Below are 230,686 nucleotides of genomic sequence, written 5' to 3' on the forward strand. Positions count from 1 at the left end.
CTGTTCTTCGAGTCCGGCATCCACGCCGATTGATATCAGCAATTCCCTGTCGCTGTAGTCTTTTGCTTCCTCAAAATAGGCCCTGGAAATGCGTCGCAACACCTCTGACTCAACTCCCTTCGTTGCTGCCAGCTTGATGAGCCGATGGGCATCACTCGTGTTCGCAGCAATAGCATTTGGCAAATTGAATCCCACACCGGCATCATCAGCAAGCTGTTTCACCCCTGCGAACATTTGATTCATCTTCTCCTCCTTGAGACCCGCTGTTTGGGTCAGATATTCGGTTACGGGATAACCTTTCCCAAGACCCGGCAACTCCGGGTTGAGTTGAAACGCTTTCAATTCAAGTTCCACTTCATCAGCATGTTCAAACTGCTGCAGCGCTTTTTCATAATGAATCTTCCCTATATAACAGTATGGGCACATGATGTCGGTCCATACTTCCACTTTCATCTTTTGTTCACTCATTCTCGTTTGTTGTATTCATGATGATTTGCTGCTTTTCACTGTCGAAGTCAACCTTGATGGTATCTCCTTCTTTCACTCCTGTACGGAGAATCTGTTCAGCCATCTCATCTTCAATATATTTCTGTATTGCTCTTTTGAGCGGACGGGCACCGAACTGCACGTCGTAACCCTTGTTGGCGATAAACTCTTTAGCTGGTTCGGTAAGTTCCACCTTGTAACCAAGGTCACTGATTCTTATGTAGAGCCCTTTCAGTTCCAGGTCAATGATCTTGTAGATTGACTCACGACTCAGTTGGTCGAACATCACGATATCGTCCACCCTGTTCAGGAACTCCGGTGCGAAGGCCTTGTTGAGGGCTTTCTGAATGATGTTTCGTGAGTATTCGGCATCGGTCAGGTCTTTGTCGGTATGAAAACCGATTCCCCTGCCAAAATCTTTCAACTGCCTCGTGCCGATGTTGGAGGTCATGATCAGGATGGTGTTCTTGAAATCAATTCTTCTTCCCAGGCTGTCGGTGACACGCCCCTCATCCAGTATTTGAAGAAGGATGTTGAAGACATCGGGATGTGCTTTCTCAATCTCATCGAGCAATACCACGGAGTATGGACGTCGGCGTACCTTCTCGGTGAGCTGGCCCCCTTCCTCATAACCCACGTATCCGGGAGGTGCACCCACCAGCCGGGAGACGTTGAATTTCTCCATATACTCACTCATGTCTACCCGGATCAGGTTCTCGGTTGAGTCGAACAGGAACTCGGCCAGCTTCTTGGCTAGGTGGGTCTTGCCCACACCTGTGGGACCAAGGAACATAAAGGTGCCAATCGGCTTGTTGGGGTCTTTCAATCCCACACGATTGCGTTGGATGGCCTTCACGATCTTGTCAACCGCCTCATCCTGTCCAATCACCTTCTCTTTCAATTCTTGCCGCATCTCCAGCAGCCGTTGTCCCTCGGCCTGGGCGATGCGTTGTACCGGAACACCTGAGATCATCGCCACCACTTCTGCAATTTTCTCCTCGTCCACCAGTTCCGGTTTCTCCTTGATCTCTTTTTGCCAGCGTTCCTCTTCGGCTTCGAGTGCCAGCAACAGTTGCCGTTGCTTGTCACGGTAGCTTGCTGCAAGCTCATATTTCTGTGCCTTCACGGCATCTGTCTTCTGCTGTTCCACCTCTTTCAGCTCTCCTTCAAGATGTTCGATGGTCTCAGGAATCACGATGTTGGAGATGTGCACCCTTGCACCCGCCTCATCCAGTGCATCAATCGCCTTGTCGGGGAAAGTGCGGTCGGATACATAGCGGTCGGTGAGCTTCACACAGGCCTGTAACGCCTCGTCTGTATATCGCACGTTGTGATGCTCTTCATAACGCTCTTTGATGTTACGCAATATCTGAAGGGTCTCATCGGGGGTAGTAGGATCTACAATCACTTTCTGAAAGCGACGTTCCAGTGCTCCGTCCTTTTCGATGTTCTTACGGTATTCATCGAGTGTCGTGGCCCCGATACACTGTATCTCACCGCGAGCCAGTGCCGGTTTCAGCATGTTTGCCGCATCGAGCGAGCCGGCAGCTCCGCCAGCACCCACGATGGTGTGAATCTCATCAATGAAAAGGATGATGTTGGGGTTCTTCGACAGTTCGTTCAGGATTGCTTTGATGCGTTCCTCAAACTGACCGCGATACTTGGTTCCTGCCACTATCGATGCCATATCGAGGGCGATTACCCGTTTGTCGAAAAGTGCCCGTGACACTTTCTTCTGGGTGATTCGCAATGCCAGACCATCTACGATGGCCGATTTGCCCACACCGGGATCACCAATCAGTACCGGGTTGTTTTTCTTGCGACGACTGAGAATCTGTGCAATTCGTTCAATCTCCTTTTCTCGTCCCACTACCGGATCAAGCCTGTTCTCCAGTGCGGCACGTGTGATATCGGTTCCGAAGTTGTCCAGAACGGGTGTGTCGGAAGCATTGCTCTTTGCCTGTGAAGAGGTGCTTTGTCCGCTCCCCGGATTGAATGATGATTTGTCGTTCATCTCATCATCATCATCGTCTGTGAAGTTTGCACCCCCAATGGGAGGGTTGGTTTCATCTGTTTCACCCCTGTTTTCAAGTATGCTTTTCACATAGAGAAATGCACTGGAGTAATCCAGCTGAAATTTGGTGAGTATATCGTTGATCAATGTGTTCTTTTCTTTCAGCAAGGCCAGCAGGATATGTTCAGATCCTGTCTCTTTGCTTTTGGTCAGACGAGCTTCCAGAATGCTCATCTTTAACGCTTTTTCCGTATTTTTATTGATCACAACTTCGCTGGTGCCATCATATGGCTCCTGAATGGTACGTATTTGCTTGTCAATATATGCTTTCAACATTTCCAGATCGATGTCGAAATCCTGGAGCACCTGGATGGCCAGTCCTTCGCTGTCACGCAGGATGGCCAGCATCAGATGTTCTGGTCCGATGTAGTTGTTCTGGAGCCTTCCTGCTTCCTCGCGGCTGTAAGCCATGATCTCTCTGACCCGTTGAGAAAAATTGTTATCCATTGTTTTTGTTCCTTCTTTTACCAACTATATTTCTTACAAATATAGAATTTATTTTTTGAATCACTCCCGTTGGGAAATTTCAGCCCATGAAAATTAACGTTCGTCAGTATTAACGCAAAAACAGTGCCATAGTTTAATTTTGGAACGATCAAACTACAGCGGTTACTTTAAAGTTTCTTTCTTTTTAACACGACCCAGACAATCATCGGAGCACCGAAGAGAGCGGTTACAGCATTGATGGGGAGGGTGCGGTTGGTGATGGGGATTTGTGAGATGATGTCACAAATCAGCATCAGGATGCTGCCGAGCAGAAGGGTTGCCGGCAGGATGCTCCTGTGGTTCACCGTGCCGAAGAATGCTCTGGCGAAGTGTGGGATCACAACCCCCACAAAAGCAATGGGACCGGTGAAAGCAGTCACAGTACCTGTGATAAGTGAAGCAATGGCGATAATCAAAAGACGTGTCCGTCGAATGTTCAGTCCGCCGCTTACCGCGTAATGCTCACCTAACAGCAGACTGTTCAGCGCTTTTATCAAAAGGAAGCAGATCAACACACCCGCCACAAAGAGGCTGAGCAGTATGGGCATCTTCTGCCAGGTCACACCTCCCAGGCTGCCAAAGGTCCAGGTGACAAACAGCTTGAGAGAATCAGGATCAGCGAAGCTCTGCAGGATGGTCACCACAGCACTGGCCACATACCCAAAAATCATCCCTAGCACCAGGATGGTGATAGAGTCTTTGATTCGTGACGATACACTGAGGATTAGCAGCATCACACCTGCAGCACCTGCTACGGCGGCAATCACTGTGGACATGCTGCCCAATGAGGAGAGAATCGGATAAATCGCCGTACCACTCAACATCGTGAGCAGTGCTACCCCAAGACCAGCTCCGGCACTCACACCCAGCACATCGGGACCCGCAAGTGGATTGCGGAACAATGTCTGCATCAACAATCCCGATAACGAGAGTGCAGCTCCTGCGATAACCGCTGTGATCGCTTTCGGCAAGCGATAATTGAGGATGATCTCGTTCACAATCAGATCATCTGATCCGCCCCGTAATGCCTGCAAGGCTTCCAGGAACGGTATGTCTGCATTCCCGCTGAATATATCGGCCAGGAATGCTGTTGCAAGCAGCAACAACAAGAGCAGGAATAGGGCAGGTTGTTTATTCACGGAATGGCTCCTCCTCCAGTGGTTTGATGTAGGTGAATGAATATTCGGGCAGTGCCTCCGGGTAAACTGCCCGAATCAAATCGGAGAGCACCAGGTCCGGGTGGGCCGCTCCACTTTCAAAATAGTCATTTCCCCCGTTCAAGGTGATGCGATTGTGGTTGTTGAAGACCTGTCTTTTCTTCACTGCGTTCAATAATAGGTATTTGGCATCCTTCTCTGCCAACTCGGCATAGCTGTCTGATTCGCACCCAAACCAAAAGTCGGCAGCTGAGAATTGTGTCAATACAGACTCAATGTCGAGCCCGATGCTGCCACTCTCCCGATTGTCGCTGTAACGATACTGGAGACCGGCATCACGAAAGAGGGCTGCGTTGAAGCTCTTGCCACCGGGCACGTACCAGGTGCCCTGAAAATTGTCACCCGCCAGCAGCGAGGGGGGTACTGGATTCGTTGGAATTTGCTCACGTGCAAAGTTGTACCGTTGTTCAATTTCAGCAAAGAGTGAGTCGGCCTGCAGATCCTTGCCGAAAAAGGCGGCAATCATCCTGATCCACTCTGCCCTTGCAAGTGGTTCATTCTCCATCCATTCCAATGAATAGATGACAGGGATGCCGGCCCTGGTGAGTCGCTCGCTGTAACTGTCCACCTGGGCATATGCTGAGTTGATCACCGCATCAGGTTTCACCGTCATCACTTTTTCAAGGTTTGGTTGAAAGGGATCACCCATGTCGCTGATCACTCCTTGTTCAATTTTTTCAAGTATCAAAGGGTTGTAGATCCGGAATCCGTCGGTCACCCCTTTGATGGCATCCGTTTCACCCAGCAGGGAGAGAAACTCGAAATAGGAAAAGCTATTCACCACCAGTGAACTGACAGGTATTTGGATGGAGATACCGTCGGAAGGTAGTTTCTCCGGTAGTGTAGGGTAGAGATAATAGACCGCATATGGTTCATCATCTTTCGACCAGGGGTTGAGAATGGTGAGGCGGGTATGATCATCAGCACGATCTATTTGAAATCCTTTGGCATGGCGTAGTTCCACATGATTAGTGTAGGGTTCGAAAAATTCATGATGCTCTCCTTTTTTCCCGGAGTGACAACCCGAAGTAAACAAAATGAGAATAATCGTGAGCAGATAAGGAGTGGGGTTATTCATTCTTGGGAACATCAATCTTCTTTTTTTTGCTTTTTACCGGTTTGTATCCCGGAATTGATACCTTTCTGGCTTTCATCCGTGTGGTGACACGTGGCACCGCTTTCGAACCCTTCACATACTCGTGGCGGTACATATTGAAGAAGAGAATGAAGAGTGATAAGAGGAGCGGTCCGAAAATGATTCCCCAGAATCCGAACATGGGGATTCCGATCAGCACCCCAAATACGGTGATCAGCGGATGAATATCTGCCAGTTTCTTTTGTAGCAGAAAACGGGCCACATTGTCCACACCACCAACGATGATAAGCCCATAGATGGCTAACCCAATGCCGTTCACATAGTCTCCGCCAAGAAGCAAGCCGATGCTGATCGGCACCCAAACAATCATGGTCCCTACCAGTGGAAGTATCGTAGAAAAGGCGGTCAGGATGGCGTAGAGTAGTGCACTCTCCACGCCGAAAATAAGATAACCCATGTAGGCGAAGATGCCCTGGATAATTGCCATCAGTGGAATACCAATGGCGTTGGCCTGGATGATGAGACGGGTCTCTTCCCCCAGGATCTGCTTGTTTTCCTCCTTGAAAGGGAGTATCTCACGAATCGACTTTTCAAACTCATCGTTGCTGAAGAGCATGTAATACAAGACGAAGAGGATCACGACAATGTTGATCGCAAAGGAGTAAACACTGTTCCCTACAACCTGTAACAGGTTTGTGCCTATTTTGGGGAGACCCGACAGATTCTCCGGCGTGAAGAGATTGAAACCAAGCCGTTCTTCAATTGAGAGGATGAATGCGCTCACATCATCGAGAATCACCTGTGGATCAAAAGTGATCCCTGAAAAGGTATCAATCACCAAAAGCGTCAATCCGGAGAGCGGTATCAGGATAAAGAAGAGAACCTCAAGCATGATCAGTAACGCACTGAGAGATTTGCGCATCCGCCACCTCTGTGTCAGAAATCGCTGTTGGCCACTGACAATCACATAAAGCGTAGCGGCCCCCAGGAAACCGCTCATATAGGGACGGGTGAATTTGAAGATGATCAATCCCAACAGGATCAATGCCCCTATCAGGATATACTTGTAACGCAGGTTGTTCCTTTCTTTTTCCGCCTGTTCAATCATGTGGTATAATTATAACGGAAAGTTACTGAAAATCTTCCGGTTTGGCAAATCCGCCCTCTATCAGCGCCTCGCGGGCTTTCTCATAGTCCGATTGCTTTACCTGCATCTCAATATCCCCCAGGGTGTATGCCAGCCGGTTAGAGACCATATTCTTCATGTAAATTTCAATCCCCCTCATTTCCATGAATGTTTGGACGATGGTGGCATCTGCCGGGAAATTGAATGTTTTCACAGTGATAAAACTATCTTCCTTCATATTGAGTTGTGTTTGTGAATGTAAAAATACGCTTTTTTTCAGATATTCCCTTCCCTGAACTTTTTTTTGGCTATTTTTGATCATTCAATCATAAAATTTAAGCTGTTATGTCAAAAATCGCACTTGTCACCGGCGCAACTGCCGGAATTGGTGAAGCAACTGCACTGATGCTGGCAGAAGAGGGTGCTGCCCTGATCATCACCGGGCGCAGGGAAGAACGCCTGCTGTTACTGAAAAACAAACTGGAGCAATTAAATGTTCGTGTGTTGCCGCTCTGTTTTGATGTGAGTGATGAGCAGGCAGTAAAACAATCGTTGGGATCACTGCCGGAAGAGTGGCGTGCGATTGATATCCTGGTAAACAATGCGGGTCTGGCTGCGGGTCTGAGCTCCTTACAGGAGGGAGACAGCGACGACTGGAACCGGATGATTGACACCAATGTGAAGGGGTTGCTTTATGTCACCCGTGCTGTGACTCCAGGCATGGTGGCAAGGGGTAGCGGACAAATCATCAATATCGGATCCATTGCCGGCAAGGAGGTTTACCCCAACGGAAATGTCTATTGTGCCACCAAGCATGCGGTTGATGCCCTTACAAAGGGATTGCGCATTGACCTTCTACCACATGGCATTCGTGTCACGCAAGTATGCCCCGGTGCGGTGGAGACCGAATTCTCACTGGTCCGATTCCATGGTGATGCGGCTCGTGCCGGAAAGGTGTATCATGGTTTTGAAAATCTCGTCGCCGGTGATATTGCCGAATGCATTCGGTTTATCATCAACCGTCCTCTCCATGTGAACATCAATGATATGGTTGTGATGCCTACGGCGCAGGCAACAGCCACTCTTTTTCACAAAATTGATAATCTATAAATCTAAACAGGAATCAAATGAAAAAACGAACTTATCTTTTTACACTTTTATTGACAATGACAACCACGATGTTACAGTCACAGGAGAAGATCACTTTTCAAACGCCTCCCCGGGAGATACTGGAGTTGGTAGATGTTGAAAGAGCCCCCGCTGTTAATATGGACAGTAGGCAAGAACAGATGCTTTTCTATTATCGAAACAGCTTCAAGTCGCTGGCTGAACTCAAACAGCCGGAACTGCGATTGGGGGGACTGCGCATCAACCCCGATGCCAACATATCGAGCACTATCACCTATTACAATAACATACGTTGCAAAAGAACGGTTGAAAATGATTTGCACCAAATTACCAGGTTGCCTGCAGATGCACGCATGGCCTATTTCTCGTTCTCTCCCGATGAAACAAAATTGGCATTCACCAACACCACCGATCAGGGTGTCGAACTTTGGGTGATCGATCTCACCGATCTCACCGCACGCAGAATCACACAGGCTATCCTGAATGCCAACGCCGGCATGCCTTACAGTTGGTTCCCCGATGGATCGTCGCTATTGGTGCAGATGTTACCCGCCGATCGCCCCTCTCTGATAGATGCAGGGAAAGCACTGCCGGAAGGACCGATTGTGTCGGTCAGCGAGGGCCAGATCTCACAAAACCGCACCTATCAGGATCTGCTTAAAAACCCTGTCGACGAACTCAACTTCGAGCGGCTCATCACCTCTGAACTGTATCGTGTGGATCTTAACGGTGATGTTGACCTTTGGAAAGAGGCAGGGATGTATGTCGATCAGGAGTTCTCACCCGACGGGGACTATCTGCTCTTAACCACGCTCGAGCACCCATTTTCATATGTGGTGCCCTGGTACAGTTTCCCCAACAGAACCGATCTCTTTCATGCCGATGGTCGTTTTTTGAAGAGCTTCAGCCATCAACCATTGCTCGACAACCTGCCGGTGGGGTTCATGGCCACCTGGCAGGGAAAGCGCAACATCCACTGGCGGGGCGACAAGCCGGCAACGCTCGCGTGGGTGGAAGCGTTGGACAATGGTGACCCGGAAGTAGAAAAACCTTTCCGCGATGAACTCTTTCAGCTGGAGGCCCCTTTTACCGGTAAGGCTCAATCATTGATGAAGACCATTCAACGATTCGCAGGGGTGATATGGGGCAACGAAAGCTATGCAGTGGTACAGGACAGATGGTGGAACACACGCAACAGCAAAACTTATCTCTTCAACCCTTCCGACACCAGTCGTGAACCCCACATCCTCTTCGACCGTGATTATCAGGATGCATACAGCCACCCGGGAACTTTTCAGACAGAGAAGAATGAGCTGGGCAGCTACACCCTTAAGATTGATGATGGCAACGCTTACCTGTTTGGTGAGGGTTTCACGCCCGAAGGTCAGTTTCCATTCATTGACGCTCTCAATCTGAATACGCTTCAGAAGAAAAGGATTTATCAATCTGACCTCAAAGGAGAGGTTGAGAGTCTTGTAGCTTTTGCTGACAGCAAGAAAGGAGAGGTGATCACCCGTCTTGAATCACCTGTTAATTATCCCAACTATTACATTCGGGATATCAAACGAAAAAAAGATTTAATTCCGCTTACAGACTTTGAGAATCCATTCAAGAGCATCGAGGGGATTCACAAGGAGGTGATCAGCTACCGCAGATCCGATGGTGTGACACTTACCGGCACACTCTACCTGCCTGCTGATTACGACAAAGAAAAGAAAGAGAAGCTTCCCATGATCATGTGGGCTTACCCTACTGAGTACAAGGACAAGAGCAGTGCAGGTCAGAATACTTCAAATCCCAATACTTTCACCTATCTATCTTACGGCAATCCCATTTACTGGGTAACCCGTGGATATGCGGTACTTGATGATGCCGCTTTCCCCATCGTGGGGGAGGGTGATGAGGAACCCAACGACAGCTTCGTGGAACAACTGGTGGCGAATGCCAAAGCAGCTATCGATGCGGTTAGTGCGATGGGATATATTGACCCTGATCGGGTTGCCGTGGGCGGACACTCCTACGGTGCCTTCATGACCGCCAACCTGCTCACCCACTCCGATCTGTTTGCTGCCGGTATTGCGCGCAGCGGAGCCTACAACCGAACACTGACACCATTTGGCTTTCAGAGTGAAGAACGTAGCTACTGGGATGCACCGGAAGTATATCAGTCCATGTCTCCTTTCATGCATGCCGCAAAGATGAAAACACCGATGCTGATCGTGCACGGTGAGGCTGACAACAATTCAGGCACCCATACCATGCAGAGTGAACGCTATTTTCAGGCACTGAAAAGTTTCGGCGCTCCGGTACGTCTTGTGATCCTTCCGATGGAGAGCCATGGCTATGCTGCCAGGGAAAATGTACTGCATCTGCTGTGGGAACAGGACCAGTGGCTGGAAAAATATGTGAAGAACAGGGTAAGGGAGATGAAGCGGGCAGACTGAAAATTTGTCAGTCATCTTGTCAGTTTCTACATCTGCATCCTTTTTTTTGTTTGCTTTGTGGCATAAATAATTTTTGGCACAGATTTCGCAGTTCTGCTGATGTCAATTTGATCCATAAAAAGTTAAATAGTAACATCAATTTTAGTAGTATGAACATTAAACCATTGGCAGACAGAGTGCTGGTAAAACCAGCCGCTGCAGAAGAAAAAACAGTCAGCGGAATTATTATTCCCGATACCGCAAAAGAAAAGCCCCTGAAAGGTGAAGTGATTGCCGTAGGTAAAGGTACTAAAGACGAAGAGATGGTCGTGAAAGAAGGCGACAAGGTACTCTATGGTAAATATGCAGGTACTGAAATTGAGGTCGATGGTGTGCCGCACCTCATCATGCGTCAATCAGATATCCTGGCGGTTCTATCGTGAGAGAATAAAAAATGATTGAGAGTGATTGAATCAATCCAGATCAATCCGGAATTAAAATCAAACAACAAAACAATTAGACAATATGGCAAAAGAGATTAAATTTAATATGGATGCCCGTGACCTGCTCAAAAAGGGTGTGGACGAACTGGCAGATGCTGTGAAGGTGACATTGGGACCCAAAGGTCGCAACGTGATCATTGACAAGAAATATGGTGCACCCCAGATCACCAAGGATGGTGTGACGGTTGCCAAAGAGGTGGAACTCGAAGATGCTTTCCAGAACATGGGAGCTCAGCTGGTGAAAGAGGTGGCCTCCAAGACCAACGACGATGCCGGTGACGGTACCACAACCGCTACGGTGTTGGCTCAGTCAATCATTGGTGTGGGTCTGAAGAATGTGACTGCCGGCGCCAATCCCATGGATCTGAAGCGTGGTATTGACAAGGCGGTGGCCAAGGTGGTAGAGAACCTCCGGGAACAAGCCGTTGAAGTGGGTGATGACCTGAAGAAGATCGAAAACGTAGCCAAGATCTCCGCCAACGGTGACGAGACCATCGGCAAGCTGATCGCCGAGGCGATGCAGAAGGTGAGCAAGGAAGGTGTGATTACCGTGGAGGAATCGAAAGGTACCGATACCTATGTGGATGTGGTGGAAGGTATGCAGTTCGACCGCGGCTACATCTCTCCCTACTTCGTGACCGATACGGAAGCGATGGAGGTGGACTTTGAAAATCCGCTCATCCTGATCCACGACAAGAAGATCTCGGCCATCAAGGATCTGCTGCCCATCCTCGAAAAAGGGGTACAAACCGGCAAACCGCTGTTGATCATCGCCGAAGATATCGACTCGGAAGCACTCACCACCCTGGTGGTGAACCGTCTGCGCGGATCTCTCAAGATCGCTGCCGTGAAAGCACCCGGCTTTGGTGACCGCAGAAAAGAGATGCTTGAAGACATCGCCATCCTTACAGGAGGTGTTGTGGTTTCAGAAGAGAAGGGACTCACCCTTGAGAATGCCACCCTGGATATGCTTGGTAGCGCAGAAAAGGTGACCATCGACAAGGATACCACCACCATTGTGAACGGTGTGGGTGAAAAAGAGGCAATTGAGAGCCGCATCGGACAGATTCGTGCCCAGATTGAAAAAACCACTTCCGACTACGACCGCGAAAAACTGCAGGAGCGTCTTGCCAAGCTGGCCGGCGGGGTAGCAGTGCTTTACGTGGGAGCCGCCTCAGAAGTAGAGATGAAAGAAAAGAAAGACCGCGTGCAGGATGCACTTTCAGCAACCCGTGCTGCGGTTGAGGAAGGTACTGTTCCCGGCGGAGGTGTGGCTTACATTCGTGCCATTGATGCCATCGACGGCATGAAGGGTGAGAACGAAGACGAGACCACCGGTATCGAAATCGTGAAGCGTGCCATTGAGGAGCCGTTGCGTCAGATCGTTGCCAACGCCGGAAAAGAAGGCGCCGTTGTGGTACAGAAAGTACGCGAAGGAAAAGCTGACTATGGTTACAATGCGCGTTACGACCAATATGAAAACCTCTATGAAACAGGGGTGATCGATCCTGCCAAGGTGACCCGCGTGGCACTGGAAAATGCAGCCTCCATTGCCGGTATGTTCCTCACCACCGAGTGTGTGATTACCGACAAGAAAGAGGAGAACCCTGTAGCACCGCAGATGCCTATGGGCGGCGGTATGGGCGGCATGATGTAATTGGCCCGATAACATAGACAATTACACTCTTTAAAAGTTGAGCGTATAACTGAAAATGAAAATGAGTAAGTTATACGCTTTTTTTATTGAAAAATTGGTTAATACCTCTCTTTGGTTACAATTTGTTTTATTTTTGTGCCGCTCTCTGTTATTTTGATTATTTTAAGTACATGAAAATCAGTTCTCTCGATATTGGGGCCCAAAAGAAAATCGTAACATTAATGTAACACGATTTAAAAAAAAATGTACTACTTTTGTGCAGAAATTCGTTTCAGACATTCACAACTTATAACTAAAAATTTGAATTTATGGTGAAAAAACTGAGGTCTATGGCAGTAATTCTTTCATTGCTGCTGTCTACAGTATTGAGTGCGCAGGTAACCACCTCCAGTATGAGTGGACGGGTTACCGATGCTGAGGGGACCGTGATTGGTGCAACGGTGATTGCCACACACCAACCTTCAGGAACAACTTATGGTACGGTAACCAATATGGAGGGTCGCTTCAACCTGAACGGTATGCGTGTAGGCGGACCCTATACCGTAGAAATTTCATACATAGGATATGGTACGAGCACTACCAGCAACATCACGTTGAGCCTGGGTGAAAACTATGTATTGAATGCGGTGCTTTCAGAAGAAACCACCTCATTGGACGAGATTGTGGTGACGGCACTGCGCACCAAGTTCTCCACAGAGAAAACAGGTGCTGTGACCAACATCACCAACGATCAGATCGCCAATCTGCCAACAGTTAGTCGCAGCATCATGGATGTGACCCGCCTCTCGCCTTATGGTGGTGATGGTATGAGCTTTGCCGGTACCGATGGCCGTACAGCCAACTTTACAGTAGATGGCGCCAATTTTAATAATAACTTCGGTTTGAGCGATGCTCTTCCCGGCGGAGGAAACCCGATCTCTATTGAAGCAATCGAAGAGATGCAAGTGGTGATTGCCCCTTACGATGTGCGTCAAACCAACTTCATTGGGGGAGGGGTAAACGCGATTACCAAATCGGGTACCAATACCTTCAAGGCCAGCGCGTACGTGTATCACAGAAATGAGAACCTCAGAGGTGATGCTGTTAGAAACAAACAAATCGAAGGAGCACGAGAGAAAGACCGCAACACTACCTACGGTTTTACTTTAGGTGGTCCCATTATCAAGAATAAATTGTTCTTCTTTGTGAATGCCGAAATGGCGAAAACGCCTACCATTGTCAATCGTTGGAGAGCTTCGACCAATGGTGTGGCTGTTCCGGAAAGCTATATCTCCCGCACCACTGAAAGCGACCTGAAGCGGGTTTCTGATTTCGTGCGGAGTGAGTATGGCTACGAAACCGGATCCTACACCAACTTCCCGGCAGATGAAAGCAATGACAAACTGCTTGCCCGTTTGGACTGGAACATCACCAACAAGCATCGTCTGGCGTTGCGTTACAATTATACAAAGAACCTACGGTGGAGTTCTCCTAATGCTTCATCTATGGATGGGGGTACTCGTATGTCTGAAGCCAGAATGTCACAGGCCTCCATGTCTTTTGCAAACTCAATGTATTCGCAAGACAACCTGGTGCATTCCTTCTCTTTCGATTTGAACAGCCGATTGTCAAATAACCTGTCGAACCAGTTCCTGGCAACCTTTTCAAAGCTCGATGATATCCGCGGATCGAGTTCGTCAGAATTCCCCTTTATCGACATCCTGAAAGATGGACAGGCCTACATGTCACTGGGGTATGAGCTTTTCACCTGGAACAACGGTGTACACAACAATGTGCTGAACATTAAAGATGAGTTGACCTACTATATGGGCAATCACAAGATTGTGGGAGGTATTGCCTACGAATACAAGATGGCAGACAATGCCTATATGCGTAATGGTACAGGTTACTATCGTTACTCCAGTCTCGATGATTTCCTGACCGGAGCAACCCCTGAAGTTGTAAACTTAACTTACGGTTACGATGGTGAAGCAAATCCTGCCGCTCGCGTGAGAAGCAACAAGCTTGGCGTTTATGCACAGGATGACTGGAGTTTCAGTGAAAAATTCAAACTTTCCTATGGTATTCGCATCGACGGATTGTTCTTCAACAACAATGACCTGATGACCAACAAGGCGATCCAGGAAATTGACTATTCCGGTCGTCATATCGATACCGGCAAATGGCCTTCTGCAAGTGTGATCTTCTCTCCCCGTGTCGGTTTTGTATGGGATGCATTTGGTGACAGGAACCTAAAGGTACGCGGAGGTACCGGTCTCTTCTCCGGGAACCTGCCGCTGGTGTTTTTCACCAACATGCCTACCAACGGTGGTATGGTACAATATCAGGCGCAAATCAACGCTTCAAATGCTGCTAAGAGAGGTTTTTCAATGGATGAGTTTGCCGGCGGCCTGGTAACAGATGCCAACGGAAACGCAAACATCTCAGCCCTGTACGACAAGCTGGCCGGATTGGGATATCCAACCACCATCTCCCCCGAAGATGGTACGGTGCCCTCTGCTATTGCGGCTGTAGATCCGGACTTCAAGATGCCCCAGGTATGGAAAACATCACTGGCGGTTGACTATGCCTTTCCAACACCATTCCCCTCCTCGGTAACGGTGGAAGGAATCTTCAACAAAACCATCAACGGTGTATCCATTTCTGACTGGAGCATTCCGTCGGTTGGCGGCTTTGCCCGCTTCAACGGTGCAGACAACAGGCCGATTTATCCCGTCGGTTATCGTACCGGTACGAAGGCGTTTGTGCTGGAAAACACCAGCCGCGGATATGGCTGGTCAGGCAACATCACGCTCAATGCACAACCCACAGAATTCATCAGCCTGATGGCTGCTTACACCCACACCGTGGCCAAGGATGTAACCGGTATGCCCGGCTCGAATGCGGAATCTGCATTTACCTATGTGCCCACAGTGGAAGGCCCCAACCACATCAAGCTGCACAACTCCCAGTACACCACACCCGATCGTCTTGTGGCTGCACTGACTACCCATGACAAGAGTGGCAATCACTATAGCTTTATTTATGAAGGCTGGCGCGGTGGAGCCAAATACTCCTACATGACTGAGAACCATCTCAACGGGGATGAATACAACTACGATGCCATCTACGTGCCAACCGACGAGGAGGTAGCTAACGGACAGTTCCGCTTTGTTACGCCCGACGACCAGGCCCGTTTCATGGATTACGTGCATGGCAGCAGCTATTTGAAGAACCAGCAAGGCAAGTATGCAGAACCCTACAGCGTTTACTCTCCCTGGGTACATCGCATCGACTTCAGCTACAAGCACGATTTCGTGCTCAATGCAGGCAACAACGAACACAAACTGCAGCTGAGCCTGGATATCAAGAACGTGATGAACCTGTTCAACTCCAGCTGGGGTGTAGGCAAATACCTGAACCCGGAAATTGGTTCGGAAGCCCGCATCCTCAAATATGAAGGAGTGGATGCTGAAGGTGTTGCAACCTTCTCTACACCCGCTTCCATCCATGGTGAGACCGAGACATTCACGCCAAGCTACTCACTGGGTCAAACCTGGTACGCTTCGATTGGTGTCAAGTATATTTTCAACTAATTAAACGTAAAGTCGATATGAAATTAAAATATTTATTCCCTTTCTTCATCGCGATGCTTGCACTGATGACAAGTTGCGACGATGAAGCATCGATGACCCTGCTGGATGAAATTCAGGTCTCCTCCTCATACGTCTCTATTCCTGTGGAGGGAGGTGCTACAACCATTACCGTAACCACGCAGGATAGCTGGACAATTGAGAAGGTAACCACCGATAAGGACAAGGTCGAGTGGCTCACAATATCTGCCACTTCAGGCAGTGCCGGCGAGTCTCAAATTACCTTTGAAGCCCCATCTGCCCTTGATGGCCGCACTGCAGAGGTGCTGCTTAAAAGTGGTGACAAAACGCAACGCATCAATGTGATTCAAGGACTGGCTGTAATATCAGAGGCTTCGGTTTCAGAAGTACGATCAGGTCCCGACGGTAAAACGTTCCTGGTGTCAGGTGTGGTTACTGCCATATCCAATACTTTGTATGGTAACTGGGATTTGACCGATGAAACCGGTACAATCTATATCTATGGTACGCTTGATGCGAAAGGTGCCACGAAAAACTTCCTGAGCCTTGGCCTTGAAGTGGGTGATGAGGTGACAATACAAGGACCAAAATCTACTTACAGCGGATCACCCCAAATGGTGGATGTAACGGTACTAAACATCAACAAATCGCTTGTGAAGGTTGATTCTGTTGAAAACGCACAGCTGCCTGTTGAAGGGGGCGAATTTACCGCTTACCTCACCTGCAAGGGTGAAGGTGTATCGGTGGAGATTCCGGAAGATGCCAAGTCCTGGTTGTCTATCTCATCCATCGAATCGGCCGGTACGAACGCGGTGGTGAAATTCAATGCCGCTGCCAATGAAGGGGGCGACCGTGAAACCACCCTCACCTTCCGCACCACCTTTGAAGGCAAGAACTACAGCACCGAAACAACGCTGACACAGAAAGGTGCGATCGTTGAGGTATCGATTGCCGAATTTCTAGCCGCTGAAGTAGGCAACATCCCATATCGTTTGACCGGCGTAATTACAAAAGTTGATGAAAAATATAATAATAATTTATATCTAAGGGATTTCTCCGGCGAAACTTATGCGTATCGTCTCGATTTGCAAGGTAAAGAGTGTAAAGTGGGTGATATCATTACCATTGTTGGTAAACGTGCCGAATACAAAGGGACTCCCCAGGTCGCCGGTGCCGTGCTGGAAAGCGTGATCCCGGTAACTCTTGCTACCATCGCCGAGGTGCTGACCAAGCCCGATTCAAACACAGACTACTTTATGGTATCAGGAGAGGTTACCTCGATTGTCCATGCAGTATATGGTAGACTTAATTTAAAAGAGAATGGCAGTGAGATTTATATGTATGGCTGTTCTCCGGGTTTTGGAGCAACTGGTAGCGATAGAGATAATATGTTGTCTATCCATGGTGTTGAAGTTGGGGATAAACTAACGGTTATTGCTAAGAAGGGTTCATACCAGGGAGAACCCCAACTTACAAATAGTTTCTATTTCAGCCATGAGAGTGCTGCTCAGTAATTTCTGAAAGTAGCCTGTATGCAACAGAGCAAACAGTATAGATTGAGCGAAACATAACTGCAATTTATCCTGATTGAATTTAAGACGAGGCTGTGCTGAAAAGCACAGCCTCTTTTTTTTGCCTGCTTTTGGGAAGCTCATCCTATATTTTTTTTGTTTGTATGTTACAGTTTGAGTAGCCCCATTTCATGAAGAGACAGCCTATTTTCTTCGTTACAGGTTCTAATCTCGTTCTAATCTCGTTCTAATATGGCTCTAATATGGTTCTAATAGATTCGAACCAGATTAGAGTCAGTTACGAATGAATTGATACGCTGTAAAGAGCCAATTAAGGTGATTCTTAGTGGGTGGGATGAAAAAAACCATCTCATTTGCATGTTGAGACAGTCTCTAGGGTTAGAGGCACCGAGAACCTGCAAAGACCCTCCAAAAATCTGTGAATTGGAGAAGCCTCCCTGTCGTTTTTCAGGTGATTTCTTCTATTGAATTCCTGCTTTCGTCAGTTGAATCCCATATTATTTGTCGGAGTGGCCCGAAAACCATATCTTTGATAAAATTTTTTAGGAAATGAGAAAATTGCATGTTCCCCTGATTGAACTTTCCGCTGTTGAACCTGTCACATCCCGGATTGACCAGTTGCTTCGCTCTGGGGCTGTGGCTCAGATTGACCGGCTGAACTGGCCGGAAGCCTATCCAAAATCTTTGCCTACTACCGTGACGGCTGCCCATGATGGCGCCAGGCTCTATCTCTGCTTCAGCGTGGAGGGGGAACAACTGCGGGTGCTGCACACCCGTGATTTCGATCCTGTTTGGCAGGATAGTTGCGTGGAATTTTTCATGCAGCGTGAGGGTGAAGATACTTACCGCAACTTTGAGTGCAATGCCCTGGGGGCGTTGCTGGCTGCCCACCGGGAGTCGAGGGAGTCGTTTCAACGGCTTACCGAAGAGGTTAAAACGGTTTTTCGGTACAGTTCAATTCAACACTGCTACGAGGGTGACCGGCAGCTCTCCGATTGGCAGCTCTACCTGGAGATTCCGAAGGAAGTCATGGGGTTCGCATCGGAGGAGTTACTCTCCGGTCAGATAATACGGGCGAACTTCTACAAGTGTGGTGACGAAACAGCAGAACCGCACTACCAGAGCTGGAATCCTATTGAACTGCCCAAACCCGATTTTCATGCTCCACAGTTCTTCGGATCGCTGGAGCTGGAGTAGTCACTTGATCAAAATTACCAAAACAGATACAATGAAAGAGATAAACAAACTGAACGAGATTGTCATCCCATTCCTGGGAGAGAAAAACAAGACGGAGGTCACCCCCCTGGGAAAAGGCCATATCAATGATTCCTACAAGGTGGTTGCAGGTGAAAGTGAGTATGTGTTGCAACGCATCAATCATCATATCTTCCGGAATGTGGAGCAGTTGCAACAGAATATTTCCAGGGTAACCGGGCACATTCGGAAAAAGCTGGAAGAGAAAGGCCTCACTGATGTGGATCGGAGGGTGCTGACGCTTGTTCCCACGCAGGAAGGAGCGCTCTTTCACCGTGATGGCAACGGCGACTACTGGCGCATGATGCTCTTTATCGCAGAGAGTAAAAGTTATGATGAGATCAATCCGGAACTGGCCTATTGCGCCGGACAGGCCTTTGGTGAGTTCCAGCAGATGCTGGCCGACCTGCCGGGAGAGCCTCTCTTCGAGACCATCCCCAATTTCCACAACATGGAATCACGTCTGCAGACCTTTCGTGAGTCTGTAAAGGCTGACAGGGCCGGAAGGCTCAAAGAGGTGTCTCATCTGGTGGAAGAGATCGAGAAAAGGGCAGAAGAGATGTGTAAGGCAGAAAGGATGCATCGCGAAGGGAGCCTCCCCAAGAGAACCAACCATTGTGATACCAAGGTAAACAACATCCTCTTCGACCAGCAGGACGAAGTGCTCTGCGTGGTGGACCTTGACACGGTGATGCCGGGGTACGTGCTTTCTGATTTTGGTGATTTCATCCGTACCGGTGCAAACAACGGTGCGGAGGATGACCAGGATCTGGACAACGTGTCGCTCAACCTGCCCATTTTTGAAGGGTATGCACGTGGTTACCTGCAGAAAGCAGCCTCCTTCCTGACAGAGGTGGAGATTGAACATCTGGCCTACGGAGCCAAGCTGCTCACTTATATGCAGACGGTTCGCTTCTTCTCCGACTACCTGGATGGTGACACCTATTACAAGATTGCCTATCCGGAACACAATCTGGTACGCACTAAAGCACAGTTCAAACTGTTGCAGAGCCTCGAAGAACACTATGATGAGATGCAGCGCATTGTACGGGAAGCTGTTGTCCGTTGATAAATTAATATGACAAAACAAGCGGTGTAAAGAAATATTTACTATCTTTGCACCGCTTTATTTTGAGGAAAAAACGTGGCAAAGTTTAGTTTGTACAATATTTCCCTGAAAAACCTTTCCTTCGGAACCCATACCTACGCGTATGATCTGGACCGAAAATTTTTCGAAGCCATTGATGGTGACGAAGTAAGGAAAGGAAATGTGAAGGTGATGGTGACCGTGAAGCGAACCTCATCAACCTTTGAGTTTGATTTTGAACTGAAAGGAGTGGTGCAGGTGCCCTGCACACGTTGCCTCGACGACATGAACCAGGAGGTGGATACAACAAACCGTCTGATTGTGAAGTTCGGTAAGGAGTATTCAGAAGAGAGCGATGAGATTGTGATCATCCCCGAAGAGGAGGGAGAAATAAACATCGCATGGTTTCTCTACGAGTTTGTTGCGCTGTGCATCCCCATCAAGCATGTTCATCCCGCGGGTGAATGCAATCGCGCCGTTTCATCAAAACTGCGCAAGCACAGGGCTGTCAGCACCGATGAGGAGGACGCCGATGATGAGATCGCCGATGACGATGAACTTGCAAGTGAAGAGGATTCACAAACAGGCGATCCGCGATGGGATGCCTTGAAAGGGCTCAGTTTTGAAGACAATGATTGATATAAACAGTAAAAAGTAAATAATAAAATGGCACATCCTAAAAGAAGACAGTCTTCTGCAAGACAAGGTAAAAGAAGGGCACACGATCATGCGAAAATGCCTACCATGGCTATATGCCCCAACTGCGGTGCATGGCACATCTACCACACCGTATGTGGTGAATGTGGCTACTACAGGGGTAAGCTGGCAATTGAAAAAGAGGTGACAGCATAAGGTACTCTTGGCGATACATGAAAAAACCCTGAAACAATCTGATCGTTTTCAGGGTTTTTTATTCATTCAACTCTTATTTGAACGATGATGAGACAACAAAATGCAGTAATCACCGGTATCGCGGCCAGTCTGCCGGACTATATACTCACCAACGAGGAACTTTCAACCATGGTCGACACCACCGATGAGTGGATCATGACGCGTGTGGGAATCAAGGAGAGGCGTATCCTCAAAGGTGAAGAGATGGGTATCTCGGTGCTTGGCACAAAAGCTGTGGCAGATCTGCTTGCCAAAACAGGTACCGCGCCCCAGGAGGTGGATGCGGTGATCTTTGCCACCTCCACTCCCGATCACTTCTTCCCGTCTGCCGCATCAATCGTTGCAGAGAACAATCACATTAAAAATGCCTTTTGTTTTGATATGGAGGTTGCCTGCTCCGGCTTTGTGTATGGACTGGAGATCTGCAACGGACTGATCAAAACGGGGAAGTACAAGAAGATTATCCTGTTGGCAGGCGACAAGATGTCGGCCATTACCAACTACAACGATCGTACTACCTGTCCGCTTTTCGGAGATGCCGCCGCGGCTGTGCTGATTGAACCGACAGATGAAGAGCTTGGAATCATCGATGCAGAGTTGCATTCTGACGGAGTGGGATACAAACCTTTGCACATGAAGGCGGGCGGAAGCAAGTACCCTGCCAGCCATGAGACGGTCGACAAGAATGAACATACGGTCTACCAGGATGGCAAGGTGGTTTTTAAGTACGCCGTGTCACGAATGGCTGAGGTTTCGGAAAGCATCATGAAGCGAAACAACCTGACAGCCGATGATGTAGATTGGCTGGTGCCACACCAGGCCAACCTGCGGATCATAGATGCCACCGTGGAGCGTACCGGTTTGTCGACTGACAAGGTGATGGTGAACATCGAACGCTATGGCAACACCAGCGCAGGTACGATACCGGTCTGCCTGTGGGAGTGGGAATCAAAACTCCGAAAAGGAGACAACATCATCCTCACCGCCTTTGGCGCCGGTTTTTCCTGGGGGAGTGTCTACTTGAAATGGGGTTACGACGGAAACAAGGAAACAGATAAAAAGTAACAATGGAACAGAGGAAGCATCGTTCCGGCTTTGTCAACATCGTTGGAAATCCCAACGTGGGTAAATCGACCCTGATGAACCGACTGGTGGGGGAGAAGATCTCGATTATCACCGCCAAGGCACAAACAACGCGCCACCGGATCATCGGCATCGTGAACAAACCGGGGTACCAGGTGGTCTATTCCGATACACCCGGCGTGTTGCGTCCCAACTACAAGCTGCAGGAGCAGATGCTGACATTCTCGCTTTCGGCCCTGCAGGATGCTGATGTACTGCTCTACGTGACCGACGTGGTGGAGAAGGTTGACAAGAATGATGTGTTCCTCGCGAAAGTACAGCAGTTGGATCTGCCGCTGCTGCTGTTGATCAATAAAATTGACCAGACCACGCAGGAGGCGCTGGAGCAATTGGTAATGCAATGGCAAACCCTGTTGCCCAAAGCGGAGATCTATCCCATCTCGGCGTTGAACAACTTCAGTGTGGACCTTGTTCAGAAAAGAGTCCTGGAACTATTGCCTGAGTCACCTCCCTATTTCGAGAAGGATGCGCTGACCGACAAGCCGGCCCGTTTCTTCGTGGCAGAGATCATCCGGGAGAAGGCGCTTTTGCTTTACCAGAAAGAGGTTCCCTATGCCATTGAGGCCATTGTGGAGGAGTTTCTGGAAGAGAAGGATATCATCCGGATCAGGGCGATCATCCTGGTGGAGCGCGATACCCAGAAGGGGATTGTGATCGGTCACAAGGGTGAATCGCTCAAAAAACTGGGAACGATGGCCCGCAAAGATATAGAACGTTTCTTCGAGAAGAAGATTTACCTCCAGCTCTATGTAAAGGTAGAGAAGGACTGGCGCAACCGGGATAACCTGTTAAAAACCTTCGGATACAAACTGGACTGAAGATGATTAGCAATAAGCAAATCCTCAAATTCTCAAATCAACTCATCAGCGAATCAACAACATTATGCAAAACTTAGTAGCGATTGTGGGACGTCCCAACGTGGGAAAATCCACCCTTTTCAACCGATTGACACAAAGCCGTGAGGCTATTGTGACGGAGACTGCCGGCACCACCCGCGACCGTCAGTACGGCAAAGTCAACTGGAACGGGAAGGAGTTTTCACTGGTCGATACTGGTGGATGGGTGGTCGACTCCGATGATGTGATGGAGGATGAGATCAACAAACAGGTGCGCATTGCGATGGACGAGGCAGATGTGATTCTCTTCGTAGTGGATGTGATGAATGGGTTGACCGATCTTGACACCAGTGTGGCACATATGCTACGTCGATCCGGCAAACCGGTAGTGGTGGTCTCCAACAAATCAGACAACTTCGATCTTGGACACCAGGCAGCCGAATTTTATACACTGGGTCTGGGTGATCCATTCAGTGTCTCTGCCATCAACGGATCCGGCACCGGTGATCTGCTCGATCATATTCTCACACTTTTCACCAGTAGCGGCGAGGAGGAGGTGCTGGATGATGTCCCCCGGTTTGCAGTGGTGGGACGTCCCAATGCCGGAAAATCTTCCATCATCAATGCATTGATAGGTGAGGAACGGAGCATTGTAACTGACATTGCCGGCACCACACGCGACTCCATTTACATGCGCTACAATAAGTTCGGCATGGATTTTTATCTCGTCGATACTGCCGGTATCCGTAAGCGGGGAAAGGTGAACGAAGATCTGGAATACTTCTCGGTTATTCGCTCCATTCGTGTAATTGAGAATGCGGATGTTTGTATCCTGATGCTGGATGCAACCCGCGGCATCGAGAGCCAGGACCTCAATATCTTTTCACTGATTCAAAAGAACCGCAAGGGGCTGGTGGTCTTTGTCAACAAGTGGGACCTGGTGGAAGGCAAAGATAACATGGTGATCAAGACTTTTGAGAATGCCATCCGCCAGCGACTGGCACCATTTACCGACTTCCCCATCATCTTTGGTTCGGCACTTACAAAACAGCGAATCTTGAAAGTGATGGACCTTGCCAAGGAGGTTTATCTGAATAAAAAAAGAAAAGTGGCTACCAGCAAGCTTAATGAAAAGCTGTTACCCATCATTGAGCGTACTCCTCCTCCAGCCATCAAAGGGAAATATATCAAGGTGAAATACATCACCCAACTGCCCAAAACACAAGTACCTTCCTTTGTCTTTTTCTGCAATTTGCCACAATGGATCAAAGAGCCCTATAAGCGGTTCATCGAGAATCGCATGCGTGAGATATGGGACTTCTCAGGTACACCCATCAACATCTTTTTCAGAGAAAAATGAGCTGTTGTACAAGCATACCCGCCGGTTAACCACTGGCGGGTTTTTTTTTGTCTTCACAAATCAACCCTTCAGCACTACCCCATATCCGGTTTACAGAACGTTAACTAAACAGTTGCATGGTTCTATCTGCAAAAATAAATCAAAAAAACAGATGTTTTCCCAAAAATAATGCGTTAATTTGCAGTTATTGAAAAAAAAAGTGGTTGGTAAAAAACTACTATCGTGTTATAAAAAACTAAAAAATGAACAGCAACATCCCAATCGGATGGTTGGGGTATAACGAAGGGACTACTGATGAATACGAACAACAATCTTGATGAGAAAAATTTAACCATCGAAACTGAAAACAAAGAGATGCATCCGGAGCCTGATGTGCCGGTCCAGGAGTCTAAGGTAGATACCCCTCAAGCTGAAGAGGTTCAGGAAGCGGATCAAACCGCAGAAACCGATGCAGATACTCTCCCGGAAAGGCAGGAAGTTAATGAAGACTCTGACCAGAAATTGGTCGGGGAAACTGTCGACTCTACTGTTTCCGAAGTTCTGCCTGATGTTGCAGCATCTGTCTCGGAAGAGACTGATGAACAGCAGGAAAAAGAACAGGAGAAAATTGATTACCATTTGGAAGATGGTGATACAAGTGAGTCGGATGAGACCGGTAGTGAGGAAGAAGAATCGGATGATGATTCTGAATCAGACGATCAAACCGGTACCCTGTTAACCGTTGATGAAATTGTACTGAAGCTTCGGGGATTGCTGGATGAAGAACGTCCTCAGAGAAAAGATATCGATGAGTACAAAAATCAATTCTATCGCACGCTGCGCAATGAAATTGAGGGTCAAAAACAAGCATTTCTCTCTGCCGGAGGTGAAGAGATCGATTTTGTAGCCAACGAGCCTGCCCTTTTCGTTGAAGGGAAAGAGTTGTTGCAGAAGATCAGAGAGAAGCGATCAGCCATTACGGCCATGGAAGAGGCCGAGAAAGAGAAGAATGTAGCCAGGAAACTGGCCATCATTGAACAGGTAAAACAGTTGACACAGAACCAGGGTCAGGAGGATTTCAACAAGGTTTACCAGGAGTTCAAATCACTGCAGCAGGAATGGAACGAGATCAAGATGATCCCCCAGGCCAGGGTGAACGAGCTTTGGAAATCTTATCAGCATTACGTGGAGATTTTTTATGATCTGGTTCGGATCAACAACGAGTTCAGGGAATATGATTTCAAGAAGAATCTTGAATCGAAAACCGAGCTGTGTGAAGCCGCCGAGAGACTTGATGAGGAGTCTGATGTGGTTTCTGCCTTCCATCAGTTGCAGAATCTTCACCAGGAGTGGCGTGAGATTGGACCGGTATCCAGGAAGGAGAGGGAAGAGATATGGAATCGATTCAAAGAGGCCTCAACCAGTATCAACAAGAAATACCAGGCACATTTTGAGGCACTCAGGGGCAAGGAAGATGAGAACCTGGAACTGAAGACATCGCTCTGTGAAAAGCTGGAGGCAATAGACTACAGCCAGATTAAAACAATCAGAGACTGGAACAGCAAGGTGAAGGAGGTACTGGAGATTCAGACGCAGTGGCGCCAGATTGGATATGTACCACGCAAATGGAACACCAAGATATACAAACGTTACCGTGCCGCCTGTGATTTCTTTTTCCGTTCGAAGAATGAATATTATAAAACGCTGCGGAACGAGATGGAGGAGAACCTCCGGAAGAAAATGGAACTTTGTGAGCGTGCGGAGGCGATGAAAGAGAGCCAGGATTGGAGGAAAACCACCCAGGATTTTATTGAGATTCAGAAAGAGTGGAAGAATATTGGCATCGTGCCGCATAAATATGTGGATTCAGTTTGGAAACGATTTATCGCTGCCTGTGACTATTTCTTCGAACAGAAAAAAATACATACCTCTTCACAGAACGAAGAAGAATCGAAGAATCTGGATGCCAAGAAAAAAATCGTGGAGAAGATCAACCAGCTCGATCCTTCGCTTTCTGCCGAGGATGCATTGTCGTTGCTGCATAATCTGATGGACGAATGGTACGCCATCGGACATGTGCCCTACAAGATGAAAGATCGTGTCTACAGGGAGTTCTACGATGCTACTGAAGCTCAGTTTGACCGACTTAACATCGACAAAGAGGAACGCAAGTTGGAGAGCTTCAAATCCAATATTGCTGACATGAGTCGTTCGGGAAATGCCCAAAGCCAGCTGCTGCGTGAGCGTGAAAAGTTGATGCGTCAGTATGACCGGATGAAAAATGAACTGCAAACCTACGAGAATAACATCGGTTTCCTCTCCGTTTCCTCCAAGAAAGGCAATCATCTGGTGGATGACATGAACCAGAAGGTGGAGAAGATCAAGACTGAATTGCAGATGATCTTAAAAAAAATTGAGACCCTCGATAAGGAACTGTAACAAGAGCTCCATCTAAAATGAATTTATAAACAGCAGCCGTTGAATGCGGTTGCTGTTTTTGTGGATAAAATGATGAGATTTGGAGTGAATTGATTTAAATCGTAATTTTACCTTTCCAAATGATATTATGTTGAGGTAGATTGCGACAATAAAGTCTATTTGAGATGCTTATTTTGAACACTAATTTTAATGAAAAACAGATGAAACTTAATCGAATGATCTGGCTTATGGCGCTGATTGCCGTGGTTGGATGTACAAACAAACAGAAAGAGGCTCCCGCTGAGCAAACAACGTTATCGGGATTGAAGAAAACCGATTTTCAGTCGGAAGTGAACGGCGATTCAACAGACCTGTATCTGCTGATAAACGCTAATGGGATGGAAGTTGCAATCACCAATTACGGTGGACGCATTGTCTCAGTGATGGCGCCCGATAAAGAGGGCAATATGAAGGATGTCGTGCTGGGGTTCGATAACATTGAGGATTACATGGCTGTCAACAATGATTTCGGTGCCACGATCGGACGCTACGCAAACCGTATTGCAAATGGGAAAGTGACGATTGATGGTGTCGAATATGATTTGCCTAAGAATAATTTCGGACATACCCTCCATGGTGGTCCGAACGGTTTCCAGAAGCAGATTTTCAAAGCGTTGCAACCTGACAGTCAAAGTGTGGTGCTTACTTATCTGTCTGTAGATGGTGAGGAAAACTTCCCTGGCAACCTGAATGTAAAGGTGACCATGACGCTTACCGACAACAACGCCATCGATATCGTATATGAGGCTGAAACCGACAAGGAGACCGTAGTGAACCTTACCAACCACTCCTATTTTAATCTAAGTGGTGATCCCAGTCAGACCATCCTCGATCATATGTTGATGGTTTATGCGGATGAGTACACTCCTGTAGACGAGACATTTATGACAACTGGCGCCATCGAGAAAGTAGAAGGCACACCCATGGATTTCAGAACAGCGGTTGCCATTGGAGAGAAGGTTGATCAATATGATTTTGAACAGTTGAAGAATGGTGACGGTTACGACCACAACTGGGTGTTGAACACCAATGGTGACGTGTCGATGGTGGCAGCTTCTGTATGGTCTCCCGTGACTGGTATCAAGCTCGATGTTTATACCAACGAGCCGGGCATTCAGATCTATTCAGGCAATTTCCTTGATGGCACTGTAACGGGGAAAAAGGAGATCACCTATCAGAAACGTGCTGCTGTCTGTCTGGAGACGCAGAAATTTCCCGATTCGCCCAACAAGCCGGATTGGCCCTCTCCCTATCTGAAACCGGGTGAAAAATACAGCAGCCGTTGTATTTATCAATTTTCGGTAATAGACTAATCGATTCTTAACAGATCAAGCATATGGAAAGCTTATCCAATCTGCCCGAATGGCTGATCATCCTGATCGTCATACTGTCCCTGTTCGACTCAGTGTTGAAACTGATCGCACTCTGGAGAGCAGCCCGTAACAATCATCTGGTCTGGTTCATTTGCCTGGCTATTTTCAATACAGTGGGTATTCTACCCATTGTGTACCTGGTATTGAATAAGAACAAAGCGATTCCCAAAGCCGAATAGATTTTTCGTGAACAAAGAGTGAGGGTGGAGCCGGCAACGGTCCACCCTCTTTTCATTTTGCATGCGTTACGATAATTCAGATTCCTGTGATCTGATGCTTTGCATAATAGCTGCACCACTCCCTTATTCCACAGCTCTCGCATTTGGGCTTCCGTGCCACACAGACATACCGGCCATGCAGGATCAGCCAGTGATGCGCTTTTGAGAGGAGTGGGGCAGGGATATGTTTTACCAACTCCCGCTCCGTCTCCAGCGGTGTTTTTGAATTGCGGGTGAGACCTATACGGTTGGCCACGCGGAACACATGGGTGTCCACCGGCATGGCCGGCTTATCGAATGCCACGGCCAGTATCACGTTGGCTGTCTTGCGTCCCACTCCGGGAATGGTGAGCAACAGATCGATATCGGCAGGCACCTCCCCGCCGAAGTCGGCTACCAGCTTTTTGGCCATTCCCACCAGGCTTTTCGCCTTGTTGTTGGGATAGGAGCAGGAGCGGATATGGGTGAATATTTCATCGGAAGAGGAGGCGGCCATCACCTCCGGTGTGGGAAACGCCTCGAAAAGGGGAGGGGTGATCTGGTTCACCCGTTTGTCGGTACACTGTGCCGACAGAATCACTGCCACCAGCAACTGATAGGGAGTCTGATAGTGTAGCTCTGTCTCTGCCGACTCGGCGTTGGCTTCAAACCAACCGATCACATTTTTATATCGTTCCTTTTTGGTCATATTCCACTTTTTGGCCAAATTATTGAATTTCCCTATTTAACCATCCTCACTTTCTTACATCAGCATTATTTATCCGCCAGTGGGATAAAACGTGCACTCAGGTCGGGGTCCTCCATGTCCGGATCGAGAGGATAGATGGGACGTGGTACTCGCTGATAGGGCAATCGAAGCAGATCCTGATCCACACCTCCCGGTGTGAGCGCCATGATCCAGTCGCCACGCATATCGTATAGTTCGGGCACCAGATATCCGATTTTCACCACCAGGATATCGGTCTCCCGGGGGATGAGGCCCAGATCGGCGAACTGCTTCTCGTAGTGATAGGCATTTCGTTTTTCGGTGACGATGGTATAGATGTTACCGCTCTTCACCACAACCTCGCTGTTGTGCTCATCTTCTTTGATGTGCGTAACGACTCCCCTCAAGCGGAGGGGTGGGGCAAACCGGTCGTCCACCTCCGCACCAGCGGTGGCGTCGACAGTGCCGCCCACACCCGCTTCGATAGCTTTCTTCACCAGTTCCGGATCGGGTATGGAGGCATAAATCAGCGTCTTGCCGCTCTTCTGCAAGGCAGAGTGTTTGAAAAGCTCATGCAGTGTCCAGGTCACATCGCCTGCGCCACCGGCAGTGGGATTGTCGCCCATGTCACTGATGATAAACGGCTGCTTGTCGCTGGCCAGCGCTTTTTCCAGTGCTTCCTCCAGGTAGGTGGTGGGTGCCACGAATTCGAATTCTCTTCTCACATCCCAGAAACGATGAGCCAGTTTCTCTGCTGCTTTACCTACAGCCTCCTTGTCGTCACCGTAAGCCATCACCACCCCGTGGTTGCGTGGTTCATCGGCCCAGGGATAAGACATCCAGATGGCGGCATCGATCACCCTGTCTCCATCCAGTAGGCCCGGTATTTCAGCATAGAGGCTCTTGCCCGGCTCGATGCGTGTGCTCGTTTTCTCTCCCGGCAGGAGGATGGGAACCGGGATCCAGGCTTTATAAGCCGGCTTTCCTTTCCCGCTTTCCAACCTGTCGAGCAGGTTGGTCACAGCCCTTTTCTTCGATTCAATGGCATCCTCGTGCGGAGCCAGACGGTAGCATGTAATCAGGTCGGTGTGCTGTGCCAGTCGCGGAGATACACTGCCGTGCAGGTCCATCGAGGTGGAGATCAGCACCTCTGTGCCCACCAGCTCACGGATGCGCACGATGAAATCACCTTCAGGGTCGTCCAGTCCCTGAACGCTCATCGCACCATGGATATCAAAGAAAAGCCCGTCCAGGGGTAGTGTTTCACTCAGCATCTCCAATGTTTGAGTCACCAGTGACTCATACGCCTCGCGGGTCACGATACCCCCCGGCATGGCATGACCGCGCAGGGTGGGGAGCCATACTGCCCGATCGATGATCCCTGAGTCGGGTGCCATGAAGGGGTAATAGCTGAAAACCTCATCACCCACTCTTGCCCTGAAGGCATCCTCGTGGGAAACTGCGGGTGAGAAGGTGCTCGACTCGATGGCGATACCAGCGATGGCAACTCTGGGTTTTTCACTTTTGTTGCTGTTGCTGCACGATAGGGCAATGATCATCAGAAACAGTGGGAGGACTAATACTATTTTTTTCATTTGAATCTATGTTGATGTAATTTGGTTCAATACATGGATGGTATGTGTGGCAACCAAACAGGCTGTCTCCGTGCGAAGGCGGGTCTCTCCAAGGCTCACAGGCTCAAATCCGTTGTTGATGGCTTCTGCCACTTCCTGCTCACTGAAGTCGCCTTCAGGGCCAATCAATATCAGTACATCTTCACCTTTCCTGTAAGATTGTGCCAATGCAGTTTTGGGCAGATCATAACAGTGGGCAATGAACTTTCTACCGTTAAAAGGTTGTGCAACAAACTCACTAAAGGAACGCATCTCGTCGATGAGGGGCAGCCGGGCCTGTTGTGACTGTTTCATTGCCGAAATCGCAATTTTGGTCAATCGTTCTCTTTTGATCTCCTTCCGCTCGGAGAAATTGCCAAGGACTGGCGTAAACCGATCAACCCCTATCTCGGTTGCCTTCTCCACGAACCACTCGTTGCGGTCCATCTGCTTGGTCGGTCCGAAAGCGAGCTGAATCATAAATGATCTCTTTCGGGGTTCTTCCCATTTACGCAGGATGGTCACCACGCTTTTTTTCGGATGGGAAAGTAGCAACCTGCATTCGTAAAAAGAACCCTCACCGTCCGTGACGGTCAGCAGGTCACCTTCTTGCATGCGCAACACTTTCGCACAGTGCTGCGATTCCTGTTCCGGGAGAATAGGGTTTTCCAGGATCTCGGGACAGAAAAAGAGATTTTCGGCCATTATTTTCAGGATTTATTCTCCCTGCGGTTTATCTCATCACGCAGACTGGTTGCAAGTTCATAATTTTCCTCATTCACTGCCTCCCTGAGCCTCTCTTTAAGGGCATCCAGCCGCAAATCGGTCAACTCCTCCTCTCTCTTCTTAGTGGGCTCCTGTAATGGATCTGCTGCACTTTGTTCGTTATGCTCATCAAAGACAACAGCCATGTTACGCATGATCTCCTCTGTGGTGAAGATGGGAGAATTGGTGCGGATGGCAAGGGCAACAGCATCCGATGTGCGAGAGTCGATGCGATATTCAGTTCCGTTCTGCTCGATTAGCAGCTCCGAGAAAAAGGCACCCTCTTCGAACTTGTATATTACCACCTCTTTAAGCAGAATGCCCAACTCCTTCCAGATGGAACAGATCAAATCATGTGTGAGGGGTCTGGGAGGAGTGATTCCTTCCATCACGATGGCAATCGATTGTGCTTCGGGCGTACCGATGACAATGGGAAGCCGTCTGATTCCCTCCTCCTCAGAAAAAACGAGTGCGTAGGCGCCAGCTTGAACCTGACTGAAAGATATCCCCAGTATGGAAAGTTTAATTTTTTGTGACACGACAGTTTGCAATTATCCGAATCAACCTCAAATATACGAATTAATCGTGAGAGATGGTTGTCAGTCTCATTTTTTTTGATTTTTTCTCCAATTTTGATTGAATGTGCGAAAAATATTGTATCTTTGCATCCGGAAATTCAATATGGTGGTTGTAGCTCAGTTGGTTAGAGCGTCGGATTGTGGTTCCGAAGGTCGCGGGTTCGAGCCCCGTTTTCCACCCCAGTCTCATTCATTTTGAGATTTTTATTCTCTTCAGATTTGTTTTAGGTAATCACGTATTCTCATACGTGATTTTTTTTATCCCCGTCTTCGACGAAACTCTGCGCATACTACTGCTGCTGCGGCAGCTACGTTCAATGATTCAGAGGTGATTCTGCCGAACGGGTAACTGGGAATCAACAATCTCCTGTTAATCAATTTTTCCGTTTCCCTGCTGATGCCTTTCCCTTCACTGCCCAAAACGATTACTCCCTCGGTGGAGAGTGGTTCACCATAGATGTTGGCGCCATCCAGAAAGGTGCCGTATACAGGTAAGTCGCTTTGCCTGGAGAGCAGGGAAGTGAGTTCCCCTTGGAATCCTCTCACGCGTGCAATGGCCCCCATGGTAGCCTGCACGGTCTTGGGATTGTATAGATCGGCTGTGTCGGGAGAACAGAGGATTTGATCAATGCCGAACCAATCGGCAATGCGGAGAATGGTGCCCACATTGCCGGGATCCTGCACACCGTCGAGTGCCAGACTCAGTTTGCCACGCAATTGCAACTGCTCGGAATGCTGTTCAGGCTGATAAAATACTGCGATGACCTGGGGGGCAGTTTGCAAAAAGGTTGCCTTGCTCAGTTCGATTTCAGTTGCATCAACTATTTCATCTGCTTTCATTTCCGGATACGCATGCAGGACTTCAGGCAGTGCTGCCAAAAACTGACAGTGACAGGTTGACATCAAATCTGTGACCAATTTGATGCCCTCCGCAACAAATGCGTTGTGCAGGCTGCGGAATTTTTTCTCTTTCAGTGATCGGATGTATTTAATCTTGTTTTTGCTCAGACTCATATAGGTTTGGTTTTCGGCAATCCCGTTCAACCGGATCGACATTTCGATTGAATCAGCCTATTGTTTACAAACCGTAAAAATAGCAATTTAATCGCGCAATCTTCCTATTGGCAAAATGATAATCTTAAAATCTGGATAAGTGTCTCATCAATTACCGTAAACATATCATTCATTAAGGGTGAGGATTTCAAAAAAACATTATCTTTGCATTCCATACACCTGGCATCTCTATGCTGACTCATTTTATGCTAACGAATTAAATAACTATAATATTACCGATATTTTTATGAACGAAAATGCAATCATGAACAAAGCAGCCGACAACATCCGTATCCTGTCGGCATCTATGGTAGAACAGGCTAAATCCGGACATCCGGGTGGTGCCATGGGTGGGGCAGATTATATCAATGTCCTTTTTTCTGAATTTCTGGAATATGATCCTGAAAATCCGGGATGGGAGATGAGAGACCGTTTCTTCCTTGACCCAGGACATATGTCACCCATGTTGTATTCGGTACTCTGTTTAAGTGGTAAGTTTTCGTTGGATGAACTGAAAGAGTTTCGTCAGTGGGGCAGTCCTACACCCGGACATCCCGAGATTGACATCAACAGGGGCATTGAAAATACCTCAGGTCCGTTGGGACAGGGTCATGCCTATGCAGCCGGTGCAGCCATCGCCGCGCGTTTTCTTCAGGCTCGTCTGGGCGAAGGGATGGATCATACCGTTTACAGCTTCATCTCCGACGGAGGTGTGCAGGAGGAGATCTCTCAAGGAGTTGGCAGGATTGCCGGTCACCTGGGACTTAGCAACCTCATCATGTTTTATGATTCCAACAATATTCAGCTTTCCACCACTACAGATGCCGTGACCAGCGAGGATGTTGCCGCCAAGTACAGAGCCTGGAACTGGCGGGTGATCTCCATCGATGGCAACAATGTGGATGAGATCCGCAAGGCTCTCACTGAAGCAAAAGCAGAAAAAGAGAAACCGACGCTGATCATTGGTAATACAGTGATGGGTAAAGGGGCGCTTGCTGCTGATTGTACTTCTTACGAGTGTCAGGTCTCCACACATGGTCAACCCCTTAGTGCTGCCGGTGCCGATTTCGGACAGACAATCAATAATCTGGGTGGTAATCCGGAAAATCCCTTCTCCATCTTCCCTGAGGTCGCTGAACTCTATCAGAAAAGAAAGGAAGCGTTGAAAGTGATTGTTGCAGACAGGAATGCCAAGTTGCAACAGTGGACAGCTGCCAATCCTGAAATGGCTGAAAAGAAACGCAAATGGTTTTCCCGTGAATTGCCTGCAATTGACTGGAGTGCCATCACTCAGAAGGCCAACAGTGCCACGCGTGCTGCCTCTGCCGCAGTACTCTCAGAGCTGGCCAAACAGGTTGAAAATATGGTTGTGGCATCTGCCGACCTCTCCAATTCTGACAAGACCGATGGTTTTCTGAAACATACAAAAGCACTGACCAGCAATGATTTCTCCGGTGCTTTCCTGCAAGCCGGTGTATCTGAATTCACCATGTCCTGCCTCTGCATCGGGATGAGTCTCCATGGCGGTGTCATCCCAGCTTGTGGCACCTTCTTTGTCTTCTCCGATTATATGAAACCTTCAATACGTGTGGCTGCCCTGATGCAGACACCGGTGATCTTTATCTGGACACATGATGCCTTCCGTGTGGGAGAGGATGGTCCCACTCATCAGCCGGTAGAACAGGAGGCCCAGATCAGGCTGTTGGAGAAACTACAGAACCATCATGGAAAAAATTCCGTACTGGTACTTCGCCCTGCTGACGGCAATGAGACCACCGTAGCCTGGAAGATGGCAATGGAGAACAGTGAAACACCTACCGGTTTGATACTTTCACGTCAGAACATCAAGGATCTGCCGGCTGAGGGATCGCGTTACGAGGCTGCATTGCATGCTGACAAGGGTGCTTATGTGGTTCAGGATGAGGAGAACTTTGATGTGATCCTGCTCGCCTCCGGATCAGAAGTCTCTACACTGGTGGAGGGAGCTTCTCTGCTTCGGGCCGATGGGGTTAAAGTGCGTATCGTATCGGTACCTTCTGAGGGTCTTTTCCGTTCACAATCAAAAGAATATCAGGAGTCTGTATTGCCAAGAGGTTCTAAAAAGTTTGGCCTTACTGCCGGATTACCGGTTACCCTTGAAGGACTTGTAGGTGCTGACGGTGCTGTATGGGGAATGAACTCATTCGGGTATTCTGCACCCTATACGGTATTGGATGAGAAACTTGGATACACCGGAGAGAACGTGTATGAGCAAGTAAAGAAACTGTTGTAACGATATAAAGGAATTATCATGTCATTGTTCACAAATGCTGAAAAACCGATTGGTATTGCTTCTGATCATGCAGGTTATGAGATGAAGCAATACCTGACCGGGGTCCTCGAGGAAAAGGGGATCCCCTACAAGGATTTCGGGGCCTATTCCCCGGAAAGCAGTGATTATGCTGATTATGCACATCCCCTGGCCACGGCTGTGGAAAATGGGGAGTGCTATCCGGGTATTACTATCTGTGCCACTGGCAACGGGATCAGTATGACGGTCAACAAACACCAGGGCATCCGTGCAGCCCTCTGCTGGAGCAAGGAGCTCGCCTTTTTTGCCAGAGCGCACAACGATGCCAATATCCTTTCTCTACCGGGTAGGTTTGTGAATCAGGAGGAGGCATATGAGATTCTGGTCACTTTTCTCAATACACCTTTTGAAGGAGGACGTCATGAGAGAAGGATCGGCAAGATCCCCTGCGGATAGAAATTGACAATGGTCATGAAAATTGTCAAACTGCATCGCTGGCTACTTCTTCTTACCCTGTCTATCCTTTCAGGGTGTGATGATCCTACCATGCAGTTTGACAATCATCCCAAAGGAAACTTTGATGCGTTGTGGACCATCCTCGACCGGAATTACTGTTTTTTTGAGTACAAAGAGATTGATTGGGATGCTGTGTATCTTGATTATAGCAGGCGCATCACCTCCAACATGGGGAATGATGCCCTCTTCAAGCTGATGGGGGAGATGCTGGCCGAGTTGCAGGATGGGCATGTCAACCTGGTAGCATCACACGATGTAACCCGTTACTGGAAGTGGCAGGAAGATTATCCGGCCAATTTTGATCCTGCAACACAGAAACATTATCTTGGGAGTGACTACAGCCGTGCATCCGGTATCTGGTACAAAATCCTCGAGGACAATGTGGGTTATCTCTATTACAACAGCTTTACGAGCGACCTAAGTGATGGAAGCCTGGATGAAATCCTCAACCGCATGGCTATCTGTAAGGGGATCATCATTGACGTGCGCAACAACGGTGGGGGAAACCTCACCAACGTGGAGAAGCTTGCCAGTCGTTTTTTTAACAAACGGACCCACGTCGGTTATATCTCTCATAAGATTGGTCCCGGACACAACGATTTCTCATCCCTTTATCCCAAATATCTGGAGAGTTCCGACAGGGTGCGTTACCAGAAACCGGTCGTGGTACTCACCAACAGGGGATGTTACAGCGCTACCAACGAGTTTGTAAGCATCATGAAGATTGCACCTTTAGTAACCGTGATAGGCGATAAAACAGGTGGCGGTAGTGGTCTGCCCTTTTCTTCTGAGCTCCCCAACGGCTGGTCGGTACGCTTCTCTGCATCCCCCATGTTCAATGCCGAGAAGGAGCATATCGAGTTTGGTGTGGAACCTGATTTCTTTGTTTCAATGCTCGATAACGACAAGGATAAGGAGAAAGATACCATCATTGAAACGGCTCGTGCGCTACTAAAACAAATGTGATTAATTGTTACCCAATTTTTAATTACCATATATTTTCGTACTTTTATGAGCTAATTGGGATAGCTGATAGATAACAGCTGTCATTGCTGCTTTAATATCATCGTGTAGAATAATGCCAAGAAGATCAAGAAGGAACAAACAACCTGCGAAAAGATTATACAGGAGAAAGGGTTTTATCCTGTTTTTGGGTGTTTTAATAGGGGTGCTTTTTATTGCATCCCTTTATCAGACGTCAGTTTATTTCTCCACCAATGAATCATGTATGATGTGTCATGTGCATCCCCACGCCGAGGAAAGTTGGCGCTTGTCGACCCATGTCAACAACGGAAGCGGGGTGATGGTCAATTGTGTGGATTGTCACCTGCCACCCAAGGACAACACCTGGGAACACTACTCAGCCAAGGTGGTACTGGGTGCCCGCGACCTGTGGGGCTACCTCACCAAGGATAGCACCGATTTCGACTGGGATAGCAAGTCTGAGCTGGAGCATGCTGTGAAGTACATCCCCAATGAATCATGCGTCAAATGCCACCAGAATCTCTTTCCCGAAGGGGTGACGGATGATGCGGTGACTGCACATCTCTATTACGAGGAGAATGCTGAAAAGCTAGACCTGCAATGCATCAGCTGCCACCTTGATGCCGGACACTACAATCCCGACTACGCACATGGTCAGATGACCGGCATCCCCGGAATGTCGGCATCCTACGATGTGGACAGTAGCCTCTTTTACAAGGATCCAACACCGGTAAACTCTTTTGCCGACTTCAGGGAGCAGATACCCGGTACCGCAGTCTCTTTTCAGATGAGAGCGATAGAGGGGGGTACCTTCAGGATGGGAAGTCCTGAGAAAGAACCTTTCCGTAAGGAGGATGAGTCTCCTCAACATGAGGTGTCACTTGACCCCTTCTTCATGGCTGAGGTGGAGACCACCTGGGACCAGTATTGGGCGTTTTATGCAGAGACGATGAGCGAAGGACGTACACCCCCCGAGGTGGTGTATCAGAACAACATCCAGGCGATGGGGGTGGATGCGATCTCCGGACCCACCTCCCCCTTTGGTTATCCCGATCAGGGATGGGGGCAGGGAGACCGACCGGCCATCACCATGACTCACTACGCAGCGGAAACCTTCTGCCAGTGGTTATCTGAAAAGACCGGAAAGAAATACCGCCTGCCGACAGAGGCAGAGTGGGAGTATGCTGCCCGTGGCGGCACCGAAACAGCCTATTTCTTCCCAGGCAGTCCGAAGGCCTTCTCGGACCATGGCTTCATGCGTAATGTCTTCAAACCGAAAACAGATAGCATCAGCGCATATGTGATATACAACAAGAACAGCCACAGTCGTACACAGCCTCCCTCTTCGGTGCTTCCCAATCCCTTTGGCTTGAAAAATATGCTGGGGAACGTGATGGAGTATTGTGCTGACAAATACGACCCACAGGCTTACGCTAACAGGAGTGGTGAAACCCACAACCCCCTGGTGACTGAGGGGGATGAATGGGTGGTACGTGGAGGACTATATTCCTCTGATGCCTCCGATGTACGCAGTGCTGCGCGCAGCCATACCCGTCACGACGACTGGCTCAGAACAGACCCGCAGCAACCCAAGAGTATCTGGTGGTACTCCGATATCAAGGGTATTGGCTTCCGTGTCGTTTGTGAGCCTGATTCAACCCTCTTTTGAGAGAAGGTTGATAAGCCCTCTCTCTCAGTGACAGACAAATCTTATCTAGAGAAAACAAAAGAAAACATATTCAATCTATCGACTAAAACAATCTGAGCAATGAAAAAAGAAAACAATCTGACCAGACGGTCTTTTCTGAAGACATCTGCCGTAGCAGGTGCCGTAGGTGTGATTGGTGCAGGTTCAGCAGGTCTGCTGACCTCTTGTAGCGGAAAGGAGAAATCAGGAAACAATCCCCTGAAGGAGCCGGGAACCTACTACATTCCGGAACTGCCTGACCTGGCTGCCGATGGCAAAGAACTTAAAGCAGGTGTGGTGGGCTGCGGCGGTCGCGGTTCAGGGGCAGCCATCAACTTCCTCAACGCTGCCAATGGTGTTACCATTGTTGCGCTGGGTGACGTGTTTCAGGACAGGGTCGATTCACTGGCCGACAAGCTGAAAACAGAGAAAAACATCGATATACCGGCTGAAAAACGATTCGTGGGGCTTGATGCCTACAAGCAGGTGATCGACAGCGAGATTGACATCCTGATCGATTGTACACCTCCCTTCTTCCGCGCAGAACACTTTAAATATGCCGTTGAGAAAAACAAACATGCTTTCCTCGAAAAACCGATCTGCGTGGATGCTGTGGGATACCGCACCATCGTGGCGGCTGCCAAGCAGGCACAAGCCAAGAACCTGAGCGTGGTGACCGGTACGCAGCGCCACCACCAACGAAGCTATGTGGAATCCTACAAGCAGATTATGAATGGTGCCATCGGTGAGATCACCGGAGGAGCGGTCTATTGGAACCAGAGCATGCTCTGGTATCGTGACCGTCAGCCTGGATGGAGCGATTTTGAGTTTATGGTGCGTGACTGGGTCAATTGGAAATGGTTGTCGGGAGATCATATCGTTGAACAACATGTACATAACATCGATGTCTTTACGTGGTTCTCCGGCCTGAAACCGGTGAGTGCAGTCGGATTCGGCTCCCGCCAGCGTCGGGTTACCGGCGACCAGTACGACAATTTCAGCATCGATTTCACCATGGAGAACGGTATTCACCTGCACAGCATGTGTCGCCAGATTGACGGCTGCGCCAACAACGTCAGCGAGTTCATCCAGGGCACCAAAGGTTCCTGGACAAGCAACGGTGGTCATGTGATCAAAGACCTGGACGGTAACGTGATCTGGCAGTACGATGAGGAAGCTGAGAAAACCAATTTCAAGCAGACCGATCCTTACACGCTGGAACATGTGAACCTGATCAATTGCATCCGCAGCAGCAAACCAATCGAGCAGGCGTCTGAGACCGCTGTTTCAAACATGGCTGCCATCATGGGACGTGAGTCGTCCTACACCGGTCAGCAGACCACATGGGATGCAATGACCGCTTCTCAACTGAGTTACATACCTGCCGACCTGAATATTGGTCAGATGGATATGTCCGGATTCAACGTGCCTGTACCGGGCAGTGGTAAATAAAACAGGAACTGTTATGACATTCGACAGAAGAAAATTTCTCAGAACTACCCTCGCCGGGACGGCAGCGCTCGCCGCGGCGGGGTGTGGCTCTTTTGCCGCCGCCAAAACGGAAGAGAGTGCAACAACCAACAAGGCGATGCTGAACATCTCCTTTCAGGAGGGCACGGCACCCGGTGAGACGCTGAACGAGAAGTTCGATTTCATGGAAACACACGGTGTGACCGGCTTTGAACCGCATGGTAAACCAATGCTGGCTAGGCTGCAGGAGATGAAAGATGCTCTCAGGGGGCGCAACATCAAAGTCAGTGCTGTCTGTGCAGGCTTCGACGGCTTTATTCTCTCCACCGATCCGGCCATACGCAAGCAGTGCCGGGACTCCATGGCCCAGCTGATCGCTGCTGCCGGTGAACTGAACTCGACCGGCGTGATCATCGTGCCTGCCTTTAACAACCAGCTACCGGTGATGCCCCACACGCAAGAGACACGCGACTTCCTTTGTGAGCAGTTCGATGAGATGGGTACTCTTGCCCAACAGCATGGAACCACGGTGATTTTTGAACCGCTAAACCGCAAGGAGGCGTTTTACCTCCGTCAGGTGGCCGACGCCGCCTCCATCTGCCGCGACATCAACAACCCCGGTGTGAAGTGCATGGGTGATTTCTGGCACATGACATGGGAGGAGAACAGCGACATGGCTGCCTTTCTCTCGGCCGGCGACCACCTGCAACATGTACATGTGGCTAGTCGCAAGCGTCGCAGCATGCCGGGTGAGGATGGGGATGCCGACAACTATGTAGATGGTTTCAGGGGCCTCAAGATGCTGGGTTACGACAAGTATGTAAGCTTTGAGTGCGGGTGCCAGGGCGACCGTGAGGTGGTTGTACCTGCAGCTCTCGATCTGCTGCGCAAGCAGTGGGATGAGGCTTGATCTCTTTTATGGATAAGCTGATTCGCTTGTTGTCATCCTATAAAACATCCATTATCCTGCTGCTGATCTTTGCAGCAGGAATGGCTGTTGCAACCTTGGTGGAAAAGATGATGGGGACGGTGGCAGCAAAAATGCTGATCTACTACTCACCCCTGTTTATGTTTCTCCAACTGTTGCTGGTGGTCAACTTCCTCCTGCTGCTGAATCGCTACCACTACATCCGTAAAAAAAAATGGACCCTGATGGTGATCCATGCTTCCCTCATCATCATCCTGGGAGGAGCACTCACCACCCATCTCTTTGGGAGAGAAGGTCAGGTGCACATCCGCGAAGGGGAGAGCAGTGATGAGATGGTGATCCGCACTTCACGCGGCACCAGGGTGGAGAAGCTTCCTTTTCAACTGGAGCTGACCGACTTTCGGTTGCATCGCTATCCCGGCTCTGAAAGCCCCTCCTCCTACGAAAGTTCACTTCGGATACACATCGACGGAGAGGTGCGGGAGGCAGAAGTCTTCATGAACAATGTGCTGGACCTGAAGGGATATCGTTTCTTTCAGGCTTCCTATGATCCGGATGAGCAGGGTACAGTTCTCTCGGTGAACAGGGATCCGGTAGGACGAGCCGTTACCTATTGTGGATACCTGTTGTTGCTGTTGGGTTTTCTGATGATGTTTCTGATGCCGGGTTCTCGCTATCGGAAGCTGATCCGCAGTTTAAGGGAGCTTCGGTTGTCCGGGGGTGCAACAATTCTCCTGCTCTCTCTCCTGCTGCTGTCCCCAAGCGATCTGGATGCCTCGGAGGTTACACATCCTGAGACTCTCCTCAAGCATAGCGTGCCGGTCACACATGCTGCCCGATTCGGGGAACTGCCTGTGCAATTCCGCGGTCGCATCATGCCGATGAACAGCTTCTCCTCCGAGATCTTGCGTAAGCTTCACAAGGAGACCTCCATCGTTGGGCTCAACAGTGATCAGTTCCTGCTGGGGCTGCTTTCCCAACCGGAGCAATGGATGGAACTGCCGTTGATTGCCCTGCCGGAGAGAGAGATCAGCCGCCGCTACCAACTTCCGGATGGGTATGGAGCCTATACCGATTTCTTTGATACGGAAGGGACCTACCGACTGTTGCCGGTGCTGGAACAGATTTTTCATCGAACACCGGCTGAACGCTCTACAGCAGACAAAGAGCTTATAAAGCTGGATGAAAGGGTGAGCATCCTTTACCAACTGTTGCATCAAACCATGCCGTCCATCTATCCTTTGTTGGGTGATCCCGGTCACACCTGGTTAGCACCGGAAGATGATCTCTCCCTTTTTACCGGTGAGGACTCACTCTTCGTAACGAATATTTTCAACCGTTATCTGACTGCCGTGAGGCAATCACTGCAGAGCGATGACTGGCAGGAACCGGATCGCTTGCTGCGTGAGCTTGCTGCATGGCAACGTGAAAATGACACAGCCTCGCTGATACAGCCGGCAAAGATCGAAGCGGAGATCCGCTACAACCGTTTGCAGATCTTCGCTCGTGCCAGGGTAGGCTATTTTATGTTAGGGGGTCTGCTGCTTCTTATTTCATTCCTGCGTCTACTGAGAGAAAAGAGAGGATTGTACCATGCCGGCAACCTCCTGACCATAGGCATCATCGCTGTTTTTCTCTATCATCTATATGGCATGGGACTCCGCTGGTACATCGCCGGGCATGCTCCCTGGAGCAACTCCTATGAGACCATGGTCTACATCGGCTGGGTCACGCTGCTGGCGGGACTGATCTTCGGACGCCGCAACAGCCTCACCCTCGCCCTGGCTACACTCTTCGGAGGGGTGATTCTCTTCGTTTCAGGCCTCAACTGGATGGATCCACAGATCAATACGTTGGTGCCGGTATTGAAATCGCCATGGCTGATGTTTCATGTGGCGGTGATCGTGGCTGCTTACGGCTTTTTTGGCATCAGCTTTCTGCTGGGAATGACCAACCTGCTGCTGATGAGTTTCCGGCATGCCGGGGAGCAAATGTCCCTCCGCATCAGGGAACTGAGCATCATCAACAATCTATCCCTGCTGTCAGGATTGGCACTGATGACCATCGGCACCTTCCTCGGAGCGGTCTGGGCCAATGAGTCGTGGGGGAGATACTGGGGCTGGGATCCCAAGGAGACCTGGGCACTGATCACCGTGGTGATCTACTCCATCGTAACCCACCTCCATCTGGTGAAGCGGTGGCAGAGCGAGTGGCTCTTCAATTTTCTCTCGGTGCTGGCTTTCTCCTCCGTGCTGATGACCTTCCTCGGAGTGAATTACTTCCTGAGCGGCATGCATTCCTATGGTCAAACCGATACTACATCTTCAATTTTTCTTTACATTGCGGCTGCCTTTGCTGTGATCGGAATTCTGGGAGTTGTCTCCTACAGAAAAACAGTAAGCAACCAGTTGTAAATATCTATTCTGAATTGCTCGCCGCATATTTCATGTTCCGGCGGTTTCAGACATGCAACTAACTTGCCGGAATCAGACTGCCTCTTTTTGATTTCGAAAAGAGATCACGGGCTGCAGATGAACCTGAAATAGACCTATTTTTGCTCGTATCTGATTCTTTACTGCTTCTTTACTGGTTCTTTACTGGTTCTAATCTATTAACGTGAGTTCGGGATAAGAAAAGCATAAAAAAAGTTGTGATATAGGGAGATTATTTGTATATTTATAGCTGATAATCAAACAAATAACAAACATCAGCCCTATGATCACAACAGACAAAGTTATTGAAATATTTTGTATTGCCGACGATTTTTGTGCAGAATATGAGAATGAAATTCAGAATCATCAACTTCAAGCCGGGGGTACAACTAAAAGGAGAAACAGGAAAACGCAAATGTCCCAGAGCGAGATTATTGCCGTGATGGTCTGTTTCCACTGCGGAACCTTCCATAATTTCAAGAATTATTACCTGTTTTATATTTGCAAACACATGAAGAGCTATTTTCCAAATGCCGTTTCCTACAACCGTTTTGTCGAGTTGCAACCCAGGGTGATTGTACCTTTCATGCTCTTGCTCAAACTCTTTGGATTTGGTGAATGCACAGGCATTACATATGTGGATAGCACTCCCATTAAAGTATGTCATAACAAGCGTATACACTCGAATAAAGTATTCAGGGATCTGGCACAAAGAGGGAAAAGTACGATGGGCTGGTTTTTTGGATTCAAGCTTCATCTGGTCTGTAACGAAAAGGGTGAATTGCTGAATTTCTCTCTCACAAAAGGCAATGTCGACGATAGAAACCCTGACGTAATCAATGTTCTTACCAAAGATCTTTTCGGTAAACTATATGCAGACAAGGGTTACATCAGCACAAAGCTCTTCGAGATGCTGTTTGACCAGGGTGTTCATTTAGTGACCGGTATACGCTCAAATATGAAAAATTCCCTGATGTCATTCCGCGACAAGATTCTCTTACGCAAAAGATCTGTAATTGAGTCCATCAATGATGAACTGAAGAATATCTGCCAGATAGAACATTCAAGGCATCGTTCCACACATAATTTCATCATGAACATAATTGCTGCATTGGTGGCATATTGTTTCTTTCCCAAAAAGCCTTCAATCAAATTTGAAGTGGAAAAGTCAAGTCAATTAACCATTTGGGGATAATATGTTATCCCGAACTCACGTTATTAGAACCATATTAGAGCCATATTAGAACCATATTAGAACCATATTAGAACGAGATACGGATTTGTTAGCTCTCACTGAACCGGATTTGGATGAAAAACAGCTAAAACAGGAGGAGGAAGAGAAGAATCAACAATTATCCGGACGAATAGAACGCTCAAATTGTCCAAGAGCAGTAAAAGACGGAAACTTCTGTATCTGAATGAATGAAAAAGTATAACTTTGGATGTCCGAACTCACTATGTCTTTGGATGCGAAAATTGAATCACAAACTCACAAACATATCAACATGGTAAACTGGGGATTTATTGGTTGCGGAGATGTTACGGAAAAGAAAAGTGGTCCCGCATTCCGGAAGGTGGCTGGATCGGACGTGGTTGCAGTGATGCGGCGCAATGGTGAGAAGGCGAGAGAGTATGCAGAGCGGCATGGCATCGGGAAATGGTACGACAGCACTGAGGCGCTCATCAATGACCCGCAGGTTGATGCGGTCTATGTGGCAACCCCTCCGGGATCGCATGCTGAGCATGCCATTGCCGCCATGAGAGCCGGTAAGCCGGTATATGTAGAAAAGCCGATGGCTGCCACCTGGGCTGAATGCCTTGAGATGAATCGCGTATCGGAGGAGACAGGAGTACCCCTCTTCGTGGCCTATTACCGTCGTACGCTGCCCTATTTCCTTCGGGTGAAACAATTGATTGAGTCAGGAGTACTGGGCGAGCTCTCAACCGTTGAGATACGATTTGCGACCCCACCTGGCAGAGGTGATCATGACCCGGCAAATCTGCCCTGGCGGGTGAAAAAAGAAATTGCCGGTGGTGGCTATTTTTACGACCTGGCATCGCATCAACTGGATCTGCTTGATTTTCTCCTGGGAGAAATCACCGGAGCTGCGGGGTTCTCTTGCAATGTGGGTGGATTGTATGAAGTTGAAGACAGTGTTACGGCTGCATTTCGGTTCCCATCCGGGCTGCCTGGCAGCGGCTCCTGGAGCTTTGTAGCACCCTCCGACACCCGTTTCGACCAGATTCATTTTATCGGTACAAAGGGAAAACTCACCTGTTCCACCTTCCTGTTCACCCCCATCCGTCTGGAGACAGCCCATGGGGTTGAAGAATTTGAGGAGGAGAACCCGGAGAACATACAGCATCATCTGATTGAGAGTATTGTCAACTACCTCAACGGCAAAGGGAAGTTGCCGGTAAGTACGGGGATCACTGCTGCCCGTACCAACCGGATCATGGAAATAATCTTGCGTAAGATGCCCGGGTAATCATTCTTTTCTATTGATGTTATCTCCCGAATAGGAGTGAATTCTAAGATCAAAGAATTTGATTGAAAAGAAGTTTTTTTTTTTTAAGCGGGAGAGGAATGACCTGCTTATTTGGAAACTTCCTCCGCTTTTTTCTTTTTCCAGATCTGCCAGGAGTTGACAAGGTTTTGCCAGAGCACGTATAATCCAGGCCCCAGTGTGGCAAGAGGATTCAGGTAGGTTTGCGTGAGCCAGATGGCCAGTACCGTATTTTTCTGCCCCAGACTCTGACCTCCGGCAATGGTGCGTCCGTAGCGTTTTCCGATTTTTCTGCCGAAGAAGAACTGTGCCAGGCAGATCACCAGTGAGACACCTGCGATGACCGCTTCCAGGGTGTAGTTTCCGTCATCCTGCATCTTCACGAATTGGGTAACGTTGCCAATCACCACGGTGAGGGCGGCAGCCCATAAATAAAAAGAGAGGATCTGAGCGGAATAGATCTTTCGGTGAAGTGCCGGTACACCCTTGCGGATGAAGAGTGCCACAAGGAAAGGTCCCACCAGGATGGGCATCACGCTGAAGAGGATGTGCCAGAAAGTGGTGCCAAAAGAAACAATCTCACCATTTTCACCGACCAGTGAGAGGAAGATTGGCGCTACAAACGCCACCGAAAGATTGCTTACAATGGAGTAGGCAGCTGTCACCGAGATGCTTCCCCCCAGGATGCCGGCAACAACCGGTGCCGAGGTGGCTGTGGCAGTCAGTACGCAGATCATCGCCGCCTGTGCCAGCACTTCATTGAAAGGCCGAAGGGAGAGGTAGATCAGTGCGCTCCCCCCATACTGGATGGCCAACAGGATATAATGAAAGCGGGTGAGTCTGATGTCTGCCCACCTCACGCGGCTGTAGGTGATGAAGAGCATCAATGCCAGCAGCCAGGGGATGATGGGAGAGAGAATGGAAAGTTGACGATGAAAGGCAATACCCAGCAACATGGCCACCGGAAGCAAGTATTTCTCGAGATGCTTCTGCATGTCAGTCGTAATAGTTTGCAGGGGTAGAGGAAGTGTCTGATTGCCGCAGCAGATCTTTGTGGTGAATCTCGGTCATCCACTGCTTACGGTCGAGTATCAGATCGTTGATAAATTTTTCGATCTCTGGCAGGTATTCCTGCATCGGGTACTCCGCCACGTCGTGTCCCACGTCTTCGATGCTGTAAAAGATGAATGGATAATGATCCTTTCGGAACCGTTTCACCAGTTGCCGGCTGCCATACATGCCCAGGTGGAACAGTTCGGTTTTGTTGTATGGCACCAGCCTGTCAGCAGTCCCATGAAAAAAGAGGGTGGGGGCGGGTGCTTTTTTGTAGGTCGGCAGCCCTTCTTTGCTGAAAATTCCACCGGCAAAGGAGATGACGCCGGCATAGCGGAACGACTCCGGTAAATCTTTCGCCAGGGGTTGGTTGTTTTGTTTCATGTAGTCAGCCTGGAGCACCGTAATGGCACCGGCACTCGATCCACTGATGATGAAGAGCGAGGGGTCGATTTGCAGCTCAACAGCATGTTCCAGCAGGTAACCGGTAGCAGAAAAGAGATCTTCTACCGCGAGGTGGATTGCGTTGAGCAGCGGCTTGTAGTTGAGCATGCCGGGTGCTTCCTCACCCTTCATGCCCAGGCGGTAATCAATGGCGGCCACGGTGAACCCCTTTTCTGCGAAAAAATGGTAGTAAGGGAGGTAAAGCGCTGCATCCCGTTCTCCCTCTTTGAAGCCCCCACCGAAAACAAAAATCAGGCAGGGCTGTGGCAGAATGGAGGCGGAGTCACTGCGGTATAGATCCATCTTCAGTTCCACATCTTCAGTTACGGCGAAAATGCGGGTCTCCTTCTCCACGGTGGCTGCGGTAATTGCCACCGATGTCAACAGGAGGAGGAATAGCGGGAGAATTCTTTTGAGCAACATTATTTCTGGTTGATAAAATCGGTAACCAAATTCAATATTTCAGTCTTGGCCCTGTCGTAGTCGTCATTACAGACCGTCACGTCGAATTGAGGGGCGAAGCTCATCTCATATTCAGCCTTTGCCAGCCTGTTTTCAATCACTTCCGGGGAATCTGTTCCTCGTTTTTCAAGCCGTTCACGCAGCACCTCTACCGAGGGGGGCATGATGAAGATGCTCAGTGCCTGTTGGCCATAAATCTTCTTGATGTTGACCCCACCTACACAGTCAACATCGAAGACCACATTGCTGCCTTCCGCCAGGATACGGTCCACCTCACTTTTAAGGGTTCCATAGAATTTGTCGGTGTAGACCTCTTCGTGTTCGAGGAAATCGTTGCGTGCAATCCGCTTACGGAATTCGTCGGGAGTCAGGAAGTAATACTCTTTCCCATCCTTTTCTTCTCCCCGGGGTGCACGACTGGTGGCAGAGATCGAAAACCGGAGGTTCAGTCCTTGTGAAAGCAGGTAACGGACCAGTGTCGATTTTCCGGCTCCGGAGGGTGCAGAGAAAATAATCAGTTTAGCCATTGCAGATGTTTTTTGTGACAAATGAGTCAGGAGGGACAACTCAGTTACAAGACGTTCAAAATCTGTTCCTTGATCTGTTCCAGCTCATCTTTCATCTGTACCACGATGCGCTGCATACCCGACTGGTTCGATTTGGAACCGAGGGTGTTGATTTCGCGACCAATCTCCTGGGCGATGAATCCCAACTTTTTGCCTTGTGAACTATTTTCGCGAAGTGTTTCCGTGAAGTAATCGAGGTGATGGGCAAGCCGTGTTTTTTCTTCAGTCACATCAAGCTTTTCCAGGTAATAAATCATCTCCTGCTCAAGACGGTTCTTATCCAGTTCTACTCCCTCCAGACTGGCCAGCGATTCGTAAAGCCGGCTTTTGATTTTTTCTGTTCGCTCTGCTTCGTAGGGCTCTACAGCTGCCAGTAACGAGCGTATCGCTTCTATGTTGCCGTTCAGCACCTGTTGTAACATCTCTCCTTCTTGCCGACGGAAACGGATTACTTCTTTCAGCGCTTCACTAATTGCCACATCTATGCTGTTCCACTCCTCTTCGCTGAGTGTTTCGTTCTCCTGCCTCATCACATCCGGTAAACGGAGCAATACGGGTAACCAGTCGGCCGGTGTTGCCACACCCATCTCTGTTGCCAGAGAGCTGAGTTCACGGTGATACTGTTGCAGTACAACGGGATCAATCTTCGATGAGACATCCCGGTTGAGCAGATCCACATTCATCGTCAGGTCTACCTTTCCTCGTTCCAGGCGGCGGGAGAGCATGTTGCGCAGGATTAGCTCCTTTTCCCTGTAAACGGAAGGGATGCGGGCTGAGAGATCAAACTGCTTGCTGTTGAGAGATCTTATTTCTACTGTGACTCTTTTATTTGGCAGCTCGGCAACGGCCTTGCCATATCCGGTCATTGAGTGTGTCATTGTTCCTCTTTTCAATAAATTTAGACTATTTCATGCCATGGCATCGTGCAATCATGCTTGACGCTGCTTATTGGCTTAACGAAATAGATTCTGCAAAGGTAGCAATTTTTGACAAAATGGTGGCCGGGGTAGTCAGGCATTCTCCTTGTGTGTCGTCTGTTTTTCCTTCTCTTTGGCCAGTCGGTCTTCACTGTCGCGTGCATCGGCCAGGATCAGGAGCTTCCGTGTCTCTGCAAAATTGGAGATCAGGATAAAGAGGCAGGCGGCAGTGGCCAGGTACTGGATTGATCCGGGAAGGAAGACCTCCACGGTAATAAAGGCAGCAAGCAAGAGTCGTACCTCTGTGGGGCCGAAGATGCCGGAATCGATGGAATATTGTCCGCCAATCTTGTAACGCAACTGGGCGGTGATCATTTCCCACCCGTAGAGGACGACGAACATGAATCCGGCATATTTCCAGGCTCCCGGTGCGTAAATACTGAACCCAAGCCCTATGAGGATGGTGCCGATCCAGTCGACAGTCACATCAAGCGAGAAACCGTACCATTTGCGGGGGGTGCCACGATAATAGGCGAGCCTCCCGTCGAGGGAGTCACCAAACCAGTTGATGAAGAAACCCAGTAGAGACAACAGGAGCCAGTAGGGGCTCAGGTAGGCACCCATCACGAAACTTGCAGCAACCATCAGGTTGCCGAATGAGCCGATGGCTGTGAGCCCGTCGGAAGAGATCCAGGAGGGAATTTTTTGTACCAGGTAGGCAATGGAGTTCTGTTCCCACGCACGGAGGATATTGGTCCTTTGGCGATCAGTGGCAATGAGTCTGAGCGACTTCGCCATGTTTTTTTTTGATGTATTCATCTCCGTCACTTTTATGTGATTTTTCTATCCTGTTACAAATGTAGCCATTAAATTTTTATGTTACGAATTTGTTTCCAAAAAAAACCACAGCTGTTCATTTCATCAACAATTTTAAAAAAAGCCGCCTTCCGAAGAAGACGGCTCAATATAAAGAATAAAAATTACGGTCTTATTGTTCACTGTTCTCAACATCTTCGGTGGGGACAATCAACTTGTAGCCCTTTCCGTGGATGTTGATGATCTCAATGTTGGGTTCAGGTTTAAGGAGCTTGCGCAGTTTGGTGATGTAGACATCCATGCTGCGGGCGTTGAAATAGGTGTCCTCCTCCCATATCTGTTTCAGTGCATGGTTGCGTTCCAGGATATCGTTGGCATGAGCACAAAGCAATGAAAGCAATTCCGACTCCTTGGTGGTCAGTTTTGTCTGTGTTTCACCGATGGTGAGGATCTGCTTTTGTGTGTCGAACGACATGTTGCCAAAGTTGTAAACCTGCTGTTCCCTGCTTTTCTTTCCCTTTACACGGCGAATAATTGCTTCGATGCGCAGCACCAGCTCTTCCATACTGAATGGCTTGGTGATGTAATCATCGGCACCGGCCTTGAAACCTTCCAGCACATCTTCTTTCATGTTCTTGGCTGTTAGGAATATAACAGGTATCTCGGTGTTGATGGTCCTGATCTCTTTTACCAGTGTGACACCATCTTTCTTGGGCATCATCACGTCCACGATGCAAAGATCATACTTGGTCTTTACAAACCCTTTGAAACCGGCTTCTCCATCGGGGAACAAGTCGGTGTCAAAACCTTTGGCCTGAAGATATTCCCTGAGCAGCATGCCCAGATTCTCGTCATCTTCACATAAAAAAATTTTTAATTTCTCTTCCATATCAATTTTCTGTTATTACGGGTAAACTAATGATAAATTTGGTTCCTTTTCCCAATTCGCTCTCGGCACGTATGGTGCCGTTCACGTCGGTCACAATCTTCTTCACGTAGGCCAGCCCCAGCCCGAATCCTTTCACATCGTGGCGGTTGCCGGTCGGTACGCGGTAAAAACGTTCAAATACCTTCTTTGCATCTTCCTTTCTCATGCCGATGCCATTATCCTCAATCGTGATGATCAGCTTGTTGCCCTCGTTTCTTGTGCGAATCATCAACTCGGGCGGGACATCTTTTTTGCGGTACTTCAGTGCATTGTCCAAAATGTTGAACAGTACGTTGGTGAAGTGCATCTCGTCAACCTTGATCGTTGAGTCTTCAGCTTTCAAGTCAATGTCGAGTGTACCCTCCAGCTTCTCCACTTTCAGTGCGTGTGTATTGGCGACTGTTACCACCAGGTCGTTGGCATCCATCTCCTTCATCTTCAGTGTTGTCTTTTGTTTGTCAAACAGAGACATCTGAAGTACCTTCTCAACCTGGAAACTCAGTCGCTTGGTCTCATCGTGAATTACGCCGGTCACATGTCGGAACACCTCCGGTGATTTCAATATCGACTCATCTTTCAGCATCTGTGATGCCAGGGAGATGGTGGAGACGGGAGTTTTCAGTTCATGCGTCATGTTGTTGATGAAATCATTCTTCATCTCAGACAATCGCTTTTGCCTGAAAAGAGAGACCACGGTGAAGATAAAGGTAATCAGCAGGATGAAAGTGAAAATCAGTGACGGGATGAAGAAGGTTAGTTCGCTGTACACATAATTCCTTTTGGTTGGGAAGTAAACCCTCAGCTGATTCAACTTCGCCGGCGGATCGTTGGGAAAGAGTATCTGTGTATAGATCGCATCTTTCTGTTTTGTCGAGAAGCCGCGTGTCGCGTGAACTACCTCGTTGTTGTAGTTCACCACCTGGAAACTGAAAGGTTCATTCAAACCATTGTAGGAAAGTTCGTAGCGAATGTACTGATCCACCTTGTCAAAATCGATTCTTTCTTCAATTGGTTCGTTGCTCGAACGGCTCAATATTTTGTAGATTACCTCATAGAGCAATGATCGTTCATGCAGGTATCTTTTCGAAAGCGATTGTTGCATGTCAAACTGTGTCTTGGAGATGGTACTCGCGCCCTGGTTGGGTGAGAGCAAAGCCTTCTCTCGCTCTGTTTCAGGCAGAAGCGACTGTTCGGTGACACTCAGGTTGATTCTTGACTTGCTTCCATCAGGATGAGTGATGACTGTTGTGGATTGTTCACTGATGATCTCCTGTGAACTCTGTGGCTGATTGTATTGGGAATATCTGTTTTCCGATTCAATCATATCTTGTTCCAGGTAATCGCGAGTCTGATCCAGTTCCAGATCTCTCATCACATTGTAGAGGCTTCGGTTCACCTGTTCGTCGAACTGTTGTGTCCTGATTGCCAGGCTTGTCCTCATGTACCGCAACTGGAGAAACAGCAACGCGAAAAATGCCGTGAACATCACAATGGCAAGCAACCAGATAGTTGATTTTTTCATACGCTATATTTCCATACCTCCTTTTAAGTGATTACGTTTTTTTATTTCAAAGATCACTTTTTTTTGCCTATTAATTTAACAAATAAACCACTTTTTTGTTTAACATATCCTCTTAAAATTAAAAAAAATCGAAAAAGAAGCCGATCACAACATTAATTAAGAGAAGAAACGGGTTGAATTGCTGTTTTTGAATTTGTTTAACAGCTTAGCTTAACCACTCAAAGAAAGTTGATCCGCATGGCTATGCCTGCATTACTGGTAGCGGTTGCTGAGGAGAGTGACGATACCAGCGGTTTTTGAACCATGCGGTCATAAAAGGCACGCAGGGTGAGTTGCCTGCTTATCGCGTAATCAGCCGTGAAGCGTATCGTTCCGTTTTGGATGCCGCTTGTGGGTTGATTCATTGCCTGTTCTATTCTCCTGATGAGTGTCTGCGTGTTTCTGAGAGAGATGTCGAGGCGCAACGTAAGATCGTTTCGAAAAGATGAATCTCCTTCTGTTCTATCATTCTCACGAGCTTGGCTCATGAGTGAACGACGACGTTGCTGATTGTGTGATGAGGTGGGTAAACCGATGAGTCGCCCGAAGTTGTTTATGCGGTAACCGGTGCCCAGAACCAGGTCGTTGTCACTCATCTCGATCAACTGATGAGAGGAGATGGCGAGGTTGAGGGATCTTGTTCGGTTGAGACGCAGGGAGAGACTCAAATTGTTGTGAAAAGTTGCACGCAACTCGATGAGCGGATTGAAGCTCTCCATGATACCAACAGATTGGATGTTATAGGGAGAAGAGGGAAGCGGATCACCGGAAACAGCATCACGTATAAACCCTAATTCTCCATCTGCTTTTACCCAACTGAGGTGTGTGTTGTATGACCCTATGCGGTATTGGGAAAGATATCGGTGAAGGATCATTAGCTCAGTAAATTGATTCCGCAATGCCGGCATGAGTGTTGTGAGGCTGAGCGACAGGTTCCAGTTGGGCATCATTGATGAGAGGGATGGAAATGGGGTGAGGGCAACACTCTCCGCGCTTTTGCCACTGTAGGCAGCCAGGAAAGCGGGAACCAGAACATCGGCTGAATAGTTCTTTACATCTCCGTTGCTGCTTGAGAAATTCTGACCGGCAAGAGAGCTACCGTTGAGAAATCCCTCATGGGGGTATGTCTTTTCAACATATTGGTTTCTGACACGGCTTGCAACAATTGATCTGTTCTCCAGAAAACGGTTAAAAGCCGCCGAATGGTAGTTTCGATCGGTACTGCTTCTTGTCTCGAAGGCGGAAAATAGTGAAATGATGCTCATGGCAAAACTGCCGCCACGTATCTCGGGCATCCCTTCAAACATGTATTGATATTCACTTCGCTGGTTTTCTTCGTGCAATGCGTGCAGGTCGATCCGGATGCCCGGGAGAGGTTCGATACCGGTTTCAATCCTCACATTTCTGGTGCGATTGAAAATTGCCGGCAATAGATTGTCTTGATTGATCACGAGCCGCTGATTTGACAGTGCCTCTTCCACGAAAGCTCTTCCTCCTTCAAACCCAAAGGCGAAGGGTAATCCGGGTAGCAATGAACCCTCAGCTGTCTTCTGTCCGAAGAAATCACCACTCATGGGGATGTAACCCGGCAGGTCCGTTCTTGTCTTATATGTGATGTTGAGATTGATCTGCCGAATCATTGCCAGGGACTGCGAGAGGAGGGTGGGACTGTTCGCCGATGACAATTTACGGTAGAGGGCTGAGAAGTTGAAGCGACTGTTGAAAATGAAGGATAGATCGTTCTGCAGATGGTTCCCTATCTTTTTATCATGGATGGTTGCACCACGTTCCCAGTGGTATTGTGAGTGATATGCCATGCTACTGCTGATCCAATCCAGCAGAGGAATTCTCTCAAAGGGAAAAGTATAGCTTAGGTCAGCTGTTTGATTGTACCTCAGAGGCCTTCCCAGTCCACGTAGGCTGAGCATCACCGAGTCCTTCCATATCTCATAGTCGCTGCGGTTAATCGCTTTGTTTACCTGTAAGTAGGGTTCCTCTACTTCTGCCAGGGTGCCGGAGTGAAAGGATGCATTCAGGTATTTGGTAAGGTTCCAGGTGAGGTTAAACTGTCGATCCCAGTAAAAATTGTGGCTGAAGGTCAGATAGGCTGAACGACTTTCATGTGCACCTTCCGCGAAGGTGTTCGGGTCACGCAACTGCCTCTCTCTATAGTTGCGGTGAAGCGTATTGCTGATGCTGAGGTGTTCAGGAAGAAAACGGAACTCAAGTAGTTTGAGCAGATTGTTGATGTTATTTTCTTTCAGACTTTGGAAGGGTTGCCAGGACTTGACATGGGGTGTGTACGCATATAAAACCTGAAACCGCTGATCACTTTCCGTGTCATATGCGATCTCCGGATTTTTCTGCTTTAACTCATTCCCGCTGTAGGAGAAGGTGAAATTCGCCGGATCATAGGGCATTGGGTTCTCGCTGCGAATATTCATCCTGAGGTTGTTCAGACCGATGGTTCGTTGTGACGATTCGGTAATTGCGATCTTTTCAACTGAGTCTCTTTCGGTTTGCGAGGGCAATTGCTCAATTGTTTTCGAGAGAAGGATATCCTTGTTAAAGGGATCATAAAGGGGAGTCTCCTGAAATTTTGAGATGGAATAGAAGAGGGGGGCTGTGATCTTTGCCTTTCGTGGGAGAAAGCGTCCCAGGTCCATGTTAAACGTGAGGTGAAATGAGGAGAAGTCGTTGTTGCGACGTTGCTGCAAACCATGGCTTAAAGCCCCGAAACCGGCGGTCTCCTTCCTGACCGAGAATTGTATGTTGCCTATATCGGAAAAGGTGATTCCAACATTACCTTCTGCTGCCCACCCACCTTTTTCATCAAACTCACTCAATCGTAATTCGTTCACCCAGACCTCTCCGGAGCTGGCGATGCTGCTGTTGTTGCGAATGCCAATCATCATCACTTTTATTTCAGCCAGCGAAGGATTCCCCATGACGGTAATCATGCTTCCCTCTTTTTCGGGATTGGCTTCACTGTAGGGCATATAATAAGCATCTTCTTTACCTGTCTGTAACAAGCTGTTTCTTTTTAGCTTAAGACTTGTAAACAACTCCAGCGGAAGGTCAATTCTGTTCGCTTCAGGCCACACCTTCTCCCTGTCTGACGTGATCTGGTTGTTGTAATGTCCTTCAGCTGTAAGATGAAGCGGAATTTCAATTTCGTAGTAATTGTTGCGATAGTCGGATCCAATTCGCATGAAAAGGGATAGATCACCATCTTTAAGAGTGCCAGGGTCCTCTTCTTTTTTTTCAGCATGAACGAACATTTGCAGCCGCTTGTAGCGTCGCAGGTCATGCATGGCACTTTTGTATATGGCACGACTATCTCCTGCCTCTAACTGATCAATCTTGAGCGAGAGTGCCTGTTCGTTCTCCTGCCTTAGTTGCGGTTGACTGGGGTCAATGATGCGTGTTACACCCGGCGGTAACACGTAATTGACCGGTGTTCTGTTACTGTTCTCCTCAAGGTTTACAGCCTCAGTGGTGAGTTGCCCCTGCCCGGTCTGACTGCCGCCGGTTTTCAGGTCTCCCTGGTAGCTGCGCCATTCACTGCGTACAAGACCCAGTGTAGCAAACCGCAGGAATGTAGGTTCTTCGAAGCCGGTCAGTAGCATTCGCATAAACCGTATGTTGTGGAATCCCTCAATATTTCCTGTTTTCGATTCAAAATCATTGATCGGGATTCTGAAGAGGTACCACGTCACTTTTTCCTGTCTTCCATTTCGTAGTGTCACGCTAACCTCTCTCTTATCAGCAATATGATTGCTACCCGCTTGCATCTCCTCTCTACGCAGGGAGACGCGATAGATATAATAAGCCTCCTGTTCGTTGAGTGTGTTGTCGCGGTCGATATCTTCCACATCAGGTGTGTTGCGTGAAGCCGAATGGAAATCGGCTTCCTTGTCGGGCGCCAGAGAGTTCCCTTCCGTACCGTTGTAATATTTGTATCGCTCGAGGATGCTTAATTGCATGCGATCCTGTTCTTCACCCCGATAATGTTGGAAACGATCACCCGCAGGGTCATTCAGCGGTGAATTCCGATCTGTAATCATTCGAGCCAGGGTTGTTTCAGATAGACGGGGTTTCAACTCCTCAAGGTACTGCACATATGTAGGGAAATTTTTTTCTTCTTCACTGCTTAGTCCGTTAAGACCAACATCCTGTTTCTCCCGATATTCTTCACCCAGGGAGTTGTCGAAACCATATACAGTGGATTGTCGTTTTGGATTCAGTCCCCATACGCTCTGCTCAACGCTGCTGCTGTCTCTGTCCACCGACAACCCATTCTCGAAGAATTTCTTGCCATCACGCAGTACATCTTCTGATATCTCTCCAAGATGAATGTAGAGATCACCACCGCCTGAGACTCCCAATGTGTCTCCTGCAAACGGATCCATGAGCCAGAACTCGATGTACTCGATATTGGCTGTCTCAAAATCACGAGTCTCAAGTGGACGCGTGATTCCTCCCCACCTGCTGCCGGGGTTAAGTAGATATCCTTCGCTGTCTACCTCTCTGTCGAGGTTGTAGGGTCCTCTTTCTGCCGGATAATAGGAAAGGTTGAGTATCGGGAGGGTCGCCGGTTGACCATAGAGGAGGTCTCTTTCCGGAAAGAGCTCCTGTTCGTAGATTTCCCTTACCCGGTGGTCGGAGAGCTGTTCGTGGTCATTTCTGATGTGAGTGGGTGTCAGTGACGAGTTCTTACGGGTAAAGATGCCATCGATTTGGTACCATGAGAGCAAGGCTCTGTTCTTGCCGTTTTCAATCTGATTGGTGAGTGCCCCCTCCGGAAAAAGAGCTCCTGCTCGATTGTCAACAGGTGTAGCAGCAAGTGACCAGGCATAAGGTGCACGTAGGTCGATCATAGAGGCTGCCGATTCGAAGTCATCCATGTAGGAATAACCTCCTGTATACCGGTTGCTGTAATGACCCGGAATCATCTGAGCGAATGCCAGATCTGCCGTGAGTTGTGAGGGTGCGGTAGCATCGGTGAAGGGGAGCAGGTTTAACAGGTTGGTTAGGGCGATTGATTCTTTTTTCCAACTCAGGTTTGACCCCCACAAAAGGTTCCTTGTTGCTTCATCACCATATGCTGTCTTGACAATCAGTGGTTTCTCGGTATAGTGCATCAGGGTAGCACCCATTGAGAACTCTTTGTTGAAGTTGTAGAGAAGGTTTACCCCCGTCATGGTCTTGCGCTGCATCTGTGAGAAGGTACGCTCTTCCAGTGTTATGTTGAGCGGAGTGCCTGTTTCCAACAGAGAGCTGTTCAGGATTGTTACACTTCCCGAGAGATAGTCTACCGTGTAGTCAACACCTTCCGTGAGGGTGATGCCTCCTGCGTTTATTTTAACCGATCCGTGAGCCACGTTCGTGGCGTTGAGACTGATCACGCCATTTGATGTAGCGCGGTACTCACCACTTATACGGTATTTGTTCTGCTCGGCATGTTGTCTCGCAACCGTACGGGTGGAATCATACAGTGACTGAAAGAGATAGCTTTCTGCAACCGCCTCATCCCCGATCACTTTCTTCAGGTGGGATCCAAATGGTTCCGTCACCGGGAAAATGATCCTCCCGTTTTGGGCATCCACCGTAAAGCCATCCAGAAAATCGAAAACTCCATCCGGATAGGGGTCATTCCGTTCGTTCAACCTGTCGAGTTGCATTACCCGCAGCAATAGCTTATCATCTATGCCACTTCCCGGCAGGTAGTTAAGGTATACTCCCGCCGAGTCGCTCTGGCGTGTAATCTCCAGCCGGAAGTGATCCTCCTCCAGATTGTAAGCTCCGTTGCCCAGTGAGTAGATATTTTTCATCATCAAGTCCCACACGGGTGATGAGGGGGAGAGTGAAACCGGTTTGAGAAGCTTCAGAAACAAGGCATCTTCTCCGCTTCCCTCACCAATGTCTGCGGCAAATTCACCTACCTGATAAACCTCTCCACCGTAGCTGTACTCAAAAGCTACTGCCAGCACCTGGTCTGGTTGCAGAGGCATGGAGAGGGAGAGATAGCCAAGTTCCGGCTGGTAACTATATTCTGAAGGGTTAAGTAACCGTGCACTTTCCAGCTTTTCATAGTCTGTTCCTTTCACCACATCACCCGGAAGCAGTGCTTCTCCCTGGCGAATGTTCCGTATCCCACCATAGGTAGTGATCATCTCATCGTAGAGTGTATTGCCGCGGTTGTAGGGGATCTCATCCGTTCCCAACGGTTGCCATCTGGGGTTATGAATGTTTTTGTGTTCACCCAGGTCGGCCAGCGCTACGATGTTTCTCACCTGGCTGTAATCACCCTGCCGGTTGGTGACCCATACTTCAATACGGGTGATTGTGATCGGCGAACGTACATAGGGTAGAGTGCTCGTGGCGCTGTCGTAGTTGTCCCGAAACCAGTATGAGAGGAAGAAATGGCGATTCTCATCGTAGTTGTCAGCACTGATTGAGAATGGAGTAATCTGTCTCCCCCCGCTGCTGTTGATGGTTTTTACTTCCGATTGTTGTCGTGAGAAGAGGGTATTCACCTGTAATTTGCCGAACTGTAGATCCGCCTTGATGCCGAAAAGGGCAGCACCGCCATCGATCAAAGGGTTCGATGTAGACATGGTGACGTTACCCGCTTCGATGTGTCGGATAATCTGGTCATCATCACCCCGATATGCCAGTTTGAGTTCTTTACTCCGGTAATCGAAAGTTGCTTCACTGTCATAGTTTACATTGAAGTCGATCTTGTCACCGACTTTTGCATTCAGGTTTAACTGTATCTGCTGGTCGAAATTGAATATGTTGCGTTTCCTGGCCCGTAGGGGAAGGGTGGGATTGTCGGTCACATCTCTTTTCATGCCGGCAATGATCTCCATCGTTCCCTGGCTGGAGAGCTGCACTCCACCCGGTCCGAAGATTGAAGTGAGTTTCTGAGGTTCTTTTCGCACACCCGTAACCGTGAAAGATCTATCGTGTGAAGTGATGTTATCGGCAGTAGCCCGGTCTCTTTCCCTGAAATAATCACCCTGCATCAGCCGCAACCGATAGGCCATGTATTCCTTTCGTGTCATGGTGGTGGGGGTAGAGAGCAGGTGCTCTCCAATTTTCTTTTCGAAGATATAGAGCCCCGACAACGGATCATATCGCACAATAGTTTTTACCCCGGCTGTTTGTTGCTGAGCAAAAAGCGACATCATCCCGTTCATTAGCAACAGAATGAGGAGCGTATATAAAAAGTTGTTCTTTTTTAAAGAGACCACTGCCTTTTACGATTTTTGTTGCCAAAAATGCGTATTACGTAACCGGCCACTGTCAGAGTCTCTTCAAAGCTTCTTTGATTATACCTTCTACCGGTAGGGAGGAATCTTCCCCGATGATTTTTGATACTACTTTTTGTGAGGCTGTTTGTACAAACCCAAGCATCACCAGTGCGGAGACCGCAGCCTGACCCGTTGCATTGAGCCCCTCTTTTGACGGGAGTGCCAGCGGACTGTTTTCGTCGTTGAATCGAATCTTATCCTTCAAATCCACGATGATTCGCTGTGCCGTTTTAGCACCGATACCTTTTACCGATTGGAGCTGAATGGCATCCCCCGAAGCGATCACATTTTCCAACTCACGTGAGCTCAGGGATGAGAGGATCATCCTGGCGGTACCGGGTCCCACACCTGAGACGCTGATCAAATGCTGAAACAATTCCCGCTCATGCTTTTCTGCAAAGCCGAACAGCAGGTGAGCATCTTCCCTGATCGATTCGTGAACATAGAGCATGGTCTCCCTCTTGCCATTGATGGCGGCAAAGGTATTGAGTGAGATGTGCATTTTGTAGCCAATCCCTCCACATTCAATTGTCACATCGGCGGGGGTCAGCTCAGCCACCGCTCCCTTGATATAATCTATCATCTTTCTTTAACAGTTGGTTGATTACGTAATACCGTTCATATAACGGTTGTGATGCCGGAAAAGTATATGAACGGCGAAAAAAGAAGGTTGCGGCAGAGTATCTCCGACAGCCATCCTCCATGGTTAATGGGTGAAGGTGTGTCCCCTGGCCAGTCCCCCCTCACCGGTTTCCTTGTAGAGCGACGGCAGGTCATGCCCTGTCTCCTTCATCACATTCACCACGCGGTCGAACGAGACACGGTGGATACCGTCAGTGAAGGATGCGTAGAGGTTGGCGTCAAGTGCACGGGCTGCAGCGTAAGCGTTGCGCTCAATACAGGGGATCTGAACCAATCCGCATACCGGGTCGCAGGTCATCCCAAGATGATGCTCCAGCCCCATCTCGGCAGCATACTCAATCTGGGCCGGACTACCCCCGAAAAGCTGGCTGGCAGCTGCTGCCGCCATGGCACAGGCAACCCCCACCTCTCCCTGGCATCCTACTTCGGCACCCGAGATTGAGGCGTTCTCCTTCACGATGTTGCCAAAGAGGCCTGCAGTGGCGAGGGCTCGCAGTATTCGGTTGCGGCTGAACTTGCGGATCTCTTCAAGATGAAACAGGACCGACGGTACCACACCGCAGGAGCCACAGGTCGGTGCGGTGACAATCTCGCCGCCTGAGGCATTCTCTTCCGACACCGCCAGAGCATAGGCAAAGACCAGTCCCCTGGACTGGAGTGATGCCTTGTAACCCTTTGCCTTGATGAAATAACCTGCAGCTTTGCGATGGAGAGCAAGGGGGCCAGGCAACACCCCCTCGTTGTCGAGACCGCGCGTCACTGCTGCCCTCATCACCTCCCAAACCTCGTCGAGGTATTCCCAGATGCCTGCTCCTTCACACTCTTCCACGTATTCCCAGTAGATTTTACCGGTACGCTCACACCAATCCATCACCTCCGTCAGCGTTGACATGGGGTAGATGTCCCTCTCCTGATCTTCGGAGAGGCCGATAATTTTCTGCCCATCCGAGAGAGCTCCTCCCCCCACACTGTATAGGGTCCATGTCTCGAGCAGCTTGTTGCCGGCATCATAAGCTTCCAGTTTCAGTGCATTGGGATGAAAGGGCAGGTAGGTGGATGGAAGCCATACAATGGTGGTTGGTGCCAATGGTTCCAGCACCTGCATGATCGCAACATCGGTAAGATGTCCCTTGCCGGTGGCGGCAAGGCTGCCGTAGAGGGTCACCGTGAAACGGGCAGCACCGGGGAAGGCATTTGCAAAGAGCTGTGCTGCTTTCCTTGGTCCCATGGTGTGACTGCTGGAAGGTCCGTTGCCGATGCGGTAGAGTTCTTTGATCGATTTCATTGTTTTCAGTTGTGTAACCGGATTATGTTGCTTCTTACAAAGATAGCGATAAAATTAATCCTGCACAACGCAACTGATTGAACCGGTTGATCAGGATGCTCTCCGGCAAATAATGCTTACATTTGCAGATCAAGTCAAGAAAAAATCTTATGAGTGCAAAGAAAACCTATCGTTACGAGATCGAAGCGCAGGATATAGACTTCCGCCGCCGACTCTCACTCAGTTCTCTCACAAACTTCGTGCTGATCACTGCCGGCCGCAATGCCGACGAGAACGGCTTCGGCTTGCTGGAGTTGCAAAGTGACAACTTCACCTGGGTACTCTCACGCCTGGTAATAGATATGGATCGGATACCGGATGAGAGCGACAGCCTGGTCATTGATACCTGGATAGAGAAGATTGGTACTGCTTTCACCACCCGTAACTTCCGGCTGTTTGATGGCTCAGGAAAGGTGATTGGCCATGCTGCTTCTTCGTGGGCGGTTATTGATATGGTTTCACGACGCAGCGTGTTGCTTGACACGCTGCCTGGAATGCAACATTTTGTGGTGAAAGAATCAACACCTATCGGTGAGCCGGGGCGCATTCCGAATGTTACGGGAGAGGAGGCCAATCATTTTCAGGTGAAGTATAGCGACATCGACATCAACAGCCATGCCAATAGCCTTAATTATATACAGTGGTTCTCTGATTGCTTTTCACTCGACTTTTATAGGTCTCATCATATCCGGCGATTTGAAGTCAATTTCTTGAAAGAGATTGTGTTTGGAGATGTGGGAGTGGTTTACAGGCAGGAGATGTCGCCAGGTGATTATCATTTCCAGATGGAGACCCGTGAAAAGGGGGTCGCATGTCGTGCACGTATTTTATTCGATGAGGTGCCACAACCGGGCCTATGAGTCAAAAATCAGTTTCAGCGCATGTAGGATATCTGATTTTTCGGCATGCTCGTTGAGGATCATTAACACCGTATCGTGACCCGCAAGAGTGCCCATCACACCTTTGATGTTATTGGCATCAATGTCACAGGCGATGCCTTTTGCATAGCCTGTCGGCACCTTGATCACCGCCATCTGACCGGAGAAGTCAATGCCGAGCAGTCCATGGCGTATGAATGGGGACATGATTCCCTGTTTAACCACTCTTGTTTGTGACAGTTGAATGCCCGGTAACCGATAGAAGTAATTGCCGGCATTGTCCGGGGTCTTGGCGATCTTCATCTCCCTGAAATCACGTGACAGGGTTGCTTGTGTCAGTTCAAAACCCTCCTCGGCAAGACGTTGCAGCAACTCTTCCTGACTGTCGATAGAGGAGCAGCCGAGGATGCGGGCGATGGCTTCCTGTCGTAATTGCTTTTGGGTTTTATCCATCATCAACCCTATTTGCCGCCGAAGTTGAAAACTACGGGTATGGGTGCCGGTACCTTCACCAGTGTTTCACCCACATAAAATTTGGGCCAGAGTTTCACGGATACCGATGTTTCGTTTGGTGTGATGCCGAGAAAAGCGCTCATCTCGCTGGTCACCCTCTCTTGGGAGTAGCGATTCATAATGCTTTTCAGGTCCACGCTGATGGGCACCCCTATCACCTTTGTTTCACCCGGTTCTATGCGGATTGGAATGTCCATCTTCCCCTCCACGAACTCCATATCGTTGATCTGGATGGCATAATCAAGTGCATCAAGAAAAGCGGCGGTGGTGTTAGGATTGGAGACATCCATGTTGAGTGTCATGCTGAAGGGAATGGTTTGCATTCCCGAACCTCCTGAGAGGATGGTGGCAATGGTGGCCAGGTTGGAGAGCGATATGCTGGATGCATCACCCAGGTTAAGGCCCGAGAGTTGTATGTTGTTGAGTGACTTGTAACGGTATTCACTTTGGGAAAGCTGATAAGCACCCCCAATCTTGTTCATGATATCACATCCTGACAACAGGATCATCACACTGAGTAAAAGGATTGATTTTTTCATATTCGTAGTTGTTGTTTACTTGATGGTGACCATGGTAGCTCCATAGCCATATTCCTGGAAGGATGCATCCTGATGGAAGCAGGTAGGATATCTCTTCTTCAGTTCACTCAGGATGGCTTTTTTCAGTACACCATCTCCTTTGCCGTGAATAAAGACAATTTTCTGGTTTTTGTTGTGTCGGTGTTCGGACATCACCTCATTGAACTTCTGCAACTGGTATTCCAGTACATCGGCATTGCTCATCCCGGCAGTGGTGTCGATCAGCTGATCGATGTGGAGATCCACTTCCACAACAGCATTTTTCTCTCTTTTGTCGATTCGTTGGATTCGGGGACGTCTTTCGGGAACTTCTTTCTCCCTGAGTGCTCTCTCAATTTCGCCTGCTGAGACCAGTATCTCCCGTTCGGGCTGATCGTTACGGATGAGGTAAAAGAGCAATGCATCCTCTTCAAAATAATCATTCTCGCGGAAGCTGTGCAGTTTGTAGAATTTCACTGTGTCGATGCGCAGCTCCACGGAGCAGGGATTTTTGAATCGGAACGGTTTGTTGTGTTTGAATGCGATGAATTGCACAGATACCTTCTCTATCTCGTTGAGTTGTTCCTTTCCGAACTCCTCCAGGAAGATTTTGGTGTTTGGTTCCACGCTGCCACTGTAACGACTCTTCCAACTGTTGTTCTCACGGCTCATGTAATTGAAGAAGAGCCAGTAATTGCTGTCGTTCACGAAGTAGCATTCATATCCGGTGGTAGTGAGATTCTTTACATCGGAGGGTAGGAATGCCAGGCAAGCTGTGATCTGTTCTCCTTCGCGGGTCTCTTCCGGGATGTCGGTGACGGTTACCCTCGCTTCGGGTGTCTTTTGTGCTGCCTCTTCTTTTGCAATCAGTTCCTCTTTTTCGGCAACCTGACCCATCTTTTCGTTGCCTGAAGCCTCCACCACCACACAATCAGAAACCAACACCGGCAGGTCGAACCCATGTTCGTCCTCCACCATTACCAACTGTTTGTTGAGGAAACCTTTGACGGTACCCCCCCCCACGGTGCTGAGAAACCGTACTTTGTCGCCTACCGATAATTTCTTCATTTTTCTGATTTTTCAGTTACACGTAAGTCCATCTTTTTCGGGTTGGAAAACTCCGTTTGGGCTCTCTTATGTTTGTTAGCTGTTACAAAGATGACTAAATTTGCAGAATAAATGAATTAATAAAAAAGAAAAATCCTTTTTGCGTTAATAAAAAATGAAAAAAGAGGAGATTGTCCATCTGCCCATATCCCGTTTCCATTACGAACTTCCCGAAGATAAAATCGCCAGGTATCCGCTTCCTCAACGGGATGCCTCCCGGCTGTTGCTGTATGAGGAGGGAGAGATCAGTTCCAACGCATTTGTCGAACTTCCCGACAGGCTTCCTAAAGGCAGTCTGTTGTTATTCAACAATACCCGGGTCATCCATGCCCGACTGTTGTTTTATAAGCCGGGTGGAGCCCGCATTGAGATTTTCTGTCTCACACCCTCCCTGCCGGCCGATTATGCGATCAACTTTCAGCAGCGTAAATCCTGTGCCTGGCAGTGCATGACCGGAAATGCCAGAAGGTGGAAGGAGGATCCTCTTGAGATGAAGGTGCCAACTGATAAAGGGGTGGTGACGCTTCAGGCTGAAAGGTGTTCACGCAGCGGAACAGAGAGTGAGATTCGTTTTAGCTGGGATGATGATCGATTCACCTTCTCCGAACTGCTGGAAGCGGCGGGTAGGTTGCCTATTCCTCCCTATCTGAACAGGCCTACCGAAGAGAAGGATGAGGTAACATATCAAACCGTTTATTCTCGCATTGAAGGCTCTGTTGCGGCACCTACGGCCGGACTACATTTCACCCCACAGGTGATGGAGCGACTTCACACCAGAGGGATTGAGACTACTGAGGTTACTCTCCATGTGGGTGCAGGCACCTTCCGACCGGTGAAGAGCGAGACAATTGCCAATCATGAGATGCATACAGAGTTTATCTCAGTGGAGCGGGAAACCATCAAGAAGTTGTTGCACCATCAGGGCACGCTGGTGGTGGTGGGTACAACCTCTCTGCGTACGGTGGAGAGCCTCTATTATATTGGCCGGAAGTTGCAGGATCACCCAGATCTGCAACCTGATCAATTGAACGTGATGCAATGGGAACCTTATGAGGAAGAGACAACAATAACACCATCCGCTGCACTGCAAAACATTCTCGGCTATCTTGACCGAACCGGGGAGCAGCGCCTGATGGCCAACACCCAGATCATCATTGCACCGGGTTACCGCTTTCACTTCCCTGACGCACTTATCACCAACTTTCACCAACCACAGAGCACCTTGCTTTTGTTGATTGCCGCTTTCGTGGGGGATGATTGGAAGAAGATCTACGACTATGCCTTGCAGGAGGGGTATCGCTTCCTCAGTTACGGCGACAGCTCCCTGTTATGGAAAAAAATGAAAGAAGACTCTATTTAGGTTAAAAAATAGCACTGAAACAAAGTGCTATTAGCCATTTTTTCGTATCATTGCAACAGAAACAAATCAAGTCCTGAACCCTCAATTGGTTCCATCACATTGGTAAAGAAAACAGCCCGCATACTCGCGATCATCGTTGTAAGTGTTATATTGGTTAATATCATACTCTACATCGCATTGAGTGTTCCTGCTCTCCAGAAGAAGGCTGCGGGCATCGCCATCGGCAAGCTGAAACCGATGATCGGAACGGAGGCATCACTTGAGGGGATCCGTATCAAACTGTTCAACACGGTAGAACTGAACGGCCTATACCTGGAGGATCAGCAACAGGATACATTGCTCTATGCCGACAGGATAGCTGTGCGCATTCATGCACTGGAGCTGCTGAAAAAAAGGGTCTACGTACAGAAAGCTGGACTGGAGAATCTGGTGGCAAACGTGCATCGTCCGTCTCCCAACGAACCATTTAACTTTCAGTTCCTTATCGATGCATTCGCCTCCGAAAAAGATACTGTGAAAGTTGAAAAGAGCAAGTGGCGCATTACGGCTGAGGAGCTTTTGATCAAGGAGGCATCGCTCCATTACCATGTGGATTCGGCTCCCACTACCCCGGGACAGTTCAATGCGAACCACATCGACCTGCACCACTTCAATTTCAGGGGTAATGCGGATTTTGAAAGCATAGAAAAAATGCAGGCAGAGGTCGCATTGATGGTATTCACAGAGGTGAATGCCGGATTAACTCTTTACAACCTCAAGGCCTCCGTTGTGGGAAAGGGTACCAGGATTGAGAGTGATGGACTGCAGCTCCATCTCAACAATACTGAGCTCGAGGTGTCTGATGCCTCCTTCGACCGGAAGAGCCAGGCGTTTGCCGTGAAAGCCCAGAGTGAAAAGAGTGACCCAAGGGATATTGCTATCTTCTCTTCCAGATTGTTACATCTCCACAAACCAATCTCTTTTGACCTGAAAGCCGAGGGCGAACTCCCGGAGGCAACCGTTGATGAGTTCCTTTTCCGTTACGGAGCGGATACCCACATCAACTTCACCGGTAAGATTGAAGATTACCGTAATTTTGAACGGAGCGACCTTCAACTGTTGATTAGCGATCTCTCTGTGTCGCAGGAGGACCTTGAGTCTTTTATCCGTATAGGGCCTCCCGGTTTTGCATCGCCACAGCAGCTGTTGGCGCTAGGAGACATGGATCTCCGCTTGAAGGCCGATGGCCGGTTGAACAGTTTCCGTTATGAGGGTTCCGTCTTAACCGAACAGGGTGAGGTGAGCATGAACGGCAGGGGGGCAATCCGCAACGGTTTCAAGCTGATGACCTTCGAGGGGCCGGTGCGGGCTGATGAGATTCGTCTGGCAAATATCCTTGGTGAGAAGACCGGCCTGGGGGATGCATCCCTTTCGTCAGAAGTGAAGCTGACGATTGAGCCGTCACTGGTTACCGTGGATGCCAATGGCACCCTTGAATCGGCTTATTATAAGGGGTATCATTATACCGGGGTCAATTTTGCAGGCAGCTACAGCGGTGACAATGTCACGGCACAGATCAGGCGCGAGGGTGAACGCAACACGCTGGATTTAATGGGTGACATCACCTTTGGTGAGGAATTGCGTTTCGACGTGGAAGGAAGCGTCGATCAGCTTGACCTGCGTCCTTTTCTCATGATGGATCATTGGAAAGATCCGAGAGTGAGTCTTACCCTCGACGGTGAGTTTACAGGTCGCACGATCGACGAGATGGTAGGTACACTGGTGATCGACAACACATCATTGAGTGACAGCAATTTCATCTATAACCCCGGTCCCATCTACCTACAGGCTTTGGGCGACAGTGGTGAGGGGAAGAAGCTGCAGATTTATTCCTCCTTCCTGGAGGCTGAGATGAGTGGCGATTACTATTTCTCCAGCATCGGACGTGAGCTGATGCAGGTGCTGCAACCTCATCTTCCCTCCCTGATTACTGCACAGGATCAATCCGTGACACGGAATAACAATTTCCAGTTGGACCTGCTGATAAAGAACACCGAAGATCTCTCCTTTGCCTTTGGCTTACCGGCTTATAACGTAGAGCATGCCACATTGAAGGGCACGGTAAATATGGCGGCTGATGAGCCATTGCTGATTGAGGGCTATCTGCCGCGACTGATGATGGGCAACAGTGATATCCGTGAGACTCGTCTGGACTTGCGGACGAACGTCTCAAACGGCATTGGTCTGAATGTGAACAGCTACCTGGTGCAGGATAACGGTTTCATCAATGCCCGCCTTGACAGCGATGCCGCAGGCAACAAGCTTGATAACCATATTTTTATCGATCTCGAACAGGGTAAAACCAACGCGGAGGGGGAGATATGGATCTCTATGGATTTCATGCGTGATGAAGCCGATCAGCTTGCCTCCGATATCCGGATACACCCCACCAGCCTTATGTTCAATGGTAAGAGGGTGGATGTAAACGATGCAGCCATCACCTATCGAAAGGATCGGATCACCATCGATAACTTCGGATTGAGGGAAGATAACATGTTGCTGCTGGGTGTCGAGGGTGTTGCTTCGAAAAATGAGGCCGAATATGTAAGGGTCTTCTTCAACAACACTGAGCTGGCAAACATCCTTGCAGCATTCAACATATCACAATTTGCCGGTTCCATCAATGGTGATATTTATGTGCGGCAGATGCTGGAGAGCCCGATGGTGCATACCGAGGACCTGCGGATTGAAAATATCACCGTCAACAATGATACCATCGGTACCTTCACCATTGAAGCCAACTGGGACAACCTTTACTCCGGTCTTGACCTGAATGCTTACCTCGTCAACGGACAGAAACAACTGCTCGATCTCAAAGGTTATGTTCCCCTTGGTGAGAAGAGTCCCCTGCCGATGAATGTCAACCTCCATATTCAGGAGTTTGACCTGAAAGCTGTTCAACCACTTACCACTAACATATTCAGTGAACTGTCAGGTTCGCTTAATTCAGAAGTCACCATTACCGGCAAGCCCTCGGCCCCAATCACCCGGGGATGGCTGGGTATCGACAAGGGTGAGATGAGGGTGGCCTTTACCAACGTTGCCTACTCCATATCGGATACCATCGATATCAACCCTGACAACGTGGGATTGCGCAACCTGGTGATCCGCGACCAGAACAACAACAGCGCCATGGTTAACCTAAACCTGTCGCACGCCAACTTCGGGGGGATGGCTTACAATGCCTCCATCAGGATGAACGACTTCATGTTGCTCAACAATGAGAACCGTACAGATATGATGGCCTACGGCAACCTGCGTCTCTCTGGTGATCTAACCGTAAGCGGTTCCTCATCAGGGATATTCGGTAGCGGGAATCTTTACAGTACCAGCCGTTCGAATGTTACGGTAGTATTGCCTCAGACGGCTCGTGCCACTGAGTACAGCGGCATCGTGTACATCAACACCCCACAGGAGAACGACTCGCTTGCTTTCCTGAAAAAGAACAATGGTGAGAATGAGAAATCCCAGTCGCGCCTCAAATCAGGCATTCCCATCGTAATGCGTGCCACGGTCAACCTCACCCCCATGCTCGAGGCTGCGGTGGTGCTCGACCCAACTACGGGCAACGCGCTTGAAGTGAGTGGTGAGGGAGAGGTAAACGTGGATTTCAATTCACGGTCTACTCCACCGGTACGACTGTATGGTGATTATGTGATCAACAGCGGAAAGTTTCATTACAACCTGCAGAACCTGCGAACAATCGATTTTAACATCCGTGAAGGGAGCCGTCTCACCATGGAGGGCAACCCGCTCAACACACAGTTCAACATCACCGCGTACCTGTCGGTGAAAGCCGACCTTGCAGCACTCAGCCCCACCTTCACAACCGAGCTGGCCAATACCCGCGTGCCGGTGAATGCACTGCTGCATATCCTGGGCGACCTGGAGGCGATGGACTTGCAATACGACATTGAGTTGCCGGAGAGCTCGAACGACATACAGCAACGGGTGAACAGTTTCATCAATACTGAGGAGACCAAGATCCTGCAGTTCGCCTACCTCGCCACTACCGGCAGTTTCATCCCTTCCGAGGGATCACCGGATATGAATTTCGGTCCCTCTGTCTTCAGCCGTTTTGCTGCCAACACCCTCGCAAGGGGGTTGGATGCACTTTTTGCCAGTGCGCTGAGCGATAACTGGTCCATCAGCACCAACCTGGAGTCGGTAGATGGTACACTCGACAATGTGCGCATGGGGGTTGATGTCTCCACCCGTCTGCTCAATGACCGTTTGCGCATCACCACCAACCTGAGCTATGGCGACAACAGTATGTTGGCCACTCAGCAGGCTTTTATGGGCGAGTTTGAACTGGAGTATGACATCAACAACTGGTTCATGATCCGTGCTTTTAACCGTGCCAACGAGCGTTTCTACCGGCGGACACCCACCACGCAGGGCGTAGGGGTGGTGGTGACCAAGGAAGCCCGCTCGTTCCGTGAACTGTTCGATTTTCGTGTGACCAGAAGGAAGGAAGAGAAAGAATAGCGTCTTATGAGGAAATATGTCATTGTCATAATGTCTCTGTTGCTTGTCGCATGTAATGTGACGAAGAAGGTGCCTGAAGGCAGTTATCTCCTGAACCAGGTGAAGATTGAATCGGATGTGAACGGTATAGGGGGCTCTGAACTGAAACCCTATCTGCGTCAGCGCCCCAATTCCTCCATGCCGGTGATTGGCAAGTTCAAACTGCACATGTACAACATCCCCGACAACGACTCCACCTGGCTCAACCGTCAGCTCCTTCGTTACGGTGAAGCTCCTGTGCTCTTCAACGAGCAACTTGCTGAAATCTCAGCCGAGCAGATCCGGTTGCATCTCAACAACAAGGGATATCTCAATGCAGAAGTAGACACTTCCGTGGTGAAGAAGGATAAGAAGGCGGATATCTCCTTCCTTGTTACAGGGAATGAACCGCACCGCATCCGCTCGTTCCGTGACACCATACGCTCAGCCGATACCACCATCCATAACATCCTGCAAAGCAGCCGTAGACCGGAGATTATCAAAGAGGGTGACCTCTTCGATCTGGGGGTATTGGAGGATGGAAGGGAGAACCTGACAACTATCTTGCGAAACAGGGGTTATTACGACTTTGTGAAAGATGATTTATACTTCATGGCGGACACCACGGTGGGCGATCACCAGGTGGATGTAACAATGGCACTGAACAATCCCAGTGACACTACTCGTCATAAGCAGTACACGATTGGTGAAGTAACTGTGATCAACGGTGTGAACGAGGATATGTTGAAAGACTCCACCCGTCACAATCAACTAGACACAATATTATACAGGGGTTTACAGATCATCTCTGAAAAAGAACCTTTCCTCCTGCCAAAGGCGGTCTACTACAACACCTTCATCCGCCCCGGAAGGCTCTACTCCGACAGGATTGTGGAACGTACCTACTCCTCCCTCAATGGCATGGGACCGGTGAACCAGACTGCAATAAATATGCAACGAATGCAACGGAACGACTCAAGCATGATCGATTCGCGCATCACTCTCTTCCCGGGCAACCTCCACTACCTGCAGTTCGGGGTCGATGCTACCAACTCGGCGGGCGATCTGGGGGTGGCCAGCAATGTCACCTACGAGCATCGCAACTTTCTCAGGGGAGGGGAGACTTTCAGGGTGCGACTCAACGCTGCCTATGAGTTTATCCGTCCCACTGATAGTCTCGACCTGTTGGACAACAGTTACTATGAATATGGAGCAGAGGTGTTTCTTTCCATTCCGCAACTGCTGCTCCCCTGGATGTTGAAACGACTTCAGGACCAGCCTTCTGCCTCTACAGAATATGCCATAGGTGCCAATTTTCAAAAACGTCCCGAGTACTTCCGGCAATTCTTCAACCTTTCCACCCGTTTCCAGTGGTCTTCCATGGAGTGGAAGCTGTTGCATGTGCTGGAACCGATGGGCGTCACCTATGTGCGAATGCCCTGGTCGTCGGAACGTTTCAAGGAACTATACCTGAGTGAGGAGGCCAATCCGATTCTGCGTTACAGTTATGATGAGCAACTGATCGTCCGCACTGCTTATAATTTAACCTATACCAATTACAATCGCATCGGCCGACGTGCCATGCCCAAGATACCCTTCCGCATCCGCTCCGGAGTGGAGGTAGCCGGATGGCTGCCCCGCATCGTCACAGGATTGGGTGGGGGTGAGCAGAACAGCCGTGGCTTCTACGAGTTCTTCAAAATCCCCTATGCCGAGTACGTCAAGGGGGATATTGATTTCGCTCCTACCTACCGCATTGATGACCAGCGCACGATTGCTGCCCATGCCGCTATCGGTGTTGCCTATCCATACGGCAACTCAACCATCCTGCCCTTTGAGAAACGTTACTTCGGTGGAGGAGCCAACAGCGTGAGAGGCTGGAGCACCCGTACCTTGGGGCCGGGATCCTACAACAACGATTCCACTCTTTCCGATTTCGGGCGAAGGGTGGGAGACGTGAAGCTGGACTTCAGCGTGGAGTACCGTCGCAAGCTCACCAAATTGATCGAGCTAGCCGGGTTCGTAGATGCCGGCAACATCTGGACCATCCGAGAGTATAGCGAACAGCCGGGCGGCCTCTTTGAGTGGAGCAATTTCTACAAGGAGCTGGCCGTAGCCTATGGCCTGGGAATACGATTCGATCTCAACTTCCTGCTCATTCGTGTGGACGGTGGCATGAAGGCCCACAACCCCGCACTCCCGGTGGGTTCCCGCTGGACCATCTTCAAACCAAACTTTGGACGCGACTTTGCCTTCCATTTCGCCATTGGCTACCCATTCTGATTTTGCTCACAACCGCAAGATCTTCTCCATCTACTTTCCCTTTTCAAACTCTCCACCTGCTTGTCCATCACCCTGATCTATACGGATGAACAGATTGTCTTTTGCCTATATTTGGAGGAGAATCAGCGTGTCCACCTTCTTTGAGGCTGTCTTATATCATCGCATGAGATGACCTTTTTTTGTATTTACATTGTTTTTTTAGAGTAACCCTGTTCAGGACGAGACAAGGCCGAGACAGGGTATTGGGTGCCTCTAGCCTTATTGCACCCTTATTGCACCCTTATATCCACTCCAAGAATTATGGGAGTGGATATAAGGGTGGTATTAACTTAGAATATAAGAAGAGCCTTCAAAAACATGCGAATCGCAATTTCAGGATGAGGCATATTACATAAAAAAAAAGAGACTGCCTCTCTTTTGAGACAATCTCTTACCCTCCGATTTCTTGCCGATCTGAAAATAGGAATACTCTTAATATAAATTAAAAGAGTGTTGTAAACAATTCATTATTTTGCATGTTTAAAGTGTAATGTTTTACTTTGCGGAACAAAGTACTTTCAAATGGAAAAAGAAAAATACCTGAATGATTTGAGTGAGATACGGAAGATCATGAGTCGTTCCTCTCGCTTTCTCTCGCTGAGTGGTTTGTCGGGGGTGTCGACCGGTCTTATAGCGTTGGCAGGGGCATTGCTGGCAGGGCAGTTGGTTTTCAGTCGCGGCAATTATCTCCTGGGGGAGGCGGTGGTGATCAATGACGAAGAGTTGCGGGTTCTGGTGTTGATAGCATGCGGCACCCTGCTGCTGTCGGTAGTAAGTGCCTTGTGGTTTACCCTTCGCAAGAGCAGGAGGGAGAGCCAACGCGTGTGGGATGCCCAGGCCGAAAGGCTGCTGGTCAGTCTGCTGATTCCGCTGATCACCGGAGGCATCGTCTGTGTGATTCTGCTCCGGATGGGATATGTCGGTTTCCTGCCGGCTATGACGCTGCTCTTTTATGGGCTGGCGTTGGTGAACGGAAGTCACTATACCCTCAGTCACATCCGCTACCTGGGTTTGGCGGAGATTATGCTGGGGCTGCTGGCTCTCATTTTTATCGGTCAGAGCCTTTACATCTGGATGCTTGGCTTTGGCCTTTTTCAGATGGTGTATGGCCTGTTGATTCAACGCAAAAGGGGAGGGGTGTGAAGGAGTTTCTGAAAGATCTGGACAAGGCGTTCGAGAACAGGATCCGGCTGGGTATCATGTCAGCGCTGATGGTGAACGAGCAACTCGATTTCACCTCGCTGAAGGAGCTGCTTGGTGTCACTGACGGCAACCTGGCCAGCCACCTGCGCTCACTGGAGAAGAGCAACTACATCACCTTCTCTAAATCATTTCTGGATCGCAAGCCGCTGACCCGTTACAGTGCCACTCCCCTGGGTAAAAAGGCATTCACGAAACACATTCATGCCATTGAAAATCTTTTGCAGTCCTGACCCGGAGTTGAACCAGGTGCAGGCAGAGAGTGATACCAATTTCATAACATCACCTTTATCAGACAATAATTATGGAAACAGATTTAAGTCGTAAGGCAGAGTGGAAAGAGCTGCTGCCAATGCTCGCGGGCTGTCTGCTCGCAGCCCTGCTGGTGAAAATACCACTGCTGGCAGGCTTTGATCCCGACGAGGAGACTTTTTACGCGAAGCATATCGGAATCATCGTCTTTGCCGGGCTGTCGCTCTACATCTACCTTGCAGGGGAAAAGAGAAACTGGTTACAGGGAGTGGTCTCTTTTTTCGTTTTTGCACTTTCGGCACTCTATATCAATCTGCTGCCACCAGCGAAGGATAGAGATACGGTAGTGTTAGCCTACATCCATCTTCCCTTGATGCTCTGGTCCTTCTACGGGTTGCTCTTTATCGGGTTCGACCGGAAAGACCTTGCGCGGCGGGTCGGTTACATCCGCTACAATGGTGACCTGGCCATCCTGACAGCGCTCATCCTGATCGCGGGGGCATTGCTTTCCGGGCTGACCATCGGGCTCTTCTCCGCCATCGACATGCGGATAGAGGATCTCTACATGGAGAACGTCGCGCTGGTCGGTCTCGTGGCAGCCCCCATCGTGGCCACCTTTATCATAAGGAGCTATCCCTCGCTGACAAACAGGATTGCGCCGGTCATCGCCGCGATATTCAGTCCCCTTGTGCTGCTCACGCTCCTGATTTTTCTCGTTGCGGTTGTGGCGACCGGGAAGGATCCCTATTCCGACCGGGAGTTCCTGTTGATATTCAATCTGATGTTATTGGGAGTGACAGCGATCATCGTTTTCACGGTCACAGGCATGTCGCACCGTAAGCGGCAGCGGTTCAGCGAGTGGATTCTCTTCTTGCTTTCGCTCGTCACCATGGCCATCGACCTGATCGCCTTGTCGGCCATCCTCTACCGCCTCGGTGAGTATGGCTTCACTCCCAACCGGACAGCGGTGCTGGGTGCCAACCTGTTGGTACTGGTCAACCTGATTCTCATGACGGTCGACCTCTGGAGGGTACTGTTCAAGGGGAAGGAGATCCGGCGGGTGGAGCTGACCCTTGCCCGTTACCTGCCCCTTTACGCCCTGTGGACAGTGATTGTAACCTTCCTCTTTCCGTTGCTCTTCGGATGGCGTTAAGTTGTTCTATTCACTTTCATCAGCAGGCTGACCAAAAAGACCACCACCGTCAGCAGGGCTGCCGAGAGCATGACATGGCTTATTGAGAATTTGGTATCGAGCAGGGTTCCCAGTACCGGGGGGCCGGCGGCGGTACCCAATACCATGATGGTGGAGAGATAGCTGCGCACCTGGCCCAGCTGGGCGATGCCGTACACCTCCGCCTGCACTGCAGTCTTTATGGTGCTGCCCAATCCCGACGAGATCCCCAGCAATCCGTAGAAGAGCGGGAAGATCCACTTGTTGTCGAACAATGTCATCGCGGTGAATCCTGCCAGGGCTGGCAGGAGGTAGTATGGGAAGAGCCGGATGCCGCTGTAGCGGTCGATCAGGTCGCCGGAGAAGAAGATGGAGAGACCGTTGAAGATGGCGAAGAAGGAGAAGGAGAAGAGCACCCAGGAGGGATCCCATCCCTTCTGCTCCGCGATGGTGTACTGGTATAGCATGATGGCAGTGCTGAGGAAGGGCATCAGGAAGATGTTGGCAGCGATCTGCCAGAAGGTGCGGCTAAGCAAGAAGTGGTTCTTGCCCTCCCTTCCGGAACCATTTTGCGAAGTAGTGACTGCCTTCTCCTTGTCCGGTGTGATGCGTATGATCATCGGCAGCATCAGGAAGAGCGCGAGCAGTGCCAGCAGGATCAGTGAGAGGCGCCAGCTGACCAGTGCACTCACCAACGCGAAGAGGAAGGGCAGGATCAGCTGCGCGGCGGGATGCCCCAGGGAGGTGAAGGCGAGCGCTTTGCCCCTCTCCCTGTCAAACAGCTTGGCAATGCCGGTGGAGGCGGTGTGTGTCATCAGTCCCTGGCCGAAGAGCCTTACCAGGAAGAGGCCTCCCAGCAGCAGGAGAAAGCTGTTGGCAGCGGTAAGCAGGGCGACGGAGAGAATCAACCCGATGAAGATGATCAGGCTGTACCGGCGCAGTGGCATTAGGTCGATGTAGCGGCCGAAGAGGGGAAGGGTGAGGGCTGAGGTGACAGAGATCAGTCCGTACATGCTGCCGAATTCACTGTTGGTGATTCCTATCTCCACGATCCAGAAGGGAACGAGCAGGGAGATGAAAAAGGTCTGCCCGAAGGATGAAAAAAAGTTAAAGAAGAACCCGTAGGACATCAGCAACGGATGATTCTTTAATAGCTTTACCCACTCTTTCATTTGTACTGTTATTTTATCAGTTTCTTTGGATTGTTCACCGGGATCTTGTAAGTGGGGTCTTCCAGCACGTTTACATCAATGATTGCATCAGCGTTGCGCAGCAGCAGTTTGCAGTCGTCGCTGAGATGACGCAGGTGAACCCGCTTACCCTGTTTGCGGTAGCGTTCCGTCACGTTGTTCACCGCCTCTATGGCCGACATGTCGGTGATGCGGCTCTCTCGGAAGTCGATGATCACCTCCTGTGGGTCGTTCAGCGGATCAAATTTCTCTGCAAATGCTTTCACCGACCCGAAGAAGAGGGGTCCGTAAATCTCGTAATGCTTGATGCCCTCCTCGTCTACCCTCTTCCTGGCACGGATGCGCTTCGCATTCTCCCAGGAGAAGACCAGTGCCGAGAAGATGATGCCGGTGAGCACCGCCATCGCCAGGTTGTGAGTCACCACGGTGATCACTGTCACCAGTAACATTACGAAGACATCTGAGACCGGCATCTTGCGGAAGGTGCGAAAGCTGGCCCACTCGAAGGTGCCGATGGCCACCATGATCATCACACCGGTGAGACCCGCCATCGGAAGCTTCTCGATCAAGCCTGAGCCGAACATGATAAAGACCAGCAGCATCAGGGATGCAAAGATGCCGGAGAGTCGGGTGCGGGCACCGGATGAGGTGTTGATCAGGCTCTGTCCGATCATGGCACAGCCACCCATGCCGGAGAGAAAACCGGAGGCTATGTTTGCAGTGCCCTGGGCGATGCACTCCCTGTTACCATTGCCGCGTGTCTCGGTCACCTCGTCGATCAGGTTGAGTGTCAGTAAACTCTCAATCAGTCCCACCCCCGCCAGGATGGCTGCATAGGGTAGTATCAGCATCAATGTCTCCCCGTTAAACGGGATCTGCGGTATTCCGAAGGGCGGAAAGCTCCCCCGGATGGTCTCCCCCGGGTTCAGAGTGTCAGCCACCGTGGTGGTAGGGATCCCCAGGAAGATCACCAGTGTAGAAACCACCACAATGGCCACCAGTGAGGCGGGCACCGCGGTGGTGTAGCGTGGCAGCTTCCATATGATCAGGATGGTCAGCAGCACCAGGCCCACCATCGTGGCCAGCTCCCGCATGCCGCTGCGAAAGAGATCACCCCCGGTGATACCTCCTCCGGAGAAGAGCGATTGCAATGCTGCATTGTTCTCGATGATAGTGGTGAAGGTGGGCATCTGGGAGAGGAAGATGATGATGGCCAGCCCGTTTACGAAGCCGAACATCACCGGGTGGGGCACCAGGCGGATGAACTTACCCAGTTTCAGCAGGCCGGCAGCAATCTGGAAAAGCCCCCCCAGCACCACGGTTGCAAAGACATATTGCATGATCTCCGCACTGCCGATACCCGGCGTTGCCGTTTTCAGTTCAGTGATCAATCCCAGAAAGATCACTGCGATGGCACCGGTGGCACCCGAGATCATGGCGGGTCGTCCCCCGAGGATGGAGGTGACAAGACCCATCACGAAGGCAGCATAAAGGCCGGTGAGAGGTGAGAAGCCTGCGATCATGGCGAAGGCGATCGCCTCCGGTACAAGAGCGACCGCAACGGTCAGTCCCGATAAAATCTCTGTTTTATAGCTGACTCCCTTGTTGGAGCCCAGCATGGCGGAGAGTGAATAACCCATCTGTCAGTCAGAATTAAGGGGAGTGTAAACTGCTCCCCGATGTGAATGATAACCTAAAAACAGCTGCAAAGATACGAAAAAAAGAGAAAAAATCAGTTCGTATATTTGCGAATTGGCAATCTGTTCGTATATTTGCGAACTGTAATGTTTTACTCAATCGAAACAGAAACAATTAATATGTCAAAACAACCCTTTACAGAAGATCAGATGCAGTTGGCTCGTATCGCCAAGGCGCTGGCCCATCCGGTGCGCATCGCCATTTTGCAGATGCTGGCCGGTCAGAGTTGCTGTTACCATGGCGATATGTCGGAGGTGATCCCGGTAGCCAAGAGCACCCTTTCGCAACACCTCAACGAGTTGAAAGAGGCAGGGTTAATACAGGGTGAATTTACACCTCCAACCATCAGGTACTGTATTAACCAGGCCAACTGGGCGGCGGCGCGGGAGTTGCTGGGTGGCTTTATTGACCATGTAGCCAAGGTTGAGAGTTATTGTTAGAAACCAACAAATATCAATCCGATGAAACAAATTCTCTTTCTGATTTTATCCGCTTTTCTGTTGATTTCCTGCGGAAGCGGGAGCAGCAAGCAGGCGGGAACCAGTAATCCTGCCGCCGAGAGAGCGGCTGATCATTCAACAGAACAAACAGTTACACCTGCCGATCCTTTAGTGGTTTATGTCTATTATTTTCACGGATCACAACGCTGCAAGACCTGTATCGCAGTGGAGAAGGCAGCCCGTGAGTCGGTCGCCGCCATCTATGGTGAGCAGGAGCAGGTCCGTTTTGTCGAGGTGCCGACCGATGATGCCGCCAACAAGGGATTGGTGGAACAGTATGGTGTCACCTGGAACGCTCTCATCGTTGCGAAGGGTGATGACCACGTTGACATCACGCAGAAGGCGTTTGCCAATCCGGAAGGGGTGAGCGGGATGTTGCAGGAAGAGATTGAGTGTAGACTTTCGTAAAAACAGCGCATAACATGATGGAATTTCTGCAGAGTATGACCGAAGCCTCCGGCTGGCCGATGCTCACTGCGTTCCTACTGGGACTGATGACAGCCATCAGCCCCTGCCCCCTGGCTACGAATATCACTGCCACCGCCTATCTGAGCAAAGATATCGATATCAAAAGGCAGGTGCTGTTCAACGGCCTCTTCTATACCTTGGGTAGGATGTTCACCTATACCGCACTGGGCATTCTCTTCTATTTTGGTGCCAGCCAGTTCAGGATTGCATCTGCATTGCAGGGTGTTGGCGGTATCTGGCTCGGTATCGCCTTGCTGGTGATCGGTATCTTCATGCTCGATCTCATCCGGCTGAACCTGCCCGGGGTGGGGAAGATGACTGAGAGGATCGAAAGGAAAAAGGGAAAGAAAACCTTCTGGGATGCATTTCTGCTGGGACTCTTCTTCGCGCTGGCATTCTGTCCCTACAGCGGGATGCTCTATTTCGGCGGGTTGATCCCCATGACGATTGCCTCTGCATCGGGACTGCTACTGCCACCGATATTCGCCATCGCAACAGGGCTCCCGGTGATCATCATCGCCTGGCTGCTGGCATACAGCGTGAGCAATATCGGTAAGTTTTACAACAGGATGAACAGTTTTCAGAAGTGGTTTAAACGTGTGGTGGCAGCACTGTTTATCATGGTGGGCGTTTATTACATTATACAAAACATCTGAGAAAGATTTACAAGGAACAAATTATTGAACGACAAAAAAAATTAATTATGGAAGTATTGGTATTGGGACCCGGCTGCAAGAAATGTGTGTTGACGTACGACGCCATCAAAAAAGTAGTGGAGCAGTCCGGAACTGAGGTATCCCTCCGCAAGGTGGAGGATATCATGGAAATTATGAAGTATAACGTGATGACGACACCCGCGGTGGTGGTCGACGGAGAAGTGAAACTGAAGGGGCATGTGCCCTCCGAAGCGGAGATCAGGAAGGTACTGGGGCTTTAAGCCTCCTCTCAACAGCCATAACGCAACTGAGCCGTCTATATAGGGTCTGCTGAATAATAGATATTTATTCTGAAAATCAGCAAATTAAACGATATAAAATTTGCATAACTGCAAGAAATTGAGTATTTTTACTTCATAAACCTTGCATTTTATGATACGATACAAGAGCTCCAGACAGCTTTCAATATCCGAGTTCAAGATGCCTTTTGAGGCAAAACTGGATGAGAATAACCGGTGGGTTGTTCTTTCAAAAATAGTTCCCTGGGAAGAGTTCGCCCGGCTTTACTACAAGAACTTCAAGAGCAACCGTGGTGCCCCCACCAAGGATGCCAGGCTTGTGCTGGGAGTGATCATCATCAAGCACATCATGAAGACGGACGATCGCGGTGTGATAGAGATGATCCAGGAGAATCCCTACATGCAGTATTTTCTTGGACTCGAAGCTTTCACTTATGAACAGGTAATGACGCCCTCGCTGCTGGTTTCCATCAGGAAACGCATTGATCTGGATGTCTTTGAATCATTGACAGACGATTTAATAAGAAAAGGGTTGAAGCTGAAAGCCGGGACAAAACAAGAAAAGGCTGACACGGTTACGAAGGATGAAGAAGATGATAATGATGACGACCCTGATCCACATCCCGGGAACAAGGGGAAGCTTCAATTGGATGCAACGGTCTGTGATGCGGATATCAAGTATCCCACCGATCTGGATCTGCTGAACGAGAGTCGTCAAAAGGCCGAGGAGTTGATTGATGAGTTGTGTTTAAAACTGGGTATTAAAGATAAACCCCGTACATACAGAAGGGTTGCACGCAAGGATTTTTTGAATGTATCGAAGATGAAGAGAAAACCTGCCAACGTTTTAAGACAAGCGATACGCAAGCAAATCAACTACCTGAAGCGGGATGTACGGACTATCAATGAGATGCTGGACACCATAAAGGATGAACCGGTTCCTTTTAACAGGCGGCAACTGAAATATTTTTTTGTTATCCAGCATCTGCTGGAACAACAGGAGAGCATGTACAAGAAGAAGAGCCATCAAGTAGAAGATCGCATCGTGAGCATTCATCAGCCGCATGTACGTCCCATCGTGCGTGGCAAGGCCAAGGCCAAGACGGAGTTTGGCGCCAAGATCAACATCAGCCTGCTGGATGGATATGCCAGGGTGGATCATTTTGACTGGGATGCCTTTAACGAGGGGCAGGATCTTCAGGCACAGGTCGAACGCTTTAGGGAACTGACAGGGAAATACCCGGAGCTGGTTCAGGTGGATAAGATTTATCTCACCCGGGAGAACAGACGGTTTTTGAAAGAGAAAAGAATCCGCTACACCGGGGAACCACTGGGACGAAAACCGGTAAAAGAGATCAAGAGCAGATACCAAAAACGTAAAGAGCGACGAGAGGCGGCGGAACGCAATCAGGTTGAAGGAAAGTTTGGTCAGGGCAAGCGTGGATATGGTTTAAATGATATCCGCGCCAGATTGGCCACGACATCAAACAGTTGGATAGGGGCTATCATTTTTGTGATGAACCTGATCAGGTACATGAGGGATATTCCCCTTCCTTATTTTGTCTCGTTTCTATCGAAACTGATGAAAGTGAGAAATATAAACATTTATCCAGTCAAGCCACAAATGAAATTGTGTGCCTGATTAGGATTTAATAAGCAGACCCTATATAACTTGCAGTTGTGTTCTTAAAACAGATATCAATGGAATCAAAAAAAGAGTTGAAATACCTGGTCTGGATGGTCCTTATCTTCGGGGTGATCTTCTTTCTGCCCATCGGCAATGAGCGCTTCATGACCGCCATTGACGCCACGCTCGACCTCTCCAAGTGGTACGCGCAGGAGCATGTGCTCCTCTGCCTGCTGCCTGCATTCTTCATTGCAGGGGTGATTGCGGTATTTATCAGCCAGGGGTCGGTGATCCGCTACTTCGGGGCGAACGCGAAGAAGTGGCTTTCCTATACAGTGGCCTCCGTTTCCGGAGCTATCCTGGCAGTCTGCTCCTGTACCATCCTCCCTCTCTTCACCAGTATCTACAAGCGGGGAGCAGGATTGGGACCGGCAGTAGCGTTCCTCTACTCGGGACCGGCCGTCAGCATCCTCTCCATCATCCTCACCTGGAGCATTCTCGGCACGGAGATGGGCATCGCCCGCATGGTCGGAGCCATCCTTTTCTCGGTAGTCATTGGCCTGACCATGGCCTTTATCTACCGCAAGGAGGAGAAGGCAAAGCAGGAGGAGCAGATGAACTTCGAGGCCCCACCGGCCAAAAGGCCGATGTCGCAGACCATGTTCCACTTCTTCACGCTGGTGCTGATCCTGGTGGCTGCCAACTGGGGTGCACCTGCCTCGGGTGACCAATCGAGCGTCTGGTTTCATCTCTACACTTATAAATGGTATATCACCGGCTTCCTAGGGCTGATGCTGGCCTACTCGCTGATAAAGGTATTAAAGATAAAGTGGCAATGGGTATTGCTGGGTGTGGTTGCGACAGCGCTGTCGGCATTCCTTGCCAGTGAGTTCATTTCCAATCCCAGGATGGTGCCACTGGTACCCATGGTGGTGGGCATCGCTGCTCTCTCGCTTGTGACCCTCTTCGACCGGAACGATGAGGAGAACAGGGAGTGGACCCTCTCGGCCTGGGGTTTTGCCAAGCAGATCATGCCGCTGCTGGCCATCGGCGTGGTGACTGCCGGTTTCCTGCTGGGATCGACGCACGACAACGTGGCCATCCCCGGTGTGGTACCCAACGAGTGGATCGAGTGGGCAGTAGGTGGCAATTCGCTATTCTCCAATTTCTTCGCCAGTTTCACCGGGGCATTTATGTATTTTGCCACGCTCACCGAGGTGCCGATCATCCAGGGACTGCTGGCCAGCGGCATGGGCAAAGGTCCTGCACTGGCGCTGCTGCTTGCCGGTCCCTCGCTCTCACTGCCCAACATGCTGGTGATCCGCGGGGTGATGGGTACGAAGAAGACTCTCGTTTATGTGGTGCTGGTGATGATCATGGCCACTTTCACCGGGCTGGTCTATGGCACCTTCTTTTAAAAAACGTCTGCAACACGTTTCAGTTGCAACACATTACATTTAAAAAACCTATTAATCCAGAATAAGATGAAGATACTGATTTTATGCACCGGCAACAGTTGCCGCAGCCAGATGGCACATGGTTTTCTGCAGCATTTTGATGAGAAGTTGACAGTACGTTCGGCAGGAACCGAACCTGCCAGGCAGGTGAATCAAACTGCCGTGAAAGTAATGAAAGAGGCAGGGATTGATATAAGTCATCATATCCCCAAAATGGCAGACCTTTACATCAATGAGGAATGGGACTATGTGATTACGGTATGCGACCATGCCAACGAAACATGTCCTCTATTTATGGGTAAGGTGAAACACCGGTTACACATGGGTTACGAGGATCCATCCCATGCAAAAGGATCAGATGAGTTTATTCTAAGTGAATTTTACAGGATTCGCGATCAGATTAAGCATGATTTTTATCTGCTGTATGTTGAACAATTAAAACCTCTGTTGTGAAGTGTGAGAAAGAGAATATTAGAGAGTTGGTAAAAAAGAAATATGGAGCGATTGCCAATCGAGATATTCAAATGGCCCCATTATCCTGTTGTGGATCCTCTGGGTGTTGTAGCGGATTGGAGTTCAGTATGATTGGTGACGAATATCAAAATGTGGAAGGTTACAATCCGGATGCCGATTTAGGTTTGGGCTGTGGTATCCCTACACAATTTGCAGGCATAAAGAAAGGAGACCATCTGCTTGACCTTGGAAGCGGTGCCGGGAATGATTGTTTTGTTGCTCGAGCCATTGTTGGTGATACCGGCAAGGTAACCGGACTTGATTTCTCAGACGCCATGGTTCACAGAGCAGTTGAGAATGCCCAAAAGCTCGGATATTCGAACATTGTGTTTGTAAAAGGCGATATTGAAGAGATGCCTTTTCCCGATAGTACTTTTGATGTAATCGTCTCCAATTGTGTGTTGAACCTTGTTCCCGACAAAAAAAATGCCTTTGCTGAAATGATGAGGGTTTTAAAACCTTCGGGACATTTCTGTGTTTCCGATGTGGTGCTGAATGGCAATTTACCGGAAGAATTGAAGAGTGACGCAGAGATGTATGCAGGCTGCGTTTCAGGTGCTATAGAGATAAGTGAATATCTCAATATAATAGAATTGCAGGGATTTATAAATATCACCGTTCACAAACAAAAAGAAATCCGTATTCCTGATGAGATAATGGGTAAGTATCTATCCGTTGCAGAGAGTATCCGTTTTAAAGAAAGTGATACCGGTATCTTCAGCATAACGGTATCGGGTTATAAAAATTAATTATTAAATACAATATGAAGAAAAATCAAGGTATCAGCTTTTTTGAAAGAACGCTCACACTCTGGGTGGCTGTCTGTATTGTGGCGGGCATCCTGATCGGTCAATATATCCCATCCGTTCCGGCAATGTTCATCGGTTCGAATACGCCAATGTCTCCATCCCGGTTGCCATCCTGATCTGGCTGATGATCTTCCCGATGATGCTGAAGGTCGATTTCAAAAGCGTGAAGAACGTGGGCCGCAAACCGAAAGGTATCCTGATTACAGGGGTGACCAACTGGCTGATCAAACCGTTTACCATGTTTGGCATCGCCTGGCTTTTCTTTTTCGTGCTGTTCAAGTCGCTTATCCCCGCTGAACTGGCCGACCAATACCTGGCCGGTGCGGTGCTGCTGGGTGCCGCACCCTGTACCGCAATGGTGTTTGTATGGAGTCATCTCACTAAGGGAGATGCAGCCTACACGCTGGTACAGGTGGCGTTGAACGACCTCATAATTCTGGTCGCTTTCGTGCCGATTGTGGGGCTGCTGCTCGGCATCGGCGGGATTGCCATCCCCTGGGATACGCTTTTTCTCTCGGTGGTTCTCTTCGTGGTGGTACCGCTGCTGGCCGGCATACTCACCCGCATCTACGTGGTAAAAAGGCGGGGTATCGACTACTTCAACAATGTCTTTATCAAGAAATTCAACAACATCACCGTGGGGGGATTGTTGCTCACGCTGATCATCCTCTTCTCCTTCCAGGGTGACACCATACTGCAGAATCCGCTCCATATCCTGCTGATCGCCATCCCACTGGTTATACAGACAGTGCTGATCTTCTTCATTGCCTATGGATGGGCCAAGGCGTGGAGGCTGCCACACGACGTGGCTGCCCCTGCCGGTATGATCGGTGCCAGCAATTTCTTCGAGCTGGCGGTGGCAGTAGCCATCTCACTTTTCGGCCTGGAGTCGGGTGCTGCGCTGGCCACCACGGTGGGTGTGCTGGTGGAGGTGCCGGTGATGCTGATGCTGGTGCGTATCGCCAACAACACGAGGAGGTGGTTTCCCCGACCGTCAGCGTGAACCGGATCACGCTTTTCACTGTTGAATGAAGTGTAAATAAAAATTGAGAGAGATGAGAAAAAAGAATGAATTGCTGCGTGCACTTACGCTGAAAGATGCGGTGGGCGTTGGACTGGGTGCGATCATCGGTGCCGGCATCTTCGTGGTAACAGGTGTCGCTGCGGGCGTCTCAGGTCCTGCCTTTATCGTGGGACTGATTATCGCGGGCGTCATCGCCTCCTTCAACGGGTTGAGCTCTGCACAGCTGGCGGCGGTCTATCCCCACTCGGGGGGTACCTACGAGTATGGTTACCAGCTGCTGTCGCCCTCCTTCGGCATTTCTGCCGGTTGGATGTTCCTGATCAGCAAGCTCTCTGCCGCAGGTGTGGTGGCCATCGGCTTTGGCAGCTATTTTCACCAACTGCTGCCGATAGCTTCTCCTATGGTCATCTCAGTGGTGGCGGTGATCCTCCTGACGGTGGTCAACCTCTTCGGCATCAAAAAAGCAGGAGTGCTGAACCTGGTGATTGTGACCTTCACCCTGCTTTCCTTACTCTATCTTATCTTCAGTGGGATCCCTGCAGTGGAGAAGCGCAACTTCACCCCCTTCGCCCCCTTTGGTATTTCCGGCATCGCTGAAGCTGCCGCACTGCTTTTCTTCGCCTTCACCGGTTATGCACGCATCGCCACCCTGGCGGAGGAAGTGCACCGTCCGGAGAAGACCATCCCAACTGCAGTGATCATCACCATCCTCTCCGCCATCCTGCTCTATGCGGCCGTATCTGTCGTGGCCATCGGCGTTGTGGGAGCTGAACAGATTGCAGCCAGCACCTCGCCTCTGCAGGTGGTGGCTAACGCGTTGACCACCCCAGCGGTAAGCAGCGTGGTGACCATTGGTGCCTCGACCGCCATGCTGGGGGTGTTGCTGAGTCAGATACTGGGCATCAGCCGCATGATGCTGGCCATGGGCAGACGGAACGACCTGCCTCCCTTTTTTCAGAAGATTCACGGCCGCTACAAGGTGCCCCACCTGGGGATTCTCTTCACCGGTCTGCTCATTCTACTACTCACACTGACCGGCTCCTTCGAATTCATCGTGCGGGCGGCATCCTTCACCATCTTGCTCTATTACAGTATCACCAACATCTCCGCGTTGCGGCAACCGCGTACCGAACAACGTTACGGGAGGGTGATTCCCCTCCTTGGACTGATCGGCTGTTTGGTGATGTCGGTCTCTTTGCCGCTGAACGTGATCCTGGTGGGTGTCGGGCTGCTGATTACAGGTTTTCTGCTCCGGTTCCTGTTTCACCGGATCTGGAGATAACCTCTATTGTACCTGCGAATAGAAGCTTACGAACCATCGGTAAAAATGTGCCAGTCCGGTCTGGATGGGTGTGGAGGGTTGGTAATTGAAATTTTCCCGCAGCAGGGTAGTATCGGCAAAGGTTGCAACAACATCACCCGGTTGCATCCCGGTCATTTTTACATTTGCTTTACTGCCGGTGATTTGTTCGATTGCAGTCAGAAAATCGAGAATTTTCACGGGTGATGAGCAACCCATATTGTAAATTACATGCGGAGGGTCACACGATGGCGAAGCAGGGAGGAGCTGCAGGAGTCCCTCCACCACATCACCAATATAGGTGAAATCGCGCTCCATCTCTCCATGGTTGAACAGCCGGATGGGTTCACCTTTCAGCACAGCAGACATGAAAAGAGATGGAGCCATATCAGGTCTACCCCAGGGTCCATAGACCGTGAAAAAGCGGATGCCGGTGCTGGGAATACGATAGAGGTGTGCGTAGGTATAGGCCATCAGCTCATTGGCTTTCTTGGTAGCCGCGTAGAGGCTCACCGGATGGTCCGTCGGGTCTGTTTCCCTGTAGGGTATCTGCTTGTTCGCACCGTATACACTGCTGGAGCTGGCATATAGCAAGTGTTCGACGGGATGGCGGCGGCATGCTTCCAGCAGGTTGATGAATCCGGAGATGTTGGCATCGATATAGGCGTAGGGATTTTCCAGTGAGTACCTAACGCCGGCCTGCGCAGCCAGGTGAATCACATGTGTGAACCGCTCCTGGTGAAAGAGAGTCAACAGCCTCTCTCGGTCGTTCAGATCCATTTTTACAAAGCTATAGGAGGGGTATAGGTTGCTTTGCACTGCCTTGCCGGCAGTGATTTCTTCTTCGGTTATCCCTGTTTGGTGCAGCCGTGCATACTTCAACCGCACGTCATAATAGCTGTTGATGAGATCGACACCCACCACAAGATAGCCCTGCTGTGACAAGGCCCGTACCAGGTGAAAGCCGATGAATCCAGCAGCTCCTGTGACCAATATTTTCATATCTTTCATCATTGAAAAAGTACAATTGTGTAATCACCGATCTGGTACTGTGCATTGTTTTGAACAGCCATCCGGATTTCGTTGTCGCGATCTATCACTTTGGTTCGCAACAGTAAGAGCTTCTTCTCGACTGATGGTTCTATAATATCATCTTTCTCCACCTTGACGATATCTTTTCCTAGGTAGACATCCATATTCTCCGCGCGGGAAATACGGTAGACCCAGTATTCATTCATCCCCTGTTTCTCGTAAATATCATTGGCTTTCTCACACAGTGCCTTCCAACCGAGATAGGGGTTTAGCTTTGGCATTGACCAGCCTGCAACAAAAAGGGCAAGCAGGATACCCAGCGACATGCTCCTGATGGCTGTGACAACGCTGCTTCTTTTATAGAGTTGGTAGATGGTCACCACTCCCGAGAGCGAAAGGATTACTGCAGCGGCATATATGAGCGGTATTCCGAGGTACCGCATCTCATCGGAGCGAGAAAGCACGATGAGCACCGGCAGCGAGAGAATCAGTATGATGGCCGGTATGGCCAGGGAAAGGTTGATCCACCGGTTGCCGCTGCGAAACTTCGGAAGCAACATGATTGTGAGGCCAATCAGAAACGGGATCAACGGCAGGGAGTAGATAGCCAGTTTGGCACTGATGAGCGACAACAGCACCAGTGAGGAGAGCACGATAACGGCAAAGAACTGTTCCAGTTCGCTCCTGATTTTCCTTTGAACAAGCGAGGCGGCTACAATTCCAATGGAGAGGAGCGACCAGGGAGCCACCGCGTACCAGCTGGTGATGGCATAGTAATAGAAAGGTTCCTTATGATGGAAAGAATTGATTCCGCGTCCCACCGTCTGCCGAAAGAGCAGGTTGTGGATGTACTCCCTTCCCCCTTCCAGGTAGACCCCTGTAAACCATATCAGGCATCCAGTGAGAAGAATCGCCAGGCTTTTCCATCCCCAGTAACGGGGTAAATCGGACAACTTCTTCTTGTATGCAAGGAAGACCAGGGTGGAGACCAAGGGTATCAGGATCCCCAGCGGCCCCTTGGAGAATAGAGCCAGAAAGATATAGAGGGGAAAGAGCAGGCTGTTGCGTTTCAGTTTTTCTTCCTGGTACATCTGGTAGAAGGTGTAGAGCGACAGTACGATGAACATGTTCATCAGCATATCCATCCGGACGATGACTCCCACACCGACAAAGAGTCCCGTGGTCATCAGCATCATCGAGGTGGTGGTTTCGTCTGTATCCTGCTGGCGTCGCATCCAGCTGGTCATGGTGGCGATGATGACTATTGCGGGGATGATAGAGAGTAGGGCGTAGTACCACATCCGGTGTGCACCCAGGAGTTGTTTCCCTACCATCATCAGCCAGAAATGAAGGGGTGGCTTATCTGCATAGATCTCACCCTGGTTGGTGAAGGTGAAGATGTTGCCATTTTGGAGTGCCTCATCTACGATGTTCAGGTAGCGTAACTCGTTGGAAGGGGTGAAGTCGCGCAACAGCAAGATGGGTAGTAAGGCGACGAGCCAGACCAGAAAGAGGTGCGATTTCTTCATGATGTAAGTTTATTTTTCAGACCGATCATGATGTTACGGCTGTAGGCTACAAAACCGAATGCCTGGCCCAGGATCAGTACGGGATCCAATCGGAACAGAGCGTAGGCGATGATCATAGTGGAGCCCAGTAGGCTGATGATCCAGAATCCCACCGGAAGTTCCGATTTGTGATGTGCCGCGGAGTAGATGAACTGATAGAGAAAGCGCAGGGTAAAAATCAACTGTCCTGCCGATCCGAACAGCAATAGCCAGAGGGGTACATCCCTGTTGTTGAAAAAGGTTTCGATGAAACCGGACAAGTCCCCCAACATGATACCCAAGGCCGCAAGAGGCGTCAATAGCAGGATTGCACGGATCAATAGAAGGGTCTTTTTCCAGAGTCCCTGAATATGCAGGTTCCAGAGGTAGATGTAATAGGATATGAACTGTCCCAGGATGATGGCAAAATCATCACGGAGCACCCCGTAGATGAACAACAGGTAGGATCCCAGAATACTCAGGATCCAGAATGCCGGTGGTGAGAGAATTCTGCCTGCTTTTTCGGTGGCGATCCATTGGTATAGGATGCGTGCGGAAAAGAAAATTTGTGCCAGGAAGCCTATCGCAAATATCCAAATATTTCCTGTTTGCATAGGTTAGTCGAGGTTGTGCTCATTGATCTGGTAGTTGATGGCCCGTTTCTTCATCCAACGGTAGGCGAAGCAATCGATGAAAGGTCCTGATAATCGGTTCCAGAGGTGATACTTCGAGGTGCCGGCGTTTCGTGGGTAGTGGCGTACGGGAACCTGTTTCACCTTTCCGTTCTGCAACAGGATCAGTGCTGGTAGGAAACGGTGCATCCCGTTGAAGAGCGGTATGCGTTTGGCGGCATCGGTGTGCATCACCTTCAATGGGCAGCCGGTATCCGACACTCCGTCACCGGTCATCATGCGTCTGTAACTGTTGGCAATCTTTGATTGAAGCTTCTTGAAGAATGAATCTTTCCGGTTGGCCCTGATGCCGGTGACGATTTCATAATCGGTGATATCCTCCAACAAGAGGTTGAAATCTTCCGGATCGGTCTGCATGTCGGCATCCATATAGCCTACGTAATCGGAGCAGATATGGTCAATCCCTGCTTTCAGGGCAGCACTCAAACCCCCGTTTTGTTTAAGGTCGAGATAGAAAAATGAATCGTTGCGGGCAGTGATCTCACGGATTCGTTGCAGACTATTGTCCTTTGATCCGTCGTTCACGAACAATACAGCAGTGGAGATGGCAGCGTGTGGCAGATATTGTCGCAGTTTGTCTTCCAGGGCGTATATATTTTCTTCCTCGTTATAGACCGGTATCACGATTGTGAATTTAAACGATACCGTAGGATTGTTCTTTTCCTGCATTTTGCTGACTTTGTTAATTCGTCAAAAGTAAACATTTTTTTGCTTAACCGTTCAAATATGGCCTATTTTATCATTACATCAATATGGACCTATCTCTGTTAGTGATGGGCTTCAATATTGTTTCAGATGTACCCTGATTCTACTGATGTGATTCACATAAAACATAAGACCCACAACGGGAGGGATGTTTTGTTAGAAAACACTGTAGAAATCCGGTTTGATGCATATTCCTGCTCTGATCTGTAGATCTCTACGTTTGTAATCAAGCAGGCTGTCACCTGTGCCGCTATACAATTCCCCGAATATATATTGGTTGAATTTGTCCGAAATCTTAAAACCCGCCGTAAGTTTCAAATTTACGTCTTTCACACTTTTCCTGAGGCTGTAGGTGCCTGAGAGCCACCATTGGTTGTCCGATGTCTTGTAGTCAGCTGTAAAATAACCGGTTCCTCTGTAATCATACAAATCGATGTTCTCATCTTCATTCATGAAAGGGATTATTACCTTAAAACTGACCGCCAGGTTGGATGTGAAAAAATATTTTCCTGATAAACCAAGCCAGTTGGTACTCCTTGAATCAAGGCTGTCTCTACCGTTGGATTCATGTTCCAACTGCAAGAAGGCTGCACCGGTAAGACGGTTGTCGACAATGATGTATCTCCCCAGTCCAATTCCCGGATTGTAGTTACTGTCCCTGAAGGGAGCAGACTTCTGATAGATATCCCAAAACGACTTTTGTGTATAGGTGAGATAGAGAAATGAGTTGAAGGGTAGCCTGCTTGTGGTAAGCCTGTGTCTGATGCTTACCTGAAACCTGGCGTCGGCAGTCTCCCCGTCAATGCTTTTGTTCAGTGGGATACCGGAGATAAAATAATTATCCTTATAAATCGAAAATGGAGGCAACCCGTCCATCTGGTTAATAATTTCATCCTCTGTGATCGCTAACTCCTGCCACTCTTGTGCCATTTTTGATTTTGCACTCTCAATAAGTCCTTTAAGCGGCAACACTACAGAATCGGCAGGTGCTGTCTTTGACTTAGCCGTTATTTCCTGTGTGAATAAAAGCATCGTCAGGATAAAAGATGACAATAATAGATACTTCATTGTTTTAAAATTGGAATCACATTTTTCTCATCAAGTATGGTCAGTTTTTCTCGCATGGAATAGAAATTTATTTGTGCAAACTCATCATAAGTTATTGTTGCGATTCTCATATTCTTTTATTGTTCTCTTTTACATTCGTTCCCGATAATGCACTTTTACATCTTTTACTGTTTGTTCTCAATTACAACCGTTCCCGATTATCCTCTTTTCTTATAGCTGAGTATTGCCCAACTATTCAATACGATGGCAATCAGTGCCAATACAAATAAGTTGCCGGATACATCTGCCAGGGTGCTGCCGTTCAAATAGAGCATTCGAAAGGTCTCAGTGAGATAATTGAAAGGGTTAATGGTCGCAATCAGTTGAGCCCATGTTGGCATACTGGAAACAGGTGTGAACATACCACCCAACAGAACCAGAATGAGGATAAAGAACATCACCAGGAAGCTGGCCTGCTGCATTGTCTCAGAATTGTTTGAGATAATGATACCGAGTCCGGAAACAGAAATGATAAAGACAATCGCAGAGAAAAGTACGGCTATGGCACTCCCTGCCGGCCAGAGACCATATATCAGATATGTGACACTGATCGAGATGATCATCACCACGATACCCACGACCCAATAAGGAATCAGTTTGGCAAGAATGAAGTTTATTTTGCTTATCGGTGTGACATTGATCTGGTTGATGGTGCCGTTCTCTTTTTCCATCACAATGTTCAGTGCGGGTAAGATACCGCATATGATGGTGAGCAGCAGCACCATAAAGCCCGGAATCATGAAATTCTTATAATCCAGCTTGGGATTAAACTTGTATTGTGGAATAATCTCAATCTTTGGCAACCGCATCAGGGACGCCCTAGATTGTGGGGGGACGGTATGCATGAGTTCATCGCGCAGATCAGACGAGAAATCGTTTGCGATCTGCATGATGTAATTACTGCCCAACAGCCCCTGCGTACCATTTACGGCGTTCACTGCCACACCCACGCCCGATGTCCTGGCTTTTACCACATCCCTATCGAAGGAGGCCGGTATCTCAAGAATCATATCTGTCTCCCCCGTTTCCATATTCATCATTGCTGTCCGGTAATCGGGTGGCGTGTCGTTCAGATTAAAATAGTGTGAAGCGGCTATTTTGTCTGTCAGTCTCTTGGAATAGACACTTTTGCTGTGATCTACCACATCGATTTTGATGTTCTTTACCTCAAAACTTACTGCCCAGGGAAACACCAGCAACACCATGGTGGGAAACAGTACAATAAGTCTTGGAATCAACGGATTCCTGAACATCTGTTTAAATTCTTTTTCGATGAGATATTTTAATGTCTTCATAATTTTATGTTTAATCTGATCTTGGCTGTTTCTTTTCAGCGTTGAAACGTTGTAACAAGTAACGTTTAATCAAGTCGCTTTTTTGTTTTTGCAATGGTTATACCCAACAAGAACAGTGTCATCCCGATCATGATGAACAATTCTTTCCCGATCATGAGAAACCCCTGCCCCTGGATCATCACTTTGCGCACCGCCTCAATAAACCATCGTGCAGGGATAATCGATGAGAATGCCTGCAGTACGCGGGGCATATTGTCGACGGGGAAGATCATCCCTGAGAGCATCAGAACAGGGATCATGGCTGTGATGGCTGAGACGATTACAGCATTAACCTGCTTATCTACCAACGTTGAGACGGTCAGCCCGTATGTCAGTGTCAGTATGATATAGATGAGGGCTATCAAAAAGAGCAACAACAGGTTGCCGTTGACAGGTACACCCAGGATAAAGTAACTCAGGATGAGAATGATCAGGAAATCAACAAAGGAGATGATCATATAGGGAATGGTCTTCGCAAATATCATGGTCCCCTGTTTCAATGGTGATGCAAGCAGTACCTCCATGGTCCCTCTCTCCTTTTCGCGAACTATGGAGACTGATGTCATGATGGTACAGATAATCATCAGCACCAGTCCCATGATGCCCGGAACGAACATGTAGGATGATTTCATCAGCGGGTTGTAGATCATCCTGTTTTCCGTTTGAATCTGAAAGGGTATCTGCCTCAAATCTATTTGCTCCTGCTGAAATTTGGCGATGATAGCCGACGCGTAGGTGGTGGAGATGGATCCCCTGTTGGGATCGGAGCTGTTTGACAGGAGTTGTACAGCCGCTTCTCCCGAGTGCACAAGACTCTCCTGAAAGTTTTGCGGAAACACCACAGCCAGGTCTAGCTCTCCTTTTCGCATCGATGCATTCATCTCATCCATTGAGTACATGTTACCCTGGTGATTGAAATAGGGGTTTTGTCTGATACGCTCAGCGATGCCGGTCGTGAACGCATCAGGTGTTGGATCATAGAAAGCCACGCGGATGTCCTGCACCTCCATGTTAATGGCAAAGCCAAACAGCAGGATCTCCACTACGGGCATCCCCAGGATGATCAGCAATGTCCTGTTGTCGCGCATGATGTGGCGGAACTCTTTTTTTACAAATGCAATAAATTGTTTCATCACTCTCCCCTTTTAGCTTTACGTGCCAGTTGTTGAAAAACCTCATCCATCGTCTCGGCATTAAATCTGCGTCGTAGTTCAGCCGGTGTGTCCAGGGCATCAATGTGGCCATCAACCATGATTGATACACGGTTGCAATATTCTGCTTCGTCCATGTAGTGTGTGGTAACAAAGACGGTGATCCCTCTGTCGGCAGCATCATAGATCATCTCCCAAAACTGTCGTCTCATGGCCGGATCGACTCCTCCGGTTGGTTCGTCCAGAAAAACAATCCGGGGTTCATGAAAAATGGCAACGGAGAATGCCAGCTTCTGTTTCCATCCCAGTGGTAGATACTTTACCATGGTGTTGCGTTCCTGCTCGAAATTCAGTTGTTTCAACAACGCGTTGGTTTTTTCAGCAATCGCTTTGTCCGACAAACCATATATTCCCCCAAAGAGGCGAATGTTCTCCCATACTTTCAGATCTTCATACAATGAAAACTTCTGGCTCATATACCCAATGTTCCGTTTGATCTGTTCATTCTCTTTGATGATGTCATAACCTGCAACGGTTCCTTTGCCGGCTGTAGGCATGCTGATTCCGCATAGCATCTGCATGGCAGTAGTCTTTCCGGCTCCGTTAGCACCGAGGAATCCGAATATTTCCCCCTCCATCACATCAAAAGCGATGTGATCTACAGCTGTAAAGTTGCCGAACTTTTTTGTCAGATCTGACACTTCAATTACTTTTACACTCATACGTCTAATTTGTCAATGCCATAAAACAATCTTCCACACTAGGTTCGACAGGAGCAATGCGTACATCGCCGAATCCTTTATCTGCAAGGTGCTGCTTTAGTTCGTTGGGGTGTATTCCTTTTTCAACTGTAACATGATGCTTGTCACCAAAAGCAAAGCTCGTTTTTATCCCTGCATGGTCACGCAGGGCAGTCAGCAGGGCTGACATTTGAGGACCCTCGACAGACCACAAAACCTCTGCATAATCATCAATGATGCCCTGCGGTGTGTTGCTCGCTATGAACCTTCCATCACGAATCAGTGCGATCCTGTCGCAGCGACTTGCTTCGTCCATGTAGGCTGTGGAGACCAAGATGGTGATCCCCTGTTCCCGCAACCGTCCCAGCATATCCCAGAACTCCTTTCGCGATACAGGGTCCACACCGGTAGTAGGCTCATCAAGGATTAGTATCTCAGGCTTGTGAATCAGCGCACAGCTCAATGCCAGTTTCTGTTTCATACCCCCGGAAAGGGCACCTGCACGGCGATTTTTGAACGGTTCTATCTGTTGGTAAATATCTTTAATCAGATAATAGTTCTCTTCAATGGTGGTGTGAAAGAGCGTCGCAAAGAATGCAAGGTTCTCCTTCACGCTCAGATCCTGATATAGAGAAAAACGGCCGGGCATATAGCCAATGATTTGTCGTACTTTCCGGTAGTCTTTCACTACATCGAGCCCGTTCATGATTGCTATTCCGCTGTCAGGAAGGATCAGCGAAGCCAAAATCCGGAAGAGTGATGACTTTCCGGCACCATCCGGGCCGATAACACCAAATATCTCCCCATCATTCACCTGGAAGGAGATGCCGTTCAGAGCTTTTATGTTGCCCTTCCTGTAGCTTTTATTCAGGTTTTCAACTTCTATCATTTTCTTTTCTTGTTCATTGCTCCGTTGTGATTATTTAAACTTCACCTCCCCATACATGCCAATCTTCAGATAGCCATCGTTAGGAACAGCGATTTTTAGCGCATAGACCAGGTTGGCTCGCTCATTTTTAGTCTGTATTGTTTTGGGTGTGAACTCTGATTTGTCGGATATCCAACGGATCGTACCATTGTATGTTTTCATGTTGCCTTCACCGTTGTCCACCCTCACTGTAACCTCATCATTCAGTTTAATCTGTGCCAGCTGGTCGTTTGTTACGTATGCTCTCAAAAAGAGGGTGCTTGTATCTGCAATTTTAAAGAGGGGAGTACCCATGGTGGCTAATTCGCCCGCCTCGGCATATGTATTCAGCACTGTTCCCGAAATAGGCGAAACGATTTGTGTCTTTTCAAGCTGATCGTTCAGCTGAGCAATCTGTATTTCGAGGGTAGAGCTTTGCGCGGAGATACTTTTGCTGCTCTTTTCCAGTGTTGAGGTCAGCGCCAAAAGTTGCTTCTGCTGGACGTTAATCTGTGCCTCTATGTCATCGAGTTGCTTCTGGTTGGCTGCATTGGATGCAAGCAGGTTTTTTACTCGTGCCCGTTCTCTTTCCAGGGTTCTGATTTGTTCCTGAATTGCTGCCGTCTGCTTTCGAATATCAGGTTGTTGTGAGCGGATTCCTTCAGCATTTGAGAGAAGACTCATTTTCTGGAGGTAAAGTTGGGTGCTGTCTATCTGCCCCACCTTCTGCCCTTCATTCAACTGATCCCCATCCTCTACCGTCAGATCAAGTAATACTCCGTTGGCTTGCGACGATACAATGATTTCCGTGGCTTCGAATGACCCTGTGGCGTCATATTCTCCGCTGCTGTTGCTGCTGCATGAAAACAAGAGGTAGGTGAGAGAAAGTGCGGTTACTAATTTTAATGGCTTCATAGTTCGTTGTTATTTTTGCTTGTTACTTATTTCTGTTATCAAACGCTTCAGTACTGCTCTAATTTGTAGTCTCTATGATGGTTGTACGACTATTGGTTCACTGCATGTTTGAGTGAATAGATTGACATGAGGAATTGTATTTCGTGCAATGTCTTTGCCTGTTTTGCCGCTTCCTCCGAGTTAATCTCCTTCATCAGATCAGAGACAGTCATTGTGCCATTTTCCACCTTCACCTCAGCTGCTTCCCGAATCAGTGTTTGGTGACGTATGATCTCATCATCATCCTGCATTGTCTTTTGGAATTTTTCAACTTCTGTCTGCAGTTGTGGTATCTGCATCCTAAGGTTGTAGAGAAACGTTTTTCTTTGGCTATCAAGTGTCTGTTTTTGAAGATTGATCTTCTTTTTGTCGTTGTTGTACCTGTATAGATTACCAAAGTTCCATGATAAACGTACCCCCCCCAGGAAGTATGGTGAAAATTCGGTGTCAAACATGTTGAGCCCCGGCTTCCCATACCCTCCCTGTGCAAAAGCCGATAAGGTGGGCCTGTTTTTGGCTTTCAACAACGCATTCTGAATATCAATCACCTCCTCCTGTGCAGTGAACACCTGCAACTCGGGACGGTTGATGATTGGACTAATCATTTCAGTTTCCGGATTTGGTTTTACAAATACCATTTCTTTGGTGAGTGTTTGCCCCGTTACAACCGAAAGCATCCGCAGATAGGCATCCAGTGTTGCTTCCAATTGGATACGCTTTTGTTTTGCTTTGAGGATCTCTACTTTTATTGTACTCAGGTCGGTTTCATTTGCCAAACCGTGTAACTGGTAAGTTTGCACATTGTCATAGTTGCGCTGTAATTCTTTTTCCAGAATCAACTGTTGCTGCAGGCTTTCTTTCATCAGCAGGATGCCGAAGTAGAGGTTGTTCACCCGTTCTCTCAAGGCGTAGACCTCTGTGTCCAGTTGCTTCTTCTCCAATTCAGAATTGGCTTTCAAGCTTTTTTTCTGTGCTGAGACATTGCCGCCATCCCAGATCAGCTGATTCAGTTCTGCCACAATTCGGTACTGATCCTGATCCGGTACCGGAATCTCTAGAGGCGGCATCCCATCGGGTATGTCCAACTCTATTTGAGTCACATCTGATTGCCATGTTGCCTGTGATGTAAGGATGCCTTGTGGGAGGTACGCCTTGTTTGCATTTGCGAGGCTGAACGCCTTTGTTTTCTCAATGATATCATACCTGGCCATGGCAGGGTAATTTGCTTCTGCCATCTTCTGAACCTCGTTAAGTGTGATAATCTGTGCTTGTAAAAACAAACTGTTGACGCAGATCAATCCTATGCTCAAAAGAAGTTTTTTCGATTTCATATATTTATCTGTTTATTTGGTTATTGAAATAATCCATTCCGGGATCATCTCTTTGCGTTTTTCCACGAACATTGCAAACTGATCTTCCTGCACCAACCCCGAGGAAAGTATCATCGGCTTAGCTATAAAGGGGAACATGATCATGCCCAGCGTGTTGACTATCAGATCCTCTAGGGTGATCGCCATGTTACTCTCCCTGAGTTGTTTTTCAATCACCGGCTCCGCATGCTGACGGGTCTCCCGTATGAGGTCCGCAAACAGTTTTTTATTGACAGACCACTCGTTCAGGATGAAGAGGGGGAGATCCTCGTTTTCGAGCAGCAGCCGCGTATAGTTTTCTGAGATCATCCTGATTTTCTCATCGATGGGGATGGCTTCGTCCGATGCAATCGGTCCCATCGCACTCAGCAACATTTTCAGTTTCTCTCGCACCACGTTCTTGAACAGCTTCTCCTTGCTGCCAAAATAGTAGTTCAGTAACGCCAGGTTGGTACCCGCCTCCTCTGCAATCTCCCGGGTTCGGGTAGCTGCGTATCCCTTTTGGGTAAAGATTTTGTCGGCAGCACGGATTATTTTTTCTTCTGTCGAAATTGATTCCTTCATTACAATAATTTCTAATTGATGTGGCAATGTATGCAACTTTTTCGGGTTAAACAAATGATTAAAACAAATGATTAATGTGTTTGTAATATTTTAACATGAATAGATGTTTTTGATGATTGATTTTCATCAATATATTTTCAATTGGTTGAGGGTATATTCTGGAATTGATTAAGCCGTGTAGACTTGTAGCGTATGACGACTGACAATGATAATTATATCATTGAAAATGCTGAATGAATAGAATGAGCTGTACAGGAAACTGCAATTGGAATTGTATTGGTGTTGGAATTTCTTCCAGGAAGACCTGATAATATAAAAAAATGTCGGACCAATTAAAATCAGTCCGACATCCTTTTGTGCTCTTTCAAGCTATTGATTTACAGTTAATTGTGTTGTCTTGCCAGGACTCGAACCTGGACAAACAGGACCAGAATCTGTTGTGCTACCATTACACCACAAGACAGTTTGGGAGTGCAAAAATAGACAATTTTCCGAGAACAAAAAAATATCGGCTAAAGATTTATCTGTTCCGGCTCCAAAATCATCATTTTTTTTCCGTAATGGGTGAGTAACGAAGCGTAAACCGGGTGTTGCTGGAGGATGCTTGCGTTGCCTACAAGGAAAAGTTGCTGCCGCGCTCTGGTAATGGCTACGTTCAACTTGCGGTCTACCGTGGCATCGTGGTTGAGGTTGCAGAGGAACTGCATTTGATATGGTTTGTTTACGCAGAAGGAGAGTAGTATCAGGTCACGCTGACTCCCCTGGAATCGCTCTACCGTGTCGATCATCACCTCTTCTGCTCCGGGGAAGTCACTTGCTTCGAGTCGGTGTCGTATCAAGGCAATCTGGTTCCGGTAAGGAGCGATGATACCTACTCGCCCCGGGTGGAACTTTTTCCCGTTGGCATGATAGAGATCCCGTATTGATTGCAGCAAATGTACAATGACAACCGCTTCCGATTCATTAATTTTATCAGATGAGCAATTGTGGTTCAATTTCTCCGTGGAGAGGAATGCGGTGCGCAAAGAGCCGGCCAGATGTTGTATTGGATCGTTCTTCCCGGGAAACAACTGCCATTGTTCCGACTGCCATTCCGAGGCGGTGAAGAGGTTGCCTCCATAGAACTGCCGCGCGGGGAAGGCTGCGATCTCCTCATGCATCCTCCCTTGGTATGAGAGCTGTGCCGTAGCATGATCCCACCCCTGATCGGCGCAGCGGCGTATTAACCTTTCAAACAGCGACTCACGGCAGTCGGTGATACCTGCCTCCCGCAGCGGTACCTCTTCGACACGGGAGAGCGACGCTTGTTGCAGAACGATGGTGGCGAGCTGGTTGTGGTCGCCTATGAGGATGAACTTATCGAACCGTGGCAGGAGGCCGATTAGCTGTGGCTCGGGAATCTGGGAGGCCTCATCCACAAGAGCCAGGTGGAAATGTTTCAGGGTGAAGAGTTCCATCCGTCCCAGGATAGAAGCCAGCGTAGCCACATAGATGCGGGTCTCTTCCATCTCCCTACGCAGTGACTCCCTGTTGGGTGCCTTCTCTGCCACCTTCTGAAGAAGCCGGTGGCGATACTTGGGAGCACAGGAGAGCTCCGTGCCCACTCGAATGTAACTGTCGCACACCTCTTCATTGCATCCCAGGGCAGCGTGGATCGCATCGCACAGTTCATCCACAGCCCTGTTGGTGTAGGCCAACACCAGGATGTTGCATTCCGGTCGGCGATGATACTCTTCTATCAGTCGACGTGCGAAGATTGAGGTCTTCCCCGTACCCGGGGGGCCTACAATCAGGAAGTACTCCTCAGCCGCTACTGCACGACGAATGATGTTCTGCGGGTATGGCAATCTGTTTTCATCACTCAGAGACGGATTGACAGGGGGATGCAGTCCCAGCAAAAGTTCTTTCTTCGAAGGGGTGGCCCCGAGGAAAGCATAGAGGCTCCGATACATGCTGTTGAAGGAGCTATCGAGGCTGTCATGCTCAATGGCCCAGAGCCGGTTGTTATCGAAGTAGTGCCGGTTCCGCTGTTTGTAACGGAAACGTACTTCCACCGTTTCACTGTTGATGTGTACAAGAGTACCTTTTAGAATCTGTCTGTTCAGCACCGTGTCGCGGGCATCTGAACGCGGGTAGACAATGCAAATCTCTCCCTCGCGGAAGTTGGCAATCTCCTGGTCTTTGCTGTTGCGGGTAAAGAAGATGGTCATGTCACTACCTGCATCGTCGATTTCCAGGATGGTGAGATCGCAAAGCACATCGAGTGCGGCTGCTCGCTCACTGAAATCACTGTTCCAGAGCGATGCCAGTCCTGTGGGTGTTTCGTACGCCACATCGCCGATCTTCTGGAGATAGAGCTCACGAGACACGAAGCGTATGAAGCGATAGAAGTAGGCTTTTTCAAAGTCACTGCATCGGGCCAGCAGGTCACGCATCTCATTCACGCGGGAGCGATAGAATGCCGGCACCTTTTCTCTTTCGGCAGCCGTCGCAAACAGACCGTTGAACAACGCTTCCACCGTCTGATTGTCTCCCTGTATCAGAGCCTGCTCGTGGGCAATAATCCGGTTGCGCATCCCGGTGATCTGCCTCTCAAGATCTTGCCACACCGCGGCAAAACGCAGGTTGGTACCCGGCCGGTTGCCGGCAGAGTATAGGATCGCCGCATCAAGGGAATGACTGTCGAATCCGAAGACTCCTTCTATCATCATCCGGTAGATTGCCGTCTGTACCTCGTGATTGAGGGCTATCTTGCTGTCATCACCGGAAGGGTAGGGCAACCTCCCTGATTTCAGTTCCACAATCTTCGCTTCACCGCTGCCGGGGAGTAGGTGTAACAGGTCGAGCCGTCCCTGGAAACCATACCGCTCACTGAAGAAGGAGGGTTCCAGCGTACAGTGATGCAGGTCGATCTCCATACGTGGTAAATCGTCCCGCACAACCCTCCGGATGTTATCGAACTGGCTCCTTGCCTTCAGCATGAATTCGCGAAAATCGGCATTGGACTGAATGTCAGCACAGCTGGTATATTCGAAAGGGGATTGTTTGAAAGAGCGTAGAAAGATTTCGTCGAAGGTGAGCTGCTCCGGGTCAGTGGCGAAGACCAGCTCGTCCAGGAAGAAGTTGGCCAGGTTACCCAGTAGCAGGTAAGAACGATTCTCTTTCTCGCTGAACTTGTTGCGGAAGTAGTGAAAAGGAGTAACGGCATACTCCTGGAAACATTCGGCAAGGGCAGAGGCATCTACCAGGTAGTCCGGTTCCAGTACGATTAAGCGGGGAGTGAAAATACCTTCTCTGTCGGTCTTACAGTCGATCAGATTGAGTTGTGCCCCCACACGTAAAAGGTTGTACTGATCCTCTTCCGGTGCATCTGTCACCAGGTGTGTGTAACGCACCTGTATCTCGGCACCGGGGGGATCCTCACAACTGCAGAGTAACTCACCCCGTTCCGGATCGCACTGTAGCAGTTGAACCCGTAATGTGGAGGAAAGGGGAAGTGTTATCCCGGAACCCACTCCTTCACTTTTCACTGGGGCAGATGCTCCATCCTCCGGCGAGGAATCCCTTCCGGCAATCTCCAACAAAGTCTCTACCGCTTTTTTCGCTGACCGGTAGAGTTGCAGGGCAGACTGCTTATCTGGCTCGCGGCGCAACTCCTTTTCCCGTACCCGAAAGTGCTGCAGCTGCCATTCCAGCTGACGCGGCAGTTTCAGTTTCTGGGATATGAACACTATTCGCGAGAAGAGGTTGGAGAATTGCAGCGACTCTTCTTGGGTCATCTCTCTGCAGAGGCGCTCCAGGATCTTTTTTAATTGTTGCACTTTCTCTACTGCATCCAGAGGTGATGCAGAGAGTGCTTCAATCTCACTGATATAGGGGTTGGCGTCAATCATTCAAAAAGCAATACAATTCTGGGGAGAAAGATGGAAACACCGACTACAAGTGCTGCCATAGCCATGATCAGCACCGCTGCCGCGGAGAGATCTTTCACCTTTTTGATGGTGGGATGGATCTCCTTTCTGGAGGCATAATCGGAGAGATGTTCCAGGGCACTGTTGATTGCTTCCAGTGACAGTACCAAGCCGATCAACAGAACCAGAATCAGCCACTCCACTTTCGAAATGTGAAAAAACAGGCCCATCAGCAGTGCCGCTATTGCCGCACCCAACTGAATCAAAGCATTGGGCGTCTCCCGGAAAAGTAAGCCGATACCCCGGAAAGCACATCTGAATGAATAGATTCTGTTTTTAATATATTTCATTGCATATCTGCACTATAAATGCTGTTGTTGATGGAGTATTATTAACGTGGGTGTCCCCGAATGCGAACATCGATCCATTACATACGGTAAGATCAGGGATTCCGAATCTCAAATATACAAAATATAACCAAAACATTTTTATCTTTGTGAAAATGGATTTGCGTCCGAAAACTAATCGCACTATGTCTCACCACTGTCCTCTTTGTGGAAAGGAAAAATGCAAGGAATCACTTTTTTGTGATGCCTGTTCAAATAAAATTCGTACCGAATACGAGCTGGACCTTCCTCAAAAGGTGCAGCTCGCTCCTCCACGATCAAATGATAAGCTTTCCGATACAGGATTCGATACTTTTACTGGAACTGATTTGACAGAAGCACAAAATAAGGAGGTAGATGAAGATAATTCAGCTACATTGGTTAATCAGGTGAAAAGCATAAACCAAAAAACAGATAACGTTGAACCTGTTGTGAAAAAAGAAAGCAAAGGGAAAACTGTGCGACGAATAGGCCGCATCGTTACAGTGCTCCTTTTATTGGTTGTTGCCTTTTTGCTCTACAATGAACTGATTCGAAAAGGTAATCTGGAAAGAAGCAGCTGGGATGCTGCCATGAAGGCAAACAGCGTGTCAGCTTACCTGCAATATATTGAGAAATACCCGGACGGTCTGCATTTTGCGGATGCACAGGCAGCGCTGATGCGGCTGAAAGCAGAGGAAGCAGCACGATGGGAACTGTTGAAAAAGAGTGACCGGGTAACAGAACTGCGTGATTTCCTGGAATTAAATCCGGAAAGTTACTACACCCCATTGGTAAAACGACGACTCGATTCCCTTACCTGGATGGGTGCACTTCATTCCAATACCGTGGCAGCATATAACGATTACATGTTGATGGCAGAAAGCGGAGGGTTCAACGGTGATTACCTGGCTGAGGCGGAAACGCGTTACCGTCAACTCTTCCAGTCCTATCCGGTGGATCAGGCCACGTTAGACAGCATCCGTTCTGTTGTGAATGGGTTCACTTCCGCGCTCAGTTCACTCGATCACGCAAAACTGGAGCCATTGTTGGCTCCCCGCCTGCAACGATACTATTTCAGAGGTCCTCTTACCCGTGAGCGATTGTTGGGTGAGCTACTGGTCGATGCCGCAAAATCAACTGAGCCAGCCATTGCATATGTTGTGGACCTTGAAGGTGTGCAATATGAGAAAACCATGGAAGAAAACTATAGGGTCAATGTACCATTGCTAAAATCCTACAAGGGGGCGGGTATCGATGAACAATTGCCCGGCTACATCCTGCATCTGGAAATGAACCCTTCTTTTCAGATCAGCTCTGTCCATGAAACCAAACCCTATCCCGGAGCACCCTGAAGGTGTGCTGCGCTGAAGATTGATTTCCATATGGTAAACCAAAACAGGAACCGTTTGTTTACACAGTGACTATGCAGTTTCAACTAACATCAGAATACAGACCAACAGGTGATCAGCCAGAAGCCATCCGGTCACTGCTGGAAGGACTTCGCGACAAGGTACCCTATCAGACGCTGTTGGGTGTCACCGGTTCTGGCAAGACCTTCACCATCGCCAATGTGATCGCTCAGGTGAACAAGCCCACGCTGGTGCTGAGCCATAACAAGACGCTGGCGGCACAGCTCTACAGTGAGTTCAAGAGCTTCTTCCCCCACAATGCGGTGGAGTACTTCGTCTCCTACTACGATTACTACCAGCCGGAAGCTTACATCCCCACCACCGACACCTACATCGAGAAGGATCTCTCCATCAACGATGAAATAGAAAAACTACGTCTGGCGGCCACCTCCTCGCTGCTCTCGGGACGGAACGACGTGATCGTTGTCTCTTCGGTCTCCTGCCTGTATGGTATCGGCAATCCCGAGGACTTCAACAAAACCACCATCGAGGTCACCGTAGGGCAGACTCTCGAGAGGGATCATTTTCTGCGTTTACTGGTCAACAGCCTCTACTCGCGCAACGAGACAGCCGATTATAACCGGGGAAACTTCCGGGTGAAAGGGGATACGGTGGATGTCTTCCTGGCCTATCACGATTACATCATACGCGTCATCTTCTGGGGAGATGAGATCGAGAGCATCGAGTCGGTAGACCCACTTACAGGCGTCACCATGGAGCGGCTGGACAACTACCGCATCTTTCCGGCCAACCTCTTCGTTACTACGCAGGAGCGGATCAACCGTGCCGTAGATGAGATACATCTCGATCTGGGCAAGCAAGTGGATTTTTTTCAGGAGATAGGCAAGCCCTACGAGGCCAAAAGGTTGTATGAGCGGGTGACATACGATCTGGAGATGATCAAGGAGATCGGTTACTGCTCGGGCATTGAGAACTACTCACGTTATTTCGACGGACGGGAGCCCGGCACGCGCCCTTTTTGCCTGTTGGATTTCTTTCCGGAAGATTATCTCACCGTGATCGACGAGAGCCATGTCACCATCCCCCAGATACGTGCCATGTATGGCGGCGACAACTCACGCAAGAAGAACCTAGTGGAGTATGGTTTCCGTTTGCCGGCAGCCATCGACAATCGCCCACTCCGCTTCGAGGAGTTTGAGGAGTTGACACCGGAGATCATCTTCGTCAGTGCCACGCCTGCCGACTACGAGCTGGAGAAGTCGGAGGGAATCGTGGTGGATCAGCTGATACGACCTACCGGTCTGCTTGATCCGCCCATCGATGTACGTCCGAGCCTCAACCAGATCGACGACCTGATGGAAGAGATTCAACTGCGTGTAGAGAAGGATGAACGAGTGCTGGTCACCACCCTCACCAAACGGATGGCGGAAGAGCTGACCGAGTACCTGGCGGGGAACAACATCCGATGTAACTACATTCATTCAGACGTGGAGACGCTCGAACGGGTGAAGATCATGGAGCAGCTGCGGGGTGGACTCTTCGATGTACTGATAGGTGTCAACTTGTTGCGCGAGGGACTGGACTTGCCTGAGGTCTCACTGGTGGCGGTGCTCGATGCCGACAAGGAGGGGTTCCTCCGCTCTCACCGCTCCCTGACACAGACCGCCGGCAGGGCAGCCCGTAACGTGAACGGCAGGGTGATCTTCTACGCCGACAAGATCACCGACAGCATGAGGAAGACTATCGATGAGACCAACCGGCGCCGTGAAAAGCAGATGAAATACAACGAGGAGCATGGCATCACTCCACGGCAAATCAAACGGGCCCTCTCCTCGGCATTGAGCAAGGAGATCACCGCGACAGCCGAAGCCAGGGCTTATGTGGAGCCGGACTACTCCTCCCTGGCTGCTGAACCGTTGGCAGAGATGGCAACCACCGGGGAGCTGAAAGCCAAGATCGAGCAGACCCGCAAGGCAATGTTGTCAGCCGCCAAGAAGTTGGAGTTCCTGGAAGCTTCTCAGCTGCGCGATCAGCTGGTGATGTTGGAAGAGAAACTGAAAATTGAACGCTGACTGCTTTAAACTTATTGCTTACAACATATAACGAAAACATATGAAATCAGACATTCAAATTGCAAGAGAGACACCGCTGAAAAAGATCAAAGATGTGGCAGAGAACGTGGGCATTCCACGCGAGGAGGTGATCAGCTTCGGCAGGCACATGGCCAAGGTACCGCTCAGCCTGATCGATCAGGAGCGGGTGAACCGGAGCAACTTGATCCTGGTCACCGCCATCACGCCCACCAAGGCGGGTATCGGCAAGACCACCGTCTCCATTGGACTGGCACTGGGACTGAATAAAATTGGCAAGAAAGCGATCGTGGCACTGCGTGAACCCTCTCTGGGACCTGTTTTTGGCATGAAAGGCGGTGCTGCCGGCGGCGGTTACGCTCAGGTGCTCCCCATGGAGAACATCAATCTCCACTTCACGGGCGACTTTCACGCTGTGACAACCGCACACAACACCATCTCGGCACTGCTCGACAACTATATCCTGCGGGTGCAGGGAACCGGCGATGAGATCAAGGATGTCCTCTGGAAAAGGGTGCTCGATGTGAACGACCGTAGCCTCCGCTATATCGTAACAGGGCTTGGTACCGGCAACGGAGTGCCCCAGGAGGCTGGATTCGACATCACCGCAGCCTCTGAACTGATGGCCATCCTCTGTCTGGCGGAAGATGAAGCCGACTTACGGCGGCGCATCGAGAATATCCTCCTCGGATATAAGCGCAATGGCAACCCATTCACGGTGAAAGACCTGGGTGTAGCCGGTGCCATCACCGTGCTGATGAAGGATGCCATCAATCCCAATCTGGTGCAAACCACCGAGAACACACCTGCCTTCGTGCATGGCGGTCCCTTTGCCAACATCGCCCATGGCTGTAACTCTGTGCTCGCCACCAAGATGGCGATGAGCTACGGTGATTATGTGATCACCGAGGCAGGCTTCGGTGCGGACCTTGGAGCTGAGAAGTTCTTCAACATCAAGTGCCGCAAAAGCGGTCTTCGCCCCAAGTTGACAGTGATCGTCGTCACCGCTCAGGGTCTTAAGATGCATGGCGGTACACCGGAGAAAAGCATCCGGGAACCGGATATGACGGGTATGAAAAAGGGGCTTGAGAACCTGGAGAAACATCTTAACAACCTGGCGACTTTTGGTCAGTCGGTGGTGGTGGCATTCAATAAATATGCCTTCGACACCCCTGATGAGATTGATGCGATTAAAACCTTCTGTGACGCACACGCGGTTCCCTTCGCGGTGAACGAAGCCTTTACGGATGGCGGAGAAGGTGCTGTTAATCTTGCTAATGCAGTGGTAGAAGCAGTGGAGGCTACTCCCTCCGGTGAGTTGCGGTTCACCTATACAGATGAGGATGACATCGAGACCAAACTGACCAAGGTTGCCATGCAGATCTATGGTGCGCGCGATGTGGTGTTGGGTGAGAAGGCACTGAAGATGCTGAAGCTGATAGAGGGCACCCCCCTGGCGAAGATGCCTGTCTGCATTGCCAAGACACAGTACTCATTCTCGGCCGACCCGAAGTGGTATGGTGTGGCGAAAGATTTCCGTTTCAAGATCAACGACCTGGTGATCAACCAGGGATCGGAGTTCATCGTGGCCATTGCCGGTGAAATGATGCGCATGCCCGGTCTGCCGGCCGACCCGCAGGCGACCCGCATCGATATCGTGAACGGTGAGATTGAAGGGTTGAGCTGATAATAACCGATATTTGCTCATCATCAGGATTCGAGTCGTAGCGATCAGACCCACATCAACTCGCTCATGATCCCGTCGGAGATGAAGATCCCCTCACGGGTGAAGATCAGTCTGTTGCTCTCATGGCGTACCAGACCCCTCTCCAGGAAAGGATCAACGTTTCTCATGCAATAGTCGAGCATCTCTTTACCAAATCGCTTTTCAAGTTCCGGCAGGTTGATGCCCCACATGGTGCGGAGACCGGTAAGGATGAACTCGTTGTATCGCTCCCCTGGGCTCAGCAGTTCCATCTCCCGCTCAAATTGGCCGCTCTCAGAGCCTTTGTTGTAGCGGTGGATGGAACGCACATTCCAGGAGCGGCTCTCCCCGTCGTAAGAGTGGGCGGAGGGTCCAAGACCGATGTATGGGACATCTTTCCAGTAGGAGCTGTTGTGTCGCGAAAACAAACCTTCCTTTCCGAAGGCGGAAATCTCATAGTGAATGAACCCGGCTGCGGTAAGTTGGTCGATCAGCATGGCGAACATCCGCGTGCTGGTCTCCTCCTGCACCGGGGTTATCCTTCCGGCCTGCAACAGACGGTACATGCGGGTACGTTCCTCGTAGATCAGGTGATAGGAGGAGATGTGTTGAATATTCAGCGTAAGTGCCTGCTCAAGGTTTCGTTGCCACACCGCGATGGTCTGGTCCGGCAGGCCGTAGATGAGATCAATGCTGATGTTGTTGATCCCCTGCTGCTGGCAGCGCTTTACCGCATCAATCGCCTCCTGAGCAGTATGACGGCGGCTGAGAAACTGTAGCTCCCCGTCGTCGAAGCTCTGGATGCCAATGCTGAGGCGGTTGAAGGGGAGGGCAGCCAGCATTGTTGTATATTCCTCCGTGAGATCGTCGGGATTGGCTTCTACGGTGATCTCTGCATCCGGCTCAATGGCATAGTGGTGGTAGAGGGTTTCGAAAATTCGTTCAAAGTGATGTCGCTGCAGGCGGGAGGGGGTGCCTCCTCCGAAGTAGATGGTGCCGATCGGTTCCTTCGTCTCCTCCCTGCGAACGGATGCTTCCACGCAAAGTGCCTCCACGAATGCATCGATGTATGACTCGTTTGTACCCATGTAGAAGTCGCAGTAGGTGCAGCGTGTCTTGCAAAATGGTATATGGAGATAGATGCCGGCCACTATTCGGTAAGCTGTTTGTAAGCCTTCAGGTATTTCCGGAGCCGCTCCAGATCCTTTTCCGTTACCTTCTCCCAGCGGCGGATATCCATGTTGTCTGTCAGGTCCAGAAGCTTCACCCGTGTGGCTAGTGCATTGGCCTGCACCCTGCGGATCGATTCCTCATAGGGTTCTCCCTCACGGCGGGTAAGCGCATCCACGGCTGCCACGATCTCCTGTGAGAAGCCTTCAGCAGTGAGTTGTTCCAGGGTCCATTCACTATCCTCCACCACGTCATGGAGCATCCCTGCAATCTTCTCCTGCAGGGTGTGGCCACCATTCATCACCCGGTAAGGATGCTCAATGTAGGGACGGCCGTTGTGGGTGTCGAACTGTCCCATGTGCGCGGTGAGGGCAATCTCTATGGCCCGATGCAGTTGTTCTTTCAGCGTCATTACTTTTGCAATATTTCTTTCACCAGTACTGGCTCATCGGTGGTGATAAAATCCACCTTCAGGTCGATCACTTTTTGGATATCCTCTGATCTGTTTACCGTCCACACATTCACTTTCTGACCCAGTTCATGCGCCTCCTTTACCCATTGAGGACGCTGGAACAAGACGTTGTAATTGTAATCAGGTCCTGATACCCCCATTGTGGAGAGCACTCCGGGTGACATATCCCCGTTCAGGTAATAGACCTTCGCTTGCGGATCGAGCTGCCGTAAGATGTTGAATGGGGTCTCTTCCACCCGTAGTTGTTTACCGTTCAGGATGACCGTGGCATCATGGTTCACCACCGGGACCCCGTCGGCGGAGATCCAGAGATCCACCTCAGAGCCGTAGACACCAATGGAGTCGGCTTTCATTAGTGCGGTGATTGAGTTTTGTGCCGATCCTTCGGTATTCCAGAAGCCGCGGTGGGCAATGATTTCCTGCGACGCTGCACTGTTTGTGTACAACAGGAAGAAAAGCAGCCACACCCATATGTTTTCTTTTTTCATTTTCATTTCAATTTTTGATTGAATCGATAAATTTAGTACAAATCCCTAAATCCTGCGGGAAAAAGATATGAAGAATCCTTAAATGCAGGCAATAAAAAAGATCGCTTTTATGGCGATCTTTTTTCCTTGATTGTTATAAACTATCTCCAAAGTCCTCCTTGAACTTGGCTATCAGTTTCTCAGGCCAGTCGCTCACCGGCTCCAGTCCTCCCATGAAGAAGCGGAGCACCGGTGGTTCATACACGAAGCGCAGGCCGCCGATCAATTTGCGGTTGTCGTAGAGCCATTTCATGCGGTCTTCCACATACTTTATCTGCGACAGGGTGAAGACACGCCGTGGCACCGCCAGGCGCACCAGCTCCATGTCGGCGTAGGTCTCGTTGCCATACTCATCCCGCTGGTTGGAGATAGAACCTCTTTCCATCCCACGGATACCCGAAATCAGGAAGAGTGCTGCTGCCAGTGCTCCCGCGGGATACTCCTTCTGCGGGATATGGTCGCACACCTGCATCGCATCCACGTGGGCACCCAGCACTCCTGCCGGCTTGATCATCGGTATGCCGTGTGCATCCAGTGCATTTACCAGGTAGGCGATGAAGCTGGGACTTTGGCTGATCATCGTCTCGTCGAGCGTCTCATAGAGTCCGACTGCCATTGCCTCGATCTCACGTACAGAGATCCCCCCGTAGGTGAGAAACCCTTCGAAGAGGGGTACCAGCGCCTCCAGCTCGCGGTAGATGTCGGGGTTGTCGGTGCAGATGCCGCCACCCCGTGAGGAGCTCAGCTTGCGGGCAGAGAAGTAGACGATGTCGGCCATGGCGGTCATGGTGCGCATCACCTCACCCATGTTGCTCTCTTTGAACTCCTCTTCGCGCTGCAGCACCAGGAAGGCGTTCTCACCGATCAGGCTGGCATCGAGCACCAGCCGGATGTTGTACTTGTCGGCGATGGCACGCACGTCGCGCAGGTTCTGGACTGAGAATGGTTGACCCCCAATCAGGTTGGTCGATGCCTCCATCCTGATGTAGGGGATGTTTTTGGCACCATGTATCTTGATGATCTCCTCCAGCTTCTCGATGTTCATATTGCCCTTGAAAGGGTGGGAAGAGTTGATCACGTATGCTTCGTCGTAGAGCAGCTCGGCGATCTTGCCGCCATACTGGGTGATGTGTGCCATGGCGGTGGTGAAGTGGTAGTTCATCGGTACCAGGTTGCCCTTGCGCACGTAGGCGTTGGCCAGGATGTTCTCCGCAGCCCTCCCCTGGTGTACCGGCAGGTAGAACTTCTTGCCCAACACATCCTCCACCGCTTTCTGGAGGCGGAAAAAGCTCTGAGATCCGGCGTAGGCATCATCCGCCTGCATCATCGCCGCCAGCTGGTTGTCGCTCATGGCGTTGGTGCCGCTGTCGGTGAGCATGTCCAGGAACACATCCATCGTATTCAGCCGGAAGGTATTGTAGCCTCCCTCCTGCAGGGCTTCTAGTCTTCTCTCGATGGGTACCAGGTGTAGCTTCTGCACCACCCGTACCTTGTGCAGTTCCAGGGGAATGTTCTCACCCTGATAAAATTTAATTTCGTTCATGATTGGTTCGGTAACTGTTGTCTGTTTGTGTTATAATTGAGGTATTGTTCTTATAATTTGCTGTTGTTTCAGGTATTATACCGATAAATGGAAATACAAAGGTGCAAATGTAGGGAAATTTATTATATTGACAAAGGTTTGGGTTTTTACTTTTTCCCATTTGAGCATGAATCGGTTGGTAGGGTTGTCGTTCGCATAACATGGGAAGCTCATCCTATATTCTAAGTTAATACCACCCTTATATCCACTCCCATAATAATTGGAGTGGATATAAGGGTGCAATAAGGGTGCAATAAGGCTAGAGCTTTTCAAAACCCTGTCTCGTCATGAAATAGCTTTCTCTAAATGTAAATTAAAAGCAGGGTTATGAACAAAAAAAGAGCAATCCGGGGAATTGATGACCGACCCTTTACATGCGATTAATGATATAAAATTGTTATTTGCCAAACTTGAATTTAAATTATTCACAAAGAGAGAAAGGCCCTTTGCGAAAAAACGCTATATTTGTGTGTTATAAAACTATCATTCATCAAAGACTCACAATTAAATTCAAACAAATCATGGAGAAACCCTATGTAATAGGCATTGATGTCGGCGGTACCAACACTGTTGTCGGCATTGTGGATAAAAGAGGTCAGATATTGAACAGCGGCAGCATCAAAACAGCCAAACATGCGGAGGTGGAGGACTATTTGGATGAACTGACCACGTTGATCAACGACCTGATCAGTCAGACCACTACAAAAGATCAGATCAAGGGGATCGGTGCCGGCACACCCAATGGTAACTATTTTACCGGCAGCATCGAGTTTGCACCCAACCTGAACTGGAAAGGGGTGATCCCATTCGCCCAGATGCTTGAAGAGAGTGTGGGTATCCCGGTAGCCCTTACCAACGATGCCAATGCGGCAGCCATCGGTGAGATGACTTACGGAGCTGCCCGGGGCATGAAAGATTTCATTGTGATCACCCTGGGTACAGGGGTGGGAAGCGGTATCGTGGTCAACGGGCAGTTGGTCTACGGTCACGATGGCTTTGCCGGCGAACTGGGTCATGTGATCATGCGGCGTCACAACGGACGTCTCTGTGGTTGTGGCAGAACTGGTTGCCTCGAGGCATATACCTCTGCTACCGGTGTGGCCCGTACAGCGCGCGAGTATCTGGAGTTGAAACCCGATGTCCAGACGAGACTGCGCAATATTCCCATGGATGACATCACCTCAAAGGATGTGTTTGATGCGGCGATGGCCGGTGATGAGATGGCGAAAGAGATTTTCCGTTTTACGGGTGAGATGCTCGGTGAGGCGTTTGCTGATTTCGTTGCTTTCTCCAGTCCCGAGGCAATCATCCTCTTCGGTGGTCTCTCCAAGGCAGGCGATCTGATCATGAACCCCATACGGGAAAGCATGGAGAAGAACCTGCTTGCCATCTTCAAGAACAAGGTGAAGCTGATGTTCTCCGATCTGAAGGAGAGCGATGCTGCCGTGCTGGGCGCCAGTGCGTTGGGCTGGGAGGTGAAATAAAGTAAAAACTGTTTCTCAGAAGAGGCAATTTTGGGGAATGTCACCACAGGTGACATTCCTTTTTTGGCAAAAACAAATCGGCATTGAACGGAAAAGACCAATAGATTTTATACCTTTGTACTCCTTTACCAATTAACGAGTCAAATAGAGAGTTGATGTCACAAAAAATACAAACAGCCCTCATATCCGTATATCACAAAGACGGTTTGGAGGAGATTCTTCAGGAACTAAACAATCTTCGCGTAAAATTTATCTCAACAGGTGGAACCCGCGAATTCATAGAGTCGTTGGGATACGAATGTGAAGGGGTGGAAGAGGTGAGTGGGTATCCTTCTATCCTGGGTGGGCGTGTGAAGACGCTGCATCCCAAGATCTTCGGCGGGATCCTTTACCGGCGCGAAAATGAAGCTGATAAGAAACAGGTGAAAGCCTACGACATTCCCTCCATCGACCTGGTCATCGTGGATCTTTATCCCTTTGAGCAGACAGTCGCCGCTGGGGGCAGCGAGGAGGAGATCATCGAGAAGATTGATATTGGGGGTATCTCTTTGATACGAGGGGCAGCCAAGAATCATAAGAACGTGCTGATCGTTCCTTCGCGAGAACAATACAAGCCATTGTACGACTTGCTCAAGGAAAAGCAGGGTGAGACCAGTGAAGAGGATCGGCGTTGGTTTGCCAAAGAGGCTTTCAAGGTCTCTTCCGGCTACGACGCAGCCATCTTCCGCTATTTTGATGGGGATGCAAACAGTGCATTACGGGTATCACACGACGAGGGGAAGCAGCTTCGTTATGGTGAAAACCCACATCAGAAAGGGATCTTTTATGGCGACTTCAACAAACTCTTTGATCAGATTCACGGCAAGGAGATCTCTTACAACAACCTACTCGACATCGATGCTGCCATCTCTCTGATTGCCGACTTCGATGAGACAGCACTCGCCATTCTTAAACACAACAACGCTTGTGGCATGGCTTGCCGTCCTACGGTCAAAGAGGCGTGGGAGGCAGCGCTGGCAGCCGATCCGGTCTCCGCTTTCGGGGGTATCGTTGTGACAAACAGAACCGTTGACAAGGTAGCCGCCGAAGCCATCAACACCATCTTCTTCGAGGTGATCATTGCTCCGTCGTACGATAAAGAGGCTCTCGATATTTTGTTTCAGAAGAAAAATCGTATAATTTTGGTGCTAAAATCGGCTGAAAAAGCTTTGCAGCCAATGCTATACCGCTCGGTGCTCAACGGCATGCTGGTACAGGATAGAAATGCGAGCATTCAAAGTGCCGCTGATCTTAAGGTCGTGACCGATAAGGCACCTACTGCATCCGAGACTGAAGACCTGCTCTTTGCCAACATACTGGTGAAGCACACTAAGTCCAACGCCATTGTCCTGGCCAAAAACAAACAACTCATCGCCAGTGGTTCAGGACAAACATCGAGAGTGGATGCACTTAACCAGGCCATAGAGAAAGCCGGGAACTTTAAGTTCGATCTCCATGGAGCGGTGATGGCCAGTGATGCCTTCTTCCCGTTTGCCGATTCTGTGCAGATTGCCCATGAGGCCGGGATCACTGCCGTGATACAACCGGGGGGATCGATTCGTGATGCTGAATCGGTCGATTATTGCAACCAAAACGGTGTGGCGATGGTGACCACCGGTGTGAGACATTTTAAACATTAACACAAAAGCTGAGAGCTGAGAGCTGAAAGCTGTAAACTACAAATATTATGGGTTTATTTTCATTTACGCAGGAGCTGGCCATGGACCTTGGTACCGCCAATTCCGTGATTGTGAACAATGCCGGAAAAATTCTCCTGGATGAACCATCGATCGTGGCACTGGATCGCAAAACCGACAAGATGATCGCACTGGGGGAGAAAGCCAGGCAGATGCATGGCAAGACCCACGAGAATATACGCACCGTAAGGCCCCTGAGAGACGGGGTAATTGCCGACTTCAACGCGGCAGAGCAGATGATCCGTGGGATGATCAAGATGGCCAACAAGAACAAGGGGGGGCTTTTCTCTCCATCCCTGCGCGTGGTGATTTGTATCCCTTCCGGCAGTACCGAAGTGGAGATTCGTGCCGTACGCGACTCTGCAGAACATGCCGGCGGACGTGATGTATACATGATCTTTGAACCGATGGCGGCTGCTCTGGGAATCGGCCTCGACGTGGAGGCTCCCGAGGGTAACATGATTGTTGACATAGGTGGTGGCACCACCGAGATCGCCGTGATCTCGCTGGGCGGCATCGTCTCGAACAAGTCGATCAAGATCGCCGGCGATGACTTTACGGAGGATATTCAGGATTACATGGGTCGTCAGCACAACATCAAAGTGGGAGATCGTACCGCTGAGCAAATCAAGATCAACGTGGGATCGGTGCTTACCGAGCTGGAAAATCCACCCGAAGATTTCGTGGTGCATGGTCCCAATCGAATGACCTCACTGCCCATGGATGTGCCGGTCTCTTACCAGGAGATTGCGCACTGCATAGAGAAATCGGTGTCGAAGGTCGATTCAGCAGTACTGAGTGCCCTTGAGCAGACTCCTCCTGAGCTTTATGCCGACATCGTGCGCAACGGTATCTACCTGACCGGCGGCGGAGCCTTGCTAAGAGGTCTCGACAAACGTCTCACCGAGAAGATTGGAATACCGTTTCGCGTGGTTGATGATCCCCTTCACATGGTGGCCAAGGGAACAAGTATTGCACTGAGGAACATAGATAAATTCACCTTTCTGATGAGATAGGATTCATATTGGCTGCTTTGCAAAAGGGCTTATCTGAAGTAGGATTGTATGCGTAATCTGTTCAATTTCATCATAAGAAATAGTCATTGGCTGCTTGCAATACTCCTGGTTGCATTCAGTTTTTACCTTTTGTTTGCGCATAACCCCTATCAGAGAAGCGTTTATCTCACATCTGCAAATCGCGTATCGGGATGGCTCTATGCTGCTTCTGGCAACGTCTCCTCTTTTTTTCTGTTGAAGAAAAACAACCGGGAATTGATGGAGCGAAACGCTCTCCTGGAAGAAGAGTTACAGAAATGGAGAGAAAATGCAGAAACATTTACGGGTAATGATTCTCTTTCTGCAAAGGCTTTTGTGGTTGACTCCTCCCACATGCTGCCTCAATTTACCTTTATCCCTGCGGAGGTAGTCAACCTCAGTTTCTCAGGTGTTAACAACTTCATCACCATCAACAAGGGGAGCAAACAGGGGATTAAACCCGATATGGGGGTGATCTCCCACCGGGGTGTGGTAGGTGTGGTTTCAAATGTCTCAGCCAATTTTGCGGTGGTGATCCCTGTCATCAATCCCAAGTTCAGGCTGAGTGCCCGTCTCAAGCATTCGGAGAACAACGGTTCCCTCTCATGGAGTGGCAGGAACATACGTGAAGCAGAGGTCCAGGAACTCCCGAGGCATGAAATTTACAGTATGGGTGATACCGTGATCACCAGTTACTCACGAATCTTTCCCAAAAACCTCATCATCGGCACTGTAAGTGACCTGGGTAAATCGGCTGATGACAATTTTATCACGGTCAATCTGGAGCTGGCAACCGATTTTTACACGTTGCAGGATGTCTTGGTCATCGACGACAGCTATTATGAAGAGCAGAAGGTACTCGAAGAATTAATGGAACGATGAAAATCAGTTATATACGTGAATTGTTGTTGTTTCTGATGTTGGTTCTCCTGCAGGTGTTACTGTTGAGCAGGATCAACCTCTTTGGCATGGCTACACCCGTGATATACGGTTATTTTCTCCTGAAATTGCCTGTGGGCAGGAATCAATTTTATGTGATCATCTCCGCTTTTCTTATGGGGCTAATCATTGATATCTTTCTCAATACCCTCGGCATGAACGCTGCTGCCATCACGTTGGTGGCAATGTTTCGCAAATCATTGATGGGGCTGTTTTTTGAGAAGGATGAGTTTGAGGGGTTCGTTCCGGGGATGAACAGTGCACCTGCTCCTTTTGTCCGGTTTACCATCTTCACGATTTTCATCCATGTTACCCTGTTGTTTTTCATCGAATCATTCACGCTGTTCAACCTGGTCAACACGCTCCTGCGGATCATCATATCCGGGGTTAGTTCCATCCTTCTCATCATTGCCATTGACAAGCTAATCTATAGGAGAAAAAACAGTGAACAGTCGTAACACGCTTGCCAACAGAAAAAAAGTGATTGCTGTTGCCGCAGTGATCATTGCGCTGATCTATCTTGTGCAGCTCTTTCACCTGCAGCTCCTGAGCCCGGAGTATCGTGAGTACGCTGACAGCAATGCTTTTCTGCGAAGAACGCTCTATCCTGCCAGGGGAGCTATTTACGATCGTGATGGGAGCCTGCTTGTATACAATCGTCCTACATATGATGTGATGATGGTGGTGCGCGAGATGGATCAGTTCGACACCCTTGACTTTTGTCGTACACTTAACATAGACATTGAGCAGTTCAAGCAACTCGATGCCGATATGAGAGACCGTCGCAGGAATCCCGGTTATTCATCCTACACCCCTCAACTGTTTCTCTCACAGCTGAACGTGAAAGAGTATGGGTTGTTGCAGGAGAAACTTTACAAGTTTCCGGGCATCTACATACAGAGTCGTACCGAGAGACAGTACAACTATTCCGGCATGGGGCTCATACTGGGATATGTTGCCGAAGTGGACAAGAACAGGATGGCTGCCGATCCCTACTATGCGAGAGGTGATTATGTGGGTAAATCCGGTATTGAGCTCTCACACGAAGAGGATCTGCGCGGAGTGAAAGGAGTGGAGGTATTGCTGCGCGATGCTCATGGCCGGGTTCAGGGACGCTACGAAGAGGGGCGGCACGATAAGGCCCCGCTGTCGGGGAGTGACCTGACCTTAAGCATCGATGTTGACCTGCAGGCCTATGGTGAGCAGTTGATGCACAACAAGGTGGGCAGTATCGTGATGATTGAACCGAAAACAGGTGAGATACTTTGTATGATATCTGCTCCCACCTACGATCCCGCCATGCTCACCGGAAAGGAGTTCGGGGCGAACTATCTTTCACTGGAGAATAACCCCTACAAGCCACTGATCAACAGGGCTATCGCCGGCACTTATCCCCCTGGTTCCACCTTCAAGCCTGCACAGGGACTTGTCTTCCTTCAGGAAGATATCATCAATCCGGAGAGCCGTTACTCCTGTTTTGGGGGGTATCCACCCCTGGGTGGACGTCCTGCTTGTCACGGACATGCCTCCCCGCTTGCCATACAGTATGCACTGGCTACCTCCTGCAACTCCTTTTTCTGTTACGGTTTAAGTGGGATGCTAAGCAACAGGAGCAAGTACAGCAGCATCGGTGAGGCTTTTGACATCTGGAAGGACCACATGGTGAGGATGGGATTTGGCTATCCATTGGGGGTCGATCTTCCTTCCGAGAAAAGGGGATTTATACCCAATAGTAAATTTTATTCGAACGTATTCAAAACCGACCGGTGGAATGCGCACAACATCATCTCCATAGCTATTGGCCAGGGAGAGATTCTGACAACACCCCTGCAGATAGCCAATCTGGGAGCTCTCATTGCAAACAGGGGTTATTTTTATACACCCCATGTGGTGAAGGAGATCAAAGGGAAGGAGCTGGATGAAGCTTATACCACCCGTCATGAGTCAGGCATCAGCAAAGCTCATTTTGAGCTCACCGTAGCCGGTATGGCCGATGCGGTGACCGTCGGCACTTGTCGCGGCATCAACCTGGAACCTTTTTTCGAGGTTTGTGGCAAAACCGGAACAGCAGAGAACCCGCACGGTGATGACCATTCCCTCTTCATGGGTTTTGCTCCGAAAGATGATCCACAGGTGGCGATTGCAGTTGTGGTGGAGAATGGTCGTTTCGGTGCTACCAATGCGGTACCGATTGCGCGGCTGATGATGCAGCAATATCTACGGGGTGAGATACCGGAGAGTGATCGCTGGTTGGAACAATCGGTGATCAACCGGGAGATCCTGCCCTACGTCTATACGCGTAACCTGCCGACAAGGCAGAACGAGACCAGTAATCAAGAAGTTGAATGATGATCTATCAAGGCAGTAGCGATCGGGTGGAGAAAGGTAAAATTGATTGGATGACAATCAGTTTCTATTTTCTTTTTGTGTTGTTGGGATGGCTTAACATCTACGCTGCCAGCTTCGATCTGGAGAATGCCACCGGCCTGTTCGACCTCTCGGGGAGAGCCGGCTCCCAGCTGGTCTGGATTGGCACTTCCCTCTTACTGGCATTTGCGCTTCTCAAGATTGATGTCCGCTTTTACGAGACCTATGCCCTTCTCTTTTATCTGATCGGTATTGCCTTGTTGCTCATCACCCTGGTGGTAGCCAAGGAGATCAACGGTTCACGCTCATGGCTGATCATTGGTCCTGTGCGACTCCAACCGGCCGAGTTCATGAAGTTCCTCATCGCCCTTTCACTTGCCAAGGTATTTAACGCCTATGGTTTTCGTCTCATGGAGCGACGTAACCTCTTCCTGGTTTCGGCCATCATCCTGCTGCCGGTACTGTTGGTTATTGCGCAGAGCGAAACAGGCACGGCACTGGTCTACCTCAGCTTGATCCTGGTTCTCTACCGTGAGGGACTCCCCGGAGGCTTTCTCTTTATGGGGATAGCTGCTATCATTTATTTCGTGCTGGGAATCAAGTTTTCAGACACCAATGTAGGTATCATCTCACTGGGTGAATTCATTACCCTTCTGCTAATTGTGATTTTTAGTGCTTCCATGATCCGTAATTATCTCAAGCGACTGAGACCCTTTTTGGTGATGCTTCTCTTGGTTGCAGCCATCTTTCTTGCTGCTTACATCCTCACCCTTTTCGGGATTTCAATCGACTGGGGAGTGACTGCCCTGGCAGCATTCTCTGTAGCAGCCCTCTTTTTGATTTATCTCTTTTTCAGATACAGACAACGGAGCTATCTCTACATTCTGCTTTTCATGATAGGCTCATTTCTGTTTCTTGAATCGGTGGAATATGTTTTCAACGATGTACTGCAACCACACCAACAGATGCGTATCAAGGTGACGCTTGGCATGGAACAGGATTTGAGTGGTGCCGGTTATCACGTGGGACAGTCCAAAATTGCCATCGGTTCTGGTGGATTGACCGGAAAAGGATTTCTCAATGGTACCCAGACCAAGCTTAAATATGTACCGGAGCAGGATACTGATTTCATCTTTTGTACCATCGGTGAAGAACATGGATTTATTGGCTCAGCCATCATCCTGATGCTGTTTGTGGTCTTCATACTGCGATTGCTTCATCTGGCTGAACGACAGACCTCTGTTTTCGGACGGGTATACGGCTATTCAGTTACGAGCATCTTCCTCTTTCACCTTGTCATCAACGTGGGGATGGTGATTGGCATCATGCCGGTGATCGGCATACCCCTTCCTTTCTTCAGCTATGGTGGATCTTCACTATGGGGATTCACCATCCTGCTTTTTATCCTGCTGCGCATCGACAAGTCGCGCAACAGGAATTGAAAAAACTCTCTCAATCTTTATCATAGCTAACTTAAAAAGCCTATTTTTGTCAAAAAGAGACCCTGATGACAAATAAAACAGTGCTGATTACTGGTGCATCCAAAGGTATTGGACGTGAGCTGGCAATAATTTTTGCCGAAAGGGGTTGTAACCTGTTGCTGGCTGCACGCAGTGAGCGGGAACTCAACGAACTGAAACTGTTGCTGGAGAAGGAATATGATGTGACGGTGCAGACTTTTTACAGTGATCTCTCCTTGCCCGATGCTGCACAACAGCTTTTTGAGGCGGTTAAATCACTGGAGATCGATGTTGACTACCTGGTGAACAATGCCGGATTTGGTGATTATGGTGCTTTTGCTGATACATACTGGGAGCGTTATGAAAAGATGATACAGCTCAACGTGACTGCACTCACCCAGCTCACCCATCTCTTCGTCACCCAGTGGCGTGGCCGTAAAGAAGGTAAGATCCTCAATGTCTCCTCAACCGCAGCCTTCCAGCCCGGTCCCATGATGGCGGTCTACTTCGCCAGTAAGGCTTTCGTGCTGAGCCTCTCTGAGGCAGTAGACAACGAATTGAGAGCCGAGGGGATCACTGTCACTGCCCTCTGTCCGGGACCCACCGCCACCCACTTTGGTGAAGAGTCCAAAATGAACGCCTCGCAGTTGGTCAAAAATGTGCAGATAGCCGATGCCCGTTCTGTAGCACTGATGGGTTATCGTGCCATGATGAAAGGGAAGCCGGTGGTGATTCACGGTGCCATGAACAAGATAGCTCCTTTTTTCATTCGTTTCATGCCCAGAAAATGGGTGACACGTCTCTCCGCACAGGTAATGAAGAAATAATTGATCAGGATGAAACCGATCGCCCATATCCGTTCCGATTTTTCTACCAAGTTCGGTATTCCCCGCCAAAGTGGTTTGATAGCTGAACTGAAAGGGGAAATTATCTTTGAACCGGAATATCGGAATCCGGAAGCCTTGAGGGGACTGGATCACTTCTCTCATATCTGGCTCATATGGGAATTTTCCGCCTCGAAGCGTGAAAAATGGTCGCCCACCGTCCGTCCCCCGCGGCTGGGTGGCAACAGGCGCATGGGTGTCTTCGCCACTCGTTCTCCTTTCCGGCCCAACCCCCTTGGCCTCTCATCGGTCAGGCTCGAGCATATTGAGTGGCATACAGAAGCAGGGCCGGTACTGCATGTGACAGGTGCCGATCTGATGGATGGCACTCCAATCTTTGATATCAAGCCTTATATTGCCTATAGCGACTCTCATGCGGATGCAACTGGAGGCTTTACAAGCAATGTTGCACGCTCCCGGTTGGAGGTGATGATACCCCCAGAGTGGTTGCAGAGGATTTCTCCCGCAAAACATCAGGTGCTCAGGGAAGTGCTGACCAACGATCCACGGCCATCCTATCAGGATGATGCGAATAGAATTTACGGACTGGCTTTTGCCGGGCTGGATGTGCGTTTCACCGTGTCGGACAAAGTGCTGACAGTGGTAGAAGTGGTTGAATTACAATAGGTCCTACAATAAGAGACACAGATGAGAGATCTCATTGGCATATGGCTGATGAGCTTATGCCTGCAGGCAGTCACTGCTCAGCATCCGCAGATACCTGCGGACAGCCTCCTGTTATTGTTCTCCCAAACAGAAGAAACCACACAAAAACACCGTTCCTTGTGGGACAAGGATATCTACGGTCCCCTCATGCTGGTGGACCCCGACAGTCGCGAGATTTTTGCCAACATGCCCGACAGTGAGGGATTGCTGCAATTCTCTGAGGGGGTTTATAGGGGAAACCTTCCTGAAGAGGTCCCACTGGCCAATACTGATTTTGAGTGGGGGGGGCGTCACTGGGCGATGATCCGTTTGCCGTTACCACCTGACAGGTATGACCGCCTGGAACTTTTTACACATGAACTTTTTCACGCTGCCCAGCCCTCGCTCGGTTTTCATTTCAGGCGCCAAGAAAACAGCCACCTTGATCGCAGGGAGGGACGCATCTATCTCCGTCTTGAGATGGAAGCATTGCGCCAAGCCCTGTTGACAGGCAGATATGCACGCTCTGAGGAACATCTGCGCAACGCCCTACTTTTTCGCCGATATCGTCACCAGCTCTACCGTGGTTCGGAGGCTGCAGAAAACCACCTCGAGCTGTTGGAGGGGTTGGCCACCTATACCGGCCAGATGATGAGTGGTCGCGACAAATGGGAGTGGCGCAACAATCTTGTCTCCCGACTTACTACATACAACCCATCCCTCTCCTTCGTGCGTACCTTCGCTTACGAAACAACCCCTGTCTATGGTTTTTTCCTGTATCAGAAAGAGAATGAGTGGAACAAACAGATTACGGGTGACAGCGACCTGACAGCATATTTCACAGAGGCTTTCGGGATGGATCAACGCATCATTCTTCAGAGTTATGTGAAACAGGTGGCGATGGAGTATGATGGCAGGCGGATTTTTGATGAAGAGATGAGACGGGAGCTCTCTAACAATACCCGTTTGGATATCTACCGGGAGAAGTTTCTGGATTCACCTCATCTGGAGATCCGGCTGGAGGAGATGGAACTGGCTTACGACCTGCATGGGGTGATTCCGCTGGATGAAGATGAGGGTACCGTATACCTCTCCATTCAGATCAGTGACCGATGGGGCATTCTTCGTGTGGAAGAGGCTGGGGCCCTGATGCGTTCCGACTGGCGCTGGGTAATTGTGACCCCTCCACTGGAGATTGAAGGAAACAGGGTGATTGGTGAGGGATGGACCCTTCAGTTGAACGATGGTTACTTTGTGGAGGAGACAGCCGGCGGAATCTATCTCATCTCCCGAAAACAATAACTCTTTTTTATTACTTTTGCACCCAATTTCAGATGCAACGTGATGAAGAAACTGATTCGTTTTTTTTGGAAAGTGGTGCTGTGGTTTGTGCTGCTCTCGGTCGCAGGAGTAGTTCTCTTCCGGTTTGTTCCAGTTCCCGGCACTCCCCTGATGGCTATTCGTTCAGTGCAGTCTCTCAGCAAGGGAGAGCGGCCGGTGGTTACCTATCGGTGGGTTCCCTATGATCAGATCTCTGATCACCTGAAACGAGCTGTGATCGCCTCCGAAGATCAACGCTTTTACACTCATCATGGTTTTGATCGCATCGAGATTGAAAAAGCAATCAAAGAAAATAAAACACGCAAGAAAGCCCGTGGTGCCAGCACCATCTCACAGCAGACTGCCAAGAACCTCTTTCTGTGGCCGCAATCGTCCTGGTTTCGCAAGGCGTTGGAGACCTGGTTCACTCTTCTGATGGAACTGTTGTGGTCCAAAGATCGCATCCTGGAGGTTTACCTGAATATCATGGAGACCGGGAAGGGGCTCTACGGTGCCGAGGCGGTTGCACGAAGCCATTTCAACAGCACCGCTTCAAAGCTCACCCCTCAACAGTCGGCGCTGATAGCGGCAACGCTCCCCAATCCGTTGCTATACAGTTCCCGCCAACCGGGTCCTTACATTCAAAGAAGACAAGGTCAGATCCTCCGTCAGATGCATACAATTCATCTTGTTGAGGATGGTGGTGAGAGGTAATCCACCTGTCCGCGAAATGATTTGCTGCAATCTGTTTGGCGATGAGCAAGAATTTCGTTATTTTTACGGTTCCATTCGGAGTACTTATGAACGAAGCTGAAAAGAGGGTTGTAGGGAAGATGATCGCCATCTACTGCCGGGGAAGGCATGGCTCCTCCGGTCAGCTATGCGGGGAATGTGAGAAGTTATACCGATACGCGGAACAACGGCTCGAGCATTGCCCCTTTGGTGAACAAAAACCCACCTGCGGTTCATGCACCGTGCACTGTTACAAGAGCGACATGCGGCAGCAGATTCGTGAGGTGATGCGAATGGCCGGCCCGCGCATGCTGCTGTTGCATCCGATAGACACCCTCCGCCATTTTCACAGAGAGCATCAGAGAAACCGTAGATACGCTCGGGGAGCGAAAATAAGTAAAAATGAGACAGGTGAAACAGCTTAGTTACGATAGCATCATGGCCGATGTGTTGGCAGAGCACAATGAGTTGATACCTGTCCTTAACCGGTTCGGAATCTGTCTCGGCGTGGGCAATCAGACATTGCTGTCATTGTGTGAGGCACATGACCTGAACCCTGAATTCATCCTTACCGTCCTGAACGTTTACCTCGACGACTCCTACATGCCAGATGGCGTGTTGCAATTGTTCGACACCGGTCTGATTGCCGATTACTTCCATCGTACGATGGAGAACTACATCAACGTGTTGGTTCCCAACATCGAGAAGCACCTCAACGCCTTCATAGCCCTAAGTGGCAGTGAAAACCGTGAACTGGGCATGCTGCGTAGTCTATTCCTTCAGTTCAGTGAAAGGATGACCGGTTACCTGCAACGGATGGCCAATGACGATGATGATGACTTGCCCGATGACCTGTTACATGACCTGAAAAGCATCCTGATCAAGCATCTCGCACAGGAGTATAACCAGAACCTCGCTTACGCCACTATCTTCTCGGTACACTCACTGGAAAAGGATCTGGCAGCACACAATAGGCTGCGCAACAGGGTGCTCCGGCCCAAACTGAATGAACTTGATCATATCGGAATGAGTGAGCTGCGGCAGTCAATTGCCGAGGAACACAACCATTCACGCAATAGTTATGCGGATCGCTCGCTCACCAACCGTGAGACTGAGATTCTGCGGCTGATCGTGCAGGGTCGCACCAGCAAGGAGATCGCCGAGGAGCTGGTAATCAGCCATAACACGGTGCTCACCCACCGCAAGAACATCATCGCCAAGACGGGAATCAAAACGGTCTCCGGCCTCACCTTCTACTGCATAAGGAACGGGTTGATCTCTTTGTAACGATACTCCTCCCTAAAACAATAATTTATATGTCACATCCTACTTTTTTTCGTCTTCCCGAAACCAATTACGGAGAAGTCCTGGAACATACATACGATATCGCCCTCCTTCCCTGGGGAGCCATCGAACCGCATAACTATCACCTGCCCTACCTGACCGATGCCATCCTCACATACGAGATCGCGGTCGATTGTGCCTCCAATGCCTTTGAACAGGGGGTCACCTGCATGGTGATGCCGCCAGTATGGCTCGGTTCACAGAATCCTGGCCAATGGAACAAACCCTTCTGCATACACACACGCAGTGAAACACAGCTGGCAATCCTCACCGATATCGTCACTTCTCTGCATGGTCTGGGGTTCCGCAAGTTGGTAATCCTCAATGGTCACGGTGGCAATAGTTTCAAACCCTACGTGCGCGACCTGGCCATGCGCTATCCCGATTTCACCATCGTCGTGGTGGACTGGTGGACCACAGTGCCCACCGCCGGTTATTTTGAAGAGCAACCCGATGAACATGCCGGGGAGCAGGAGACCTCGGTGATGCTCCATTACCATCCGGAGTTGGTAGATATGGCAAAGGCGGGTGATGGTAAGGTCGCTCCCTGCCGTATTGCCGGTGTCGACAACAAAACAGGATGGATGCCGAGGAACTGGGATGAGGTGTCGGCAGATACAGGCATCGGTAACCCCAGGAAATCGACAGCCGAAAAGGGAAGCCGCTATGTGCAGGCAGTGGTGGAGAAGATCACCTCCCTGCTGGTCGACCTGAAACTTGACAGATAGGGGAAAGGATATGTTGTATCTGTGGCAATAAAGGGCTCAAACACTTTTAAAAGAGCACAAAATGTCCTACTTTTGTCCCTTGAATTCCGGGGCGATTTAAAGTCATGGAAGTGAAGCAGACAAGCATCAGAAAAAACCTCAAAATAATCATTAAGTAGTAAAGTATGAGCAAAGAGAGAGAAAAACTTATCACCGATTTCCCACCGGTTTCCACCCAGGAATGGATGGATGTCGTCACCAAAGACCTGAAAGGTGCCGACTTCCAGAAGAGACTGGTTTGGAAAACCAATGAAGGGTTTCAAGTGAACCCCTTCTACCGTGCCGAAGATGTGGAAGGAATGGCCGCGCTGGAGAACCTGCCGGGTCAGTTTCCCTACGTGCGGGGCACAAAGAAGGAGAATGTATGGTATGTGCGTCAGAACATCGACGTGCAGGATTTCGCCGAAGCCAACCGGAAAGCAATCACACTGATCGGTAAGGGGGTAACCGCCCTGGGATTCTACCTTCCCGATGAAGGCCTCACCGCGGAGAAGATCGCGACACTGCTAAAAGGCATCGCTCCCGACAAGGTGGAGCTCAACTTCAACACATGCATCTCCCATACCCGTATGCTGGCCCGTCTGGTGGTCGATTATGTGACTGCACAGAAGTTGGATGTGATGCAGTGCTTCGGCTCCATCGAGCACGACCCCTTCCGGAAGATTCTGAAGCTGGGTGTCGATGAATCCAACTGGCTGGACCAGGCGGTGGAGATGGTACAGATCACCGCACCGCTACCCCGTTACAAGGCACTGGTCGTCACCGGCGAACTGCTGAACAATGCAGGGGCCTATGGCTATCAGGAGCTTGGTTACAGCCTATCCTACGGCAACCAGTTGCTCTCGAAGCTGATCGAGAAGGGAGTGGATCCCTCGCTGGCAGCCAAGAAGATCAAATTCGACCTGGGTGTCGGCTCCAACTACTTCATGGAGATTGCCAAGTTCCGCGCTGCCCGCTGGCTCTGGGCCGAGATCGTGAATGCCTACCGCCCAACCTGCGCGCACGACTGTGACAACAAGGCTGCCGACGGCACCTGCCGCTGCGCCGCCAAGATGAATATACATGCCATCACCTCGCGCTTCAACCAGTCGCTCTACGACCCCTACGTGAACCTGCTGCGCACCCAGACAGAGGCCATGTCGGCCACCATCGGTGCAGTTGACTCGCTCACGGTGCGTCCTTTCGACGAAGCTTTCGAGACGCCTACCGCCTTTGCCGAACGAATCGCCGTGAACCAGCAGCTGCTGCTCAAGGAGGAGTCGCACTTCGATAAGGTGACCGATCCCTCTTCCGGCTCCTATTACATTGAGACGCTCACCGCCTCGCTGGCGGAGCAAGCCTGGAAACTGTTCCTCGAAACAGAGGAAAAGGGCTTCTACGAAGCACTCAAGGCAGGCAGCGTGCAGGATGCCATCAACGCTTCTGCCGAGAGCCGTTTCGGTGCCGCCGCCAGCCGCAAGGAGATCCTGCTGGGCACCAACCAGTATCCCAACGCTAAGGAAACCATGGCCGGGAAGATCGAAGAGAAAGAGAAACATGGCTGTGGCTGCAACCACAAGAACGAACAGACACCGTTGAAGAAGCTCAACAGCGGCAGGCTTGCCGATCCCTTCAACGAGCTGCGTCTGGCCACCGAACGGAGCGGTAAAACACCGAAGGTGTTCATGCTTACCATCGGCAACCTGGCCATGCGCCTTGCGCGCTCGCAGTTCTCCGGCAACTTCTTCGCCTGTGCCGGTTACGAGCTGATCGACAACCTCGGCTTCAAGACCGTGGCCGAAGGGGTGCAGGCAGCACGCGAAAAGAAAGCCGACGTGGTGGTGCTCTGCTCAAGCGATGAGGAGTATGCAACCTATGCACCGGAGGCGTTCGACCTGCTGAAGGATGGCTCCGAGCTGTTCGTCGTGGCTGGTGCTCCCGCCTGCATGGACGACCTGAAGTCCCATGGCATTGAACACTTCATTCACGTGCGAAGCAACGTGCTGGAGACCCTCCAGATGTTTAATGACAAACTATTATAAATTCGATCCGGTTCTCTGAATCGGGCAGCGACAATAAAAACAATGGACGGAGATGGAAAAGTGATTAATTGGATCAAGGTAGCTCACCCCTGGGCCATCCCGGCATCGGCTTCACCGGCGCTGGTAGGCTTCTCATACGTTTTTTATCTTTCCCAAACGGGGGATATTGAGGGTGTGAACTGGCGCTTCGGCCTGCTTGGGATCCTGGGAGCCATCATCTTCCATCTTGCCGGCAACCTGATCAGTGAGTACCACGATTACGTGAGTGGTGTGGATATCAAGGAAAAGACCGGTCCCGAGCGGTTGATCGTGAAGGGACTCTTCAAACCCAAAACAGTATTGTATTACGGTTATGTGGTTTTGACCGTTGGCATCCTCCTGGGCATCTACCTGCTGGTACATACCGGTCTGCCCATGCTGGCATTCGGGTTCATCGGGATCATCAGCTCCACCCTCTACTATCGATTCAAGTATGTGGCGCTGGGTGACCTGATCATCTTCATCAGCTACGGCATGGCCATCGCCCTGGGGGTGGCCTACGTGATGAGTCAACAACTCATCTGGCCGACCCTCCTAGTGGTAGCCCCCACGGGGCTACTGGTGGTGGCAATCCTGCATGCCAACAACACGCGCGACATGCTGCAGGACAAGGCAGCCGGCATCCGCACACAGGCCATGCGCTTGGGGGTGGAAGGCTCACAGGTGGTCTACCAGACCATCCTGCTGCTGGCCTACATGCTGGTCGCACTCGCGGTGCTGCTTGGGATACTGGCTCCCCTGTCGTTCGTGACGCTGTTGAGCTTCCCGTTGGCAATGCGGAACATCAAGCTGATGAAGAAAGCAACGATTGAGGATTTGGGTATCATCCGATTTCTTGATACCGACACCGCCAAGTTGGTGCTGATCTTCAGCCTGCTGCTCGTCGCCGCAAATTTTGTCGCTCCCTTTATATAAAGAATCAAATCAAACAACCTACAGCTATGCAACCAAATTTTAAAGATATTGACATTCAGAACGATGGTTTCTATACCGTCGACGTGAAGGAGTGGGCCGAGAAGAATGAGGTCAAGGCCGACTGGCTTACACCCGAGCAGATTCCTGTGAAGCCGGTCTACACGAAGGAGGACCTCGAAGGGATGGAGCATCTCAACTATGCTGCCGGTGTGGCTCCCTATTTGCGTGGACCCTATTCCACTATGTACGTGATGCGTCCCTGGACCATCCGCCAGTATGCCGGCTTCTCCACCGCCGAGGAATCGAACGCTTTCTATCGCCGAAACCTCGCTGCAGGTCAGAAAGGGCTTTCGGTAGCCTTCGACCTCCCCACGCATCGTGGCTACGATGCCGACAACGAGCGTGTGGTGGGCGATGTCGGCAAGGCCGGCGTTTCCATCTGCTCGGTAGAGGACATGAAGATCCTCTTCGATGGCATTCCCCTCAACAAGATGTCGGTCTCGATGACCATGAACGGAGCCGTGCTGCCCGTCCTTGCCTTCTACATTGTTGCAGCCCAGGAACAGGGTGCGAAGCTCGAAGAGATGGCCGGAACCATCCAGAACGACATCCTCAAGGAGTTCATGGTGCGCAACACCTACATCTACCCGCCCAAGTTCTCGATGAAGATCATCGCCGACATTTTCGAGTTCACCTCACAGAAGATGCCCAAGTTCAACTCCATCTCCATCTCCGGCTACCACATGCAGGAGGCGGGAGCCACTGCCGATATCGAGCTGGCCTACACGCTGGCCGACGGTATTGAGTACCTGCGTGCCGGCATCGATGCCGGCATCGACGTGGATGCCTTCGCACCCCGTCTCTCCTTCTTCTGGGCCATCGGTATGAACCACTTCATGGAGATCGCCAAGATGCGTGCCGCCCGTCTGTTGTGGGCCAAGATCGTGAAGAGCTTCGGCGCGAAGAACCCCAAGTCGATGGCGCTGCGCACCCACTCGCAGACCTCCGGCTGGTCGCTCACCGAACAGGATCCCTTCAACAACGTGGGACGTACCTGCGTAGAGGCGATGGCAGCAGCCCTGGGTCACACCCAGTCGCTCCACACCAACGCGCTGGATGAGGCAATCGCGCTGCCGACCGATTTCTCGGCCCGCATTGCCCGCAACACCCAGATTTACATCCAGGAGGAGACCCAAATCACCCGCCAGGTAGATCCCTGGGCCGGTTCCTACTACGTGGAGTCGCTCACCCAGGAGCTGGTGGACAAGGCATGGGAACACATCCAGGAGATCGAGAAGCTGGGCGGTATGGCCAAGGCCATCGAAACCGGCATCCCCAAGATGCGCATCGAGGAGGCGGCAGCCCGCACCCAGGCACGCATCGACTCCGGTTTGCAGGCCATCATCGGTGTGAACCGTTATCGTCTCGACAAGGAGGATCCGATCGATATCCTTGATATCGACAACACGGAAGTGCGCAAGCAACAGGTGGAACGGCTCAACAGCCTCCGTGCCGGTCGCGACAACGCCGTGGTAGAGAAGGCACTAGAGGCCATCACTCGTTGCGTGGAGAGTGGCCAGGGTAATCTGTTGGAGCTCTCGGTGGAGGCTGCCCGCGTTCGCGCCACGCTGGGTGAGATCTCCGATGCATGTGAGAAGGTGGTAGGACGTTACAACGCAGTAATCAGAACAATTGCAGGAGTGTATTCATCAGAATCAAAAGCAGATGCCACGCTGGAACAGGCGCGTGCGCTGACCGACCAGTTCGCCCATAAGGAAGGGCGCAGACCCCGTATCATGGTTGCCAAGATGGGCCAGGACGGACACGACCGCGGTGCCAAAGTAGTCGCCACAGGCTATGCCGACTGTGGTTTTGACGTGGATATGGGACCCCTGTTTCAGACACCCGCCGAGGCAGCCCGTCAGGCAGTGGAGAACGACGTCCATGTGTTGGGTGTCTCCTCGCTCGCTGCCGGACACAAGACCCTCGTGCCGCAGGTGGTGGCAGAGTTGCAACGTCTCGGCCGTCCCGATATCGTGGTGATTGCCGGTGGGGTGATTCCCGCACAGGATTATGACTATCTCTACAAGGCTGGAGTGGCGGCCATCTTCGGCCCCGGCAGCTCGGTGACCAAGTCGGCTTGTGACATCATGCACATCTTGATGGAGGAGTAAAGGCTAACGCTTGGTTATACTTTTTATTCCGCTTTCGGTACGATCAGGAGTAGATTGTGCCGGAAGCGGTTTTTTTCACTTTCAACAGGACCCAAATAACTCGGTCTTAGACCTCCCGTATCAATCACAAATTTCTGGAAAACAATCCCCGGGTCAATTGCCCATATTTTTAAAACATGTTTTCCTGGTAGCTCCACATCGTGTGATGAAACCTTTATTTTTATGTGGTCTCCTACCGATTTTGTCCACCAACCTGCATATTTATAATCTGGAACTGTTTCGCCTTCATTCATGTTGATTATTTGAGGTTTCTCGTTGTCGATCGCGATGGCATATTTCAACCCTCCTTGATTTTTGAAATCCTGGGTTGGTGAAAGGTAGGCCTCAACTTTAAAATCTCCGGAACTGAATGATGTAAATTCATATTCAACTCTTGGCGAGTTCTCTAGGATCGATTGACTCTCAGCGGTAACCGGTTCAATAATGAGTGACGAGTTTGTTCGTCCAAGGTTTGGAACTACTGTCCAATGAATCTCTTTCTTGTCAATTTTTCTGGTGTAATGAGCCGCCTCGAATGCAATTACTCCTTCGTTTTCGATAAAGCCAGAGACTGCTGGTATCTCGTTTCGAATAGGTACCTGCACCCTATATTCCTTTCCGGCTCCGGAAATTAATATTTCTCCCGTAACCTCTCCTTTGGGGGCTTTGTTCCAATCAATGCTTACATATATTTTTTCATTGAACCTTGTAGAACCTGCTTCTGACGATAGTTTTATCCAATCTTCCCTGCCCTTGATCGTATATTGTAATTCATCCCGGCCACGGTTGACAATATCGATGTAATAATCCTGATTATTCTATAATATACCCCGTAATTTGTACCACTATCTAAGCAAATAAAAAAGCTTATATTTGTGTTATGAACAAGTCAAGAAGAAAACATTCAGCGGCTTTCAAGGCAGAGGTTGCATTAGCAGCCATCAAAGAACGGGAGACCCTATCTGAATTAAGTGCCCGTTATGGTATTCACCCCACTGTGATATCCACATGGAAAAATGAGTTTTTGAAACGTTCAGAAGAGTTATTCTCGAAGCATGGCCCCAAGAGTGAAGCTGACTTTGAGAAAGAGCGACAGGAGCTCTATGCGAAAATAGGAGAACTGGAGATGCAGCGAGACTGGTTAAAAAAAAAGTCGAAGCAGTTGGGCTTGGAATAATGGAACGACGTGACCTAGTTTCGAGAGATGATCGTTTAAGCCTACAGAGCCAATGTGATCTACTGGGAATCAGCAAATCCGGTCTTTACTATTTGCCAAAAGGAGAAAGTGATGAGAATCTTGAGATTATGAAGAAAATGGATAAGTACCATCATGATCATCCTACTTACGGAGTTCTGCAAATGCAAGACTACCTGTTCGCACTGGGTTTTATAGTGAATCACAAGCGAGTGAGACGCCTCATGCGTAAGGCCCAAATAATTGCTCAATATCCAAAGCGGAATTTGAGTAAGTTGGGACTGGTCGAGTACATTTATCCCTATCTGCTTCGTAATCTCAATATTGACCACCCAAATCAGGTCTGGGAGATTGACATAACGTACATACCCATGGACAAGGGCTTCATGTATTTAACGGCAATCATAGACGTGTACAGTCGTTTTATTGTTGGCTGGGGCCTTCATAACAGCCTGCATGGAGAAAACGTGCTTGAAGTACTTGAGGCAACAATACAAGAGCATGGTGTGCCTGAGATCGTCAACTCAGATCAGGGAAGTCAGTTTACCAGCCCGGCATGGGTAAACAAGCTTAATGAACTTGGAATCAGCATCAGCATGGATGGCCGTGGCAGAGCAACGGACAACATCTACATCGAACGGTTTTGGAGGACATTGAAACAGGATCATGTTTATCCGTTTCCGGCGGAAAACGGTACCACTCTTTGGAAAGGAATCAGGGGGTTTATGAATCATTACAACAAAATGAAAACCCACCAGGGAGTCGGAAGACGAACGCCGGAAAGTATTTTCAAGTTAAGCGCCTGACTTTTTTATTTGTAAACAAATATACATGTACCAAATGAGACATCAAGCTATAAATCCCTGACGGGTTTTTGAAAAAATCTCCACTCTTAAAAGAGTAGTATTTTTCCAAAAAAGCTTGACTTACTCATTTGTTTCAAGAAAGGTTGGTTTACAAATGAAAAAAACAGAAAGTATAAAAAAATGAGAGAATTATTTTAGTTTAAAAACCCTGCTTAGACGGTACAGAGAATAGGGAGTATTAAATTCAAAGGATCGAAAACAGGCATTCTATGACTGAAAGACCAATCTGCCTCCACGTCGAGCCAACCCCATTGAGGTGTGTCGCCATATTCAATAAAGTAACCCAGTTCGGCTGGTTCTGGAACCTGAACGTAGGATACGGCAGGCATTTTATTTAAGGGGGGGTGATTCCAATTGGTGTAACCAATATGTGTTTGCGACATCATATGTTTCCACTTACCATCCTCCAGCTCATGATATTTTTGGGAGAGCGCTGCATCTTTTTCAAACAACACTTTCACTTTATCGGCATAATAATTGGCAGAGGCAGCACCCCGAATAGCATAATACTCATTCTTGCCAGCTGCTACATACATTTCATTGAGGTTGGCACACAGTTCGATAGGGGAGTGAACCAATTGATAGTATGCAGATTTGTATTCCGCTGATAGCTGTTCATATATCGATGAGCTTTTGTTTAGTAGTTTCCTGAACTCTTCAACAATCCGATCAGCTTCTCTGTAATTCTCAATGCTATATGTGGTAGCAGTTAACATTTCGGGAGTTCGGCGTGCATTGTATTTGGTGTAAAGTGAAAGCATTTCGGCGATTTCATTTGCATGTTCGTTCCCAAATTGTTGCTTCGCCCATTTAACATAAAAGTCTGGTATATCTTCAGCTTGTATCGCTTCGGGATCCCATGCATAATCGAGGAAAAAACTGATGGGGAACTCCATGGGCTTGATATCGCCCACATTGACGATCCAAATTTCATCAACTCCATGCTCATAGGTGAGCTTCATTTGTTCCCATACTCTTTCAATCTGGGTTATGTTTAGCCAACGATAAGATATGGGAGCTCCCACGTAATCGAAATGGTAATACATTCCAAACTTTGAAGAGGCGTTACGTTCATTTTTCTTTGGGAGGTAACGAATATTTCCCCAGTTGTCGTCGCTAAATAGAACCGTGATGTCGTCATCAACCCGCATTCCCTTGTTGTAATAGTCCTGCACTTCTTTATAGATCGCCCATAGTTGGGGTGTCTCTTCGGCTGGTTTCCCGGTAACATCAGAAATAATGCTGCGCTGGTCAGCAATAATGTTTTGTAAAAGATCAACCGCCGTCTCTTCCGACATACCTTCATCACCATCCCCACGCATGCCAACCGTTACAATAGTTTCATGATTTCCTACCCTTTCAAAACCAGTGCGCCAGAATTTTTGTAATGTCTCTTTATTTGTTTTGTAATTCCATTCTCCACCGTCAAACACACTCCATTCGTTATGTGCCCTTGTCATCGGTTCGTGGTGTGATGTTCCCATCACAATTCCATATTCATCGGCTGTTTGCGGATTCAAGGGATCATCAACATAGAACATGGTAGGGAGCCACATGGAAGGCCATAAATAATTGGCTTTGTTTCTTAAAAGCAGTTCAAATATTTTTTCATAACATTGATGATTGATCCCCCCGAATTTTTCAACAGCCCAATTTCTGAATGCTGGAGATTCATCATTTATAAAAATACCACGGTATTTCACGGAAGGGCTGTTCGAAAGGTAGTGGCATTTTTCTATGTAAATTTCATCATGCTTCTCAACAGGAACATCAGCCCACCAATACCATGGAGAAACACCCATCTTATGCGAAAGTGTAAATACACCGTAGGCTGCTCCACGCCTGTCGCTGCCAACAATAACCAACGCTTGTGCAACACCCGGGAAAGGATTTTCTATTGTTTGGATGATGAATCGTTCCCACTGACCTTTCAGGTCGTCAATATTTAGTTTTTTCTCTTCTACTAGTTTATTAATCAATCGATTTCTTCCTGCCGTGGCAACGATTATTATATTGCTGCCCTGAAAGTTTTCTACATCAGAAACTAAGGGTCTTTTCCCCGAAACCATTTCAATGTCATTCGAAAGAAATGCTACAGACTTCTTGACTAAAATGTTTTCAGACCTGTCATAAACAATTTTCGCTGTTTCTCCTTTACTTGTTACTGTAAAATAACTGCTTAATTTGTCAACCTTAAACTCCACGTTTATTTGTGAGTAGGAGAGATGCGGTAAGAATAATAAGAGTAATAACGTGAGTTCGGGATAAGAAAAGCATAAAAAAAGTTGTGATATAGGGAGATTATTTGTATATTTATAGCTGATAATCAAACAAATAACAAACATCAGCCCTATGATCACAACAGACAAAGTTATTGAAATATTTTGTATTGCCGACGATTTTTGTGCAGAATATGAGAATGAAATTCAGAATCATCAACTTCAAGCCGGGGGTACAACTAAAAGGAGAAACAGGAAAACGCAAATGTCCCAGAGCGAGATTATTGCCGTGATGGTCTGTTTCCACTGCGGAACCTTCCATAATTTCAAGAATTATTACCTGTTTTATATTTGCAAACACATGAAGAGCTATTTTCCAAATGCCGTTTCCTACAACCGTTTTGTCGAGTTGCAACCCAGGGTGATTGTACCTTTCATGCTCTTGCTCAAACTCTTTGGATTTGGTGAATGCACAGGCATTACATATGTGGATAGCACTCCCATTAAAGTATGTCATAACAAGCGTATACACTCGAATAAAGTATTCAGGGATCTGGCACAAAGAGGGAAAAGTACGATGGGCTGGTTTTTTGGATTCAAGCTTCATCTGGTCTGTAACGAAAAGGGTGAATTGCTGAATTTCTCTCTCACAAAAGGCAATGTCGACGATAGAAACCCTGACGTAATCAATGTTCTTACCAAAGATCTTTTCGGTAAACTATATGCAGACAAGGGTTACATCAGCACAAAGCTCTTCGAGATGCTGTTTGACCAGGGTGTTCATTTAGTGACCGGTATACGCTCAAATATGAAAAATTCCCTGATGTCATTCCGCGACAAGATTCTCTTACGCAAAAGATCTGTAATTGAGTCCATCAATGATGAACTGAAGAATATCTGCCAGATAGAACATTCAAGGCATCGTTCCACACATAATTTCATCATGAACATAATTGCTGCATTGGTGGCATATTGTTTCTTTCCCAAAAAGCCTTCAATCAAATTTGAAGTGGAAAAGTCAAGTCAATTAACCATTTGGGGATAATATGTTATCCCGAACTCACGTTAATAATATTTTCTTCATTTTTAAAGTAATATATGTTTTGAACGTATAGGTGTGATTAAGGCTCAGTTTTCATTCTGCTATTCATATTTACTTATTAATCTTATTACCTCTTTTTCTAATGCTTGATGAATGTCCGGAAAAGTTAAATCACTTGGTTGCTCTTCAAACAATTCAATTCTTTCAATTTCCGATTCTGGCAGATCGTCCAGTTCTTCAACTTTTGCATAAAAGACTTTCCCGTAGTTTTTTATATCGTTTGATTCAACCGAATAGCAAAACAATGGTTCAATGGCATAGTGCTTTGCTCCCGTCTCTTCATACAATTCTCTCTTTGCAGTATCAAATATACTTTCATTTTCCTCCCTGTGTCCACTTGGAACTACCCAACCACTTCTTTCCCTGTGCTTCACGTAAATCCATTTGTTCAAATATTTAGAGAAGATGATCGCATATTTCAATTTTGATTTATCAAATTCTTCGTTTCCAAAAATTTCAATTTTCATAATTTTAAATCGCTGGTAAAAGTGTAAGCTACCCCTTTTAAGGGTCTAAGATAGTTCAACATCATTGATTGGTCAAACTTCGATTTAATTTGTTTGTCATCCGATTTTGTGGAAGCAATTTTTCTAATAATTTCAGTTTGTTCTTCGGCTGTCAACTTTTCAAACGCTATTAGTACCGTTGATTCATTGAATGTTTCTAAAATTTCTTTCTCTGTAATTTTTTTCAACTAAGTTAACAAATAAAGTGTTACTGTAACCCTGTCGCCACCGCTTTTGTTGATTGCCTTCCTTATTTTCTCATTGACAGAAATAAGTTTGTCCTGTCCTGATATTGTAAAGAGACTAATACGGTCAATTTTGTAATTGTCAATTGTGCCTGATACCTTCAATGCACCCCACTTCCTAATGGTATGTGCATGATGTTATGCGCTGGCATTGAGCTATATATATTCCACGGCATTTATAACAATTCTCCTGTACACGGTCAATGCAGGGAAACCCTTGTCGGTTATTTCAAGAATAAGATGTATCGTTTTTCCTGAGGCATCAGAAGGTACCACTATTTTACATTTGGATGCAGCACACTCTACAACGCTTGTAGCACCTTTGTATGTACTTGGTTCATCGTAGACGAACCAGTTATAATCCAGTTGATCTCCATCAGGATCTTTTGATCCGGAAGCATCAAACGTCAAAACATCACCAGCTTTGGCACTTCTATAGAGGCACTGCAATGAATTGTCACCATCTACAATTGCTACAGGGTGATGGTTCACGGCATAATAATCATCTGTAGTGGTCCACAGCATGCGGGCAGCAAAATTATTCCAGATATGCTGTTTCCATTTGTTTATGGCTGCGATGCCCTCTTTTGTACTGCCATACATAAGATAAGGGTCATATTGGGTCTCATCTTTGCCACTCTTGACGATGAAATCCATGCCACGTATTCCACTGACCTTCTTCGTCGAGAACCGTCCGCCCCAACCCCCAAAATCAACATGCTCCGGAACGTTTAATCCGTTGGCATACACATGTAGGAAAGAAGGAGTGTCGCCCTCCGTAGCCCAGATCCTGTCAGGGTAATGGTTCCCTAAAGGAGCGATGTCCTGCACGTTGTTTCGTGTCCAGTCATCGGACGGAGCCCATCCATAGATTTCCTTGTTGCGAATATAAACAATGTCAGGAAAGTTCTTCGCAATCCATGCTCCCGCATCATCCTGCCCAAGCACGTCATAAATACGTATTTTCTTTACGAAAGCGCTTACTTCCTTTTCGCTTCGTGTATGCTTCACTTTCCAGAGGGCCTGTGCCACAGTATTCATGCCACCCCATCCGGCAACCCAAACCGGGCGGCTGTCATCTTTCCGATCTACCGCCGAAACAATCAACTCCGACCCCGGCGAGTCTTTGCCTGCTCCCACACCCGACATATTGGATTGAGGCTGCCCCTGCATGGTGATCGACCTTAAATAGCCTGCATCCGGAAAACCGACAGCATGATTCTTCAACCGGGGTAGAACTTCTTCATACCAGTCGATAACCTCAAGAATCTTAGCCGTCTTGTTTGGGTCGTTAACCCAGACCTGTGAACTGACAAGACCTTCAATGTCAATGGCATCTGAGCATACCAGGAGGTGAATCATTGATTGTATATCATCGGGGTCAGTACCACCAAGGTCGGTAGTGACAATCAGCCTTTGTTTGTCGCTCTTGTCCAGTTGTGCTGAGCTATATGTTGCGCACAGAATAAAGGCAATTAGAAAAATGTTTTTCATATTATATATCTTTGATTATTTCTGCAGTACCGTCACAAAATATATATTTTTTCCACCATTGGATTTAAGTTGTTGAACTAAATTAGTCAATTCTCCAGCGTAAAAAGTTGTTCTTCCTACAATCGGTCTTGCAGTTCTTGTAATGACATACACATCTTGTTGTCCATGAATTATGCTCACTCCACGATCGTTTTCAATGCTTCAATCTGTTGTTTCGCAAATTCAACTGCTCCTGGGTCTTCCAAATTTAGCATTTTCCATGTCACCTTTAAGATTATATCCATGAGCAATGTTGCTTAATACAACTCCGTCCTGAGGGTCAATCTTTTCGGCTTACAATAGCGCTTTTATTCCTTTGTCATATTTGCCTGTCAGTAGGTAGGTAATTGAAATATTCGATAAACTTTCAATATGGCTTGTTTTATGGCTGCTTGTTAGGTTACGTTTTTTATTTATTTAATCTTGAATGCAGGGGCCACCAATTTGTTTTAGTCGCGTTAAGTGCTTTATAAATCTCATATTGACAAAGAACTGAATCATGTCTACCCTTGCATGTTTTTCCTTTAGGATCGTTCTTATAGAATCCATTCAATATTGGTATTGCCTTTTCTGAATGAATTTGACCCAATGTCCAAATTGCGATATGTGAACAGTCTACAGGTGAATTCGTCGTATCAAGCAAATAGGCTATCAAAGCATCTTCAGCTTTGCCCGGATATCTTTCTTTAACTACATTGATATTATTCTGAACATCAATATCTATCCATATATACATGACGACATATCCAAGAAGTAAGAGAGTTATAAGACTCCCACTAAGAATTAAAATTATTTTCTTCATGGTTACTCTATTTATTTTTTCAAAAATAATTATACCAGCAAAGTTATCAATATTTTGAATTAAAATTCAATACATTAACCTTTTAATGTGCTGTTATTGGTTTTTTGTACATTGTTGCAATTGCGAATGTATCATTGAATCTATCATCGTGGACACAGAGCGTTGGATTAGCCATTTTGAGCGGAAATTGACTGTACAGCAATAAAGTTCCAGCTCAACATCAAACTGCTTTGATGCCATATAGGTTCATGATTTCTGTGCAAAGTTGGTGTTTCCGATATCAGGACGAACAGGACGAGACAGGGGATTTGCTGCCTCTAGCCTTATTGCACCCTTATTGCACCCTTATATCCACTCCCATATTTAACGGAGTGGATATAAGGATAGAATATGGAGACAATAAGGATAGACCAGTCCATTACCTGTCAATTTTCTACTCAATCAGATTTTTTGTAACCGATTGTACCTTCATGATGTCCTATCACCATAAAATGAAAAAGCATTCGATGCCGGGTGTCCCGATGGCGCGCATAAGGATCCCTCCGCTCAATGCTTCATGGTTTTCCATTCAACAACAAAAAGTGATATGATACAGAAAATAATTCTATTCTTTCTTCTCGGTGGAATACTTCTGCCCATGCATGCACAAATTCAGGGCACGGTAGTCGATACCGAAAGCAACCCCATCTCGTTTGCCAACGTGGCACTCTATACTGTGCCGGACTCTATGCTGATCGCCGGGACCATTACCAACGATGAGGGTCACTTTTCCCTCAATACTGAGATTCTTAGCGATGCCTTTATAAAGGTCTCGTTTATCGGATATGAAACCAAGGTGGTGGAACCAACAGATGATCAATTCATCGCTTTGAATCCCGAAACCACGGAGCTGGGCGAGCTGGTTGTCAACGGCGACCTGCCCCGGATACGGGTGCGGAACGATGCACTGGTAACGACGGTCGAGAACACGGTGCTGAGCAAGGCGGGCACTGCCGATGATCTGTTGAAGCGATTGCCTGCTGTGACGGGCGACGATGGTGCCTACGAGATCTTCGGCAAGGGAGCCGCCAAGATCTACATCAACAATCGCGAGATGCGCGACCCTTCGGAACTCGACCGCATCAGCTCGGCAGATATACGGGAGGTGGAGATCGTCTACAATCCCGGTGCACGCTACGATGCCTCGGTGAAGGCGGTGATCCGCATCCACACCGTGCGCAAGGTGGGCGACGGCTTCGGCTTCGACCTGCGCTCCACTTACCTGCAGACCGAGAACACCGACCTGCGGCAACAGCTCAACGTGAACTACCGCAACAACGGCTGGGATCTCTTCGGAACCCTCAAGTATGAGCGCTATGCCTACTTCCAGGAAAGCATCATCCGTCAGTCCACCTATGTGGATACCCTCTGGACACAGGAAAACCAGCTACGTGTAGATGGACTCTCCAATCCCCTTACCGCCGTGGCCGGCATCAACTATGAGTTCTCACCCAAGCAGCAGTTGGGGATGAAGTACACCCTCACCACTTTTCCCGGCAAGAACCGGGACATTGCCTCCACCAGCAGTGATGTCTATGCCAACGGCCAGTTTTTCGACCGGCTGGTGAGCCGCGACAACCAGCAGCACGATCTGCAGCCCCGCCACCGGCTCAATGGCTATTACAGCGGCATCTTTGGCAAGTTGACAGTCGACTTCAACGGCGACATCTACCGCAGCACTCAGACCACCCGGTCGAACATCACCGAGAGTAGCGAGGAGCAGGACGACCGTGCCATACGTTCCGACAACCGGATCTACAACCGGCTCATCGCTACCCGTACCATCCTCACCCATCCACTGTTGGGGGGTACCCTCTCGGTGGGGAACGAATTTACCCGTACGCTGCGGGAGGATGATTACCAGACAAGCAATCCGATGATCCCTTCCTCCAGTACGGAGATTCACGACCAGAACCTCTCCTTCTTTGCCGAGTACAACCGTGCCACACCCATCGGGCAGATCACCGCCGGCCTGCGTTATGAAGATGTGTTCTGGGACTATTTCCGTGACGGGCTGCGTGACGATGAGCTGAGCAGGAGTTATGCACAATGGTTTCCCGCACTCACCTACAGCAACCGCTTCGGCAACGTGCAACTGCAGATGAGCTATTCGGTAAAGACGGTTAGACCGGCTTACTGGCAAATGGGCAGCAACATCTTCTATGCCAACCGCTATACCATGCAAACCGGCAATCCCTTCCTGAAACCCACAACCCTGCACGATGTCTCGCTGATGAGCTCCTGGCGCTTCCTGCAGCTTGCGGTATCCTGGAAGCAGGAGAAGAATGCCATCATACAGTGGGCGGAACAATTGGAGGATAACCCGGCAGTGACACTCTTGTCGAATATCAACATCCGGCAGATACCCAGCCTCTCCGCTTTCCTCACGGCATCGCCCAAGGTGGGGATATGGAGTCCCCAGGCAAGCATCGGTTTCACTGCACAGCAGTTGGAGATGGAGATACGTGGCGAGCAGGTGAAAATGAACCGGCCCATACCCATCGCATCGTTCAACAACTCCTTCTCATTGCCCAAAGGGTTTCTGGTCACCCTCGACTCCCGCTTTCAGGGCAAGGGGTTCCAACAGAATTTCCGAACCACACGGAACCAGTACGTTGTCGATGCCGGCATCACCAAATCATTCTTCGAGGAGAAGCTCTCGCTTACCCTCAAGGGTCACGACCTCTTTCACGGCCGCAAGATGGGCATCTTCGCCTTCAACGACCGGCTCGACATCTTCCAGTACTCTGAGTGGGACAGTCGCGAGCTGGAGTTAACGGTACGCTACAAGTTCAACGCGACCAAGAACCGATATAAGGGCAACGGTGCCGGCGACCGGGAGATCAGCCGCATGAGCAACTGACCAACAAAAAAAAGGCCGTCTCATCAATCATGAGACGGCCATAGGTCAGATTGTTTCGATCTCCGAATCGATGAAAGCGATGCGTTCATCCATCCACTTTTTCATCTGCCGGATCAACTCCTGATAGCTATTGTTCTTGGTGACGGGCGTGGCATCCGGCAGTTTGAAGTTCTCCGCCTGCGATTTATCCAGCTTCGCTGCCATCGTTTCAATATAATCAGTGATTCCATCCACCTGCGGTTTGATTTCTTTCCATCGCTCTTTGTATTTGGTGCGGAACGACGGTATTTCCATAAACCTGGTAAAGAAACGGGCACCGGGTCTGGGATCACTGTTCCCCTGATAAAAGATCCTGTTCTTGGTGACAAAGTAGGCATTGTATCCGTTGTAACCGAAAGCCCAGTCAAAATCCCACAACGGACCCCACTTGATTTTCGAATCCGCCTCCTTATAGCAGTAGGTGCTCTTGGGATGTTCCAGCTCCTGGTTGCGAACCAGCTCATTGATCAGCATGAAGTTGATCAGCGACTCGACATCGGTGTGCTCCTCGAAGGAGTTGTTGGGGAAGTCGGCTTCAAACAGCGCATCTTCGAGTCCCTGCATCGCCTCTCTGATATACTCCATCTCCGACTCGTTGTTCAGCTCAGGTTCAGCAACCATGACAGGCAGATTGAGGCGAGTGGTCCGGAACTTGTAATCTTCATCGAAATAGGCGTCCAGCTCCACCATAAAGCCTCCGTCAGTGTCAATGTCGACCCTTCCTTCACCTACCTCCTTCTGTTCGGTAAGCTGGTAGTTGCCTCTGTAGGTGCCGTTAAGGAACAACTCAACATGAATGGAGGATTGATTGAATTCCAAACCGAAGATACGTCCCAGCTGGAATGCCACATCGTTCATCAGCAGTGTGGGGTCCTGATAATTGGCAAGCAGGATCCATTTCTTCGCCTTGGGTAAGCCAAAGAGGGAGGTCTTATTGGGAAAGTCAATCCGGTATGGTTTTTTAGGCATGTACCATGTTGTGTTGCCCCTTCCGCGAATGGTCATCCGGGTTTTTTCGACATCAAAACTGTTCTCGCCGGGGACGGTCAACTCAAACTCCGAGGGTAGCTTCAACGTCTTCTCCACCACCTCTGCAGCGCCATCGACATCAACTCTGATGACAGGAAGGCCGGTGAACATGGGGCCTTTGGCAATCAGTTCATATGATGCCGTAACCCCCTCATCCGTTTTCACGGTCAACGTCTGCTCCCCGAGCAAGGGGTTTGTTGTGACTCCACTGACCAGCTCTTTCTCCCCGATGTAGAGCCTTGCAGGTGTCTCAAAACGGGCAATCAGATTTTTCACATTGGGAATCCAGCGCGAGCTGGAGAGCGTGATGGTCTTCGCGTCATGGTCGATGACACCAGCCAAATCTTCTTCCAACCCGTTGATTCCCGCCGGAATAGAAAAGGAACTGATGAATTCATAGCTGGCTTTCTGTGTGATGCTGATGGTTCGGGGGGCAGGCAAACCCTCTGCAGAGACCGTAATGAGGGTACTTCTCTCTTTTCCCAGTGCAGTGTTTTCCGACACCGTTATGCTGAGGATGTTAGCAGACAACTTCGCACTGATCCAGCTCAGATCGTCCGATGGGATGTCAATATGAACAAGCGATGCGTTGGTTTGTATCTCAACCATGGCCTCCTGAGCATCCGGCGAATCGAAGACGATTGAGCTCTTGTCGAGCGTGAGGTTCACCTCCTCAATTTCATCAATCTCGTTGCTGCAAGTAACAAGTAACAGCGCTATAAAGGGTAACAATGCAAGTCGGACCTTCATGCTCATTGAATAGGTGCTTTTAATTTTCATCTATGCAGGATATGATATTAAAAACGCATGAAAAAATCCCATGTCTCTTTAGCGACCCAGTTCACATCAGATCCGGGATCCTTCACGTTTTCGGTATGCCCGCCCACAAAGGAACCAAACAGTACCGGATATTCTTCGGGAAGACCTTCAAATTCCGTGGTGACATGGGTGGGTGTGGTGGCTACCGGCAGTTCCGGCAATTGTGTCAATCCGTTGTTTTCAAGGTGTGTCAGTACGCAGTACTTGCCACCCTGTTTGAGCTCATCGGAGTTGACAAACTTGCAGAGTCCGTCTTCCGTACCTGTGGTGCTATAGAAGGCAAGAGGCTCCTTTTTGTTTTCGGGAAGATAGATGTTCCAGTTGGCCGGAGCATAACAGGCAACAGCACATAGGTCTTTCTGGAAACTTAACGATAATGAGTATGTGAACATTGCACCAAAGCTAAAGCCGCAGCTAAATATGCGCGAGGTGTCGATGCTCAGCTTTTCCTTAAACAGGTCAAGCATGTCGGCAAAGAAGATATGGTCTTTGTCGTCACGTCCGCGCCAGGGCGAACGGTCGGTGTATCCTTGGGGTGCTACGAAAATGACAGGAACGCCATCTCTTTCGGCATATGTTTTCAGGCCATAAAAGTTCTGGTCAACCATTGTTTGCATGCTCCCCCCCATCATGTGCATGGCGAAAATCAAACGGTATGTTTTGTTCTGATCATATTCTTCGGGAATGTCAATTGTATATTGCCGTGCAAGACCTGCACTTTCAATTGTATAGGTTCCGCTCTTGAAATCTCCCAGTTCTTTACCGTAGCCGGCGCTGGGTGTCGGCTCATTTTTTAACTTGCGGGATTCATCGACTGGTTGTGCATGGAGAGCAATAAAGAATGCTGAAAGGATAAGTAGTACAACTGTTTTTCTCATTGTGTATTAATTATTAAATGATATTAATCAATGACTTTGCCACCTTTTTTTTCGTCTTCATGACCCAGGTCGATGATCCTTTCACAAAATTACAGTTTTATCCAAAAAAAGCAAACAAAAAAAGCCGTCCCATGGTACATGAGGCGGCTACATCAGTAAGCAATCCAACCAAATCGCTTGCCAGTGATGATCAGATTTTCCTGTCGGGAACAAAAGAGAGAGGCCTGTTTTGCGCCAACTCCTCCGGCATGTTCAGCTCATCCCTTAGTGTGACATGCTGTTCCGGCAGTGCGCGAAACGTGGTGGGTTTGTACCCGTTGTAGGATACCTTCATCAGTTTGTTCACGCTGCAATAGGCGGGAAACTCGAACTCTCCCCGTTCATTGGCAGTTGTACCGGCTATCAGCACGGAGTCGGGCAGTGAGTAGATTGCTACCTTGGCATTCTTTACAGGATTGTTGCCTGCGTCGGTCACGGTACCCTTGATCTGGGCACTCATCGGGAATATCATCCCGATTAAGAACATTGTTAAAAGAGTTTTTTTCATCACCATGATTTTTAAATTGTACATTGATAAGACGCACTTACTCAATCTTTGGTGACATAAAAAGTGAAATATCTCACCCTGTTTAACAATTATTCAGATAGTCTTCTACCAATGATACCCAATAAACTGCACCAAGGGGTAACAATTCCTGATTGAACACATATTGTGGATGATGTACCATCTGTCCCTGACCATTGCCTATCATGACATAGTTGCCCGGACATTTTTCGAGCATGAATGCAAAATCTTCACTCCCCATCAGAGCGTCCGCATTTCTTTCCACTTGATCTTCTCCGAAAGTCTTCGCCGTTACGTCAGCAGCCCATCTTGTATGTTCGGGCGTGTTCACCAGCACCGTTCCTGGAATACCTTCTCTGATTTCAAAGGCACAACGAAAAGCTTCGGCCTGTGACCGGGTAATGTGGCGGATTCTTTCAAGCACCATCCTGCGTACTTCATTGTCCATATTTCGGATGCTCAATTTCAGTAAAGCCTTTTGTGGAATTACATTGCCTGCATTACCCGATTGAAAAGCACCTATGGTTACAACACTCTGTTTCCAGGGCGATACATTCCGGCTGACAATGGTCTGCAACGCCATCACCAATGACGAGCCACAAACCAGTGGATCAATACTCAGTTCCGGCATGGAACCGTGAGAGCTTTTTCCGGTGAGTTCTATTTCCCAATTATCGACGGCAGCCATGGTTTCTCCTTCACGGAAATAGAATTTTCCTAATTCCAATCCCGGCATGTTGTGCATGGCGTAAACCGCATCCACGGGAAAACGCTCAAACAATCCATCTGCAATCATGGCTGGAGCTCCTTGCATGGTCTCTTCTCCCGGTTGAAAGAAAAAGCGTACGGTTCCATCAAAGTTTTGAGTTTCGGCAAGATATTTGGCGGCTCCAAGCGCCATCGCCGTATGACCGTCGTGGCCGCAAAGATGGGAGCATCCCTCGATGCTACTTTTGTAGGGTAGATGGTTCTCTTCCTGAATGGGCAACCCGTCGAAATCTGCCCGAATACCAATCGCCTTGTTACTGTTCCCTGCTTTTAGCGTAGCGACAATGCCATATTTGCCAACACCTTCCGTCAATGTATAGGCACCAAACCATTTAATCACCTTGGCAATGTAACGTGCGGTATATTCTTCTCTCATCGATTGTTCAGGATGCTTGTGCATGGTTTCCTGCAATGTTCTCAATTCATCCTGTTTGTTTTGCAATGCTTTTATCAGTTTGGCATTCATTGGGTATGATTGAATAGGTTGATAAATGATTTGAAAATGCATTCCACCTGCGAACAACAGTTGCTGTCATCACTTGACAAATGTACCTGATTCTTCGTTCATTCGATGATGTTTTACATTCCTGTTCTTAAATTAATACACAAATTCCATTTTCCAATGTTCGGCAATGGCTTTCAATTCTTGCTTCGTAAGGTAGGTCACAGCGCCATGCTTGGGGCTTTTGAAATTAGTAGTTTTCATTACACCCTCGTTAAAATGGCCTATATTCGTATAGGTGATAAAATCGGTTGTTTCGCTGAAACCCATGTTGCTGGGTCTGGCCCCATACACATCGTACATCAGTACATATTTGTCAGTACCCAAACGCTTAAACAAGTTCGGTGCTTCGGTCGAAACCGTTTCAGGGTCAATGCGCATGGTATCAGTCTTATAACCTTCATTGATCCTGGATGAGACCGATTGCAATATCCTTGCATTTGAGACATAGAAGAGTTGGTATTGATCACCTACTTTGGTAATGTCGCCATCGAGGCCACCAATTTCAGTGATTCTCTCAGGAGTTGTTTCCAGCTTGGTGAAATTATCGTCGGCATACGAATAGTACATATGGCACTCCTTGTTATTGTAACGAATGGTAAAATAAACCATCATCTTTACGGCCCCAGGGTCATAAATTGTTTCAGGGGCCCATGAACAGTCGATATCGCCAAGCTCAGGGAATGCCTTATCGACGCGAAAGTCAGAGTGCGTCCAATGAATCAGGTCGTATGATTTCATGAGAACAATGGCCCGGTTATTGCCCCAACCATATTTCTCAGCAGGCCGCTCGAATTCAGTATCGCGATATCCTGCCCGTTTACCAAAAATATGCAAGTCGGTCATGGCCAGATAAAATGCACCATCAGGGCCACGTGTAATGTGAGGGTCCCGAACACCCTTCTGCTCAGCCAGCTGAGCGCCAATGAACACAGGATTGCCACCATTGACGTCGGTAAAAGTATAACCGTCGCTGCTGATAGCCATATAAGCTGATTGATTCTGATCTTTGAAATAGACCAACAAATAGCCGGACAGGTCTTTCTCATTGAATTCCAATTTGTTGGGTATCTACAACTTAGGAACTATTTTGATACCCGTGTAATCAGGACTATTCTGTGAATAACCTGTGGGACCAGACAGCAAACTCATCATAATCATTACCAACAAACAATTTTTGTTTTTCATTGAGGATTTTTTTTTTGTTTACAGAAATTATCAGTAATAAGCATATTCAAAATAAAATTGAAATTATAACAAGCCAAAAGTAAACTTGTTATGTAAGTCGTTTTTGTTGTTCGCATTGATTTATTGTTTTCACTAATCGGGCTTGTCGGGTTTCTTCTTGTTTGGCACCCATGATCCATCTCATTACTGCTTTTCTGTAGGACGGTGCTTGATTCATGATAAACTCCCACGCTTTTTTGTTCTCTCTAAATTGAATTTCATATCTTGAGTCAAGAATGGTTGCGTCATTTTCGTAAGAGTAGATCTCTGATTTATCCTCTTTCCTCAAACTAAATGCTTTTACTCCGGCAGGTTTCATGAGACCTGCTTTTGTGAGCTCTTCGATCTTTTTGATGTTAACTGCACTCCAGTTGCTGTCATTCCTTCGAGGTGTGAAACGAATGCAATAGCTCTCCTCGTCGATTGATCTTCTGATCCCATCAATCCAACCAAAGCAGAGTGCCTGGTCGACCGATTGTGACCAGGTCATTGAGGGTTTATCACTATTAACTTTGTAGAATCCAACCATCAGCTCTGTTTCCTTCTCATGATTACCCTCCAACCATTCCCTAAAATCATTTTCTGTTTGAAAGAATGTCAAGGACTCTTTTGTTGGTTGGACTCTTTTGGATTTCGATTCATTCTCATTCATTTTGCAGCAAGAATTTTTTTTGCATCTGAACAGGTTGATACAAAGTTAATATTTCCTCCATTGTTACTCTCAAATATCAAATCTTTCATGCTTTTTCTTGAGAATTTGGAGAAGTCTCCAACAATTGCCAAACGAGTCCGATAGTTGGAAAACATTTGAAGTATTTCACCTGCAATTCCACTTTTCAGGTCGAAGAAATCAGATGTTTGATCGGTCCGAATTTTAGGGGAGAGATCAGATCATTTAAGTGCCGATTCATTGTAAATAATTCGATACCCATCACCATCAACGGCAAGTCTTAATCCAAAGGTGTCATCGGGATTGGGACCACCTTTGATGTCACCAAACAGGACTCTATGGCTTAAAGATGCCATATCTTTTAGCTTTACCAATGTTTCCGCATTGTGATTGTTGTAATGCCCTGGAAAGAGATAGTTGATTTTTTGGGCTTCCATTATCGCGCAGATTTTCTCACAGGTAGCGATGAATGTTGAGAAGTCGACAGTCAACAACAGCAAGCTTGATCCAAAAGAGTCACCACTGAAGCCGTAACTTGCCTCGTTGTCGATGAATGTGGTGGATCCGGGTGTATGACCGGGTGTGAAGACGACCTCCAATTGTCTATTTCCCAATTCAAGGATTTCTCCATCCTGTAAATATTTTACCTCTCCACGATAGTCGCTCATAAAGGTGGATATTAAAACCGTATCACCCGGATTGATGTATATTTCGGGGAAACAATTTATTGAAGGTCCAGTATGGTCGGGGTGTACGTGTGTAGCAACTAGGGTAACCGGCTTATCCGTAATAGAAGCAATAATTTTGTCCAGATTTTTGATGTTGGTCCCGGCATCAATGAGTATGGCCTTGTCGTTACCTTCAACGAGATAGAGGCTTTCCTGAAACATTTGATTGCCTGAGCCAACCCAGGTGTGCTCGTCAATTTGACGAAAAACAACATCATCATTGTTGAAAACAATTTTACCATCATTTTGTGATGAAGCTTGCATGAATGCCGGGTTCCAAATAAAAACCAACAGGATGCAAGGGAGGATTGACTTTTTCATTTTGAATGGTTTAATTTAGTATCGTCCAAATTTGTTACTATTCTGAAGTTTATTACATTATGCACCGGAGAAAATTCTTCCAAACGGGAAGCAAGCTGCAAAACTAGAAGACTCCTCGACCAATTTGTGATAAATATAAAAAGAATAAGGTATATTTGTACTCTTTTAACACAAATAATCAAGCAGTCTTTAGTTCAGAATGGATGAATCAGTGTAAATATTAAGCATTATAAATTTTTTCATCATGAGACAATTTTCAAGTTTAGTACTCGCATTCTTTATTGGGGTCGGATTATTCTGTACGGGATGTAATCCAAAAAGTGACCAAGATCAGAATCCTGTTGTTGTAACTAATGCCGGCGTCGTGTCCGGAAGTGTGAACGACAGTGTCTATGCTTTCCTGGGGATACCTTATGCCAAGGCTGAAAGATTCATGCCTCCACAGGATCCAGATGCCTGGGATGGTGTGCGCGAATGTACCGATTTTGGTCCGGTGGCCATACAAATCGTGCCCTGGTATCCCGATTCGGTACAGAATGAAAAGGAACTGTTCAGTGTGAATGTATGGACACAGGGTGTCAATGATGGCAAGAAGCGACCGGTATTGCTTTGGCTGCACGGTGGTGGATTTCACACCGGTGCCAGCAATGATCCGATGACATATGGTGAGGCGATGGCAAGAAAAGGGGATATCGTGATGGTATCGGTCAATCACCGGTTAAACATTCTCGGTTTTCTAGACCTCTCAGCCTGTGGTGAGAAGTATGCCCAGTCGGCCAATGTGGGGATGCTCGACATTGTGAAAGCCCTCGAGTGGATTCAGCAGAACATTGAGAATTTCGGCGGCAACCCATCAGATGTAACCATTGTAGGTGAATCGGGCGGTGGCGGAAAGGTTGGCACGATTATGTGTATGCCTGCAGCAGAAGGGTTGTTCCACAAAGCTATTATACAGAGTGGAACCCTGCTCAACACAATGACCAAGGATACATCGCAGCAGCTGGGTCTGGCTGTAATTGAACAGCTGGGTCTCACCCCCGAGGAGGTTGAGAAACTGGATACCATCCCATACACCGATCTGGTGAAAGCCGGTAATGAGGCGATCGCAAAGATATCCGGTCCGAGAAGACCCGGTTCACCCACCATGTTTGGCTTTGCACCTTCCGCCGATGGAGTTGTCTTGCTACAACAACCCTTCAGCCCCGGTTTCGCAGAGATATCAAAAGATATACCGGTGATGATTGGTTCCACTCTGAATGAGATGATGCCGGTCGCCTACGGTGAGAAAGAGTTGACCTTGGATCAGGCCAGGGAACGCCTGGAAAAAGTATACGGCGGCAAAACCGACCAATACATTGAACTGTTTGCCAAGGCTTATCCCGATTACACACCTCAGGATCTGCTTTCCATTGATACGGTTTTCAGGCCCTATACCATCCGTACTGCCGATGCCCGTGCTCAGGAGTCGAGCGCTCCGCTCTATGTCTATTTCCTGGCGTGGAAGAGCCAGGTCGACAATGCTTCGAAAGGCTCTTTCCCCGGGCTGGACATTCCGCTGGCATTCTACAATGTGGATTTGAGAGCAGATTGGACCGGTAACACGGAAGAGGCATGGGCCCTTGCTGACAAGATGAGCGCTGCCTGGCTCAACTTTGTAAAAACAGGGAATCCCAATGTAGAGTGCCTTTTGCCCGAGTGGGAACCCTACACTGCGGAAAACGGTGCGACAATGTATTTTGACAATGAAAGTAGGATAGTCAATAACCACGACCGGAAATTGATGCATTTCATGGTACCTGTCGAATAGATCAGATTTGCGCAAACTGCCCCGTCAGAACCTTTCCGGTGGGGCAGTTTTTTGATGCTCAATTCAAACGCGTCTCTCTTCAGATAGGTTTACCCATCTACCCTCTTTGTTGCTTTTAACAATAGCATCTATGACCCTCATGTTATTGACAGCGTCATTCAGTGCAAATGCAATGCTGTGATCTTCAATGATTGCTTTTGAGAAATAATCAGCTTGCAGCGTGTATTGGTTTTCAGGGTTAAACGTGACTTCTTCTGAACATTCGTTGGTGTAAATCCAGACATGGGTCATCTTGTCAGTTGGTGCATTTACAGGTATTTCCACTTCAATCCTACCTTTTTCGCCTACAATATTGACTCGTTGATAAGGCATTAATTGGGTGGAACAGGTAAAAGATGCGGTTGCTCCGGTTGAAAAAGTAAGAATCCCAGTCGTTAACCTGTCCGTTTTCATCTCCGGATCCATATCCATAAGACCGATCACTTTTTCCGGTTCCGAGTTGAGGATGAATCTTGCAAAGGAGATACAATAACAACCAATATCCATCAAGGCACCACCTCCAACTTCTATCTTGTTGCGGATATTGTCTGGGTCAGTATTGTAATATGAAAAAAACAAATTTATACTCTTGATTTTTCCAATGGTACCGTTGTCGACCATCGACTTCACTTTATGCCATTGAGAGTGATGACGGTACATGAATGCCTCCATTATTTTTAAATGGGGATATTTTTCAGAAGCTTCCAGTAATTTTTCTGCTTCAGTGGAGTTGAGTCCGATTGGTTTCTCGCACAAAACATGTTTGCCTGCTTCCAATGCTTTGATTGACCACTCTACGTGTAAATGATTGGGAAGCGGTATATATACAGCCTCGATCTGCGGATCTTTCAAAAGCTTTTTGTAAGAATTATAAATCCGTTCAATGCCATGTTGTGATGCAATTGTTTTTGCAAGATCGCTGTTTTCTGAGCCGATTCCCAATACACGGCTGAATTGACTAGCCTGAATAGCCGGTATTACTTGCTCTCTGCCAATTTTTGCAGTGCTTAAAACTCCCCAATTCACGATACTATTCATCTGTTAAGAATTAATTTGACGTTAAGGTCAATGGTGTCACATTAAAATGTCTTTCTCATAACGTTTGGCGTTGTGAAAAGTTGGGAAGTCGGGTGTTGCCGATGTTGGCCAATCAAAAAAATACCTGCTTGAATTGCTTTGATTCACTGCGAGTAATAATCCGTTACAGCTTTCCGCCTCCGTGTTTACTCACATGTTCAAATACCGGTTTGATGTTGAAATAGACCCTCTCCACGCCGAAACGGTTTTTTCCAAGGGATAGGTAATTGACTTCGTTCCCTTTGAGAATCTTGTCTTCACCACCAAAGGTGAAACCCAGGAACGGGAGAATGTCATACTCATGCGCCACCTTGATCACATAGAAGGGTGTCTTCTCCGACATACCGTCACCGCTACCCACGATTGCATCCTGCACGATACGTCGTTTACGGGCGATATCCTTGTATGCCTCCGTGTCGTTTTGCTGAGCATAGACCAACATTCTGGCGTTGAAGGCTCTCAGGTTGAACGGGTCTTCCTTCAGAAGTGATTCGCTGAATTGGAGTATTCGGTTGAGATCATGGGCAGAGAAGGAACTTTTGGTCAGCACATCGGCCAGCATTCGATTGTAACGTGATGTATCTGCGGGGATGTAGTCCGGTTGGTAGACAAATCCGAAGTAGAGGTGTCTTCCTTCTTCCGGTGTCATAGCAGCGTCGCTGTTCAGGTATTTCTCCAGCAGCTTGGGGTAGTAGTAGGATGAGGATGGTTCATTCACGTTCCGTTCAATCTGACGGTAATCGGGAGCCTCGAAAAACTCTTCATCCTGGGCATATCCCTGTAGGATGGTCACCAGGAACAGGGTGATGAGTAAGCCAATTTTTTGCATAACACGTTTTTTTTAATTGTTTCAGGCAAATGTATCGCCTTAATTGGTTCCCACCAAAAACAGGTCACTAAGAAACCTTAATTCCCTATTGCTGACAGGAGTTATTCACTACTGTTTGCCTGATACGGTTACTTCCTTGTTGATCTTGCTGATCAGTCCCTGTAGCACGCTACCAGGTCCCAGTTCCACAAACTCTGTGGCACCATCGGCAATCATCTGCAGCACCGACTGTGTCCACTTCACGGGTGAGGTGAGCTGGGCAATCAGGTTGGCCTTGATCACTGCCGGATTGGCCTCACCATTGGTGGAGACATTCTGGTAAACGGGGCAGAGGGGCGTAATCACCTCGGTGGCCTCGATAGCCTCACTCAGTTCCAGACGGGCAGGTTCCATAAGCGGAGAGTGAAAGGCTCCTCCCACTTTCAACAGCAGGGCTCTCTTGGCACCCGCCTCCTTCATCAGTTCACATGCTTTTTCCACGCCTTCGATGCTTCCGGAGATAACAATCTGCCCCGGACAGTTAAAGTTGGCCGGTACCACCACCTCGTTAATGGAGGCGCAAATTTCTTCTACCTTCTCATCGGGCAGTGCCAGCACCGCTGCCATAGTGGAGGGCTCCGCCTCACACGCTTTCTGCATGGCAAGCGCTCGCTTGTAGACCAATTTGAGACCATCTTCGAAGGTGAGTGCCCCCGCGGCTACCAGTGCTGAGAACTCGCCCAGTGAGTGACCGGCCGTCATGTCGGGTTTGAATTCCTGACCCAATGATTTGGCAAGGATTACCGAGTGGAGGAAGATGGACGGTTGTGTGACTTTCGTCTGCCGCAGGTCCTCTTCGGTGCCTTCGAACATCAGGTCGGTGATGCGGAAACCGAGGATCTCGTTTGCCTTCTCGAACAGCTCCCGGGCGATGGTAGAGCTCTCGTACAAATCTTTGCCCATGCCTACAAACTGGGCTCCCTGTCCGGGAAATACGTATGCTTTCTTCATACTCTTAAACAATCTTTTTTTGGTTCTTACAAATTCTTCATTAGAAATAACACACAAATCCCGCCAGGGTTCATTGAAGTCAGCTTTATGCTTTATGCATTCAGCTAATTGCTGACGGCTTATTTGCTTTTCTCCCTGATCTCCACGCGACGAATTTTTCCGCTGATAGTCTTCGGTAGTTCGTCGACAAACTCGATGATTCGGGGGTACTTGTAGGGAGCCGTCACCTGCTTCACATGCTCCTGGATCTCACCGGCAAGCGCATCACCCGCCTGCTTCCTGTAATCGGCAGCAAGCACGATGGTGGCCTTGATCACCTGTCCCCTGATCTCGTCGGGTACACCGGTGATTGCGCATTCTACCACGGCAGGATGGGTCATCACGGCACTTTCCACCTCGAAGGGGCCGATGCGGTAGCCGGAGCTCTTGATCACATCGTCGGTGCGTCCCACGAACCAGTAGTAGCCATCTTCGTCGCGCCAGGCCATATCGCCGGTGCGATAGAGGTGATCCGCATAGACGCTACGCGTGAGTGCCTCATCGCGGTAGTAGCCCATGAAAAGGCCCAGCGGGCGCTGATCGTCCGTGTAGAAGACGATCTCTCCCTGTTCCCCGTCTTCGGCAGATCGACCGTCGTGTGTGATCAGGTCCATCTTATAGAGCGGATTGGGAACACCCATTGATCCCGGTTTGGGTTCCATCCAGGGGAAGGTGATGATGGTGGGAGCGGTTTCGGTCTGTCCGAAGGCCTCCATCATCTTGATGCCGGTCTGCTGGTAAAAGCTCTCGTAGACCGACGGGTTGAGTGCCTCGCCGGCGGTGGTGCAATACTCCAGTGCAGAGAGATCATATTTCGAGAGATCCTCACGGATCAGGAAGCGGAAGATGGTAGGTGGGGCACAGAATGAGGTCACCCGATAGGTGGAGATCATGCGCAGCATCTCCCCCGGGATGAACCGCCCTTCGAAGTCGTAGACGAAGACGGAGGCACCAACGATCCACTGGCCGTAGAGCTTGCCCCATACCGCCTTGGCCCATCCGGTATCGGCAACCGTGAGATGCAGGCTTCCCTCGTGCAGGTTGTGCCAGTACTTCGCCGTGGTGATGTGTGCCAGGGGATAGGTGAAGTCGTGAATCACCATCTTGGGTTGTCCTGTGGTGCCTGAGGTGAAGTAGAGGATCATGATATCCTCGTTGCGGTTCACCGTTGCCGGCCTTACAAAGGGTGCGGCCTCGTTTACGCCACGGTGAAAATCGAGCCATCCGTCGGGGATCTGTTCTCCCACCAGGATGCGGTGTTCTACTGTGCGTGATTGCTCCATGGCCAGGTTCACATGGTTGATCAGGTTCTCATCTTCTGTAGCGATGATTGCCTTGATACCGGCGGCGTTGTTGCGATAGGCGATGTCCTTATCGGTGAGCAGGTGGGTGGCGGGGATGGCTACTGCACCCAGTTTGTGCAGCGCCAGGATGGTCTGCCAGAATTCGATGTTTCGTTTTAGGACCAGCATCACCATGTCTCCCTTGCCGATGCCCAGCGACTGGAGCCAGGAGGCGGTTTGGTCGGATAGCTCTTTCAGTTCACCGAAGGTAAGGTCTCGGTGTGCTCCCTGGTCGTTAGTCCAGCAGAGTGCCCGTTTGTCGGGCTGGGTACGGGCCCACTCGTCGGCCACATCGTAGGCGAAGTTAAACTGCTCCGGGACGATGATCTTATAGTGCTCCATAAAATCCCGGTGGGATGAAAAGGAGGTCTGTTTTACAAATTTTTCAATCATGATAACCTGTTGTCAGTGAGTTGTTTGATCAGGGGTAAAGGATCACGGCGAGGAACTTTACCGGCTTGTCGTTCAGTGCTTTCATGCCATGTGGCAGTGAGGAGTCGAAATAGATGCTGTCCCCCTCGTTCAGAACAAGTTCCTTGTCGTTGATTGTCATGCCCATGCTCCCTTCCAGGATCATGTTGAACTCCTGGCCGGCATGGATGCTCTTGTAGAAATCGGATTCCATCGGTTTGGGTTCGACTGTCACCACGAACACCTCCGCCACGTTGTTTGTGAAACCTGCCGTGAGCGACTGGTACTTGTAGGCCGACACCCGTTCCGCGCTTACGCCTTTGTCCTTGCGTGTGATGAAGTAGGAGTTCATCTTCGGCTCGGTACCGAACATCAGGGTAGCGAGGTCTACGTTGAACTCTCGCTCGACGCGCTGGAGGAAGGAGAGTGAGAAATCGGACTCACCGGTCTCATATTTCAGGTACTCATCTGTCTCAGTCTCCAGTTTGCGGGCCATCTCCTCCGGTGTGAGGTCGAGTGCATCACGCAGTCCTTTGATTCGTTCACCAATCTGCGTCAAATCTGTTGTCATTGTGGTTGGTTTTATGCTGTTTACAATCAGTTAGTTTCTTCATTTAAATGAACAGGAAAAGGCTTAATGCCATAATCCCCATCCCTGCCACCAGTCCGATGATGGAGAGGTGGTGCTTGCCATACTTCTCGGCACTCGGCAGAAGCTCATCGAGCGAGATGTAGATCATCACTCCTGAGACCGCTGCCAGTACGAAAGCGTTGAGCACCGGACTCCAGAAGGGTAACAGGAACAGGTAGGCGATCAGGGCACCCACCGGTTCTGCCAATCCCGAAGTGAAGGAGAGCCAGAATGCTTTTTTTCTGCTGCCGGTAGCGTGGTAAATGGGTACTGCCACAGCGATTCCCTCGGGGATGTTGTGGATGGCAATGGCCGCCGTGATGGGGATGGCCACCTCTAGGGTGGTGAGTGCCGACATGAATGTGGCGATTCCTTCGGGGAAATTGTGGATTGCGATGGTGATTGCGGTGATTACGCCGGTCTGCTTCAGGCGGCTATTGCCTTTCATCTCCTCCACACGGTGCATTTCGTGCGGGTTACTTGATTCGGGTACCAGGAAGTCGATCAGCGCGATTAAGGCGATCCCACCGAAGAAGCCGATGATCAGGTAAAGCATTCCGACTTTCTCACCGTAGTGCGCCGTGAACGACTCCACCGACTGTGGCATCATCTCCATGAAAGAGACGTAAATCATCACACCGGCTGAAAGTCCCAGTGCCAGGCTCAGGAAGTTGGTATTGGTGCGTTTGGCCATGAAGGCTATCAGGCTGCCAATACCGGTGGAGAGACCGGCGAACAGCGTCAGCATAAAGGCAAGAAGAATGGTTTGGTGTTCCATTATGCTACTTTGATAATGGTTTGCATGATTTCTTGGTGGATTTTTCCGTTGGTGGCGACCATCTCTCTACCAAAAAGATAATTTCCTTCGTCGCTGAAATCGCTGCATCGGCCACCGGCACATTGCAGGATAAATGCTCCGGCTGCTACATCCCACGGGGAGAGGCCTGAATGGAAGTATCCATCACTGACACCTGCCGCCACGTAACAGATCTCCAACGCGGCCGATCCCTTGATGCGAAAACTGCAGTGGAGAAATTGTTTCATCGCGTTAGCCAGAATGATCTCCCCTTGTATATCGAGAGAGTAGGGGATCCCGAAGCCGATGTAGGCGTTGGTGAGAGACTCCTGACGGCTCACCTGCAGAGGAGACCCGTTCAGGGTGGCTTCACCCTCACCCGTTGCTACGAAGAGCTGATCGGCCACCGGATCGAACACCACACCCAAGAGGGTCTGCGATTCGCGTATGAGGGCGATGCTCACCGAATAGGGGCTGTCGCCGTGCACGTAGTTGGTGGTGCCATCCAGTGGGTCGATAATCCAGCTGTATTCCCTCTCCTCATAGTGAACGGTTTCTTCTTCCGTGAGGAAGGAGGCTTCGGGCAGGATGAAACTGAGTCCTTCCACCAGCCTTCTTTCCGCTTCCTTATCGATATAGGTGACATAGTTGCGGGTGCCTTTAAGCTCGATCTCCCCTCGCTGGAGGGATTTTTGTTCTGCTTTCAGGTAGGCACCGGTGGTTCGTGCCAGGGCTGATACCTCATCTGCAATTCTCTTTATATTCATGTTGATATCTTTCATCTGCATTTTTTGAAATAAGTGCAATCAGCTACTTATTATTGAACATAGACTCCCACCATCGGTCATCCTCCTTGAGCCATTTTGCAAACCAGGCGTAGATGGCATGGTTCCATGCAATCCGTTTTTGGTAATCATAAATGGCGTGGTTCTCGCCTTCCACCTGGATAAATTCCACCGGCTTGTTCAATAGCTTTAATGCGGTGTACATCTGGATGCTCTCACCGATGGGGACATTGGTGTCGGCGGTGCCGTGCAGCAACAGCAGCGGTGTATTGATCTTGTCGGCGTGGAATAGCGGGCTCTGCTCCACGTAGAGCTGTGGGTTGTTCCAGGGGTAACTGTCGGCGCTGGCACCGGCACTATAGGAGTAACCCCAATAGCCTTCACCCCAGTAGCTGGTGATGTTGCTGATCCCGGCGTGCGACACTGAGGCGGTGAAGAGGTCGGTTTGTGTGATCAGGTACTGTGTCATGAAGCCACCGTAGGAGGCTCCGATGTTGCCGATCTTCGTGCCATCCACGAAGGGATGTGCTTCTGTAAATGCCTTCACGCCTTCAATGATCTCATCGGCTGTTTGCTTGCCCCAAGCGTTCACGTGGCGAGCCGAAAACTCCTGTCCGTAGCCGGTGGTTCCGCTGGGTTGCAGCGTGTAGACCACGTAATCCTGAGCGGCATAGACATGCAGTGGATAGGTGCTTTCAAAGATGCGATTCGTGGGACTGGTACCTCCGTAGTAGTAGACAATTAGCGGGTATTTTTTCTTCGGGTCGAAATGTGGTGGCAGGTAGTAACGTCCCTCGATCTGATCGCCGTAGGAGCTGGTGAAATGCCACTCCTTCACCTCTCCCAGTTGTATTTCGTTGAGCTGTTTGGCATAGGGATCGGCGATGAGGGTCGACTCGAGCGTCTTGAGATTCAGCAGGTAGCTCCTTGCCGAGTTGGAAGTACTGACACCGGTGTAAGTAGCCCAGGGAGCATTCTCTGCGATGTTGAATGAGCGGATCACCTCTTCCCTCAGTGGCAGCTTCTCAAAGTTCGCCTTACGGGGTTGATAACGATAGACATTCACACGGTCTCCCTCTTCCACGCGGTAGTAGATGTTGTTGTCTGTCTTGTTCCACTCCTGGGCACTGATGGTGGGATCGAATTCTTTGGTGACAGGGGTCACCTTTCTGCTTTTAAGATCCATGACAAACGACTGGGTATCATAGCTGTTGGCAATCTGTCCCGGTTTGATGTTCAGTCCGATGCTGTTGAACGCCTCAGGAGCACCATGAATCAGCAACTGTTTTCCATCGGGAGAGAACTGTGCAGAGTAGGCATAACGTTCATCTTCCCAGATGGTATCGGTCGTCATAGTCTCAAGGTCCAATCGGTAGAGCGTGCTGATGCTAAATGGGCGTTGGGTGAGATCCTCATCAGATACCGAAAAAAGCAGATAGCGCATGTCGTTGCTCACATCATTGAGCGATGCAGTTTGTTTGCCGAAAGTAAGCTGCTGGGTGAGCCCCGTATCGAAGAAATAGCGATAGAGGAAATACCGGTCGCGGTAGTGCGACTGCCGGTCGTCGATGCCGATTAGCCGTTTCAGTCCACCGGGGTTGCTGGGGGTGAGACTTTCCTTTGAAGAGTAGAAGAGCGATTGCTCATCTGGAGCAATGAAAAAATTTTCCTTGGGTAGCTTCTCCGCCTTAATCAGCGTCTCCATGGTAAGTGGATTAAGGGTATAGATGGCTCTGCCCTCCTCCGTATCGGCCACGAATGTGAGAAGGTCTGATTTTGGCATCCATCCCAGTTGCGGACGACTCATCGGCTCTGAGAAGATGATTCGTTGTTGCCGGCTGTCGTAAATCTGCGTTTGGGAACGGTTCTCCCCCCCCGGCAATGTCTCACGAAGGGACAAAAGAACGAACCGACCGCTGGGAGATATGGAAGAGCTGTTCACCCGTTTTCCCTCAAGGATATCCTTTATGTCGATTCGTCTGTGAATTTTATGGTTAAAACTGTAGTTCAGCAGCGAATCTTCCTCCTCTGGTTTCAAGTTGATCTTCACCGTGACATCATTGGGATCGTCTGATGTTGCCAGCAGTTTGATCACCACGTGGCTATTGTTTATGAAGCCGTTCAGCGTAGCATCAGCCGCCCCGGCAAGATGTAGGCTGTCATTCCTGTTCTGCTTGGTAGCAATTTTCACGTTATCTATCCAGATTTCCAGCGGGTTGGTAGAGGTGACTGTGAGCTTGCCCTTCCCGTAACGGTCGGCTGACAGGAAGAAGGAGACCAGCTGAAAGGCTTTGCCCTCTTTTGGTTTCGGCAGGGTGAAGAACCCAGCTGTGTTGGGTTGCAGCTTGCCGGTATACTTCTCCGGTGCGGGGAAATTGATGATTGTGGAGAGCAGCAGCTCATCCGAATAAGGTTTGTCACTGAGGTTAACACTGTCAAGCAATACCGGTATTTGTACTTTTACCGGTCCGAAGGTGGAAACTTCTGTCGGGGTGAAGGTGCTTTGTGCCAGGACCGTCACGCCAAGCAAGAGCAGGATTGGGAGAATGGTGGAGAATTGTTTGTTCATATAGTCAGTTTTCAATTTTCAGTTATCAACATATGATCCGCTTACCCATACAAAATATTTGTTAAAGTGCCCCTTCAGATCGAGTGGAGCTTCAAATAGGCCATAAACGGCAGAGCCCGAGCCACTCATGGAGGCATAAAGTGCTCCCGTCTCATAAAGTTTCTTCTTGATCTGAGCGATTTCGGGATGTTTTTTGAAAACCGGCACTTCGAAATCGTTTCTCAGTTGTTCCTTCCATTCGCTTACCGGCAGGGTGATAATCTCCCTAAGCGACAGCTCGGGTTGCCGTGGAGTGATCATTGCATAAGCCTCTGCGGTGGAGACTCCGATATCGGGTTTAACCAGTACCAGTGTAAGATGGCTCAGATCCAGATCAACCGACTCCATTAAATCACCGACACCCGTGGCCAGGGCAGGTCTGTTCCGGATGAAAAAGGGACAGTCTGCTCCTAGACGGGCGGCATAAGATGTCAACTCTGTGTCATTGTAACCCAGTTTAAAAGTTTCGTTAAGCAACTGGAGCATGAAGGCTCCGTCGGAAGAGCCACCCCCCAGTCCCGCGCCAAAGGGGATTTTTTTGAGTAGATGAATCTCAATGAATGGTATTTTTTTCTCCGATGCGATCAGTTTCCAAGCCTTGACCACCAGATTCTCTTCCTCTTTCCCTTGAATAGGGATGCCGGTTTGAAAGAGTTGATACCCGTTTCCCCAGTTCGGCGCTTTGTCTTCATTTTTTTTAATAATCTCCAGGGCGTCTTTCAATACGATTGGATAGAAGACTGTTTCCAGATTGTGGAAGCCATCCTCCCTTCGTGCGATGACATGCAACCCTAGGTTGATCTTTGCGTTGGGAAATCGAATCATAGAGAATTCTTTTGTGCAAAGATAAAGAAAATTCAGAAAGAGCTATAAAACTGTCATCTGTTCTACAGGATGCTTGTCTATAATTTTGAGATTTAAAGGCTGGTTGTACTGCTACAGTTCGAAGGCGGCCCGCACGCCGATCTCCTCAAATCGGATTTTATGTAGGGCAACAAACAACCCTGCGTTGAAGAAACGGTTGCCAATGCCATACCCCAGTTCACTATATGACTTGATCTGAGGTGTATGAAGCTGACTCAGGTAGAGTCGTTCTTTGTCCGCAAAATCGGAGATGAACGGGATGTTTTTAAGGATCAGAAAAGGTGATTCCAACATGATATGACCCTGCAGGTAAGAGTCGGATGCATTGTAGAGACTTCTGCTCAGTAGGTTGAAGTTGCCTCCCAATCCGTCATCCCAGTTCTCTGGAAAATTGTTTTTGGAGAAATAAACAAAATCAGCAAAGTATTCCGTCTCCTGGTTGATAAACTTCCCGGAACCGATGTGATACTGAAAGGAGTGCATCAATCCGAAGTCAATCTTTTGGCTGATGTCCAGTTCAATGCGGTTGTATTGCGAGGTGCTACCCAGTACATCCAAAATGCTTCGTGAAAACTCTACCTTAAAGGTTGGATAATCGGAGCGGGCATAAATCTTCTGCCGTCCTTCAAATCGATAATATTGTTCGGGTGTCCAGCTGACTCTTATAAAAGGGGCAAAGGAGCGCTTTGTGCCGAAGAGGTGACCGATGGGGTCACCGTTGAGCGTCTGCGAACGAAGCATCGTTACGTAGTTTTTACTTCTGCGGATATGGTAATCTACTCCTGTTTGGAGCAGCAGACCGTTGGTGGCTTCGAAGGTGTTGAAGAGTTTGAAATAATAGTCTTTGTAGTAATTGAGTGAAATGTCATCGAAAGAGATTCCCTGATTTTTCAGTTTATCCCTTATCTGATCGACGAAAAGAGAACTGTAGGAGGGATTGCCAATTCCGAGGGAGAAGGTGGCACTACCCAGACGCAATGGTTCGTAATTAAAGGTGGTGGTTAGGTCAGTGAAAAACTCCTTGCGACGAAACATGTAACCTGCATATGCATTGACCTTGATGTTGCGGCTACGTTTCAGATCGGCCAGGAATGAGAACTTCTGTCGGTAGGTGATCCCGTCTCGTGAGCTGTATCCGAGCATCAGCGGGTTGAGTAACCCTGAATATCCGAAGCGTGTCGATTTGTAGTGGTAGCTGGAGTTAACAACCATCCGTTGCGCCATCTGTTGTGCCATTCGGTTGTTACCCAGTGAATCGTTGTTTTTATTCAGATTATCACGGGTGTTTTGCTGCCGACGATAACGATCAATCACATCAACCTCTCTTGCCTGAAGAGGGATGGGACGAATCTTCTCCCAGAAAAGTGAATCGCTGCGAAGTGGTACTGAATCCAGTCGCACCTTATAGGAGTTGCTGATGTTCAGTGATCGTTTGAGTTGCTTGAATTGTCGTAATTCGATTTCCTTGTAGTTGATGCTGGCAAGATGCCTGCCGGCAAGCACATTCCCCAGGTAAGCCGCCGTCTGATAAATGGTGATTGTCACCGGTAAATAGTTGGTTACCCACTCATCACCCATTGTCATTTCGAAAGAGAAATCGGAAAAAATATCCAGTCCTTCTCCCCTGAAAAATATCACTCTCCAGGTGCCTTTCTCCACGATAAAGGATCCTTTCAGCAGTTTCGGGTTATCGTATATGGGGGCAAAATGGATATTGTAATACTCTTTTTCGTTGGATGTGAATGATTGATATAAAGTGTATCGGTAATATTTAGCCGTGCTGAACCGGATGGGCATAAAGAAACTTTCGTCGTTGGTGGTTTCTCCATAAATGTTGATGTTAAGCAGTTCAAAGGGGATAAGGTTAATGTCTTTTTTCTTTGTCAACGTGCCAGTTACATGACGGATGTCCTGCACAAATGTGTTCGGATATTCGTACCGCAGATCACTGATGGTTTCAATTACTGCATCGTCATTGTTGGGGTCGTGTAATACAAAGTTGGGAATCAGGCTCGTATATTTGTAGAGGAAATTCTTCCGAATTGTTTCCACATATGAGCGCACATATACCTCAGCTGTGTAGGTTTCTACCAGCTCGTTGTATTTTTCAGCAGCACTCATTGCCCTGTTCAAAATCGTATCTGTAGGCAGATCAGATCTGAATGCGTAGCAGTTTACAGTAGCAATGAACGGGAACAATATCACTATGAGGATAGCTCTCTTCATTCAGATTGCAAACATACATTATTTTTTTTTCTCCGAAACATAAACCGGTGTTGAGGTCAAAATTTAACAATATTTCCTGCGAAGGATTATTTGTTGAAGGGTACAATCATAAAAAACTTAACTATTTTGGAACATTCAGTAAATAAAATCCGTATATTTGTGTTCTAGAACATAGTTCTATAACACTGGCACCCGTGAAGATAAAAGAAATGAAGGATATTTCCTCGTCGTTGTCTGGTATATGGAGAATGTTAAGCGTGACTGAGCGTGATCAGTTACGCAGCAATGCCCGTATTGTTCAGTTCAAAAAAAATGAACTGATTTATCTGGAAGAGGAGAGTCCGAGAGATCTGATGATACTCTTTAAAGGAAAGGTGAAGATTTTTAAAAGTGGCGTAGGAGGCAGAAGCCAGATCATTCGTATCATACGACCCATTCAGTATTTTGGTTATCGTGCTTATTTTGCAAAGGAATCATACGTCACCGCTGCATCTGCTTTTGAAGCTTGCACCGTATGTATGGTTCCGATGGAACTAATTGAACAGTTCCTGCGCAACAACGGTGAGTTGGCTCTCCATTTTATTCAGATGTTGTCTATAGATCTTGGAATCGCTGATCAGCGGGTTGTGAATTTAACCCAGAAGCATGTACGGGGACGACTTGCAGAATCACTTCTTTTCCTGAAGGAAACATATGGTATAGAGGAAGATGGTGCTACCATTAACATCTATCTGGCCCGGGAGGATTTGGCCAATCTCTCCAACATGACTACCTCCAATGCGATTCGAACTCTCTCCAATTTTGTGAATGAAAGGATTATAAGTATTGATGGCAGGAAAATAAAGATCATTGACGAAGAGAGATTACACAAAATCAGCAGAATTGGTTAATCTGCTTAATTTTCTTAAAGTTTATCCTGCACTGTACCTTATTGGTGACAAGTTATTACCTTTGTGACCCAATTGACTATGAAAGAATGATTCAAAAAATAGCCCGATCAATCATCGCCTCCTATTACAAACCGGTGAAGGAATTTGTGAATGATCCACACGGCACACAGCAACGCATGTTCAATTATTTGTTGGAGCATGGTCGTAGAACGCAATACGGAATAAACCATCATTTCGAACAAGTGAGCAGTGAAGAGACTTTTCGCTCGCTTGTTCCTGTCGCAACCTATGAGTATCTGCGTCCATACCTGGATCGCATCATCGTGGATAAAGAAAAAGATGTACTGTGGGATACACCGGTGAAGTGGTTTGCAATGTCGTCAGGCACCACTGAGGATAAAAGCAAATATATCCCAGTAACCTATGAATCGTTAAAAAAAGGCAACTACCGGGCAGGCTACCACATGTTAGGTATTTATGCACATCATCATCCCGACACCTCTTTTGTACTGGGTAAATCACTGGTACTGGGCGGAAGTCAACAAATAAACCGTATTGGTGATGGAATCTATACCGGTGACATTTCAGCTATTCTGATGAAAAATCTCCCTAGACCTGCCAAACGGCGCAGAACACCAGAGGAGATTGCGTTGCTGCCCGACTGGGAAGAAAAATTGCAGAAACTGACCGATTTCGCTTTGGGTGCTGATATCCGTTCATTCGTAGGAGTACCTTCCTGGATGCTGGTGTTGTTGAAAAAGATAGTAGCCGACAGTGGTCGTTCCATCCCTGATGTTTGGCCTAATCTGGAGGTGTTTTTTCACGGGGGAGTAAGTTTTATCCCCTACCAGGAACAATTTGAAAAACTCATTCCTTCGGCACGGATGCGTTACTGGGAGACCTACAACGCATCTGAAGGTTTCTTTGGGGTGCAATACACTCCTGATTCGAAGGATATGTTGTTGTTACTCGACAATGAGGTTTATTATGAGTTTATTCCCGCAGGTGAATGGGAGAAAGAACATCCTGAAACGGTACCGTTGAGTGGCGTTCAAACTGGGAAGCAATACGCCATGGTAATCTCCACCAGTGGTGGGCTGTGGCGTTATAAAATTGGAGATACCATTGAGTTTACCTCTACCAATCCCTATCTCTTCAGGTTGACCGGCCGTACAAAACAGTTCATCAATGCTTTCGGTGAAGAGTTGATAGTAGACAACGCTGACAGGGCACTTGATGAGGCATGTCGTTTTACCGGTGCCAAGATCACAGAGTACACTGCTGCACCTATCTTTTTCGGGGACAAGAACAATGGTGCGCATGAATGGTTGATTGAGTTTGAGACACCACCGACCAGCCTGCAACTTTTCACAGAGAAGTTTGATGAATGTCTGATGAAGCTCAACTCTGACTACGAGGCAAAGCGTTCCTACAATCTCTCGCTTAATCTTCCTGTGGTAAAAGTCCTGGAAAAAGGAGCGTTCTATGAATGGATGAAACAAAGAGAGAAAGCAGGTGGACAAAATAAAGTGCCGAAACTTTCAAACGACCGCAGACATGTTGATAGCATTCTCCTTTTCACAGCAACGAAATCCTAAAATTGAATAAAATAGCGATTCCCTTTTCGGTAAATAAGAAAGAATGCGTAAATTTGCACGCAAAACCCGACTTGAAACAAGATGAGAATAAAACCATTCTATTTTTTGCTAATCATTTTGGTGTTGAGTTCCTGTAACGAGTACAACAAGATACTGAAGAGTACTGACCGGGATTTGAAATACACCTACGCGAAAAAGTATTTCGAGGAAGGTAAATACAATCGCTCCATTACACTTCTTGAAGAGCTGGTAACCTTTATGAAAGGAACTGCGCAGGCCGAAGAATCGCTTTATCTGTTGGCTCAAAGCCATTACAATTCAAGAGATTATTATTCAGCCACTCAAGTGTTTACCACCTATTATAATACATATCCCAAGGGAGAATATGCCGAGGCTGCACTTTTCTACTCTGCATACGGGATGTACCTCGATTCACCAGACCCGCGACTGGATCAGTCAAAGACCTATATGGCAATCGCCGAGTTTCAGAAATATATTGAACGGTACCCGCAAACCGAACGTGCCGATCAGGCTAAGAACTACCTTTTTGAGTTGCAGGAAAAGCTTGCTTACAAGGAATTATTGGCAGCACAGCTTTATCTCAATTTAGGGAACTACATGGGTAATAATTACGAGTCGGCAGTAATTACAGCGAGGGAAGCAATGAAAAGTTATCCCTATTCCAAGTATCTGGAAGATTACCAGATGACCATCCTTCGTGCCCGATATGAATATGCACAACGCAGTACGCTGCTTGCACAACCGGAGCGCTTTAGATTGGTGGTGGATGAATATTTCAATTACACCAACTCATTTCCCGACGCGAAGTACAAGGATGAAGCCGACCGTTATTACCGGGAGGCACAAGAGAAGATTGAACTGTTACCCGCAGTTTGATGAGTTTTGAAAAAAGAAAAATTAAGATAATAAACAACAATGGATTACAGAAAAATTGCTGCAAGTACCAACACGGAGAGTCGTGATGTGATGAAGATGTCGGAACCGGTAGGCAATGTCTATGAAATGGTTCGCATCATCAGCAAAAGAGCAAATCAGCTCTCAATTGAGATGAAACGCGACCTTGATACCAAGCTTCAGGAATTTGCATCATACAGCGACAACCTGGAAGAGGTGTTTGAAAATCATGAACAGATTGAGATTTCCCGTTTTTATGAAAAGCTTCCCAAACCGTCATTGATGGCGATTGAAGAGTGGAAAGAGGGACAGATCTTTTATCGTAATCCCGCCAAGGAAAAAGAGCTTTTCTAAGGTTATGTTGCAAAGGATACAGACGCTTTTCCTGTTATTGGCAGCAGCAGCAATGCTGACTGCTTCGGTGACACCCTTGGCTACCTTTAGCTACAATGGTGATGAGGTGTTGTTTGAAGCAATGGGTATCTATCTCAACGGCACATTGTCCGACTCTACCTGGGGTCTTTTTGTGGTTGGTGTTGTCAGTACCCTGCTCGCACTGATGACCATCTTTCTTTACAAAAAGAGGATGTTACAGATCAGGCTCTCTATCTTTAATACAGTGGTCATGGTGGGTTTTTACCTCTACTTTGCATTTGTCCTTTATCAGGTTTATCCTGTAGAGAATCTTCAGTTTCAGCGCGTTGGTCTGGGGCTTATCATGCCGGTCATTGCTGTCATTCTGAACATTCTTGCCATCCGTAAAATTGGTGCCGACGAAGCACTGGTGAGATCGCTGAATAGATTAAGGAGATAAGAGATTGATTTATTGAACTGAGGCGATATTCCGGATTGATGGGATATCGCTTTTTTTGTTGTCAATGTTGTTGTGACGATTGTTAGTCTTTCAGTGTGATTATGAGTAATTCAACCCTTTCAACTAAAAAAACATTGTTTGACAGACAAGTGGTTCTATTTCTGATCAGTCAGAATGTGTCGCTGTTTGGCTCTGCAGTGGTTGGCTATGCCATAATCTGGTACATTACCCTCGAAACATCCTCCGGGGTATGGCTGATGCTCACCACCATCTGTTCCATGCTGCCGCAGGTGTTTGTTTCTCTATGGGGCGGGGTGTGGGCCGATCGTTACGACCGCAAGATGTTGATTATGCTCTCAGACGCTTTTATCGCTGTTTCTACGCTTGGTCTGGCAATTGCTTTCTGGTTGGGGTTCACCCGCCTTGAACTATTGCTGGTAGTATCGGTTGTGCGATCTGTTGGTGCAGGGATACAGATGCCGGCTGTGAATGCGATCTATCCGCAGCTGGTACCACAAGAGAATCTCATCCGTGTACAGGGCATCAATCAGTCGCTCAGTTCCGTGTTGATGCTGTTGGCTCCGGCCGTGGGAGGGGTGGTGTTGGGAACGATGGATCTTGCCTGGGCTTTTATGATAGATGTGGTGACCGCATCGGCAGCAATCCTCATTCTTCGTTTAATTGTGGTGAGCAGGATTGAGAGGAGTGAAGAATCTGTATCGCTGTTGGATGAGCTGAAAAAGGGTGTACGATATGCATTCGGAAACCCTCTTCTAAAAGGTATTATTATCTGTTACGGGTTCTCTTTCTTCCTGATCACCCCCGCAGCCGTTCTCACCCCTTTGATGATAGAGCGAAGTTTCGGAGGTGAGGTATGGCGCTTGACAGCCAATGAGATTGTCTGGACCGTTGGCTCTTTTGTAGGGGGGATAGCTGTATCGCTCTACGGCAATATCAAAAATAAGATATTGACCATTGCTATCTGTCTGGTTGCCTTCGGTATCTCTTTCGCCCTGCTGGGACTCGCAGGAAATTTCGTGATCTATCTGTTGGTGATGGGAGTCTCCGGATTCTTCATGCCGATCATCGCCACTGCCGAGACGGTATTCATCCAGGAGATTACGGCACCACAGATGATGGGCAGGGTCTTTTCAATCATTCAGATCATCACCTCGGCAGCAATGCCCTTGGCCATCCTGCTCTTTGGCCCACTGGCCGATGTGGTCTCAGTGGAGACATTGCTTATCATCTCAGGCTTCCTGCTGGCAATCGTGGGGCTTGTTTATCAGCTCACCAGCAGGGGTTCAAAACGACCACTCCTCTGAGGTCCTGGCTTTTTCTACTTCATCATTTGCCGGTACTTTGGTTTTGGTCTGGATAGGCTTTGTAGTGGTGTTTTGTACTCCGGATCCCTTGTAATAGGTGAGCAGCTGGGGCATGATTTCCTGGATGCGGGCGATACGTTTGCTGTCGGTAGGGTGGGTGCTTAGAAATTCAGGCACCTCTGCTCCCCCGCTTTGCGCCATTCTGGTCCAGAATGGGATAGCCACCTGTGGATTGTAACCAGCCATCGCCATGATGATCAACCCGATTTCGTCGGCTTCATATTCCTGCTTGCGGGCATAAGGCATCATCACTCCATACTGTGCACCCAGACCAAAGACGGTGCTGCCCAGTTGCTGCATCGCTTGTGAGTTGCCCAGCAGGCCTCCAGCAATGGCACCTCCATATTGCAGAGCAACCTGCTGGCTGATTCGTTCATTGGAGTGACGGGCGATGACGTGTGCGATCTCATGACCGATTACCACGGCAAGTGCTTCCTCTGTCTGTGTTACAGGTAGTAATCCGGTGTAAATGACCACCTTGCCGCCAGGCATTGCAAAGGCATTCACGCTGTTATCCTTCACCAGATTGAACTCCCATGCATAGTTCTCAAGCTCTGATTGAAAGCCGTTGTTGGTGTAAAAAGTTTCTACCGCTTTGGCAATACGGCTGCCAATGCGACTGACCATCTGTGCATCGGTTGTACCCTTCTCCAGTGGTGCGGATTGCATAAACTCCTGATACTGTTGAAGGCTGAGTGCGATTACTTCGTCGTTAGATACTAGTTGCAATTGACGTCTACCGGTAAAGGGAACACTTCCGCAGGATGACAACAATATTGTCGTCATCAGTAGAAAGAATGAAAATCGCGTTGTTGTAAGTGAATTACTTTGTTTCATTATTATAATTGTTAGGGTATTGGGAACCGTTGTTTGACTTTTCATTTTAATCTGTATCCAGACAAATTTACCATTAATAACAATGGTCTGGATTAAATCTCTACAACAATTAAACAGTTTTCCACAAAAGTAGTTTATCTGCTCTCCATTTTTTGCTTTTGATTTTATACTCAATTTTCTTATCTTTGGACAATTTTTAGTATTCTTTTCACCATCAAATAAGCGTTAGATCCTCCACCTCATTGTGCCGGGGCTCTTATTTCTCATATATATAGAATATGTCTCCTAAAGAAACGAAAGACGACGACATCAAAGACAAACAAGAAGCCATAGAGGCGGCTGATTCCGATTTCACAGGTAAGAGCATGACAAGTGCCAAAATACCGGTGCGACTGGGTGAAGACAGTACGTTGAACCTCTCCAAGATGTACCAGAACTGGTTTTTGGACTATGCGTCTTATGTCATCCTGGAGCGTGCCGTGCCACACATCTCAGATGGACTCAAGCCGGTGCAGCGACGCATCCTCCATGCCATGAAACGGATGGATGACGGACGCTACAACAAGGTAGCAAACATCATTGGAACTACCATGCAGTATCACCCCCACGGTGATGCTTCCATCGGTGATGCTTTGGTACAGTTGGGACAGAAGGATCTGCTCATCGACGCACAGGGTAACTGGGGGAACATACTCACCGGTGACGGAGCTGCTGCCCCCCGATACATCGAAGCACGTCTCACTAAGTTTGCCCTCGAGGTGCTCTTCAATAACAAGACCACCGAGTGGAAGCCTTCTTACGATGGCAGGAACAAGGAACCGGTAACCCTGCCGGCCAAATTCCCCCTTCTGCTGGCGCAGGGGGCGGAAGGAATTGCTGTGGGCCTCTCATCCAAGATATTACCTCACAACTTCAACGAGCTGTGCGATGCTGCCATCGCTTTCCTAGAAGAGAGGACGTTCAAGCTCTATCCCGACTTCCAGACAGGTGGATATATCGATGTTGAGAAGTATAATGACGGTGAGCGTGGCGGATCGGTGAAAGTGAGGGCAACCATCCAGAAGCTTGATAGCAAGACACTGGTCATTAAAGATATCCCTTACGGCAGAACCACTGCCAGTGTGGTTGACTCCATCCTCAAAGCAAATGAAAAAGGGAAGATCAAGATCAAAAAGGTGGATGATATTACTGCGCAGAACGTGGAGATACATGTGCAGCTGGCAGCCGGAGTCTCATCCGACAAGACCATCGATGCACTTTACGCATTCACCGACTGTGAGATCAGTATCTCTCCCAACTGTTGTGTAATTGACGAGGACAAGCCCCACTTTCTGACGGTGAGTGACGTGTTGCGGGTATCTGTCGACAACACCCGTCACAGCCTCCGCAGGGAGCTTGAGATTGAAAAAAGCGAGAAGCAGGAAGCGTTGCTTTTTGCCTCTCTTGAAAAGATATTCATCGAGGAGCGGATCTACAAAGATCGTGAGTTTGAAAACGCGGCCAACATGGAAAAAGCGGTCACTCACATCGACAAACGGCTTGAACCCTTTAAACCCTCCTTCATCCGTGAGATCAACCGTGACGATATCCTGCGATTGATGGAGATCAAGATGGCGCGCATCCTGAAGTTTAACTCTGACAAGTCGAACGAAAACATTGCACGCCTTGCTGACGAGATTGGCGAAATCGATCACAACCTGAACAATCTCACCGACTACACAATAGCCTGGTACCTGATGTTGAAAGAGCGTTACGGGAAAAACTATCCCCGTCGCACCGAGATACGCAGCTTCGAGAACATAGAGGCGGTGAAAGTGGCTGAAGCCAACGAAAAGCTTTATGTCAACCGTGAAGAGGGATTCATCGGTACCGGCATGAAGAAGGATGAGTTCGTATGCAACTGTTCCGACATCGACGATATCATCATCTTCTTCAAGGATGGTAAATATAAGGTGGTGAAAGTTAGCGAGAAGATGTTCGTAGGCAAGAACATACTCTACGCCAATGTTTTCAAGAAGAACGACAAACGTACCATTTACAACGTGGTCTACCGCGACGGCAAGTCCTCACCCCACTATATCAAGCGGTTCCCCGTGACAGGCGTCACCCGTGACAAGGAGTATGACCTGACCAAGGGAACAGCCGGATCGCGCATCGCCTACTTTAGTTCCAATCCCAACGGGGAGGCTGAGACCATCAAGGTGATTCTCAAACCAAAGCCGCGACTGCGCATCCTTCAATTTGAGAAAGATTTCAGTGAGGTTGACATCAAAGGTCGAAACGCAATGGGTAACATCCTCACCAAAGCGGAGATACACCGCATTCAGCTCAAACAGAAAGGTATTTCCACGTTGGGTGGGCGAAAAGTATGGTTCGATCCCGATGTCTATCGCCTCAACTACGAGGGGGGCGGCAATTACCTTGGTGAGTTCCAGGGTGATGACAAAATTCTTGTGGTGACGGAACGGGGTGAATTTCATATCTGCAATTTCGACCTCACCAATCATTTTCCCACAAACATACGACACATTGAGAAGTACGAAGCCAACAAGGTCTGGTCGGCTGCCCTGTTCGATGCAGATCAGGGATTTGCCTACCTGAAAAGGTTCACTTTCGAGGCCTCTGAGAAACCACTCAACTTCATGAGTGACAACCCTGCCTCGCGATTATTTTTACTGACAGATGTGGTATTTCCGAGAGTAAAGGTTATCTTTGGCGGAAACGATGATTACCGGGAGCCACTAGAAATAGAGGTGGAAGAGTTCATCGGTGTGAAGAGCTACAAGGCTAAGGGCAAGCGTCTCTCCAACTACGTGGTGAAGAAGGTGGAGGAGCTGGAACCAACTCGTTTTCCGGAACCTGAGCCTCAGGAGACGATGAAGATTGAGATCGAGGATGAGAATGGTGACACACTTCTCTCTGACGCAGACCTGCGGGACGAGATCACCGGACAGATGAAACTGTTCGATTGATCCAGATCTCCTTTCACCGGTAATGCACCCGCTATGGGTCACAAGAGAAAAACGATGAGAAAAACAACGATACTGGCATTGTTATGGATCTCCCTCTGCTGCACCATCAAGGGACAGCAGGCGGAGGCTCTGCCTGAACCTACCGTGAACCATTCTACAATGATTGGTATCGGCAAAGCATGTCTTTCTGACAGTTATCTCTCTCCACTCACCTACGATGGTGTGAGCGTAACACTGTTGCACGACAGGATCAAAGCTTCTAATTATTTCGGGGGTGAACTTCTGCTGCAACAACAATTTCAGATACAGACAGCTATCACCAAGAATCCAACTGCTTCCGCTTCTGAATATTACGGAGATATCAGGTATCATCTCAACGGCTATTATCCTTTGTTCAAAGCTGATCGTTTCACCCTTCTGGGTGGCGGCGGAGGCGCGTTGACGCTGGGAGGTATTTACAATGTACGGAACTCAAACAACCCCGGCTCACTCAAGACATCCTTCAACTTGCAGCTCTCAACGATGGCCCTCTACCAATGGAAGGAGATCACTTTACGCTGGCAGCTTACCTCTCCCTTTGCAGGGATGTTTTTCTCACCCGAATATGGACACTCCTATTATGAGATTTTTACACTCGGTAACAACAAAGGAACAGTTCATTTCGGCTCTTTCCATAACCAACTGGCACTGAGGAACTATTTTACAATCGACATTCCCATTCGTAACTTCACTCTTAGAACAGGCTATCTGGGTGATTACCTGCGCACCGATGTGAATCAACTCGACACCCGGATCATCTCTCATCAATTTGTAATAGGACTTGCCTTCGAGTCGATTCATTTTGGTGGCAGACAGGTACAAAACAATCCAACCATCGTAAGCAGTTATTACCAATGAGGAATGGCGTGAATCTATAAAATGAAGAATTGTGATGCACTATAATTTTGATGAAATTATTAATAGACAGGGTACCGACTGCGTCAAGTTGGAAAAGATGAAGGCGATCTTCGGTAGGGAAGACCTGATGCCACTTTGGGTGGCTGACATGGATTTCAAGTCGCCTCCGGCAATCACCGATGCTCTCAGTGAAAGGGTAAACCATAAAATCTTTGGTTACACCGTGGCTTCCGAGGGATATTTCCAAGCCATCACAGGATGGCTCGCCGATCGGCATGGCTGGCAGGTTGAAAAAGAAGATATCTGCTTTGTGCCAGGTGTGGTAAAGGGATTCGCCTTTGCCATCGATCAGTTCACTGAAAAAGATGACAAAGTGATTATCCAGCCTCCTGTTTACCACCCCTTCCGGATGGTAACCACCTCACTAGGACGTGAGGTCGTGAACAACCCGTTGTTGTTGGAGGATGGGATGTACAGGATGGACCTGAAGGGGCTCAAATCCATTCTTGCCCACCAAAAATGCAAGATGCTGATTCTTTGCAATCCCCACAATCCGGGTGGCAGGGTGTGGTCACCCGATGAATTGAGGGAACTGGCTGAGATCTGTTACGACAACGATGTTTTTGTCGTTTCCGATGAGATCCATGCCGACCTGGCGCTGCCAGGGTACCGTCATACCCCTTTTGCTACGGTGTCTCAGAAGGCTGCTGCTAATTCACTTACGCTGATGGCTCCCAGTAAGACATTCAACATTGCAGGCATCGTAAGCTCCTTTGCGGTGATTCCGGATAAGCAGATTCGGAAGCATTATTTTTCCTACCTCGAGCCTCGTGAACTCAACCAGGGTACTCTCTTTGCCTATACAGCTACCACGGCAGCGTATGAGCAGTGTGGTGACTGGTTGGACGAGATGCTTGCATATGTGCAGGGCAACATTGATTTTGTGGAAGAATATCTGAATGAGCATATCCCGCAGATCCATGCCATGCGCCCGGAAGCCTCCTTCCTGGTCTGGCTCGACTGCCGCGGGCTGGGTCTCACTCGCGGAGAGCTTGTGAAACTATTCGTGGAAAGGGCTGGGCTTGCTTTGAATGAAGGATCGATGTTTGGGCCCGGTGGCGAAGGCTTTATGCGGCTCAATGTGGGAACATCTCGCTCCGTACTGAAAAAAGCTCTTAATAAACTGAAAAAAGCGATTGATGGATAAACATCAGTTGCAGCCGATTGTTACAACGTTTGCAAACAACATACAACTTTTAAAATATTTATTAAACGATGAAAATTACTGACAACAAATATGTCACACTCACCTATGACCTCAATGTGGGTGAAGGTGAAGAACGGGAATTGATGGAACAGGCTACAGCTGAACATCCGCTGGAGTTCATCTATGGTACCAACTCCATGCTTGAAGCATTTGAAAAGCAGATTGAAGGACTTTCCGAGGGAGATAAGTTTTCATTCCGGCTCACCCCCGATGAAGCCTACGGTGATTACGACGAAGAAAAGGTACTGGATCTGCCCATGTCGATCTTCGAGATAGAGGGCAAGGTCGATGAAAACGTGCTGTTCGAAGGTAACACCGTACCCATGATGGACTCTTCCGGAAATCGTCTCTCCGGCTCGGTGGTTTCGATTGGTGATGAGACTGTGACAATGGACTTCAACCATCCGCTGGCGGGCGAACTGATGCATTTTGAGGGAACCGTTACAGGTGTGCGTGATGCCTCTGCCGAAGAGATCGCTGCACTCTTCTCCGGTGGCGGCTGTGGTTGCGGTTCAAGCTCCGGTGGTGGCTGTGGTTGCGGTGATGGAGAGGATGAAAGTGGCTCCTGTGGTTGCGGTTCAAGCTCCGGCGGAGGTTGTGGTTCCGGTTGCAGCTGCTAACAATACATAAACCTTTGCAAACCGGATGGCTCCCATCCTGGTTTGCCTTTTCTGCTCAATGGACAATAAAGATTGTGTAGCCGTATGAACAGTTTTGGAACACTTTTTCGTTTGACCTCCTTTGGTGAGTCACACGGAGCTGCCGTGGGTGGTGTGATTGACGGATGCCCCCCCGGCTTGCTGATCGATTTGGATTTTATCCAGTCGGAACTTGATAGGCGTCGTCCGGGACAGTCACGCATCACCACTCCTCGCAAGGAGTCTGATAAGGTAGAGTTTCTCTCCGGCATCTTCGAGGGAAAGAGTACTGGTGCACCCATCGGTTTTCTCATTCGCAACGAAAACCAGCAATCATCCGACTACGATCACCTGAAAATGGTCTACCGCCCCTCACATGCCGACTATACCTATCACCTGAAATATGGACACCGTGATCATCGTGGAGGGGGCCGTTCTTCTGCACGTGAAACCATCTCGCGTGTGGTGGCGGGTGCAGTAGCCAAACTCTATCTCAATCAACTGGGCATCCAGATCCGTGCCTTCACCTCGCAGGTGGGACCCATACGGCTGGAGCATGATTACAAGGCTTATGATCTTTCACTGACAGAAGAGAACATGGTTCGCTGTCCCGATCCAGAAACGGCCGAAAGGATGATCAAACTGATTCAGGAGGTACGCTACCAGGGCGACACCATCGGTGGGGTGATTACCTGTGTGGCCAACGGTGTGCCCGCTGGCCTGGGTGAACCAGTCTTTGGTAAGCTGCACGCCTCCCTCGGTTCGGCCATGCTGAGCATCAATGCGGTGAAAGGGTTCGAGTATGGTACCGGATTCAATGTAGAGCAGCGTGGCTCGGAGGTGAATGATCACTTTTTCAATGATGGGGAGAAGATCAACACCCGCACGAATCACTCAGGTGGAATTCAGGCAGGTATTTCCAACGGTCAGGATATCTTTTTCCGGGTAGCCTTCAAGCCGGTAGCCACCATCCTTCAGGAACAAGAGACGGTTGACATTCTTGGCAACGACACCACCATCAAGGCTCATGGAAGGCATGATCCCTGTGTGCTGCCCCGTGCAGTACCCATTGTGGAGGCAATGGCAGCCATCACCTTGATGGATCACTACCTGCTGGCGAAAGGCGGGAAGTAGGTGTGCGACAGTCGTCGCTCTTTCGCCGCTATCGCCCCATCACTTTAAACCTTTTGTCTGATCCGCTATCAAAGAGACAAGTTAAACCTCAAAAGAAGCAGGATGATGAAAAAGATAGCTTACAATCTTGCTCTCGCAATGATACTGTTGGCTGTCGGACCGTTGTCCGCGCAGCCAACCGCTCTGTATAGCCAGACCGACCGGGAGATCTTCAACGAGTACCTCACTGCCATTGAACCCTACCGGGAAGCTCCGTTACAAACCATTTTGGAAAAGACAGCGCTCTTCTTCCTCGGTAGGCCCTACCGGGCTCACACGCTGGAAGGGAGCAGTGAAGAGCATCTTACGGTGAACCTGAGAGAATTCGACTGCACCACCTTTGTGGAGTCGGTAGTAGCACTGTCGCTGACAACTGCAAGTGAGGTGCCTTCGTTCGAGACATTTCTAGTTCATTTGCAGTCGTTGCGCTACCGAAACGGAACAGTCGACGGGTATGCCTCCCGGCTGCACTATGCCACCGACTGGCTTTGGGAGAATGAACAACGGGGTATTATCTGTAACCTGTCCGCTTTACGGGGGGGGGTGAAGGAGGAGAAGACACTCAATTTTATCACCGCCCACCGTGAAGCGTATAGCCGCCTGAAAGAGGATGATGCAATGCTGGATCGCATTGCCGTCATGGAAGAGATGGTCAAACGGAGAGGTGGATTTTATTATCTGCCCAAAGAGAAGATAAAAAAAATGGCAGATCATATCCCCCATATGGCGATCATCCTTTTCTCCACCGCTATTGAGGGATTGGATGTCACCCACATGGGATTCGCTTTCAGGAAAGGGGGGCAACTCACCTTCCTGCACGCCTCCAGTACGGGAAAGGTGAAGATTGATGAGTGTTCTATAGAAGAATATACCCGTAATCAGCGGAACACTACCGGTATCATTGTTGCAGTGATCAATCCTGCCTATTCAAAGTGATTCTTCTCCCCCGATTTCTTATTCTTGACCTGTTTTCCTGCAAACCATCTGTCGGTAAGTTTGAATGCCAGATTGACCATTAGCACAAGCAATGCTGCGATGATCAACTGCCAGTACATTGCCAGTGCCGCCAGACAACCCAGTGCGGCGCTGCACCAGATGGTGGCAGCGGTAGTAAGGCCATGTACACTGGGGCCCCTGTGAAGGATCACACCTGCTCCCAGAAACCCGATGCCGGTGATGATCTGACCCACGATGCGGGAAGCATCCCCTTCACTCTCATTGAGCAACTCCAGCGATATGAGCACGTAAATCGCTGCACCAATCGCAACCAGCGTGTTGGTCCGTAAGCCGGCACTCTTGTTGTTGATCTCGCGCTCTAGACCCACGGCAGCACCGGCGGCAGTGGCAGCCAGCAGACGGATAATGAATTCCAAAGGTTCCATATTTTTCGTTCTTAATTGTACATAGTGATGATCTGTTCAGCTCGCTTCACGAAGTTATGCATTCTTTGTTGATCCTCCTCCTTCATGGAGGGCAAGCTCTCGTACGGCCAGGGAATCAGCCGATAGCGGATACCATCATCGTGAGCTGTTTTCTCTACCCATACCAATGAGTAACCGCAAGTGTCAATCACAGCCGGTGACTCTTCATCCTTCATGCGAATCACAATCTCTGCCAGCATTCCTCCATCGGTTAACTCCTGCTGCTGGTTGGAGATGAAATTGCCGAGTGAGTAATAAACCACATTTCGGATCTCGCCTTGATCTTTTTCCACCTTCATCGGCTGCACCACGTGCGGGTGGTGCCCAATGATGATCTGCACGCCCTTACGCAAGAGAAGATCGGCAATTGTTTGCTGTTGTTGCGAGGGGTTGATGCGGTATTCCTCCCCCCAATGGAGCTGAGCGACGATGATGTCTGGCTTGTAGAGTTCTGCCATTTTCAGATCACGGACGATCTGCACACTGTCGATGAGGTTTACCACGTTCGGTTCTTTCACAGGGAGCCCGTTGGTGTCATAGCTGTAGTTAAGAAAGGCGATCCGGATTCCGTTCTGTATCACCATCAGTGGATAGTAGAGTGATCGTTTTTCAGGGTCCGCAAAAGTGCCTGTATGTCGGATGCCGAGGGAGTCCAGCACTTGAATTGTTCTCTCCACCCCTCTGCGCCCTCGATCCACGGCATGGTTGTTGGCCTGGAAGAAAATGTCGAAGCCGGAATCACGTAACGCTGTTGCAAACGCATCGGGAGCGCTGAAGAGGGGATAGCCGCTGTAAGGTTCGCCACCCAGTGTGGTTTCGAAATTGACGCCCACCAGATCGGCATTGCTGATCTTCTCCTTCAACAGGTGAAAACAGGAATCGTACTGGTAAAGGCCATCTTCACCCCTGGCTGAATGGATTTGTGGCAAATGTTGCATGGCATCTCCAGCAAAGAGAAGAGTGACACTTCTCTCCTGAGACTTCACCTGTGTGAACTGCAACAGGAACAGCAAGATCCAGAGTGTTGTTCGCATATTGATTGGTTTTCATGAATATTTCTGTGTCAAAATAGAATGAAAACGATTATCGCAGCCTGCAACCTCCTCCTCCGGTGTAATCAGTTCAGGAATACTGGTCTGATATCTTCTCCTTGATCTCCTCTGCGGGAGGAATCTTCACAGGCTGATCGGGCTGGAGGATAGAATGGTATGCATCAGGTTGGGATAGCAGTTCGATGGCTTTGTCATATGCCGCGTCGTCCGATAACTGATGCTTGAGCACCCCCTTCTTGTAATGATATCGCTGCACGATCTCCGTTTCAATCATGCTCCTGATATCATCCCTGAAGAGTACCAGATCCCTGTCGAGGTTGGGCTTCAGCTTTGCTTCCAGTGCCTTGTACTCATCGGCAGCCACATCCATGTATCCCTCGAACTCCATCAGACTCTTCAGCTGCTGCAGTGTGCGTTCACTGAACTGGTCGTAGGTGAAATTCTTCGATTTCACAAAGTCGATGAAGGTGTTGTAGTCGCTATCCGGTAATCGAAAGAGGTGGGGAGGAGCAATCTCCTTGTGTTTTTGAACCCATTCCGTTACGTAGTCGAAGATGATGTTCTCGGTCATCAGGTAATAGGCGATCGTACCCCCACTCTTCTGGGGGATGGTGATATCGGGTGTAATGCCACCGCCATCGCGAACCTCACGACCGTTGCGGGTATGATATATGTTCGTCAGCGAGTCGGGTACACGTGCCACGCTGCCATCCGGGTTGCGGTGTGAATAGTCGAGTGCTTGAATGCAGCGGCCGCTGGGGATGTAATACTTCGATGTGGTAATCTTGATGTTACCCCCATAGGGGAGGTTGCGGGGTGTCTGCACCAGTCCCTTGCCAAAGGAACGATTCCCTACGATTACAGCACGATCGAGGTCCTGAAGTGCGCCTGCCACGATCTCCGATGCCGATGCCGAACCGGTATCGATCAGTACCACGATGGGTATGATTTCGTCCAGCGGCTGCTCCTGTGTGAAGTAGGAGCGATCCCACTGTTTCAACTTCCCTTTGGTGGAAACAATCTCTTCTCCTTTGGGTACAAAGAGGTTGACAATTTCGACTGCTTCATCGAGGATGCCGCCCCCGTTGCCACGCAGGTCCATGATCAGAGAGGAGGCCCCTTTCTCCTTTAATTCTGCTACTGTCTCCTTGACCCGGTCGGCACTCCGTGTGGTGAAGCTGCCAAAATGGAAATAGCCTATTCCCTCATCTGTTACCTCGGCATAGGTGATGGGATCCATCTCAATCTTTTCCCTTTCAATGTTAAAGGTGCGCACCCTTCTCTCACCAGGTCGTTTTATTTTCAACTTGAGCATGGTGCCGGGAATTCCCTTCAACTTGTCACTCACCTCCTTTACAGCAGCTTTGCGCATATCCTCCCCGTCAATCTCCAGGATGACATCGCCCGCTTTCAGCCCTGCCTTGTCGGCCGGGAGACCTTCGTAAGGTTCGTTGATGATCACTTTTTCGTTGTTGTAGGAGATGATGGCGCCGATACCGGCATACTCACCCGTGGTCAGGAACTGCAGGTCACCCATGTTCTCCTCTGCGTAATACTCGGTGTAGGGATCCAGCCGGGTAAGCATGCTGTGAATCGTTCGCTGCACCAGGTTGTTCACTTCTATGCTGTCCACGTAGAAAAGATCCAGTTCACGCAGGACGGAATTGAAGATGTCAATATTTTTGTTGATGTCATAGTAGCGTTTGTTCTGTTGCTCATCGGGTACTTGTGCAATCATGTGCAAAGCTGTGAAAGATGCCAGCAGCAGTAAAGAGAATTTCTTCATATGGAGGTTATCACTTAATGGTTGTTCCTGATACGGGCCTGTATGTTGCGACCCATTCATGGGCAAAGGAACAAATTTTTTGTGAAAATGTCTCTTACTTTTGGTTATATGTTTATAATAATGCCTTGCAAAGCAGATTATCTTTATCTTTGCGGTCGATCTTCCATTAACAGTCTATTAGGATGCGCACACTTTTTCGTTACATGTCCCTGCCATTGTTGGTTGGGTTGCTCATATTCACCGGCACCTGTCTGATAGGACCCGGGAGCGTTCCGAATATGCCAGAAGGGTTCCCATGGGACAAGGTAGCCCATTTCGGACTCTTCTTCCTTCTCTCCGCCGTCTCTCTCTACGATTACGATAAGCTGCACAGCGGTGCACCCTCTCGCATCAGGTGGATCTTTTGGGGGGTTATCCTGCCGGTGCTCTACGGAGGTCTCATCGAATTGCTGCAGCTCTATATCTTTACCACACGCAGTGCCGAGATGGGCGATTTGATCGCTGATGTTGCAGGATCACTTACCGCTTTGTTGCTTGCAATAATTTGGGTGAGAAAAGGAAAAAATCAATAAAAAATATATCTTTGTAAATTAACAACGCCAGGTCATCATGCAGAAATATACTTCAATAGTGGCTGTTTTACTTTTACTGCTCTCATGCAACGGATCATCCAATCAGAAGCAAAGCAGAAACATGACCCCTACATCCGGTGTCGACACGTTGGAGGTCGGGGAACGGAAAGCAGATGATTATCAGTTTCTGGTAAGGGTGGTGGATGAAGCTCCCGATTTTCGGATGCAGCTCCCGGAAGGTGACAGCGTCACTCTCTCCTCCCTGCGCGGAAAAGTGGTGATGCTGCAATTCACTGCCAGCTGGTGTGGTGTTTGCAGAAAAGAGATGCCCTATATTGAATCAGAGATATGGCAGCGTCACAAGCACAATCCCTCTTTTGCCCTTTATGGCATTGATCGTGAGGAGCCTGTTGAGAAGGTGAAGGAGCTGGTCAACGCTACCGGTGTCACCTATCCGATCGGACTTGACCCGGATGCCTCCATCTTCTGTCGTTATGCCGAGAAAGAGGCCGGCATCACCCGCAACGTGATCATCGACAGGGAGGGTGAAATCGTGATGCTCACCCGCCTGTTCAAAGAAGAAGAATTCAACTATATGGTACAAGTGATAGATTCTTTGTTGTTGGATAATTAAATTAAATGCCTTATGAAGTACGAAGATTTAAAAATTCTGGATGAGTTGAGAGAAAAAGGTAGCATTACCGAAGAGGAATACCAGCGTGAGAAAGCAAAGATGCTGAACGATGAGGCCTCTCATGCGAACAGTGGAAAACAACCCCTGTTCGGGTTGACTGAAAACACCTACCTGATGCTGATGCATCTCTCACAGTTTGCAGGCGCCATCGTGCCGCTGGCCGGTTTTGTAGTGCCCATCATCATGTGGACAACCCAGAAGGATGTGAACGCGCAAGTTGATATGCATGGCAAGAACATCCTCAATGCGATCATCAGTTACGCGATCTACGCGCTCATATTGACCATTACAGTCATCGGTATTCCCGTAGCCATTGTCTTGGGTGTTTTATATGCAGTTTTCGTGGTCATTGCAACAGTAAAAGCAAACAACGGTGAGTACTGGAAATATCCCTTTACGATACAATTTATCAAATAATGGCGCAGGAGCAACTGGTAAACTATTCAAACGTACAACTTAACCGCGATGAGAACATCATCCTGCGGAACGTAAACCTCACGGTGAACCGTGGCGACTTTCTCTACATCATTGGCAAGGTGGGATCGGGGAAAAGCACCCTGATGAAAAGCATGTATGCGGAGCTGCCCGTTGAGTCGGGCAGCGCACGCGTGTTCGATTATGAACTGGCCACGATCAAACGCCGCCTTGTTCCTTTTTTGCGTCGCAAAATCGGAATTGTCTTCCAGGATTTTCAGTTGTTGATTGACCGTACGGTGGAGAAGAACCTGGAATTCGTGCTCAGGGCTACCGGCTGGAAGAACAAGCGGGAGATCAGCGACCGCATCCACGAGGTGTTGGTTCAGGTGGGGATGCAAAACAAGACCTACAAGATGCCGCATGAACTCTCAGGCGGAGAACAACAACGTGTGGTGATTGCCCGTGCACTGCTCAACTCTCCGGCACTGATCCTGGCCGATGAACCTACGGGCAACCTCGATCCCGAAACGGGAAGCCAGATTGTTTCCCTATTGCATGAGATTGCAGAGAGAGGTACGGCAGTTATCATGTCAACGCACAACTATTCCATCGTAGAAGCGTTCCCGGGCAAGATCATGCGTTGTGAAAACATGGAATTGCTGATGATGGCCAATTGAGCACCATCATTCTGAGCTTCTCTTTTTTTATGACATCAGCCAAATCACTCTCTCTTTTTTTGTACCTTTGCATCTTCATTGAACAGATCTTACTAAAATTACTCGATCGTGGCTGATACAAAGTATATTTTTATTACGGGCGGCGTTGTTTCCTCTCTGGGTAAGGGAATTATTGCGGCATCACTCGGAAAGCTGTTACAGGCAAGAGGGTATAAGGTAACCATTCAGAAGTTCGACCCATACATCAATGTGGATCCCGGGACACTGAATCCCTATGAACATGGTGAATGCTATGTCACCATCGACGGACATGAAGCCGACCTCGACCTGGGGCATTATGAGCGATTCCTGAACATACAAACCACCAAAGACAACAACATCACCACCGGACGCATCTATCAGAATGTGATCCAGAAAGAGCGTCGTGGTGATTACCTGGGCAAAACAGTGCAGGTGATTCCCCACATTACCGATGAGATCAAACGGAACGTGAAGTTGCTCGGTGTGAAGAAAAAGTTCGATTTCGTGATCACAGAGATCGGTGGTACGGTGGGTGATATCGAGTCAACCCCCTTCCTGGAAGCGGTACGCCAACTGCGCTGGGAACTGGGCAGAAATTGCTTCTGCCTGCACCTTACCTATGTGCCCTACATTGCTGCGGCCGGTGAGGTGAAGACCAAACCCACGCAACATTCGGTGAAGGAGTTGCAGTCGCTCGGTATTCAACCCGACATGCTGGTGTTGCGTACCGAACGGAAGCTGAGCAAGGGTGTACTGGACAAGGTGGCTCTGTTCTGCAACGTGGAGCAGGGTGCCGTGATGCAGTCGGTCGACGTTTCCACCATCTACGAGGTTCCGGTGATGATGCAGAAGCAGGGGATGGATGAGATTGTACTGCGCAAGATGAACATGCCAGTGGGTGAACCCGCCGACTTGGAACCATGGAAGGCTTTCCTCCAGAAGCGAAAAGATGCGCGCAAAGAGGTGCGTATCAAGTTGGTGGGCAAGTATGCCGAACTGCCGGATGCTTACAAGTCGATCAATGAATCCCTTTCACAGGCAGCCATATACAACGACAGGCAGCTGGTGTTGGATGTTTGTCATTCCGAAAAGATTACCGCCGAAAATGCAAACGAGATGCTTGGCGACGCCGATGGCATTGTGATCGCTCCGGGCTTTGGGCAGCGCGGTATCGAGGGTAAGTTTGTCGCTTTGCGTTATGCCCGTGAAAACGATGTTCCCACCTTTGGCATCTGCCTGGGGATGCAGTGTATGGTGATAGAATATGCCCGCTCGGTATTGGGACTGGAAGGTGCCAACTCCACCGAGATGGATTCCATGACACCCCACAAGGTGATCGATCTGATGGAGGAACAGAAGCATATCACCAATATGGGTGCCTCAATGCGTTTGGGAGCGTACGATTGTCTGTTGAAGAAAGGATCGCTGGCATACAAAGCGTACGGAAAATCGAAGATTGAGGAACGCCACCGGCATCGTTATGAGTTCAACAATGCCTATAAGGAGAGTTACGAGGCAGCCGGAATGAAATGCAGCGGCATCAACCCCGATTCAGACCTGGTGGAGGTGGTGGAAGTACCCTCCCTGCGTTGGTATCTGGGAACACAGTATCATCCGGAATACAACAGTACGGTTATTTCGCCCAACCCTCTGTTTATGAGTTTTATGCTGGCGGCATCAGAAACAAGAGAATTGAGAAAGAAAAAATAGCTTATCACTTTGCAGCCACCGGCTGCTGACAACTGAAATATGGACAAAAATACTATCATAGGATTGCTGCTGATTACGGCGATTATCATCGGCTTTTCTATTTACAACAGACCCTCACAGGAACAAATTGCTGCGCAGAAACGGATGCAGGACTCACTTGCACTCGTCGAAATGGAGCGTGCGGCTGTCACTGCAAACAGTGTCGATGACACCCTTGAAAATGTAGGTGAGTCAACCCAGGGAAGCAATGCCGCCGATTTCTTCGGTGCCGCTGCCGCAACACCTACGACTGCCACCGATACCACGGTCGCTGCAAGCCTTGCTTATTCCGATTCGCTCTCGCTGACGGCATCCTCCGATAAAACCGAACAAACGGTGGTGCTGGAGAACGAAAAGGTAAGGATCCGACTCAACACCCTGGGAGGAAGCATCCGGTCGGTACAGCTCAAGGAATACCTGCAACATACCGGTGACAGCCTTTATCTTTTCCAGAATGATGAGGCCCGTTTTAACATGGATCTCTTCAACCGCAACAGTGTACGCCTCTCAACCGAAACGGAGGTGTTCACCCCTATCCGGAATGCAGACGGGAACAGTGTGACCATGCGGTTGCAGACCACACCGGGTCAATACATCGACTTCATCTACACGTTACCTGCCGATGAGTACATGATGGCTTTTGAGGTGCGTGTGGCCGGCATGCGCAATGCCCTTCACCCGGAGAGCCTCACCAACTTCAAGATGTTCTGGGAACAGGATATCCGTCAACAGGAGAAGGGGAGGATGTTCGAGAATCGCTACGCGCGCATTCATTACAAATACGACCGTCAGGATGTGCAGAAGATGAGCGAATCGAAAGATGATAAAAAGGAGCTTTCAGATCCGCTTAAATGGTTTGCCTTCAAGGATCAGTACTTCTCTGCGATTGTAATCGGAGAGAAACCTTTCAGCAATACCATCCTCACCTCGAAAGTGCTGGATGATCCCGACCATATCAAATCCTATGCTGCCGAGGTATGGGTGCCGGGTGAGTTGAGTGCCGAGAGTGACTTGATCACCGCCGGTTTCAACTACTATTTCGGGCCGGTACATTTTAACACGCTGAAGGCCTACGACAAAGGGGTGAGCGACAGTTCGCAGAAGCTGGAACTGGAGGAGACCGTTTACCTGGGTTACCGTTGGCTGAGCTGGGTGAACAAGTGGCTCGTGATTCCCGTCTTCAATTTCTTCCTCTCCCTGAATTGGAGCATGGGGCTGATCATCCTGATCCTGACGCTGATGGTGAAACTGGTGATCTCTCCGCTCACCTACAAATCCTACATCTCCTCCGCCAAGATGAGGGTATTGCGCCCGCAGATACAGGAGCTGGAGAAAAAATTTCCCGGCAAGGAGCAGGATATGATGATGAAGCGTCAACAAGCCACCATGGAGCTTTACAACAAGGTGGGGGTAAGCCCGATGAGCGGATGCCTTCCCATGCTGATCCAGATGCCGGTGTTGCTGGCCCTCTTCTTCTTCTTCCCCTCGGCCATCGAGTTGCGCCAGCAGGGATTCCTCTGGGCCGACGACCTCTCCACCTTCGATTCGCTGATCTCATGGAGCGGTGATATCCCCTTCGTGACCAAGTACCTGGGCAACCACATCAGCATCTTCTGTCTGTTGATGACGGTGGTGAACGTCTTCTACACCAAGTACAACATGAGCATGACCGACACCGGTGCACAGACAATGCCGGGGATGAAGTACATGCCCATTTTCATGTCGGTATTCATGTTCTTCTTCTTGAACTCCTATCCCGCAGGTCTTAACTATTACTATTTCCTCTCCACGCTTTACACCATTGTGATCACCCTGATCATGAAACAGACCATCAACGAGGATAAGATACTCGCAGAGCTGGAAGCCAACAAGAAGAAACCGAAAAAGAAATCGGGTTTCATGGCACGACTTGCCGAAGCACAGAAGCTTCAGGAGAAGCAGGCACGCGAGAAGGCAAAAGAGAATGCCAAACGCAATTACCGATAAGAAATCAGATATCTGATTCCATTTTGGCCGGGAGTATTTGCTCCCGGCTTTTTTTAATTACCCTGGTAAAAGGAGGGTGAACTAAATATTCAGATGATTGTTCTAACTATGAATTTGCCTCTGATTAAGAGCTCATGCTTTTCTCGATTTAAAGAGGCTTTCAGATGAAACCGTGGAATTTTTTAACAACAAACTGATAAACATTGAGGTTATGAGTGAAGAAAAAAAAGTGCTCGAATATGATGAGGATGATTCGCTGAAATTTATCAGGGAAAATTTACCCGAAGAGATGAAGAGTGAACTCTCTGACGATGAAATTAACTACATTGTCGATCTGGTTTATGAGTTCTATGAGGAGAAGGGGTTCCTGGATGAAAACGATGACACTGAAATCGAGATCGATGAGGATGAGTTACTCGAGTACATTTTGAAGAATGCCCGCAAGGATGGTATCAAAGACTATACCGACGAACAGATTGAAGCCATCGTTTCGGGTGAACTAGCCTACTGTGATACCCTTAATCTATTCGATTGAGGATATCTATCTCTCAGACAGAGATGATACTTTATTTTTCAATTATTATATAAACAAGACAAACTATGAACCAATTTTCAAAAGTATTTGCCATTGCTCTCTTGGGAGGTGCGATGATATTCTCCAGTTGTGGATTGAACAGAACAGTACAGGGTGGCGGCATTGGTGCAGGCGCAGGAGCTGCCGTAGGTGCCGGTGTGGGTGCCATTGCCGGAGGTGGCAAAGGAGCCGCCATTGGTGCCGGTATCGGAGCTGTGCTAGGCGGAACGGCCGGTGCCATCATCGGCAACAAGATGGACAAGCAGGCAGCTGAACTGGAGCAGATTGAAGGTGCTCAGGTGGAGAAAGTAAACGAAGGTGAAGCCATCAAGGTCACTTTTGAATCAGGTATTCTCTATGCCACCAACTCCAGCACGCTGAACATTGCTTCCCGTACTTCGCTCGACAAGTTCGCCACTTCACTGTTGAACAATCCCGATACCGACGTCAGGATTTACGGACATACCGACAGTACCGGCAGCGATGCCATCAACAACCCGTTGTCGGAACGTCGTGCTGAATCTGTTTACAACTACCTGATCTCAAAAGGAGTTTCAGGTACCCGCATGGTTTATGAAGGATTCGGTTCCACCCAACCGGTGGCAGACAACAGTACCGTTGCCGGCAGAGCTGAAAACCGCCGTGTTGAGGTATACATCCTGCCCAACGCCAAGATGATTCAGGAAGCACAGGAACAAGCTCAGTAATCGAGCTGAGGAAAATTAAATTTAATCGCACTGCCTTTACCGGTGGTGCGATTTTTCACATTCATACGCACATATACAGATGGCAGAAGATTTATACATCGTAAATGAGGGTTCTTTGAAGGATAAATATGAATCATTGATACCCCAATTGAAGGCTCTCATCAAAGATGAATCGGACCTTGTGGCCAACATGGCCAACATGGCGGCGGCACTGAAAGAGACTTTCGGCTTCTTCTGGGTCGGTTTTTACCGGGTTGATGGTGAACAGCTGGTGCTGGGACCTTTCCAGGGGCCTGTGGCCTGTACCCGGATCGTTTATGGAAGGGGTGTCTGCGGTACGGCCTGGAAGGAGGGGCAGACATTGCTCGTTCCTGATGTGGATCAGTTCCCGGGTCACATCGCTTGTAGTTCGCTATCCCGCTCCGAGATCGTGGTACCTGCTTTCAAGGGGAATGAGGTTTGTGCCGTGCTCGACGTCGATAGCGACCGCCTTGATGCATTTTCTGAGACGGATGCAGTTTACCTCCAAAAAATTGTATCTCTGTTAAAATTTTAGTCGCTTTTTTTTGCAATCATCAAACTATGCATTATCTTTGTACCCGCAAATTCAAACAAGATGCTGCCCGTTACACCGGCAAGAGAGCCTGATTCGGAACAGCAGCAGTTTGCAAAAGTAGCTTCCTTCGGGAACATATTGCGAAAGTAGCTCAGTTGGTAGAGCACGACCTTGCCCCAAAAGGAAAAAGTGAAAACGACCTTGGCAAGATGGGTGAAGAAACTTCGAAAGGCTTTTTTTAAGATTGACATATTGCGAAAGTAGCTCAGTTGGTAGAGCACGACCTTGCCCCAAAAGGAAAAGTGAAAACGACCTTGGCAAGATGGGTGAAGATACTTTGAAAGGGCTTTGAAAATTTGAAATATTGCGAAAGTAGCTCAGTTGGTAGAGCACGACCTTGCCAAGGTCGGGGTCGCGGGTTCGAGTCCCGTCTTTCGCTCAAAAAAATACTCCTGAACAGAATATGTTCAGGAGTATTTTTTTTGTGCTGAAGCCATCCTTATCTGATGGTGACAGTGACCTCTTTAAGAATATCAAGAGCGGTGGTGATCGTGCTCAGGTCGGTGAACAGTTCTCCGTTTTCACCGGCATAGTGGCTGTGTCCGATAGGTGTGAGGGGTACTGATAGACCCGGGTTGTCGCTGTCGATCTCAGCCATGTATACCAGTGCAGGCTGGCTGGAGGTCATATACTCTTTGTTGCCGGGGTAGCGGTTGTTGGTCCAGTATTCATTCCAGTCCCATGACTGGTTCACCTCCAGGTAGATCCGGTACTTTCCCCGAAGTGGCTGATCACTTTGTAGCTGTTTCTTGAATGAGTTTTTTGGTGTTGCACCGGTATATGCATCGGCAACAGGTGATTGGGTGGTGGGGAGTAATGTCCCCTTTTCGTTGGTTACATTGCGTTGATGAATCCAGTAGGGTAGTGAGGCAGGTCGTGCAATCTCTCCCGGCATCCATCTGCCGGTACGTCTGCTGCCCCGCTTGAACACTCCTTTGCCGATGCTTTCAGAGACAAATAGTGTTTGGATGTATCGGCCGCAGTTATCAGCCAGCCATATCGCATATAGTGGATGGTTGTGTTGTTTCCCTTTTTCTGCCTGCAGCAGAATTTCAGATCTTGCTTCTTGTTTTTCTGTTGTATTGGTTGTTTCCGGTCTCTCTTGTGCCGTTAGCATGCTACCGGAGAGAATCATCAACAGGATAACTGATATTGTTCGCATAGTTGTAGCACTTTAAAATTTGACAATGATCCCGATAGTGGGAAGCACAGTGCCGCTGTAGGTTTCTATCCTTCTCAACAGTTGTTTCTCCTGCGGGTTGGCAGGGTCATCCATCACATCACCATTGCTGTCACGGTTGGTGAAGATGGGCGGGTTCTCAGATTGGAAGTTATAGGCGTTCTGTACGTCGGCATAGAGGTTCAGCATCCAGCGGTTGTAATAGAACTCCCTGTCGATGCGTAGGTCAAGCTGGTGTGAGTCGCCGAGCCGCAGGGTATTGTAGTTCGCATAGTCGATGTAGGCCTGGTTGGTGACACTCCAGGCAGCTTTGCTGCTGGAGAGTTCGATGTCGACGGGCGAGTAGGGGGCACCCCCCACATATCGCCAGCGCATGGAGATGTTCCAGTTGCGGGGCAGACGGTAGCTGCCAATAAGGTTCACCATGTGACGGGTATCCCAGTTGGAGGGGCGGTAGGTACCCTCACTGTCGGTGAACTCGCTTCTAAATAGGGTGTAGGTCACCGTGCTGTTGAGTTTTTTCCAGTCGAACAGCTTCCCGGAGAACTCAATCCCGTAGGCGCGCCCCTTGCCGGTGGAGATGATCTCCTCGTCACCGATCTGCCCGTAGTCGGTCCCCTTGCCGGCGATGCTGATCCCTTCTGCCACCGAGAGAGGATAGTTTGTATATTGCTTGTAGAACCCTTCCAGGTTGAAGCGTGTCACGTCGGTTGGCCTGAACTCGAAACCGGCGATCGCCTGGTTGGAGATGATATGCTTCAGTTGCTCGTTCTGGTTGGCGAAGTTGCCATCTGCATCCTTGTAGCCCAGCGTGGTGTAGGCGGGTCGCATGGCATATCGCCCGACGTTGCCGTTGAGGTCCCATTTATCGTTAATCCGGTAGGAGGCGGAAAACCTTGGGGAGATCTGATTCAGGGGATTCCCCATATTTTTGTTGTAGTTGTTGCCAATGGTGTTGACACCGAGTGAGAGGGAGAGTCTCTCATCGAGGTAGGTGTCCGATGCCTGTATGAATGCCTGGTAGGACCAGAGGTTGAGGTTGGTGCTGTAGATCAGGTCGGTGAGCGAGCCCTCCACGAATGCCTTTCGATTGGTGCTGTTGGTGTAGTGTGAGTAAGTGACACCGGCACCCACCAGGATCTTCACCGGCAGGTCGGGGTAGCTCCGCTCGAAGCGCAGCTTGTTCTCCGCCTCATCGGAACGGTAGTCCGAGATTTTGGGGCGCGACTCATCGTTCTCCTCATACTTGTAGTTGTTGTTGCGCAGCATGTTCCGGCTCAGTACCCAGGTGTCGAAATAACGGTCGCTGAAATGCTTGTAGACAGCTCCCACGGCGTAGTTCCACTGCTCATAGATGGGCAGGTAGCTGAGCAGGTACTTCTGAGCCTCGGTGCCGGTTTCCTGCAGGCCGGTATTGAGTGTCATGTTGTCGATGGCGCCGATGCCGATGAAGGAGAGCTCGTTCTTCTGGTCGATCTTGTATTTGTATTTCACCTGGAAGTCGTTGTAGGTCGGCAGGAAAGGGAGGCCGATCAGCTTGAAGAGGAGCTGCAGGTAGGACTGGCGAGCAGAGACGATGAAGGTCGATTTCTCACCGATGGGACCATCCAGGGTGAAGGCGGCATCGGAGGCTCCCACGGCAAGCTGGGTATGGATGCGGTCGGCGCTCCCGTCCTTCTGACGGATGTCCATCACCGAACTGAGCGCGTTGGGGCGGCTGGCAGGGAAGGCGCCGGTGTAGAAGTTGATCTCCCGCACGAAGTCGGGGTTGATCACCCCCACTGCACCCCCGGAGGAGCCCTGCGTGGCGAAGTGATTGATGATGGGGATCTCCACCCCGTCGAGGTAGAAGACATTTTCTGATGGACCGCCACCGCGCACGATCAGGTCGTTCCGGTTGGGATCGGTGGCCCCCACGCCCGGCAGGGTCTGCAGCACCTTTGAGACGTCACGGTTCACGCCGGCAGCCTTTTCGATATCCTTGACACTCACCGTGGCAAATGAAACGGGACTCTCGATCTTCTTCAGGTTCACGTTGGGGCGGATCACCACTTCGCTGATAAGGGTGGATGACTCCGGTACAGCGATATCGATGAAGGAGGTTTGGTTTCCCTGTACCTGTATCTCTGCCGAAACAGTGGTCTCAAACCCCACGTAGCTGACAATCAGCCGCACGAATCCGGGCTCGATACCGGTGAAGATAAACCTGCCATCAAGATCGGTGGTGGAACCGGTCAAGGTTCCCTGTATCTGGATGGTGGCAAACTCCAGCGGTTCGTTGTTTTTCTCGTTGTATACACGCCCTTCAATCCTTCCCTGCTGTGCATGGGAGAGCAAAGTGATCAGTAACAGTAGCAGTGACAATATCGGTTTTCTCATTGTTGTGGAATCGGTTTTATGATTTTAAATTTGGCGTCAGTTGAACCGGAGATGGATGTTACATACAATTTCGAGAATGAAATCCGGTAATGCCACAATATTTATTAACTATAAACAACAAAGATTCATTTCTGTTCTCACGTTGATTCCATAATTTAAACTTGGGTTTAAAATCTAGCACAGTTCTGCTTTTGCGTATAGAATTTGAAAATATATAGTTCATATATATTTCGTTGAACATTGGTGGGTGAGGCCGTCTCATATTTCAGGACGAAACAAGGTTCTCGGTGCCTCTAGCCTTATTGCACCCTTATTGCACCCTTATATCCACTCCAATAATTATGGGAGTGGATATAAGGATGGAATAAGGTTAGAATATCAGAATAGCTTCCCATAATATAGGAAAAGGTTCTCTCGTTTATCTGATGCGCCCCATCTATAGCATGAACCCTTTTTTTGTACTATATTTGTAAGCGTCAAAGATTAGAACGATTATAATTAATGTACAAGATATACTTTTTACTCATCCTGCTGATTGTCAATTCTATTCATCTGTTATCATCGGAACCATCGGCAACGGAAGTGAGAGCTGTGTGGCTCACCACCAACTATGGGCTCGACTGGCCGCGTAACAGAACCAGCCGTGAGATGCAGCAAAAAGAGCTGATCACCATCCTTGACAGTTTGCAGAAATACAACTTCAACACGGTACTCTTCCAGGTGCGGGGCAGGGGAGAGGTCCTTTATCGCTCATCAATAGAGCCGATGTCTTCATTGGTTGTCGGTGGTGGTAATGCTCCCTCTGCTTTTGATCCCCTGGCATTCGCCATTGAAGAGTGTCACAAGCGGGGACTCGAATGCCACGCATGGATTGTCACCTATCCCCTCGGTAACGACCGCCAGGTGAGGAGCCTGGGAAATGCTTCGGTGACCAGGAAGCATCCCTCCCTGGTGAGGAAGTTCAACGGTGAATGGTATCTCGACCCGGGAAATCCGCGGTCTGACGATTACCTCCTATCAATCGTGAAGGAGATCGTTACAGGCTACGAGGTGGATGGGATTCATTTCGATTACATCCGTTATCCCGACAACAGGGGACGTTTTCCCGACGACGCCATGTACCGCCTCTATGGCAAGGGGAAATCGCGGGCCGACTGGCGAAGGGATAACATCACACGGTTTGTGACCAAGGCGTACGACTGGATCAAGCAGGAGAAGCCATGGGTTCAGGTGAGCAGTGCCCCCCTGGGACGTTACCGTGCCATTGGCAGTAACGGACATGGATGGACTGCCATGGAGACGGTCTACCAGGATGCTGGTCGTTGGATGCAGGCTGGTAAGCACGATGCGCTCTATCCGATGATGTATTACAAGGATCATCTCTTTTACCCTTTTGTGGATGACTGGATGGAGAATGGCAACCGGCGCATCGTGGTACCCGGTCTCGGTGCCTATCAAATGGTAGAGCTGGGATGGTCACGACAGGATATCCTCAACCAGGTAGATTATACCCGGCAAAACAGGGTTCACGGGCAGGCCTATTTTCGTGCGGGCAACCTGCTCGCAAATACCAAAGGAATCCTCTCATCCATAGCAACCTACTATCGTTATCCGGCCAAGCTGCCGCCAATGACGTGGCTCTCAGATACCATCCCCGCACCCCCTGCCGATTTGAGGGCGGAACGAAGAGCCGACGGACTGTTTGAGTTGAGTTGGAATGACTTCGGAAAGCAGCAGAGGGTCACATACAATATCTATCGAACCAAAAGTGACGATTTTAACGTTGATCGGGCGGAGAATCTGTTGGCTGTGGGAGTGAAAGAGCCCTATCTTCACCTGGAGGTTGAAGATGACGATCAGGCATTTTACTATTTCGTGACTGTTTCAGATTCATTCCACAATGAGAGTAAACCCTCCACACCTGCATACTTCTATCACTCGCAAACAATCAAATAGATAGCGGGATGATAAATTGAAATCAATTTCTGCGATTGATGAGAAATATCAAAAGAGAACATTAGGATAAATCAATAAATTGGAATAATTTTGTAGCAATGGAGGCCAGTCAGAAATTAAGAAAACAGGTGAAGGATGAGTTTATGGAGTACCTCACTCTGCATAAACACCGAAAGACACCCGAACGGTTTGCGATCCTGGACCATATCTACACGACGAAGGGACATTTCGACATGGATTCCCTCTACAAGTCGATGATTGACGTGAACTTCAGGGTGAGCCGCGCTACCCTTTACAATACGATAGATTTGTTACTGGACTGCGGACTGGTGGTGAAACATCAGTTTGGTGGTAACATGTCTAAGTATGAGCGGGCCTACGGCAATGAAAATCATGATCATCTGATCTGCACCAGCTGCGGACAGGTTTGGGAGACGAGAAACAGCGACCTGCTGACACAGGCTCAACTGAAAAAAATCAAGAAATTCAGCGTCAGTTATTACAGTATGTACATCTATGGTACCTGCAGCAAATGCAGCCATGCCAAGAAGATGGAACTACGAAAACTTGAGCGTGACAGCAAGGAGAAGAAAAAAAACAAATAAGCGATAGGTGCTTATCAAACAGGGATGGGTGAACCAAATCCCATTCATCCGATTAACAACACACAAAATATGAAAGTTGATGTAATCTTGGGCCTCCAGTGGGGCGATGAGGGAAAAGGAAAAGTGGTGGATGTGCTGACACCGAATTATGAAATAGTGGCACGTTTTCAGGGTGGACCCAATGCCGGTCACACGCTCGAGTTTGAAGGTGAGAAATATATCTTGAAATCAATCCCCTCAGGTATTTTTCAGGAGGGAAAAGTCAATATCATCGGCAACGGTGTGGTAATAGACCCGGCGCTCTTTCGTCAGGAGATTGAGGCACTCGAAGAGACAGGGCACACCCTGACCGACAGGCTCTATATTTCCAAGAAGGCACACCTGATATTGCCCACGCACAGGCTGCTCGATGCTGCTTCTGAGAAGGCTATGGGCAACGCCAAGATCGGAACCACCGGACGGGGCATCGGACCTGCCTACACCGATAAGATCAGTCGCCACGGGCTCCGGGTGGGTGATCTCTTCCACAACTTCGAGGAGAAATACAGCCAGGCTGTGGCACGCCACAGGGAGATGCTCGATCAGTACGATTTTGAATACGACCTGGAAGCACTCGAAAAACCATGGTTTGAAGGGGTGGAGAAGATGAAGAGTTTTCAGATTATCGAAAGTGAACACTTTATCAATCGCGAATTGCAGAACGGTTCGAGGGTGCTGGCCGAAGGTGCACAGGGCTCCATGCTCGACATCGATTTCGGATCATATCCCTTTGTCACCTCCTCCAGCACTGTCTGTGCAGGTGCCTGCACGGGACTTGGAATTGCCCCCCGCACCATTGGTGAAGTGTATGGCATCTTCAAGGCCTATTGTACGAGGGTTGGAAGCGGTCCCTTCCCCACGGAGCTGTTTGACGAGTATGGACAGTTACTTCGTGACAACGGTCGTGAATATGGCTCAGTGACCGGCCGTCCCCGCCGCTGCGGCTGGATCGACCTGGTGGCGCTCCGCTATACGGTGATGCTCAACGGCGTGACCAAGCTGGTGATGATGAAGAGTGATGTGTTGGACAGCTTTGAAACCATCAAAACATGCGTGGCATACCGCATCAACGGTAAGGAAACCGAAGAGCTTCCGTTCGACATCACCGAAGGCATCGAACCGGTGTGGGTGGAGCTGCCGGGATGGAAAACCGACATGACAAAGATGCAGTCGGAAGATGAGTTCCCGGAAGAATTCAACAACTATCTCACCTTCCTCGAAGAGGAGCTGGGAGTGCCCATCGCCATCGTTTCGGTGGGTCCCGACAGGGCACAGACCATCATCCGCCAGTAAAACGGCACACTTTTGGCAGTTGAACTTTTGTGCACACCAAATGTTTAGTTAGAAAATAGAAAAGATATGTCACCAATTTGGATTCTGTTCATCGCCATAGCGATTGCCGGATGGGCCGTTCAGGCTACCCTCCAGAGCCGCTTCAAGAAATATTCGAAGATACCCCTCCGCAACGGGATGACCGGTCGTGAGGTGGCGGAGAAGATGCTGCACGACAATGGCATCTTCGATGTCCAGGTGATCTCCGTGAGAGGAAGACTCACCGACCACTACAACCCGCTCAACAAGACCATCAACCTGAGCGAACCGGTGTATGGCTCTTACAGTGTGGCGGCTGCTGCCGTCGCTGCCCACGAAACGGGACATGCGCTGCAGCATGCCAAGGGGTATGCACCCCTGAAGATGCGGTCGGCACTGGTCCCCGTTGTCTCCTCCACCTCCAAGTGGGTGATGTGGGTGATTCTGGGCGGTATCATCATGATTCAGACCTTCCCGATGTTGATCTGGATTGGTATCGGCATGTTTGCCCTCACCACCCTCTTCAGCTTTGTCACCCTCCCGGTGGAAAAGAATGCCACCAACCGTGCGCTGGTATGGCTCAGGAGTGCCGGTATCACCGACAGAAGCAACCATGACCAGGCAGTGGATGCCCTCCGATGGGCAGGTTATACCTATGTGGTGGCCGCCCTCAGCTCCCTGGCCACACTGCTCTACTACATCATGATTGCCAGCGGCAGCAGGAGATAGGAGTTGATTACCTTATAACCTTTAGAAGCGCGGTGCGAAAACATTTTCGCACCGCGTTGCGTTTTATTCCTGCCGGTGGTTGCTGGCAGGAACGAAACATTCATTTTCAGAACGAGGGATCAAGATGAAAACAATTCTGGTAACAGGGGGCTCGGGACTGGTAGGCCGCAGGCTTACGAAGATGCTCATGGAACGCGGTTACAAGGTGCTTTGGCTCAGCCGTGAAAGTGATCCGGAAAGTGACCCGCCACGCTACAGCTGGGACTACCGAAACAGGAAGATCGACAGGGAGGCGGTGGAACAGGCCGATGTGATCATACACCTGGCTGGTGCCAACCTGGGTGAGGGTCGATGGAGCGAAGACCGGAAGAAAGAGATTGTGGCTAGCCGCGTGGATACCGCCGGTTTATTGTTTGACACCCTGCAGGAGAGTGAACATCAGATTGAAGCTTTTATCTCTGCATCTGCCATTGGCTATTACGGGGCTGCTGTTACTGACAACGTTTTCACCGAGGAGGAGCAACCAAGAGAGCATGATTTCCTGAGTGATACCTGCCGGCAGTGGGAGGAGGCCGCCTTCCGGTTCAACACCCTGCCGGGGGTGCGAACAGTGGCTCTGCGCACCGGCTTCGTGGTGGACCGTGACAGTGATGCCTTCAAAAAGATGGTGCTACCCACGCGCCTGGGGGTAGGATCGCCCCTGGGGAGCGGCAGGCAGTACCTCAGCTGGATTCACCTGGAAGATCTCTGCCGTCTCTATATCCGGGCAGTTGAGGAGGCAACAATGGAAGGGGTTTACAACGCCGTGGCTCCGGAAGAGATCACCAATGCCGATTTCATGCATACCCTGGCGAAGGAGATGCACCGCCCCTTCTTCTTTCCCGCAGTCCCTTCCTTTGTCATGCGCCTGGTGATGGGAGAGGCAGCCGACCTGGTGTTGGGTGGCAGCAGCATCTCGGCACAAAAGATATTGGACAGTGGTTTCCGGTTCCGTTACGAGCATGCAGAGGAGGCAATCAGGGCATCACTCCGGAATACCGATCGTTAGGTTTGATGAAATGAAATACCCTGCGGTGGAAATGATCACCGAGAACGCCACACCCCTCTGCTTGAAACTGATAAAAGAGAGCCGGCTCATTTCGAGCCGGCTCTCTTGCAATGCGATTATTGCTGATTATGCCTTCGGGTCGAAGAAGGGGTACTCCTTCACCGTGAGGAACTCGTTGTCGAGCAATTTCTTCTCCTTGCGGGTGAGAGGTTTGTCAGCGATCTCACCGATGTGGTCCACGCAAAAGGCGAAGTGGCGGAAATCACCCGGGGGGACAATCACATCAGCTCCTATGTTGAAGGTGTATTTCAGCGCGGCGATACCCAGCTCCGGCTCCTCCACATCGATTGGCTTGACCCACGACTTGGGGTAGCTCTTGCGCTCCTCGTCGTTCAGCCATCGACGATGTACCAGTCCTTTCAGGGCGATCACCCCCATGCCGCGTTGTTTCGCATCGTTGGCCACTCCCGATCCCCAGCCGGCAAGCATATCCATCTGCCAGTTGATGGGAAACATCACCGTATCGAAATCGTACATCGACATGGCCCGCAGTGCCTGTACCTGTGAGTGGGCTGAAAAACCCACCTTGCGGATACGGCCCCGCTGCTTCTCTTTCTCAATCATCTCCATCACCCCATTGGATGCGAATGCACGGTCCACATCTTCGGCTGTAGTGAGGCTGTGCAGCTGATAAAGGTCGAAGTAATCGGTGTGGAGCAACCGCAGTGATTCTGCAAACTCCTTCTCAGCTTCCTCCCGCGATCGCTGGCTTGTCTTACAGGAAAGGTATACCTCTTTGCGGTAAGGTCTCAGCGAGTTACCCAACTTCTCCTGTGCATCGCCATAGGAGGGTGCCACGTCGAAGTAGTTGATGCCCCTGTCATGAGCCCAGGCAACGTAGTTGTCGGAGGCATCCTGACCGTCACGCATGGAGACAATCCCCCCGTAGACTACGGGGAACACTTCAAAACCGGTCTTCCCAAGTTTGTGTCTGATAACTTTGTTGCCGGGGTGGTTGCCCGATATCGCTGACAAGTTCTCTGTAGCCATGCCGGTGGATATTTTGCTTGTTGTACCGATTGCCATTGCGCCGGCGACACTTCGCTTGATGAATGTTCTTTTATCCATGATCAGAGGATGTGAGGTTTATGAAGTATGATCAATCCGCTTTTGCGATACGGTAGAGTCTCCCCTCATCGGTAACCGCGTAAAGGGCTCCATCGTTGCCGTCACCAACGTCACGAAACCGTTGTCCCTCATCGGCCAGCAGACGTTCTTCACCCACGACCCTGTCGCCCTCAATCACAAGACGGGCGATGTGGTTGCTGTTGAGCCCTCCGATGAAGAGGTTGTTCTGCCACTCCGGTATCGCGTTGCCGGCATAAAACGCCATGCCGCTGGGTGAAAGCACCGGATCCCAGTAATAAACCGGTTGTTCCATCCCCTCCCTCGCAGTGATTCCTTCACCGATGGTATTGCCGTTGTATTCGATGCCGTAGGTGATGGCAGGCCATCCGTAATCCTTGCCCGGATTGATCAGATTCAACTCATCGCCGCCACGGGGGCCCATCTCGCTGAGCCATAGCTCACCCGTCACGGGGTGTATATCCAGTCCCTGCGGATTGCGATGGCCATAGCTGTAGATCTCCGGCAGGGTTCCCTCTTGTCCGATAAAGGGGTTCCCAGTCACCGGTTCTCCCTCGGGGGTGATGTGCACAACCTTGCCGTGGGCTGTTTCAAGCTTCTGTGCGTTGTAACGTGTTGCCAGGTCGGACCGTTCACCGGTGCTCACGAAGAGATTTCCCTCTTTGTTGAACAACAGGCGGCTGCCAAAATGCATGCTGTTGTCGAAGTAAGGGATGGCGCGGTAGATGATGCTGAACTTTTCAATGGTTGTTTCATCGTCTGAGAGGCGTCCCTTGCCCACCGCTGTAAGTGATCCCTCATCTGTCCGCTCGGCCAGCGTGAAGAAAAGCATCCGGCTGTTCGCGAAGTCGGGTGCCGGTGCCACATCGAGCAGACCGCCCTGACCCCGGTCGTCGACCTCCGGGAAGCCGGTGATGGGTTCACTGAGCGTGCCGTCGCTGGTCGCAATGCGCAGACTTCCGGCCTTCTGGGTGATTAGCAGACGCCCGTCAGGAAGTGCAGTGACCGCCCAGGGTTTGTTGAGTCCTTCGGCAATGACCGTCACCTCGTAGGGGGTGGTGGTCTTCACACCGCCAATGCGGGTCTGACCTTCGAAGGCCGGTGCATAATCGGTATTGGGATCACGATTCTCCACAGGGGGAAGGGTCCCACGTTGTGAGATCTGATTTTCAGACGTCGCTTCATTGCTCTTCTGCCGTTCGCATGTTGCAGAGAGCAGCAGGCTGCTGAGCAGTAAGAGTGCTCCAATTCTTAGGCTGTGCATCTTTTTGATTTTAAATGTTTAACTGATTTATTTTTTAGTAACAAACGGTCACCCGAAATGGTTCAACATGCTGTTGTTGGCTATTTTATTTCCACTTCAATCCATTTCGACCGGTCGGGTGGGGTGGGTGCCTCGATCTCTCTGACAGGGTTTTGCTTCAGTTCATCGAGTAGCACCTTCACTGCTTCCTCTATAGAAGGATCATTGCCTTTGGCCAGCTCCTCAGGGCGGTCCACCACTTCTATATCGGGATATACACCGATTCCTTCGATGATCCATTCTCCCGCTTCATCGTAGATGCCGAAACGGGGTACCGAGATATATCCGCCATCCACCAGGCGTGCATTGCCGGAGATGCCAACCAGTCCACCCCAGGTGCGGGTGCCGATCAGCTTCCCTTCTCCTGTCTTGCGGAAGAAGTAGGGGAAGGCATCGCCACCGGATGAGGAGTAGCCATTGATTAGCATTGCTTTGGGCCCGTCGTGGGCGATTCCGGGTGATTTCATTGGTTGTGGCAGACCGTTGCGATGCCAGTATACCAGCGTGCGGCGGTTGAGCAGGTCGATCATCCGGTCAGGAATGAAGCCTCCACCGTTGTAACGGTCGTCGATGATCAATGCCTCCTTGTGGTTGAAGGCGAGCATTCCCTTGAATAGCTCCCGGTTCCCTTCGATGGCGGTGTTGGGTACATGGATGTATCCTATTTTGCCCCCGGAAAGACGATCGACCAGCTCACGACGGCTTCTCACCCACTCCAGGTAGCGCAGCTCCTGTTCACTGGTGATGGTCTTAACGTTGTATCTCTTAGCCCCGGAGAGTGATGGAGTGCTGTTTACCGTCAGCTCCACATGCCTGTTTCCCAGGTTCTCCAGCAATTCGTAGGGGTTCTGTGCGGTGGTGAGTTCCTCTCCGTTGATACGGAGCAGGTAATCTCCCTCCTGTACATTGATGCCACTTTCAGTAAGTGGTGAACGACGACTCTCATCCCAGTTCTCACCTTGATAGATCTTTTTAATCCGGTAACGCTTTGCAGAAAGATCAGCTTCCAGCTCCGCACCCAGCAATCCGCCATTGATTCGTTCCACGCGGGAAATGTCACCCCAGTCCACATAGGCATGGCCGGTATTGCTCTCGCTCACCACCTCGTTGAGGATATAGTCCAGGTCGTAACGGCTGGGCAGGTGAGGCAGCAGCCTGCCGTACTTCTCACGGATACCCTCCCAATCGACACCGTGTAGGTTGTTCACATAGAAGTAATCACGGAAGATGCGGAACGCATCACGGTAAATCTGCTCCCACTCCTTGCGGGGATCGATCTTCATGGTGAGCTGTTCCAGATCGAGCTTTCCATTGTTGACATTCTGACCCGGCTGGTTTTTAGCTACGGCGAAGGCATCTCCTCTTCGGTAGATGAACGATTTGCCGTCGGCCGCCAAAATACCATTGCCGGCACCATCGAGTATCTCCTCAGTTTTCTCCTCCTTGATGTTGTAGCGCATCACCTTGTTTCCCGCTGTATAAAGCAGTCCCTCCTCCACGCTTCCCATGAGACGATAGTTGCCTGCCGGGAGTGGCAGCGTTTCGATGCGGGAGTTGATGTCACTAAAGTCAATGGCGACTGTTATCTTTTCTGCCTCCGTATCATCTGCCTTTTTGTTGTCAGAGGCCTTCTCTTCAGTAGCAGGCTCTCTATCCTCCTTGTAGGGGGTGAGGGTGGTGCCGTCATCCTGCAGCGGCAGGGCGTAGATGCGGGTGGCATTGTTGTAGAGATAATCGAATTCAAAGCTGCTGAAGGCCAGGTTGAAATCGCGGTTGGAGAGGAAGAAGAGGTACTTGCCGTCGCGGCTGAAGAGCGGGTTGCCGTCGGAGAAGGTGGCATCGGTGAGCTGATGTTTCTCGCCGCTGGTAAGGTTGTAGACCCAGAGTGACGACTGGTAGTTGGGAGCTGTCTTGCTGTAGGCAACCCACTCCCCGTCGGGTGAGAAACTGTAGTCGGTTATCTCATCGGCGCTGGCCTCATCGATCACCTTCTGATTGCCGCTGGCGACATCCACCAGCCATAGCTTCATGGTGCGGTCGCTGTAGACCAGATGGCTGCTTTTGGGCGACCACTCGGCAGCATGCTTCCATGCCGATGAGCCGCGGGTGATCTTTCTTGGTTCAGCATTGTCGCTGTTCTCCAGCAAGTAGAGCTCATACTCACCGGTGGCATCGGAATAATAGGCTATCTGCTTGCCGTCGGGTGACCAGACAGGAGATAGCTCCCGGATACCCTGGGTGCGCGTCAGGTTCCTGATCTCTCCCTTCTCCACAGGGACAGAGAAGATATCTCCCCGTGCTTCGAACAGTGCCCGCTTACCGGTGGGTGAGAGGCCATAGCTTCCCACATATTCCTTCACGCTCCGGTAGGTGGCCTGCAGGTGGGGATTGTCGTAGTGGATACCTACCTTAACCCTGCGGTTCTCACCCGAGGAGAGATCCAGCAGGTAGAGGGCACCTCCCATCTCATATACCAGTTGTCCCTGCTCACCCGAGGGCCACATCACATCGTAATCGGTATGATGCGTGATCTGCTCCTCGACACCTGTTTCGATGTTATGACGCCAGATGTTGAGGCGACTGTCACGGTCGGAGGCGTAGTAGATATCGTTGCCATGCCATACAGGCCATTGGTCGCTGCCGGCCCAGCTGGTGAGCTGTCGCGATTCGTTCTTATTGAGGTCGTAGCTCCATAACTCTGTAGCACGTCCCCCTTTGTATCTTTTCCAGGTGCGGAACTCGCGGTCCACCGGAGTGAAACATAATTGCTTGCCGTCGGGTGAGAAGGTGGCGAAACCGCCGTTGACGATAGGCAACGGCTCCTCAAGACCTCCTTCCAGGTCGACGGTGAAATAACGACCGTTGCGTTCGCCGAAGCTGGTGCGATTGGCACGGAAGAGGATGCGTCTGCTGTCGGGACTCCAATCGAGCACTACATGGTCGTACCCTCCCCTCGGGGGCATCTCCCCTACGGAATGATAGAAGGTAAGCTGTCGTGCGGCACCCCCCTCTGCGGGCATCACCCAAATCTGTCTGCTGCCGGAATATTCTGCCGAGAAGGCGATCCAACGACCGTCGGGTGAGATCTTGGGAAAGAGCTCCAGGCCGGGGTGGGAGGTGACACGGCGGGCGTTGCCACCCGCGGCATCTACCGTCCAGATGTCACCGGCATAGACAAAGGTGATCAGGTTGCCGTTGATGTCGGGAAACCGCATCATGCGGGCATCATCAATGGCGTAAGCCTGCAGGGAGAGCAGGCTTGTGAAAAGTAGAAATGCAAGTTTTTTCATATTTTCAGAGGATCAGAGAATTAGAGGCAGCTGGTTAGTATCTCACGAGTTACATCTCCTGTTACGTTACCGTTTTCTCCGAAGGCGTCACCCCGCTCGTTAAAGCGTTTGGCAATGGTCTCAATGGTTTCCATTCCGATGCCCTCCTCCGAGAGACGGGTGGTCAATCCCAATGAACGATAGAACTGCTCAGTCATCTCGATAGCCTTCTCTACACGCTCATCCTCTGTGCCTTCAGTGATGTTGAAGATACGTTCACCATATTGCAATAGCTTCCCCTTCTTCTGCTCTTTCAGTATCCTGAGGGTGCCGGGCATCGCTATAGCCAGTGAATGACCGTGTGTGATGCCGTGAATTGCTGTCAGCTCGTGCCCAATCTGGTGCGTCGCCCAGTCTTGCGTGATTCCCATACGGATGAAGTCATTGAGAGCCAGTGTGGCGGAAAGCATGTAGTCGGCCATCAGGTTATAGTCAAGCGGATTCTCCTTGATGCCGGGTGCGATTTCCTTTACCGAGAGTAGTACACCCTCAGCCCAGCGATCCATCAGTCGCGACTGACCGGGGGTGGTCATATATTGTTCCAGCACATGCGTGAAGGCATCTGCCAGTCCGCATGCAACCTGATAAGGTGAAAGCGAGTAAGTCACCTCCGGATCTAAGATTGAGAATTGCGGATAGGTGCCGAAGAATCCATACTTCTCTTGTGTCTCTTCACGTGAGATTACTGCTGCTCCGTTCATCTCTGAGCCGGTGGCCGGAACCGTCATCACCGAAGCAAAAGGAATCTGCTTTTTTGCCACTCCTCCTTTTACAATCTCCCATGGATCTGTATCGGTCGCAATCCCCGCGGCGATCAGCTTGGTGCCGTCGAGTACCGATCCTCCTCCTACAGCGAGCAGAAAGTTGATGTTGTTCTCCTTCCCCATTTTGACAGTTTTCCTGAGCGTTTCTACGCGTGGATTGGGCTCTATGCCCCAGAACTCGATGAAGTTACGTCCTTTGAGAGCCTCTTTCACCTGGTCGTAGACACCGTTCTTGGTGACGCTGCCACCACCGAAGGTGAGCATCAGGTTGATGTTGTCAGGCAGCAGTTCTGCCAGTTTAGCGATTTGTCCCTTCCCGAATACCAGTTTGGTCGGGTTCTGAAAAATGAAATTGTTCATAATTGGTTATTTATTTGTCAATGATTTGTTTGTTTCTGATTATCCGCAACAGTGACGTATTTTAAAATTTAAGCGTTATTGCTTCCCTTCACCACCAATGCTTGATTTGGCTATTTATATTTAACGATTTAATGGTACCTGTTGTTCGAAACAAATGGTTTCAGAAAAGATAAAAATGAATTTTGTTAAATGCAGCAATTAAAATATAAAAATAACAGTATCTTTATCGCTATATTGGCGTGGAAGATTTCATTTTTATATTTAACGCCACCCTGATACATTGGATTAAATTTTATTGTGTAACCTCAAAAAAATGATCATTATGGTATTTGTGCTTGTACTACTGCTTGTTGTTGTATTTTTGTTGCTGTACGCTGTTTCGGTATACAACAAACTCGTTCGGTTGAGAACGTTGGTGGATGAAGCCTGGAGCGGCATCAATGTGCAGTTAAAGAAAAGACACGATCTGATTCCCAACCTGGTGGAGAGTGTAAAGGGATATGCCGCACATGAAAAAGAGACCTTTGAGCGTGTTACGCAGGCTCGGACAGGTGCCATTCAAGCCAATGACCTGAAATCGCAGGAGACAGCTGAAAACAACCTTAACGCAGCACTGGGCCGGCTGATGCTGGTTGCGGAGCAGTATCCCGAACTGAAAGCCAATCAAAATTATATGCAGCTTCAGGATCAATTGAGCCTGATTGAGTCGGATATCGAGAAATCAAGGCGTTACTACAACGGTACGGTGCGTGAGAAGAACATCCTGATTGAAACCTTCCCAAGCAACCTGATTGCCGGTATGTTTCATTTTACCAAGTCACTCTTCTTTGAATTGGAGAATGAATCGGAGAAAGAGGTTCCAAAAATCAAATTCTGATGCGACTGCTGCTTATTGCACTCTTGCTTAGCTTCTCCTCCCTCTGCCTGGTGGGACAGGAGGAGAAAATCCATGCCTTTCACTCATCGATCGAAATTGAAGAATCGGGTTCGGTCACGGTACAGGAGAAGATTCGGATTTATGCCAACGGGAACCTTTTCAAACGTGGGATCACACGTGCACTGCCTCTCACCAGAAGAGATGCTGAGAACCATCCTGTGCGGGTGAATTACAACATCCGAGAAGTGCTGGTGGACGGCAATCCGGTCAACTTTTTTACCGATAAGGAGGGGGGTGACCTGGTGATATACGCCGGTGAGAGGGATAAATATTTGTTACCCGGTTATTAAACCTACGAAATTTACTACGAGACAGCAGGTCAGATAGGCTTCTTTTCCGATTATGACGAGCTGAGTTGGAACGTGAACGGCTTGTCTGAAAAAACGATGGATAGTGTGGGTGCAGTAGTGCGTTTACCTGCCGGTGCGGAGGTCATTTCTTCACACTGTTATACTGGGCGCCAGGGATCGGGAGATAGCAACTGCACCACGCAGACAGACGAGGTGGGGGCACTGGTGGTACAGGCAAACAATTTACCGTTCAACGAGATGCTCACTCTCTCGGTTGGTTTCACCAAGGGTATCGTTACTCAGCCACCGGAACAACTACCCCGCACCTTTACCTGGTTTGAGAGGAAGGGTCTGGTATTGCTCAGTAGCCTCTTTCTCGTTTTTTTATTCGCCTACTATATCTACACTTGGCGCAGGTATGGGGTTGACCCCCCCAAACCGGTTGTCATTCCACAGTTCTCACCTCCCGACGGACTTTCGCCGGCCAGCGTGGGAATGCTTTACAAGGGTCATTATCTCGATGACTTTGTTACTGCTTCCATCGTGAATCTCTCGGTAAAGGGATTTATCCGCATCGATGAGGTGGTGGAAAAGGGTGGATTGTTCGGTTTACGAAGTGACAAACGATATGCATTGGCCAGACTGAAAGAAGCTGATGACAAGTTGCCGGCTGAAGAACAGATTGTGATGAGAGCTCTCTTTCGTAAAACTGAGTCGGTAACCCTCACCGGCAAATATGACGAGACAATCGCAATGATGATGAGAGACTATCACAAGAGTCTGAAAAAACAGCATGGATCAGTGCTGAGCGAAGGTCGTAATCTGAAGTTTCACCTGGTGCCCTGGCTTGCATTAATTGCCTATTTCATAGTCATGGTTAGGTTTGTGGCAGATGACCTGTTGCAATTTACCGCCAACCGGAATGCGCTTGTAGTCACCTTATTGCTTGGCCTGGTGAGTTACCTGCTCTATGCCTGGCTGATTGTACGTCCTGGAGAGAGAAAACTGCATTACCGTTCCGCTGTGGAAGGACTGAAGATGTATCTTGATGTGGCTGAAGAGAAGCAGTTGCAGTTCTTCAATCCTCCTGAGGTGACACCGGCATTGTTCGAACAGCTACTTCCTTACGCCATTGCTCTCGATATGGAGAAGGTGTGGGGTGACAAATTCGAAAAGGCTTTCCTCTCTTCTACATTGGAACCGGAATCCTATCGTCCCGCGTGGTATGGTGGCCGCTATGTGAATGCCGCTCTCTTCGGACATGCCCTTAACAGTACTCTTTCCAACACTCTGAGTCATGCTGCCATGCAGCCTCAATCCTCTTCGGGTGGTGGCAAATGGAGCAGCGGATCGTTTGGCGGCGGCTTCTCCGGGATGGGTGGAGGTGGCGGACGTGTAGGCGGTTGGTGAACATCCACCCCTTTTGTTTGTTCTTCCAATAAATGAGGTATTGAACGAACCAACGAGAATGAATCGACTCTATTCGCTTGATCAGATCAACTATCCCAAATTCCGCGGCAAGATCATCGACCTTTACCTGCATGCCTTCACCAGTGGTGAGTATGCCCAGTATGTTGATCGGGCAACTGCGGGATCAACACTGGATAACCTTGTCCGAAAAGGGTGGGGCAAAATGCTGTTTGTGGGTGACAGATTGGCGGGAGTGGTGTTGGCGATGTCATTGTTGCACGATATTGATTTTCCTACTGCAACGTTGCCGATGATATTACATGAGCATACGCTTTATATCAGTGAGGTGATGGTGTATGCCGATTTCCGTGGCCGGGGGATTGCCCAACAGATGGTGAACGAGTTGCTGGAGGTGTCTGGTGACTCCTTTACTGATGCAGTGATTCGTGTATGGGATCGGAACGAACCGGCACTGGCGCTTTACCGAAAGCTTGGGTTTAAACCGGTTGCATCTATCTGGCAGACAAAGCTGGAGGCTCCCGGCCGCCCGTTCGAAATGAGAAAGATTTATCTGCATAGGAGTATTCGTTCTACAGATAGAGTGAAATGATTGATCGTTGAATAGCGATAATTTAATAATTCAGGATATGAAAGATTTACTAGCCAGAACCATCGACTTGCGAACTGGTTCACCCGAAGAAAAAAGAGAAGAGATTCGAACCTATTTTCTAAAGACATGGGCCATCGACGAGCTACTATATACCCAATTAAAAGGTGACGAGGTGTTCTACCACCGGGGCGATCCGCTGCGTCACATCATCCTCTTCTACCTGGGCCATACTGCCGTCTTCTTTGTCAACAAGCTCTACCTGGCTGGCATCATAGATCGGCGTATCAATCCTAAGTTTGAATCAACTTTCGCCATCGGGGTGGATGAGATGAGCTGGGACGACCTGGACAACAACCATTACGACTGGCCTCCCGTATCGGAAGTGCGTGCTTATCGTGACGAAGCAAAGGGTGTGATCCTTGATCTCATTGACAACAGTGCGCTGGAGCTGCCCATTGACTGGAAGAACTCCTTTTGGATCATCATGATGGGAATCGAGCATGAGCGGATTCACCTGGAGACCTCCTCTGTGCTGATTCGTCAGCTGCCGTTAGAGCTGGTACGCTCCGGTCTGTTCGGAGAACGATGTCCATTCAGTGGCGACGCTCCAGAAAATGAGTTGATTCCCGTGTCGGGTGGGACGATGCGATTGGGTAAGTCATGGGACCATCCCCTTTACGGGTGGGACAACGAATATGGAAGCCTCGAGGAGGAGGTGGCTGATTTCAGGGCTGCAAAACAGCTCACCTCCAATGGCGAGTTTCTTACCTTTGTAGATGCAGGTGGATATGAAACGGAGCGTTACTGGACCGATGAGGGATGGCGATGGCGCAACTTCCGTGAGGCAACGATGCCGCTCTTCTGGCGTAAGAGTGAGCAGGGATACCGTCTTCGTTTGGTGGCCGAGGAAATTGAGATGCCCTGGAACTGGCCGGTGGAGGTCAACTACCTTGAGGCAAAAGCATTTTGTAACTGGAAGAGCGAAGTCACCGGAAAAACCTTCCGTCTGCCTACCGAGGCAGAGTGGTACCGCCTGCAGCAGGTGTCACGATTGGATGATCTGCCGGAGTGGGGTACCGCACCGGGTAACATCGGTTTGGAACATTATGCCTCTCCCTGTCCGGTTGATCTGTTCGAACAGGGAGACTTCTACGATGTGGTCGGCAACGTGTGGCAGTGGACCGAGACACCCATCACCGGTTATCCGGGCTTCAAGGTGCATCCGATGTATGATGATTTCTCCACGCCCACCTTCGACGGGAAGCACAACCTGATCAAAGGAGGCTCCTGGATCTCTACTGGCAACGAGGCGACACTGCATGCACGCTATGCCTTCCGTCGTCATTTCTACCAGCATGCCGGCTTCCGCTACATTGAGAGCGATGCACCTTTAAAGATACAACAGGCCGACTACATAACCGAGGAGGATGTTACCCGTTCCTGTGAACAGAACTGGGGCGAGACAATTGCAGGAGAAAACAATTTCGCCGTGAGTCTGGCTCACCTGGCGGGTAAACTGTTGCCGGACAATCCTGAAGCACGTGTGCTGGACCTGAACACCGATACGGGGCGGCTCGCCTTCGAGTTGGCGAAGCAGTTTCGTAATGTCACCGCCCTTGATTTCACTGCCCGCATGATCCGTGTGCCCATTCAGTTGCAGGAACAGGGATACGTGCGCTATACGATGAAAGATGAAGGAGAGTTGCTTTTCTATCGTGACATTGTACTTTCAGATTATGGTTTGTCTGAAACCAGAGAACATATCCTCTTCATGCAGGCAGATGCGATGAACCTGAAACCGATCTTTACGGGGTATGACCTGATTATATTGCCCAACCTCCTGGAGGAGCTGAGCGACCCGCTGCATTTCCTGTCGGAAATTCATTCAAGGTTGAATAATGGGGGATATCTGTTGCTTGCATCTACTTACGAGTGGGATCCCGAGAGGACCCCGCGTGACAAATGGCCGGGAGGGTTTAAGCGTGATGGTGAACCGGTTACCTCACTCGATGGTATCCGTGAGGCCTTGGCACCTCAATTCACGCTCTGTTGCGAACCGGAAGAGATTGTACTTCACATCAAAAAATCGACCCGCATCAGTGAGCAACGCAACGTGCAGGTCACTGTATGGAAGAAAAATGAGTAGAATTACTCGTTAAACCAGCGAGTCAGGGAACTGAAAATGTTCTCTGCCTCTTTTTTCTTTTTCTTTTCTGAGGGCACAAGCACCTTCAGTCCTTTTTGTATGATCTCAACGTTGATCTCACGGCCAGTCTCTACCGGCTCTCCATCGACATGCATCAGCCCCTTTTTTTTACGACGGATGGTCAGCTTTTGGGTAACTAACGTGGTCATCTTGCTGTTCTTGTCGATGTTCCTGGTGAAGAGCTGCAGCGTGGTCTGTGGTATCTCCAGTGCGTTGAGCGGCTTGAGAATGGAGACGTTCATTTTACCATCGTCCATACTGGCACCGGGGGCGATATAGGCTTCGTTGCCATATTGTGAGGCATTGGCACAGGTGAGCACGAAAGCCCGCTCGGTGAGTGTACCCTCATCGTGTGTCAGTTCATATTCTTCTGACTTAAAATCAACTGCACTCTCCAGGATATTGCGGAGGTAACCCAAGGGTCCTCTCTTTTTCTCTTCTGCAAACTTATCGCTGATAAAGGCGTCAAATCCAAAACCACAAGTACAGAAGAAAATTTGGTCGTTGGCCACCCCATAATCGATGGTGCGGTTCTTCCCGCTGAGGATGATTTCAAGGGCTTTCTCCGCATCCATTGGAATATCCAGTTCTCGGGCCAGTCCGTTGCCGGAACCGAACGGGATGATGCCGAGCGTGGTGTCGCTGTTGACCAACGTACGGGCTACCTCGTTCACCGTGCCATCACCACCGGCTGTGATCACATAGCGGTATTTCTCCTTTACTGCCTGACGAGCAATCTCGGTGGCATGACCCGGATAGCCGGTGATGCGAATCACCAGGTCATACTTCTTTTGATCGAAGGCGGCAGCAACCATCTCTGGTATGTTCTTCTTCGACTCAGTTCCAGAGATTGGATTGATGATCAGGCAGACTTTTTCTTTTTCCATGATGTGGGAATATTTTTGTTATTAACACACTAATATACTGTTTTGTTTTAACCCTTTTTATTTGTCCTTTCCTGCATTGTTGCGTACTTTTGCACCCATTAAGAAAAAAAAGATGTTACAACCCGATAGCTTGATCTTTGACATGGATGGTACTCTATGGGATAATGTAGATAGTTACGTCATCTCATGGAACAGAGGTTTGATCAAAACCGGTTATCAGAAGCAGGTCACCCGCAATGATATCCTCGGACTGATGGGTAAAGAGGCCCGCGTGATGCTCGACACCATCCTGCCGGATGCAGGTGAAACGGCCCAGGATCGCCTCTTTGAGGCAGTAATCAATGCGTATCAGGAGCTGCTGCCAATGATGAGCCCACTCATTTATGATGGTGTGGTGCAGGGGCTGGAGCAACTTGCCCAGAAATATCGGTTGTTCCTGCTCAGCAACTGCGAGGAGGGGGGACTGGTTAACTTCATGAGGCATACTCGTACCACTCATCTCTTTCTGGATTACATGGAACATGGGATGAACCTGAAACCAAAACACCACAACCTCCGGCTACTGATGGCCAAGCATGGACTAAAGTCGCCACACTATATTGGTGACACCGACTCTGACAGTCACCAGTCTGCTTTGGCCGGGGTCCCATTTGTCATGGTAACTTATGGTTTTGGGACTACCAATCGCTTTCATTTGCAGTTTGATACTTTTCCCCGGTTGGTGCACCATTACATGAATCAATAAGCAGCCACAATGAAGCCAATCTTTGTCCTTTTGGTCATTGCCCTTTATTTTGGGATGTTGATGCTGATTTCCTGGCTAACCGGCCGAAAGGGAGCTAGCAACGATGCCTTCTTCCGGGCAAACAAGTCATCCAAATGGTATGTGGTGGCAGTGGCAATGATTGGTACCTCCATCTCCGGCGTCACCTTTGTCTCAGTTCCCGGTATGGTGCGCAACCTCGACATGACCTATATGCAGATGGTGCTGGGCTTCTTTTTCGGCTACCTGGTGATTGCCTACATTCTGCTGCCGCTCTACTACAGGTTGAACCTTACCACCATTTACGGCTACCTTGAACAGCGCTACGGAGTCCGTTCCTACAAGACCGGCGCCTGGTTCTTCCTGCTCTCCAAGATTGTGGGCGCTGCTGCACGACTCTACCTTGTGGCTTACATCCTGCAGTCTCTGGTTTTCGACGCCTGGGGAGTGCCCTTTGTGGTGACGGTGACCGGCATCATCCTGATCATTTGGCTCTACAGCCATAAGAGCGGAATCAAGACGATTATCTGGACCGACTGGCTTCAGACGTTGCTCTTCATCACTGCATTGGTGCTGATCGTCTGGCAGCTCTCCTCAAGCATGGAGATGAACCTGGCGGAAATTGTCACCACCATACGAGAAAGCCCTCACTCCCGCATCTTTGTCTTTGACGACTGGCACAGCACCCAGCATTTCCTCAAGCAGTTCTTCAGCGGCATGTTTATCACCATCGTAATGACAGGACTCGACCAGGACCAGATGCAGAAGAACCTGACAATCCGAACCTTGCGGGATGCTCAGAAGAATGTGGTCTCTTACGGCCTGGCCTTCGCTCCCATCAACTTCCTGTTCCTTTCCCTTGGAGTGTTGTTGCTGGCTTATGCCGGACAGAATGGCATCCCTCTGCCGGAGGTCTCTGACAACATCCTGCCATTGATAGCCAGCGAGCACCTTGGTCCAGTAGTGTTGGGTATCTTCGTAGTGGGCATCGTCGCTGCTGCCTTTTCCAGTGCCGATTCGGCACTGACGGCACTCACCACCTCTTTCTGTGTCGACATACTCGGCATAAAATCCATCGCAAAAGATATCAAACAGGAGGAACGTGAAGTGCGTATCCGGCGACGAGTACACCTGGGCATCAGTGCCGTTTTCATCCTGATCATCCTGCTGATTGAAGCCATCGGTTCCGACAGCATCATCAACGCCATTTACAAGTTGGCATCATATACATATGGACCTCTGCTAGGGCTCTATGTGGCAGGTCTCTACACGAAGGTAAATCCTGCTGACAGATACGTTCCTTTTGTTGCGATTGCTGCTCCGCTGATTTGCTTCCTAATTGAACTGGCTATATTTCAATTTTTTGCTTACCGGGTGGGGTATGAACTGTTGCTCATGAACGGGATGTTGACCGCATTGGGACTCTGGGCTATCTCACAAAACAACAAAAATAAACTTGCTTAGACTATGAATATTCAAACGGCAGAATTCATCATCAGCAACACCGATCACCACCAATGCCCGCAGGACGGGAAACCGGAATATGCCTTTATTGGTCGTTCCAATGTTGGTAAGTCGTCACTGATAAACATGCTCACCAACCGAAAAGGATTGGCCATGACCTCTTCCACTCCGGGAAAGACCATGTTGATCAATCACTTTCTGATCAACGGTGAGTGGTATCTGGTGGACCTTCCCGGTTACGGGTACGCGCGTCGTGGCAAGGAGGGTCGGGAGAAACTACGGGTCATCATTGAAGATTATATTCTCGAAAGGGAGGTGCTGTCCAATCTCTTTGTACTGGTGGACTCGCGACATGAACCACAGCAGATTGATCTGGAATTCATGGAGTGGCTGGGTGAGAATGGCATCCCCTTTGCAATTGTTTTCACCAAGGCGGACAAGCAGGGAAGTGGCAAACTGCAGATGAATGTGAACGCATACAAAGAAAAGATGTTGGAGAGCTGGGAGGAGCTACCCCCCATCTTCGTTACCTCCTCCGAGAAAGCACAGGGTAGGGAGCTGTTGCTGGATTACATCAATGATATTAACCGTTCCCTTAGAGGAAAAGATTAACGGATTGTTCCTCCCGCAATATCAAGTAGTTCGTTTGTGATAGATTGCTGACGTACCTTGTTGTATTCAAGTTTTAACTCATCTATAAGGTTGTCAGCATTGTCGTTGGCAATCTGCATGGCAGTCATACGGGCTGCATGCTCAGAGGTGACCGAGTCGATGTGCATGGTATAGAGCTTCATCTGGATCACTTTGGGAAGTAGTTGCTCCAGGAGGCTGATCTTGTCAGGTTCCACAATGTATTCCTGCTCAGAACCCTCACTCCCGGCACATGGAAGTGCTACCGGTAAAAAGATCTCTTGCCGAACCTCTTGTGTTCCCTTGCTGACGAAGTGGTGGTAAATCAGTTCTACCCGGTCGATCTTACCGGTGATGAACAATTGCATCAACTCCATAGCAATCAGCCGCGTAGCCTTATAGGAGGGTTTGGCAGCGAGTGCTTCATAATCACCGGCCGGTACCATTCCCAATTTTTCTACTGATTTGGTAACCTTGTTCCCGATGGGATAGACCAGGATGTTTTCTTTCCCCAGATGCATGTAGCTCTCCATAACCGAAGAGAGCCTGGTTATGATGTTGTGGTTGAAACGACCTGCAAGCCCCGTGTTGGAGGAGAATACCACGATGGCTACCCGTTTGACATCGCGCTGTTGGGTGTAAGGCGATTGGAACTCCTTCTCCTCTTGCAGCAGATGTTGCAGCAAATGGTTCAGCTTCTGCTCATAAGGATAGAGTGTCGCGATGAGCTGCTGTGTCTTCAACAGCTTCGCGGAAGAGACCATCATCATGGCGGTGGTGATCTTCTTGGTGGAGCGGACCGATTGTAACCTGCTTTTAATTTCTTTCAGTAGTGCCATTGTCCTTTAGTATTGCATCGATTCGATGGTGTCTGATGCAGCCTGTTCGATGATTTTTCCAATCTCGTTGTTCATGATCCCCTCCTTAAGTCGGTTGAGCACATCATCCCGGTGTTTCAACTCCATGGTGGCAAGAAACAGCTTCTCAAATCGGTCTACCTCCAACAGGGGAACCTTTTTGAGCAGACCGTGTGTACCACAGTAAAGAACTGCAATCTGGTGTTCCACCCTCATTGGAGTGTGTACAGGCTGTATCAGTAGCTGTTCATTTTTTTGCCCCTTGTCGATTGTCATCATGGTGACCGCGTCCATATCACCACCAAACTTGGTGAAGGCAGCCAGTTCCTGGTACTGCGCCTGGTCGATCTTCAGTGAACCGGCCACTTTTTTCATTGCCTTCACCTGCGCGTTGCCCCCCACGCGGGAGACGGAGATGCCGACGTTGATGGCGGGACGGACCCCTCTGTTATAAAGATCAGCCTCCAAAAAGATCTGTCCATCGGTGATGGAGATCACATTGGTAGGGATGTAGGCGGAGACATCACCCGCCTGCGTCTCAATGATGGGTAGCGCGGTGAGGGAGCCACCACCCTTCACCCGTTCCTGCATGCATGAAGGAAGGTCGTTCATGTGCATCACCACATCCTGCTGTGAGATGATGCTCGCGGCACGTTCCAGCAAGCGGGAGTGAAGGTAGAAGATATCACCCGGATAGGCTTCACGTCCCGAGGGGCGACGTAGGATCAATGACACCTCCCGGTAAGCTACTGCTTGTTTGGAGAGATCATCGAAGACAACCAGGGCATGACGCCCTGTATCACGGAAATATTCACCCACGGCAGCACCGGCAAATGGTGCGATGTAACGCAATGCAGCCGTATCGGATCCGCTGGCTGCAATCACGATGGTATAATCCATGGCTCCATGTTCGGTGAGTGTTTTCACCAGGGAAGCCACCGTTGAACCTTTCTGACCAATCGCCACGTAAATACAGTAGACCGGATCTCCCTCCTCATAGTTCTTCCGCTGATTCAAAATGGTGTCAATGGCGATACTTGATTTGCCGGTCTGACGATCACCAATGATCAACTCACGTTGACCCCGTCCGATGGGTATCATTGCATCTACCGCTTTGATACCTGTTTGCAGTGGTTTGTTCACTGGCTGGCGGAAGATAACGCCAGGTGCTTTCCTTTCTAGCGGCATCTCCAACAGCTCACCCTTCAAGGCTCCTTTGCCATCGATCGGTTTACCTGTAGGTGAGATCACCCTTCCCAGCATACCTTCTCCCACGCGAATGGAGGCCACGTGGCCAGTACGTTTCACGATGTAACCCTCTTTTACATCGCTGGTGGCACCCAACAAGATGGCTCCCACGTTGTCCTCCTCCAGGTTCATGACGATGGCCTGCATGCCGTTGTCGAACAGCAACAGTTCATTAGACTCTGCATTGCGAAGCCCATATATGCGCACCACGCCATCACTGACGCTGATTACCTGGCCTGTCTCGTCGTACTTGATGTCGGTGTCGAGACCCTCCAGCTGCATCCGCAGAATATCCGATACCTCACTAATTTTGATTCCGTTGTTTGCCATGATCACTTTATTGTTTCATCTTGTTTCAATAGCCGCATCCAGTATCCTGAAACGGTTGCGGATGCGGGATAGTTCGCCTGCCACGCTGGCGTCCCAGCGGTCGTCGTCGAGGTAGAGGATGAAGCCTCCAATAATGGAGGGGTCGACTACAGGCTCCACCTCCAGACTGCCACCTACAATCTGACGGATGCGTTCGATGAACCGCTTCTCTGTCTCCTCATCGATCGGCAACGCGGTGACAAGCCTGCCGTACTGGATCTCAAAACGCTCACGATGGAGCTCTGCATATCGCAGAGCGAAATAGTGAATCAGATCCTCACGTTCATTTTCTAAAATAAGCCGTAACATCCGTTGCAGCGAGGGAGGTAACTCTCCCCCTCCGCAGGCGGTTTGCAGAAGGGACATCTTTTGCTTTTTCGTGTTCATCGTTCCTGCAAGGGCACGACGCAAAGTAGGCTGTTGGTTGAACATGGCGGCCAGGGTCTGCATCCTTCGATAGACCTCCACCTGCTCTCCTGAGTCGATGGCATGTTCCAGCAGCGCTTTCGCGTAACGGGAGGAGATGAGTCCGGTGTTCATTGTCGTCAGGATTTTGAGATGTCTACTTCATCCAGCAAGCGGTCTATCATCTTCATCTGCTCCTGCTCATCGCCCAGCTTCTCCCGTAGAATCCTTTCCGCCAACTCCACCGAGAGGGTAGAGACCTCACGGCGGATGGTGCGCAATGCCTCCTCCTGCTCTGCTTCAATCTTCTTGCGAGCCAAAGCCAACATCTTCTCCGATTCGGCAGCTGCCGCTGCGCGGGCTTCCTCAATCAGCTGTTCCTTGAGTCTGGTCGTCTCCTTGAGGATGGCATGCTGATCCCGACGTGCTTCAGCCAGCATCCGCTCGCCGGTCTGCACTACCTTCCCCAGTTCTTCCTGGGCTTCACGAGCTGCTACCAATGACGCTTCGATGTAGTTCTTCCTCTTCTCAACAGCCTTCAGGATCACCGGAAACCCATACCTGGCCAGTATCAGAAGGACGATTCCGAAAGAGATCATCATCCAGAAGAGCAGTCCCAGTTCGGGTGTCAATAACGACATAGGGCAGTCAGTTTAAAGGATGAAACCACACACTACGATGGCAAACAAAGCGACCCCCTCGATAAGGGCTGCCGAGATGATCATGGTGGTGCGGATGTCAGAGGCCGACTCCGGCTGACGTGCGATCCCCTCCAGGGCCGACTGTCCGATTCTGCCAATTCCAAAGGCTGCCGCAAATACGGCTACTCCGATTGCTACTGCCAATCCTAAAGTACTCAACGCTTCATGCTGTATCTGCAACATCACTGATAAAAGTTCCATACGATTCGTTTAATTGATTATTGGTTGTTATATTTCTTGTAATTATGTTATTCCTATTTGTGTGTCGGATGATTTGCCGTGCTATGTTCCCCGTTACGAACAATATGGGGCTCCACCCGTGCCAGTCCAATGAAGACGGCCGACAGCAGCGTGAAGACATAGGCTTGGATAAAGGCCACCAGCAGCTCCACAAAATCGATGAATACGGTGAACAACACCGATGCGGCTGTCATGGAAGCGTTGATGGTTGCTCCCAGGCTTACCGAGACAAAAATCAGGGAGGTGAGACCCAGCACGATGGCATGCCCCGCCATGATATTTGCAAAGAGACGAATCATCAAAGCAAAAGGCTTGGTGAAAAGGCCTACCACTTCGATGATTGGCATCAACGGAAAGGGAACCTTCAGCCATACCGGTACATCGGGCCAAAATATCTCTCGATAATACTCCTTCGATCCGGTGAAGTTGACCACCAAAAAGGTAGTAACGGCCATTACCAGGGTGACGGCAATGTTGCCGGTCACGTTGGCCCCTCCCGGTATAAGTGGGATCAGGCCCATCAGGTTGTTGATCAGGATGAAGAAAAAGAGGGTGAGAAGATAGGGTGAGTAGCGCGCATAATCCTTCCCTACGGCCGGTTTAATCACTTCATCCTCTATCATCACCACCGCCATCTCCATCAGTCCGCCAAGCCCTTTCTTCGGTTTCAGCGGATCACGGCTGATGCTGCGTGCAGCAGAGAGGACCAGCAGGATCAGCAGCAGGGAGCTGAAGAGCAGCGAAGCGGCATTCCTGGTAAGAGAGAGGTCGAGTGGACGGGCGATCGTACCACCGGGCAGGGACTCTACGATTTTGCCGGCATACTTTCCTTCACTGGCAATGCTGAATCCGCGATAACTGACCTCACCATGATGCAATCGGGAGGAGAGAAAGAGATGCCACCCACTCTGCCTGCTGTGGAGAATCACCGGTAGGGGAATAGATAGATCCCTCTCACCATTGCCTGTGATATGCCACTCATAGCTGTCCGCCAGATGGTGCAGGATCATCTCCTTCACATTGAGCTCACCACCACCGGCTGCCTCTTCATCTGTCTGCAGGGAGGCAGACACCTGGCTGGGGGACAGCAGGGTGATGAGCATCAATGCTATGAATGTGAGGCGTTGTTTCATAATTCTATCGGCTCCTTAGGCGGTTTGTTGTGTTCTGACTTGTTTTTGATGTACTTCTCCATCCGCAGGTAGATATAGGTCTCCCATACCAGATCTATCAGGTAGATGATGATGAAGACAATTGCGAAGCTGCGTATACCAGCCTGGTGTATGTACCAGTAGATGAGGATGGTGATAAAGGAGACGAACACCTTGATCACTTTCAGCAGCATATAGAGGTTTACCATCTTCGTTGGATGAGTGATGGCTGAATGGCGGAATTGGGTGATGAAGAGAATCCCGAGCAGATAAAAGAAGAGTGGAATGATATAATAACCTTTTACCAGTAGTGTCGGGAAGAAGGCTTCCAGCAACAACCAGATGCCCACACCGGTGACGGCCATCACCACGGTGTGAAATATGAGAAAATTGAAAATCAGCTTTTTCATTTCTTGGCAGTTTCTTTGGTCACTGAGTCAATGCATACTGTAATCCTGTTGTTGATCACCTCAACAAATCCTTCCGCAACATCAATCGACAGCAGATGTCCCTCTGCTGCGAACAGGATGGTTCCCTTCCGGAGTGAGGAGATCAATGGTGCATGGTTCTTCAGCACCTGAAAGGATCCCATGGTGCCGGGGAGCGTGATCGATTGCACATTCTCCCACAGATGGTTTTTCTCGGGTGAGAGTATCTCCAGTGTCATTGGGTTGCTTCGGTTTGTTCCATAAGAGTTTTGCCCTTCTCAATTGCTTCTTCAATGGTACCCACACTCATGAATGCGGTCTCCGGATATTGGTCCATCTCCCCCTCCATGATCATCCTGAAACCACGAATCGTATCAGCGATGGAGACCATCACTCCCGGTTGCCCGGTATATTGTTCCGCCATGAAGAATGGCTGTGAGAGGAACCGCTGCACCTTGCGGGCACGGTTCACTGTGAGACGGTCTTCGTCAGAGAGCTCATCCATACCCAGGATGGAGATGATGTCCTGCAGTTCCTTGTAACGTTGCAGGATCTGCTTCACTTCCATTGCCGTGTTGTAGTGTTCCTCTCCCACAATGGCGGGGTCGAGGATTCGTGAAGAAGACTCGAGTGGATCCACCGCCGGGTAGATTCCAAGGGAGGCAATTTTTCGGCTGAGCACCGTCGAGGCATCAAGATAGCTGAATGTGGTGGCAGGTGCAGGGTCGGTGAGGTCGTCGGCCGGTACGTAGACTGCCTGTACTGATGTGATCGATCCATGTTTGGTGGAGGCAATTCGTTCTTGCAGGGTTCCCATCTCGGAGGCAAGCGTGGGCTGGTAGCCTACTGCCGAAGGCATACGCCCCAGAAGTGCCGATACCTCCGATCCAGCCTGCACGAAACGGAAGATGTTGTCGATGAAGAGCAGAACATCACTACCCTCGCCACCTTTATCACGAAACGATTCTGCCACTGCCAGGCCAGTAAGGGCGACTGATGCGCGGGCTCCCGGTGGCTCGTTCATCTGTCCAAATACCAGTGTAGTCTGTGATGATTTCAACTTCTCGTAATCGATCGTGCTCAGGTCCCATTTCCCTTCGTCCATTCCACTCTTGAATGCCTTTCCATATTTGATTACGCCTGACTCGATCATTTCGCGCAGCAGGTCATTCCCCTCACGGGTACGTTCCCCTACACCGGCAAAGACCGAGTAGCCGTTGTGTCCCTTGGCAATGTTGTTGATCAGCTCCATGATAATTACCGTCTTTCCCACACCGGCACCACCAAATAGTCCGATCTTCCCTCCCTTCAGGTAGGGCTGTAGTAGGTCTATCACCTTGATACCGGTAAATAGCACCTCCTCTGAGGTGGTGAGATCTTCGAACTTGGGCGCTTCGCGGTGAATGGGGTATTGCTGATCCCTGTTCAGTTTCTGCAAACCATCGATGGGGCGACCTACAACGTTTAGCAGTCTCCCTTTGATCTGTTCGCCTACCGGTACACTGATGGGACGACCGAGTGCTTTTACGGTGAGTCCCCGGCTCAGGCCATCTGTGCTCTCCATAGCCACAGTGCGGACAATATTTTCACCTATATGCTGTTGAACTTCAAGAAATACCTCCTGTCCGTCAGGTCGTAACACATAGAGTGCATCATTAATGGAAGGTAACCTCAATTCGGTGGATTCAGAAAATTCAAACCGCACATCTACCACAGGTCCGATTATCAGTGAGATGCGTCCGATCAGTTTTGACATAGCAATAAATATAATTGATCAACGGTCCGGCAAATTGTCGGCCATGTACAAAGATACAAAATAAGGAGAAGCAAAAAAGCATTCAGAAAAAAAAGTCCTGTTTCTCCGAAAAGAACAGGACAGGTATGATTCTGTTGATCATTTGAGCCACAAGCGAGGATCGAACTCGCGACCTACGCGTTACGAATGCGTTACTCTACCATCTGAGCTATTGTGGCCTTTAATCAGAGTGCAAAAGTAAAAAAAAAAATGAGATATGCCAACCGATGCACTCATTTTATCAAACAAAAACGGGCAGCATTGCTGCCGCCCGTTTTATGAATTATTTGTTGTAATTTATTTCTTTGCTTCCAGCTCTTTCTTCTGCTGTTGGTTGCGCATGATGGTGAAGGCCACCGGTGAAGCAACAAACAAGCTGGTAACAGTACCCACAACCACACCCACCAGCATGGCGAATACGAAACTTCTCACTGCGTCTCCACCGAAGAAGAGAATGCAGATGATTACCAGGATGGTGCTAAGACCGGTGTTGATGGTACGGGCCAACGTTGCGTTCATTGAGTCATTGAAGAGCTCCCTCAATCCCCGTTTGGGGTAAAGGTGCATATACTCGCGCACACGGTCGAATACCACCACCTTGTCGTTAATCGAATAACCAACGATGGTGAGGATTGCTGCCACGAAAGTCTGGTCTATTTCCATAGAGAAGGGCATCACCTTCCAGAGAAGAGAGTAGAGGCCTATCACTGCGAAGGCATCAATGGCAAGGGCTGCCACGGTACCCAGTGAGAATGACCAGTTACGGAAGCGGGAGAGGATGTAGAGACCCATACAAATCAGTGCAATGGTGAGCGCCAGGAAGGCGTTGCGGATCATATCCTCTGCAATGCTCGGACCCACCTTCTGTGAGCTAAGAATATGGTCGTCTATCTCTTGTCCCGGTGTGATGAATTCCTCAAGTCCTTCACCCAGAAGACCCCGCAACTCCTGCTCCACGTTGTCACCCTCCACATCAATCATATGATTGGTGGAGATGCGTACCTGGTTGCTGGAGCCGATGGTGATGACTCGTACCGATTCACCGAAGTATGGGGTAAGTGCATCTTGTACATCGCCCGTGCGTACCGGTTGGTCGAATCGAACAATGTAATTTCGTCCGCCGGTGAAGTCGATACCCACATTCATCCCCAGGGAGAATAGTGAGATCAGGCTGACTACCACGAAGACGGCAATCACAATCAGGATCTTCTTGCTGTTGTGGATAAAGTCGTAACTGTATTCCTTGAAGATCGCCTTCGAGAATCCGGTGTTGAATGTAAGGTTCAGCCATTTACCTTTCGCGAGGCGGTTTTCATAAACCAGTCGGGTGATGAAGACAGCAGTGATAAAGGAGGCTGCGATACCGATGATCAGCGTGATGGCAAACCCTCGGATGGCGCCTGCTCCAAAGAGTGCCAGGATGATACCGGTGATGATGGTGGTGAGGTTGGAGTCGAGGATCGCCGAGAAGGCATTCTTGTATCCGTCTTCCAGTGCGCGGCGCAGTGTCTTGCCGGCTGCCAGCTCCTCCTTGATGCGTTCATTGATCAGTACGTTCGCGTCGACCGCCATGGCGAGCGAGAGTATCATACCGGCGATACCGGGCAGTGTGAGCACTGCCTGGAAGGCTGCCAGTGCACCCAGGGTGAAGAAGAAGTTGAGCAGTAGTGCTCCGTTGATCACCATGCCGGGGATGAACCCGTATAGCATGATGGTGAAGATGAAGAGCACGATCAGGGCGATGATGAAGGAGATGTATCCATCACGGATGGCTTCCTGTCCCAGTGAGGGACCTACCACATCTTCCTGTACGATACGGACACCTGCCTGCATCTTACCCGACTTGAGCACGTTCTCAAGGTCCTGTGCCTCCTGGGGTGTGAAGTTACCGGTGATGGAAGATCGTCCCCCGTCAATACGGTCGTTCACTGTGGGTGCAGAGTAGACATAACCGTCGAGCAGGATGGCAATCGACTTGCCCACCTCTGCACCGGTGATGGTAGACCAGCGACTGGCGCCGGCGGCGTTCATCGTCATGGTTACTTCCCAAGCCGATCCCTGTTGTCCCTGGTCGGCACGTGCGTTGGTCACCACATCCCCTTCCAGGGCGGGTCCACGCTTGCTGCCATCACCCTTGAGGGCAAAGAGCTGGAAATAGGTCTCCCGGGTATCAACCGGTTTGAATCCCCACTTGAATTGCACATCGGCTGGGAAAACATCTTTGTAGCGACGCAACAGGAAGTTTACCGCTGCGGTATCGAGCTTGGATACGGTACCCACCATGGGGCCTCCCACACCGCTCATGGCGAAGTAGGGTTCGTTGAAGTACTCCACAAAACTCCTGGTGATTTGGATCTCTTCCTCTTCTTCAGAAATTTGTGAAAGTGCACTTGTCTCAGCTTCGAGGAGTGCAACCGAGTCGGCAGCTACTGTAGCTGTGGTGTCGGGAAGAGCTGAGCGTTTGGCCATGGCATATTCAGCAGAACGGGCATTCATCTCGTTGAAGAATGCACCCAGCTCATTGACATTGTAGGTCTTCCAGAACTCCAGGTTGGCGCTTCCCTGTAGAAGGTTGCGCACACGCTCAGGTTCTGTAATGCCGGGGAGTTCCACCAGGATGCGTTCGGCACGGTCGAGGCGCTGGATATTGGGAGCTACGACACCGAAACGGTCGATACGGGTAGCCAATACATTGAATGAGTTGTCGGCAACACTGGCAAGTTCACTGCGTAATACAGAAATGACTTCGCTGTTGCTGGCTGTGGGACTGACCCGTTCGCTCATGGTGACACTGTAAATGTTGGCCAGCCTGCCTTCGGGGTTGATTCGTTCGTAATTTTGCTGAAAAAGCGAGATAAAGTCTGCTGAACTGCCCCGACGGTTCTCCTTGATGGTTTCCGACAGTGCCTGGTTGAACTGAGGGTCGTCGGTGTTGGCCAGTGAGCTGAGCACCTGTGCGGCATTGATCTCGAGCACCACGTTCATACCGCCCTTGAGGTCAAGACCCAGTCCGATCTCTTTCTCACGCACCTGTTTCAGTGTGTAGTTCAGGTACACTTTCTCAGTAGACAATGAATCAAGATACTGATTCTTCAGTGATAAGTCTCCATTTGCGTATTGATCCGCTTTCTTGTTGTACTGCCTTCCCACCACGGTGAAGGAGAGGTAGAACAAACAGATTGCCGTCAGGATCAAACTGAAGACTTTAATGAATCCTTGGTTTTGCATTTCAATATTACTTTTTGTTTACAATTTGTTAGTTTGCAGTTTGTTAACCGGTGTTTGCGAATTAAGATCCGGGCACGTAGCAGGCCCCTTCAATTTTAGCGTGCAAATATACGTTTTTTTTATCTTTTTAAGAACAATATCGCCGGATTATTTTCTGAGAGCTAATCCGGCGATATGTTTGGTTGTAATGCTTGGCTGCTTATTCAATAAATCCTCTGTTCTTTAAGAGGTAAACCGGATCTGGTTCTGCACCGCGGAACTTCTTGTAGAGCTCCATCGGATCAGCAGTGTTCCCTTTTGAGAGTACATGCTCACGGAAGAGGCGAGCTGTCTCCTGGTCAAAGATCCCTTTCTCTGCGAAGGCCTGGAAAGCGTCGGCGTCCAGCACTTCCGACCAGAGATAGCTGTAATAGCCGGATGCATATCCTTCCGGACTGCTGAAGATATGGGAATAGTAGGTGCTCTTGTAGCGGGGAATGATTTGGTCGATCAGTCCGATCTTATCCATGGATGCTTCTTCGAAGGTGTTCACGTCATATGTCTGCTCTTCTGTTTGGGTGTGGTAATCCATGTCGAGCAACGCTGCTGCTACGAATTCGGCAGTAGTGAAGCCCATGTTGAACTTGCCTGCAGCTACGATCTTTTCGATCAGCTCGTCGGGTATCACCTCGCCGGTTTCGTAATGCTTCGCATACATCTTCAGTACTTCCGGCTTGAAAGCCCAGTGCTCCATAATTTGCGAGGGGAGTTCTACGAAGTCGCGCGCAACGCTGGTGCCTGAAAGACCTTGATAGGTCACCTTCGACAACATGCCATGCAGGGCATGACCAAACTCATGGAAGAGGGTCTCCACGTCATCTAAAGAGAGAAGTGAGGGGGTATCGGCCAGTGGCTTGGTGAAGTTACCCACGTTGTAGATGATGGGGCGGATGTCTTCTCCATCGCGGGTGGTCTGCTGGCGGAAGCTGCTCATCCAGGCACCGGCACGCTTGCTGGCACGGGGGAAGTAATCAGTGTAGAAGAGGGCAACGTGAGAACCATCGGCATCGGTCACCTCATAGGTCGCAACCTCGGGATTGTAAACCGGGATGTTGTCCAGTTTCTTGAAGTTGAGTCCCCACAGCTTGTTGGCGACCATGAAGACACCTTCACGCACGTTCTCCATCTTAAAGTAGGGGCGCAGCTCCTCTTCATTCAGGTTGTACTTCTCCTGACGCAGCTTCTCGGTGTAGTACCACCAGTCCCATGAGGCCAGCTCTATGTTGGCACCTTCGCGATCGGCGATGGCCTGCAGCTCGGCTGCCTCTTTCTTGGCCTGGGGAAGGGCATACGCCCATACGTCATTCAGCAGCTTGTAGACATTCTCCTCGTTCTTGGCCATCCGCTCTTCCAGTGCATAAGCAGCGAAGTTTTTGAAACCAAGAAGCTTGGAACGTTCCAAGCGCAGGTTCACGATTTCGTTGATCAAGTTCTTGTTGTCGAACTCGTTGTCGTTGTTGGCACGAAGGTACATTGCCTTGTAAAGCTCTTCACGCAGGTCGCGGTTGTCGGCGTATTGCAGGAAGGGGATCCAGCTGGGTTTGTGCAGCGTGAAGACCCATTTGCCTTCCTCGCCGGCAGTGGTTGCGGCTTCGGCCGCCGCGCTGATCACGCTCTGGGGCAGTCCGGCAAGGTCTGCTTCGTTGTCGATTACCAGTTTGTAGTTGTTTGTCTCCGCCAGCACGTTGTTGTTGAACTGGATGGTGAGCGCGGAGAGCTGCTTGTTGATCTCTCGTAGCCGTTCCTTACCCGCTTCGTCGAGCATGATGCCAGACCGAACGAAACTCTTGTAGTTCTGCTCCAGCAGACGGAACTGCTCCGGGGTGAGATCCAGTGAGCCAGCATTATCGTAGAGTGTTTTAATCCGTTCGAATAACTTTTCATTCAGACTGATGTTGTCGCCGTGGGATGTAAGCTTGGGCGACATCTCGGCCTTGATCTGCTGCATCTCCTCGTTGGTGTCAGTGCCTTCCAGGCCGTAGAAGACCGACGAAACCCTGTCCAGCACAGCTCCGCTGTTGTCGAGAGCCAGGATGGTGTTCTCGAAGGTAGGTGCATCGGGATTGTTGACAATAGCGTCAATCTCCTCAACCTGTTGAGCCATGCCGGCTTCAAAGGCGGGGACATAATCCTCAACCGTGATCTGGTCAAACGGGGGTGCACCATAGGGGGTGTCGAACTCACTCAGGAAGATGGCTCCTTTCTCGGTGGCTTTTTCCTGGTTGTTACATGCCAGTAATGTCATACTTGCTAATGTGATTAATAGTACTTTTTTCATACGATTTATTGATTGCTTTCTTTGGTGAATGGTTCTTGGTTGTTATATGCAAAGATAGCTATTTTTCTTTTTGGACGAATTATAATCAACACAAAATCAGGGTATGTTTTGTTTGTTGACAGCTATCAGATCATCCACTGTTTATAAAAAATGTTAAATAATATGCGTTTCCTCTTGTTTACATTCCGCATCGGTAAAAAGTGATTATATTTGTGATATCATAATAATATCATTATAAATCCGATTATGGAGACAAAAGAGTTCAGTTTTAAAGGTGCTAAAGTGAATGGTTTTTTGATGTTGTTCCTAATGTTGTTGCTTTTAGGGGTGAATGCATGGTTGTATACCCAACCTCTCTGGGGTATCATTTCCGGTATTGTGTTGTCGTTCGTCTGGCTGATCATGCTGGCCGGTTTTACCAAACTGGAGCCGAATGAGTCTGTTGTCATGATCTTCTTTGGAAAGTACAAGGGGGTTTTGAAGGATACCGGTTTCTTCTGGGTGCATCCCTTTATGACCAAGAAGAAGCTTTCAATGCGGGCACGCAACCTGAACGTGAATCCAATCAAGGTAAACGACAAGGTGGGTAACCCGGTACTGATTGGCCTGGTACTGGTCTGGAAGTTGAAGGATACCTACAAGGCGATGTTCGAGATCGATGCACAAACCATGGCCTCCTCCAAACCGGCCAAGGAGGGAGTTCCGACCTATTCGGTGAGCAAACAGATGGATGCCTTTGAGAACTTCGTCTCTGTGCAGAGCGATGCAGCACTAAGACAGGTAGCAGGTCAGTATGCCTACGACAACAACGTGGTGTCGGACAACGAGCTCACCCTTCGTTCCGGTGGCGATGAGATCAATGAGGATCTGCTGAAGGAGCTGAACATCAGGCTCGACATGGCGGGCATCGAGATCGTGGAGGCACGCATTAATTATCTCGCCTATGCTCCCGAGATTGCTGCTGTGATGTTGCGGCGCCAGCAGGCGGAAGCGATCATTTCCGCCCGCGAGAAGATTGTGGAAGGAGCAGTGACAATGGTGAAGATGGCACTCGACCGAATCGAGGATGAGAGCATCGTGGAGCTCGACAGTGACAAGAAAGCTGCAATGGTGAGCAACCTCCTGGTGGTACTCTGTGCCGACGAAGCTGCACAGCCGGTACTGAACACAGGTTCGTTGTACCAATAATCAAACAAAGGAGCGAATGAATGCCTAAGAAGGAGAAAACAACAAAGAATTTTGCCCTGCGACTCGATGCAGATACCATGGCAGCCCTAGAGAAGTGGGCTGCCGATGAGTTCCGCAGCGTGAACGGACAGATTCAGTGGATACTGGATCAGGCGCTCAAGAAAAGAGGACGCGTGAAGTAAAATATTAAATTGGAAACTTCATTTACATATTTACCTTCTGAGAGATGCAGATCAGAGGTATTGTGTA

Annotated in this window: 194 protein-coding genes, 4 tRNA genes and 1 pseudogene (1 of these 199 only partly in view); 105 read left to right on the forward strand and 94 right to left on the reverse strand. The window is 49.2% G+C overall.

All coding sequences use genetic code 11. The features are described from left to right. The 6 genes from JS578_11185 to JS578_11210 all read right to left on the reverse strand — a co-directional run. Positions 1-468 carry the 5' portion of a DsbA family oxidoreductase gene (locus JS578_11185; protein ID QRX63414.1) on the reverse strand. It extends 264 nt beyond the left edge of the window, so 468 of the gene's 732 nt are visible here — the first part of the coding sequence; it begins with the start codon at positions 466-468; its stop codon lies beyond the left edge, outside the window. Beyond that, positions 461-3,007 carry an ATP-dependent Clp protease ATP-binding subunit gene (locus tag JS578_11190; protein QRX63415.1) on the reverse strand — a complete coding sequence of 849 codons (2,547 nt, stop codon included), beginning with the start codon at positions 3,005-3,007 and terminating at the stop codon, positions 461-463. The genes JS578_11185 and JS578_11190 overlap by 8 nt, the downstream gene beginning before the upstream one ends. Positions 3,008-3,174: 167 nt before the next feature. Continuing rightward, complete coding sequence (locus JS578_11195; GenBank protein ID QRX63416.1) at positions 3,175-4,185, reverse strand: iron ABC transporter permease; 1,011 nt, start codon at positions 4,183-4,185, stop codon at positions 3,175-3,177. Next, positions 4,178-5,353 (reverse strand): ABC transporter substrate-binding protein, encoded by a 1,176-nt coding sequence (locus JS578_11200; GenBank protein ID QRX63417.1) that lies wholly within the window; start codon positions 5,351-5,353, stop codon positions 4,178-4,180. Before JS578_11200 ends, JS578_11195 begins: the two co-directional genes overlap by 8 nt. Next, a complete protein-coding gene (locus JS578_11205; protein ID QRX63418.1) occupies positions 5,334-6,467 on the reverse strand; it encodes an AI-2E family transporter in 1,134 nt (377 codons plus the stop codon). The genes JS578_11200 and JS578_11205 overlap by 20 nt, the downstream gene beginning before the upstream one ends. A gap of 22 nt (positions 6,468-6,489) precedes the next feature. Next, positions 6,490-6,723 (reverse strand): DUF2007 domain-containing protein, encoded by a 234-nt coding sequence (locus JS578_11210; GenBank protein ID QRX63419.1) that lies wholly within the window; start codon positions 6,721-6,723, stop codon positions 6,490-6,492. 107 nt (positions 6,724-6,830) lie between these two features. On the opposite strand from JS578_11210, the gene JS578_11215 reads away from it, so the two are divergent. The 16 genes from JS578_11215 to JS578_11290 all read left to right on the forward strand — a co-directional run bounded on the left by JS578_11215 (position 6,831) and on the right by JS578_11290 (position 27,901). Next, positions 6,831-7,595 (forward strand): SDR family oxidoreductase, encoded by a 765-nt coding sequence (locus JS578_11215; protein ID QRX63420.1) that lies wholly within the window; start codon positions 6,831-6,833, stop codon positions 7,593-7,595. Between the two features lie 17 nt (positions 7,596-7,612). Then, positions 7,613-10,057 (forward strand): S9 family peptidase, encoded by a 2,445-nt coding sequence (locus JS578_11220; protein ID QRX63421.1) that lies wholly within the window; start codon positions 7,613-7,615, stop codon positions 10,055-10,057. Between the two features lie 149 nt (positions 10,058-10,206). Next, on the forward strand, positions 10,207-10,479 hold the full coding sequence (locus JS578_11225; protein ID QRX63422.1) for a co-chaperone GroES: 273 nt from the start codon (positions 10,207-10,209) through the stop codon (positions 10,477-10,479). Positions 10,480-10,561: 82 nt separating this feature from the next. Further along, the gene (groL, locus tag JS578_11230; protein ID QRX63423.1) at positions 10,562-12,196 is read left to right on the forward strand and encodes a chaperonin GroEL; all 1,635 of its coding nucleotides are present in this window, start codon (positions 10,562-10,564) and stop codon (positions 12,194-12,196) included. Between the two features lie 308 nt (positions 12,197-12,504). Next, the gene (locus JS578_11235; GenBank protein ID QRX63424.1) at positions 12,505-15,771 is read left to right on the forward strand and encodes a TonB-dependent receptor; all 3,267 of its coding nucleotides are present in this window, start codon (positions 12,505-12,507) and stop codon (positions 15,769-15,771) included. Between the two features lie 17 nt (positions 15,772-15,788). Next, entirely contained in the window at positions 15,789-17,303 is a 1,515-nt protein-coding gene (locus tag JS578_11240) for a DNA-binding protein (protein QRX63425.1), read from the forward strand. A gap of 567 nt (positions 17,304-17,870) precedes the next feature. Continuing rightward, on the forward strand, positions 17,871-18,518 hold the full coding sequence (locus JS578_11245) for a hypothetical protein (GenBank protein QRX63426.1): 648 nt from the start codon (positions 17,871-17,873) through the stop codon (positions 18,516-18,518). 31 nt (positions 18,519-18,549) lie between these two features. Then, positions 18,550-19,644 carry an aminoglycoside phosphotransferase family protein gene (locus tag JS578_11250; protein QRX63427.1) on the forward strand — a complete coding sequence of 365 codons (1,095 nt, stop codon included), beginning with the start codon at positions 18,550-18,552 and terminating at the stop codon, positions 19,642-19,644. 75 nt (positions 19,645-19,719) lie between these two features. Then, positions 19,720-20,301 (forward strand): DUF177 domain-containing protein, encoded by a 582-nt coding sequence (locus JS578_11255; GenBank protein QRX63428.1) that lies wholly within the window; start codon positions 19,720-19,722, stop codon positions 20,299-20,301. 27 nt (positions 20,302-20,328) lie between these two features. Continuing rightward, a complete protein-coding gene (gene rpmF, locus JS578_11260) occupies positions 20,329-20,514 on the forward strand; it encodes a 50S ribosomal protein L32 (protein ID QRX63429.1) in 186 nt (61 codons plus the stop codon). A gap of 87 nt (positions 20,515-20,601) precedes the next feature. Then, positions 20,602-21,618, forward strand: coding sequence for a ketoacyl-ACP synthase III (locus JS578_11265; GenBank protein QRX65002.1), 1,017 nt, complete (start codon positions 20,602-20,604; stop codon positions 21,616-21,618). Between the two features lie 2 nt (positions 21,619-21,620). Further along, a complete protein-coding gene (era, locus tag JS578_11270; protein QRX63430.1) occupies positions 21,621-22,514 on the forward strand; it encodes a GTPase Era in 894 nt (297 codons plus the stop codon). A 64-nt stretch (positions 22,515-22,578) separates the two neighbouring features. After that, entirely contained in the window at positions 22,579-23,892 is a 1,314-nt protein-coding gene (der, locus tag JS578_11275) for a ribosome biogenesis GTPase Der (GenBank protein ID QRX63431.1), read from the forward strand. 294 nt (positions 23,893-24,186) lie between these two features. Beyond that, positions 24,187-26,310 carry a DUF349 domain-containing protein gene (locus JS578_11280; protein ID QRX63432.1) on the forward strand — a complete coding sequence of 708 codons (2,124 nt, stop codon included), beginning with the start codon at positions 24,187-24,189 and terminating at the stop codon, positions 26,308-26,310. A 200-nt stretch (positions 26,311-26,510) separates the two neighbouring features. Beyond that, on the forward strand, positions 26,511-27,662 hold the full coding sequence (locus JS578_11285) for a galactose mutarotase (protein QRX63433.1): 1,152 nt from the start codon (positions 26,511-26,513) through the stop codon (positions 27,660-27,662). A gap of 23 nt (positions 27,663-27,685) precedes the next feature. Beyond that, positions 27,686-27,901, forward strand: coding sequence for a hypothetical protein (locus JS578_11290; GenBank protein QRX63434.1), 216 nt, complete (start codon positions 27,686-27,688; stop codon positions 27,899-27,901). 76 nt (positions 27,902-27,977) lie between these two features. Here the strand turns inward: JS578_11290 and nth are convergent, their stop codons facing one another. The 4 genes from nth to JS578_11310 form a co-directional block, all read right to left on the reverse strand. Next, a complete protein-coding gene (gene nth, locus JS578_11295) occupies positions 27,978-28,628 on the reverse strand; it encodes an endonuclease III (protein QRX63435.1) in 651 nt (216 codons plus the stop codon). A 65-nt stretch (positions 28,629-28,693) separates the two neighbouring features. After that, positions 28,694-30,241 (reverse strand): M81 family metallopeptidase, encoded by a 1,548-nt coding sequence (locus tag JS578_11300; GenBank protein ID QRX63436.1) that lies wholly within the window; start codon positions 30,239-30,241, stop codon positions 28,694-28,696. A 6-nt stretch (positions 30,242-30,247) separates the two neighbouring features. Continuing rightward, complete coding sequence (locus JS578_11305; protein ID QRX63437.1) at positions 30,248-30,964, reverse strand: 16S rRNA (uracil(1498)-N(3))-methyltransferase; 717 nt, start codon at positions 30,962-30,964, stop codon at positions 30,248-30,250. A 5-nt stretch (positions 30,965-30,969) separates the two neighbouring features. Beyond that, positions 30,970-31,563 (reverse strand): bifunctional nuclease family protein, encoded by a 594-nt coding sequence (locus JS578_11310; protein QRX63438.1) that lies wholly within the window; start codon positions 31,561-31,563, stop codon positions 30,970-30,972. 145 nt (positions 31,564-31,708) lie between these two features. Between JS578_11310 and JS578_11315 the strand changes: the two genes are divergently transcribed. Beyond that, a tRNA-His gene (locus tag JS578_11315) sits at positions 31,709-31,785 on the forward strand. A 75-nt stretch (positions 31,786-31,860) separates the two neighbouring features. On the opposite strand, the gene JS578_11320 is transcribed toward JS578_11315, so the two are convergent. Next, on the reverse strand, positions 31,861-32,616 hold the full coding sequence (locus JS578_11320; protein ID QRX63439.1) for an RNA methyltransferase: 756 nt from the start codon (positions 32,614-32,616) through the stop codon (positions 31,861-31,863). A gap of 286 nt (positions 32,617-32,902) precedes the next feature. Here JS578_11320 and JS578_11325 point away from each other — a divergent pair, with 286 nt between their 5' ends. From JS578_11325 to JS578_11365, 9 genes are all read left to right on the forward strand, one after another. Continuing rightward, positions 32,903-34,927, forward strand: coding sequence for a transketolase (locus JS578_11325; protein QRX63440.1), 2,025 nt, complete (start codon positions 32,903-32,905; stop codon positions 34,925-34,927). A gap of 18 nt (positions 34,928-34,945) precedes the next feature. Further along, positions 34,946-35,401: an RpiB/LacA/LacB family sugar-phosphate isomerase gene (locus JS578_11330; GenBank protein QRX63441.1), complete on the forward strand. Its 456-nt coding sequence runs from the start codon at positions 34,946-34,948 to the stop codon at positions 35,399-35,401. A gap of 15 nt (positions 35,402-35,416) precedes the next feature. After that, entirely contained in the window at positions 35,417-36,427 is a 1,011-nt protein-coding gene (locus JS578_11335; GenBank protein ID QRX63442.1) for a S41 family peptidase, read from the forward strand. A 112-nt stretch (positions 36,428-36,539) separates the two neighbouring features. Further along, on the forward strand, positions 36,540-38,114 hold the full coding sequence (locus JS578_11340; GenBank protein ID QRX63443.1) for an SUMF1/EgtB/PvdO family nonheme iron enzyme: 1,575 nt from the start codon (positions 36,540-36,542) through the stop codon (positions 38,112-38,114). Positions 38,115-38,213: 99 nt separating this feature from the next. After that, on the forward strand, positions 38,214-39,584 hold the full coding sequence (locus tag JS578_11345; protein QRX63444.1) for a Gfo/Idh/MocA family oxidoreductase: 1,371 nt from the start codon (positions 38,214-38,216) through the stop codon (positions 39,582-39,584). Between the two features lie 13 nt (positions 39,585-39,597). Beyond that, positions 39,598-40,512: a sugar phosphate isomerase/epimerase gene (locus tag JS578_11350; GenBank protein ID QRX63445.1), complete on the forward strand. Its 915-nt coding sequence runs from the start codon at positions 39,598-39,600 to the stop codon at positions 40,510-40,512. Positions 40,513-40,520: 8 nt separating this feature from the next. Next, complete coding sequence (ccsA, locus tag JS578_11355; protein QRX63446.1) at positions 40,521-42,944, forward strand: cytochrome c biogenesis protein CcsA; 2,424 nt, start codon at positions 40,521-40,523, stop codon at positions 42,942-42,944. A 301-nt stretch (positions 42,945-43,245) separates the two neighbouring features. Further along, the gene (locus tag JS578_11360; GenBank protein QRX63447.1) at positions 43,246-44,157 is read left to right on the forward strand and encodes an IS982 family transposase; all 912 of its coding nucleotides are present in this window, start codon (positions 43,246-43,248) and stop codon (positions 44,155-44,157) included. Positions 44,158-44,467: 310 nt separating this feature from the next. After that, on the forward strand, positions 44,468-45,451 hold the full coding sequence (locus tag JS578_11365) for a Gfo/Idh/MocA family oxidoreductase (GenBank protein QRX65003.1): 984 nt from the start codon (positions 44,468-44,470) through the stop codon (positions 45,449-45,451). A gap of 107 nt (positions 45,452-45,558) precedes the next feature. Here the strand turns inward: JS578_11365 and JS578_11370 are convergent, their stop codons facing one another. From JS578_11370 to JS578_11415, 10 genes are all read right to left on the reverse strand, one after another. Next, positions 45,559-46,464 (reverse strand): transporter, encoded by a 906-nt coding sequence (locus tag JS578_11370; GenBank protein QRX63448.1) that lies wholly within the window; start codon positions 46,462-46,464, stop codon positions 45,559-45,561. A 1-nt stretch (position 46,465) separates the two neighbouring features. Further along, the gene (locus tag JS578_11375; protein ID QRX63449.1) at positions 46,466-47,389 is read right to left on the reverse strand and encodes an alpha/beta hydrolase; all 924 of its coding nucleotides are present in this window, start codon (positions 47,387-47,389) and stop codon (positions 46,466-46,468) included. Further along, complete coding sequence (gmk, locus tag JS578_11380; protein ID QRX63450.1) at positions 47,389-47,955, reverse strand: guanylate kinase; 567 nt, start codon at positions 47,953-47,955, stop codon at positions 47,389-47,391. Before gmk ends, JS578_11375 begins: the two co-directional genes overlap by 1 nt. Before the next feature lie 44 nt (positions 47,956-47,999). Beyond that, complete coding sequence (locus tag JS578_11385; protein ID QRX65004.1) at positions 48,000-48,860, reverse strand: YicC family protein; 861 nt, start codon at positions 48,858-48,860, stop codon at positions 48,000-48,002. A 144-nt stretch (positions 48,861-49,004) separates the two neighbouring features. Further along, positions 49,005-49,709 (reverse strand): CDP-alcohol phosphatidyltransferase, encoded by a 705-nt coding sequence (locus JS578_11390; GenBank protein QRX65005.1) that lies wholly within the window; start codon positions 49,707-49,709, stop codon positions 49,005-49,007. A gap of 190 nt (positions 49,710-49,899) precedes the next feature. Beyond that, positions 49,900-50,616 carry a response regulator transcription factor gene (locus JS578_11395; protein QRX63451.1) on the reverse strand — a complete coding sequence of 239 codons (717 nt, stop codon included), beginning with the start codon at positions 50,614-50,616 and terminating at the stop codon, positions 49,900-49,902. A 1-nt stretch (position 50,617) separates the two neighbouring features. After that, on the reverse strand, positions 50,618-52,177 hold the full coding sequence (locus tag JS578_11400; protein QRX63452.1) for a HAMP domain-containing histidine kinase: 1,560 nt from the start codon (positions 52,175-52,177) through the stop codon (positions 50,618-50,620). Between the two features lie 218 nt (positions 52,178-52,395). After that, positions 52,396-59,421, reverse strand: a complete 7,026-nt coding sequence (sprA, locus tag JS578_11405) for a cell surface protein SprA (GenBank protein QRX65006.1) — start codon at positions 59,419-59,421, stop codon at positions 52,396-52,398. A 106-nt stretch (positions 59,422-59,527) separates the two neighbouring features. Further along, positions 59,528-60,118: a Holliday junction branch migration protein RuvA gene (gene ruvA, locus JS578_11410; GenBank protein ID QRX63453.1), complete on the reverse strand. Its 591-nt coding sequence runs from the start codon at positions 60,116-60,118 to the stop codon at positions 59,528-59,530. Positions 60,119-60,241: 123 nt separating this feature from the next. Beyond that, positions 60,242-61,462 (reverse strand): L-serine ammonia-lyase, encoded by a 1,221-nt coding sequence (locus JS578_11415; GenBank protein QRX63454.1) that lies wholly within the window; start codon positions 61,460-61,462, stop codon positions 60,242-60,244. Between the two features lie 149 nt (positions 61,463-61,611). Between JS578_11415 and JS578_11420 the strand changes: the two genes are divergently transcribed. Beyond that, positions 61,612-62,361, forward strand: coding sequence for a hypothetical protein (locus tag JS578_11420; protein QRX63455.1), 750 nt, complete (start codon positions 61,612-61,614; stop codon positions 62,359-62,361). Here JS578_11420 and JS578_11425 read toward each other — a convergent pair. From JS578_11425 to JS578_11435, 3 genes are read right to left on the reverse strand one after another with little or no spacing between them, the layout of a single operon-like run. Continuing rightward, the gene (locus JS578_11425; GenBank protein ID QRX63456.1) at positions 62,356-62,835 is read right to left on the reverse strand and encodes an arginine repressor; all 480 of its coding nucleotides are present in this window, start codon (positions 62,833-62,835) and stop codon (positions 62,356-62,358) included. The two genes, JS578_11420 and JS578_11425, sit on opposite strands and share 6 nt — an antisense overlap. A 5-nt stretch (positions 62,836-62,840) precedes the next feature. Beyond that, positions 62,841-63,431, reverse strand: coding sequence for an LEA type 2 family protein (locus JS578_11430; protein QRX63457.1), 591 nt, complete (start codon positions 63,429-63,431; stop codon positions 62,841-62,843). Positions 63,432-63,446: 15 nt separating this feature from the next. Beyond that, a complete protein-coding gene (locus JS578_11435) occupies positions 63,447-64,517 on the reverse strand; it encodes a DUF2027 domain-containing protein (protein QRX63458.1) in 1,071 nt (356 codons plus the stop codon). A 154-nt stretch (positions 64,518-64,671) separates the two neighbouring features. Between JS578_11435 and JS578_11440 the strand changes: the two genes are divergently transcribed. The 6 genes from JS578_11440 (at position 64,672) to JS578_11465 (ending at position 75,388) form a co-directional block, all read left to right on the forward strand. Next, a complete protein-coding gene (locus JS578_11440) occupies positions 64,672-65,916 on the forward strand; it encodes an S-adenosylmethionine:tRNA ribosyltransferase-isomerase (protein ID QRX63459.1) in 1,245 nt (414 codons plus the stop codon). A 150-nt stretch (positions 65,917-66,066) separates the two neighbouring features. Next, positions 66,067-70,443, forward strand: a complete 4,377-nt coding sequence (locus JS578_11445) for a translocation/assembly module TamB domain-containing protein (GenBank protein QRX63460.1) — start codon at positions 66,067-66,069, stop codon at positions 70,441-70,443. Between the two features lie 6 nt (positions 70,444-70,449). Then, positions 70,450-72,744, forward strand: a complete 2,295-nt coding sequence (locus JS578_11450) for a BamA/TamA family outer membrane protein (protein ID QRX63461.1) — start codon at positions 70,450-70,452, stop codon at positions 72,742-72,744. A 561-nt stretch (positions 72,745-73,305) separates the two neighbouring features. After that, on the forward strand, positions 73,306-73,926 hold the full coding sequence (locus JS578_11455; GenBank protein ID QRX63462.1) for a hypothetical protein: 621 nt from the start codon (positions 73,306-73,308) through the stop codon (positions 73,924-73,926). Continuing rightward, on the forward strand, positions 73,923-74,216 hold the full coding sequence (locus JS578_11460) for a transcriptional regulator (protein QRX63463.1): 294 nt from the start codon (positions 73,923-73,925) through the stop codon (positions 74,214-74,216). The genes JS578_11455 and JS578_11460 overlap by 4 nt, the downstream gene beginning before the upstream one ends. Before the next feature lie 71 nt (positions 74,217-74,287). Then, entirely contained in the window at positions 74,288-75,388 is a 1,101-nt protein-coding gene (locus tag JS578_11465; GenBank protein QRX63464.1) for a hypothetical protein, read from the forward strand. Here JS578_11465 and JS578_11470 read toward each other — a convergent pair. Both JS578_11470 and JS578_11475 read right to left on the reverse strand, forming a co-directional pair. Beyond that, positions 75,385-76,578, reverse strand: a complete 1,194-nt coding sequence (locus tag JS578_11470) for an MFS transporter (GenBank protein ID QRX63465.1) — start codon at positions 76,576-76,578, stop codon at positions 75,385-75,387. The genes JS578_11465 and JS578_11470 overlap by 4 nt on opposite strands. An 8-nt stretch (positions 76,579-76,586) precedes the next feature. After that, the gene (locus JS578_11475; protein QRX65007.1) at positions 76,587-78,215 is read right to left on the reverse strand and encodes a SulP family inorganic anion transporter; all 1,629 of its coding nucleotides are present in this window, start codon (positions 78,213-78,215) and stop codon (positions 76,587-76,589) included. A gap of 198 nt (positions 78,216-78,413) precedes the next feature. On the opposite strand from JS578_11475, the gene JS578_11480 reads away from it, so the two are divergent. The 10 genes and pseudogenes from JS578_11480 to JS578_11525 all read left to right on the forward strand — a co-directional run bounded on the left by JS578_11480 (position 78,414) and on the right by JS578_11525 (position 86,929). After that, positions 78,414-78,734: a winged helix-turn-helix transcriptional regulator gene (locus tag JS578_11480; protein ID QRX63466.1), complete on the forward strand. Its 321-nt coding sequence runs from the start codon at positions 78,414-78,416 to the stop codon at positions 78,732-78,734. Positions 78,735-78,755: 21 nt separating this feature from the next. Further along, positions 78,756-79,202: a hypothetical protein gene (locus tag JS578_11485; GenBank protein QRX63467.1), complete on the forward strand. Its 447-nt coding sequence runs from the start codon at positions 78,756-78,758 to the stop codon at positions 79,200-79,202. 17 nt (positions 79,203-79,219) lie between these two features. Beyond that, entirely contained in the window at positions 79,220-79,918 is a 699-nt protein-coding gene (locus tag JS578_11490) for a sulfite exporter TauE/SafE family protein (GenBank protein ID QRX65008.1), read from the forward strand. A 47-nt stretch (positions 79,919-79,965) separates the two neighbouring features. Continuing rightward, positions 79,966-80,199: a TM0996/MTH895 family glutaredoxin-like protein gene (locus tag JS578_11495; GenBank protein QRX63468.1), complete on the forward strand. Its 234-nt coding sequence runs from the start codon at positions 79,966-79,968 to the stop codon at positions 80,197-80,199. Between the two features lie 151 nt (positions 80,200-80,350). After that, on the forward strand, positions 80,351-81,859 hold the full coding sequence (locus JS578_11500; protein QRX63469.1) for an IS5 family transposase: 1,509 nt from the start codon (positions 80,351-80,353) through the stop codon (positions 81,857-81,859). Positions 81,860-81,918: 59 nt separating this feature from the next. Next, positions 81,919-83,262 (forward strand): permease, encoded by a 1,344-nt coding sequence (locus JS578_11505; protein QRX63470.1) that lies wholly within the window; start codon positions 81,919-81,921, stop codon positions 83,260-83,262. Between the two features lie 66 nt (positions 83,263-83,328). Next, positions 83,329-83,754 carry an arsenate reductase ArsC gene (locus JS578_11510; protein QRX63471.1) on the forward strand — a complete coding sequence of 142 codons (426 nt, stop codon included), beginning with the start codon at positions 83,329-83,331 and terminating at the stop codon, positions 83,752-83,754. After that, on the forward strand, positions 83,751-84,563 hold the full coding sequence (gene arsM / locus JS578_11515; protein ID QRX63472.1) for an arsenite methyltransferase: 813 nt from the start codon (positions 83,751-83,753) through the stop codon (positions 84,561-84,563). Before JS578_11510 ends, arsM begins: the two co-directional genes overlap by 4 nt. 14 nt (positions 84,564-84,577) lie before the next feature. After that, a pseudogene (arsB, locus tag JS578_11520) lies at positions 84,578-85,626 on the forward strand (ACR3 family arsenite efflux transporter). 52 nt (positions 85,627-85,678) lie between these two features. Then, positions 85,679-86,929 carry an amino acid permease gene (locus JS578_11525; protein QRX63473.1) on the forward strand — a complete coding sequence of 417 codons (1,251 nt, stop codon included), beginning with the start codon at positions 85,679-85,681 and terminating at the stop codon, positions 86,927-86,929. Between the two features lie 3 nt (positions 86,930-86,932). Here JS578_11525 and JS578_11530 read toward each other — a convergent pair whose 3' ends face one another. The 15 genes from JS578_11530 to JS578_11600 form a co-directional block, all read right to left on the reverse strand. Continuing rightward, the gene (locus JS578_11530; protein ID QRX63474.1) at positions 86,933-87,949 is read right to left on the reverse strand and encodes an NAD-dependent epimerase/dehydratase family protein; all 1,017 of its coding nucleotides are present in this window, start codon (positions 87,947-87,949) and stop codon (positions 86,933-86,935) included. Positions 87,950-87,957: 8 nt separating this feature from the next. Beyond that, positions 87,958-89,508, reverse strand: coding sequence for a glycosyltransferase family 39 protein (locus tag JS578_11535; protein ID QRX63475.1), 1,551 nt, complete (start codon positions 89,506-89,508; stop codon positions 87,958-87,960). Next, entirely contained in the window at positions 89,505-90,140 is a 636-nt protein-coding gene (locus JS578_11540; GenBank protein ID QRX63476.1) for a lipid-A-disaccharide synthase N-terminal domain-containing protein, read from the reverse strand. Before JS578_11540 ends, JS578_11535 begins: the two co-directional genes overlap by 4 nt. A 3-nt stretch (positions 90,141-90,143) precedes the next feature. After that, positions 90,144-90,887, reverse strand: a complete 744-nt coding sequence (locus tag JS578_11545) for a glycosyltransferase family 2 protein (GenBank protein ID QRX63477.1) — start codon at positions 90,885-90,887, stop codon at positions 90,144-90,146. A 192-nt stretch (positions 90,888-91,079) separates the two neighbouring features. Beyond that, a complete protein-coding gene (locus JS578_11550) occupies positions 91,080-91,853 on the reverse strand; it encodes a phospholipase A (protein QRX63478.1) in 774 nt (257 codons plus the stop codon). 335 nt (positions 91,854-92,188) lie between these two features. After that, on the reverse strand, positions 92,189-93,325 hold the full coding sequence (locus JS578_11555) for an ABC transporter permease (protein ID QRX63479.1): 1,137 nt from the start codon (positions 93,323-93,325) through the stop codon (positions 92,189-92,191). 65 nt (positions 93,326-93,390) lie between these two features. Then, complete coding sequence (locus JS578_11560; protein ID QRX63480.1) at positions 93,391-94,497, reverse strand: ABC transporter permease; 1,107 nt, start codon at positions 94,495-94,497, stop codon at positions 93,391-93,393. Further along, complete coding sequence (locus tag JS578_11565) at positions 94,497-95,237, reverse strand: ABC transporter ATP-binding protein (GenBank protein QRX63481.1); 741 nt, start codon at positions 95,235-95,237, stop codon at positions 94,497-94,499. Before JS578_11565 ends, JS578_11560 begins: the two co-directional genes overlap by 1 nt. A 4-nt stretch (positions 95,238-95,241) precedes the next feature. After that, positions 95,242-96,144 (reverse strand): ABC transporter ATP-binding protein, encoded by a 903-nt coding sequence (locus tag JS578_11570; protein ID QRX63482.1) that lies wholly within the window; start codon positions 96,142-96,144, stop codon positions 95,242-95,244. A gap of 30 nt (positions 96,145-96,174) precedes the next feature. Then, on the reverse strand, positions 96,175-97,077 hold the full coding sequence (locus tag JS578_11575) for an efflux RND transporter periplasmic adaptor subunit (GenBank protein ID QRX63483.1): 903 nt from the start codon (positions 97,075-97,077) through the stop codon (positions 96,175-96,177). An 89-nt stretch (positions 97,078-97,166) separates the two neighbouring features. After that, entirely contained in the window at positions 97,167-98,351 is a 1,185-nt protein-coding gene (locus tag JS578_11580; GenBank protein QRX63484.1) for a TolC family protein, read from the reverse strand. Between the two features lie 108 nt (positions 98,352-98,459). Then, positions 98,460-99,050, reverse strand: a complete 591-nt coding sequence (locus JS578_11585) for a TetR/AcrR family transcriptional regulator (protein ID QRX63485.1) — start codon at positions 99,048-99,050, stop codon at positions 98,460-98,462. A 392-nt stretch (positions 99,051-99,442) separates the two neighbouring features. After that, positions 99,443-99,513: transfer RNA gene (locus JS578_11590), tRNA-Gln, on the reverse strand. Between the two features lie 49 nt (positions 99,514-99,562). After that, the gene (locus JS578_11595) at positions 99,563-102,943 is read right to left on the reverse strand and encodes an AAA family ATPase (GenBank protein QRX63486.1); all 3,381 of its coding nucleotides are present in this window, start codon (positions 102,941-102,943) and stop codon (positions 99,563-99,565) included. Then, complete coding sequence (locus JS578_11600) at positions 102,940-103,311, reverse strand: diacylglycerol kinase family protein (protein ID QRX63487.1); 372 nt, start codon at positions 103,309-103,311, stop codon at positions 102,940-102,942. The genes JS578_11595 and JS578_11600 overlap by 4 nt, the downstream gene beginning before the upstream one ends. 494 nt (positions 103,312-103,805) lie before the next feature. Between JS578_11600 and JS578_11605 the strand changes: the two genes are divergently transcribed. The 3 genes from JS578_11605 to JS578_11615 all read left to right on the forward strand — a co-directional run bounded on the left by JS578_11605 (position 103,806) and on the right by JS578_11615 (position 108,476). Beyond that, the gene (locus tag JS578_11605; protein ID QRX63488.1) at positions 103,806-104,681 is read left to right on the forward strand and encodes a hypothetical protein; all 876 of its coding nucleotides are present in this window, start codon (positions 103,806-103,808) and stop codon (positions 104,679-104,681) included. A gap of 71 nt (positions 104,682-104,752) precedes the next feature. Then, entirely contained in the window at positions 104,753-106,771 is a 2,019-nt protein-coding gene (uvrB, locus tag JS578_11610) for an excinuclease ABC subunit UvrB (protein QRX63489.1), read from the forward strand. A gap of 40 nt (positions 106,772-106,811) precedes the next feature. Then, positions 106,812-108,476: a formate--tetrahydrofolate ligase gene (locus JS578_11615; protein ID QRX63490.1), complete on the forward strand. Its 1,665-nt coding sequence runs from the start codon at positions 106,812-106,814 to the stop codon at positions 108,474-108,476. 44 nt (positions 108,477-108,520) lie between these two features. On the opposite strand, the gene hemW is transcribed toward JS578_11615, so the two are convergent. The 4 genes from hemW to JS578_11635 all read right to left on the reverse strand — a co-directional run bounded on the left by hemW (position 108,521) and on the right by JS578_11635 (position 112,206). Next, positions 108,521-109,645, reverse strand: coding sequence for a radical SAM family heme chaperone HemW (gene hemW / locus JS578_11620; protein QRX63491.1), 1,125 nt, complete (start codon positions 109,643-109,645; stop codon positions 108,521-108,523). Beyond that, on the reverse strand, positions 109,645-110,076 hold the full coding sequence (locus JS578_11625) for an HD domain-containing protein (protein QRX63492.1): 432 nt from the start codon (positions 110,074-110,076) through the stop codon (positions 109,645-109,647). Before JS578_11625 ends, hemW begins: the two co-directional genes overlap by 1 nt. Then, on the reverse strand, positions 110,076-110,630 hold the full coding sequence (locus tag JS578_11630; GenBank protein ID QRX63493.1) for a hypothetical protein: 555 nt from the start codon (positions 110,628-110,630) through the stop codon (positions 110,076-110,078). The genes JS578_11625 and JS578_11630 overlap by 1 nt, the downstream gene beginning before the upstream one ends. Before the next feature lie 127 nt (positions 110,631-110,757). Beyond that, entirely contained in the window at positions 110,758-112,206 is a 1,449-nt protein-coding gene (locus JS578_11635) for a tryptophanase (GenBank protein QRX63494.1), read from the reverse strand. 560 nt (positions 112,207-112,766) lie between these two features. On the opposite strand from JS578_11635, the gene JS578_11640 reads away from it, so the two are divergent. The 17 genes from JS578_11640 to scpA all read left to right on the forward strand — a co-directional run bounded on the left by JS578_11640 (position 112,767) and on the right by scpA (position 132,106). Continuing rightward, positions 112,767-113,729, forward strand: coding sequence for an ROK family protein (locus JS578_11640; protein ID QRX63495.1), 963 nt, complete (start codon positions 112,767-112,769; stop codon positions 113,727-113,729). Positions 113,730-113,884: 155 nt separating this feature from the next. Continuing rightward, positions 113,885-115,408, forward strand: coding sequence for a bifunctional phosphoribosylaminoimidazolecarboxamide formyltransferase/IMP cyclohydrolase (purH, locus tag JS578_11645; protein QRX63496.1), 1,524 nt, complete (start codon positions 113,885-113,887; stop codon positions 115,406-115,408). A gap of 47 nt (positions 115,409-115,455) precedes the next feature. Next, on the forward strand, positions 115,456-116,481 hold the full coding sequence (locus JS578_11650; GenBank protein ID QRX63497.1) for a rod shape-determining protein: 1,026 nt from the start codon (positions 115,456-115,458) through the stop codon (positions 116,479-116,481). A 48-nt stretch (positions 116,482-116,529) separates the two neighbouring features. Continuing rightward, entirely contained in the window at positions 116,530-117,381 is an 852-nt protein-coding gene (mreC, locus tag JS578_11655) for a rod shape-determining protein MreC (GenBank protein ID QRX63498.1), read from the forward strand. Beyond that, entirely contained in the window at positions 117,378-117,896 is a 519-nt protein-coding gene (gene mreD / locus JS578_11660) for a rod shape-determining protein MreD (protein ID QRX63499.1), read from the forward strand. The genes mreC and mreD overlap by 4 nt, the downstream gene beginning before the upstream one ends. Further along, a complete protein-coding gene (locus JS578_11665) occupies positions 117,883-119,787 on the forward strand; it encodes a penicillin-binding protein 2 (GenBank protein ID QRX63500.1) in 1,905 nt (634 codons plus the stop codon). Before mreD ends, JS578_11665 begins: the two co-directional genes overlap by 14 nt. Next, positions 119,787-121,247, forward strand: a complete 1,461-nt coding sequence (locus JS578_11670) for a rod shape-determining protein RodA (protein ID QRX65009.1) — start codon at positions 119,787-119,789, stop codon at positions 121,245-121,247. The genes JS578_11665 and JS578_11670 overlap by 1 nt, the downstream gene beginning before the upstream one ends. Before the next feature lie 65 nt (positions 121,248-121,312). Further along, positions 121,313-122,092, forward strand: coding sequence for an SDR family oxidoreductase (locus tag JS578_11675; protein ID QRX63501.1), 780 nt, complete (start codon positions 121,313-121,315; stop codon positions 122,090-122,092). Positions 122,093-122,095: 3 nt separating this feature from the next. Continuing rightward, positions 122,096-122,776, forward strand: coding sequence for a tRNA (N6-threonylcarbamoyladenosine(37)-N6)-methyltransferase TrmO (tsaA, locus tag JS578_11680; GenBank protein QRX65010.1), 681 nt, complete (start codon positions 122,096-122,098; stop codon positions 122,774-122,776). A 21-nt stretch (positions 122,777-122,797) separates the two neighbouring features. Next, complete coding sequence (locus JS578_11685; GenBank protein ID QRX63502.1) at positions 122,798-124,096, forward strand: hypothetical protein; 1,299 nt, start codon at positions 122,798-122,800, stop codon at positions 124,094-124,096. 42 nt (positions 124,097-124,138) lie between these two features. Continuing rightward, positions 124,139-124,828, forward strand: a complete 690-nt coding sequence (gene mtgA / locus JS578_11690) for a monofunctional biosynthetic peptidoglycan transglycosylase (GenBank protein ID QRX63503.1) — start codon at positions 124,139-124,141, stop codon at positions 124,826-124,828. Between the two features lie 86 nt (positions 124,829-124,914). After that, the gene (locus JS578_11695; protein QRX63504.1) at positions 124,915-125,271 is read left to right on the forward strand and encodes a nitrous oxide-stimulated promoter family protein; all 357 of its coding nucleotides are present in this window, start codon (positions 124,915-124,917) and stop codon (positions 125,269-125,271) included. Further along, positions 125,258-126,133 (forward strand): LuxR family transcriptional regulator, encoded by an 876-nt coding sequence (locus tag JS578_11700; GenBank protein ID QRX63505.1) that lies wholly within the window; start codon positions 125,258-125,260, stop codon positions 126,131-126,133. The genes JS578_11695 and JS578_11700 overlap by 14 nt, the downstream gene beginning before the upstream one ends. A gap of 29 nt (positions 126,134-126,162) precedes the next feature. After that, positions 126,163-126,918, forward strand: a complete 756-nt coding sequence (locus JS578_11705) for a creatininase family protein (GenBank protein ID QRX63506.1) — start codon at positions 126,163-126,165, stop codon at positions 126,916-126,918. A 164-nt stretch (positions 126,919-127,082) separates the two neighbouring features. Next, positions 127,083-128,978 carry a methylmalonyl-CoA mutase small subunit gene (locus JS578_11710; protein ID QRX63507.1) on the forward strand — a complete coding sequence of 632 codons (1,896 nt, stop codon included), beginning with the start codon at positions 127,083-127,085 and terminating at the stop codon, positions 128,976-128,978. 42 nt (positions 128,979-129,020) lie between these two features. Next, a complete protein-coding gene (locus JS578_11715; GenBank protein ID QRX63508.1) occupies positions 129,021-129,932 on the forward strand; it encodes a prenyltransferase in 912 nt (303 codons plus the stop codon). Positions 129,933-129,958: 26 nt separating this feature from the next. Then, the gene (gene scpA, locus JS578_11720) at positions 129,959-132,106 is read left to right on the forward strand and encodes a methylmalonyl-CoA mutase (protein ID QRX63509.1); all 2,148 of its coding nucleotides are present in this window, start codon (positions 129,959-129,961) and stop codon (positions 132,104-132,106) included. Positions 132,107-132,129: 23 nt separating this feature from the next. Here the strand turns inward: scpA and JS578_11725 are convergent, their stop codons facing one another. Continuing rightward, positions 132,130-132,750 (reverse strand): hypothetical protein, encoded by a 621-nt coding sequence (locus JS578_11725; protein ID QRX63510.1) that lies wholly within the window; start codon positions 132,748-132,750, stop codon positions 132,130-132,132. 275 nt (positions 132,751-133,025) lie between these two features. Between JS578_11725 and JS578_11730 the strand changes: the two genes are divergently transcribed. Continuing rightward, on the forward strand, positions 133,026-133,322 hold the full coding sequence (locus JS578_11730) for a transposase (protein ID QRX63511.1): 297 nt from the start codon (positions 133,026-133,028) through the stop codon (positions 133,320-133,322). Next, positions 133,322-134,146, forward strand: coding sequence for an IS3 family transposase (locus JS578_11735; protein ID QRX63512.1), 825 nt, complete (start codon positions 133,322-133,324; stop codon positions 134,144-134,146). Before JS578_11730 ends, JS578_11735 begins: the two co-directional genes overlap by 1 nt. A gap of 212 nt (positions 134,147-134,358) precedes the next feature. Here JS578_11735 and JS578_11740 read toward each other — a convergent pair whose 3' ends face one another. Beyond that, the gene (locus JS578_11740; GenBank protein QRX63513.1) at positions 134,359-136,410 is read right to left on the reverse strand and encodes a glycosyl hydrolase 115 family protein; all 2,052 of its coding nucleotides are present in this window, start codon (positions 136,408-136,410) and stop codon (positions 134,359-134,361) included. 148 nt (positions 136,411-136,558) lie between these two features. On the opposite strand from JS578_11740, the gene JS578_11745 reads away from it, so the two are divergent. Then, entirely contained in the window at positions 136,559-137,470 is a 912-nt protein-coding gene (locus JS578_11745; GenBank protein QRX63514.1) for an IS982 family transposase, read from the forward strand. A 98-nt stretch (positions 137,471-137,568) separates the two neighbouring features. Here JS578_11745 and JS578_11750 read toward each other — a convergent pair whose 3' ends face one another. The 5 genes from JS578_11750 to JS578_11770 all read right to left on the reverse strand — a co-directional run bounded on the left by JS578_11750 (position 137,569) and on the right by JS578_11770 (position 140,613). Continuing rightward, the gene (locus JS578_11750) at positions 137,569-137,994 is read right to left on the reverse strand and encodes an NUDIX domain-containing protein (GenBank protein ID QRX63515.1); all 426 of its coding nucleotides are present in this window, start codon (positions 137,992-137,994) and stop codon (positions 137,569-137,571) included. Next, complete coding sequence (locus JS578_11755) at positions 137,991-138,221, reverse strand: hypothetical protein (GenBank protein ID QRX63516.1); 231 nt, start codon at positions 138,219-138,221, stop codon at positions 137,991-137,993. The genes JS578_11750 and JS578_11755 overlap by 4 nt, the downstream gene beginning before the upstream one ends. Further along, a complete protein-coding gene (locus tag JS578_11760; protein ID QRX63517.1) occupies positions 138,222-138,383 on the reverse strand; it encodes a DUF1905 domain-containing protein in 162 nt (53 codons plus the stop codon). It abuts the gene before it with no gap. A gap of 51 nt (positions 138,384-138,434) precedes the next feature. Then, a complete protein-coding gene (locus JS578_11765) occupies positions 138,435-139,772 on the reverse strand; it encodes a DUF1593 domain-containing protein (protein ID QRX63518.1) in 1,338 nt (445 codons plus the stop codon). A 448-nt stretch (positions 139,773-140,220) separates the two neighbouring features. Further along, positions 140,221-140,613, reverse strand: a complete 393-nt coding sequence (locus tag JS578_11770) for a hypothetical protein (GenBank protein QRX63519.1) — start codon at positions 140,611-140,613, stop codon at positions 140,221-140,223. A gap of 586 nt (positions 140,614-141,199) precedes the next feature. Between JS578_11770 and JS578_11775 the strand changes: the two genes are divergently transcribed. Then, positions 141,200-143,515 carry an outer membrane beta-barrel protein gene (locus JS578_11775; protein ID QRX63520.1) on the forward strand — a complete coding sequence of 772 codons (2,316 nt, stop codon included), beginning with the start codon at positions 141,200-141,202 and terminating at the stop codon, positions 143,513-143,515. 45 nt (positions 143,516-143,560) lie between these two features. Here the strand turns inward: JS578_11775 and JS578_11780 are convergent, their stop codons facing one another. From JS578_11780 to JS578_11815, 8 genes are all read right to left on the reverse strand, one after another. Continuing rightward, positions 143,561-145,339, reverse strand: coding sequence for a CotH kinase family protein (locus tag JS578_11780; GenBank protein ID QRX63521.1), 1,779 nt, complete (start codon positions 145,337-145,339; stop codon positions 143,561-143,563). Positions 145,340-145,380: 41 nt separating this feature from the next. Next, positions 145,381-146,280, reverse strand: coding sequence for a hypothetical protein (locus JS578_11785; protein QRX63522.1), 900 nt, complete (start codon positions 146,278-146,280; stop codon positions 145,381-145,383). Positions 146,281-146,470: 190 nt separating this feature from the next. Next, entirely contained in the window at positions 146,471-146,827 is a 357-nt protein-coding gene (locus JS578_11790) for a carboxypeptidase regulatory-like domain-containing protein (GenBank protein QRX63523.1), read from the reverse strand. A gap of 82 nt (positions 146,828-146,909) precedes the next feature. After that, positions 146,910-148,079 carry an amidohydrolase gene (locus tag JS578_11795; GenBank protein QRX63524.1) on the reverse strand — a complete coding sequence of 390 codons (1,170 nt, stop codon included), beginning with the start codon at positions 148,077-148,079 and terminating at the stop codon, positions 146,910-146,912. A gap of 132 nt (positions 148,080-148,211) precedes the next feature. Further along, positions 148,212-149,174, reverse strand: a complete 963-nt coding sequence (locus JS578_11800; GenBank protein QRX63525.1) for a glycoside hydrolase family 43 protein — start codon at positions 149,172-149,174, stop codon at positions 148,212-148,214. A 217-nt stretch (positions 149,175-149,391) separates the two neighbouring features. Further along, positions 149,392-149,994: a YdeI/OmpD-associated family protein gene (locus JS578_11805; protein ID QRX63526.1), complete on the reverse strand. Its 603-nt coding sequence runs from the start codon at positions 149,992-149,994 to the stop codon at positions 149,392-149,394. Next, entirely contained in the window at positions 149,991-150,215 is a 225-nt protein-coding gene (locus JS578_11810) for a DUF4180 domain-containing protein (GenBank protein QRX65011.1), read from the reverse strand. Before JS578_11810 ends, JS578_11805 begins: the two co-directional genes overlap by 4 nt. An 18-nt stretch (positions 150,216-150,233) precedes the next feature. Continuing rightward, the gene (locus JS578_11815) at positions 150,234-151,061 is read right to left on the reverse strand and encodes an MBL fold metallo-hydrolase (protein QRX63527.1); all 828 of its coding nucleotides are present in this window, start codon (positions 151,059-151,061) and stop codon (positions 150,234-150,236) included. Positions 151,062-151,425: 364 nt separating this feature from the next. Between JS578_11815 and JS578_11820 the strand changes: the two genes are divergently transcribed. Further along, the gene (locus tag JS578_11820; protein ID QRX63528.1) at positions 151,426-152,868 is read left to right on the forward strand and encodes a carboxylesterase/lipase family protein; all 1,443 of its coding nucleotides are present in this window, start codon (positions 151,426-151,428) and stop codon (positions 152,866-152,868) included. A gap of 63 nt (positions 152,869-152,931) precedes the next feature. Here the strand turns inward: JS578_11820 and JS578_11825 are convergent, their stop codons facing one another. The 10 genes from JS578_11825 to JS578_11870 form a co-directional block, all read right to left on the reverse strand. After that, on the reverse strand, positions 152,932-153,945 hold the full coding sequence (locus tag JS578_11825; protein QRX63529.1) for a Gfo/Idh/MocA family oxidoreductase: 1,014 nt from the start codon (positions 153,943-153,945) through the stop codon (positions 152,932-152,934). Between the two features lie 163 nt (positions 153,946-154,108). After that, positions 154,109-154,813 (reverse strand): DUF4919 domain-containing protein, encoded by a 705-nt coding sequence (locus JS578_11830; GenBank protein QRX63530.1) that lies wholly within the window; start codon positions 154,811-154,813, stop codon positions 154,109-154,111. 108 nt (positions 154,814-154,921) lie between these two features. Further along, positions 154,922-155,803 (reverse strand): ACP S-malonyltransferase, encoded by an 882-nt coding sequence (gene fabD / locus JS578_11835; protein ID QRX63531.1) that lies wholly within the window; start codon positions 155,801-155,803, stop codon positions 154,922-154,924. A 119-nt stretch (positions 155,804-155,922) separates the two neighbouring features. Beyond that, complete coding sequence (locus JS578_11840; protein QRX63532.1) at positions 155,923-157,578, reverse strand: AMP-binding protein; 1,656 nt, start codon at positions 157,576-157,578, stop codon at positions 155,923-155,925. A gap of 28 nt (positions 157,579-157,606) precedes the next feature. Further along, positions 157,607-158,167 (reverse strand): helix-turn-helix transcriptional regulator, encoded by a 561-nt coding sequence (locus JS578_11845; protein ID QRX63533.1) that lies wholly within the window; start codon positions 158,165-158,167, stop codon positions 157,607-157,609. A gap of 43 nt (positions 158,168-158,210) precedes the next feature. Next, positions 158,211-159,005, reverse strand: coding sequence for a zinc transporter ZupT (gene zupT, locus JS578_11850; GenBank protein ID QRX63534.1), 795 nt, complete (start codon positions 159,003-159,005; stop codon positions 158,211-158,213). Further along, positions 159,005-159,790, reverse strand: coding sequence for an inositol monophosphatase (locus tag JS578_11855; protein QRX63535.1), 786 nt, complete (start codon positions 159,788-159,790; stop codon positions 159,005-159,007). Before JS578_11855 ends, zupT begins: the two co-directional genes overlap by 1 nt. Positions 159,791-159,833: 43 nt before the next feature. Next, positions 159,834-162,377: a S9 family peptidase gene (locus JS578_11860; protein ID QRX63536.1), complete on the reverse strand. Its 2,544-nt coding sequence runs from the start codon at positions 162,375-162,377 to the stop codon at positions 159,834-159,836. 18 nt (positions 162,378-162,395) lie between these two features. Continuing rightward, a complete protein-coding gene (locus tag JS578_11865; GenBank protein ID QRX63537.1) occupies positions 162,396-163,241 on the reverse strand; it encodes a 4-(cytidine 5'-diphospho)-2-C-methyl-D-erythritol kinase in 846 nt (281 codons plus the stop codon). Positions 163,242-163,352: 111 nt separating this feature from the next. Continuing rightward, positions 163,353-165,401, reverse strand: coding sequence for a hypothetical protein (locus tag JS578_11870; GenBank protein QRX63538.1), 2,049 nt, complete (start codon positions 165,399-165,401; stop codon positions 163,353-163,355). A gap of 314 nt (positions 165,402-165,715) precedes the next feature. Between JS578_11870 and JS578_11875 the strand changes: the two genes are divergently transcribed. The 6 genes from JS578_11875 (at position 165,716) to JS578_11900 (ending at position 171,048) form a co-directional block, all read left to right on the forward strand. Further along, complete coding sequence (locus tag JS578_11875; GenBank protein QRX63539.1) at positions 165,716-166,396, forward strand: Crp/Fnr family transcriptional regulator; 681 nt, start codon at positions 165,716-165,718, stop codon at positions 166,394-166,396. An 86-nt stretch (positions 166,397-166,482) separates the two neighbouring features. Further along, positions 166,483-167,994 carry a GH3 auxin-responsive promoter family protein gene (locus JS578_11880; protein ID QRX63540.1) on the forward strand — a complete coding sequence of 504 codons (1,512 nt, stop codon included), beginning with the start codon at positions 166,483-166,485 and terminating at the stop codon, positions 167,992-167,994. An 81-nt stretch (positions 167,995-168,075) separates the two neighbouring features. Further along, the gene (gene bamD, locus JS578_11885; GenBank protein QRX63541.1) at positions 168,076-168,891 is read left to right on the forward strand and encodes an outer membrane protein assembly factor BamD; all 816 of its coding nucleotides are present in this window, start codon (positions 168,076-168,078) and stop codon (positions 168,889-168,891) included. 39 nt (positions 168,892-168,930) lie between these two features. Continuing rightward, positions 168,931-169,263 carry a DNA-directed RNA polymerase subunit omega gene (locus tag JS578_11890; protein QRX63542.1) on the forward strand — a complete coding sequence of 111 codons (333 nt, stop codon included), beginning with the start codon at positions 168,931-168,933 and terminating at the stop codon, positions 169,261-169,263. A 4-nt stretch (positions 169,264-169,267) separates the two neighbouring features. Beyond that, positions 169,268-169,723: a DUF4293 domain-containing protein gene (locus tag JS578_11895; protein ID QRX63543.1), complete on the forward strand. Its 456-nt coding sequence runs from the start codon at positions 169,268-169,270 to the stop codon at positions 169,721-169,723. Between the two features lie 134 nt (positions 169,724-169,857). Further along, entirely contained in the window at positions 169,858-171,048 is a 1,191-nt protein-coding gene (locus JS578_11900; protein QRX63544.1) for an MFS transporter, read from the forward strand. On the opposite strand, the gene JS578_11905 is transcribed toward JS578_11900, so the two are convergent. After that, positions 171,028-171,945, reverse strand: a complete 918-nt coding sequence (locus tag JS578_11905; protein QRX63545.1) for a M48 family metallopeptidase — start codon at positions 171,943-171,945, stop codon at positions 171,028-171,030. The two genes, JS578_11900 and JS578_11905, sit on opposite strands and share 21 nt — an antisense overlap. Positions 171,946-172,223: 278 nt before the next feature. Between JS578_11905 and JS578_11910 the strand changes: the two genes are divergently transcribed. The 6 genes from JS578_11910 to JS578_11935 all read left to right on the forward strand — a co-directional run bounded on the left by JS578_11910 (position 172,224) and on the right by JS578_11935 (position 179,828). Continuing rightward, on the forward strand, positions 172,224-174,917 hold the full coding sequence (locus JS578_11910) for a DNA gyrase/topoisomerase IV subunit A (GenBank protein QRX63546.1): 2,694 nt from the start codon (positions 172,224-172,226) through the stop codon (positions 174,915-174,917). Between the two features lie 54 nt (positions 174,918-174,971). Next, complete coding sequence (locus JS578_11915; protein ID QRX63547.1) at positions 174,972-175,814, forward strand: DUF3316 domain-containing protein; 843 nt, start codon at positions 174,972-174,974, stop codon at positions 175,812-175,814. A 34-nt stretch (positions 175,815-175,848) separates the two neighbouring features. After that, positions 175,849-177,021, forward strand: a complete 1,173-nt coding sequence (locus JS578_11920; protein ID QRX63548.1) for a pyridoxal phosphate-dependent aminotransferase — start codon at positions 175,849-175,851, stop codon at positions 177,019-177,021. A gap of 68 nt (positions 177,022-177,089) precedes the next feature. After that, positions 177,090-177,701 (forward strand): FKBP-type peptidyl-prolyl cis-trans isomerase, encoded by a 612-nt coding sequence (locus JS578_11925; protein QRX63549.1) that lies wholly within the window; start codon positions 177,090-177,092, stop codon positions 177,699-177,701. Between the two features lie 84 nt (positions 177,702-177,785). Beyond that, positions 177,786-178,853 carry a chorismate synthase gene (gene aroC / locus JS578_11930; GenBank protein QRX63550.1) on the forward strand — a complete coding sequence of 356 codons (1,068 nt, stop codon included), beginning with the start codon at positions 177,786-177,788 and terminating at the stop codon, positions 178,851-178,853. Positions 178,854-178,955: 102 nt separating this feature from the next. Then, complete coding sequence (locus JS578_11935; GenBank protein ID QRX63551.1) at positions 178,956-179,828, forward strand: DUF1460 domain-containing protein; 873 nt, start codon at positions 178,956-178,958, stop codon at positions 179,826-179,828. Here the strand turns inward: JS578_11935 and JS578_11940 are convergent. The 3 genes from JS578_11940 to JS578_11950 form a co-directional block, all read right to left on the reverse strand. Then, complete coding sequence (locus JS578_11940; GenBank protein QRX63552.1) at positions 179,816-180,274, reverse strand: MgtC/SapB family protein; 459 nt, start codon at positions 180,272-180,274, stop codon at positions 179,816-179,818. The genes JS578_11935 and JS578_11940 overlap by 13 nt on opposite strands. 11 nt (positions 180,275-180,285) lie before the next feature. Then, positions 180,286-181,347, reverse strand: a complete 1,062-nt coding sequence (locus JS578_11945; GenBank protein QRX63553.1) for a CapA family protein — start codon at positions 181,345-181,347, stop codon at positions 180,286-180,288. Between the two features lie 88 nt (positions 181,348-181,435). Further along, the gene (locus JS578_11950; protein ID QRX63554.1) at positions 181,436-183,211 is read right to left on the reverse strand and encodes a S41 family peptidase; all 1,776 of its coding nucleotides are present in this window, start codon (positions 183,209-183,211) and stop codon (positions 181,436-181,438) included. A 122-nt stretch (positions 183,212-183,333) separates the two neighbouring features. Here JS578_11950 and JS578_11955 point away from each other — a divergent pair, with 122 nt between their 5' ends. From JS578_11955 to JS578_11995, 9 genes are all read left to right on the forward strand, one after another. Then, positions 183,334-183,723, forward strand: coding sequence for a VanZ family protein (locus tag JS578_11955; GenBank protein ID QRX63555.1), 390 nt, complete (start codon positions 183,334-183,336; stop codon positions 183,721-183,723). Positions 183,724-183,760: 37 nt separating this feature from the next. Further along, the gene (locus JS578_11960) at positions 183,761-184,357 is read left to right on the forward strand and encodes a TlpA family protein disulfide reductase (GenBank protein ID QRX63556.1); all 597 of its coding nucleotides are present in this window, start codon (positions 183,761-183,763) and stop codon (positions 184,355-184,357) included. Positions 184,358-184,369: 12 nt separating this feature from the next. Next, positions 184,370-184,834 (forward strand): DUF4870 domain-containing protein, encoded by a 465-nt coding sequence (locus JS578_11965; GenBank protein ID QRX63557.1) that lies wholly within the window; start codon positions 184,370-184,372, stop codon positions 184,832-184,834. Further along, positions 184,834-185,511, forward strand: coding sequence for an ATP-binding cassette domain-containing protein (locus tag JS578_11970; GenBank protein ID QRX63558.1), 678 nt, complete (start codon positions 184,834-184,836; stop codon positions 185,509-185,511). The genes JS578_11965 and JS578_11970 overlap by 1 nt, the downstream gene beginning before the upstream one ends. 108 nt (positions 185,512-185,619) lie before the next feature. Next, positions 185,620-187,242, forward strand: a complete 1,623-nt coding sequence (locus JS578_11975) for a CTP synthase (GenBank protein ID QRX63559.1) — start codon at positions 185,620-185,622, stop codon at positions 187,240-187,242. A 39-nt stretch (positions 187,243-187,281) separates the two neighbouring features. Next, a complete protein-coding gene (gene yidC / locus JS578_11980) occupies positions 187,282-189,267 on the forward strand; it encodes a membrane protein insertase YidC (GenBank protein QRX63560.1) in 1,986 nt (661 codons plus the stop codon). 211 nt (positions 189,268-189,478) lie between these two features. Continuing rightward, positions 189,479-189,802 carry a hypothetical protein gene (locus JS578_11985; GenBank protein QRX63561.1) on the forward strand — a complete coding sequence of 108 codons (324 nt, stop codon included), beginning with the start codon at positions 189,479-189,481 and terminating at the stop codon, positions 189,800-189,802. Between the two features lie 65 nt (positions 189,803-189,867). Then, positions 189,868-190,548, forward strand: coding sequence for an OmpA family protein (locus JS578_11990; protein QRX63562.1), 681 nt, complete (start codon positions 189,868-189,870; stop codon positions 190,546-190,548). Between the two features lie 79 nt (positions 190,549-190,627). Then, positions 190,628-191,104, forward strand: coding sequence for a GAF domain-containing protein (locus JS578_11995; protein ID QRX63563.1), 477 nt, complete (start codon positions 190,628-190,630; stop codon positions 191,102-191,104). On the opposite strand, the gene JS578_12000 is transcribed toward JS578_11995, so the two are convergent. After that, positions 191,101-191,355: a hypothetical protein gene (locus JS578_12000; GenBank protein ID QRX63564.1), complete on the reverse strand. Its 255-nt coding sequence runs from the start codon at positions 191,353-191,355 to the stop codon at positions 191,101-191,103. The genes JS578_11995 and JS578_12000 overlap by 4 nt on opposite strands. A 115-nt stretch (positions 191,356-191,470) precedes the next feature. Here JS578_12000 and JS578_12005 point away from each other — a divergent pair. Then, positions 191,471-191,543: transfer RNA gene (locus JS578_12005), tRNA-Gly, on the forward strand. Between the two features lie 60 nt (positions 191,544-191,603). On the opposite strand, the gene JS578_12010 is transcribed toward JS578_12005, so the two are convergent. Beyond that, positions 191,604-192,326, reverse strand: a complete 723-nt coding sequence (locus JS578_12010) for a hypothetical protein (protein ID QRX63565.1) — start codon at positions 192,324-192,326, stop codon at positions 191,604-191,606. 12 nt (positions 192,327-192,338) lie between these two features. Further along, a complete protein-coding gene (locus JS578_12015) occupies positions 192,339-194,723 on the reverse strand; it encodes a TonB-dependent receptor (GenBank protein ID QRX63566.1) in 2,385 nt (794 codons plus the stop codon). Positions 194,724-195,224: 501 nt separating this feature from the next. On the opposite strand from JS578_12015, the gene JS578_12020 reads away from it, so the two are divergent. From JS578_12020 to JS578_12040, 5 genes are all read left to right on the forward strand, one after another. Beyond that, the gene (locus tag JS578_12020) at positions 195,225-196,679 is read left to right on the forward strand and encodes a family 10 glycosylhydrolase (protein ID QRX63567.1); all 1,455 of its coding nucleotides are present in this window, start codon (positions 195,225-195,227) and stop codon (positions 196,677-196,679) included. A gap of 98 nt (positions 196,680-196,777) precedes the next feature. After that, positions 196,778-197,284, forward strand: a complete 507-nt coding sequence (locus JS578_12025) for a transcriptional repressor (protein ID QRX63568.1) — start codon at positions 196,778-196,780, stop codon at positions 197,282-197,284. Positions 197,285-197,353: 69 nt separating this feature from the next. Next, positions 197,354-198,616 carry an adenylosuccinate synthase gene (locus tag JS578_12030; protein ID QRX63569.1) on the forward strand — a complete coding sequence of 421 codons (1,263 nt, stop codon included), beginning with the start codon at positions 197,354-197,356 and terminating at the stop codon, positions 198,614-198,616. Positions 198,617-198,682: 66 nt separating this feature from the next. After that, complete coding sequence (locus tag JS578_12035; protein QRX63570.1) at positions 198,683-199,363, forward strand: zinc metallopeptidase; 681 nt, start codon at positions 198,683-198,685, stop codon at positions 199,361-199,363. Positions 199,364-199,487: 124 nt separating this feature from the next. Then, a complete protein-coding gene (locus JS578_12040) occupies positions 199,488-200,411 on the forward strand; it encodes a TIGR01777 family oxidoreductase (GenBank protein ID QRX63571.1) in 924 nt (307 codons plus the stop codon). Between the two features lie 126 nt (positions 200,412-200,537). Here JS578_12040 and JS578_12045 read toward each other — a convergent pair whose 3' ends face one another. The 4 genes from JS578_12045 to JS578_12060 all read right to left on the reverse strand — a co-directional run bounded on the left by JS578_12045 (position 200,538) and on the right by JS578_12060 (position 207,313). Beyond that, entirely contained in the window at positions 200,538-201,539 is a 1,002-nt protein-coding gene (locus JS578_12045) for an aldo/keto reductase (protein ID QRX63572.1), read from the reverse strand. Positions 201,540-201,570: 31 nt separating this feature from the next. Next, complete coding sequence (locus JS578_12050) at positions 201,571-202,821, reverse strand: PQQ-dependent sugar dehydrogenase (protein ID QRX63573.1); 1,251 nt, start codon at positions 202,819-202,821, stop codon at positions 201,571-201,573. A gap of 80 nt (positions 202,822-202,901) precedes the next feature. Beyond that, positions 202,902-206,150, reverse strand: coding sequence for a PD40 domain-containing protein (locus JS578_12055; GenBank protein ID QRX63574.1), 3,249 nt, complete (start codon positions 206,148-206,150; stop codon positions 202,902-202,904). A 20-nt stretch (positions 206,151-206,170) separates the two neighbouring features. Then, positions 206,171-207,313 carry an iron-containing alcohol dehydrogenase gene (locus JS578_12060; GenBank protein ID QRX63575.1) on the reverse strand — a complete coding sequence of 381 codons (1,143 nt, stop codon included), beginning with the start codon at positions 207,311-207,313 and terminating at the stop codon, positions 206,171-206,173. Between the two features lie 322 nt (positions 207,314-207,635). Here JS578_12060 and JS578_12065 point away from each other — a divergent pair, with 322 nt between their 5' ends. From JS578_12065 to ovoA, 5 genes are read left to right on the forward strand one after another with little or no spacing between them, the layout of a single operon-like run. Continuing rightward, positions 207,636-208,190 (forward strand): LemA family protein, encoded by a 555-nt coding sequence (locus JS578_12065; protein ID QRX63576.1) that lies wholly within the window; start codon positions 207,636-207,638, stop codon positions 208,188-208,190. Further along, a complete protein-coding gene (locus JS578_12070; protein QRX63577.1) occupies positions 208,190-208,540 on the forward strand; it encodes a hypothetical protein in 351 nt (116 codons plus the stop codon). The genes JS578_12065 and JS578_12070 overlap by 1 nt, the downstream gene beginning before the upstream one ends. A 9-nt stretch (positions 208,541-208,549) precedes the next feature. Further along, a complete protein-coding gene (locus tag JS578_12075; protein QRX65012.1) occupies positions 208,550-209,950 on the forward strand; it encodes a DUF2207 domain-containing protein in 1,401 nt (466 codons plus the stop codon). 58 nt (positions 209,951-210,008) lie between these two features. Next, on the forward strand, positions 210,009-210,560 hold the full coding sequence (locus tag JS578_12080) for a GNAT family N-acetyltransferase (protein QRX63578.1): 552 nt from the start codon (positions 210,009-210,011) through the stop codon (positions 210,558-210,560). A 37-nt stretch (positions 210,561-210,597) separates the two neighbouring features. Then, positions 210,598-212,706, forward strand: coding sequence for a 5-histidylcysteine sulfoxide synthase (gene ovoA / locus JS578_12085; GenBank protein ID QRX63579.1), 2,109 nt, complete (start codon positions 210,598-210,600; stop codon positions 212,704-212,706). Between the two features lie 2 nt (positions 212,707-212,708). Here the strand turns inward: ovoA and JS578_12090 are convergent, their stop codons facing one another. Beyond that, a complete protein-coding gene (locus JS578_12090) occupies positions 212,709-213,653 on the reverse strand; it encodes a diacylglycerol kinase family lipid kinase (GenBank protein ID QRX63580.1) in 945 nt (314 codons plus the stop codon). Positions 213,654-213,765: 112 nt separating this feature from the next. Between JS578_12090 and JS578_12095 the strand changes: the two genes are divergently transcribed. From JS578_12095 to JS578_12105, 3 genes are read left to right on the forward strand one after another with little or no spacing between them, the layout of a single operon-like run. Then, positions 213,766-214,398, forward strand: a complete 633-nt coding sequence (locus tag JS578_12095; protein ID QRX63581.1) for an HAD family hydrolase — start codon at positions 213,766-213,768, stop codon at positions 214,396-214,398. A gap of 9 nt (positions 214,399-214,407) precedes the next feature. After that, positions 214,408-215,880: a sodium:solute symporter gene (locus tag JS578_12100; GenBank protein ID QRX63582.1), complete on the forward strand. Its 1,473-nt coding sequence runs from the start codon at positions 214,408-214,410 to the stop codon at positions 215,878-215,880. A 3-nt stretch (positions 215,881-215,883) separates the two neighbouring features. Continuing rightward, entirely contained in the window at positions 215,884-216,492 is a 609-nt protein-coding gene (locus JS578_12105; GenBank protein ID QRX63583.1) for a YihA family ribosome biogenesis GTP-binding protein, read from the forward strand. Here the strand turns inward: JS578_12105 and atpG are convergent. From atpG to JS578_12165, 12 genes are all read right to left on the reverse strand, one after another. Beyond that, positions 216,489-217,349, reverse strand: coding sequence for an ATP synthase F1 subunit gamma (gene atpG / locus JS578_12110; GenBank protein QRX63584.1), 861 nt, complete (start codon positions 217,347-217,349; stop codon positions 216,489-216,491). The genes JS578_12105 and atpG overlap by 4 nt on opposite strands. 6 nt (positions 217,350-217,355) lie before the next feature. Further along, positions 217,356-218,945, reverse strand: a complete 1,590-nt coding sequence (locus tag JS578_12115; GenBank protein QRX63585.1) for a F0F1 ATP synthase subunit alpha — start codon at positions 218,943-218,945, stop codon at positions 217,356-217,358. A gap of 15 nt (positions 218,946-218,960) precedes the next feature. Further along, positions 218,961-219,524 carry a F0F1 ATP synthase subunit delta gene (locus tag JS578_12120; GenBank protein ID QRX63586.1) on the reverse strand — a complete coding sequence of 188 codons (564 nt, stop codon included), beginning with the start codon at positions 219,522-219,524 and terminating at the stop codon, positions 218,961-218,963. Positions 219,525-219,529: 5 nt separating this feature from the next. Beyond that, positions 219,530-220,030, reverse strand: a complete 501-nt coding sequence (gene atpF / locus JS578_12125; GenBank protein ID QRX63587.1) for a F0F1 ATP synthase subunit B — start codon at positions 220,028-220,030, stop codon at positions 219,530-219,532. 12 nt (positions 220,031-220,042) lie between these two features. After that, a complete protein-coding gene (gene atpE / locus JS578_12130) occupies positions 220,043-220,291 on the reverse strand; it encodes an ATP synthase F0 subunit C (GenBank protein QRX63588.1) in 249 nt (82 codons plus the stop codon). 53 nt (positions 220,292-220,344) lie between these two features. Next, complete coding sequence (atpB, locus tag JS578_12135) at positions 220,345-221,463, reverse strand: F0F1 ATP synthase subunit A (GenBank protein QRX63589.1); 1,119 nt, start codon at positions 221,461-221,463, stop codon at positions 220,345-220,347. Beyond that, positions 221,460-221,891: a hypothetical protein gene (locus tag JS578_12140; GenBank protein ID QRX63590.1), complete on the reverse strand. Its 432-nt coding sequence runs from the start codon at positions 221,889-221,891 to the stop codon at positions 221,460-221,462. Before JS578_12140 ends, atpB begins: the two co-directional genes overlap by 4 nt. Then, positions 221,888-222,148, reverse strand: coding sequence for a hypothetical protein (locus JS578_12145; GenBank protein ID QRX63591.1), 261 nt, complete (start codon positions 222,146-222,148; stop codon positions 221,888-221,890). The genes JS578_12140 and JS578_12145 overlap by 4 nt, the downstream gene beginning before the upstream one ends. Then, positions 222,145-223,665, reverse strand: coding sequence for a F0F1 ATP synthase subunit beta (locus tag JS578_12150; GenBank protein ID QRX63592.1), 1,521 nt, complete (start codon positions 223,663-223,665; stop codon positions 222,145-222,147). Before JS578_12150 ends, JS578_12145 begins: the two co-directional genes overlap by 4 nt. A gap of 145 nt (positions 223,666-223,810) precedes the next feature. Beyond that, positions 223,811-223,883, reverse strand: a tRNA-Thr gene (locus JS578_12155). A gap of 118 nt (positions 223,884-224,001) precedes the next feature. Then, complete coding sequence (gene secDF, locus JS578_12160; GenBank protein ID QRX63593.1) at positions 224,002-226,932, reverse strand: protein translocase subunit SecDF; 2,931 nt, start codon at positions 226,930-226,932, stop codon at positions 224,002-224,004. A gap of 199 nt (positions 226,933-227,131) precedes the next feature. Further along, on the reverse strand, positions 227,132-229,249 hold the full coding sequence (locus tag JS578_12165) for a M3 family metallopeptidase (protein QRX63594.1): 2,118 nt from the start codon (positions 229,247-229,249) through the stop codon (positions 227,132-227,134). 246 nt (positions 229,250-229,495) lie between these two features. Between JS578_12165 and JS578_12170 the strand changes: the two genes are divergently transcribed. After that, entirely contained in the window at positions 229,496-230,437 is a 942-nt protein-coding gene (locus JS578_12170; GenBank protein ID QRX63595.1) for an SPFH domain-containing protein, read from the forward strand. A 20-nt stretch (positions 230,438-230,457) separates the two neighbouring features. Next, positions 230,458-230,619, forward strand: coding sequence for an Arc family DNA-binding protein (locus JS578_12175; protein QRX63596.1), 162 nt, complete (start codon positions 230,458-230,460; stop codon positions 230,617-230,619). Positions 230,620-230,686: the final 67 nt, after the last annotated feature.

This window comes from Dysgonomonadaceae bacterium zrk40 (assembly GCA_016916535.1).
Lineage (GTDB): Bacteria > Bacteroidota > Bacteroidia > Bacteroidales > Dysgonomonadaceae > Proteiniphilum.

Excerpts from the sequence above, each read along its gene's own strand:
- atpG (QRX63584.1), bottom strand. The coding sequence starts at position 217,349 with ATGGCACTACTGAAAGAAATTAAAAGCAGGTTACAATCGGTCCGCTCC.
- atpE (QRX63588.1), bottom strand. The coding sequence starts at position 220,291 with ATGGAACTTTTATCAGTGATGTTGCAGATACAGCATGAAGCGTTGAGT.
- ruvA (QRX63453.1), bottom strand. The coding sequence starts at position 60,118 with ATGATAGATTATATCAAGGGAGCGGTGGCTGAGCTGACCCCCGCCGAT.
- secDF (QRX63593.1), bottom strand. The coding sequence starts at position 226,932 with ATGCAAAACCAAGGATTCATTAAAGTCTTCAGTTTGATCCTGACGGCA.
- JS578_11375 (QRX63449.1), bottom strand. The coding sequence starts at position 47,389 with ATGTTGCTCAAAAGAATTCTCCCGCTATTCCTCCTCCTGTTGACATCG.
- JS578_11495 (QRX63468.1), top strand. The coding sequence starts at position 79,966 with ATGGAAGTATTGGTATTGGGACCCGGCTGCAAGAAATGTGTGTTGACG.
- JS578_11650 (QRX63497.1), top strand. The coding sequence starts at position 115,456 with ATGGGTTTATTTTCATTTACGCAGGAGCTGGCCATGGACCTTGGTACC.
- JS578_11585 (QRX63485.1), bottom strand. The coding sequence starts at position 99,050 with ATGAAGGAATCAATTTCGACAGAAGAAAAAATAATCCGTGCTGCCGAC.
- JS578_11510 (QRX63471.1), top strand. The coding sequence starts at position 83,329 with ATGAAGATACTGATTTTATGCACCGGCAACAGTTGCCGCAGCCAGATG.
- JS578_11340 (QRX63443.1), top strand. The coding sequence starts at position 36,540 with ATGCCAAGAAGATCAAGAAGGAACAAACAACCTGCGAAAAGATTATAC.
- JS578_11435 (QRX63458.1), bottom strand. The coding sequence starts at position 64,517 with ATGAAGAAATTATCGGTAGGCGACAAAGTACGGTTTCTCAGCACCGTG.
- JS578_11940 (QRX63552.1), bottom strand. The coding sequence starts at position 180,274 with ATGGAACCTTTGGAATTCATTATCCGTCTGCTGGCTGCCACTGCCGCC.
- JS578_11715 (QRX63508.1), top strand. The coding sequence starts at position 129,021 with ATGGACGGAGATGGAAAAGTGATTAATTGGATCAAGGTAGCTCACCCC.
- JS578_11890 (QRX63542.1), top strand. The coding sequence starts at position 168,931 with ATGGATTACAGAAAAATTGCTGCAAGTACCAACACGGAGAGTCGTGAT.
- aroC (QRX63550.1), top strand. The coding sequence starts at position 177,786 with ATGAACAGTTTTGGAACACTTTTTCGTTTGACCTCCTTTGGTGAGTCA.
- JS578_11450 (QRX63461.1), top strand. The coding sequence starts at position 70,450 with ATGAGGAAATATGTCATTGTCATAATGTCTCTGTTGCTTGTCGCATGT.
- atpB (QRX63589.1), bottom strand. The coding sequence starts at position 221,463 with ATGAAACAACGCCTCACATTCATAGCATTGATGCTCATCACCCTGCTG.
- JS578_11775 (QRX63520.1), top strand. The coding sequence starts at position 141,200 with ATGATACAGAAAATAATTCTATTCTTTCTTCTCGGTGGAATACTTCTG.
- JS578_11880 (QRX63540.1), top strand. The coding sequence starts at position 166,483 with ATGATTCAAAAAATAGCCCGATCAATCATCGCCTCCTATTACAAACCG.
- JS578_11575 (QRX63483.1), bottom strand. The coding sequence starts at position 97,077 with ATGAAGCCATTAAAATTAGTAACCGCACTTTCTCTCACCTACCTCTTG.
- der (QRX63431.1), top strand. The coding sequence starts at position 22,579 with ATGCAAAACTTAGTAGCGATTGTGGGACGTCCCAACGTGGGAAAATCC.
- rpmF (QRX63429.1), top strand. The coding sequence starts at position 20,329 with ATGGCACATCCTAAAAGAAGACAGTCTTCTGCAAGACAAGGTAAAAGA.
- JS578_11540 (QRX63476.1), bottom strand. The coding sequence starts at position 90,140 with ATGCAAACAGGAAATATTTGGATATTTGCGATAGGCTTCCTGGCACAA.
- JS578_11670 (QRX65009.1), top strand. The coding sequence starts at position 119,787 with ATGATCTATCAAGGCAGTAGCGATCGGGTGGAGAAAGGTAAAATTGAT.
- JS578_11780 (QRX63521.1), bottom strand. The coding sequence starts at position 145,339 with ATGAGCATGAAGGTCCGACTTGCATTGTTACCCTTTATAGCGCTGTTA.
- JS578_11765 (QRX63518.1), bottom strand. The coding sequence starts at position 139,772 with ATGAAAAACATTTTTCTAATTGCCTTTATTCTGTGCGCAACATATAGC.
- JS578_11895 (QRX63543.1), top strand. The coding sequence starts at position 169,268 with ATGTTGCAAAGGATACAGACGCTTTTCCTGTTATTGGCAGCAGCAGCA.
- JS578_11465 (QRX63464.1), top strand. The coding sequence starts at position 74,288 with ATGGAAACAGATTTAAGTCGTAAGGCAGAGTGGAAAGAGCTGCTGCCA.
- JS578_11225 (QRX63422.1), top strand. The coding sequence starts at position 10,207 with ATGAACATTAAACCATTGGCAGACAGAGTGCTGGTAAAACCAGCCGCT.
- mreD (QRX63499.1), top strand. The coding sequence starts at position 117,378 with ATGAAAATCAGTTATATACGTGAATTGTTGTTGTTTCTGATGTTGGTT.
- JS578_11795 (QRX63524.1), bottom strand. The coding sequence starts at position 148,079 with ATGAATGCCAAACTGATAAAAGCATTGCAAAACAAACAGGATGAATTG.
- JS578_11550 (QRX63478.1), bottom strand. The coding sequence starts at position 91,853 with ATGGCACAAGAGTGGCAGGAGTTAGCGATCACAGAGGATGAAATTATT.
- zupT (QRX63534.1), bottom strand. The coding sequence starts at position 159,005 with ATGGAACACCAAACCATTCTTCTTGCCTTTATGCTGACGCTGTTCGCC.
- JS578_12035 (QRX63570.1), top strand. The coding sequence starts at position 198,683 with ATGTCACCAATTTGGATTCTGTTCATCGCCATAGCGATTGCCGGATGG.
- JS578_11210 (QRX63419.1), bottom strand. The coding sequence starts at position 6,723 with ATGAAGGAAGATAGTTTTATCACTGTGAAAACATTCAATTTCCCGGCA.
- JS578_11845 (QRX63533.1), bottom strand. The coding sequence starts at position 158,167 with ATGACAACAGATTTGACGCAGATTGGTGAACGAATCAAAGGACTGCGT.
- JS578_11285 (QRX63433.1), top strand. The coding sequence starts at position 26,511 with ATGAAACTTAATCGAATGATCTGGCTTATGGCGCTGATTGCCGTGGTT.
- JS578_11385 (QRX65004.1), bottom strand. The coding sequence starts at position 48,860 with ATGACCGGATATGGCAAGGCCGTTGCCGAGCTGCCAAATAAAAGAGTC.
- gmk (QRX63450.1), bottom strand. The coding sequence starts at position 47,955 with ATGGCTAAACTGATTATTTTCTCTGCACCCTCCGGAGCCGGAAAATCG.
- JS578_11730 (QRX63511.1), top strand. The coding sequence starts at position 133,026 with ATGAACAAGTCAAGAAGAAAACATTCAGCGGCTTTCAAGGCAGAGGTT.
- JS578_11840 (QRX63532.1), bottom strand. The coding sequence starts at position 157,578 with ATGATTGAAAAATTTGTAAAACAGACCTCCTTTTCATCCCACCGGGAT.
- JS578_11600 (QRX63487.1), bottom strand. The coding sequence starts at position 103,311 with ATGAAATATATTAAAAACAGAATCTATTCATTCAGATGTGCTTTCCGG.
- JS578_11785 (QRX63522.1), bottom strand. The coding sequence starts at position 146,280 with ATGAGAAAAACAGTTGTACTACTTATCCTTTCAGCATTCTTTATTGCT.
- purH (QRX63496.1), top strand. The coding sequence starts at position 113,885 with ATGTCACAAAAAATACAAACAGCCCTCATATCCGTATATCACAAAGAC.
- JS578_11950 (QRX63554.1), bottom strand. The coding sequence starts at position 183,211 with ATGAATGGGTCGCAACATACAGGCCCGTATCAGGAACAACCATTAAGT.
- JS578_12030 (QRX63569.1), top strand. The coding sequence starts at position 197,354 with ATGAAAGTTGATGTAATCTTGGGCCTCCAGTGGGGCGATGAGGGAAAA.
- uvrB (QRX63489.1), top strand. The coding sequence starts at position 104,753 with ATGCAGTTTCAACTAACATCAGAATACAGACCAACAGGTGATCAGCCA.
- sprA (QRX65006.1), bottom strand. The coding sequence starts at position 59,421 with ATGAACGGGATGATGTCGCTTTTTGCTCAGCAACAAACAGCCGGGGTA.
- JS578_12120 (QRX63586.1), bottom strand. The coding sequence starts at position 219,524 with ATGAACACCGGACTCATCTCCTCCCGTTACGCGAAAGCGCTGCTGGAA.
- JS578_11640 (QRX63495.1), top strand. The coding sequence starts at position 112,767 with ATGGAGAAACCCTATGTAATAGGCATTGATGTCGGCGGTACCAACACT.
- JS578_11830 (QRX63530.1), bottom strand. The coding sequence starts at position 154,813 with ATGCAAAAAATTGGCTTACTCATCACCCTGTTCCTGGTGACCATCCTA.
- JS578_12065 (QRX63576.1), top strand. The coding sequence starts at position 207,636 with ATGGTATTTGTGCTTGTACTACTGCTTGTTGTTGTATTTTTGTTGCTG.
- JS578_11710 (QRX63507.1), top strand. The coding sequence starts at position 127,083 with ATGAGCAAAGAGAGAGAAAAACTTATCACCGATTTCCCACCGGTTTCC.
- JS578_11290 (QRX63434.1), top strand. The coding sequence starts at position 27,686 with ATGGAAAGCTTATCCAATCTGCCCGAATGGCTGATCATCCTGATCGTC.
- JS578_11335 (QRX63442.1), top strand. The coding sequence starts at position 35,417 with ATGAAAATTGTCAAACTGCATCGCTGGCTACTTCTTCTTACCCTGTCT.
- JS578_11920 (QRX63548.1), top strand. The coding sequence starts at position 175,849 with ATGCACTATAATTTTGATGAAATTATTAATAGACAGGGTACCGACTGC.
- JS578_11240 (QRX63425.1), top strand. The coding sequence starts at position 15,789 with ATGAAATTAAAATATTTATTCCCTTTCTTCATCGCGATGCTTGCACTG.
- JS578_11990 (QRX63562.1), top strand. The coding sequence starts at position 189,868 with ATGAACCAATTTTCAAAAGTATTTGCCATTGCTCTCTTGGGAGGTGCG.
- fabD (QRX63531.1), bottom strand. The coding sequence starts at position 155,803 with ATGAAGAAAGCATACGTATTTCCCGGACAGGGAGCCCAGTTTGTAGGC.
- JS578_11555 (QRX63479.1), bottom strand. The coding sequence starts at position 93,325 with ATGAAGACATTAAAATATCTCATCGAAAAAGAATTTAAACAGATGTTC.
- JS578_12040 (QRX63571.1), top strand. The coding sequence starts at position 199,488 with ATGAAAACAATTCTGGTAACAGGGGGCTCGGGACTGGTAGGCCGCAGG.
- JS578_12100 (QRX63582.1), top strand. The coding sequence starts at position 214,408 with ATGAAGCCAATCTTTGTCCTTTTGGTCATTGCCCTTTATTTTGGGATG.
- JS578_11630 (QRX63493.1), bottom strand. The coding sequence starts at position 110,630 with ATGAAAATGAAAAAAGAAAACATATGGGTGTGGCTGCTTTTCTTCCTG.
- JS578_11395 (QRX63451.1), bottom strand. The coding sequence starts at position 50,616 with ATGGAAGAGAAATTAAAAATTTTTTTATGTGAAGATGACGAGAATCTG.
- JS578_11370 (QRX63448.1), bottom strand. The coding sequence starts at position 46,464 with ATGCAGAAGCATCTCGAGAAATACTTGCTTCCGGTGGCCATGTTGCTG.
- JS578_11970 (QRX63558.1), top strand. The coding sequence starts at position 184,834 with ATGGCGCAGGAGCAACTGGTAAACTATTCAAACGTACAACTTAACCGC.
- nth (QRX63435.1), bottom strand. The coding sequence starts at position 28,628 with ATGACCAAAAAGGAACGATATAAAAATGTGATCGGTTGGTTTGAAGCC.
- JS578_11215 (QRX63420.1), top strand. The coding sequence starts at position 6,831 with ATGTCAAAAATCGCACTTGTCACCGGCGCAACTGCCGGAATTGGTGAA.
- JS578_11250 (QRX63427.1), top strand. The coding sequence starts at position 18,550 with ATGAAAGAGATAAACAAACTGAACGAGATTGTCATCCCATTCCTGGGA.
- JS578_11200 (QRX63417.1), bottom strand. The coding sequence starts at position 5,353 with ATGTTCCCAAGAATGAATAACCCCACTCCTTATCTGCTCACGATTATT.
- JS578_11530 (QRX63474.1), bottom strand. The coding sequence starts at position 87,949 with ATGAAAATATTGGTCACAGGAGCTGCTGGATTCATCGGCTTTCACCTG.
- JS578_12045 (QRX63572.1), bottom strand. The coding sequence starts at position 201,539 with ATGGATAAAAGAACATTCATCAAGCGAAGTGTCGCCGGCGCAATGGCA.
- JS578_11935 (QRX63551.1), top strand. The coding sequence starts at position 178,956 with ATGATGAAAAAGATAGCTTACAATCTTGCTCTCGCAATGATACTGTTG.
- JS578_11485 (QRX63467.1), top strand. The coding sequence starts at position 78,756 with ATGAAACAAATTCTCTTTCTGATTTTATCCGCTTTTCTGTTGATTTCC.
- JS578_11265 (QRX65002.1), top strand. The coding sequence starts at position 20,602 with ATGAGACAACAAAATGCAGTAATCACCGGTATCGCGGCCAGTCTGCCG.
- scpA (QRX63509.1), top strand. The coding sequence starts at position 129,959 with ATGCAACCAAATTTTAAAGATATTGACATTCAGAACGATGGTTTCTAT.
- yidC (QRX63560.1), top strand. The coding sequence starts at position 187,282 with ATGGACAAAAATACTATCATAGGATTGCTGCTGATTACGGCGATTATC.
- JS578_11400 (QRX63452.1), bottom strand. The coding sequence starts at position 52,177 with ATGAAAAAATCAACTATCTGGTTGCTTGCCATTGTGATGTTCACGGCA.
- JS578_11705 (QRX63506.1), top strand. The coding sequence starts at position 126,163 with ATGTCACATCCTACTTTTTTTCGTCTTCCCGAAACCAATTACGGAGAA.
- JS578_11535 (QRX63475.1), bottom strand. The coding sequence starts at position 89,508 with ATGAAGAAATCGCACCTCTTTCTGGTCTGGCTCGTCGCCTTACTACCC.
- JS578_11870 (QRX63538.1), bottom strand. The coding sequence starts at position 165,401 with ATGAGTGCTGCTGAAAAATACAACGAGCTGGTAGAAACCTACACAGCT.
- JS578_11750 (QRX63515.1), bottom strand. The coding sequence starts at position 137,994 with ATGAAAATTGAAATTTTTGGAAACGAAGAATTTGATAAATCAAAATTG.
- JS578_11910 (QRX63546.1), top strand. The coding sequence starts at position 172,224 with ATGTCTCCTAAAGAAACGAAAGACGACGACATCAAAGACAAACAAGAA.
- JS578_11415 (QRX63454.1), bottom strand. The coding sequence starts at position 61,462 with ATGAAATCGATCAAAGAACTCTACCGCATCGGCAACGGACCTTCCAGC.
- JS578_11305 (QRX63437.1), bottom strand. The coding sequence starts at position 30,964 with ATGGCCGAAAATCTCTTTTTCTGTCCCGAGATCCTGGAAAACCCTATT.
- JS578_12095 (QRX63581.1), top strand. The coding sequence starts at position 213,766 with ATGTTACAACCCGATAGCTTGATCTTTGACATGGATGGTACTCTATGG.
- JS578_12010 (QRX63565.1), bottom strand. The coding sequence starts at position 192,326 with ATGCGAACAATATCAGTTATCCTGTTGATGATTCTCTCCGGTAGCATG.
- JS578_11325 (QRX63440.1), top strand. The coding sequence starts at position 32,903 with ATGAACGAAAATGCAATCATGAACAAAGCAGCCGACAACATCCGTATC.
- JS578_12000 (QRX63564.1), bottom strand. The coding sequence starts at position 191,355 with ATGTCAATCTTAAAAAAAGCCTTTCGAAGTTTCTTCACCCATCTTGCC.
- JS578_11915 (QRX63547.1), top strand. The coding sequence starts at position 174,972 with ATGAGAAAAACAACGATACTGGCATTGTTATGGATCTCCCTCTGCTGC.
- JS578_12050 (QRX63573.1), bottom strand. The coding sequence starts at position 202,821 with ATGCACAGCCTAAGAATTGGAGCACTCTTACTGCTCAGCAGCCTGCTG.
- JS578_11565 (QRX63481.1), bottom strand. The coding sequence starts at position 95,237 with ATGAGTGTAAAAGTAATTGAAGTGTCAGATCTGACAAAAAAGTTCGGC.
- bamD (QRX63541.1), top strand. The coding sequence starts at position 168,076 with ATGAGAATAAAACCATTCTATTTTTTGCTAATCATTTTGGTGTTGAGT.
- JS578_11455 (QRX63462.1), top strand. The coding sequence starts at position 73,306 with ATGGAAAAAGAAAAATACCTGAATGATTTGAGTGAGATACGGAAGATC.
- JS578_11430 (QRX63457.1), bottom strand. The coding sequence starts at position 63,431 with ATGAAAAAATCAATCCTTTTACTCAGTGTGATGATCCTGTTGTCAGGA.
- JS578_12105 (QRX63583.1), top strand. The coding sequence starts at position 215,884 with ATGAATATTCAAACGGCAGAATTCATCATCAGCAACACCGATCACCAC.
- JS578_12015 (QRX63566.1), bottom strand. The coding sequence starts at position 194,723 with ATGAGAAAACCGATATTGTCACTGCTACTGTTACTGATCACTTTGCTC.
- JS578_12090 (QRX63580.1), bottom strand. The coding sequence starts at position 213,653 with ATGGAAAAAGAAAAAGTCTGCCTGATCATCAATCCAATCTCTGGAACT.
- JS578_11905 (QRX63545.1), bottom strand. The coding sequence starts at position 171,945 with ATGAAACAAAGTAATTCACTTACAACAACGCGATTTTCATTCTTTCTA.
- JS578_11560 (QRX63480.1), bottom strand. The coding sequence starts at position 94,497 with ATGAAACAATTTATTGCATTTGTAAAAAAAGAGTTCCGCCACATCATG.
- JS578_11580 (QRX63484.1), bottom strand. The coding sequence starts at position 98,351 with ATGGCAGAAGCAAATTACCCTGCCATGGCCAGGTATGATATCATTGAG.
- JS578_12025 (QRX63568.1), top strand. The coding sequence starts at position 196,778 with ATGGAGGCCAGTCAGAAATTAAGAAAACAGGTGAAGGATGAGTTTATG.
- JS578_12055 (QRX63574.1), bottom strand. The coding sequence starts at position 206,150 with ATGAAAAAACTTGCATTTCTACTTTTCACAAGCCTGCTCTCCCTGCAG.
- ccsA (QRX63446.1), top strand. The coding sequence starts at position 40,521 with ATGGATAAGCTGATTCGCTTGTTGTCATCCTATAAAACATCCATTATC.
- JS578_11475 (QRX65007.1), bottom strand. The coding sequence starts at position 78,215 with ATGCTGGGCTCCAACAAGGGAGTCAGCTATAAAACAGAGATTTTATCG.
- JS578_11490 (QRX65008.1), top strand. The coding sequence starts at position 79,220 with ATGGAATTTCTGCAGAGTATGACCGAAGCCTCCGGCTGGCCGATGCTC.
- JS578_11805 (QRX63526.1), bottom strand. The coding sequence starts at position 149,994 with ATGAATGAGAATGAATCGAAATCCAAAAGAGTCCAACCAACAAAAGAG.
- JS578_11365 (QRX65003.1), top strand. The coding sequence starts at position 44,468 with ATGGTAAACTGGGGATTTATTGGTTGCGGAGATGTTACGGAAAAGAAA.
- JS578_11420 (QRX63455.1), top strand. The coding sequence starts at position 61,612 with ATGAGTGCAAAGAAAACCTATCGTTACGAGATCGAAGCGCAGGATATA.
- JS578_11545 (QRX63477.1), bottom strand. The coding sequence starts at position 90,887 with ATGCAGGAAAAGAACAATCCTACGGTATCGTTTAAATTCACAATCGTG.
- JS578_11925 (QRX63549.1), top strand. The coding sequence starts at position 177,090 with ATGAAAATTACTGACAACAAATATGTCACACTCACCTATGACCTCAAT.
- JS578_12020 (QRX63567.1), top strand. The coding sequence starts at position 195,225 with ATGTACAAGATATACTTTTTACTCATCCTGCTGATTGTCAATTCTATT.
- JS578_11985 (QRX63561.1), top strand. The coding sequence starts at position 189,479 with ATGAGTGAAGAAAAAAAAGTGCTCGAATATGATGAGGATGATTCGCTG.
- era (QRX63430.1), top strand. The coding sequence starts at position 21,621 with ATGGAACAGAGGAAGCATCGTTCCGGCTTTGTCAACATCGTTGGAAAT.
- JS578_11440 (QRX63459.1), top strand. The coding sequence starts at position 64,672 with ATGAAAAAAGAGGAGATTGTCCATCTGCCCATATCCCGTTTCCATTAC.
- JS578_11790 (QRX63523.1), bottom strand. The coding sequence starts at position 146,827 with ATGAAAAAAACTCTTTTAACAATGTTCTTAATCGGGATGATATTCCCG.
- JS578_11855 (QRX63535.1), bottom strand. The coding sequence starts at position 159,790 with ATGAATATAAAGAGAATTGCAGATGAGGTATCAGCCCTGGCACGAACC.
- mtgA (QRX63503.1), top strand. The coding sequence starts at position 124,139 with ATGAAGAAACTGATTCGTTTTTTTTGGAAAGTGGTGCTGTGGTTTGTG.
- JS578_11825 (QRX63529.1), bottom strand. The coding sequence starts at position 153,945 with ATGAATAGTATCGTGAATTGGGGAGTTTTAAGCACTGCAAAAATTGGC.
- JS578_11320 (QRX63439.1), bottom strand. The coding sequence starts at position 32,616 with ATGAGTCTGAGCAAAAACAAGATTAAATACATCCGATCACTGAAAGAG.
- JS578_11860 (QRX63536.1), bottom strand. The coding sequence starts at position 162,377 with ATGAACAAACAATTCTCCACCATTCTCCCAATCCTGCTCTTGCTTGGC.
- JS578_11280 (QRX63432.1), top strand. The coding sequence starts at position 24,187 with ATGAATACGAACAACAATCTTGATGAGAAAAATTTAACCATCGAAACT.
- JS578_11345 (QRX63444.1), top strand. The coding sequence starts at position 38,214 with ATGAAAAAAGAAAACAATCTGACCAGACGGTCTTTTCTGAAGACATCT.
- JS578_11525 (QRX63473.1), top strand. The coding sequence starts at position 85,679 with ATGAGAAAAAAGAATGAATTGCTGCGTGCACTTACGCTGAAAGATGCG.
- JS578_11770 (QRX63519.1), bottom strand. The coding sequence starts at position 140,613 with ATGAAGAAAATAATTTTAATTCTTAGTGGGAGTCTTATAACTCTCTTA.
- ovoA (QRX63579.1), top strand. The coding sequence starts at position 210,598 with ATGAAAGATTTACTAGCCAGAACCATCGACTTGCGAACTGGTTCACCC.
- JS578_12150 (QRX63592.1), bottom strand. The coding sequence starts at position 223,665 with ATGTCAAAACTGATCGGACGCATCTCACTGATAATCGGACCTGTGGTA.
- JS578_11960 (QRX63556.1), top strand. The coding sequence starts at position 183,761 with ATGCAGAAATATACTTCAATAGTGGCTGTTTTACTTTTACTGCTCTCA.
- JS578_11480 (QRX63466.1), top strand. The coding sequence starts at position 78,414 with ATGTCAAAACAACCCTTTACAGAAGATCAGATGCAGTTGGCTCGTATC.
- JS578_11615 (QRX63490.1), top strand. The coding sequence starts at position 106,812 with ATGAAATCAGACATTCAAATTGCAAGAGAGACACCGCTGAAAAAGATC.
- JS578_11625 (QRX63492.1), bottom strand. The coding sequence starts at position 110,076 with ATGACGCTGAAAGAACAACTGCATCGGGCCATAGAGATTGCCCTCACC.
- JS578_11505 (QRX63470.1), top strand. The coding sequence starts at position 81,919 with ATGGAATCAAAAAAAGAGTTGAAATACCTGGTCTGGATGGTCCTTATC.
- JS578_11815 (QRX63527.1), bottom strand. The coding sequence starts at position 151,061 with ATGAAAAAGTCAATCCTCCCTTGCATCCTGTTGGTTTTTATTTGGAAC.
- JS578_11995 (QRX63563.1), top strand. The coding sequence starts at position 190,628 with ATGGCAGAAGATTTATACATCGTAAATGAGGGTTCTTTGAAGGATAAA.
- JS578_11595 (QRX63486.1), bottom strand. The coding sequence starts at position 102,943 with ATGATTGACGCCAACCCCTATATCAGTGAGATTGAAGCACTCTCTGCA.
- JS578_11695 (QRX63504.1), top strand. The coding sequence starts at position 124,915 with ATGAACGAAGCTGAAAAGAGGGTTGTAGGGAAGATGATCGCCATCTAC.
- JS578_11470 (QRX63465.1), bottom strand. The coding sequence starts at position 76,578 with ATGAAAGAGTGGGTAAAGCTATTAAAGAATCATCCGTTGCTGATGTCC.
- JS578_12140 (QRX63590.1), bottom strand. The coding sequence starts at position 221,891 with ATGAAAAAGCTGATTTTCAATTTTCTCATATTTCACACCGTGGTGATG.
- JS578_11865 (QRX63537.1), bottom strand. The coding sequence starts at position 163,241 with ATGATTCGATTTCCCAACGCAAAGATCAACCTAGGGTTGCATGTCATC.
- JS578_11635 (QRX63494.1), bottom strand. The coding sequence starts at position 112,206 with ATGAACGAAATTAAATTTTATCAGGGTGAGAACATTCCCCTGGAACTG.
- JS578_11300 (QRX63436.1), bottom strand. The coding sequence starts at position 30,241 with ATGAAAAAAATAGTATTAGTCCTCCCACTGTTTCTGATGATCATTGCC.
- JS578_12080 (QRX63578.1), top strand. The coding sequence starts at position 210,009 with ATGAATCGACTCTATTCGCTTGATCAGATCAACTATCCCAAATTCCGC.
- JS578_11945 (QRX63553.1), bottom strand. The coding sequence starts at position 181,347 with ATGCGAACAACACTCTGGATCTTGCTGTTCCTGTTGCAGTTCACACAG.
- JS578_11330 (QRX63441.1), top strand. The coding sequence starts at position 34,946 with ATGTCATTGTTCACAAATGCTGAAAAACCGATTGGTATTGCTTCTGAT.
- JS578_11360 (QRX63447.1), top strand. The coding sequence starts at position 43,246 with ATGATCACAACAGACAAAGTTATTGAAATATTTTGTATTGCCGACGAT.
- JS578_11425 (QRX63456.1), bottom strand. The coding sequence starts at position 62,835 with ATGATGGATAAAACCCAAAAGCAATTACGACAGGAAGCCATCGCCCGC.
- groL (QRX63423.1), top strand. The coding sequence starts at position 10,562 with ATGGCAAAAGAGATTAAATTTAATATGGATGCCCGTGACCTGCTCAAA.
- JS578_12165 (QRX63594.1), bottom strand. The coding sequence starts at position 229,249 with ATGAAAAAAGTACTATTAATCACATTAGCAAGTATGACATTACTGGCA.
- JS578_11245 (QRX63426.1), top strand. The coding sequence starts at position 17,871 with ATGAGAAAATTGCATGTTCCCCTGATTGAACTTTCCGCTGTTGAACCT.
- JS578_11875 (QRX63539.1), top strand. The coding sequence starts at position 165,716 with ATGAAGGATATTTCCTCGTCGTTGTCTGGTATATGGAGAATGTTAAGC.
- JS578_11745 (QRX63514.1), top strand. The coding sequence starts at position 136,559 with ATGATCACAACAGACAAAGTTATTGAAATATTTTGTATTGCCGACGAT.
- JS578_12115 (QRX63585.1), bottom strand. The coding sequence starts at position 218,945 with ATGGCAAACAACGGAATCAAAATTAGTGAGGTATCGGATATTCTGCGG.
- JS578_12175 (QRX63596.1), top strand. The coding sequence starts at position 230,458 with ATGCCTAAGAAGGAGAAAACAACAAAGAATTTTGCCCTGCGACTCGAT.
- JS578_11965 (QRX63557.1), top strand. The coding sequence starts at position 184,370 with ATGAAGTACGAAGATTTAAAAATTCTGGATGAGTTGAGAGAAAAAGGT.
- mreC (QRX63498.1), top strand. The coding sequence starts at position 116,530 with ATGCGTAATCTGTTCAATTTCATCATAAGAAATAGTCATTGGCTGCTT.
- JS578_11685 (QRX63502.1), top strand. The coding sequence starts at position 122,798 with ATGAGAGATCTCATTGGCATATGGCTGATGAGCTTATGCCTGCAGGCA.
- JS578_12170 (QRX63595.1), top strand. The coding sequence starts at position 229,496 with ATGGAGACAAAAGAGTTCAGTTTTAAAGGTGCTAAAGTGAATGGTTTT.
- JS578_11235 (QRX63424.1), top strand. The coding sequence starts at position 12,505 with ATGGTGAAAAAACTGAGGTCTATGGCAGTAATTCTTTCATTGCTGCTG.
- JS578_11205 (QRX63418.1), bottom strand. The coding sequence starts at position 6,467 with ATGATTGAACAGGCGGAAAAAGAAAGGAACAACCTGCGTTACAAGTAT.
- JS578_11675 (QRX63501.1), top strand. The coding sequence starts at position 121,313 with ATGACAAATAAAACAGTGCTGATTACTGGTGCATCCAAAGGTATTGGA.
- JS578_11500 (QRX63469.1), top strand. The coding sequence starts at position 80,351 with ATGATACGATACAAGAGCTCCAGACAGCTTTCAATATCCGAGTTCAAG.
- JS578_11220 (QRX63421.1), top strand. The coding sequence starts at position 7,613 with ATGAAAAAACGAACTTATCTTTTTACACTTTTATTGACAATGACAACC.
- JS578_12060 (QRX63575.1), bottom strand. The coding sequence starts at position 207,313 with ATGAACAATTTCATTTTTCAGAACCCGACCAAACTGGTATTCGGGAAG.
- JS578_11955 (QRX63555.1), top strand. The coding sequence starts at position 183,334 with ATGCGCACACTTTTTCGTTACATGTCCCTGCCATTGTTGGTTGGGTTG.
- JS578_12145 (QRX63591.1), bottom strand. The coding sequence starts at position 222,148 with ATGACACTGGAGATACTCTCACCCGAGAAAAACCATCTGTGGGAGAAT.
- JS578_12070 (QRX63577.1), top strand. The coding sequence starts at position 208,190 with ATGCGACTGCTGCTTATTGCACTCTTGCTTAGCTTCTCCTCCCTCTGC.
- atpF (QRX63587.1), bottom strand. The coding sequence starts at position 220,030 with ATGTCGTTATTGACACCCGAACTGGGACTGCTCTTCTGGATGATGATC.
- JS578_11735 (QRX63512.1), top strand. The coding sequence starts at position 133,322 with ATGGAACGACGTGACCTAGTTTCGAGAGATGATCGTTTAAGCCTACAG.
- JS578_11570 (QRX63482.1), bottom strand. The coding sequence starts at position 96,144 with ATGATAGAAGTTGAAAACCTGAATAAAAGCTACAGGAAGGGCAACATA.
- JS578_11190 (QRX63415.1), bottom strand. The coding sequence starts at position 3,007 with ATGGATAACAATTTTTCTCAACGGGTCAGAGAGATCATGGCTTACAGC.
- JS578_11390 (QRX65005.1), bottom strand. The coding sequence starts at position 49,709 with ATGGCGAAGTCGCTCAGACTCATTGCCACTGATCGCCAAAGGACCAAT.
- JS578_11350 (QRX63445.1), top strand. The coding sequence starts at position 39,598 with ATGACATTCGACAGAAGAAAATTTCTCAGAACTACCCTCGCCGGGACG.